The sequence below is a fragment of the Actinoplanes sp. CA-252034 genome (assembly GCF_050956125.1).
Classification (GTDB): domain Bacteria; phylum Actinomycetota; class Actinomycetes; order Mycobacteriales; family Micromonosporaceae; genus Actinoplanes.
In genome coordinates, this window is record NZ_CP191846.1 from 3265313 (window position 1) to 3494714 (window position 229402).

201 protein-coding genes, 1 tRNA gene and 5 pseudogenes (2 of these 207 cut by a window edge) are annotated in these 229402 nt (G+C 71.4%); 111 read left to right on the forward strand and 96 right to left on the reverse strand.

What is annotated here, in order from left to right:
* Positions 1 to 910, reverse strand: partial view of a catalase gene (locus tag ACQPZW_RS14650; RefSeq protein WP_433795414.1) — the 5' end (the start) only. The gene continues 1139 nt to the left of window position 1, outside the view; 910 of the gene's 2049 nt are visible here — the first part of the coding sequence; the start codon lies at positions 908 to 910; its stop codon lies beyond the left edge, outside the window.
* 97 nt (positions 911 to 1007) lie between these two features.
* On the opposite strand from ACQPZW_RS14650, the gene ACQPZW_RS14655 reads away from it, so the two are divergent.
* Positions 1008 to 1850 carry a P1 family peptidase gene (locus tag ACQPZW_RS14655; RefSeq protein ID WP_433795415.1) on the forward strand — a complete coding sequence of 281 codons (843 nt, stop codon included), beginning with the start codon at positions 1008 to 1010 and terminating at the stop codon, positions 1848 to 1850.
* On the opposite strand, the gene ACQPZW_RS14660 is transcribed toward ACQPZW_RS14655, so the two are convergent.
* The gene (locus ACQPZW_RS14660; RefSeq protein ID WP_433795416.1) at positions 1837 to 2652 is read right to left on the reverse strand and encodes a MerR family transcriptional regulator; all 816 of its coding nucleotides are present in this window, start codon (positions 2650 to 2652) and stop codon (positions 1837 to 1839) included. The genes ACQPZW_RS14655 and ACQPZW_RS14660 overlap by 14 nt on opposite strands.
* 60 nt (positions 2653 to 2712) lie before the next feature.
* Here ACQPZW_RS14660 and ACQPZW_RS14665 point away from each other — a divergent pair, with 60 nt between their 5' ends.
* Positions 2713 to 3732 carry a TIGR03617 family F420-dependent LLM class oxidoreductase gene (locus tag ACQPZW_RS14665; RefSeq protein ID WP_433795417.1) on the forward strand — a complete coding sequence of 340 codons (1020 nt, stop codon included), beginning with the start codon at positions 2713 to 2715 and terminating at the stop codon, positions 3730 to 3732.
* Here the strand turns inward: ACQPZW_RS14665 and ACQPZW_RS14670 are convergent.
* Positions 3681 to 4055: a DUF427 domain-containing protein gene (locus ACQPZW_RS14670; RefSeq protein ID WP_433795419.1), complete on the reverse strand. Its 375-nt coding sequence runs from the start codon at positions 4053 to 4055 to the stop codon at positions 3681 to 3683. The two genes, ACQPZW_RS14665 and ACQPZW_RS14670, sit on opposite strands and share 52 nt — an antisense overlap.
* 16 nt (positions 4056 to 4071) lie before the next feature.
* Between ACQPZW_RS14670 and ACQPZW_RS14675 the strand changes: the two genes are divergently transcribed.
* Positions 4072 to 4533, forward strand: a complete 462-nt coding sequence (locus ACQPZW_RS14675) for an aminoacyl-tRNA deacylase (RefSeq protein ID WP_433795420.1) — start codon at positions 4072 to 4074, stop codon at positions 4531 to 4533.
* On the opposite strand, the gene ACQPZW_RS14680 is transcribed toward ACQPZW_RS14675, so the two are convergent.
* Entirely contained in the window at positions 4523 to 5377 is an 855-nt protein-coding gene (locus ACQPZW_RS14680; protein ID WP_433795421.1) for an SDR family oxidoreductase, read from the reverse strand. The two genes, ACQPZW_RS14675 and ACQPZW_RS14680, sit on opposite strands and share 11 nt — an antisense overlap.
* Before the next feature lie 164 nt (positions 5378 to 5541).
* Between ACQPZW_RS14680 and ACQPZW_RS14685 the strand changes: the two genes are divergently transcribed.
* From ACQPZW_RS14685 to ACQPZW_RS14715, 7 genes are all read left to right on the forward strand, one after another.
* Positions 5542 to 5937, forward strand: coding sequence for a winged helix-turn-helix transcriptional regulator (locus tag ACQPZW_RS14685; RefSeq protein WP_433795422.1), 396 nt, complete (start codon positions 5542 to 5544; stop codon positions 5935 to 5937).
* Positions 5938 to 5949: 12 nt separating this feature from the next.
* Positions 5950 to 6357 (forward strand): UBP-type zinc finger domain-containing protein, encoded by a 408-nt coding sequence (locus ACQPZW_RS14690; RefSeq protein ID WP_433795423.1) that lies wholly within the window; start codon positions 5950 to 5952, stop codon positions 6355 to 6357.
* A gap of 9 nt (positions 6358 to 6366) precedes the next feature.
* On the forward strand, positions 6367 to 7926 hold the full coding sequence (locus ACQPZW_RS14695) for a methyl-accepting chemotaxis protein (protein ID WP_433795424.1): 1560 nt from the start codon (positions 6367 to 6369) through the stop codon (positions 7924 to 7926).
* A gap of 228 nt (positions 7927 to 8154) precedes the next feature.
* Positions 8155 to 9210: a diguanylate cyclase domain-containing protein gene (locus ACQPZW_RS14700; protein ID WP_433795425.1), complete on the forward strand. Its 1056-nt coding sequence runs from the start codon at positions 8155 to 8157 to the stop codon at positions 9208 to 9210.
* Positions 9211 to 9249: 39 nt separating this feature from the next.
* Entirely contained in the window at positions 9250 to 10299 is a 1050-nt protein-coding gene (locus ACQPZW_RS14705; protein WP_433795426.1) for a diguanylate cyclase domain-containing protein, read from the forward strand.
* Positions 10300 to 10406: 107 nt separating this feature from the next.
* Complete coding sequence (locus ACQPZW_RS14710; protein ID WP_433795427.1) at positions 10407 to 11765, forward strand: cellulase family glycosylhydrolase; 1359 nt, start codon at positions 10407 to 10409, stop codon at positions 11763 to 11765.
* Positions 11766 to 14364: 2599 nt separating this feature from the next.
* Complete coding sequence (locus ACQPZW_RS14715) at positions 14365 to 14574, forward strand: hypothetical protein (RefSeq protein ID WP_433795428.1); 210 nt, start codon at positions 14365 to 14367, stop codon at positions 14572 to 14574.
* A gap of 401 nt (positions 14575 to 14975) precedes the next feature.
* Here ACQPZW_RS14715 and ACQPZW_RS14720 read toward each other — a convergent pair whose 3' ends face one another.
* Together ACQPZW_RS14720 and ACQPZW_RS14725 are read right to left on the reverse strand one after the other, a co-directional pair.
* Positions 14976 to 16016, reverse strand: coding sequence for a CaiB/BaiF CoA transferase family protein (locus ACQPZW_RS14720; RefSeq protein WP_433795429.1), 1041 nt, complete (start codon positions 16014 to 16016; stop codon positions 14976 to 14978).
* A 15-nt stretch (positions 16017 to 16031) separates the two neighbouring features.
* Positions 16032 to 17195, reverse strand: coding sequence for an acyl-CoA dehydrogenase family protein (locus ACQPZW_RS14725; protein ID WP_433795430.1), 1164 nt, complete (start codon positions 17193 to 17195; stop codon positions 16032 to 16034).
* A gap of 140 nt (positions 17196 to 17335) precedes the next feature.
* On the opposite strand from ACQPZW_RS14725, the gene ACQPZW_RS14730 reads away from it, so the two are divergent.
* Positions 17336 to 17941 carry a TetR/AcrR family transcriptional regulator gene (locus ACQPZW_RS14730; RefSeq protein ID WP_433795431.1) on the forward strand — a complete coding sequence of 202 codons (606 nt, stop codon included), beginning with the start codon at positions 17336 to 17338 and terminating at the stop codon, positions 17939 to 17941.
* 629 nt (positions 17942 to 18570) lie between these two features.
* On the opposite strand, the gene ACQPZW_RS14735 is transcribed toward ACQPZW_RS14730, so the two are convergent.
* The gene (locus ACQPZW_RS14735) at positions 18571 to 20043 is read right to left on the reverse strand and encodes a sulfatase-like hydrolase/transferase (protein WP_433795432.1); all 1473 of its coding nucleotides are present in this window, start codon (positions 20041 to 20043) and stop codon (positions 18571 to 18573) included.
* Between the two features lie 122 nt (positions 20044 to 20165).
* Positions 20166 to 20456 (reverse strand): hypothetical protein, encoded by a 291-nt coding sequence (locus ACQPZW_RS14740; RefSeq protein WP_433795433.1) that lies wholly within the window; start codon positions 20454 to 20456, stop codon positions 20166 to 20168.
* Positions 20457 to 20584: 128 nt separating this feature from the next.
* Here ACQPZW_RS14740 and ACQPZW_RS14745 point away from each other — a divergent pair, with 128 nt between their 5' ends.
* The 11 genes from ACQPZW_RS14745 (at position 20585) to ACQPZW_RS14795 (ending at position 33279) form a co-directional block, all read left to right on the forward strand.
* Positions 20585 to 22216 carry an ABC transporter substrate-binding protein gene (locus tag ACQPZW_RS14745; RefSeq protein ID WP_433795434.1) on the forward strand — a complete coding sequence of 544 codons (1632 nt, stop codon included), beginning with the start codon at positions 20585 to 20587 and terminating at the stop codon, positions 22214 to 22216.
* Positions 22213 to 23127 (forward strand): ABC transporter permease, encoded by a 915-nt coding sequence (locus ACQPZW_RS14750; RefSeq protein WP_433795435.1) that lies wholly within the window; start codon positions 22213 to 22215, stop codon positions 23125 to 23127. Before ACQPZW_RS14745 ends, ACQPZW_RS14750 begins: the two co-directional genes overlap by 4 nt.
* Before the next feature lie 5 nt (positions 23128 to 23132).
* On the forward strand, positions 23133 to 23981 hold the full coding sequence (locus tag ACQPZW_RS14755; protein ID WP_433795436.1) for an ABC transporter permease: 849 nt from the start codon (positions 23133 to 23135) through the stop codon (positions 23979 to 23981).
* A 55-nt stretch (positions 23982 to 24036) separates the two neighbouring features.
* On the forward strand, positions 24037 to 25566 hold the full coding sequence (nikE, locus tag ACQPZW_RS14760; protein WP_433795437.1) for a nickel ABC transporter ATP-binding protein NikE: 1530 nt from the start codon (positions 24037 to 24039) through the stop codon (positions 25564 to 25566).
* On the forward strand, positions 25563 to 26516 hold the full coding sequence (locus ACQPZW_RS14765; RefSeq protein ID WP_433795438.1) for an LLM class flavin-dependent oxidoreductase: 954 nt from the start codon (positions 25563 to 25565) through the stop codon (positions 26514 to 26516). Before nikE ends, ACQPZW_RS14765 begins: the two co-directional genes overlap by 4 nt.
* Positions 26509 to 27774: an LLM class flavin-dependent oxidoreductase gene (locus ACQPZW_RS14770; protein WP_433795439.1), complete on the forward strand. Its 1266-nt coding sequence runs from the start codon at positions 26509 to 26511 to the stop codon at positions 27772 to 27774. Before ACQPZW_RS14765 ends, ACQPZW_RS14770 begins: the two co-directional genes overlap by 8 nt.
* Positions 27774 to 28787 carry an LLM class flavin-dependent oxidoreductase gene (locus ACQPZW_RS14775; RefSeq protein WP_433797540.1) on the forward strand — a complete coding sequence of 338 codons (1014 nt, stop codon included), beginning with the start codon at positions 27774 to 27776 and terminating at the stop codon, positions 28785 to 28787. Before ACQPZW_RS14770 ends, ACQPZW_RS14775 begins: the two co-directional genes overlap by 1 nt.
* Before the next feature lie 2 nt (positions 28788 to 28789).
* Positions 28790 to 29917, forward strand: a complete 1128-nt coding sequence (locus ACQPZW_RS14780) for an LLM class flavin-dependent oxidoreductase (RefSeq protein WP_433795440.1) — start codon at positions 28790 to 28792, stop codon at positions 29915 to 29917.
* Between the two features lie 78 nt (positions 29918 to 29995).
* Positions 29996 to 31192, forward strand: a complete 1197-nt coding sequence (locus ACQPZW_RS14785; RefSeq protein WP_433795441.1) for an MFS transporter — start codon at positions 29996 to 29998, stop codon at positions 31190 to 31192.
* A 19-nt stretch (positions 31193 to 31211) separates the two neighbouring features.
* On the forward strand, positions 31212 to 32192 hold the full coding sequence (locus ACQPZW_RS14790) for an SMP-30/gluconolactonase/LRE family protein (RefSeq protein WP_433795442.1): 981 nt from the start codon (positions 31212 to 31214) through the stop codon (positions 32190 to 32192).
* A 175-nt stretch (positions 32193 to 32367) separates the two neighbouring features.
* Positions 32368 to 33279: a LysR family transcriptional regulator gene (locus ACQPZW_RS14795; protein ID WP_433795443.1), complete on the forward strand. Its 912-nt coding sequence runs from the start codon at positions 32368 to 32370 to the stop codon at positions 33277 to 33279.
* Positions 33280 to 33281: 2 nt separating this feature from the next.
* Here ACQPZW_RS14795 and ACQPZW_RS14800 read toward each other — a convergent pair whose 3' ends face one another.
* From ACQPZW_RS14800 to ACQPZW_RS14810, 3 genes are read right to left on the reverse strand one after another with little or no spacing between them, the layout of a single operon-like run.
* The gene (locus tag ACQPZW_RS14800) at positions 33282 to 34262 is read right to left on the reverse strand and encodes an ABC transporter substrate-binding protein (RefSeq protein ID WP_433795444.1); all 981 of its coding nucleotides are present in this window, start codon (positions 34260 to 34262) and stop codon (positions 33282 to 33284) included.
* A gap of 33 nt (positions 34263 to 34295) precedes the next feature.
* Positions 34296 to 35051, reverse strand: coding sequence for an amino acid ABC transporter ATP-binding protein (locus tag ACQPZW_RS14805; protein ID WP_433795445.1), 756 nt, complete (start codon positions 35049 to 35051; stop codon positions 34296 to 34298).
* Positions 35048 to 35956, reverse strand: a complete 909-nt coding sequence (locus tag ACQPZW_RS14810; RefSeq protein WP_433795446.1) for an amino acid ABC transporter permease — start codon at positions 35954 to 35956, stop codon at positions 35048 to 35050. The genes ACQPZW_RS14805 and ACQPZW_RS14810 overlap by 4 nt, the downstream gene beginning before the upstream one ends.
* 154 nt (positions 35957 to 36110) lie before the next feature.
* On the opposite strand from ACQPZW_RS14810, the gene ACQPZW_RS14815 reads away from it, so the two are divergent.
* Genes ACQPZW_RS14815 through ACQPZW_RS14825 form a run of 3 tightly spaced genes read left to right on the forward strand, consistent with a single transcriptional unit; the run spans position 36111 to position 38972 of the window.
* Positions 36111 to 36962 (forward strand): ABC transporter permease, encoded by an 852-nt coding sequence (locus ACQPZW_RS14815; protein WP_433795447.1) that lies wholly within the window; start codon positions 36111 to 36113, stop codon positions 36960 to 36962.
* A gap of 20 nt (positions 36963 to 36982) precedes the next feature.
* Positions 36983 to 38014 carry a taurine ABC transporter substrate-binding protein gene (locus ACQPZW_RS14820; RefSeq protein ID WP_433795448.1) on the forward strand — a complete coding sequence of 344 codons (1032 nt, stop codon included), beginning with the start codon at positions 36983 to 36985 and terminating at the stop codon, positions 38012 to 38014.
* Positions 38001 to 38972 carry an ATP-binding cassette domain-containing protein gene (locus ACQPZW_RS14825; RefSeq protein ID WP_433795449.1) on the forward strand — a complete coding sequence of 324 codons (972 nt, stop codon included), beginning with the start codon at positions 38001 to 38003 and terminating at the stop codon, positions 38970 to 38972. The genes ACQPZW_RS14820 and ACQPZW_RS14825 overlap by 14 nt, the downstream gene beginning before the upstream one ends.
* A 40-nt stretch (positions 38973 to 39012) precedes the next feature.
* Here ACQPZW_RS14825 and ACQPZW_RS14830 read toward each other — a convergent pair whose 3' ends face one another.
* From ACQPZW_RS14830 to ACQPZW_RS14870, 9 genes are all read right to left on the reverse strand, one after another.
* A complete protein-coding gene (locus tag ACQPZW_RS14830; protein WP_433795450.1) occupies positions 39013 to 40017 on the reverse strand; it encodes a hypothetical protein in 1005 nt (334 codons plus the stop codon).
* Between the two features lie 84 nt (positions 40018 to 40101).
* Complete coding sequence (locus ACQPZW_RS14835; protein WP_433795451.1) at positions 40102 to 40908, reverse strand: SAM-dependent methyltransferase; 807 nt, start codon at positions 40906 to 40908, stop codon at positions 40102 to 40104.
* 105 nt (positions 40909 to 41013) lie between these two features.
* Positions 41014 to 42957 carry a putative bifunctional diguanylate cyclase/phosphodiesterase gene (locus tag ACQPZW_RS14840; RefSeq protein ID WP_433795452.1) on the reverse strand — a complete coding sequence of 648 codons (1944 nt, stop codon included), beginning with the start codon at positions 42955 to 42957 and terminating at the stop codon, positions 41014 to 41016.
* Positions 42954 to 44015, reverse strand: coding sequence for a diguanylate cyclase (locus ACQPZW_RS14845; RefSeq protein ID WP_433795453.1), 1062 nt, complete (start codon positions 44013 to 44015; stop codon positions 42954 to 42956). Before ACQPZW_RS14845 ends, ACQPZW_RS14840 begins: the two co-directional genes overlap by 4 nt.
* Positions 44012 to 47767 carry an ATP-binding protein gene (locus tag ACQPZW_RS14850; RefSeq protein ID WP_433795454.1) on the reverse strand — a complete coding sequence of 1252 codons (3756 nt, stop codon included), beginning with the start codon at positions 47765 to 47767 and terminating at the stop codon, positions 44012 to 44014. Before ACQPZW_RS14850 ends, ACQPZW_RS14845 begins: the two co-directional genes overlap by 4 nt.
* Positions 47768 to 47907: 140 nt before the next feature.
* Complete coding sequence (locus ACQPZW_RS14855) at positions 47908 to 49587, reverse strand: glycoside hydrolase family 13 protein (protein ID WP_433795455.1); 1680 nt, start codon at positions 49585 to 49587, stop codon at positions 47908 to 47910.
* 82 nt (positions 49588 to 49669) lie between these two features.
* Positions 49670 to 50701 carry a LacI family DNA-binding transcriptional regulator gene (locus tag ACQPZW_RS14860; protein ID WP_433795456.1) on the reverse strand — a complete coding sequence of 344 codons (1032 nt, stop codon included), beginning with the start codon at positions 50699 to 50701 and terminating at the stop codon, positions 49670 to 49672.
* 10 nt (positions 50702 to 50711) lie between these two features.
* Complete coding sequence (locus ACQPZW_RS14865; RefSeq protein ID WP_433795457.1) at positions 50712 to 51923, reverse strand: sulfite oxidase; 1212 nt, start codon at positions 51921 to 51923, stop codon at positions 50712 to 50714.
* A 161-nt stretch (positions 51924 to 52084) separates the two neighbouring features.
* Entirely contained in the window at positions 52085 to 54145 is a 2061-nt protein-coding gene (locus tag ACQPZW_RS14870) for an MMPL family transporter (protein WP_433795458.1), read from the reverse strand.
* Between the two features lie 91 nt (positions 54146 to 54236).
* Here ACQPZW_RS14870 and ACQPZW_RS14875 point away from each other — a divergent pair, with 91 nt between their 5' ends.
* Both ACQPZW_RS14875 and ACQPZW_RS14880 read left to right on the forward strand, forming a co-directional pair.
* Positions 54237 to 54722 (forward strand): MarR family winged helix-turn-helix transcriptional regulator, encoded by a 486-nt coding sequence (locus tag ACQPZW_RS14875; RefSeq protein ID WP_433795459.1) that lies wholly within the window; start codon positions 54237 to 54239, stop codon positions 54720 to 54722.
* A gap of 558 nt (positions 54723 to 55280) precedes the next feature.
* Positions 55281 to 56123 (forward strand): tetratricopeptide repeat protein, encoded by an 843-nt coding sequence (locus ACQPZW_RS14880; RefSeq protein ID WP_433795460.1) that lies wholly within the window; start codon positions 55281 to 55283, stop codon positions 56121 to 56123.
* 234 nt (positions 56124 to 56357) lie between these two features.
* Here the strand turns inward: ACQPZW_RS14880 and ACQPZW_RS14885 are convergent, their stop codons facing one another.
* Positions 56358 to 56771 carry a MarR family winged helix-turn-helix transcriptional regulator gene (locus ACQPZW_RS14885; RefSeq protein ID WP_433795461.1) on the reverse strand — a complete coding sequence of 138 codons (414 nt, stop codon included), beginning with the start codon at positions 56769 to 56771 and terminating at the stop codon, positions 56358 to 56360.
* A 163-nt stretch (positions 56772 to 56934) separates the two neighbouring features.
* Here ACQPZW_RS14885 and ACQPZW_RS14890 point away from each other — a divergent pair, with 163 nt between their 5' ends.
* Positions 56935 to 58680, forward strand: coding sequence for an ABC transporter ATP-binding protein (locus tag ACQPZW_RS14890; RefSeq protein ID WP_433797541.1), 1746 nt, complete (start codon positions 56935 to 56937; stop codon positions 58678 to 58680).
* 882 nt (positions 58681 to 59562) lie between these two features.
* On the opposite strand, the gene ACQPZW_RS14895 is transcribed toward ACQPZW_RS14890, so the two are convergent.
* From ACQPZW_RS14895 to ACQPZW_RS14905, 3 genes are all read right to left on the reverse strand, one after another.
* Positions 59563 to 60153: a hypothetical protein gene (locus ACQPZW_RS14895; RefSeq protein ID WP_433795462.1), complete on the reverse strand. Its 591-nt coding sequence runs from the start codon at positions 60151 to 60153 to the stop codon at positions 59563 to 59565.
* A gap of 339 nt (positions 60154 to 60492) precedes the next feature.
* The gene (locus ACQPZW_RS14900; protein ID WP_433795463.1) at positions 60493 to 61134 is read right to left on the reverse strand and encodes a nitroreductase family protein; all 642 of its coding nucleotides are present in this window, start codon (positions 61132 to 61134) and stop codon (positions 60493 to 60495) included.
* Between the two features lie 44 nt (positions 61135 to 61178).
* Positions 61179 to 62357 (reverse strand): citrate synthase, encoded by a 1179-nt coding sequence (locus ACQPZW_RS14905; protein ID WP_433795464.1) that lies wholly within the window; start codon positions 62355 to 62357, stop codon positions 61179 to 61181.
* A gap of 67 nt (positions 62358 to 62424) precedes the next feature.
* On the opposite strand from ACQPZW_RS14905, the gene ACQPZW_RS14910 reads away from it, so the two are divergent.
* Together ACQPZW_RS14910 and ACQPZW_RS14915 are read left to right on the forward strand one after the other, a co-directional pair.
* Complete coding sequence (locus tag ACQPZW_RS14910) at positions 62425 to 63582, forward strand: citrate synthase 2 (RefSeq protein ID WP_433795465.1); 1158 nt, start codon at positions 62425 to 62427, stop codon at positions 63580 to 63582.
* Positions 63583 to 63913: 331 nt separating this feature from the next.
* Positions 63914 to 64723: a hypothetical protein gene (locus ACQPZW_RS14915; RefSeq protein WP_433795466.1), complete on the forward strand. Its 810-nt coding sequence runs from the start codon at positions 63914 to 63916 to the stop codon at positions 64721 to 64723.
* 284 nt (positions 64724 to 65007) lie between these two features.
* Here ACQPZW_RS14915 and ACQPZW_RS14920 read toward each other — a convergent pair whose 3' ends face one another.
* From ACQPZW_RS14920 to ACQPZW_RS14935, 4 genes are read right to left on the reverse strand one after another with little or no spacing between them, the layout of a single operon-like run.
* Complete coding sequence (locus tag ACQPZW_RS14920) at positions 65008 to 65847, reverse strand: alpha/beta fold hydrolase (protein WP_433795467.1); 840 nt, start codon at positions 65845 to 65847, stop codon at positions 65008 to 65010.
* Complete coding sequence (locus ACQPZW_RS14925; protein ID WP_433795468.1) at positions 65844 to 66716, reverse strand: SDR family NAD(P)-dependent oxidoreductase; 873 nt, start codon at positions 66714 to 66716, stop codon at positions 65844 to 65846. Before ACQPZW_RS14925 ends, ACQPZW_RS14920 begins: the two co-directional genes overlap by 4 nt.
* Positions 66713 to 68182: a flavin-containing monooxygenase gene (locus ACQPZW_RS14930; protein WP_433795469.1), complete on the reverse strand. Its 1470-nt coding sequence runs from the start codon at positions 68180 to 68182 to the stop codon at positions 66713 to 66715. Before ACQPZW_RS14930 ends, ACQPZW_RS14925 begins: the two co-directional genes overlap by 4 nt.
* Entirely contained in the window at positions 68175 to 68633 is a 459-nt protein-coding gene (locus tag ACQPZW_RS14935; RefSeq protein WP_433797542.1) for a DUF4873 domain-containing protein, read from the reverse strand. Before ACQPZW_RS14935 ends, ACQPZW_RS14930 begins: the two co-directional genes overlap by 8 nt.
* Between ACQPZW_RS14935 and ACQPZW_RS14940 the strand changes: the two genes are divergently transcribed.
* The gene (locus ACQPZW_RS14940; RefSeq protein WP_433797903.1) at positions 68532 to 68780 is read left to right on the forward strand and encodes a hypothetical protein; all 249 of its coding nucleotides are present in this window, start codon (positions 68532 to 68534) and stop codon (positions 68778 to 68780) included. The genes ACQPZW_RS14935 and ACQPZW_RS14940 overlap by 102 nt on opposite strands.
* On the opposite strand, the gene ACQPZW_RS14945 is transcribed toward ACQPZW_RS14940, so the two are convergent.
* On the reverse strand, positions 68774 to 69466 hold the full coding sequence (locus ACQPZW_RS14945; protein ID WP_433795470.1) for a TetR/AcrR family transcriptional regulator: 693 nt from the start codon (positions 69464 to 69466) through the stop codon (positions 68774 to 68776). The two genes, ACQPZW_RS14940 and ACQPZW_RS14945, sit on opposite strands and share 7 nt — an antisense overlap.
* Positions 69467 to 69520: 54 nt before the next feature.
* Here ACQPZW_RS14945 and ACQPZW_RS14950 point away from each other — a divergent pair, with 54 nt between their 5' ends.
* Entirely contained in the window at positions 69521 to 70432 is a 912-nt protein-coding gene (locus ACQPZW_RS14950; RefSeq protein ID WP_433795471.1) for an AurF N-oxygenase family protein, read from the forward strand.
* 12 nt (positions 70433 to 70444) lie between these two features.
* Here the strand turns inward: ACQPZW_RS14950 and ACQPZW_RS14955 are convergent, their stop codons facing one another.
* Positions 70445 to 71281 (reverse strand): hypothetical protein, encoded by an 837-nt coding sequence (locus tag ACQPZW_RS14955; protein ID WP_433795472.1) that lies wholly within the window; start codon positions 71279 to 71281, stop codon positions 70445 to 70447.
* Between the two features lie 150 nt (positions 71282 to 71431).
* Between ACQPZW_RS14955 and ACQPZW_RS14960 the strand changes: the two genes are divergently transcribed.
* The 13 genes from ACQPZW_RS14960 (at position 71432) to ACQPZW_RS15020 (ending at position 83356) form a co-directional block, all read left to right on the forward strand.
* Positions 71432 to 71602, forward strand: a complete 171-nt coding sequence (locus ACQPZW_RS14960) for a hypothetical protein (RefSeq protein WP_433795473.1) — start codon at positions 71432 to 71434, stop codon at positions 71600 to 71602.
* Positions 71563 to 71946 (forward strand): hypothetical protein, encoded by a 384-nt coding sequence (locus ACQPZW_RS14965; protein WP_433795474.1) that lies wholly within the window; start codon positions 71563 to 71565, stop codon positions 71944 to 71946. Before ACQPZW_RS14960 ends, ACQPZW_RS14965 begins: the two co-directional genes overlap by 40 nt.
* Before the next feature lie 239 nt (positions 71947 to 72185).
* The gene (locus ACQPZW_RS14970; RefSeq protein ID WP_433795475.1) at positions 72186 to 72404 is read left to right on the forward strand and encodes a hypothetical protein; all 219 of its coding nucleotides are present in this window, start codon (positions 72186 to 72188) and stop codon (positions 72402 to 72404) included.
* Positions 72405 to 72535: 131 nt separating this feature from the next.
* Positions 72536 to 73633 carry a uroporphyrinogen-III synthase gene (locus tag ACQPZW_RS14975; protein ID WP_433797543.1) on the forward strand — a complete coding sequence of 366 codons (1098 nt, stop codon included), beginning with the start codon at positions 72536 to 72538 and terminating at the stop codon, positions 73631 to 73633.
* Positions 73634 to 74082: 449 nt separating this feature from the next.
* Positions 74083 to 74823: a sirohydrochlorin chelatase gene (locus ACQPZW_RS14980; RefSeq protein WP_433795476.1), complete on the forward strand. Its 741-nt coding sequence runs from the start codon at positions 74083 to 74085 to the stop codon at positions 74821 to 74823.
* Between the two features lie 143 nt (positions 74824 to 74966).
* Positions 74967 to 77018 (forward strand): molybdopterin oxidoreductase family protein, encoded by a 2052-nt coding sequence (locus tag ACQPZW_RS14985; RefSeq protein ID WP_433797544.1) that lies wholly within the window; start codon positions 74967 to 74969, stop codon positions 77016 to 77018.
* 2 nt (positions 77019 to 77020) lie between these two features.
* The gene (locus ACQPZW_RS14990; RefSeq protein WP_433795477.1) at positions 77021 to 77368 is read left to right on the forward strand and encodes a molybdopterin oxidoreductase; all 348 of its coding nucleotides are present in this window, start codon (positions 77021 to 77023) and stop codon (positions 77366 to 77368) included.
* A complete protein-coding gene (gene nirB, locus ACQPZW_RS14995) occupies positions 77368 to 79830 on the forward strand; it encodes a nitrite reductase large subunit NirB (RefSeq protein WP_433795478.1) in 2463 nt (820 codons plus the stop codon). Before ACQPZW_RS14990 ends, nirB begins: the two co-directional genes overlap by 1 nt.
* Complete coding sequence (locus ACQPZW_RS15000) at positions 79827 to 80144, forward strand: Rieske (2Fe-2S) protein (RefSeq protein ID WP_433795479.1); 318 nt, start codon at positions 79827 to 79829, stop codon at positions 80142 to 80144. The genes nirB and ACQPZW_RS15000 overlap by 4 nt, the downstream gene beginning before the upstream one ends.
* Before the next feature lies 1 nt (position 80145).
* A complete protein-coding gene (locus tag ACQPZW_RS15005) occupies positions 80146 to 81495 on the forward strand; it encodes a nitrate/nitrite transporter (RefSeq protein WP_433795480.1) in 1350 nt (449 codons plus the stop codon).
* Between the two features lie 168 nt (positions 81496 to 81663).
* Positions 81664 to 82032 carry a hypothetical protein gene (locus tag ACQPZW_RS15010; protein WP_433795481.1) on the forward strand — a complete coding sequence of 123 codons (369 nt, stop codon included), beginning with the start codon at positions 81664 to 81666 and terminating at the stop codon, positions 82030 to 82032.
* A 101-nt stretch (positions 82033 to 82133) separates the two neighbouring features.
* Positions 82134 to 82715 carry a TetR/AcrR family transcriptional regulator gene (locus tag ACQPZW_RS15015; protein ID WP_433795482.1) on the forward strand — a complete coding sequence of 194 codons (582 nt, stop codon included), beginning with the start codon at positions 82134 to 82136 and terminating at the stop codon, positions 82713 to 82715.
* Positions 82712 to 83356, forward strand: coding sequence for a maleylpyruvate isomerase family mycothiol-dependent enzyme (locus tag ACQPZW_RS15020; RefSeq protein WP_433795483.1), 645 nt, complete (start codon positions 82712 to 82714; stop codon positions 83354 to 83356). The genes ACQPZW_RS15015 and ACQPZW_RS15020 overlap by 4 nt, the downstream gene beginning before the upstream one ends.
* 416 nt (positions 83357 to 83772) lie before the next feature.
* On the opposite strand, the gene ACQPZW_RS15025 is transcribed toward ACQPZW_RS15020, so the two are convergent.
* Entirely contained in the window at positions 83773 to 85743 is a 1971-nt protein-coding gene (locus tag ACQPZW_RS15025; protein ID WP_433795484.1) for a hypothetical protein, read from the reverse strand.
* On the reverse strand, positions 85740 to 86498 hold the full coding sequence (locus ACQPZW_RS15030) for an ABC transporter ATP-binding protein (protein WP_433795485.1): 759 nt from the start codon (positions 86496 to 86498) through the stop codon (positions 85740 to 85742). Before ACQPZW_RS15030 ends, ACQPZW_RS15025 begins: the two co-directional genes overlap by 4 nt.
* 96 nt (positions 86499 to 86594) lie before the next feature.
* Between ACQPZW_RS15030 and ACQPZW_RS15035 the strand changes: the two genes are divergently transcribed.
* Together ACQPZW_RS15035 and ACQPZW_RS15040 are read left to right on the forward strand one after the other, a co-directional pair.
* On the forward strand, positions 86595 to 88481 hold the full coding sequence (locus ACQPZW_RS15035; RefSeq protein WP_433795486.1) for a hypothetical protein: 1887 nt from the start codon (positions 86595 to 86597) through the stop codon (positions 88479 to 88481).
* Between the two features lie 178 nt (positions 88482 to 88659).
* Positions 88660 to 90270 (forward strand): MFS transporter, encoded by a 1611-nt coding sequence (locus tag ACQPZW_RS15040; RefSeq protein WP_433797545.1) that lies wholly within the window; start codon positions 88660 to 88662, stop codon positions 90268 to 90270.
* 461 nt (positions 90271 to 90731) lie between these two features.
* Here ACQPZW_RS15040 and ACQPZW_RS15045 read toward each other — a convergent pair whose 3' ends face one another.
* The 4 genes from ACQPZW_RS15045 to ACQPZW_RS15060 form a co-directional block, all read right to left on the reverse strand.
* Complete coding sequence (locus tag ACQPZW_RS15045; RefSeq protein WP_433795487.1) at positions 90732 to 91652, reverse strand: carbohydrate ABC transporter permease; 921 nt, start codon at positions 91650 to 91652, stop codon at positions 90732 to 90734.
* Complete coding sequence (locus tag ACQPZW_RS15050; RefSeq protein ID WP_433795488.1) at positions 91652 to 92629, reverse strand: carbohydrate ABC transporter permease; 978 nt, start codon at positions 92627 to 92629, stop codon at positions 91652 to 91654. Before ACQPZW_RS15050 ends, ACQPZW_RS15045 begins: the two co-directional genes overlap by 1 nt.
* Before the next feature lie 120 nt (positions 92630 to 92749).
* Positions 92750 to 94123, reverse strand: a complete 1374-nt coding sequence (locus ACQPZW_RS15055; protein WP_433795489.1) for an ABC transporter substrate-binding protein — start codon at positions 94121 to 94123, stop codon at positions 92750 to 92752.
* Between the two features lie 361 nt (positions 94124 to 94484).
* Positions 94485 to 95849 (reverse strand): UDP-glucose dehydrogenase family protein, encoded by a 1365-nt coding sequence (locus ACQPZW_RS15060; protein ID WP_433795490.1) that lies wholly within the window; start codon positions 95847 to 95849, stop codon positions 94485 to 94487.
* Positions 95850 to 96858: 1009 nt separating this feature from the next.
* Here ACQPZW_RS15060 and ACQPZW_RS15065 point away from each other — a divergent pair.
* From ACQPZW_RS15065 to ACQPZW_RS15085, 5 genes are all read left to right on the forward strand, one after another.
* Positions 96859 to 98829, forward strand: coding sequence for a cellulose binding domain-containing protein (locus ACQPZW_RS15065; RefSeq protein ID WP_433795491.1), 1971 nt, complete (start codon positions 96859 to 96861; stop codon positions 98827 to 98829).
* A gap of 110 nt (positions 98830 to 98939) precedes the next feature.
* Complete coding sequence (locus tag ACQPZW_RS15070) at positions 98940 to 101825, forward strand: glycoside hydrolase family 48 protein (RefSeq protein ID WP_433795492.1); 2886 nt, start codon at positions 98940 to 98942, stop codon at positions 101823 to 101825.
* Positions 101826 to 101827: 2 nt separating this feature from the next.
* Positions 101828 to 102943: a lytic polysaccharide monooxygenase auxiliary activity family 9 protein gene (locus tag ACQPZW_RS15075; RefSeq protein ID WP_433795493.1), complete on the forward strand. Its 1116-nt coding sequence runs from the start codon at positions 101828 to 101830 to the stop codon at positions 102941 to 102943.
* A 163-nt stretch (positions 102944 to 103106) separates the two neighbouring features.
* The gene (locus tag ACQPZW_RS15080) at positions 103107 to 104366 is read left to right on the forward strand and encodes an SGNH/GDSL hydrolase family protein (RefSeq protein WP_433795494.1); all 1260 of its coding nucleotides are present in this window, start codon (positions 103107 to 103109) and stop codon (positions 104364 to 104366) included.
* 190 nt (positions 104367 to 104556) lie between these two features.
* Entirely contained in the window at positions 104557 to 107349 is a 2793-nt protein-coding gene (locus ACQPZW_RS15085; RefSeq protein ID WP_433795495.1) for a BTAD domain-containing putative transcriptional regulator, read from the forward strand.
* Here ACQPZW_RS15085 and ACQPZW_RS15090 read toward each other — a convergent pair.
* Entirely contained in the window at positions 107330 to 107962 is a 633-nt protein-coding gene (locus ACQPZW_RS15090) for an L-threonylcarbamoyladenylate synthase (RefSeq protein ID WP_433795496.1), read from the reverse strand. The two genes, ACQPZW_RS15085 and ACQPZW_RS15090, sit on opposite strands and share 20 nt — an antisense overlap.
* Before the next feature lie 23 nt (positions 107963 to 107985).
* On the opposite strand from ACQPZW_RS15090, the gene ACQPZW_RS15095 reads away from it, so the two are divergent.
* Positions 107986 to 108438: an NUDIX domain-containing protein gene (locus tag ACQPZW_RS15095; protein ID WP_433795497.1), complete on the forward strand. Its 453-nt coding sequence runs from the start codon at positions 107986 to 107988 to the stop codon at positions 108436 to 108438.
* 24 nt (positions 108439 to 108462) lie between these two features.
* On the opposite strand, the gene ACQPZW_RS15100 is transcribed toward ACQPZW_RS15095, so the two are convergent.
* The 3 genes from ACQPZW_RS15100 to ACQPZW_RS15110 are packed head-to-tail and all read right to left on the reverse strand — an operon-like array spanning position 108463 to position 110970.
* Positions 108463 to 109293, reverse strand: a complete 831-nt coding sequence (locus ACQPZW_RS15100; protein ID WP_433795498.1) for a hypothetical protein — start codon at positions 109291 to 109293, stop codon at positions 108463 to 108465.
* A gap of 53 nt (positions 109294 to 109346) precedes the next feature.
* Complete coding sequence (locus tag ACQPZW_RS15105) at positions 109347 to 110807, reverse strand: alpha-amylase family glycosyl hydrolase (protein ID WP_433795499.1); 1461 nt, start codon at positions 110805 to 110807, stop codon at positions 109347 to 109349.
* Between the two features lie 7 nt (positions 110808 to 110814).
* Complete coding sequence (locus ACQPZW_RS15110; protein WP_433795500.1) at positions 110815 to 110970, reverse strand: hypothetical protein; 156 nt, start codon at positions 110968 to 110970, stop codon at positions 110815 to 110817.
* Between the two features lie 132 nt (positions 110971 to 111102).
* On the opposite strand from ACQPZW_RS15110, the gene ACQPZW_RS15115 reads away from it, so the two are divergent.
* A complete protein-coding gene (locus ACQPZW_RS15115; protein WP_433795501.1) occupies positions 111103 to 112530 on the forward strand; it encodes an NAD-dependent succinate-semialdehyde dehydrogenase in 1428 nt (475 codons plus the stop codon).
* Here the strand turns inward: ACQPZW_RS15115 and ACQPZW_RS15120 are convergent.
* The gene (locus tag ACQPZW_RS15120) at positions 112520 to 113053 is read right to left on the reverse strand and encodes a GNAT family N-acetyltransferase (protein WP_433795502.1); all 534 of its coding nucleotides are present in this window, start codon (positions 113051 to 113053) and stop codon (positions 112520 to 112522) included. The genes ACQPZW_RS15115 and ACQPZW_RS15120 overlap by 11 nt on opposite strands.
* Before the next feature lie 305 nt (positions 113054 to 113358).
* On the opposite strand from ACQPZW_RS15120, the gene ACQPZW_RS15125 reads away from it, so the two are divergent.
* Complete coding sequence (locus ACQPZW_RS15125) at positions 113359 to 114489, forward strand: sugar ABC transporter substrate-binding protein (protein ID WP_433795503.1); 1131 nt, start codon at positions 113359 to 113361, stop codon at positions 114487 to 114489.
* Between the two features lie 30 nt (positions 114490 to 114519).
* Here ACQPZW_RS15125 and ACQPZW_RS15130 read toward each other — a convergent pair whose 3' ends face one another.
* The 6 genes from ACQPZW_RS15130 to ACQPZW_RS15155 all read right to left on the reverse strand — a co-directional run bounded on the left by ACQPZW_RS15130 (position 114520) and on the right by ACQPZW_RS15155 (position 119958).
* Complete coding sequence (locus ACQPZW_RS15130) at positions 114520 to 115245, reverse strand: alanyl-tRNA editing protein (RefSeq protein WP_433795504.1); 726 nt, start codon at positions 115243 to 115245, stop codon at positions 114520 to 114522.
* An 11-nt stretch (positions 115246 to 115256) separates the two neighbouring features.
* Positions 115257 to 117377, reverse strand: a complete 2121-nt coding sequence (gene helR / locus ACQPZW_RS15135; protein WP_433795505.1) for an RNA polymerase recycling motor ATPase HelR — start codon at positions 117375 to 117377, stop codon at positions 115257 to 115259.
* Between the two features lie 219 nt (positions 117378 to 117596).
* Entirely contained in the window at positions 117597 to 118601 is a 1005-nt protein-coding gene (locus ACQPZW_RS15140; RefSeq protein ID WP_433795506.1) for an LLM class flavin-dependent oxidoreductase, read from the reverse strand.
* Positions 118602 to 118607: 6 nt separating this feature from the next.
* Positions 118608 to 119087, reverse strand: a complete 480-nt coding sequence (gene smpB, locus ACQPZW_RS15145; protein WP_433795507.1) for an SsrA-binding protein SmpB — start codon at positions 119085 to 119087, stop codon at positions 118608 to 118610.
* Positions 119080 to 119373: a hypothetical protein gene (locus tag ACQPZW_RS15150; RefSeq protein WP_433795508.1), complete on the reverse strand. Its 294-nt coding sequence runs from the start codon at positions 119371 to 119373 to the stop codon at positions 119080 to 119082. The genes smpB and ACQPZW_RS15150 overlap by 8 nt, the downstream gene beginning before the upstream one ends.
* Positions 119374 to 119400: 27 nt before the next feature.
* Complete coding sequence (locus tag ACQPZW_RS15155; protein ID WP_433795509.1) at positions 119401 to 119958, reverse strand: DUF1801 domain-containing protein; 558 nt, start codon at positions 119956 to 119958, stop codon at positions 119401 to 119403.
* Positions 119959 to 120087: 129 nt separating this feature from the next.
* On the opposite strand from ACQPZW_RS15155, the gene ACQPZW_RS15160 reads away from it, so the two are divergent.
* Both ACQPZW_RS15160 and ACQPZW_RS15165 read left to right on the forward strand, forming a co-directional pair.
* Positions 120088 to 120534, forward strand: a complete 447-nt coding sequence (locus ACQPZW_RS15160; RefSeq protein ID WP_433795510.1) for a VOC family protein — start codon at positions 120088 to 120090, stop codon at positions 120532 to 120534.
* Entirely contained in the window at positions 120527 to 121279 is a 753-nt protein-coding gene (locus ACQPZW_RS15165; protein ID WP_433795511.1) for an alpha/beta fold hydrolase, read from the forward strand. The genes ACQPZW_RS15160 and ACQPZW_RS15165 overlap by 8 nt, the downstream gene beginning before the upstream one ends.
* A gap of 248 nt (positions 121280 to 121527) precedes the next feature.
* Here ACQPZW_RS15165 and ACQPZW_RS15170 read toward each other — a convergent pair whose 3' ends face one another.
* From ACQPZW_RS15170 to ACQPZW_RS15195, 6 genes are all read right to left on the reverse strand, one after another.
* Complete coding sequence (locus ACQPZW_RS15170) at positions 121528 to 122595, reverse strand: cellulose binding domain-containing protein (RefSeq protein ID WP_433795512.1); 1068 nt, start codon at positions 122593 to 122595, stop codon at positions 121528 to 121530.
* Positions 122596 to 123022: 427 nt separating this feature from the next.
* Positions 123023 to 124423, reverse strand: a complete 1401-nt coding sequence (locus tag ACQPZW_RS15175) for a (Fe-S)-binding protein (RefSeq protein ID WP_433795513.1) — start codon at positions 124421 to 124423, stop codon at positions 123023 to 123025.
* Positions 124423 to 125586 carry an FAD-binding oxidoreductase gene (locus tag ACQPZW_RS15180; RefSeq protein WP_433795514.1) on the reverse strand — a complete coding sequence of 388 codons (1164 nt, stop codon included), beginning with the start codon at positions 125584 to 125586 and terminating at the stop codon, positions 124423 to 124425. The genes ACQPZW_RS15175 and ACQPZW_RS15180 overlap by 1 nt, the downstream gene beginning before the upstream one ends.
* A gap of 118 nt (positions 125587 to 125704) precedes the next feature.
* Positions 125705 to 127153: an FAD-linked oxidase C-terminal domain-containing protein gene (locus ACQPZW_RS15185; RefSeq protein ID WP_433795515.1), complete on the reverse strand. Its 1449-nt coding sequence runs from the start codon at positions 127151 to 127153 to the stop codon at positions 125705 to 125707.
* A gap of 35 nt (positions 127154 to 127188) precedes the next feature.
* The gene (locus ACQPZW_RS15190) at positions 127189 to 129222 is read right to left on the reverse strand and encodes a hypothetical protein (RefSeq protein WP_433795516.1); all 2034 of its coding nucleotides are present in this window, start codon (positions 129220 to 129222) and stop codon (positions 127189 to 127191) included.
* A gap of 1 nt (position 129223) precedes the next feature.
* Positions 129224 to 129296, reverse strand: a tRNA-Gln gene (locus tag ACQPZW_RS15195).
* A gap of 78 nt (positions 129297 to 129374) precedes the next feature.
* Between ACQPZW_RS15195 and ACQPZW_RS15200 the strand changes: the two genes are divergently transcribed.
* The gene (locus ACQPZW_RS15200; protein WP_433795517.1) at positions 129375 to 130067 is read left to right on the forward strand and encodes a hypothetical protein; all 693 of its coding nucleotides are present in this window, start codon (positions 129375 to 129377) and stop codon (positions 130065 to 130067) included.
* Positions 130068 to 130389: 322 nt separating this feature from the next.
* The gene (ppdK, locus tag ACQPZW_RS15205; protein ID WP_433795518.1) at positions 130390 to 133068 is read left to right on the forward strand and encodes a pyruvate, phosphate dikinase; all 2679 of its coding nucleotides are present in this window, start codon (positions 130390 to 130392) and stop codon (positions 133066 to 133068) included.
* 305 nt (positions 133069 to 133373) lie between these two features.
* On the opposite strand, the gene ACQPZW_RS15210 is transcribed toward ppdK, so the two are convergent.
* Positions 133374 to 134159, reverse strand: a complete 786-nt coding sequence (locus ACQPZW_RS15210; RefSeq protein WP_433795519.1) for a hypothetical protein — start codon at positions 134157 to 134159, stop codon at positions 133374 to 133376.
* A gap of 1113 nt (positions 134160 to 135272) precedes the next feature.
* Between ACQPZW_RS15210 and ACQPZW_RS15215 the strand changes: the two genes are divergently transcribed.
* Positions 135273 to 135677 carry a VOC family protein gene (locus tag ACQPZW_RS15215; RefSeq protein WP_433795520.1) on the forward strand — a complete coding sequence of 135 codons (405 nt, stop codon included), beginning with the start codon at positions 135273 to 135275 and terminating at the stop codon, positions 135675 to 135677.
* A gap of 100 nt (positions 135678 to 135777) precedes the next feature.
* On the opposite strand, the gene ACQPZW_RS15220 is transcribed toward ACQPZW_RS15215, so the two are convergent.
* Positions 135778 to 136191 carry a DUF4259 domain-containing protein gene (locus ACQPZW_RS15220; protein WP_433795521.1) on the reverse strand — a complete coding sequence of 138 codons (414 nt, stop codon included), beginning with the start codon at positions 136189 to 136191 and terminating at the stop codon, positions 135778 to 135780.
* A gap of 845 nt (positions 136192 to 137036) precedes the next feature.
* Between ACQPZW_RS15220 and ACQPZW_RS15225 the strand changes: the two genes are divergently transcribed.
* On the forward strand, positions 137037 to 137708 hold the full coding sequence (locus ACQPZW_RS15225; RefSeq protein WP_433795522.1) for a YceI family protein: 672 nt from the start codon (positions 137037 to 137039) through the stop codon (positions 137706 to 137708).
* A gap of 565 nt (positions 137709 to 138273) precedes the next feature.
* Here the strand turns inward: ACQPZW_RS15225 and recQ are convergent.
* Genes recQ through ACQPZW_RS15240 form a run of 3 tightly spaced genes read right to left on the reverse strand, consistent with a single transcriptional unit; the run spans position 138274 to position 143282 of the window.
* Entirely contained in the window at positions 138274 to 140607 is a 2334-nt protein-coding gene (gene recQ, locus ACQPZW_RS15230) for a DNA helicase RecQ (RefSeq protein WP_433795523.1), read from the reverse strand.
* A gap of 53 nt (positions 140608 to 140660) precedes the next feature.
* On the reverse strand, positions 140661 to 142580 hold the full coding sequence (locus ACQPZW_RS15235; protein ID WP_433795524.1) for a SpoIIE family protein phosphatase: 1920 nt from the start codon (positions 142578 to 142580) through the stop codon (positions 140661 to 140663).
* A 42-nt stretch (positions 142581 to 142622) separates the two neighbouring features.
* Positions 142623 to 143282 carry a GTP cyclohydrolase II gene (locus tag ACQPZW_RS15240; RefSeq protein WP_433795525.1) on the reverse strand — a complete coding sequence of 220 codons (660 nt, stop codon included), beginning with the start codon at positions 143280 to 143282 and terminating at the stop codon, positions 142623 to 142625.
* 113 nt (positions 143283 to 143395) lie between these two features.
* Here ACQPZW_RS15240 and ACQPZW_RS15245 point away from each other — a divergent pair, with 113 nt between their 5' ends.
* The gene (locus tag ACQPZW_RS15245; RefSeq protein ID WP_433795526.1) at positions 143396 to 144088 is read left to right on the forward strand and encodes a RibD family protein; all 693 of its coding nucleotides are present in this window, start codon (positions 143396 to 143398) and stop codon (positions 144086 to 144088) included.
* Positions 144089 to 144141: 53 nt separating this feature from the next.
* Here ACQPZW_RS15245 and ACQPZW_RS15250 read toward each other — a convergent pair whose 3' ends face one another.
* From ACQPZW_RS15250 to ACQPZW_RS15270, 5 genes are all read right to left on the reverse strand, one after another.
* Positions 144142 to 145293 (reverse strand): lysylphosphatidylglycerol synthase transmembrane domain-containing protein, encoded by a 1152-nt coding sequence (locus ACQPZW_RS15250; protein WP_433795527.1) that lies wholly within the window; start codon positions 145291 to 145293, stop codon positions 144142 to 144144.
* A 51-nt stretch (positions 145294 to 145344) separates the two neighbouring features.
* On the reverse strand, positions 145345 to 146274 hold the full coding sequence (locus ACQPZW_RS15255; RefSeq protein ID WP_433795528.1) for a class I SAM-dependent methyltransferase: 930 nt from the start codon (positions 146272 to 146274) through the stop codon (positions 145345 to 145347).
* 85 nt (positions 146275 to 146359) lie between these two features.
* Positions 146360 to 147631, reverse strand: a complete 1272-nt coding sequence (locus ACQPZW_RS15260; RefSeq protein WP_433795529.1) for a glycosyltransferase family 4 protein — start codon at positions 147629 to 147631, stop codon at positions 146360 to 146362.
* Positions 147628 to 148026 carry a 6-pyruvoyl trahydropterin synthase family protein gene (locus tag ACQPZW_RS15265; protein WP_433795530.1) on the reverse strand — a complete coding sequence of 133 codons (399 nt, stop codon included), beginning with the start codon at positions 148024 to 148026 and terminating at the stop codon, positions 147628 to 147630. Before ACQPZW_RS15265 ends, ACQPZW_RS15260 begins: the two co-directional genes overlap by 4 nt.
* A gap of 56 nt (positions 148027 to 148082) precedes the next feature.
* Entirely contained in the window at positions 148083 to 149027 is a 945-nt protein-coding gene (locus ACQPZW_RS15270) for a zinc-dependent alcohol dehydrogenase (protein WP_433795531.1), read from the reverse strand.
* A 108-nt stretch (positions 149028 to 149135) separates the two neighbouring features.
* Between ACQPZW_RS15270 and ACQPZW_RS15275 the strand changes: the two genes are divergently transcribed.
* Positions 149136 to 149900 carry a CDP-alcohol phosphatidyltransferase family protein gene (locus ACQPZW_RS15275; RefSeq protein WP_433795532.1) on the forward strand — a complete coding sequence of 255 codons (765 nt, stop codon included), beginning with the start codon at positions 149136 to 149138 and terminating at the stop codon, positions 149898 to 149900.
* A 28-nt stretch (positions 149901 to 149928) separates the two neighbouring features.
* Here ACQPZW_RS15275 and ACQPZW_RS15280 read toward each other — a convergent pair whose 3' ends face one another.
* The 4 genes from ACQPZW_RS15280 to ACQPZW_RS15295 all read right to left on the reverse strand — a co-directional run bounded on the left by ACQPZW_RS15280 (position 149929) and on the right by ACQPZW_RS15295 (position 154067).
* Positions 149929 to 150489 (reverse strand): PadR family transcriptional regulator, encoded by a 561-nt coding sequence (locus ACQPZW_RS15280; protein WP_433795533.1) that lies wholly within the window; start codon positions 150487 to 150489, stop codon positions 149929 to 149931.
* An 11-nt stretch (positions 150490 to 150500) separates the two neighbouring features.
* A complete protein-coding gene (locus tag ACQPZW_RS15285; protein WP_433795534.1) occupies positions 150501 to 151298 on the reverse strand; it encodes a crotonase/enoyl-CoA hydratase family protein in 798 nt (265 codons plus the stop codon).
* An 8-nt stretch (positions 151299 to 151306) separates the two neighbouring features.
* The gene (locus tag ACQPZW_RS15290; protein ID WP_433795535.1) at positions 151307 to 153343 is read right to left on the reverse strand and encodes an FAD-dependent oxidoreductase; all 2037 of its coding nucleotides are present in this window, start codon (positions 153341 to 153343) and stop codon (positions 151307 to 151309) included.
* An 88-nt stretch (positions 153344 to 153431) separates the two neighbouring features.
* A complete protein-coding gene (locus ACQPZW_RS15295) occupies positions 153432 to 154067 on the reverse strand; it encodes a TetR/AcrR family transcriptional regulator (protein WP_433795536.1) in 636 nt (211 codons plus the stop codon).
* Positions 154068 to 154150: 83 nt separating this feature from the next.
* On the opposite strand from ACQPZW_RS15295, the gene ACQPZW_RS15300 reads away from it, so the two are divergent.
* From ACQPZW_RS15300 to ACQPZW_RS15310, 3 genes are read left to right on the forward strand one after another with little or no spacing between them, the layout of a single operon-like run.
* Positions 154151 to 154444 carry a hypothetical protein gene (locus ACQPZW_RS15300; RefSeq protein ID WP_433795537.1) on the forward strand — a complete coding sequence of 98 codons (294 nt, stop codon included), beginning with the start codon at positions 154151 to 154153 and terminating at the stop codon, positions 154442 to 154444.
* The gene (locus tag ACQPZW_RS15305; RefSeq protein ID WP_433795538.1) at positions 154444 to 155319 is read left to right on the forward strand and encodes a methyltransferase domain-containing protein; all 876 of its coding nucleotides are present in this window, start codon (positions 154444 to 154446) and stop codon (positions 155317 to 155319) included. The genes ACQPZW_RS15300 and ACQPZW_RS15305 overlap by 1 nt, the downstream gene beginning before the upstream one ends.
* Entirely contained in the window at positions 155316 to 155717 is a 402-nt protein-coding gene (locus ACQPZW_RS15310; protein ID WP_433795539.1) for a hypothetical protein, read from the forward strand. The genes ACQPZW_RS15305 and ACQPZW_RS15310 overlap by 4 nt, the downstream gene beginning before the upstream one ends.
* 115 nt (positions 155718 to 155832) lie before the next feature.
* On the opposite strand, the gene ACQPZW_RS15315 is transcribed toward ACQPZW_RS15310, so the two are convergent.
* Complete coding sequence (locus tag ACQPZW_RS15315) at positions 155833 to 156111, reverse strand: hypothetical protein (protein ID WP_433795540.1); 279 nt, start codon at positions 156109 to 156111, stop codon at positions 155833 to 155835.
* A 134-nt stretch (positions 156112 to 156245) separates the two neighbouring features.
* Here ACQPZW_RS15315 and ACQPZW_RS15320 point away from each other — a divergent pair, with 134 nt between their 5' ends.
* The 3 genes from ACQPZW_RS15320 (at position 156246) to ACQPZW_RS15330 (ending at position 157641) form a co-directional block, all read left to right on the forward strand.
* A complete protein-coding gene (locus ACQPZW_RS15320) occupies positions 156246 to 156656 on the forward strand; it encodes a hypothetical protein (RefSeq protein WP_433795541.1) in 411 nt (136 codons plus the stop codon).
* 95 nt (positions 156657 to 156751) lie between these two features.
* Positions 156752 to 157285: an alpha/beta fold hydrolase gene (locus tag ACQPZW_RS15325; protein WP_433795542.1), complete on the forward strand. Its 534-nt coding sequence runs from the start codon at positions 156752 to 156754 to the stop codon at positions 157283 to 157285.
* Positions 157286 to 157290: 5 nt separating this feature from the next.
* Positions 157291 to 157641 (forward strand): alpha/beta fold hydrolase, encoded by a 351-nt coding sequence (locus tag ACQPZW_RS15330; protein WP_433795543.1) that lies wholly within the window; start codon positions 157291 to 157293, stop codon positions 157639 to 157641.
* Between the two features lie 113 nt (positions 157642 to 157754).
* Here the strand turns inward: ACQPZW_RS15330 and ACQPZW_RS15335 are convergent, their stop codons facing one another.
* Positions 157755 to 158408, reverse strand: coding sequence for a hypothetical protein (locus ACQPZW_RS15335; RefSeq protein ID WP_433795544.1), 654 nt, complete (start codon positions 158406 to 158408; stop codon positions 157755 to 157757).
* A gap of 108 nt (positions 158409 to 158516) precedes the next feature.
* Between ACQPZW_RS15335 and ACQPZW_RS15340 the strand changes: the two genes are divergently transcribed.
* From ACQPZW_RS15340 to ACQPZW_RS15355, 4 genes are all read left to right on the forward strand, one after another.
* Positions 158517 to 159275, forward strand: coding sequence for a prolipoprotein diacylglyceryl transferase (locus tag ACQPZW_RS15340; RefSeq protein WP_433795545.1), 759 nt, complete (start codon positions 158517 to 158519; stop codon positions 159273 to 159275).
* On the forward strand, positions 159266 to 160810 hold the full coding sequence (locus ACQPZW_RS15345) for a radical SAM protein (protein WP_433795546.1): 1545 nt from the start codon (positions 159266 to 159268) through the stop codon (positions 160808 to 160810). The genes ACQPZW_RS15340 and ACQPZW_RS15345 overlap by 10 nt, the downstream gene beginning before the upstream one ends.
* Complete coding sequence (locus ACQPZW_RS15350; protein WP_433795547.1) at positions 160807 to 161055, forward strand: hypothetical protein; 249 nt, start codon at positions 160807 to 160809, stop codon at positions 161053 to 161055. Before ACQPZW_RS15345 ends, ACQPZW_RS15350 begins: the two co-directional genes overlap by 4 nt.
* Positions 161056 to 161155: 100 nt before the next feature.
* Positions 161156 to 162079: an endonuclease/exonuclease/phosphatase family protein gene (locus ACQPZW_RS15355; protein WP_433797546.1), complete on the forward strand. Its 924-nt coding sequence runs from the start codon at positions 161156 to 161158 to the stop codon at positions 162077 to 162079.
* A 113-nt stretch (positions 162080 to 162192) separates the two neighbouring features.
* Here the strand turns inward: ACQPZW_RS15355 and ACQPZW_RS15360 are convergent, their stop codons facing one another.
* The 3 genes from ACQPZW_RS15360 to ACQPZW_RS15370 form a co-directional block, all read right to left on the reverse strand.
* The gene (locus tag ACQPZW_RS15360; protein WP_433795548.1) at positions 162193 to 163527 is read right to left on the reverse strand and encodes a hypothetical protein; all 1335 of its coding nucleotides are present in this window, start codon (positions 163525 to 163527) and stop codon (positions 162193 to 162195) included.
* A 429-nt stretch (positions 163528 to 163956) separates the two neighbouring features.
* Positions 163957 to 164232 carry a hypothetical protein gene (locus ACQPZW_RS15365; RefSeq protein WP_433795549.1) on the reverse strand — a complete coding sequence of 92 codons (276 nt, stop codon included), beginning with the start codon at positions 164230 to 164232 and terminating at the stop codon, positions 163957 to 163959.
* Complete coding sequence (locus ACQPZW_RS15370; protein ID WP_433795550.1) at positions 164187 to 164528, reverse strand: HAAS signaling domain-containing protein; 342 nt, start codon at positions 164526 to 164528, stop codon at positions 164187 to 164189. The genes ACQPZW_RS15365 and ACQPZW_RS15370 overlap by 46 nt, the downstream gene beginning before the upstream one ends.
* A 141-nt stretch (positions 164529 to 164669) precedes the next feature.
* Between ACQPZW_RS15370 and ACQPZW_RS15375 the strand changes: the two genes are divergently transcribed.
* Together ACQPZW_RS15375 and htpG are read left to right on the forward strand one after the other, a co-directional pair.
* On the forward strand, positions 164670 to 165554 hold the full coding sequence (locus ACQPZW_RS15375; protein WP_433795551.1) for an ABC transporter substrate-binding protein: 885 nt from the start codon (positions 164670 to 164672) through the stop codon (positions 165552 to 165554).
* 58 nt (positions 165555 to 165612) lie between these two features.
* Positions 165613 to 167460, forward strand: a complete 1848-nt coding sequence (gene htpG, locus ACQPZW_RS15380) for a molecular chaperone HtpG (RefSeq protein WP_433795552.1) — start codon at positions 165613 to 165615, stop codon at positions 167458 to 167460.
* A gap of 40 nt (positions 167461 to 167500) precedes the next feature.
* Here htpG and ACQPZW_RS15385 read toward each other — a convergent pair whose 3' ends face one another.
* The 3 genes from ACQPZW_RS15385 to ACQPZW_RS15395 all read right to left on the reverse strand — a co-directional run bounded on the left by ACQPZW_RS15385 (position 167501) and on the right by ACQPZW_RS15395 (position 169474).
* Positions 167501 to 168394, reverse strand: coding sequence for a PfkB family carbohydrate kinase (locus ACQPZW_RS15385; RefSeq protein WP_433795553.1), 894 nt, complete (start codon positions 168392 to 168394; stop codon positions 167501 to 167503).
* A 1-nt stretch (position 168395) separates the two neighbouring features.
* Complete coding sequence (locus ACQPZW_RS15390; RefSeq protein WP_433795554.1) at positions 168396 to 168557, reverse strand: hypothetical protein; 162 nt, start codon at positions 168555 to 168557, stop codon at positions 168396 to 168398.
* A gap of 248 nt (positions 168558 to 168805) precedes the next feature.
* Positions 168806 to 169474, reverse strand: a complete 669-nt coding sequence (locus ACQPZW_RS15395; RefSeq protein WP_433795555.1) for a TetR/AcrR family transcriptional regulator — start codon at positions 169472 to 169474, stop codon at positions 168806 to 168808.
* An 82-nt stretch (positions 169475 to 169556) separates the two neighbouring features.
* On the opposite strand from ACQPZW_RS15395, the gene ACQPZW_RS15400 reads away from it, so the two are divergent.
* From ACQPZW_RS15400 to ACQPZW_RS15410, 3 genes are all read left to right on the forward strand, one after another.
* Complete coding sequence (locus tag ACQPZW_RS15400; RefSeq protein ID WP_433795556.1) at positions 169557 to 170231, forward strand: SDR family oxidoreductase; 675 nt, start codon at positions 169557 to 169559, stop codon at positions 170229 to 170231.
* Between the two features lie 190 nt (positions 170232 to 170421).
* On the forward strand, positions 170422 to 171924 hold the full coding sequence (locus ACQPZW_RS15405) for a GntP family permease (protein ID WP_433795557.1): 1503 nt from the start codon (positions 170422 to 170424) through the stop codon (positions 171922 to 171924).
* A 159-nt stretch (positions 171925 to 172083) separates the two neighbouring features.
* Positions 172084 to 172833 (forward strand): class I SAM-dependent methyltransferase, encoded by a 750-nt coding sequence (locus ACQPZW_RS15410; protein WP_433795558.1) that lies wholly within the window; start codon positions 172084 to 172086, stop codon positions 172831 to 172833.
* Positions 172834 to 173607: 774 nt separating this feature from the next.
* Here the strand turns inward: ACQPZW_RS15410 and ACQPZW_RS15415 are convergent.
* From ACQPZW_RS15415 to ACQPZW_RS15440, 6 genes are all read right to left on the reverse strand, one after another.
* Positions 173608 to 174642, reverse strand: coding sequence for an NAD(P)H-dependent flavin oxidoreductase (locus ACQPZW_RS15415; RefSeq protein WP_433795559.1), 1035 nt, complete (start codon positions 174640 to 174642; stop codon positions 173608 to 173610).
* A gap of 95 nt (positions 174643 to 174737) precedes the next feature.
* The gene (locus tag ACQPZW_RS15420) at positions 174738 to 175217 is read right to left on the reverse strand and encodes a hypothetical protein (RefSeq protein ID WP_433795560.1); all 480 of its coding nucleotides are present in this window, start codon (positions 175215 to 175217) and stop codon (positions 174738 to 174740) included.
* Positions 175218 to 175303: 86 nt separating this feature from the next.
* Positions 175304 to 176053: an SDR family NAD(P)-dependent oxidoreductase gene (locus tag ACQPZW_RS15425; protein WP_433795561.1), complete on the reverse strand. Its 750-nt coding sequence runs from the start codon at positions 176051 to 176053 to the stop codon at positions 175304 to 175306.
* Between the two features lie 214 nt (positions 176054 to 176267).
* Positions 176268 to 177080: an alpha/beta fold hydrolase gene (locus tag ACQPZW_RS15430; protein WP_433795562.1), complete on the reverse strand. Its 813-nt coding sequence runs from the start codon at positions 177078 to 177080 to the stop codon at positions 176268 to 176270.
* Between the two features lies 1 nt (position 177081).
* Positions 177082 to 177651: a DJ-1/PfpI family protein gene (locus tag ACQPZW_RS15435; RefSeq protein ID WP_433795563.1), complete on the reverse strand. Its 570-nt coding sequence runs from the start codon at positions 177649 to 177651 to the stop codon at positions 177082 to 177084.
* A gap of 87 nt (positions 177652 to 177738) precedes the next feature.
* Positions 177739 to 178482, reverse strand: a complete 744-nt coding sequence (locus tag ACQPZW_RS15440; protein WP_433795564.1) for a GntR family transcriptional regulator — start codon at positions 178480 to 178482, stop codon at positions 177739 to 177741.
* Between the two features lie 327 nt (positions 178483 to 178809).
* Here ACQPZW_RS15440 and ACQPZW_RS15445 point away from each other — a divergent pair, with 327 nt between their 5' ends.
* The 5 genes from ACQPZW_RS15445 to ACQPZW_RS15465 are packed head-to-tail and all read left to right on the forward strand — an operon-like array spanning position 178810 to position 184178.
* A complete protein-coding gene (locus ACQPZW_RS15445; RefSeq protein WP_433795565.1) occupies positions 178810 to 180174 on the forward strand; it encodes an ABC transporter substrate-binding protein in 1365 nt (454 codons plus the stop codon).
* Positions 180175 to 180221: 47 nt separating this feature from the next.
* Positions 180222 to 181121, forward strand: a complete 900-nt coding sequence (locus tag ACQPZW_RS15450) for a carbohydrate ABC transporter permease (RefSeq protein ID WP_433795566.1) — start codon at positions 180222 to 180224, stop codon at positions 181119 to 181121.
* A complete protein-coding gene (locus tag ACQPZW_RS15455; RefSeq protein ID WP_433795567.1) occupies positions 181121 to 182035 on the forward strand; it encodes a carbohydrate ABC transporter permease in 915 nt (304 codons plus the stop codon). Before ACQPZW_RS15450 ends, ACQPZW_RS15455 begins: the two co-directional genes overlap by 1 nt.
* A complete protein-coding gene (locus tag ACQPZW_RS15460) occupies positions 182035 to 183102 on the forward strand; it encodes an ABC transporter ATP-binding protein (RefSeq protein WP_433795568.1) in 1068 nt (355 codons plus the stop codon). The genes ACQPZW_RS15455 and ACQPZW_RS15460 overlap by 1 nt, the downstream gene beginning before the upstream one ends.
* The gene (locus ACQPZW_RS15465) at positions 183102 to 184178 is read left to right on the forward strand and encodes an ABC transporter ATP-binding protein (protein ID WP_433795569.1); all 1077 of its coding nucleotides are present in this window, start codon (positions 183102 to 183104) and stop codon (positions 184176 to 184178) included. The genes ACQPZW_RS15460 and ACQPZW_RS15465 overlap by 1 nt, the downstream gene beginning before the upstream one ends.
* Before the next feature lie 52 nt (positions 184179 to 184230).
* Here the strand turns inward: ACQPZW_RS15465 and ACQPZW_RS15470 are convergent, their stop codons facing one another.
* Positions 184231 to 185388 carry an RNA-guided endonuclease InsQ/TnpB family protein gene (locus tag ACQPZW_RS15470; protein WP_433795570.1) on the reverse strand — a complete coding sequence of 386 codons (1158 nt, stop codon included), beginning with the start codon at positions 185386 to 185388 and terminating at the stop codon, positions 184231 to 184233.
* A 260-nt stretch (positions 185389 to 185648) separates the two neighbouring features.
* On the opposite strand from ACQPZW_RS15470, the gene ACQPZW_RS15475 reads away from it, so the two are divergent.
* Positions 185649 to 187109, forward strand: coding sequence for an NAD-dependent succinate-semialdehyde dehydrogenase (locus ACQPZW_RS15475; protein ID WP_433795571.1), 1461 nt, complete (start codon positions 185649 to 185651; stop codon positions 187107 to 187109).
* 49 nt (positions 187110 to 187158) lie between these two features.
* Complete coding sequence (locus tag ACQPZW_RS15480) at positions 187159 to 188424, forward strand: iron-containing alcohol dehydrogenase (RefSeq protein ID WP_433795572.1); 1266 nt, start codon at positions 187159 to 187161, stop codon at positions 188422 to 188424.
* A gap of 103 nt (positions 188425 to 188527) precedes the next feature.
* On the opposite strand, the gene ACQPZW_RS15485 is transcribed toward ACQPZW_RS15480, so the two are convergent.
* Positions 188528 to 189298, reverse strand: coding sequence for an LLM class F420-dependent oxidoreductase (locus tag ACQPZW_RS15485; RefSeq protein WP_433795573.1), 771 nt, complete (start codon positions 189296 to 189298; stop codon positions 188528 to 188530).
* Between the two features lie 79 nt (positions 189299 to 189377).
* On the reverse strand, positions 189378 to 189995 hold the full coding sequence (locus ACQPZW_RS15490; protein WP_433795574.1) for a DUF4360 domain-containing protein: 618 nt from the start codon (positions 189993 to 189995) through the stop codon (positions 189378 to 189380).
* Between the two features lie 361 nt (positions 189996 to 190356).
* On the opposite strand from ACQPZW_RS15490, the gene ACQPZW_RS15495 reads away from it, so the two are divergent.
* Positions 190357 to 191013, forward strand: coding sequence for a DUF4360 domain-containing protein (locus tag ACQPZW_RS15495; RefSeq protein ID WP_433795575.1), 657 nt, complete (start codon positions 190357 to 190359; stop codon positions 191011 to 191013).
* 46 nt (positions 191014 to 191059) lie between these two features.
* On the opposite strand, the gene ACQPZW_RS15500 is transcribed toward ACQPZW_RS15495, so the two are convergent.
* On the reverse strand, positions 191060 to 191500 hold the full coding sequence (locus ACQPZW_RS15500) for a hypothetical protein (protein WP_433795576.1): 441 nt from the start codon (positions 191498 to 191500) through the stop codon (positions 191060 to 191062).
* A 383-nt stretch (positions 191501 to 191883) separates the two neighbouring features.
* Here ACQPZW_RS15500 and ACQPZW_RS15505 point away from each other — a divergent pair, with 383 nt between their 5' ends.
* Complete coding sequence (locus ACQPZW_RS15505; protein WP_433795577.1) at positions 191884 to 193416, forward strand: LamG domain-containing protein; 1533 nt, start codon at positions 191884 to 191886, stop codon at positions 193414 to 193416.
* 338 nt (positions 193417 to 193754) lie between these two features.
* Here the strand turns inward: ACQPZW_RS15505 and ACQPZW_RS15510 are convergent.
* Positions 193755 to 195061 (reverse strand): annotated as a pseudogene (locus ACQPZW_RS15510) (MFS transporter).
* A gap of 147 nt (positions 195062 to 195208) precedes the next feature.
* On the opposite strand from ACQPZW_RS15510, the gene ACQPZW_RS15515 reads away from it, so the two are divergent.
* On the forward strand, positions 195209 to 195751 hold the full coding sequence (locus ACQPZW_RS15515) for a TetR/AcrR family transcriptional regulator (protein WP_433795578.1): 543 nt from the start codon (positions 195209 to 195211) through the stop codon (positions 195749 to 195751).
* 3 nt (positions 195752 to 195754) lie between these two features.
* Here ACQPZW_RS15515 and folP read toward each other — a convergent pair whose 3' ends face one another.
* The gene (gene folP, locus ACQPZW_RS15520; RefSeq protein ID WP_433797547.1) at positions 195755 to 196552 is read right to left on the reverse strand and encodes a dihydropteroate synthase; all 798 of its coding nucleotides are present in this window, start codon (positions 196550 to 196552) and stop codon (positions 195755 to 195757) included.
* A gap of 243 nt (positions 196553 to 196795) precedes the next feature.
* Between folP and ACQPZW_RS15525 the strand changes: the two genes are divergently transcribed.
* The 6 genes and pseudogenes from ACQPZW_RS15525 to ACQPZW_RS15550 all read left to right on the forward strand — a co-directional run bounded on the left by ACQPZW_RS15525 (position 196796) and on the right by ACQPZW_RS15550 (position 200593).
* Positions 196796 to 197506, forward strand: coding sequence for a hypothetical protein (locus ACQPZW_RS15525; protein WP_433795579.1), 711 nt, complete (start codon positions 196796 to 196798; stop codon positions 197504 to 197506).
* A 110-nt stretch (positions 197507 to 197616) separates the two neighbouring features.
* Positions 197617 to 198015, forward strand: a complete 399-nt coding sequence (locus tag ACQPZW_RS15530; protein ID WP_433795580.1) for a phage holin family protein — start codon at positions 197617 to 197619, stop codon at positions 198013 to 198015.
* On the forward strand, positions 197991 to 198608 hold the full coding sequence (locus tag ACQPZW_RS15535; protein WP_433795581.1) for a DUF3618 domain-containing protein: 618 nt from the start codon (positions 197991 to 197993) through the stop codon (positions 198606 to 198608). Before ACQPZW_RS15530 ends, ACQPZW_RS15535 begins: the two co-directional genes overlap by 25 nt.
* An 82-nt stretch (positions 198609 to 198690) precedes the next feature.
* Positions 198691 to 198957 (forward strand): annotated as a pseudogene (locus ACQPZW_RS15540) (LLM class flavin-dependent oxidoreductase); the annotation flags it as partial.
* Entirely contained in the window at positions 198843 to 199643 is an 801-nt protein-coding gene (locus ACQPZW_RS15545; protein WP_433797548.1) for a TIGR03557 family F420-dependent LLM class oxidoreductase, read from the forward strand. The pseudogene ACQPZW_RS15540 and the gene ACQPZW_RS15545, both read left to right, overlap by 115 nt.
* A complete protein-coding gene (locus ACQPZW_RS15550) occupies positions 199640 to 200593 on the forward strand; it encodes a glycosyltransferase family 2 protein (protein WP_433795582.1) in 954 nt (317 codons plus the stop codon). Before ACQPZW_RS15545 ends, ACQPZW_RS15550 begins: the two co-directional genes overlap by 4 nt.
* Here ACQPZW_RS15550 and ACQPZW_RS15555 read toward each other — a convergent pair.
* Complete coding sequence (locus ACQPZW_RS15555; RefSeq protein ID WP_433795583.1) at positions 200583 to 201020, reverse strand: nitroreductase family deazaflavin-dependent oxidoreductase; 438 nt, start codon at positions 201018 to 201020, stop codon at positions 200583 to 200585. The two genes, ACQPZW_RS15550 and ACQPZW_RS15555, sit on opposite strands and share 11 nt — an antisense overlap.
* A 105-nt stretch (positions 201021 to 201125) precedes the next feature.
* Positions 201126 to 202532: an aldehyde dehydrogenase family protein gene (locus ACQPZW_RS15560; protein ID WP_433795584.1), complete on the reverse strand. Its 1407-nt coding sequence runs from the start codon at positions 202530 to 202532 to the stop codon at positions 201126 to 201128.
* A gap of 151 nt (positions 202533 to 202683) precedes the next feature.
* On the opposite strand from ACQPZW_RS15560, the gene ACQPZW_RS15565 reads away from it, so the two are divergent.
* The 13 genes and pseudogenes from ACQPZW_RS15565 (at position 202684) to ACQPZW_RS15625 (ending at position 216968) form a co-directional block, all read left to right on the forward strand.
* On the forward strand, positions 202684 to 204318 hold the full coding sequence (locus ACQPZW_RS15565; protein ID WP_433795585.1) for a carbamoyltransferase family protein: 1635 nt from the start codon (positions 202684 to 202686) through the stop codon (positions 204316 to 204318).
* Positions 204319 to 204415: 97 nt separating this feature from the next.
* Entirely contained in the window at positions 204416 to 205393 is a 978-nt protein-coding gene (locus ACQPZW_RS15570) for a glycosyltransferase (protein ID WP_433795587.1), read from the forward strand.
* The gene (locus ACQPZW_RS15575; RefSeq protein WP_433795588.1) at positions 205390 to 206967 is read left to right on the forward strand and encodes an HAD-IIIA family hydrolase; all 1578 of its coding nucleotides are present in this window, start codon (positions 205390 to 205392) and stop codon (positions 206965 to 206967) included. Before ACQPZW_RS15570 ends, ACQPZW_RS15575 begins: the two co-directional genes overlap by 4 nt.
* A complete protein-coding gene (locus ACQPZW_RS15580) occupies positions 206964 to 207875 on the forward strand; it encodes a glycosyltransferase (RefSeq protein ID WP_433795589.1) in 912 nt (303 codons plus the stop codon). The genes ACQPZW_RS15575 and ACQPZW_RS15580 overlap by 4 nt, the downstream gene beginning before the upstream one ends.
* Positions 207860 to 209062, forward strand: coding sequence for a glycosyltransferase (locus ACQPZW_RS15585; protein WP_433795590.1), 1203 nt, complete (start codon positions 207860 to 207862; stop codon positions 209060 to 209062). Before ACQPZW_RS15580 ends, ACQPZW_RS15585 begins: the two co-directional genes overlap by 16 nt.
* A gap of 31 nt (positions 209063 to 209093) precedes the next feature.
* On the forward strand, positions 209094 to 209861 hold the full coding sequence (locus ACQPZW_RS15590; protein ID WP_433795591.1) for a D-sedoheptulose-7-phosphate isomerase: 768 nt from the start codon (positions 209094 to 209096) through the stop codon (positions 209859 to 209861).
* Positions 209858 to 211414, forward strand: a complete 1557-nt coding sequence (locus ACQPZW_RS15595) for a PfkB family carbohydrate kinase (RefSeq protein WP_433795592.1) — start codon at positions 209858 to 209860, stop codon at positions 211412 to 211414. Before ACQPZW_RS15590 ends, ACQPZW_RS15595 begins: the two co-directional genes overlap by 4 nt.
* A gap of 5 nt (positions 211415 to 211419) precedes the next feature.
* Complete coding sequence (locus ACQPZW_RS15600) at positions 211420 to 212100, forward strand: SDR family oxidoreductase (RefSeq protein ID WP_433795593.1); 681 nt, start codon at positions 211420 to 211422, stop codon at positions 212098 to 212100.
* A pseudogene (locus tag ACQPZW_RS15605) lies at positions 212097 to 212999 on the forward strand (glycosyltransferase family 9 protein); the annotation flags it as partial. The gene ACQPZW_RS15600 and the pseudogene ACQPZW_RS15605, both read left to right, overlap by 4 nt.
* A 72-nt stretch (positions 213000 to 213071) precedes the next feature.
* Positions 213072 to 214063: pseudogene (locus ACQPZW_RS15610) on the forward strand (DNA topoisomerase IB).
* A 165-nt stretch (positions 214064 to 214228) separates the two neighbouring features.
* Entirely contained in the window at positions 214229 to 216277 is a 2049-nt protein-coding gene (locus ACQPZW_RS15615) for a BTAD domain-containing putative transcriptional regulator (protein WP_433795594.1), read from the forward strand.
* Between the two features lie 8 nt (positions 216278 to 216285).
* Positions 216286 to 216648 (forward strand): hypothetical protein, encoded by a 363-nt coding sequence (locus ACQPZW_RS15620; RefSeq protein ID WP_433795595.1) that lies wholly within the window; start codon positions 216286 to 216288, stop codon positions 216646 to 216648.
* Complete coding sequence (locus ACQPZW_RS15625; RefSeq protein WP_433795596.1) at positions 216645 to 216968, forward strand: hypothetical protein; 324 nt, start codon at positions 216645 to 216647, stop codon at positions 216966 to 216968. Before ACQPZW_RS15620 ends, ACQPZW_RS15625 begins: the two co-directional genes overlap by 4 nt.
* Position 216969: 1 nt before the next feature.
* On the opposite strand, the gene ACQPZW_RS15630 is transcribed toward ACQPZW_RS15625, so the two are convergent.
* From ACQPZW_RS15630 to ACQPZW_RS15640, 3 genes are all read right to left on the reverse strand, one after another.
* Entirely contained in the window at positions 216970 to 217713 is a 744-nt protein-coding gene (locus ACQPZW_RS15630; RefSeq protein ID WP_433795597.1) for a hypothetical protein, read from the reverse strand.
* Between the two features lie 306 nt (positions 217714 to 218019).
* On the reverse strand, positions 218020 to 218706 hold the full coding sequence (locus ACQPZW_RS15635) for a hypothetical protein (protein WP_433795598.1): 687 nt from the start codon (positions 218704 to 218706) through the stop codon (positions 218020 to 218022).
* Positions 218633 to 219463 (reverse strand): class I SAM-dependent methyltransferase, encoded by an 831-nt coding sequence (locus ACQPZW_RS15640; protein WP_433795599.1) that lies wholly within the window; start codon positions 219461 to 219463, stop codon positions 218633 to 218635. The genes ACQPZW_RS15635 and ACQPZW_RS15640 overlap by 74 nt, the downstream gene beginning before the upstream one ends.
* A 150-nt stretch (positions 219464 to 219613) precedes the next feature.
* Here ACQPZW_RS15640 and ACQPZW_RS15645 point away from each other — a divergent pair, with 150 nt between their 5' ends.
* Complete coding sequence (locus ACQPZW_RS15645; RefSeq protein ID WP_433795600.1) at positions 219614 to 220222, forward strand: TetR/AcrR family transcriptional regulator; 609 nt, start codon at positions 219614 to 219616, stop codon at positions 220220 to 220222.
* On the forward strand, positions 220219 to 220584 hold the full coding sequence (locus ACQPZW_RS15650; RefSeq protein ID WP_433795601.1) for a VOC family protein: 366 nt from the start codon (positions 220219 to 220221) through the stop codon (positions 220582 to 220584). The genes ACQPZW_RS15645 and ACQPZW_RS15650 overlap by 4 nt, the downstream gene beginning before the upstream one ends.
* 511 nt (positions 220585 to 221095) lie before the next feature.
* Here ACQPZW_RS15650 and ACQPZW_RS15655 read toward each other — a convergent pair.
* From ACQPZW_RS15655 to ACQPZW_RS15670, 4 genes and pseudogenes are all read right to left on the reverse strand, one after another.
* Positions 221096 to 221689 carry a TetR/AcrR family transcriptional regulator gene (locus ACQPZW_RS15655; protein WP_433795602.1) on the reverse strand — a complete coding sequence of 198 codons (594 nt, stop codon included), beginning with the start codon at positions 221687 to 221689 and terminating at the stop codon, positions 221096 to 221098.
* Positions 221661 to 225812, reverse strand: a complete 4152-nt coding sequence (gene cydC, locus ACQPZW_RS15660) for a thiol reductant ABC exporter subunit CydC (protein ID WP_433795603.1) — start codon at positions 225810 to 225812, stop codon at positions 221661 to 221663. The genes ACQPZW_RS15655 and cydC overlap by 29 nt, the downstream gene beginning before the upstream one ends.
* A 130-nt stretch (positions 225813 to 225942) precedes the next feature.
* A pseudogene (gene cydB / locus ACQPZW_RS15665) lies at positions 225943 to 226785 on the reverse strand (cytochrome d ubiquinol oxidase subunit II); the annotation flags it as partial.
* Positions 226782 to 228218, reverse strand: coding sequence for a cytochrome ubiquinol oxidase subunit I (locus ACQPZW_RS15670; protein ID WP_433795604.1), 1437 nt, complete (start codon positions 228216 to 228218; stop codon positions 226782 to 226784). The gene ACQPZW_RS15670 and the pseudogene cydB, both read right to left, overlap by 4 nt.
* A gap of 73 nt (positions 228219 to 228291) precedes the next feature.
* Here ACQPZW_RS15670 and ACQPZW_RS15675 point away from each other — a divergent pair, with 73 nt between their 5' ends.
* On the forward strand, positions 228292 to 228645 hold the full coding sequence (locus tag ACQPZW_RS15675) for a BlaI/MecI/CopY family transcriptional regulator (RefSeq protein WP_433795605.1): 354 nt from the start codon (positions 228292 to 228294) through the stop codon (positions 228643 to 228645).
* Positions 228642 to 229402, forward strand: the 5' portion of a protein-coding gene (locus ACQPZW_RS15680; RefSeq protein ID WP_433795606.1) for a M56 family metallopeptidase. The gene runs 148 nt beyond the window's last position; 761 of the gene's 909 nt are visible here — the first part of the coding sequence; it begins with the start codon at positions 228642 to 228644; the stop codon falls past the right edge of the window. The genes ACQPZW_RS15675 and ACQPZW_RS15680 overlap by 4 nt, the downstream gene beginning before the upstream one ends.

Genomic DNA, 229402 nt, shown 5'->3' on the forward strand with positions numbered 1-229402 from the left:
ACGTCTCGTCCTCGCTGTCCGGGAGCACCTGGATGCCGAGCTCGAACTCGTAGAACAGCCCGGCGTCGATCGAGTCGGCCAGGTCGCGGCGGTGGAAGTCGGGGTCGACGCCCGCGGTGAGCTGGGCCTCCTCCCAGGCCAGGGAGTGCACCCCGGCGACCGGCTTCCAGTGGAACTTCACCAGCGCCGTCTCACCCTCGGCGTTGACCAGGCGGAACGTGTGGACGCCGAAGCCCTCCATGGTCCGGTACGAACGCGGCACGGCACGGTCGGACATGGCCCAGAACACGTGGTGGGTGGCCTCGGTGTGCAGCGAGACGAAGTCCCAGAACGTGTCGTGCGCGGTCTGCGCCTGCGGGATCTCCCGGTCCGGATGCCACTTGGCGGCGTGGATGACGTCCGGGAACTTGATCGCGTCCTGGATGAAGAAGACCGGCATGTTGTTGCCGACCAGGTCGAAGTTGCCCTCGGCGGTGTAGAACTTGACGGCGAAACCGCGGGTGTCGCGCACCGTGTCGGCGGAGCCCCGCGACCCGAGCACGGTGGAGAAGCGGACGAAGACGTCCGTCTCGCGGTCCTTCTCGGCCAGGAAGCCGGCCTTCGTCACCGACGCCGCGTTCCCGTACGCGGTGAACGTGCCGTAGGCGCCGGACCCGCGGGCGTGGACCACCCGTTCCGGGATCCGCTCGTGATCGAAGTGCGTGATCTTCTCGCGGAGGTGGAAGTCCTCCAGCAGCGACGGCCCGCGCGGCCCGGCCTTGAGGGAGTGGTCGGTGTCCGGCAGCCGGAGGCCCTGAGCGGTGGTCAGGTAATCGCCGGTCTGCAGTCCCCGCGCCGGGGCGAGGGATTCCTTGACCGGGCTGGTCTCCGCATCTTCCTTCGTCTTGGGACTGGGAACAGTGGGCTCCATGTCGGATTTCCGTTTCTCTGCGCAGTTTCAGCCGAACAGCCGACTGCTTACCCCGGCAATCCGCGCCGGAACGTCTCAGCGGATACGGTTCGCGTTCATGAGCGCACCACAGCTTCTTTCGGCCCGTGCGGGCCACTGGACCGGCGACGGCACCGGGGTCACCGTGATCCTTCCGCCGCCCGGCACGGTCGGCTCCGGCGAGGTCCGCGGCGGCGCTCCGGCCACCCGGGAGTTCGCCCTGCTGGAGCCGGGCCGCCTGGTCGAGCACGTCGACGCGGTGGTGCTGTCCGGCGGTTCGGCGTTCGGCCTGGCGGCCGGCGACGGGGTGGCGCGCCTGCTGCGCGAGCGCGGCCGCGGGTTCCCGACACCCTTCGGGCCGGTCCCGATCGTCGTCGGCATGTCGATCTTCGATGCCTCGGTCGCGGCCGATCCGCCGGGTGCGGTCGAGGGGCGCGCGGCGGCGCTGGCTGCCCTCGCCGGACAACCCTTCCTCAGAGGTACGGTCGGAGCCGGCGCCGGGGCCACGACGGGCAAGTGGCGTGGCGCCCTGGAGCCGGGCGGTCTGGGCCGCTCCACCGGGCGTGCCGGGCCGGCCACCGTCGAGGCGGTCGCCGTCGTCAACGCCTGGGGTGACGTGATCGGCGCCGACGGGTCCGTCCCGCAGCGGCCGGACTCCCCGGTCGGCGGGTTCCTGCACAACACCACGATCGCCGTGCTGCTCACCGACGCGAAGCTGAGCAAGCTCGACTGTCACCTGCTCGCCCAGAGCGGCCACACCGGGTTCGCCCGGGCCCTGCATCCGGCGCACTCCCGCTACGACGGCGACGCCGTGGTCGCGCTGGCCACCGGTGAGGTCGAGGGCGCCGACCTGGACCTGCTGCGCGCCGCCGCGACCGAGGTGATGGCGGCGGCGATCCGCGACGCGGTCAGGTCCTCGTGACCTCCACCTGCAACTCGGTCACCCAGTCGTCGCGGTTCTCCGGGCACTCCAGGTTGATCTCGCGGGCGTAGCCGACGGCCCGGTAGCCGTTGGCGTCGATCCACTCGGCGAGGACCTGTCCGGTCGGCACCACGGCGTCCATCGAACCGCGGTGCACGATCGTCGCGGCCTCGGCGATCACCGGCAGGTCCCGTACCTCGAAATCGCCCCCACCCGGACCGGCGGTGACCTGGATCGCGGCATGCACGGTGATCCGCCCGCCGTCCGCGTCCTCGTAATAGGCGACGCCCGGCCCGGACGGCCGCACCCCGGCCGCCTCCAGGCGCCGGAACAGCTGGTCGTAGAGCGGCTGGATCACCGGGCTGATGTGCTCGGGCTCGTAGCCGTCGGCGACCGCGGTCAGCTCGGCGACCCGGACCGCGGGGATCCGCTTCAGGACGACGTCGTCGGTGGGCATGTGGCCCTCCCTTTCGATGGCTCGGAGACGCGCCTCGACCCGCACCAGCCGCGCGTGGGACTCGGCCACCGTCGCCTCCAGCTCGGCACGGCGCAGCCGGAGCATGCCGCGCAGCTCACCGGCGTCGAGCGCGCCGTCGAGGATCGCGCCCACCTGCTGCAGGGTGAACCCGAGATCCTTGAGCGCGATGATCCGGTTGAGGCGGGCCAGCTGGGCGGCCGTGTAGTGCCGGTAGCCGGTGAACGGGTCGACGTGGGCCGGCCGCAGCAGCCCGGTGGCGTCGTAGTGACGCAGCATCCGGATCGACACGCGGCCGTGGCGGGCGAAGTCTCCGATGGTGAACATGATGGCTCCGAGTCGACCACCTCACACGGTGTGAGAGTCCAGATCTGGTATTCGTGGGGGATGTTGGTTGACTATGCCGCACCGATCGCGGCCTCCCCGTCCGAGGCCGAGACGGCCGCGGTCTCCGCCGAGCAGGTCGGATACGACGGCTTCAACGCGGCCGAGACCAGGCATGACGTGTTCACCACGCTGGCGCTGGTGGCCCGGGCGACCGGGACCCTGTCGCTGCAGTCGTCGATCGCGGTGGCCTTCGCCCGCAATCCGATGAACGTCGCGGTTCTCGCCAACGACCTCCAGCTGATCTCCGAGGGCCGGTTCCGGCTCGGGCTGGGCTCGCAGGTCAAACCGCACATCGAGCGCCGGTTCGCGATGCCGTGGAGTCGCCCGGCGGCGCGGATGGAGGAGTTCGTGGCCGCGCTGCGCGCCATCTGGCACTCATGGGCGACCGGGGAGCGGCTGTCCTTCCGCGGAACCTTCTACCAGCACACGCTGATGACACCGTTCTTCGACCCGGGGCCCAACCCCTTCGGTAATCCGCCGGTGCAGCTCGCCGCGGTGGGGGAGCGGATGGTCGCGGTCGCCGGGCGGGTCGCCGACGGGCTGCTGGTGCACCCGCTGACCAGCCCCACCTATCTGTCGCAGCGTCTGATCCCGGCGGTCCGCGAAGCGCGCGGCGGCTCCCTCGACGGATTCGCGATGGAGATGAGTGCCTTCGTGGTGCTCGGCGCCGACCAGGCCGTCCGGGCGAAGGCGGAGCGGGCGGTGCGCGGGCAGATCGCCTTCTACGCCTCGACGCCCGCCTACCGTCCGGTGCTGGAGCTGCACGGCTGGGGTGAGCTCGCCGACCGGCTCAACCTGCTGTCACGCCGACAATCGTGGGAGGAGATGACCGACGCGATCACCGACGACGTGCTCGACGCGTTCGCGGTGGCCGGCGACCCGGCGGCGGTGGCCGCCGGGCTGCTCGATCGATTCGGTTCCGCGATTGATCGGATCTCGCTCTACACGCCGTACGAGGCGGACCGGTATCAGCTGGCCGCGGTGCGGTCGGCGATCCGGACCTCCGCCTTGTCGGGGTAGAAGGCGACGTGGTCCTTGATCGGGGCGACCGCGTCGTACGGCTCCCGGTAGCCCCACACCGAGTTCTCCGCCCCGGGCAGCGACCAGTAACTGGCCTCGCCCTTGTACGGGCAGTAGGTCTGGTGATCGGTGGCCGCGATCAGTGCCGGGTCGACGTCGGCGAGCGGCACGTACTGCACCGGCGGATAGTCGGCTTCCTGGAGGGTGAGCGCGTTCCCGGTGTCGGCGACCACCTTGCCGCCGGCGGTGACCGTCACCCTTGAGCCGGTCGGGGTGATCGTGATCGGATGATCCGGGCCTGGTTGAAGGCGAGGCTTGGTCATATGAGGGAGCCTAACGTTGTCGAGTGCCGTCGAAGCCGTCTCCGCGGCCGGGATCGATTACCACGTGGTTCGTCACGGGCCGGTCGGCAGTGTGGCCGAGGCCGCCGCCGCCCAGCAGGTCGAGGTGCGTGACCTGGTGAAGACGCTGGTGGTGCGCCGCGCCGACGACGACTACCTGTTCGTGCTGGTGCCCGGCGACCGGTCGATCTCGTGGCCGAAGCTGCGCGCCCTGCTCGGGGTGAGCCGGCTGTCTATGCCCGACGCGTCGACCGCCAGGGAGGCCACCGGCTACGAGCGGGGCACCATCACCCCGTTCGGGTCCCGGCGGCCGTGGCCGGTGATCGCCGACGACAGCACCCGGGGCCGGACCATCAGTCTGGGGGCGGGCGAACGCGGCGTCGGCCTGCGCGTGAACGCCGACGCCGCGGTCAAGGCCCTCGGCGGGACCTTCGCGGATGTGACCGACCTCAGCTCTTGAGGGCCGCGGCCACCGCCTCGGACAGCGGGGTGGTGGGGCGGCCGATCAGGCGGGACAGGGTCCTGGAGTCGTCGTCCAGGTGGCCGTCGCGGATCTTGACATCGGTGTCGGCGAGCAGGGCGGCGAACGCCTCCGGGACGCCGGCTCCGGCCAGGGCCGCCTGGTACTGCTCGGCGGGCAGGTCGGTGTAGGCGACCGGGGCGCCCGACTGCTGCGCCACCGCGGCGGCCAGCTCGGCCAGGGTGAACGGCTCGTCGCCGGCCAGCTCGTAGACACCCGCCTCGCCGCTGAGCAGCACGACCGCGGCGGCCTCGGCGAAGTCGGCGCGGGTGGCGGCGGCGATCCGGCCGTCACCGGCGCTGCCGTACAGCGCGCCCTGGGCGATCGCCGGCCCGAACGAGCCGGCGTAGTTCTCGATGTACCAGCCGTTGCGCAGGAACGCGTACGGAATCTTGCTGTCCTTGATCAGGTTTTCGGTGGCCAGGTGCTCCGGCGCGAGGCCGACCGGGCTGGTGTCGGCGCGCAGGATGCTGGTGTAGGCGAGGAATCCGACGCCGGCCTGCTTGGCGGCCTCGATCACCGCGGTGTGCTGGGGGACCCGCTGGCCGACCGCGTTGCCGGAGACCAGCAGCAGCCGGTCCACGCCGTCGAACGCGGCGGTCAGGGTCTCCGGGCGGTCGTAGTCGCCCTCGCGCACCTGCACGCCGAGCGCCAGCAGGCCGCCGGCCTTGGCGGTGTCCCGGACGACGGCGACGATCTCGTCCGGCGTGGCGCCGCGGGTGATCAGCGCTTCGACGACGAGGCGGCCCAGCTGTCCGGTGGCTCCGGTGACGGCGATGGTCATGTCGACTCCCTGTAGAAAAGATCTTCCCGGCCGGCCCTCGACGCCGTCTCCGACGCGCTGAGACAGCGCTGAGCGCCGGCCGCTCGTGGTGAGCGGTGACCAGAACAATGGCACTAACTTTTTGAAAGTGCAAACTCCTCGACAGTGCTGGTATCGTTCGCCGCGTGGACGACGACGAGCTGATCCCCGGCGCCGACGACGAGCTGATCCCCAGCGTCTTCGCGCGGGACTGCGCCTCCCGGGGCGTGCTCGCCGACGTGACCGGCCGCTGGGGTGGCCTGGCCCTGGCCGCGCTGCACGACGGGGCGTTCCGGTTCAACGCGCTGCGCCGCCGGGTCGACGGGGTGAGCGAGAAGATGCTGGCCCAGACACTGCAGGCGCTCGAGCGCGACGGCCTCGTCCTCCGCGAGGTGCAGGCCACCATCCCACCCCGCGTGGAGTACAGCCTGACCCCCCTCGGGGAGAAGGTCGCGGCCAAGTTCGTCGAGCTCATCGACCTGGTCGAGGGCGAGTTCGGGCAGATCACCGTGGCGCAGCAGGCGTATGACCGTACCCATTGATAGGTTTTCGCCGTGACCAGCGACGCAACGATCCGCACCGACGTCCCTCCCTCCGGCACCGGCTGCGCCGAGTGTCTCGGCGCCGGCGGCTGGTGGTTCCACCTGCGCCGATGTGCCGATTGCGGCCATATCGGGTGCTGTGACAGCTCGCCCTCCCAGCACGCCACCGCGCACTGGAAGCAGACCGGCCACCCGGTCGTCCAGTCGTTCGAGCCGGGGGAGGACTGGTTCTGGAATTATGAGACGGAGCAGGGCCTCTCCGGGCCCGAACTGGCCCCACCAGGCAGCCGTCCCGACGATCAGCCCGCCCCGGGCCGGCCGGATCGGTACCCTCGGACTGGACTCGCCGGCTCAACCGCTGAATCTGCCTTTCCTCAGGTGAGCGCCGCCACATCCGATGGGGTGTGCGTCGGATGCTAAGGAGGGCAGATGCGGGCGATTCAAAACATCGGTACGGCCAAGCGGCTAGGGGTGATCGTCACCACCGGGGCCGTCGCGCTCGGCGGTCTGGCCGCCATCACCCTGACCAGCCAGTCGACGCTGACCACCCAGGCTGAGGAGATGCGCAGCCTGGAGGCTTGTCTCGCCGCGATCAACCACCTGAACAACCGGCAGAGCGAGCTCAAGGTGGACGCCTACCGGGCCGCGCTCGGCGACGACGTCAACACCGACGCGGCCGACGACACGGCATCGTCGACCGAGGCCGCCGACAAGGTGGTGGCCTGCGGACTGCCCACCGCTCTGCTCCAGGAGTTCGAGAGCTACCGCCCGGACTTCGTCGCCTTCAACGAGTTCATCACCAACTTCGTGAGCGACGGTGTGGCGAACCCGAAGTCGGTGCTCGACCGGCTCCCGGAGATCCCCGAGGCCAACAACAAGACCGACGACCAGCTCGACGCCCTCACCGAGAAGGTGGAGGCCGCGGTCGCCGAGCAGAAGGCCGAGATGGCCGAGGCCGTCTCCAGCACCCGCAACATGGCGATCATCGTGGCCGGCATCGGCCTGGTCGTGCTGGTCGGCATGGCGATCCCGCTGGTCCGCTCCATCCTCGGCCCGATCCGCCAGCTCGGCAACGTCATCGACGCCCTCGACAGGGGCGACCTGACCGTCCGCAGCGGCATCACCAGCCGCGACGAGTTCGGTGTCATGGCCGCCGGCCTGGACCGCTCCCTCGACAAGCTGCGCACCTCGATGCAGACCATCGCCGAGGACGCCGACAAGCTCGCCACCGCGTCGAACCAGCTCGCCGGCGTCTCCGCGCAGATCGCCGACGCCGTCGACAACACCGACCGGCAGAGCAGCTCCGCCGCCACCGAGGCCGACGAGATCTCCCGCAACGTGCAGACCGTCGCCGCCGGCTCCGAGGAGATGGGCCTCTCCATCCGGGAGATCTCCCGCAACACCAGCGAGGCCGCCCAGATCGCGTCGATCGCCGTGACCGAGGCCGCCCGCGCCACCGACACCATCCGTCAGCTCGGCGAGTCGTCCGCCGAGATCGGCAACGTCATCAAGCTGATCACCTCGATCGCCGAGCAGACCAACCTGCTCGCCCTGAACGCCACCATCGAGGCCGCTCGCGCCGGTGACGCCGGCAAGGGCTTCGCCGTGGTCGCCAGCGAGGTCAAGGACCTCGCCCAGGAGACCGCCCGCGCCACCGAGGACATCCACAGCCGGGTCAACGCCATCCAGCAGGACACCGGCGGCGCGGTCGAGGTCATCAACCGCATCTCCGAGGTCATCGCCCAGATCAACGACTTCCAGACCACCATCGCCTCGGCGGTGGAGGAGCAGACCGCCACCACCGGCGAGATGAGCCGCAGCATCGCCGAGGTCGCCGCCGGTTCCAGCCGGATCGCGTCCAACATCAGCGACGTCTCCTCGGCCAGCGCGGCCACCGTCGGTGGCGTCACGCAGACCCGGGAGGCGAGTGCGGCAGTGTCGCGTACCGCCGACGAGCTGCGCAATCTGGTCGGCGCCTTCAGGTTCTGAGTCTCTCCTGTCACGAGATCGGTTTTTCCGGAGCGGGGCCGGTCGCCTTCTGGCGACCGGCCCCGCTGCCTTTCCTTCTCCAACGGCTTCCTCTCCCGCGGCCCTGCCGCCTCTTCTCCCCCTCTCTCTTTCTCTCTCTCGAGGTCTGGCGGGGGTTGCTTTTCTCTCGAGGTCCGGCGGGGGTCGCTTCTCTCTCAAGGTCCGGCGGGGGTTGCCGATGGAAGGCCCATGCGTACGCTGCTCCCGCGCTCGACCGCCCCGGTGGAGGACGACGCGCTCTCGCGACGGCGGCGCACCATCGAGACCGGCGCCCTCGTGGCCCGCAGCTTCGGGATGGTCTCCACCGGACTGGCCGCGGCCGGGATCGGCGCCGGTGCGGCCGCCGTGGCCAGCACCGACATGCGCCTGGTCTGCTGGGTGGGCATCGTCGCGATGGGTGTGTCGAACACCCTGTCCTACCTCGGCCGGCGTCGCCCGGATTCGAGGTGGTACCCGTGGGTCAGCGCCGCACAGAGCGTGATCGACACCGCCACCATCACCGCGATCGTGGCGCTCACCTCACGGGAGACCGCCGAGGCCACCTGGCCGCTGCTGGCCCCGGCGATCGCGGTGGCCGCTCTCCGGCACCGGATCCTCGGCTCCCTGCTGGTCTTCGCGGCCACCACTCTCGGCTTCGCGCTGCTGGTGCCGGGCACGCGTGAGCTGTTCTACCTCGTCGTCGTCGGATTCATGATCGCGGTGATCACCGGCACCCAGGCGTCGGCCCTCGACCGCCACCTGCGGGCCCTCGACGAGACCCGCCGGGCGCTGCAGCACCAGGCCACCCACGACGGGCTCACCGGCCTGCCGAACCGGGCCCACCTGGCCGGCTACGCCGATCGGCACGCCGGTCGCGCCCTCGGCGTGCTGCTGCTCGACCTCAACGGGTTCAAGCAGGTCAACGACGAGCACGGGCACGCCGCCGGCGATCGGCTGCTGCACGAGGTCGGCGCCCGGCTGACCCTCGCGCTCGGCGCCGACGGGCTCGCCGGAAGGCTCGGCGGCGACGAGTTCCTCGTGCTGCTGCCGGACGCGGACAGCGCCGTCGCCGCCCGGGTCATGGTGCGGATCCACGACGCGATCCGCAGGCCCGTCGACATCGGCGACGGGCGCGCGGTCAGTGTCGGTGTCAGCGCGGGCGTGGCATTGCGGCCGGTAGGCTCCGGTGCCGACCTGGACACGCTGACCGCCGAGGCCGATGCCGGGATGTACCGCGACAAACGGGGCAGGTCAGTAGCGGCCTGACTCCTTCAGGTGAGGCCCGTCACCGCCGATGGGAGGCGCATGAGGGTGATCGGCAGGCCGGCCGCGCCGATGGTCGACGACTCGCTGCGGTCACGCCGGCGAACCGTCGAAGCCGCCGGACTGGCCTCCCGCTCCCTCGGGCTGGTGCTCACCGCCGTCTACATGAGCGGCGTCACCGACCTGGCGCCCCTTGTCCTCAGCGACGACATGGCCACCGTCTGCCGGCTCGCCCTCGCCCTGATGGCCGGGGCCAACGTGCTCGCCCTCCTCGCCGCCCGGAACCCCAGCACGCGCCGCTACCAGCTGTGGAGCGCCCTGCAGGTGCTGCTCGACACGGTGACGATCATCGCCTTCGTCGCCGTCTCGGAGCGCGACTTCACCCAGACCACCTGGCCACTGCTCGGCCTCAGCATCTCCATCGCCGCCGTCCGCCACCAGTTCCTCGGCGCGCTGTTGACCTTCGTGGCCACGTCGGCCGCGTTCGTCCTCCTCGTGCCCGACTCGCCGGACACCGCATTCGTGCTCGGCACCAGCGCGATGACCGCGATCATCGCAGGCTCCCAGTCGACCGCCTTCGCCCGGCAGCTCACCACCCTCCAGGAGACCCGGCGGGCGCTGCAGCACCAGGCCACCCACGACGGGCTCACCGGGCTGCCCAACCGGGCCCACCTCGACGAGTACGCGGCCCGGCTCACCGGCGGCGCCCTCGGCGTGCTGGTGCTCGACCTCAACGGGTTCAAGCAGGTCAACGACACGTACGGGCATGCCGCGGGCGACCGGCTGCTGCACGAGGTGGCGATCCGGCTGGCCGAGGCCGGCGGCCCCGGGACGACCGCCGGGCGGCTCGGCGGCGACGAGTTCCTGATCCTGCTGCCCGGCGCCGGAGCGGGCGCGGTCGCCGCGGCCTGCGAGCGCATCCGCGACACCATCCGGCGGCCCGCCGACCTCGGCGACGGCATCGTCGTCACGGTCGGCGTCAGCATCGGCGTGGCGCTGCGTGCCGCCGGGGACCAGACCGGCCTCGACGCGCTCACCGCCGAGGCCGACGCCGCCATGTACCGGGAGAAGCAGGCCCGCCGGGCCGCATGACATCGATTCATTGCGATGCGGCAGGCGTGCGGGTAACGTGCCGTTAACAACTGCCCGGGGCGGGGCGTTCAGTGAACGCCGTTACATTCCCCCTCCAGAGGCAGGTCATGAAGAGAAGACTGGCCACGATCGCCGCCGTCCTCATCACCCTCACCGCGTCCGTGCTGACGTTCGTCACCCCCGCCTACGCCGCCACCGGCCTGCACATCAGCGGCCGGAACATCGTCGAGGCCAACGGCAGCACCTTCGTCATGCGTGGCATCAACCACATGCACACCTGGTACGCCGGGCAGACCGGATCGTTCGCCGACATGAAGGCGGCCGGAGCCAACACGGTCCGGGTCGTGCTCAGCGGCGGCCGCTGGACCGCCAACACCGCCGCCGACGTCACCAACGTGATCAACCTGTGCAAGGCCAACAGGCTGATCTGCGTCCTCGAGGACCACGACACCACGGGGTACGGCGAGGACACCGCCGCCTACAGCCTCGACCAGGCCGTGAACTACTGGATCGGGCTCAAGAGCGTGCTCGTCGGCCAGGAGAGCCACGTCGTCATCAACATCGGCAACGAGCCGATCGGCAACACCAACCCCGGTCAGTGGACCGCCGCCACCGTCGCCGCCGTCCAGAAGATGCGCAGCAACGGCTTCGAGCACCTGCTCATGGTCGACGCCCCCAACTGGGGTCAGGACTGGCAGTACACGATGCGCGACAACGCGCAGACGGTCCTGGACGCCGACACCCGCGACAACACGGTCCTCTCCATCCACATGTACGCCGTGTTCAACACCGCCGCGTCGATCCGCAACTACCTCGACGTCTTCCAGAACAACAACTGGCCGCTGGTCATCGGCGAGTTCGGCTGGCAGTTCGCCTCCGGTGAAGTGGACGACACCACGCTGATGGCCGAGGCGCAGGCCCGCGGTCTCGGATACCTCGGATGGTCGTGGGCCGGCAACACCGACCCGATCCTCGACATGACCGACAACTTCAACGCGGCGTCCCTCACGACCTGGGGTCAGCGCATCGTCAACGGTCCCAACGGGCTCAAGGCGACCAGCAGGGAGGCCACCATCTTCGGTGGTGTGCAGCCCAGCTCGCCCACCCCGTCGTCACCCTCGCCGTCCTCCCCGTCCTCCCCGTCCCCGTCGCCCTCCATGCCGGCCGGCGCCTGCACCGCCACCTACGCGATCACCGGACAGTGGCCGGGCGGTTTCCAGGGCGACGTCAAGGTCACCGCAGGCAGCGCGGCGATCAAGAGCTGGACGGTGACCTGGACGTACGCCAACGGCCAGACCGTGAGCAACGCCTGGGGAGCGACCGTCACGAGCAGCGGAACCACGGTGACGGCCCGCAACGCCGGCTGGAACGGCGCCCTCGGATCGGGCGCCAGCACCAACTTCGGCTTCCTCGGCTCCTGGACCGGAACCAACAGCGTGCCCACGCTGACCTGCGCCGCCGCTTGATGACCCCCGGCCCGGCCGGTCGTTCTCCGGCCGGGCCGGTCGTTCTCCGACCCAGCCCGGTTGCTTTGGGAGCGCTCCCATGTAGGATGTCGGCAGACGCGCCCGCCCCGGCGCTGCGTTCCACCTTGTTCCATCATCCCCTGCACAGAACAACCGGTCAGGCGCTCGTCCACCGCCCCCACGTGGGGTGGGCGGCGGCGGCGGGCCCTGACCGGCCCCTCTCCTCCCGCCCTCGCTTCCGGCCGGTCGCCGTCGGTCTCTCGCTTCCGGCCGGTCGCCGTCGGTCTTTCTCTTCCGGCCGGTCGCCGTCGGTCTTTCTCTTCCGGCCGGTCGCCGCCGGCCCGGCTTGCCGTCCTCCCGCTGTCGGCTCTTCCGCCGGTCGGTGGCCGGTTGCCTGCGGGTTTGTCTTTCGCCGTGGACCTTTCCGTCGGCCGGTGGCCGTGGGCGCCGGCTTGCCGTCCTCGCGTTGCCGGCTCTTTCCGCCGGTCGGGGCTGTGTGTCTGCGGTTTGTCTTTCGCCGTGGACCTTCCCGTCGGCCGGTGACCGTCGGCGCAAGCTTGCCGTCCGTGCGCTCGTGGCCCGCTTCATCGGCTGGCCGCCGTTGGCCCGCGAATTTAGTCTCGCTACCGGCGCCTTTCATCGGCTGGTCACCGTTGGCCCGCGGTTTCAGTCTCGCTGTCAGGGCCCTCTTCACCGGCCGGGCGCCGTCACCCACGCTTCCCGTCCTCTCGCCGCCCGTCCCCGTCGGCCGGTACCTCGTCGGCTGGCCCCCGTCGGCCGGTCCTTGTCGGCCGGCGGTTCCTGTTCTTTCGCCGTCGGCTCCGGTTTGCGGGTCCGTACCGTCAGCAACCCGTTGAGCTTCCTCACGAGAGCCTCCGGACCTGGGCCTGTGTAAGGACCGACGGCGTGACCGATGCACCGAATGTCGGTTCTGGGCGCCCCACCGCCCCTCTACGGCCGATAGTCGAACCGTGTCATGGCACTGGGCTCATTGACCGCCAGGCTGCCGAGCGCTATGCCAATCCGAACCCGCCGACCAGATGCGGCCAGTACGCCGCACTCACCAGAACGACGTTCGACGATCTCGTCTTTGATGGTCTTGCATCAGCCCCAACCCAGCCGCGAGTCCAAACGCAGGTCCCGCCCTCAAACCTCCGGTACCGTCCCCGCCTCCAGCACTGGTTTCGTCTCTGGGCCGGGCTCCGCCTCCGGCTCCAGCACTGGTTTCGCCTCTGGGTCCGGCTCCGCCTCCGGGTCCGGCTTCGGCTTCGGGTCCGGCTTCGGCTTCGGGTCCGGCTTCGGGGCCGCCACCGGCACCCGGCTCCGGCTCGGGCTCGGACCCGCTCCGGTCCCGGCCTCAACCGCGGCCTTGGCCTCCACCCCGCGGTCCTGAAGCGAACTTCGACCTCGGATGCTTGCTGGTGCCTGCTGCGCGGGGATTGCTTGGACCACGCCTTTCTACCATTCCTGCGTCGCTAATTTTCGGCTCGTTCGCTTAATCCTTCTCGCGCCAGCTATATATCGCGTCGCTGCGCTGTCATCGTCTGCAGTTCTGTGTTGAGAAACACTTTCTCGGACGCGGTCGGCGGTGTCGGCGGTGTTGTATCCGATTCGTCAGGGGAATCTGGATTGGCATGATCGAATACTGACACTGCTGCGTTTGGGTGCGGGAGAATTTTGGCGTGGCGCAGATGTCGTTGTTCAGTCGGTCAGAGGTTTCTGAAATGCGTGACCGCACCGCGTCTCGGAAGCACTCTCCCGCCCGTGAGGAGTTCCGGCGTGAGCATGAGCGCCATCGGGCATGGGGACTGAAACGCCGCCATGCAGAAAAGCTTCGGCGCATCCGCGAGGCCGGCTCCGTGCCGATGCGAGGGGCGCCCGCGCATTCCGTTCGGCCTACCGCGCCCCGCACGGTTCCGACTCCTCGACAAACGCCCGTGACGCAGCTGTCGGCGGTGCCTTCCCACGCTGTGCCGTCGGTCATGTCTTCGTCGGTGCTCGCATCGCGGGCCGCGGCTCTGTCCTCGTCGCAATCACCCGTCGTGTCGTCCGCGCGTCTGCCGTCTGGTGGTTCGGCGTCCGGTAGTTCGGCGACTGTAGGTTCGGTGTCCGGTGGTCCGGTGTCCGGTGGTCCGGCGACTGTGGGTTCGATGTCCGCTGGTTGGCCGTCTGGTGGTTCGGCGTCTGGTGGCTTGACGTCCGCTGATCCGTCATCTGTCGGCTCGGTATCTGCTGGTCTGTCGACTGTCGGTTCAGCTTCTGCATGCCCGTCGGTCGTTGATTCGGCGTCCGCGTGTTCTTTGTTTGCTGCGCAACGGTCCGCGGTTCCATTGTCTGCGGGGCTGCCGACTCCGTTGCCGTCCGTGGTGCGGCCGTCCACCAGGCGAGCGGATGTTGGTGTTCAGTGTTTGGCAGAGATGCTCGCACCTGCTGTGCCGCCTGACTTGGGCCTACCGCTGGCGTATGCCTTGCGACCGGCTAGTGCTGTGCCGGCTGTCCTAGGCCTACCACTGGCGCATGCGTTGCAGCCGGCTGGTGTCGTGCCGCCGAATGGTGCTCGGCTGTGGCTTGAGAGTCTGGTGCCGCCATTTTCGTGGCGGTGTTCGATTCTCTCGCCGATTTGTGGGCGGCGGACGTCCTCTTCGGCGTTGGCGGTGTGGCTCGGATGGCTGAGCTCTTTATGGCGTCGAGTGTGGACTTGGCTCGGAAGCTCACGGTGGCATGGTCGGCGCTTCGTCAAGGCGTGTTGGGTAGCGGTGTCTATTCTTCCGTCGGCTTGCCGTGGAGTTTCATTGACTTGGGCGGTTGATGCAGGATCGTGGTTGAGGTTTAACTCGAGGAATCCAAATCAGAACAGATTCGTTTCTTATCGCCCGTCGATGGCTGAGGTCAAATCTCGGCGGACTTTCCGAATTCTCCGATGGTGCGTTTGGTGTAGGGCCGTGCAAATCTCCTGGGCCAGGATGATCATCTCACTTGTGCTGGAGGGGCGGCTCGTTTCCGATCTCCAGGCGAAGACGAAGACGAAGACGAAGACGAAGACGAAGACGAAGACGAAGACGAAGACGAAGACGAAGACGAAGAGGCCCGGGCCCGGTAATCACCTTGTGGGGTGGGGTTCGGGACCGGGCCTACTGTGTTTGGGGAGCGGTGGGGCGTACCGCAGAAGTCAGGACCAGGAGGAGAGGACCTCGGGGACCGTCGACGCCTTCAGGGGGCCGGGGTTTCTGCGGGGGTTCGCTGCAGGCGCGGCGCCGGGGCGGGCTGGACGATGCCGCCCACCTCGACGAAGGCCTTTCGGGCCTCGTTGTGTGGGTGCAGGGGCGCTTCGGTCAGGGAGAGGACCGGGCTGACGCACGCGTCGAGGGGCTCGAAGATCGCGGCCCATTCGTCGCGGGTCTTCTCCAGGAAGCGTTCGGTGAAGCGTCGCCGGAGCTCGGGCCAGGCGGTGACGTCGAACTGGCTGGGGAGGTCCGGGTCGTCGGCCAGGTTCAGGCCTTTCAGCAATGCCGCGTAGAACTGGGGCTCGAGGGAGCCGACGGCCAGGTGTCCGCCGTCGGACGCCTGGTACGTGTCGTAGAAGGGGGCGCCGCCGTCGAGCAGGTTGCGGCCTCGCGGGGCGGGCCAGCGGCCGGCCGCGGACATGCCGTGGACGAATGTCATCAGCAGGGATGAGCCGTCGACCATCGCGGCGTCCACCACCTGGCCGCGGCCGGAGCGGGAGCGTTCCACCAGTGCGGCCAGGACGCCGACGGCCAGGAGCATGCCGCCGCCGGCGAAGTCGCCCAGCAGGTTGATGGGGGCGTGTGGCTTCTCGCCGGCCCGGCCCAGCGGTTCCAGAGCGCCGGCTATCGCGATGTAGTCGATGTCGTGGCCGGCTGCGGAGGCCAGCGGGCCGTCCTGGCCCCAGCCCGTCATCCGGGCGTAGATCAGGCCGGGGTTGAGCTGCTCGCAGACTTCGGGGCCGAAACCGAGGCGCTCGGCCACGCCGGGGCGGAAACCCTCGACCAGGACGTCGGCCTTCGCGATCAGGCTCAGCAACTCGGCGACTCCGGCTTCAGACTTGAGATCGACCGTCACGGTACGGCGTCCGCGCTGGAGCGGCCCCGGAGGCGGACCGGCCGGTCCGTTGCCACCAGGACGTTCCACGAGCACCACGTCGGCGCCGAGGTCGGCGAGGATCATGCAGCCGAACGGGGCCGGCGCGAGGCCGGACAGCTCCACCACGCGGATGCCCGCCAGGGCTGTCATCGGGTGCGCCCGCTCTCAGAGGACACGGGAGATCAGCTCCTTCATGATCTCGTTGGTGCCGCCGTAGATCTTCTGGACCCGCGCGTCCGCGTACATCTTCGCGATCGGGTATTCGGTGGTGTACCCGTAACCGCCGAAGATCTGCAGGCACCGGTCGACGACCTCGCACTGGCCCTCGGTGAGGTACAACTTCGCCATCGCGGCGGTCGCCACGTCCAGTTCGCCGCGCGCATGCCGCTGGATGCAGTCGTCCAGGAAGACCCGGGACACGCGGGTGCGCGTGGCCACCTCCGCCAGGACCATGCGGGTGTTCTGGTGGCCGAGCAGCGGCTTGCCGAAGGCGACCCTCTCCTTGGCGTACGCGGTGGCCAGCTCGACGGCACGCTGCATGGCCGCGACCGCCCCGACTCCGATGACCAGCCGTTCCTGGGGGAGCTGCTGCATCATCTGGATGAAACCGGACCCCTCGGTCCCCAAGACGTTCGCGACGGGAACCCGGAAGTCGTCGAAGAACAGCTCGGCCGTGTCGTTGGAGTGCAGGCCGATCTTCTCGATCTTGCGGCCGCGCCGGAAGCCGGCCGGGTCGCCGGTCAGCTCGCACACCAGCAGTGAGATGCCGTGCGCGCGTGCGGACGTGTCGGTCTTCACCGCGAGGACCAACAGGTCCGCAAGGATTCCGTTGGTGATGAACGTCTTCGAACCGGTCACCACATAGTCGTCGCCGTCACGGACCGCCCGGGTGCGGATCGCCTGCACATCCGAGCCGCCGTCGGGCTCGGTCATGCCGATCGCGCCGACCAGCTCGCCGCTCACCAGGCCCGGCAGCCAGCGACGTTTCTGCTCGTCGGAGCCGTAGTCGTTGATGTAACCGGTGACGATGCCGCTGTGCACGGCGATGCCCAGGCTACCCTCGCCGGCCAGCGTCTGCTCGTGCAACAGGGTGGCCTCGTGGGTGAAGTCGCCGCCACCGCCGCCGTACTCCTCGGGAATCGACAGGCCGAGCAGCCCCAGCTCGCCGGCCCGGCGGTAGTGCTCGCGGTCGGGGTGTCCCTGCTGCTCCAGGCGTTCGGCGTGCGGCAGCACCTCCTTGGTGAAGAAGGCGCGCGCGAGCTCGGCCAGGTCGTCGTGTTCCGGCTTGCGCCACGGTTCGACGTAACCGTCCAGTCCAGGCGTCGACATCGACCTACCATCGAGCACTATTGGCGATGTGTCAACAAGCCACGTATGAATTACCGCAATTCATCGTTCTCGCCGATGGAAACATAGATGAAACGGGCATCTTGGATCCCTATCGATCGACGTGCCGTAAGGTCGGGACGGTGACTGTCGAGGCGATGCGCCGGCGCCGGCTCGAACCGGACGCCCGGCGCGAACAGATCCTGTCGGTGGCGATCCGCCTGTTCGGGTCGAAAGCCTACGCCGACGTCTCCACCACCGACGTGGCCCGCGACGCAGGCGTCGCTCGGGGCCTGGTCAACCACTATTTCGGTACGAAAAAGGACCTCTACCTCGAAGTAGTGCGAGTGATGCTCACCGTGCCCGAAGTGGCGCTGGAGCAACTTCCCGAGGGCGAACTTCCCGAACGGGCCGATTCCATCGTCAGCTGGTTCCTCGACGTGGTCTCCCGGCACAGCACGTCGTGGCTGGCCGCGACCGGCGCCGGCGGGATGGCCGGTGATGCCGACGTGAACGCCGTGATCGCCGAGGCTGTCGATGTCGCCGCGGCGGGTGTTCTGCGTGCGGTCGGGATGGGCGACGACCCGTCGCCGGCGCTGCGGGGCATGACCCGCTCCTACGTCGGCCTGGCCATCTGGACGGCCCAGGAGTGGCTGCAGCGCGACGTGCTGACTCGCGAGCAGGTGCACGTGCTGCTGTCGACGGCGCTGGTCGCCATGGTGGAACGAGCGTTCCCGCAAGCCGTCTAAGGGACCGAACAGTCCTGGAAGGGGACGAAACGGTCCGGCTTCGAGCTAGCCTCCTAGGATGCGCTAGGGGGTGTGTGCGGCGGGACGGATCTGGCGCCGACTCGGGACGATGTCTTGCATCCACGGCGGCCCATGCGCCGGGCGGTGGGCGGGGCCGTCGCGAGACGTGGCGGCTGCCGGGGCGGCGGTTGGTCGTGATCGGACGGCCGGGCGCGGGCAAGACATCCGCGGGGGTGCTGTTGCCTGTGGACTGTTGGCAGGCCGGCAGCGGGGGAGCCGTTGGTGGTCCTGCTGGACCCGGCCGGATGGCGTCGGTCCACGGAGGAGCTCGAGACCTGGCTGGGGCGGACAGCGGTCGCGCCGGGGATCCTGGCGCGCCGTCTCTGCTGCTCGGCTCATTGATGGACGGGGTTGGGCTTGGGGCGGTCTACCGGTTCCGGCTGAGCGGTTGCGGACGTTGCCGGGGCGTGGCGTGGCGTGGCGTGGCGGGGCCGCGGGCCCGGACGGGGCGGGGCGCGGCCGGACGGGGCGGGGCGCGGCCGGACGGGGCGGGGCGCGGCCGGACGGGGCGGCCGGGCCAGGCGGTGTGCGGCGCCTGGAGTGACCGGGACCGGCGCCGCACACCTGGCTCAGTGGGTGGCGCCGTTCGGGCCGAAGGCGGTGAAGAAGCGGTCGCGGAAGGTGCTCATCGGCCAGACCGGGGCGTCGGTCGCCGGTTTAAGGCTGGGGGTCCAGTTCCAGGCGGTGATGCGGTCGAGGACGGCCGGGTCTTTGGCGACGATCGTGATCGGTACGTCGTGGCTGGCGTTGTCGCCGGTGACGACGCTGGACGGCTGGTGGTCGCCGAGGAAGACGAGGACCAGGTTGTCGTTGCCGTACTTCTCGATCCACGAGATCAGGGTGGTGAGGGTGTAGCGGATCGACCGGCCGTACTCGCGGCGGACCTTGGCGGCGCTGGACCAGATGTCGGCCTTCTGGGCGCCGTCGGCGGCGATCGCGTTGTAGACGGAGCCGTCGCCGACCTGGTCCCAGTCGATGAAGTCGGGGATCGGGGCCCACGGGGTGTGGCTGGAGATGAGCGGCATCTCGACCATGAGGGGCTTGCGTCCGGGCTTGTTGTACTCGACTTCGGTGAACTGCTTGAGCGTGTACTGGTCGGGCATCTGCGCCCAGCTGAACCGGGGGCCCTGGTAGGAGAGGTTGCGGGAGTCCCAGATGCGGTTGTAGCCGTAGAACTTGCCCTCCGGGAAGGCGCGGGTGGCGCCGGGCATGACGCTGACGGTGTCCCAGCCGGCCTTCTGCATGGCGTAGGGGATGGTGAGCCGGTCGCTGGAGGTGAGGTTGCGGTACCGGGACTGGTTGTTGATCCACAGTCCGGACAGCGTGGTGGAGTGGGCGAGCCAGCTGTTGCCGCCGAACGTGGGTGAGGTGAGCCAGCCGCTGCGGGCGCTGAAGCCGGCCGCCTTGAGCTTGGCGTCGCCGTCCTCGAGCACGGCTGCGGTGCCGGCGGCCAGGCTGGGGGCCTCGACGGCGTTGCGGCCGTAGCTCTCGACGAACGTGATGATGACGTCCTTGCCGCGCAGGGCGGTGAGGATCTGGTCGGGGGGCACGTTCGCGTACGGGTCCTGCTTGATCTCGTCGGCGAAGGCGGCCTCGTTGGCGATGCCGGTCTTGGCCTGCCAGAGGCGGTCCCAGGCGTAGGTGGCCGAGGTGCGGGCGGCGACCGGGACGGCGGGGATCAGCTGGAGGCCGAGGGCGAGCGAGAGCATCCAGGCCGAGGCGATGCCGGCGGCGGTGAGGGCGGACCGGCGGCGGTGCTCGGTGATGAGGGCGGCGAGTCGCAGCACGGCCCAGATCGTCGCGGCGACGGCGCCGACGGCGAGCAGGATGCCGCCGATCGCGGCGGCCCAGGCGCCGGCGGCGCCGTAGGAGTCGCGGACGAAGTTGAACGTGTCGTCGAACAGCTCCCAGTCGAGGACGACGTCGAAGGGGCGGGCCAGGGTTTTGAACCAGCCCATGTCGAGGCTCTTCTGGACGACGACCCAGCCGAGGAGGGCGCCGAGGATCGAGCCGACGACGAGGCGGGGGCGGCGGGGGAGCACGATCAGCAGGAGGATGCCGAACGCGGCCTCGATCGGGATGCGGGCGAAGTTGCCGAGGGTGAGGCGGCGCAGGACGTTGGGGTAGAGGAGGGCGGCGAAGACGATTCCGGCGGCGAGGACGTTCAGTGCGCGTCCGGTCCAGGGGGAGCGCAGGAGTCGGCGTACCCGGCCGGGGTCTTGTCGTCCGGTCCGTCGGCGGTGGCCTCGGCCGTGTCGTCTTGCGCCGGTTTGTCCGGGAGCTCCTCCGAGGGCGGCTCCGCGAGTTCCTCCGAGGGCTGCTCCGAGACCTGTTCCGTGGGCGGCTCCGCGGGCTGCTCCGAGGGTTCGTCGACCTGCGGTGGCTCGGCTGCCGGGGAGGTCGGCTCCTCGGCGTCGGGGTTCTGTCGCGGGTCGGCGAGGTCTGTCGGCTGCACGTCATGGGACACGCATGCGGTCGCGGGATGGTTCAGAGGTGGGTCGAGAACATTGGGTGTCCAGGGTCTCAGCCTCTTGCCAATTTCCTATAGGGACGATAGGAAAAGTGGTAGAGGAGGAACCACCCATGCGCCGTACCAGACCCGCCGTCGCCGCCGTGACCCTCGCCCTCGCCCTCACCACCGCCTGCTCCTCCGGGGCACAGGAGGCGGCCGAGGCCGGCCAGCCGGTCAGCGGCGGCTCGCTGACCTGGGCCGTCGAGACCGAGCCGATCACCTTCAACCCGCATCAGTACGCACAGGCCAAGGCCCGTCTTCTGGTCTGGAACACCTTCGAGGCCCTGCTCACCCACGACAGTCAGGGCGGTTACGTTCCGTGGCTGTCCACCGGTCACGAGGTCTCCGCCGACGGCAGGACCTACACCTTCAAGCTGCGTACGGACGTGACCTTCAGCGACGGCACGAAGTTCGACGCGGCGGCCGTCAAGGCGAACGTCGACCAGTTCTCCGTCGAGGGGTACAACCCGTCCGTCCGGGCCGTGCAGCTGCGCAACCTGGACTCCGTGGAGGTCGTCGACCCGGCCACCGTCGCCTTCCGCCTCAAGCAGCCCGACGTGCTGCTGCTCGACTTCCTCTCCTCGCCGCAGGGCGCGCAGGTGTCGCCGAAGTCGCTCAAGGAGGCGGAGAACCTCAAGGCCGGCGGCCCCGACCTGGCCGGCACCGGGCCGTTCGTGCTGGACCACTACACCGCCGGGCAGGAGGTCGTGTTCAAGAAGAACCCGGCCTACAACTGGGCGCCGGCCAACGCGGGGCACTCCGGGGCCGCCTATCTCGACCAGATCACCTACCGGTTCCTGAAGGAGTCGTCGGTGCGGGTCGGGGCGCTCACCTCCGGCCAGGTGCAGATCGTCGAGGGCGTGCCGGCCACCGACGAGGCGCTGGTCACGGCGAACCCGCAGCTGTCGCTGTCGCGGGGGCTGAACTCCGGGTCGGCGTACTCGTACTACTTCAACACCACGCACGCGCCCTTCGACGACCTGCGGGTCAGGCAGGCGTTCCGGGAGGCCGTCGACGTGGACGCGGTGCTCACCGGCGTCTACCGGGGCACCGCTACCCGGGCGTGGAGCGTGATCGGGCCGACCAGCCCGTTCTACGACAAGACGCTGGAGAAGACCTACGGCGGCGATGCCGCGAAGGCCAACCGGCTGCTGGACGAGGCGGGCTGGGCGGCGCGGGACGCCGACGGTTTCCGGATCAAGGACGGCAAACGGCTGACGGTACGGCTGGTGCAGTCGGCGCCGTTCGTCCGTGACCGCCGCGACGTGCTCGCCCAGGCGGTTCAGGCGCAGGTCAAGCAGAGTGCCGGCATCGACCTGAACGTGGCCGTGGTCGACCAGGGCACCGCCACCCAGGCGCTGGCCGACGGGCAGTACGAGGTGTTCGACAACTCCCGTGCCGACACCGACGCCGGGGCCGCGCTCAACCTGCTGCTGCACTCCGCCGGCGCGATCAACCGGACCGGCTTCAAGGACCCGGCGCTGGACAGGCTGCTCGAACAGGGGCAGGCCGGCTCCGATCAGGCGCAGCGGCAGACCGCGTACCGGCAGGTGCAGAAGCTGACCGTCACCGACCAGGCGCTGATCCTGCCGTTGTATGCCCCGGCCGACCAGGTCGCGGCCTCCACGAGCGTCGGCGGGCTGGGCTTCGAGCCGACCGCCGGGGTGCCCGGCAGCGCCTACCACCTCTGGTTGAGCAGGTGACGACGGCGATCGCGCGGCGGATCGCCTCCGGTGCCGTCGTGCTCTGGGCGGCGGCCACGGCGGCGTACCTGGCGCTGCTGGCCGCCCCCGGCGACATCGTCGACAGCCTGATCGGCGACGGCGCCGACACTCCGCAGATCCGCGCCCAGATCATCGCCGAGTGGCACCTGGACCGGCCCGCCGTCGTGCAGTACCTGGACTACCTGTGGCGGGCCGTGCAGGGCGACCTGGGCCGCTCCTACCTGCTGCAGCGCCCGGTCGGCGACGTGATCGGCGACCAGTTGCTGCCGACGGTGAAGCTGGCCGTGGCGGCGGCCGTCGTCGGGGTGACGCTGGCGCTGGTGCTGGCGGTCACCACCCGGCACCGGTGGGCGCGCCGGGCCAGCTCCACCGCCGAGCTGGTCATCGTGTCCACGCCGCCGTTCCTGATCGGGATCGTGCTGCTGAGCGTGTTCTCGTTCCGGTTCGGGCTGTTCCCGGTCTCCGGTGACCGCAGTTGGGCGGCGCTGGTGCTGCCGGCGGTCACGATGGGCCTGCCGATCGCGGGGGTGCTGGCCCAGGTGCTGCGGGACGGGCTGGACCGGGCGCTGGACGAGCCGTTCGCGGTCACCGCCCGGGCGCGGGGCCTACGGGAACGAGCGGTCCTGGTCCGGCATGCGCTGCGGCACGCGCTGATTCCGGCGGTGACCATGCTCGGCTGGGTCACCGGTGTCCTGCTGGGCGGCACGGTGATCATCGAGCAGGTCTTCGGCCGGCCCGGGATCGGGCAGGTCACCCTCCAGGCCGTCAGCAACGGTGACATGCCGGTCGTGCTGGCCGTGGTGGTCCTGGCGGCCGCCGCCTTCGTCGTGATCAACACGGCGGCCGATCTCGCCTATCTGGTCATCGATCCGCGGTTGCGAAGGAGTTGAGTCGCGTGACTCTCGCTCTGCCCAGGCCGGTGGCTCGCCGGCTCACCCTGCGACGGCCCCGGCCGGGTCTCACCGCCGCCGGGCTGGTCCTGCTGCTGGCGCTGGCCGCGGTGGTCTGGCCGTCGCTGTTCGCCGGCGACCCGTTGGCCGCCGATCCGTTGCGGGTGCTGGAGGCGCCGTCGGCGGCGCACTGGTTCGGCACCGACCAGCTCGGCCGGGACGTCTTCGACCGGGTGGTGCACGGCGCCCGGCACTCGCTGAGCATCGGGGTGGCGGCGACCGTGATCGCAGTCGGGGCGGGCATCCTGCTCGGGCTGATCGCCGGTCTCGTGCACCGGGTCGCCGACGAGGCCCTCAGTCGCGGGTTCGACGCGCTGGCGGCGTTTCCGCTGGTGCTGTTGGCGTTGCTGTTCATCGCGATCGCCGGGACCGGCACCACCAGTCTGATCGTGGCGATCGGGATCGCCACCACACCGCACTTCGCCCGGGTGGTACGGGCACAGACGCTCGTGGTGCGGCGGGCGCCGTACGTGACGCAGGCCGTCGCTTTCGGGCAGTCGCGGGTACGGCTGGTGCTGCGGCACGTGCTGCCCAATGTGCTCGGTCCGATCCCGGTGCTGGCGATGATCGGGCTCGGTGAGGCGGTGCTGATCGCGGCCGGGCTGAGTTTCCTCGGGCTCGGGCCGCAGCCGCCGTCGCCGGAGTGGGGCGCGATGCTCTCCGAGGGCCGCGGCTACCTGCACATCGCCTGGTGGGCGTCGGTGCTGCCGGGCGCCGCCGTGACCGGCACCGTCATCTCGCTCACCGTGATCGGCCGGCATCTGCAGAACCGGTTCGAGGGGCGAACGCCGTGACCGGGTGCACCGCCGCGAAGCAAGGGCCGCTAGAGCACGCCGAGGAGGCTCCATCGTGATCGACGTCGAGAACCTGCGGGTCACCTTCACCGGGAAGCAGCAGGTGCGGGCGGTACGCGGGGTCGACCTCACGATCAGCGCGGGTGAATGTGTCGCGCTCGTCGGCGAGAGCGGCTCCGGCAAGAGCGTGACCGCCCGCAGCCTGGTCGGACTGGCCGGTCCGAACGCCCGGGTCGAGGCGGACAGGTTCCTGGTCGACGGCCGGGACGTGCGGGGGTTCGCCGCCCGTGACTGGCGGCGGCTGCGGGGCCGGTTCGCCGGGCTGATCCTGCAGGACGCACTGGTGTCGCTCGACCCGCTGCGCACGGTCGGCGCGGAGATCGGGGAGGTGCTGCAGACCCACGGCATCGGCGACCGCCGGGACCGGCCGCAGCGCATCCAGCGGCTGCTCACCGACGTGCACGTGCCCGAACCGGAACGGCGGGCCCGGCAGTATCCCCATCAGCTGTCCGGCGGGCTGCGGCAGCGGGCGCTGATCGCCTCGGCCATCGCGGGCGGGCCGCGGCTGCTGATCGCCGACGAGCCGACCACGGCACTGGACGCGACGGTGCAGGCGCAGATCCTCAAGCTGCTCGCCGAGCGCCGGGAGGCGGGGGAGACGCTGCTGCTGATCAGTCATGATCTGGCGGTCGTGTCGAAGCTGGCCGACCGGGTGCTGGTGATGAGGGACGGCCGGGTCGTCGAGGGCGGCGCGACCCGCTCCATACTGGTGAGCGCCGGTCACCCGTACACCAGGGAATTGATCTCGGCGGCCACCGGGAGGCGGCGCGGGACCACCGCCGAGCCGGGCGAGGTCGTCGCCGAGGCGACCGGGCTGCGCAAGGTGTACGGCGACCGCACCGTCGTGAAGGACTTCGGTCTGACGATCCGCCGCGGGGAGATCGTCGGGCTGGTCGGCGAGTCGGGATCGGGCAAGACCACGGTGGCGCAGTTGCTGTTCGGGCTGGCCGACCCGACGTCGGGGCATGTGCGGTTCGAGGGTGCCGACTTCAGTGGGGTGCCCGAGCGTGCCCGCCGCCCGATCCGGCGCCGGTTGCAGCTGATCGCCCAGGATCCGCTGTCGGCGTTCGACCCGCGCTGGACCGTGCGGCGCATCGTCGGCGAGGCTCTGCCGCGCGGCGAGGACCCGGAGCCGTATCTGGAGCGGGTGGGCCTCGGCGCCGACGTGCTCGACCGGTATCCGCGGCAGCTGTCCGGTGGTCAGCGGCAGCGCGTCGCCGTGGCGCGGGCCATCGCTCCGCGACCGAGTCTGATCATCTGTGACGAGCCGGTCTCCGCCCTCGACGTGTCGGTGCAGGCGCAGGTCCTCGACCTGCTGGCCGGCATCCGCGAGGCGGACGGGACGGCGCTGCTGTTCATCTCCCACGACCTCGGCGTGATCCGTGACATCGCCGACCGGGTCCTGGTCATGCACGACGGCCGGGTCGTCGAACAGGGCCCGGTCAAGGCCGTCCTCGACCACGCCGGCCACGAGTACACCCGGGCGCTGCTCGACGCCGTGCCCACTTTGGAGGTTCTGCGATGACGTTGCATCTGGCGGTCGCGTTGACCGGCGACAGCTTCGATTCCGATCACTGGATCAGACAGGTCCGGCTGGCCGACGAGGCCGGGCTGGACTTCGTGACGTTCGAGGACGACTTCGGGCGGTACGGGCCGGACGCGGTGCAGGTCGCCGCCCGGGTCGCGCCGCTGACCCGGCACGTCGGCCTGGTCCCGGTCGCCACCACCACCCACACCGAGCCGTTCCACCTGTCCACCGCCCTGGCCACCCTCGACTGGGTCAGCAAGGGCCGGGCCGGCTGGCAGGTGCGGGTGTCGAAGGATCCGGCGGAGGCGGCGCTGCTCGGCCGCCGTGAGCCGCTTCCGGCCGGGGATCTGCTGGCCGAGGCCGGCGACGCGATCGAGGTGGTGCGGCGGCTCTGGGACAGCTGGGAGGACGACGCGATCATCTCCGACGTCGCCACCGGCCGGTACATCGACCGGGACCGGCTGCATTACATCGACTTCGTCGGCGAGCACTTCTCGGTCAAGGGGCCGTCGATCGTGCCGCGGCCACCGCAGGGCCAGCCGGTCGTGGCCGCTCTCGCGCACGGTCCGCAGGTGTGGGAGGCCCTCGACGCCGACGTGTTCTTCGTGACGCCGTCGGACGCCGACGACGCCGCCCGTACGGTGCGCCGGATCGTCCCGGAGAAGAAGATCTTCGCCGATCTCGCGGTCGGTGGCCACGTCGCGACCGACGCGGTGACCTTCGACGGCACGCCGGCCGAGCTGGCAGACCTGATCCAGAGCTGGTGGACCGTCTCCGGCGTCGACGGGTTCCGGCTGCGGGTGACCGACGTCGCCGACGTCACCGAGGTCCTCGTCCCCGAGCTGCGCCGCCGTGGCCTGTTCGCGCCCTCCGCACAGCCGGTGCTGCGCGAGCGGCTCGGCCTCGGAACAGCCGTCAACCGCTACCAGGAGGCCGGACGTGCCTAAGCAGATCATCCTCGCCGCGCACTTCCCCGGCGTGAACAACACGACCGTCTGGAGCGACCCACGCGCCGGCAGCCAGATCGCCTTCGACTCCTTCGAGTACCTCGCGAAGACGGCCGAGCGGGGCCTGTTCGACTTCTTCTTCCTGGCCGAGGGTCTGCGGCTGCGTGAACAGCGCGGGCTGATCCACGACCTGGACGTGGTCGGGCGCCCGGACACGATCACGGTGCTCACCGCTCTGGCGGCCGTCACCGAGCATCTGGGGCTGGCCGGGACGCTGAACGCCACCTACCACGAGCCGTACGAGCTGGCCCGTCAACTGGCCACCCTCGATCACCTGTCCGGTGGGCGGGCGGCGTGGAACGTGGTCACCTCGCCGGGGGCGTTCTTCGGTGAGAACTTCCGGCGCGGCGGGTTCCTCGACCATGCGGACCGTTACGTCCGGGCCGGGGAGTTCATCGAGACGGCCCGCAAGCTGTGGGACAGCGACGGCGGCGACTTCGCGATCAGGAACAGCCAGTTCGACATCAGGGGCCGTTTCGGTGTGCCGCGCAGCCCGCAGGGACATCCGATCATCCTGCAGGCCGGCGACTCCGACGGCGGCCGTGAGCTCGCCGCGCGGCACTCCGACGCGATCTTCTCCCGGCACCATCAGATCGACGACGCCCGCCTGTTCTACCGCGACGTCAAGGACCGGCTCGCGAGGTACGGGCGGTCCGAGGACAGCCTGAAGATCATTCCGGGGGTGTCCTATGTGCTCGGCGACAGCGACGCCGACGCGCAGGAGAAGGCCCACCACATCCGGCGGCAGCAGGTCAGCCCGCAGACCGCGATCCTGCTGCTGGAACAGCTGTGGAACACCGACCTGTCCGGCTACGACGCCGAGGGGCCGCTGCCGGACATCGACCCGGTGCTGGACGAGGACGACACGATCATCAAGGGCCGCGCCGGGATGTACCCGGACCGGCTGAAGACCGCCGCCGAGTGGCGGGCCCGGGCCGAGGCCAAGAACCTGTCGATCCGCGACCTGGTCATCGAGGTGACCGGGCGGCAGAACTTCATCGGCACCCCGGGGCGGGTCGCCGAGTTGCTGAACGAGTACGTGCAGACCGAGGCGTGCGACGGGTTCATCCTCGTCTCGCACCTGACCCCGGCCGGGCTGGACGACTTCGTGGACCAGGTGGTCCCGTTGCTGCAGGAGCGAGGGGTGTTCCGGACCGCCTATTCCGGTCCGACGCTGCGCGCGAACCTGGGGCTGTGATGAAGTTCCTGCTGCTCAGCCTGATCACGTACATCGACCGGTCCAAGAGCATCGAGCAGCGGCTGCGGGAGGTCGTCGACGCGGCCGTGCTCGGCGAGCAGCTCGGGTTCGACGGGTTCGCCGTGGGGGAGCGGCACGAGCGGCCGTTCCTGTCCTCCTCGCCGCCGGTCGTGCTCAGCCACATCGCGGCCAGGACCTCGACGATCGAGTTGTGGACCGGGGTGACGACCCTCAGCCTGCTCGACCCGGTCCGGGCGTTCGAGGACTATGCGACCCTCGACAACCTGTCCGGCGGCCGGCTGCAGCTGATCATCGGCAAGGGCAACGGGGCGGCGCAGGCCCAGTTGTTCCAGGTGACCGTCGACGACCAGTGGGACCGGCTGCGGGAGAGCTACGACCTGTTCCGCCGGCTGTGGCGTGAGGAGAGGGTCACCTGGGAGGGACGGTACCGGCCGTCGCTGACCGACGCCGAGACCTGGCCCCGCCCGCTGCAGAACCCGATCACCGTCTGGCACGGCTCGGCCACCAGCAAGGCGTCGGTCGAGCTGGCCGCCTCCTACGGCGACCCGCTGTTCTCCGCGAACGTCACCAACCCGATCGAGCCGTACGCCGAGCTGATCGACCACTACCGGGAGCGGTGGGCGCACCACGGCCACGACCCGGCGGCCATCCGGATCGGGGCGGGCAGCGCCGGCTTCTACGCCGCCCGTACCTCGCAGGAGGCGATCGACGTCTACCGGCCGATCTTCGAGGCCCGCCAGGAGGCGTTCCGCAAGGTCGGCGTGCCACCGGTCTTCCACAGCGTCGAGGACGCCGTGGAGCGCAGCTCGATGCTGGTCGGCAGCCCGCAGCAGATCATCGACAAGGTGCACCGCTACCACGACCGGCTCGGCCACGGCGTCACCCACCTGAGCGCCGACACCGAAGGCCTCACCGAGAAACAGAACCGGGCCAGCCTGGAACTGTTCGCCTCCGACATCGCCCCCGTGTTACGCCGACTGAAAGGGCGGTAGCCATGTCCGTACCCCTGTCCATCCTCGATCTCGCCCCGCTGGTCTCCGGCGGTGACGTGCGCGACGCCCTGCGCCGCACCCTGGATCTGGCCCGCAGGGCCGAGCAGTTCGGCTATCACCGGTACTGGGTGGCCGAGCACCACTTCACGCCGGGGGTGGCCAGCTCGCAGCCGGCGCTGCTGCTCGGTCAGATCGCCGCCGTCACCGACCGCATCCGGCTCGGCTCCGGCGCCGTGCAGACCGGCTTCCAGACCGCGCTGTCCATCGTGGAGCAGTTCGGGCTGCTCGACGCGCTGTATCCGGGCCGTTTCGACCTCGGGCTCGGCCGGTCCGGGCAGGCCAAGAAGGAGGCGGTCCGTCTCGTCGCCGAGGAGAGCCGGCAGGCGGCGCCGGCGCAGGAGCGGGTCGTCGACGGGCTGCTCATCCCGAAGCCGTTCTCCTGGGCGCCGATCTTCGCCTCCAAACGCACCGAGCTGGCCGGTAGCTTCCTGACCCAGCCCGGCGCCGAGCCGCTCGGCCTCACCGAGGTCCTCGACCAGATCGCGGCGCTGCTGGCCGGGCCGGTCGTCGACGACGAGGGCAACGAGGTGATCGCGACCCCGGGCGCCGGGGCGGACCTGCAGGTGTGGCTGCTCGGCAGCTCCGGAGGGGAGAGCGCCCGCACGGCCGGCGCGCGGGGCCTGCCGTTCGCCGCCAACTATCACGTCGCCCCGGCGAAGGTGCTGGAGGCGGTCGAGGCGTACCGGGAGTCGTTCGTGCCGTCGGCGGGGCTCGCGAAGCCGTACGTCATGGTGTCGGCCGACGTGCTGGTGGCCGAGGACGACGCGACCGCGCGGCACCTGGCCACACCGTTCGCCGTCTGGGTCCGCAGCATCCGTACGGGCCTCGGTGCCGTCCCGTTCCCGAGCATCGAGGAAGCCGAGGCGTATCAGTGGACCGACCAGGATCGGGCGATCGTCGCCGACCGGGTCGCCACCCAGTTCGCCGGATCGCCGCAGACCGTGGCAGAACGGCTGCAAACTCTGCAACGGGTCACCGGGGCCGACGAACTGCTGGTCACCACCATCGCCCACGACCACGCCGACCGGGTCCGCTCGTTCGAGCTGCTCGCCAAGGAGTGGTCCGTCTGACCCACCGCCTATGATCGGCTCGTGCCGGGAATCGACGATCGTGAAACCCTGAGTCGGCCGCGAGCGATCAGCCGTCCGATGCGCAACCTGCTCGCGGGTTACTACACGTCGATTCTCGGCAGCCAGATGACCCCGGTGGCGCTGGCGTTCGCGGTCCTGGCCAGCGGGCACGGCGTCTCCGGGCTGGGCCTGGTGCTGGGCGCGAGCCGGCTGCCGACCGTCGGGTTCATCCTGCTCGGTGGCGTCCTGGCGGACCGGGTGTCACGGCGTACGCTGCTGCTGGCCACCGACGTCATGCGCGGCGCCGGCCAGGCCACCCTGGCGGTCTGGATCTTCACAGGGCACGTGCCGCTGGCCGCCCTGATGATCTTCGCGTCGATCGACGGGCTGGGCAGCGCCTTCTTCCGGCCGGCGCTGGGCGGCATCATCCCCTCCCTCAACGAGCCGGCCGCCCTGCAACGGGCCAACGCGCTGATCGGGTTCGGCCGCTCACTGGGCAGCCTGGTCGGCCCGGCCACCGGCGGAGTGCTGGTGGCCGCCTTCAGCCCCGGCGTCGTGTTCGCCGTCGACGCGGTGTCCTACCTGGTCAGTGCGCTCTTCCTGCTCGGCGTCCCACGGGTCGCCGCCGCGCCGCGGACCGGCTCGGGTGGGGTGCTCGCCGACCTGCGGGAGGGCTGGGCCGAGTTCAGCTCCCGGCGGTGGCTGTGGTCGCTCGTGGCCCAGTCGGCGCTGTTCCACCTGCTCGTGCTCCCGGCCTACATGGTGCTCGGCCCGCAACTCGCCGCCGACGGCCTCGGCGGCCCGCGCGGCTGGGGGTTCATCCTCGGCGGCTTCGGGGCGGGCGCCCTGCTCGCCGGGCTGGTGATGGCCCGGGTCACCCAGCGCCACCCGCTGCGCACCGCTGTCCTGGCGAATCTCGGGTTCGTGCCGGCGCTGCTGCTGCTCGCCCTGTCGGCCCCGCTGCCGGCCGTCATCCTGGGCGCCTTCGCCGCCGGAGCCGGCATGGGCACCTACGTCACGCTGTGGGAGACCAGCCTCCAGGCCAACGTGCCCCGCGAGGTGCTGTCCCGGGTCGTCGCCTACGACTGGTTCGGCTCGCTGGTGACTCTGCCGCTCGGCTTCGTGGTGGTAGGGTTCGCCGCCCCGGCCGTCGGGGCCGTTCCGATGCTGCTGCTCGGCGCCGCCGTCGTCGCCACGACCAGCGCCGCCGCGCTCGCCCTGCCCGACGTGCGCCGCCTGACCAGCGGCCCGGTCCACGAAGAACGCCCGGTCTGAGCGCCGGACAGGAGACGCCATGACACGCCGCTGGATCCGGCCGCGACGCTGGTCGCCGCCCGCCCTCGCCGACCGCGGCCCCACCGGCGCGCTGCGGGTGCGGCGGCTCATCCCGACCGGCGGCCACGGACCCGAGGACGTCGTCGTCGACGGCGCCGGCCGGGTGATCACCGGGCTCGCCGACGGGCGGATCCTGCGGATCGACCCGGCGAGCGGGGACCGGACGGTGCTCGCCGACACCGGGGGACGGCCCCTCGGGCTGCATCCGCGCGCCGACGGTGGGGTGCTGGTCTGCGACCACGACCGTGGACTGCTCGCCGTCGCGCCGGACGGGACCGTCGAGGTCCTGGTGGACAGCGTGGACGGTCGGCCGCTCACCTTCGTCAGCAACGTCGTCGAGGGTGCGGACGCGACGATCTGGTTCACCTCGTCGACCACCCGGTGGAGCCTCGACGACCACCTCGGTGACGTGTTCGAGCACTCCGGCACCGGGCGGCTGCTGCGCCGCGACCCGGACGGCACGGTGACGGTGCTGCTGGACGGGCTGAAATTCGCCAACGGGCTGGCCCTGACCGCGGACGGGACGGCACTGCTGGTCGCCGAGACGGCCGGCTACCGGATCCGCCGGTACGGCCTCGACGGGACCGTCACGACGTTCGCCGACAACCTGCCCGGCTTCCCCGACAACCTCTGGCTCGGCGGCGACGGGCTGCTCTGGGCCGGGATCGCCGCGCCCCGCGACCCGCTGCTCGACCGGCTGCTGCCGCTGCCCGGGATCCTGCGGCTGCTGGTGTGGAACCTGCCGGAGGCGGTCCGGCCCAAGGCGACACCGATCGCGTGGGTGATGGCCTTCGACGCCGGCGGCCGGATCGTGCACGACCTGCGGTCCGACGACGGCGGGTACGGGTTCGTGACCTCGGCCGCCGAGAAGGACGGGCTGCTGGTGGCGGGCAGCCTGACCCGGCCGGAGATCGCGCTGCTGGAGCCGCCCGGCAGGTGAGAGCCCGGGCGCTGGAGCCGCCCCGATGGGGAAAGCCCGGCGGCCGGGACGGGCCGCCTGCCTCGCGCGACAGGCCCGGGACGGTCCCGGTGCGGCGGGGCGAGCCGCCTCGTACAAAAGAGTGATTTATCGGGTTTGAAGAATCTTGCCGTCGAGAAGCGATCACCATCGGCGGGTGGAGATTCGGCAGCTCAGCTACGTCGAGGCGGTGGCCCGCTACGGCGGTTTCACCCGCGCGGCCGGTCGGCTGCACGTCGCCCAGTCGGCGGTGTCGGCGCAGGTCCGGGCCCTGGAGATCGAGCTCGGGGTGACGTTGTTCGCGCGGACCACCCGCAAGGTGGCGCTGACCCCGGCCGGGGAGATGTTCGTGGCGCGGGCCCGCCGCATCCTGGCCGAGCTGGACGGTGCCCGCGGCGAGATGGCCGAGATCACCGCGGTGGTCAGCGGCCGGGTGACCGTCGGCGCGACCGCCGGCCTCGGCCCCTACGACCTGCCGGCCGCGCTCGCCTCGTTCCGTGAGCGGCATCCGGGGATCGCGGTGCGGCTGCGCTCGGGGCGGGTCACCGGGCTGCTCGGCGCCTGCGACGGCGGCGAGCTGGATCTGGTGATCGGCCCGGTGCACGCCGACCTGCCGCCCCGCTTCGACGCGGTGCCGCTCGCCGACGAGCAGCTGCTGCTGGCGCTCCCGCCCGGTCACGCGATGGCCCGTGGTGGCCGCCTCACCCTGGGGGAGGTACGCGACGAGCCGTTCGTGAGCATGCCGCCCGGCTCGGGTCTGCGCTGGATCCTGGAGGACGCGGCCCGGTCGGCGGGCTTCCTGCCGCGCGTGCACTTCGAGACGCACAGCCTGGACGGGGTCCGTGACCTGATCGCCGCCGGGCTCGGGGTCGGTCTGCTGTCCCGGACGGTGGCCGAGTCGGCGCCCGCCCCGGCGATCGCGGTGCGCCAGCTGCATCCGCCGCCCGCGCATCCGCCGATCGGGGTGATGCGGCAGCGGGACCGGATGCTCAGTCCCGCCGCCCAGTCGTTACGACACCACCTGGTCGAAGCCGCCGGCATCGCGGTGACGGCCGACCTGCCGGGGTAAGGTCACTTGCCTTCGATCGGCAGGCCCGGCGGGTTGATCTCCGCCTTGGTGACGCCCTCGTTGGTCAGGTTCCAGCGCTGCAGGATCTTGGCGTAGTCACCGGACGCGATGAGCTTGTCGAGAGCGGCGGCGTATGCCTTGACCAGGCCGTTGTCCTTCTTGGTGGTGAGCGCGATCAGGCCCTGCAGGTCCTTGCCGGCGCCGGAGTAGGTGCCGACGATCTCGGTCTGGCCGGTGGTCGCGACCTGGTAGGCGGCCGACGGGCTCGGGCCGAGGTAAAGGTCGATCTGGCCGGAGCCGAGTGCCAGGAAGGTCGCCTGGTTGGTCTGGTAGTACTTGATCTCGACCTCCGCCAAGCCCTGCTTCTTGGCCTCCTCGGCCCACTCGACCAGGATCTTCTCCTGGTTGGTGCCGGAGCCGACGGCCACCTTCTTACCGGCGATGTCGGCCGGCGACGTGACCTTGAGTCCGGAGCCCTTCTTCGCGAGCCAGGCCAGGTTGTCCAGGCGATAGGTGACGAAGTCGTACTTCTGCTTGCGCTCCTCGGTGACGGTGATGTTCGACGCGCCGAGCTGGAACTTGCCGCTGTCCAGGCCGATGAACAGGTTCTCCCAGGAGGTGTTCTCCAGGACCGGCTCCAGGCCCAGCGTGCTCGCGATCGCGACGGCGATGTCCGGCTCGTTGCCGATCAGCGTCTTGTTGTCGGTCGCCGCGAACGCGAGCGGCGGGAATCCGGAGCCGGCCGCGCCGACCCCGATGGTCAGCTTGCCGGACGCCTTCACGTCGGCGGGCAGCAGCGCCGCCGCGGCCTCGTCCTTGGCCGGCAGGATCCGGTTCTGCTCGGGGGTGAGATTCAGCGAGCCCCCGGCCGTGGACGCCGACGGGCCGGCCGCGGCGGACACCGGGGCCTTCTCCTCCGGCGCGGCGCAGGCGGTCAGGCTCAACGTCACGGCGGCAAGGGCGAAAATCCATGTGGTACGCACGAGAGCTCCAGTTTCGACGAAAGAGGCGGGGGGTCAGACCAGGACCTTGGACAGGAAGGCCCGGGTGCGTTCGTGTTGCGGGTCGTCCAGCACCTCGGCGGGCGTGCCCTGCTCGACGATGCGGCCGTCGTCCATGAAGACGACCGTGTCGGCGGCCTCCCGGGCGAAGCCGATCTCATGCGTCACCACGATCATCGTGGTCCCGCTGGCGGCCAGGTCACGCAGCACGTCGAGGACCTCGCCGACCAGCTCCGGGTCGAGCGCCGAGGTCGGCTCGTCGAAGAGGATCAGCTTCGGCTCCAGCGCCAGCGCCCGGGCGATCGCCACGCGCTGCTGCTGGCCACCGGAGAGCTGGCGGGGGTAGGCGTCGGCCCGGTCGCCGAGTCCCACCCTGGTCAGCAGCTCGCGCGCTCGTTCGTACACCTGCGCCCGGGGTTTGCCCTGCGCCGAGATCGGCGCCTCGGTGATGTTCTCCAGGGCCGTGAGGTGCGGAAATAGGTTGAAGTTCTGGAAGACGAAACCGATCCCGGCGCGCTGCCTGAGGATCTGTCGTTCGCTGAGCTCGTGCAGTCTGTTGCCGGTCTGGCGGTAGCCGATCAGCTCGCCGTCGATCCGGACCCGGCCGGAGTCGACCTTCTCCAGGTGGTTGATGCTGCGCAGCAGAGTGGACTTGCCCGAACCGGACGGGCCGAGGATCACGGTGACCGTGCCGGCCTTCGCGCTCAGGGACACCCCGCGCAGCACGTGCGCCTTGCCGAACGACTTGTGGACCTCGGTGATCTCGATCATCGGCCGATCGCCGCCTTGAATCGCTGGAACGGGGTGGGCGGCAGGTTGCGCACGGCGCCACGGGCGAAGTGGCGCTCGGTGTAGTACTGCAGGATCGACAGCAGGGCGGTGAGGATCACGTACCAGACCGTCGCGACCATCAGCAGCGGCACCACCCGCCCGTTGCGGCCGTAGATCACCTGGACCTGGTAGAACAGCTCGCCGATCGCCAGGATGTACACGATGGACGTGCTCTTCAGTAGGTTGACCAGCAGGTTCGCCGCGTTCGGCAGGATCGCGCGCATCGCCTGGGGCAGCACGATCCGGTAGAACTGCCGCCACTTGGGGATGCCCAGGGCGGCGGCCGCCTCGTGCTGGCCGTGGTCCACCGAGAGCAGGCCGGCCCGGATGATCTCGCCGGCGAAGGCCGCCTCGTGCATGGCCAGGCCGAGCAGCGCGGCGCCGAACGAGCTGATCAGGCTCACCGTCGGGAACGAGACGCCCGGCCCGAACGGGATGCCGATCTGCAGGCTGTCGTAGAGGTAGCCGAGGTTCGCCCAGAACAACAGCTGCACCAGCAGCGGCACACTGCGGAACACCCAGATGTAGGCCCAGCTGACCGTGGACAGCACGGGGTTGGGGGACAGGCGCATGGCGGCGAGCGGGATGCCGCCGAGGAACCCGAAGACCGCGCCGCCGAGGGTGAGCAGCAGGGTCAGGCCGAGCGCCTCGACGACCGACTGCTCCAGGAAGTAGCCGAAGAACGTCTCCCAGTCCCAGCCGGGATTGGTCACGAGCCCGTGCACGAACTGCGCGAGCAGGACGAGGACCAGAGCGGTCCCGGCCCATCGCCAAGGGTGGCGGGCCGGGACGACGACGAGGTCGTCGACGGTTTCCTCCCGCCGTTGCGGGGTCAGGACGGTCATGGCCGAAACGCTAGGCAGCCACGGCCATGACCCACAATGCCTATCAGGAATATATGTTTAAAGACATCATTGCATCTGTTGCGGGTATTGCCTCTAACCCCATAGATGCGATAGGAATAGCGGGCATTCGTCGGGCACCCTGCCAGGAGATTCCGTGACCACCACCCTCGCCCCCGCGCCGCCGGCCGCGCCGTCGTCGCCCCAGGCGGCGCTCGCGCCCGGCGGCGGCCTGCGCCGGCGCCTCGCGCTGCGCCTCGTCGCGCTGGTCGCGCTCTACCTGCTGTGGGAGGTGACGGCCCGGATCATGCGCAACCCGGCCTTCATCCCCTCGCCGGGAGCGGTCTGGGACCAGCTGATCCGCACCTCCACCACCCACGAGGGGGTACGCGGATACAGCGGCCACCTGCTCGTCGAGCACCTCGGCGTCAGCCTGCGGCGCATCGTCATCGGCTCGGCCATCGGCGTCGCCGGCGGCCTGCTCATCGGCGTGCTCCTGGGCACCGTCGGCTGGCTGCGCGTGGTCGCCGAGCCGGTCGTCACGTTCGTCCGGGCGCTGCCGCCGCTCGCCTACTTCAGCCTGTTCATCATCTGGTTCGGCATCGACGAGACCCCGAAACTTTGGCTGCTCTCGATCGCCGCCCTGCCGCCCGTCGCGGTCGCCACCGCCGCCGCCGTCCACAATGCGCCGACCGGCCTGGTCGAGGCGGCCCGGGCACTGGGAGCAAGCCGCTGGCAGAGCATCCGCGACGTGGTGCTGCCGCACGCGCTGCCGGAGATCTTCACTGGTATCCGGCTCGCCGTCGGTGTCGCGTACTCCTCGGTCGTGGCCGCCGAGACCATCAACGGCGTGCCCGGCATCGGCGGCATGATCCGCGACGCCCAGCGCTACTCCCAGACCGACGTGGTCGTGCTCGGCCTCTTCGCCATCGGCCTCTCCGGCCTGCTCATCGACGCTCTGTTGCTCACCGCCGAGAACAAGCTGATCCCGTGGCGCGGACGCGCCTGATCCCCTTTAAGGAAACCCCTGTGAAGAAGCTCCTTGCCGTCGCTGTCTCCGTCGCCCTCGCCGGGGCCCTGGCCGCATGCGGGGACGGCGCCGCCAGCGGTGGCGCCGACCCCGAAGAGAAATCGATCCGGATCGCCTACCAGGCCTTCCCATCCGGCGACCTGATCGTCAAGAACCAGGGCCTGCTCGAGAAGGCACTGCCCGACTACAAGATCACCTGGACGAAGTTCGACTCCGGCGCCAGCATCAACACCGCCTTCGTCGCGGGCAGCCTCGACATCGCGGCGATCGGCTCCAGCCCGGTGGCGCGCGGGCTGTCCGCCCCGCTCAACATCCCGTACCAGGTCGCCTTCGTCCTCGACGTGGCAGGCGACAACGAGGCGCTCGTGGCCCGCAACGACTCCGGCGTCACCGACGTGGCCTCGCTGCGCGGCAAGAAGGTGGCCACCCCGTTCGCGTCCACCGCCCACTACAGCCTCCTCGCCGCCCTGAACGCCGCCGGCGTCAAGGAGTCCGAGCTGACCATCGTGGACCTCGAGCCGCAGGACATCCTGGCCGCCTGGACCCGCGGCGACATCGACGCCGCCTACAGCTGGCTGCCGTCGCTCGACCAGCTCAAGAAGACCGGCAAGGTGCTGATCACCAGCCGGGAGCTGGCCGCCGGCGGCAAGCCCACCCTCGACCTCGGCGTCGTCTCCACCGCCTTCGCCACCGCCCACCCGGAGGCCGTCGACGCGTGGCGCAAGGTCGAGGCCCAGGCCCTGACCGTCATCGCCACCGACCCGGACGCCGCGGGCAAGGCCGTCGGCGCCGAGCTCAACCTCTCCGCCGACGACGCCAAGGCCCAGCTGTCGCAGGGTGTCTTCCTCAAGCCGGCCGACCTGTCGTCACCGGAGTGGCTCGGCACCGAGGGCGCGCCCGGCAAGCTCGCCGACAACCTGGTCAGCGCGGCCGAGTTCCTCAAGTCGCAGCAGAAGATCGACGCCGTGCCGACGCTGGCCGACGTGCAGAAGGCCATCTACGTCAAGGGGCTGCCCGGTGTCCTCGGCTGACGCGATCACGGTCGAAGCGGTCACCCACTCCTACGGTGACGTGACCGCCGTCGGGCCGATCGACCTGACCGTCCCGCCGGGTGAGTTCCTCGTCCTGGTCGGCGCGTCCGGCTGCGGCAAGAGCACGCTACTGCGCCTGATCGCCGGTTTCGAGCAGCCCACCGCCGGGACCATCCGCACGAACGGGACGGCCCCGGCGCCCGGGCGCGGAGCGGGGCTGGTCTTCCAGCAGCCGCGGCTGTTCCCCTGGAAGACCGTCGGCGGCAACATCGCCCTCGCCCTCAAATACGCCGGGCAGCAGGCCACCGCCGCACGCATCGACGAGCTGCTCGCCCGGGTCGGCCTGCACGATGTGGCCCACCGCCGGATCTGGCAGATCTCCGGCGGCCAGCAGCAGCGGGTCGCCATAGCCCGGGCCCTGGCGGTAGAGAACCCCCGTCCGACCGCCCCGCCCGCCACCCAAGAACGGAACAACCCCCGTCCGACCGCCCCGCCCGCCACCCAAGAACGGAACAACCCCCGTCCGACCGCCCCGCCCGCCACCCAAGAACGGAACAACCCCCGTCCGACCGCCCCGCCCGCCACCCAAGAACGGAACAACCCCCGTCCGACCGCCCCGCCCGCCACCCAAGAACGGAACAACCCCTTTCTTCTTCTACTGGACGAGCCGTCCGCGGCTCTGGACGCGCTCACCCGGGAGAAACTCCAGGACGACCTGCGCCAGGTCAGCGCCTCCACCGGCCGGACCAGCGTCTTCGTCACACACAGCGTCGACGAGGCCGTCTTCCTCGGCAGCCGTGTCGTGGTCCTCACCCCACGGCCCGGCACGATCGCGCTGGACCTGCCGATCGACCTGCCGCGCACCGGCATCGCCGCCGACGAGCTCCGGGGACTGCCCGAGTTCGCCGCGCTGCGCGCCGAGGTCAGCCACGCCATCCGCGACCGGGTCACCATCTGACCCGCCCTGCGATCCGGGCCGCACCGTCCGCGGCCCGGTCTCAGGACTTCTTGACCAGCACCTTCTTACCGGACGCCTTCACCGTGTACGCGACCGTCTTCTTCGTCCACGGGTTGGTGGCGTGGACCCGTACACCCGCCGTGATGTTCTTGACCTTGACCACCTGGACGTCGCCGGCATACCAGTTCGACTGCGCCGCATCCCGCCGGACCAGCTTGCGCAGCGTCGCCACCTTCACCTTGCCGCCCTTGGACGCCCTGCGGGTGGAGGCCGCGCCGTTGACCGCCGACTCGCGGACCAGCCGGGCCATGTCGAGGTAGGCGACACCCTTGGCGAGCGTCTTGTCGTCCACCGTCACGTCGGCCGCCGGCAGCGTCACCAACTGCGGGCCGTACGCGTAGTCCACCGACATCGACAGGGTCTGCTCGTCATCCTTCGACGCAGTCGACGCGGTCGTCAGCACCGACGCGGCGTCGGCGTGCAACGTCACCACGCCCAGCTGCTCGTCGGTGAACGTGAGATCGGCGGACCCGTCGTCGTGCAGCGTCCTGGTGCCCGCGCTGACCGACGTCGTCACCAGGTCGAGCGGGGCCGGCCCGTCCTTCTTCAGAGTGAGGTCGGTGTCCGGCGTGAACACGAACGTCGCCGTCGGCCGGCCGATCATCGTCAGCGCCGCCGTGATCCGGCTGTCGTCCTCGACCGACCGGTAGAAGCCCGCGCCCTCGTCGAGGAAGACGCTCGACGCCGGCTGCCCGTCCATCGCGAACGACGCCGCCAGCAGACCGTGCTCGGGGTCGGTGGCGGTCTTCTGCCACGCGGTCGCCGTCCGGCCGCGGATGGTCAGGTCGAGGTCCAGGTCGGAGGCCCAGCCCCGCACGGCGGCCGTGTCGGTGGCCGCGGCCACCGCCGCCACCGCCGCCTTCATCTGCGACGCGGACAGGTCGGTCGTGGTGTCGGCGGCATATGCGGCGGCCGGGGCGACCAGAAGGCCGGCCGCGACCGAGGCGGAGACGAGCAGGATCGCGGGACGAGACAGCACGGACATGCGATGACCTCGAAAGATAGCGGGGGAGGGGCGCCCTAGGATCGGCCGCCCACCCCGCCGGTTGAGATCTTCCGCGGGAACCGCTTACGGCTTACGGGCCACCGCGCCGAACTCGTCGACCTCGCGCAGGTCCTCGCCGGCGGCGTCCGCGGCCGGGCGCCACCTCGAGCACGGGACCAGGCCCGGCTCCAGCAGCTCGAGGCCGTCGAGGAAACGGGCGATCTGGTCGGGGTGGCGCAGGTGGTAGCTGAGCGGCGCATTCGCGTTCCACACACCGATCGCGTCCTCGAACGCCGGCCCGTCGATCACGTTGGTGCCGTCGGCGGTGAGGAGGTAGCTGCCCGACGGCAGCTCGGCGAGCAGCCCCCGGACGATCGCGATGGCCTGATCGATGTCGGGCACGTGCCCCAGGATGTTCATCAGGATCAGACCGACCGGCTGAGTCAGGTCGAGCGTCGCGCTCGCCGCCTCCAGGATCTTCGCCGGGTCGTGCAGGTCGGCGTCGACGTAGTCGGTCCTGCCCTCGGGGGTGCTGGTCAGCAGAGCCCGCGCGTGGACCAGGACCAGCGGGTCGTTGTCGACATACACGATCCGGGCGTCGGCGGCCGCGGCCTGCGCCACCTGATGGGTGTTCTCCGCGGTGGGCATGCCCGTGCCGATGTCCAGGAACTGCCGGATGCCGGCCTCCGTCACCAGGAAGGTGACCGCCCGCTTGAGGAACGCCCGCGAATGCCGGGCCACCACGGTGATGTCCGGATAGAGGTTGGCGAAGTCGTCACCGACCGCCCGGTCGACGGGGAAGTTGTCCTTGCCGCCGAGCCAGTAGTTCCACACCCGTGCCGAGTGCGGCACGCTGGTGTCGAGTTTGGCGGCAGCGTCACTGTCGGTCATGGCTACGGCTCCCCGTCGGCGGGCTTCGCGGTTGGCGCAGAGCATACGCCGCCCCTCCGACGGGTCCACACCAGACGGTCCTCCACGGCGTCCACCGAAGGTGGGTCATGGGGTCAGGTGCTTCTGCGGGGCCAGGAACCGGGCGTCGAGGTCGGCGGCCGGGACCGGGCGGGCGTAGTGGTAGCCCTGGGCGGTGTCGCAGCCCAGACCGCTGAGCGCGGCCGCGGTCCGGTCGTCCTCGACGCCCTCGGCCACGACGGTCAGGTTCAGGTTGTGGGCCAGGTCGACGGCGGACGCCACGAGCGCGTGACTGGACGAGTCGGCGACCATGTCGGCCACGAACGAGCGGTCGATCTTCAGCTCGTCCACCGGCAGGAGCTTCAGGTACGACAGCGACGAGTATCCGGTGCCGAAGTCGTCGATGGACGTCTTGACCCCCAGCCCCCGGATCCGGCGCAGCGCGTCGATCGTGGTCGTCGGGTCGGACATCACGGTGTGCTCGGTGATCTCGATGCAGAGCAGCTCCCCGGGAACACCCGCCGAGTCGAGCAGCGCCGCCAGCCGGCCCGGGAACGTGCCGTCGAGCAGGCTGCGGGTGGAGACGTTGACCGCCACCGGCACCCGGTGACCCGCGTCGAGCCAGGCACGCGCCTGCTCCAGGGCCAGGGTGAGGACCCGCTCGGTGAACGGGTGGATCAGGCTGGTGGTCTCCAGCACCGGCACGAACTGGCCGGGCGGCACCGGGCCACGCGTCGGGTGGTGCCAGCGGGCCAGCGCCTCCACCCCGGAGAGCGTGCCGTCGGCCAGCGACACCTTCGGCTGGTAGTGCAGCGTGAACTGGGACGCGTCGGTCAGACCGCGCCGCAGGTCGCCGAGCAGGGTGAGCCGGTCGGCGCTGTCCTGGCCGGTGTTGCCGCTGAACCGGCGGAAGCTGTCGTGCTGCTGCTTCGCGTCGTGCATGGCGCTGTCGGCGTGCCCGAGCAGGGTGCTGACGTCGTCGTCGGCCGCGGCGGCCGCCGCCCCGATGCTGATCTCCAGGTCCACCGTGATGTCGTCGAGGTGGAACGGCTGGTCGAAGGTCTCCCGCAGGCGGTCCGCGACCGCGTCGGCCCGGGTCGGGTCCAGGTCACGCAGCAGGATGGCGAACTCGTCGCCGCCGGTCCGCGCCACCAGGTCACCGTCGCGGACCACCGCCGACAGCCGCCAGCCCGCCTCGGCCAGCAGCCGGTCCCCGATGTGCGGGCCCAACTGGTCGTTGACGTGCCGGAACCCGTTGATGTTGACGGTCAGCACGGTGATGCCCGGCAGGGTACGGGCCGGGCGGGCCGCCGTCAGCGCCCGCTGCACGTGCGCGGTGAACGCGGCCCGGTTGGGCAGCCCGGTCAGCAGGTCGGTGGCGGCCATCGTCTCGACCTGACGCCGGTGCGCGCGGGTGTGCCAGCCGAACAGGGCCAGCACGATCAGGCTGAGCACGAACGTGACGATGCTGCCCCACAGCAGCCGGTGCGAGTCGTGCCGGGCGGTCTCCTGGTTGCGCTCGTACCGCTGCTGGTGACGATCGCGCAGTTGCAGCAGCCGGTCGTTGTTGCGCTGGTAGCTGGGCTCGATCACGGTGTTCAGGGCGCTGATCGCCTTGGCCGTCTCACCGCGGTCCAGCATCGACAGGAACCAGACGATGTCCTGGCGCAGGTTGATCTGCCGCTGCGCGATGGTGCCGGCCTCGGCCGCGTCCCCGATGTCGGGCGCGGTCGCGGCGACCGCGAGAGTGGCCCGGTGCGCCTCGTCGTCGACGGCGAGGACCCGCTGCCGCTCCGGCCCGGACGGGTTGTCGGCGGTCGCCTGGATCAGTGACATCTCGTACGCCGACAGGTACGCGGCCTGCTGGTAGGCGGTCACGCGGTCGCTGTCGCGCAGGATGTCCTCGACGATGGCGGAGTGCCGGCGGCTGTCCACCAGCGAGAACCCGGACAGCAGCGCCAGCGACCCGACGAGCGTGCCGATCACCCACCGGCGGGTACGCCGCAGGCCGCCCTCGTTCATGCCGCTCATCCCGCCACGACCCGGTTGCGCCCGGCGCGCTTGGCCTCGTACAGCGCCTCGTCGGCGAGTTTCTGCAGCTGTTCCGGATCGGCGTCGGTGAGCGGGCTGCCCGCCGTGACGCCGACGCTGACCGTGACGACGCCGCCGACCGCGAGCGCGTGCGGCTGCCCCAGCCCGGCGACCGCCCGGCAGGCCCGCTCGGCGACGACCGTGGCGTTCGCGACCGTGGCGCCGGGCATGACGATGCAGAACTCCTCACCGCCGTAGCGGGCGACCAGGTCGGTGGTGCGCACACCCGCGCGCAGCGCCTCGGCGACCAGGCGCAGGCACTCGTCGCCACCCTGGTGTCCGTAGTGGTCGTTGTACTTCTTGAAGTCGTCGATGTCGATCATCGCGATGCCGATCGGCTCGTTCGACCGCTCCGCGCGCAGCCACGCCTCCTCCAGGAACGTGGTCAGCTTGCGCCGGTTCGGCAGCCCGGTCAGCGGGTCGGTGATGCTCAGCATCTCCAGTCGGTGATTGGCCTCGGCCAGTTCCTCGGTCCGCTCCGCCACCGCCTGCTCCAGCGACGCGTACACCTGGGCGTTCTCCAGCGAGACGGTGAGCTGTCCGGCGATCAGCAGGACCGCGTCCAGCCGCCCGGCCGAGAACGCGCGCCGGCTGAGCCGGTTCTCCAGCACCAGCACCGCCCGCGGCTGCCCGTGCCCGATCACCGGCACCACCAGCAACGAGCAGTGCTCCAGCCCGGCCAGGTACGGATCGCGCCCCACCCGGTCGTCCAGGGACACGTCGTCGACCAGCATCGGCTCACGGGTGCGCTCGGCGTACCGGATCGCACTCAACGGCACCAGGCCCCGCTCGGCCGCCTCCTCGGCGGTGAGGTCGGGCCGCTCGCCGTCGCCGGGCAGCACCCAGCAGCCGGCCCGGTCGTCGTGGAGCACCACGTGCACCGCGGTGGCGCCGGTCATCGCCCCGAGCACCTGCTGCACCCGCAGCCGCAGCCGGTCCACACTGGTCTCCGAGCTCAGCGCCCGGGCCGCCTCCAGCACCGCCATCAGATCGATCACCTCCGTCGACAGGTTGACGCTGGCGCCGCCGAGCGTGGTCGACCGGCCGGGGCGGGGGAGCCGAGAGCCGAGCCGAGCGCCGGATGAGCCCGCTTCAGGGCCTGCACCTTCCCGGTGGCGCCCCACCGGGCGTACCCGGGAAGAGCCTCGGCGAGCAGCCGGTCACCCACGTGCTGCAGCCCGTTGTCCAGGTAGAACCGTGCCGCCAGCTCGGTGATCAGCGGCGTGTGCCAGGACCGGCCGGCGGTCGCGGCGTCGGACATCGCCTCGTCGTAGGCGGCGGCCGCGCCCGCGAAGTCGCCGTGCACGGCCGCCCGGGTCGCCTCGGCCAGCCGGTACAGGTGCCGGAAGTTGCCGGGCTGCCCGGCGGCCCGCGCGGCAAGGAAGTCGCGACTGCGGTCCAGCGCCACCAGTGCCTGCTCCCGGTCGGCGCCGCCGGCCCGGGCGGTCACCGCCGCGGCCAGCACGGCCAGCAGATGGACGGGCGCGTTCAGATAGCTGCCGGGCACGGCCGGCAGAGCCCGCATCGACTCGGCGCTGAACCGGACGAGCGACTCGTCGTCGCCGAGGACCGCCGCCAGCAGGGTCCGCATGGTGGTGGCGAAGGCGTACGCGGTGTCGTTGTCCTTCAGCGGCTCCAGCACGGCGTCGTCGAAGTCGCCGGTGCCTCGCAGGGTCCGCACCATCATGTCGGCGATGGCGAACACGGCCGCGTCGTGACCGGTGCCGATCCGCTCGGCGAACGCCTCGGCCGAGCGCACCTCCCGCAGGAACGGCTCCAGGTCGGCCGACAGGTCCAGCATCTGCGGCAGAGAGGCGAAGTACGAGTAGAACGCCGTGCGCAGGTCGCCGGCGCGCAGCAGGCCGTCCCGGGCCTCGTGCGCCATCCGGACCGCGTTCTCCAGCGGCTCGCACCACGGCACCGTGGCCAGCGCGTGCAGGAACTTCACCTGTGACGTCGCCGGCTCGTGCCCGTGCCCCGCACCGGCCGCCAGCACGTGCGACGTGGCCCGGTACGCGGCCTCGTGGTCGCCGGACCCGGCGATCGTGACGATACCGATGTTGCCGAGCGTGCCGGTCAGCGCCGCGCACACGCCGTGCCCGGCCCACAGCTCGGCCGCCTGCGCCACCAGCCACGCCAGGGTCATCCGGTCGGCGAAGAACGCCGCCGGGCACAGCCGGTCGATGACGTGCGCCGCGGCGAGGATCCGCGGATCGGTGATCTCCGGCAGGTCGCCGTCACCGGCGGTGGCCAGCCAGCCGTAGAACGTGGCCATGCCGGCGCCGATCCGCGGGCCCATCTCGGCCGGACCGGACGGCACGTCGATGCCGAGCCTGCTCAGCAGGCCCAGTCCCAGCTCCAGGGCCTCGTTCAGCATCCGCCGGTTGGTGAGGGCGCCCAGCTGCTCGGCCACCGGCCGGGCCAGCCGCACCGGGTCGTCGACGGTCGCGGCCAGATCGGCGAACAACCGGTCGGCGTCGGCGAACCGGCCGACGGCGCAGAGGGCCGCGTGCCAGGCGGCGCGCGTCTCGCCGTACCCCTCCTCGGTTTTGTCCAGCAGACGGACCGCGACCGCGAGATGAGCCTCGGCCGACGCATGGTTGGCCACCAGGCGTGCCGCCGCGGCGGCCGTGCGCAGCAGCGTCGCCGCCGTCCGGCGCTCGCCCGGCGCCGCCGCGCCCGGAGCCAGCAGCACGTCCGCCGCGGCCAGGTAGAGCGGCGCCGCGTCGGGCGCCGGGGCCAGCCGGCGGGCCAGTGACAGGCTCAGCCGGGCGCGCTCGTCGGCGGACAGCCGGCCGAACGCGGCCTGCTGCACCCGGTCGTGCCGGAACCGCGCCGACCCGCCGTCGATCACCACCAGCCCGTCGTCGACGGCCGCGGTCAACGGCGCGTCCAGCAGGTCCAGCGGCACCTCGCCGTGCAGACAGGCCATCAGGTCGACGGCCGCGCGGGTGTCCGCGGGCAGCGCCACGATCCGTGCGGTCAGCAGCGCCACCACGTCGCCGTGGCCGACGAAGTCGCGGACCGCGGTCGCGTCCCAGCGCCAGCCGCCGCCGTCCGGCACCAGCACACCCTCCCGGCGCAGGGCGTTCAACAGCTCGACGGTGTCGAACGGATTGCCACGGGTACGGTCGGCGAGCACCGCCGCCAGCCGCTCCGCCTCCGGCAGGTGCAGCATCCCAGCGATCAGCACCCCCAGGTCGGCGACGCTCAGATTGTCCAGCCGCACCTCGCCGGCGTCGCCGCGTTCGCGGTGCAGACGGGCCCGCACCGCGGTCAGCGGGTGCGCCTCGTCCACCTCCTCCTCGCGGTAGGCGCCCAGCACCAGCAGCCCCGGCACGTCCGGGTCGTCCAGCACGTCGTCGAGATAGCTGAACGCGGCCCCCGTCGCCCACTGCAGGTCGTCGAGGAAGAAGACCAGCGGAGCGCCGTCGCCCACGGTGCGCAGCAGGGCCATGCCGGCCCGCCGCAGCCGGGCCAGGAACACGCGCGGGTCGACGTCGAGCTGCGGCGCCACGTCCAGCAGCGCCCGGAACGACGGCATCAGCGCCGCGATCAGCCCGGCGTCCGCGCCGAGCGCCTCCCGCAACCGCGTCCGCAGCCGCGCGACGACGTCCTCGGGTTCGGCCAGCAGCTGCTCACCGAGCCGGTCGAACGCCTCCCGCACCGCGCCACCGCCGGCGTCGTGGTGGAACTGGTCGAACTTGCCGGACACGAACCGCCCGCCGGCCGCCGCGACCGCCGGGCGCAGCCGGTCCACCAGCGCCGTCTTGCCGACGCCGGGCGGGCCGGTGACCAGCGCCAGTGCGCTGCTGTCGCGGGCGTCGCCGAGCAGCGCGTGCAGGGCGGCGAGCGGCGCCTCCCGGCCGACCAGGCGCGCCGGCGGGGCCAGGCGGATCGGGAAGTCCCGCTCGCCGAGCACGGTCAGGCGGCCGGCACGCAGCTGGGCCAGGTCGTGCGCGAGGCCTTCGCCGCTCTGGTACCGCAGCTCCGGCTCCTTGCTCAGCAGCCGCAGGATGATCTGCGACAGCAACGCCGGAACCAGCGGATTGACCTCCGACGGGGCGTCCGGCACGGCGGCCAGGTGATCGTGGAGCAGGCTCAGCGGGTCCCGGTCGCGGCCGAACGGCGGGCGGCCGGTGGCCAGCTCGTACAGGGTGGCGCCCAGCGAGTAGAGGTCACTGCGGTGATCGACCGGGCAGCCGGTACGCCCGCTCTGCTCCGGCGCCAGATAGGGCAGCGTGCCAACCAGGCCCGCGCTCTTCTCGTCGCTCTTCCCGTCGCCTTTTCCACCGCCGCTCCTGCCGTGCGCGGTGTCCGCGCCCGACAGCCTCGCCAACTCGAAGTCGATCAGCATCGGCTTGTTGGTCGCGACGTCGACAAGAACGTTCGCCGGGCTCACGTCCCGATGCACCACACCGCACCGGTGGATCCCGGCGAGAATCTCGGCAAGGTCCAGCCCGAGGTCCAGCAGTGCGTCGGTCGCCCACGGCGAGTCAAGGTCCGCGAGGGTACGGGCCCCCGTGTCGACGAGTTCGAGCACACCGGTCGCGCCGTCCCCGGCCAGCGTCGGCGTGCCGCTCACGGACTCCAGGCGGCGCAGCACCGCGATCTCGTTGCGCAGCCGATCGGCCGCACCGGCCCCGAGCGGCTGCTTGCGAACGACCCGGTTCCCGTCCGCCAGCCGCACCCGGCTGACCCTGGTCCGGTCACTGTCGTACAGCAGCTCGTCGGCGCACTCAGAAGTCACGCGCTGCCTTTCGGCCCACGCATGCCTGCCATGAGCCTTGCAACCCCCCTGCCACCGACCCGCCGCCTCCACGGCCTCGTCCACGGGCGGGCCCCGGTCCGGCCATCCCCCACCGTCCGGGGGATGGCCGGATGTCCGGTTCAGCGCGCGACAGACCACCAGACGGTGGTGTCGGGCGGCAGGATGATGTTGTCGGGGTCGCCTTCGAGGGGACCGCTGGCCAGCAGGATCTCGCCGGGGCGGCCGATCTCGACCGGCTCGGCGCCCATGTTGACCGTGCAGCGGAAGCCGGGGACGCCGGGCGCCGACCGGTCGAAGGCGAGGATTCCGGCGGGCGCCGAGACCCAGGTCAGGTTGTCGGTCGGGGCGAGGGCCGGGTTGTCGCGGCGGATCGCCAGGGCCGCGCGGTACAGCTCCAGGGTCGAACCGGGCACGCCGGCCTGCGCGGCGACGCTGAGCCGCGCCCACGACTCGGGCTGTGGGAGCCAGCTGCCGCCGCCGTCGGGGCCGAAGCCGTAGGGGGCCTCGGCGCCGCTCCACGGGATCGGGACCCGGCAGCCGTCGCGGTAGCCGTCCTGGCCGGTCGCGCGGTGGAAGGCCGGGTCCTGGCGGGCCTCCGGCGGCAGGTCGATGACCTCGGGCAGGCCGAGCTCCTCGCCCTGGTAGACGTACGCCGAACCGGGCAGCGCCAGCATCAGTGCCGACGCGGCACGCCCGCGGCGCAGACCGGCCTCGTCGTCGACGGCGGTGGCCTTGCGGCCGGCGGCGTCGCCCTCGACCTTCTGCATCAGGCGGGTGGTGTGCCGGACCACGTCGTGGTTCGACAGCGTCCACGTGGTGGGAGCGCCGACCTCGCGCATCGCGGCGAGTGATTCGTCGATGATCGCGCGCTGCTCGTGGGCGTTCCAGGCGGTGCCCAGGTAGCTGAAGTTGAACGCCTGGTGCAACTCGTCGCCGCGGACGTAGTTGGCGACCCGGGCCAGCGTCGGCGCCCAGGCCTCGGCGACGGCGATGCGCTCGCCGGGGTACTCGTCGAGGATCCGGCGCCAGTCGCGGTAGATCTCGTGCACGCCGTCGCGGTCGAAGAACGGGCTCTCGCCGGCGCCCAGCAGATGCCACTCGCCGGTGTCGCCGATGTCCGGCAGGCCGGCCTCCTTGACCATGCCGTGCGCCACGTCGACGCGGAAGCCGTCGACGCCCAGGTCGAGCCAGAACCGCAGGATGGTCTTGAACTCGTCCCGTACGGCCGGGTGCTCCCAGTTGAAGTCGGGCTGCTCCGGGGCGAACAGGTGCAGATACCACTCGCCGTCCTCGACCCGGGTCCACGCCGGGCCACCGAAGATCGACGGCCAGTCGTTGGGCGGCAGTTCGCCGTCGGCGCCCTGGCCGGGGCGGAAGTGGTAGCGGTCGCGGAACGGGGAGCCGGGGCCCTCGGCGATCGCCCGTTTGAACCAGTCGTGCTGGTCCGACGAGTGGTTGGGGACGAGGTCGACGATGACCCGCAGGCCGAGGGCGTGCGCGCCGGTGATCAGCTCCTCGGCGTCGGCGACGGTGCCGAAGATCGGGTCGACGGTGCGGTAGTCGGAGACGTCGTAGCCCGCGTCGGCCTGGGGCGAGGCGTAGAACGGGGAGAGCCACACCGCGTCGACGCCCAGGTCCCGCAGGTAAGGCAGCCGCCTGCTGATGCCGGGCAGGTCACCGATGCCGTCGCCGTTGGAGTCGGCGAAGCTGCGCGGGTAGATCTGGTAGATGACCGCGTTGCGCCACCACGATGCGGGGGGCGCTTCCACGGTGGGCGGTGCGATCAGTTGATCGGTCATGGCGACGAACGCTAGCAGCTTACTAACACGTGTTACATAGCTGAGCCGCTGCTTTCTTGCAGCAAGTTCTTGCAGGGCGTCGTTATGCCGGTTTCGCGGTGGATTCCCGGACGATCAGCGAGGTGCCGAGGGTCTGGTGCGGGTGCTGTGCCTCACCCCTGATTGCCGAGATCAGGAAGTCGGCGGCCATCCGTCCCTTGGTGACGATCGGCTGTCGCACGGTGGTGAGCCGCGGCCGGAACCACGAGGACTCCTCGAGGTCGTCGAACCCGGTCACGGACACCGTTTCGGGCACCTTGATTGCAAGTTCTTGCAAGGCGTCCACGGCCCCGTACGCCAGCACGTCCGACAGCGCCAGCACCGCCGTCGGATGCTGGTCACCGGACATCAGCTCACGGGTCGCCCGATAGCCCTCACTCCGGGTCACCGGCACCTCGGCCATCCGCACGTCCGCCATCGTCAGACCGAAATCGGTCAGCGCGTCGGTGATCCCGGCCAGCCGGCGGGCCAGTGGGCCACGGTAGCCGCGCTCCGGCACTCCGGTGCCCGGATCGAGCGACAGCACGGCCAGCCGCCGGTGCCCCAACTCCAGCAGATAGCGGGTCACCTCACGGGCGCCGCCCCGGTCGTCGACCTCGACACTCGGCGCGCCCTCGAGCCGGTCGCTGTCGATCAGCACGAACGGGATGCCCCGCCGGGTCAGCTCGGCGACCTCACCACGGTCCGCCTCCAGACCGCAGACGATGAAACCGTCGACCGCGGCGTACGGAATGGCCTTGAGCACCGAGTCCTGCAGGGGCGGGGTCAGCAGCAGCGTGTACCCCTCCCGGTCGCACACCTGCCCGGCGCCCATCAGGAACCGTGCGTAATACGGGTTCTCCAGGATCCGGGCCAGCCGCTGGGGAAGCAGCACCCCGATCGAGTTGGTGGTGCCGGCCTGCAGCATCCGGCCCAGCGTGCTCGGCGCGTAGCCCAGCGACTCGGCGGCGGCCAGGATCCGCTCCCTGGTCGCCACCGAGATCCGCTGCGGATTGTTGAACGCGAACGACACCGCCGACCGGGACACGCCCGCCGCCGCCGCGACGTCACTGGACGTGGCCCTTCCCGACGGCATGGGCGGCACCCTATCCCACCGCGGTCACCGGAACCCGTACCGCGGCGTCGAAGAGGTAACCGAGCGTGTTGAACCGGGCGACGTCCGGCTGGGTGTTGCCGCGCACGTCGGTGGCCCGGGCCAGGAGCACGTGCTCACCAGCGGTGGGCGTCCAGTCGTACTCCCAGCGCTGCCACACCCCACCCGGTGTCGCCCCGTAGGGCCGGGCGCGCCGCCAGGTCGTACCCCCATCGGTGCTGATCTCGACCTCGCGGATCGGGCCGTCGGCCGACCAGGACCGGCCGGTGAGCCGGGTCCGCACGCCGGCCGGGAAGGTGGCGCCGGGCTCGAGCTCGAAGGCGCTCTTGATCGACTGCCTGTCGAACGGCTGGCCCTCGGCCGGGAAGTCCGGGCCGAACAGGCGGTAGAACTGGGTGTTCCACGGCGAGAACAGCGGTTCGGCGGAGACCTCGATCCGCCCGACCCACTTGATCGAGGAGATGCCGACCCAGTGCGGCACGACCACCCGGACCGGGAAACCGTGGTCCGGCGGGAGCGGTTCGCCGTTGAGCTCGTAGGCGAGGATGACGTCGTCGAACGCCTTGCGCACCGGGAACGGGCGACGGACCGGGCCGAGGTCGACGCCGCCGCTGACGAAGTTCGGGTCGAGGCCGATCGGCTGCACGTCCACGGCGTTCCGGGAGATGCCGGAGCGGCGCAGCAGGGTGGAGAGTCTGACACCCTTCCACCTGCCGACGCCGATCGCGCCGAGCGTCCATGCGGTGCCGGAGACGGTCTGACCCTGCTGGGTGGTGTAGAAGCTGCGTCCGTTGCCGGCGCACTCGATGGCGACCGGCGCGGTCACGGACGGCAGCTTCTTGAGGTCGTCGAGCCCGAAGGTGGCGGACCCGGTGCCACTGCCGGAGATCTCCAACTGCCACGAGTCGGCGGAGATCGTCGGCGTCACCGTGTGGTTGCGAACGAAGAACCGATCCACCGGAACGTAATATCCCTGGTCCTTCAGGGCGGAGAAGCGAGTCTCCGCGTTGGTGCCCAGGGCGCGGAACAACTCGGCAGGGAGGGGCTTGACGATCGGGGTGGCGGCGCGGGCCGGGGAGCCGGGGAGGGTGGCGGCGACACCCGCCGCCGCGGTCAGGGCCAGCAGGTCTCGCCGAGAGAATCCGCGCGTCCGCCCGGCAAGGAAGTCACGCAGTCTGTGCTCGTCGTATGCACGCTCACTCATGCCGAGGGATCCTATCGATTGAGTAGGATAACTGGATAGTCCTGGCGGCATGGATTTCCACTGGTTCCCGCGCGCCGGCGGCGAGCCCACCGGCGTCCGGAGACGGGCGATGCCGGGTGGCCTTGTCGGCCACCCGGCATCTCTGGCGGGGAGTGGAGGCTCTACCTGTTCTGGTCCCCGGCGGGCTCGGTGACCGGCGCGCGGTTGACCGCTTCCCACTCGGTCTGCGACCGCGATGCCCGCGCTGCGTCGTCGTCGAGGTCCCCCTGCGGGCGGCCCGGCCACCAGAAGCGGTCGCCGGTGAGCGTCGCCAGAGCCGGGACCAGCACGGTACGCACGAGCAGCGTGTCCAGCAGCACCCCGATCCCGACGATGACCCCGATCTGGGTGAGCGTGACCACCGGCAGCACACCGAGCACCGCGAACACGGCCGCCAGCAGGATGCCCGCGCTGGTGATGACGGCCCCGGTGACGGCCAGTGCGTGCACCATGCCGTCCTTGGTGCCGCGCGTCGCCGCCTCCTCCTTGGCCCGGGTGACCAGGAAGATGTTGTAGTCGACACCGAGCGCGACCAGGAACAGGAACGAGAACAGCGGCACCGAGTTGTCCAGGGCCGGGTAGTCGAACACGTTCCGGAACAGCCACGCCCCGGCGCCCAGCGACGCCACGAAGCTGACCACCACCGTGACCATCAGCAGGATCGGCGCGACCAGGGCCCGCAGCAGCACGACCAGGACCAGGAACACCACGGCCAGGATCACCGGGACGATCACGGTCAGGTCGTGCCGGGCGGCGTCGCGGGTGTCGAGGGCGGTCGCGACCGTACCCCCGACGAGCGCCTCGCCGTCCAGGCCGTCACGCAGCGCCCGGATGGTGTCGAAGGCCTCGGCGGTGTCCGGGGCCGCCTCCAGCACCGCGCTGATGCTGACCTGGGTCGCGCTCTGCTCGGCGACCCGCGCCTGGGCGACGCCCTCGGTGGCGGACACCGTGGCCAGGACCTGCTCGGCCTTGGCCGGATCGGTCAGGATCACCGCGGGGCCGGCGGCGCCGGCCGGGAAGTACTTGCTGAGCGTCTCCAGCCCCTGCACCGACTCGGCCTCGACGCGGAACTGCTCGGTCTGCGACAGGCCGACCTTGGTGCCGAGCCCGCCGAGGGCGAGCAGACCGAGAACGGCCATCGACGCCGCGGTGACCACCACCGGGCGGCGCACCACGCCACGGCCGACCCGGGCCCAGAAGCCCTTGCCGTCCTCCGGCCCGGACTCGCCGACCCGCGGGATGAACGGCCAGAACAGCTTGCGGCCGCAGATCACCAGAGCGGCCGGCAGCACGGCGAGAGCGAACACGGCCGCGATGGCGACGCCGGCCGCGGCCGAGATGCCGAGCGCCGTGTTGCTCTTCAGGCTGGCCAGCAACAGGGTGAGCAGGGCCAGGATGACCGTGCCGGCGCTCGCCGCGATGGCCGGCCCGGCCCCGCGCAGCGCCTTGGCCATCGCCTCGAACCGGTTCTCGTACCGGTGCAGCTCCTCCCGATAGCGGGAGATCAGCAGCAGCGCGTAGTCGGTGCCGGCGCCGAAGACCAGCACCGTGACGATGCCCGCCGTCGAGCCGTTGATGGCCAGGTCGGTGTGCTGCGACAGGAGCGCGATGACCTTGGCAGCGAGCTGGTCGGCGAATCCCACGACGAACAGCGGCACGACCCACAGGATCGGGCTGCGATAGGTCACCAGCAGCAGGATCGTGACAACGATCACCGTGACGAGCAGCAGCTTGGTGTTCGCCCCGCTGAAGCTGTTGGACAGGTCGGCGCCGAAGCCCGCACCGCCGGTGACCTGCGCGGTCACCCCGTCCGGGAGGCCGTCGCGAACCTTGGCGCGCAGGTCGGCGACGGCGTCGCTGGTGGCGTTGGCGTCACCGGTGGCCGGCAGCGGCACGGTGACGATGGCGGCCTTGCGGTCGTCGGAGAGGATCGGCCGGCCCAGGCCGGAGACCGTGACCAGGTCGGCGTCGGTGAGCGCCTGCCCGCCCTTGGCCACCACGATCAATGCCGGGTTGGTCCGCCCGGACGGCAACTGTCTCTGCAGCTCAGCGACCCGCGTCGACTCGGCCGACGCGGGCAGCGACGACGTCGGGTCGTTGTCGGTCTCGGTGGTCCCGGCAAATCCGAACACGAGCCCGCCGAGCAGCAGGGCCAGCAGGAGCGTCGCCCATGCCCTTCTCATTGCTGGTGCCCCCTAAGGAATTTCTTCAAGAATGAGAATCTTTACCATCGAGATTGTTCACCACTGTGAGCCGATCTGCAACACTTACCGCGTGGAAGGAACCGAGGCCGCGGAACGCACGCGGTTACGCCGGGAGCTGGTCGACCTGCTGAACACGTACAGTGGCGAGGCGCAGCACATCGGTCATGCCTTCGCCGGCCGGCACCGGCTGCACGCCACCGACGTGCACGCGCTACTCGCCGTCATGCAGGCGGAACGCCGCGGCGAGCCGCTCACCCCCGGCCGCCTCGGCGAGACGATCGGCCTGACCTCCGGCGCGACGACGGCCCTCATCGACCGCCTGGAGCGCGGCGGTCACCTCAGGCGCAGCCGGGAGAGCGCCGACCGCCGGGTGGTCCACCTCCGCTACGCCGACGCGGGCATGGCCCTGGCGACGGCCTTCTTCACCCCGTTGGCCCCACGCACCGACGCGGTGATGGCCCAGTTCGGCGTCGACGAGCTGCACACCATCGAGAAGTTCCTGCAGGGCATGATCGGCGCCCTCACCTCCTACCGCGACGAGCTCCGCAACCCCTGACCGTCCGCCACCCTCCGCGGCCGTCCGGTTCCCGCGCCGGCTGTCCTTCGGGTGCGGCTGTGCGGTTCGTTACGGCGCGGCGTTTCTGTTCGCGCACCGGCCGTTCGGCGGGTGCGGCTCTGTGGGTCGATCACCATCGGACCGCCGATCCTGTACGGCCACCGCTCCGACAACCGCACCCATCGGTCCCGGGCCTACCCCGCGGCGCCCCGGCCGGTCCGGGCCGCAACGCGGCCCTCCGGGGCGAATCCGCCCAAGGCGACCTAGGTGACTGGTGTTGATCGCGGGTTGGTCAAGGTCTTGATCGACCCCCGATCAACAACAGTCACCTAGGGTGCCCCGGCCTCATCGCTTCCGGTGCTCCTCGTCCGGGATCGGGGACGCGGGGATGCCTCATGTCCGGTGGGGGCTCGTCGGGCGTACCGGATGAGGGTCGTCGCCCGGAGGGAAAACCTGTGTCGCGGCGTCGCCGCACGGAGCGCGGGGTCGCGGGGTTTGCAACGGAGGTGCACCGGACGGCTGTCACAAGCGCGGCCGGTCGCTGCCGATTGAAGCGGCGTGCCAACCGAGCCCCTCCTCGCCGAAGCCGACGCGTTGCTCGCCCGCGGGCGAGCCCACAACGCCGAACGGCTGCTCGCGCCCTTCGTCGGGCGGGAGCCGGAGAACGTCGGCGCCTGGCACCGGATGACCCGGGCCCGCCTCGACCTCGACGACCTGGCCGGCGCGCTGCTCGCGGCACAGGCCGCGTGGCATCTCGACCCGTACGGCCCGGAGTCGCTGTTCTGGCTGAGCCAGGCCCGGACCCGCCTCGGTGACCACGCCGAGGCGATCGCCGCCGCCGCGGCCGCCTGCCGGGAGGACCCGGGCAACCCGCGCCTGCACAACCGCCTGGCCGAGGCGCAGCTCGCCGCCGGCCTGCCCACCGACGCCGCCGAAGGCCTGCGCTGTGTGGTCGACATGGCGCGCTACGACGCGGATCTGCACGTGACGTACGGGCTGGCCCTGTTCGCGATCGGCCGGCCCCTCAGCGCCCGGGAGGCCCTCGGCCGTGCGCTGACGATCGACCTCGGTCACGCCGGTGCCCGCGCGGCGCTGAAGAGGTTCGACCGTGCGATGAGCGCCGCGATCGACGCCGCCTCGCTGGCCCTGGCCGCCGACGAGTTCGCCGAATCGCTGCGCATCCACCCCAGCCCGCACCCGTCCCGGCGCCCCGGCCCGGGCCGCGAAGCGCTCGGTCACGTAGCCCGGGTCGCGCTCGTCTGGTTCCTCGCCGCGATCGCCGGCGTGGGCATCCTCGAGACGGCCGGACTTCTGGTGGCCCCGTCCACCCTCTACCTGACCCTGTTCTGCGCCGCCGGAGCCGCCGGCTGTGTGTCCACCCTGACCCGCCCGCCCTCTTAGTGCGTCTGGCTCGCCCGTTCCCGTAGTGCGCCTGGCCCATTGGCCTCATAGAGCGCGTAGCTCCTGTGGCCCGCCCTCGTAGTGCGCTTCGCCCGCCGGCCTCATTGAGCGCGCGGCTCCTGATCGCGGCTGCGCGGGCGTCGGCGGCGGCCTCGTTGCGCGGCCGTCGGCGATTCTCTCGCTGCGCAGTCGTCGGCCTCCCAGGGCATGCAGGGGCCGGGGGTTGCGGTGCGGTCAGCGGGAGTCGCGGAGTTGGCGCAGGATGCGGGTCAGGTCGGCGCGGTCGGCCGGGTCGAGGCCGGCGAACAGGCGCTCGCCCTCGGCCGCACGGGCCTCGTTGATGGCCTGCATCGTGGTGACCCCCTGATCGGTCAGCGTCACCAGGGTGGCGCGGCGGTCCGACGGGTCCGGCTTACGGACGGCGAGACCGCGTTTCTCCAGGTCGTCGACGACCTCGGTGGCGGAGCGCGGCGCGATGTGCAGGTGGTCGGCGAGGGCGCTGAGCCGCATCTCGCCGTGCCGGGAGAGGACTCCGAGCGCGCGGGACTGCGACGGTGACACGTGCCAGGGCTCCAGGGCGACACGGACTTGCACACGCAGGCGACGGGTCACCGCCCAGAACGTCTCCAGCAGATTCTCCTCCTCCACGGGAACAATCTAACAGTGACTACCGTTGTTCCCTCATGGTGAGGTAACCTCAGTGTTGTCTCAGCGGTTCGTGGATCGCCTCTTGCGCGGTCACGGGGCGCCTCAGCCGTACCGGAAGGGGTTGTTCTTGGCAGATGGAAAAGGCCGCGGCGCGGCACGCACACTGACCCCCGCGGAGAAGGCGCAGGCCCGCGCCGTCTCGCTGCGCCGCATCGGCGCACTGTTCATCGGCCACCGTCGGCAGCTCGCCGTCGTGGTGGCCGTCATCGTCCTCTCGTCCGTCATCGCGATGGGCTCGCCGTTCCTGCTGCGCGAGGTCATCGACGTCGCTCTTCCCGAGTCCGACGTGCGGCTGCTGTCCCTGCTGGTGGCCGGCATGATCGGGATCGCGGCGGCCACGTCCGCGCTCGGTGTCGTGCAGACGTGGATCTCCACGACCGTCGGCCAGCAGGTCATGCACAGGCTGCGCACCGAGGTGTTCGCGCACCTGCAGCGGCAGTCCGTCGGCTTCTTCACCCGCACGCGCACCGGCGAGGTGCAGTCGCGGATCACCAACGACATCGGCGGCATGCAGCAGGTCGTCACGTCGACCGCCACGTCGGTCGCGGCCAACCTGACGACGGTGATCGCCACCCTGGTCGCGATGACCGCGCTGTCCTGGCAGCTCACCCTGGTGTCCCTGGTCGCGCTGCCACCGGCGATCTACTGGACCCGCCGGGTCGCCCGGATGCGCCAGGCGATCACCGCACAGCGGCAGCGCGAGCTGGCCGACCTCAACGTCATCATCGACGAGGGCCTGTCGATCAGTGGCGTCCAGCTGGCCAAGACGATGGGCGCCGGCAGCCTGCTGACCGAGCGGTTCACCTCCTCGTCGGCTCGTCTCATCGATCTGGAGCTGCGTTCCGAGCTGGCCGGCCGCTGGCGAATGGCCACCATGAACGTCGTCTTCGCGGTCATTCCGGCGGCGATCTACCTGGCCGCGGGCCTGCCGTTCGCCGCCGGGGCGATGAGCATCGGCACGCTCGTGGCGTTCACCGGTCTGCAGGCGGGCCTGTTCCGGCCGCTGATGAGCCTGCTCGACGTCGGCGTGACACTGACCGCCTCACTGGCGCTGTTCCAGCGCATCTTCGAGTATCTCGACCTGCCGGTCGAGATCGCGGAGCCGACGGCGCCCGTGCGGCTCGATCGGGTGCGGGGCCATCTGAGGTTCGAGGACGTCACCTTCGTGTATGGGGACGGCCCCACCGCCGCCCTGGCCGGGGTGAGCCTGGACGTCCCGGCGGGCACGTCACTGGCGCTCGTCGGCGAGACCGGATCCGGCAAGAGCACGATCGCCGCCCTGATCGCCCGCCTCCACGACCCCACGTCGGGCCGTGTGACTATCGACGGCGTCGACCTGCGTGACCTGTCCCTCGACGACCTGGCCGCGACGGTCGGCGTGGTCAGCCAGGAGACGTATCTGCTGCACACCACGATCCGGGAGAATCTGCGGTATGCGAAACCCGACGCCACCGACGCCGAGATCGAGCGGGCTGCCCGGGCAGCGCAGATCCACGAGCTGATCGCGGCCCTGCCCGACGGCTACGACACGATGGTCGGCTCCCGCGGCCACCGCTTCTCCGGCGGCGAGAAACAGCGCCTCGCCATCGCCCGCACGCTGCTGCGCGACCCCCGGATCCTGGTCCTGGACGAGGCGACGAGCGCTTTGGACAACGAAACCGAGCGAGCCGTGCAGAGAGCCTTCGACGAGTTGTCCCGCGGCCGCACCACGGTGACGATCGCCCACCGCCTGTCCACGGTCCGCGACGCCGACCAGATAGCCGTCATCGACCACGGCCGCATCCTGGAGTCCGGCACTCACGAGACGCTGATCGAAGCCGAGGGCCGCTACGCAACACTGGCTCGTTGACCGCGGCGGGTCGCTGTGCAGCGCTGGCTCGTTGACCGTGGCGGGCCACTGCACAGCGCTGGCTCCTTGACCGCGGCAGCCCACTGCACAGCACTGGGCCGGTGGCCGCGGCAGCCCACTGTGCAGCGCTGGCTCGTTGACCGCGGTGGCCGCTGTACAGCGCTGGCTCGTTGACTGCGGCGAGCTGCTGTGTTGCAGAGGCCGTTGACCGCGGTGGCCCGCTGTGCAGCACTGGGTCCGCTGGCCGTAACGGGCCGCTGCGCGGACACTGGGCCGGCTGGTCGTGACGGGCCGCTGTGCAGCGCTGGCCTGCTGGTCGTGGCGGGCCGGGATCTGCTGGGGCCGACGACCCGCCTACCAAGGGTCCCGGCCGTCCCGTCCCGTCTCGTTGAATCGGTGGATGACCTGCCGGCTCGTGTCCTCGTCTGCCTGCACGACCGGGCGAGGGCCGGCACGGCGCGTCCGCCGGCGGACGCGAGCACGACCATGGCCCGCGGCGTAATCGGGATCGGTGAAGCGGTCGTCCGGCGGGTGAAGCGCAGCGGCGGTTGACGTTCCTGATCGCTGAGCCCCGTGCCCTTACTGAATCCACCACCACAACACCGTCCGGGCAGCGTGTCATCGAAGAGCGTGAGCGTTCTTGGTCGGAGCAACTGGTTGGCCGCGATTGGTCGCTGTGCGGTGCTGGTGGAGGAGCCGCAGGGTGGTGCTGGTGGAGGGGCCGTGGCGGCTTGGTGCGTCGTGCAGTCCAGCCCCGCTGATAGTGAGGGGCCGTGATGCGGGGTCGGCTCGCTGATCGTCGCGGGCCGTGTGGCCGGCCCGACCGGGTTGTCGGCGTCAGGCGGTGCGGCGTCAGGCGGTGCGGCGTCAGGCGGTGCGGCGTCAGGCGGTGCGGCGTCTCAGGTCACGAATCTCCATGGGACCGTGCGGAATCAGGCAATAGGGGCCGTGGGCGTCGACGTCTGCCCCGTCGGCGCTGATGGCGGCGTTCGGTGCGAAGAGCGACGGGTCGAGGACGCAGGAGATCCGCGTTCCGGAGCCGGCCGGTGGGCTGAACGCGGCGGGCGGGGCCGACGGGTGTGTTCCGGCGAATTCCTGGCGGAGGCCGGTCTGGTCGTGCCACACCTCCACGACGGTGCGGATGCTCATCGCCGCGGCTGCCCTGGTCTGCCAGTTCATCCGGTGGAGAAGATCGGCCGGTGCCTCGCCCTCGGAAGTGGCCAGGGCTTCCGCCCGATCGTTGGCCACCGAGAACGCGAAGTCCCCGGTGATCTCGGCGGTGACCGGTGAATGGCTCCCCTCCCACCGGGACTCCGGGTGGATCGCGTCGAAGAGGACGACGCCCAGCACCCCGTCGACCAGGCGCGGGTCATCTCGGGCCACATAGAAATACATGCCGGGCCGCCGCCGGACCGACTCGTCGAACTCGAGGACCTCAATGTGGGAGGCATCGTATTCCGGCAACTCGGCCATGCCGCAAGCCTACCGGCACGGGCCGTCGGCCCCGGCAGCGCGAATTGCCCTCCACGAAGGTCGTCGTCAGCGGCTCCACTCCGGACAGCGCCTCTGACCGGGCCCTGAAGACGCCCCTCGGTCGGGCGATGCCAGCGCAGGCGGCGGCGACGGCAAACGGCGGCAACGGTGGCGCTGGTGGCGATGGCTGTGACGGTGGCGCCGACGGCGGTGACGGCAACGGTGGCGGTGGTGGTGGGATAGAGGCGGTGATGTGGGATTCAGCCCGGCGGTCGCGTTTCGGCCCGGTGCCGCAGCCACCTTGCGGGGTAGCTGCGGGACTGGAGTGGCCGTACTGGATCAGGCGGTTTTGAACTTGTCGAAGTGGACGACCTCGTCGAGGGGGCGGCGTTTCGGCTCGGACCAGCGGCCCTTGCTCGGGTGACCGAGAGGGATCAGTGCCATCGTCAGGGCGTCCTCGGGAAGGCCCAGCAGGTTGCGGACCTCCTCCTCGTGCCCGATGTGCAGGGTGGTGAGGGTCGCGCCGAGGCCGTGGGCGCGGGCCGCGAGGATCAGGTGCTGCACCGCGCCGTAGATCGAGGAGCCGAGGCGCGGGTTGGTCGACTTCGCGGCGCCGAGGAGCACCGGGATGATCCAGACCGGCGCCTCCTCCAGGTGGTTGGCGAGGTGGTCGGCGGCGAGGAAGCTGCGCTTGCTCATCGGGCCGCCGTCGGGGGCGCCGAGGATCTGCTCGCGGCGGGAACCGTAGTGACGCTCCCAGCCCTCCCGGTACCAGCCGGCGATCTGCTTCTTGATCTCCGGGTCGCGGACCACGATCCAGGCCCAGAACTGGCCGTTCCCCGCGGAAGGCCCGCGGATCGCGGCGTCCAGGATGGCGCGGATCACGTCGTCGTCGATCGGCTCGGTGGACAGGTAACGGCGGGCCGGCGTCGAGTGCAACGCCTCGAGCAGGGGGAGGGCGCCCGGGTCGGGAGAGGTCATGGCCGAAGCCTACTGACCGGTAGCTCCGGGTGCGCGGGGGCGGGTCACGCCGGCTGGTTGCCGGCGTAGGAGCCGCTCGGGCGGAAGCGGCTCGGCCGGTCGCCATACTCCTCGAGGGCGTGCGCGAGCCAGCCGGCGGTGCGAGCCACCGCGAAGATCGCCTCGCCGGCGTCGGCCGGCATGCCATGGTGCAGGGCGAGTGCGGCCAGCGCGAGGTCGACGTTGGCCGGCGTGCCCGATCGGGTACGCATGGTCTCGTCGAGCTGCAGCGCCGCGCTCTTGACCGGGCCGTCGTCGAGCAGATCGAACAGCGCCGTGGCACGCGGATCGCCGGTCGGGTAGAGCGGATGCCCGAATCCCGGCACCGGCACCCCCGAACGCAGGCGGTCGGAGATGGTGGCGAGCGGGCCCGGGCCGTTGACCGCTTCTTCCACCAGGGGGTACGCCAAACCGCTCGCCGCCCCGTGCAGAGGCCCGTCGAGTGCGGCCAGCCCGGCGCTGACCACCGCGTAGGGGTGGGCGCGGGTGGACGCCGCGATCCGGGCGGCAAGCGTCGACGCCGCGATGTCGTGGTCGGCGAGCAGGATCAGCGCGGCGTTGAGCAGGCGCAATCCGGTCTCGGTGGGTTTCCTCGAGGTGAGCCGCAGCCACAGCGTGTGGGCGAACGGCACGGGGCGGACCGGGATGCCGCTGATGGGCGGCAGGCCCTGCGCCATGGCGGCGAGCAGCTGCCGGCCGGTCGCGACCACGGCGGCGGGTGACGTGTCGAAGCGCAGCGGGTCGGCGGCGGCTGCTGCGGCGACGGTCACGCGGAGGCGGTCGGTGAGCCGGGCCGTTTCGGGCAGGCGGCTGGTCACGTCCATGACGAGGCGGCGTAGCTCAGGATCGACCGGGAACGGGACGTCGTCGAGGTCGCCGGTCCACAGCAGGGTGGCGACCGCCTCGTAACTGCTGGTGCGAGCCAGCACGGTGGCGTCACGGCCGCGGAAGAACAGGTTGTCGTCCTTGATCAGGGTGATCCCGGTCTGGATGCCGGGGGTGGTCGTTCGTCGTCGTCCGGCCAGGAACGCATCGACGTCGGGTTTCGCGAACAGGCTGTTCTTGCCGTCGGCGTTGCGGCGGCTGGTGAGTAGACCTCGGCTGACATACGCGTAGACGGTGGCGGGTTTGACGCCCAAGAGGATAGCGACCTCTTCAGTGGTCAACAGCGTTTGCGCGGTCATGTCGTCATCCTCTCATGTTGACTGGATCAATATTGACATCAACACTTGACGAATCCAGATTGAAGTCATGTTGACAGTCAACCCAGGACTTGCCGGTGTCGTCGCGTTCGACACCGAGATCGCCGAACCCGACCGGAACGGCGGGGCACTGCGGTACCGCGGTGTCGACATCAACTCCCTCGCCGGGTCCGTGTCGTACGGCGACGTGTGGGGGTTGCTCGTCGATGGTGACTTCACCCGCGGACTTCCGGTAGCGGAGCACCTCCAGCCTGTGGACAACTCCGGAGACCTCCGGGCCGACGTGCAGGCCGCGGTCGCCCTCCTGGCCCCGCGCTGGGGACTGCGCCAGCTGATCGACATCCCGGATGAGCAGGCCCGGGAGGACTTGGCGCGTACGTCGGCGGCGGTTCTGTCGTACGTCGCCCAGGCCGCCCGGGTGACGTTCCCGCCGGCCGCCCGCGAGCCGTTCCGCTCGCCGGCCGGCGCCGCTTCGTCGCTTTCCGGACCCTCCGCGGTGCCGCGGCAACTCGTCGAGGCCGGGCGGACCGCGACCGAACGGTTCATGATCGAGTGGCAGGGCGAGCCGGACCCGCGGCACGTGGCGGCCATCGACCGGTACTGGATCTGCGCGGCCGAGCACGGCATGAACGCCTCCACGTTCACCGGCCGGGTCGTGGCCAGCACCGGCGCCGACGCCCCCGCCTGCCTGTCCGCGGCGATCGCGGCACTGTCCGGCCCGCTGCACGGTGGAGCCCCCTCCCGGGCGCTCGGCATGATCGAGGCCGTCGAGTCCGGCCTCGACGCGCGCCGCTATGTGCGGCAGGTGCTGGACTCCGGCCGTCGGCTGATGGGCTTCGGGCACGCCATCTACCGCGCCGAGGACCCGCGGGCCCGGATCCTGCGGGACGCCGCCCGCGAACTGGCCGCCCCGCGCTACGAGGTCGCCCGCGAACTGGAGCTCGCAGCCCTGGCCGAACTGCGCGAGCGCAAACCGGACCGGGTCCTGGAGACCAACGTCGAGTTCTGGGCCGCGGTGATCCTGGACTTCGCCGGCGTGCCCGCCGACATGTTCGCGGCCATGTTCACTTGTGCCCGGACGGCCGGATGGAGCGCGCACATCCTGGAACAGAAGCGCCTCGGCAAGATCATCCGCCCGTCCGCGGACTACGTGGGCCCCGGCGAGCGCGACGCCGATCTGGTGGCCGGCTGGCCCGAGGCCCGGTGACTCGTCCGGTTTCCGTCAAACGGCCGAAGCGGTGGCAGGGCAGGCGTTTCGGTGACCGGATGAGTGCTCGCGGGGTGATGGCGGGTGGTCTGCCGGGTGCGGTGCGGCGAGTTGGGAGAGGTCCGCCACAATACCGACACAGCGGACAACCGCATCCAAACCACGTGCGGTCTGGTTATCGGGTCGGAGGGCGCCGCCGAGCGCGGCGCTCCGGCCGGCGGTTCACCGGCGGCCATGCCGATCATGCGGAAGGCACTCGATGGTTGTCACCTCACGGGGAACCGAGCCTGGCGGCCCGCACGAGACCCCACCCGGCCGATCGCAGCACCCCTTGCAGACGATCACCGACCCGGCCACGCCGGCGAGGACGACCGTGGTGCTCGGCCGCGCGACGGCAGCCGTGAACCGGGGGGCCCGCCGGCGGCCGGCGTTGAGCGCGATGCTCGTGGTGGCCGGCCTCGGCGCGATCGTCGTCTCGGTCGCCGGGCCGGGGGCGGCAGCGCCGGAGTTCCGTACCCCGACGGCAGTGGTGACGGGCACGCCTTCGGTGCAGGTGTCCGCCGCCGCGGTGTACACGGGTCTCGCGCCGTACGCGCCGCCCGCGCCGGCCGAGGGCCCGCTGCCACCGAGCCCTCGCATCTCGCCGTCGGGTGTCCCGAACGGATCGCCCTCGCCGGTCCCGTCGGTCACCGACGAGAATGCCGCCGTGCTGTCCGGCGTGCGTGAACTGCCCTCGGAGAAAGCGCCCACGGGCGCGGTGACGAGGACTTTCACCGATCCCACCGGTGCGCCGTCCACCGCGGCGACGGCCTCGATCACCCTCGGCGAACCGCGCGGGGGCGAGACCGTCACCGCGGCGACGGTCGTCAGCGGGACCGCCGACATGCCCGACGACCATCAGGTCTGGCTGCTGTCGCGGCACGGCGCGGGTGCCTACCGTGTCGAGGGTCCCTGCCGGGGAGGACGGAGTTTCACCTGCGGCCCGGTGACGCTGGACAGCGGCGGTGACGACACGTTCCTGCTCACGACAGTCGTTGTCGACCCGGCGACGGCGCGGACGCTGCAGGCCGGCGAGACCCGCGACAGCCTGCCTGTCGGTCTGGCGCACAGCGAGGTCACCGTCCGCCGCTCGGCCGCCTGAGCAGGATGGCTGCGGTGAGCAGGATGGCCGCGGCGAGCAGGATGGCCGCGGCGAGCAGGATGGCCGCGGTGAGCAGAACGGCCGGCTGAGCGACTTGGCTGCCCGGGCCGGTCGGGTCGTCTGTGCCGCTCGGGCCGCCTGAGTAAGTCGGCCGCCTGAGCCATTGGGCCGCCTGAGCAGAGCGGACACCGGGGCGACCGCCCACCCGGGGGAGGGTGGCACGTGGGGTGGTGGAGCGGTCCGGGCGATGCTTCCGCCCGGACCGTGTCCTCCTCGAACGAGGGTCAGGCGGCTACGCGGGCCAGCATGGGGCGGACGAGGCCGGCGAACTCGTTCGGGCGTTCGATCTGTGGCATGTGGCCGGTGCGCGCGAACATGTGCGACTGGGCGTGCGGGAACGCGGCCCGGGCCGCCGCCAGGTGTTTGCTCGGGAGGATCAGGTCTCGGTCGCCCCAGACGAGCATGGTCGGCTTCGTGGCAGCGGACACCCGGGCCAGCAACTCGGTTCGCCAGGTGGCGGCGATACCCCCGAGACCGCCGAGGGCCTTGGCGATCTCCAGGTAGACGGGGGCGAAGTCCGGCTGCCGGGAGATCTTGATGGCCATGGCGATGCGCTCCGGGGTGACCAGGGCGCGGTCGGCGAAGATCATGCGTTCCATCCGGGGCGCGGTGATCCGGTCGATGCGGCGCAGCATCTGGCGGCCCAGACCGGGCACGGCCAACATGCGCAGCGCCGTCGTCACCTCCTTGCCGAAGCCGGCGCTGTTGACCAGAGTCAGTGTGGACACGCGGTCGGGCGTGGCGGCGAGCATGCTCATCGACACGGCACCGCCGAGCGAGTTTCCCATCAGGTGTACGGGCCGGGTCTCACCGATCGTGTCGAGCGTCGCCCACACCCCGTCGGCGAGGACGTCCAGGGTGGTGGGGGCGGGCAGGCGCTGGGACAGGCCGAACCCGGGCATGTCGATGCTGATGACACGATATTCGTTGTCGAGAAGCGGGTGCTGGAGCGCCCAGTCCTCCAGACTGCGGCCGATGCCGTGCAGTAGTACCACGGGCGGGGCGGCCGGATCGCCTGTTGCGTGGAAACGGATGCGCGTACCCCGTACGTCCTCGAATCTCATCTTTTGATCACCGCCGGGCGCGCCCCGCGGGAGGAGGCGGCGACGGTGGCCGCGCGGACGATCCGGGCATGACCGACCGGCAGGAGCCGGGCGAGGAGGTCCGGCGCTTTGGCGCTGGACGCGATGAGCAGCCGGGCCTTCCGCTTCGCGACGGCCCGCAGAATCTGTTCCGCGGCCTTCTCCGGGGGATAGCTGAGCAGCGCGGCGAAGAGCTTGCGATTGGGCTCGATCTCTTCCGGGGGTACGTGTGAGCCGACCAGAGCGGACTCGGCGATACGTGTTCTGATCCCGCCGGGGTGAACAGTGGTCACACCGACTCCGTTGTCGATGAGCTCGCCCCGCAGCGATTCACTGAGTCCGCGCAGTGCGAACTTGCTCGCGCAGTAGGCGCTCTGGCCGGGCGGCGCGATCAGCCCGAACAGGCTCGACACGTTGACCAGGTGCCCGCCGGGCGTGGCGGTGAGCGCCGGCAGCAGCGCGTGCGTGAGCAGCATCGGCGCGCGGAAGTTGACGTTCATGACCTGCTCGAACTGGTCGATCGACACCTGGTCGAAGCGGCCGCCGAGCGCGATGCCGGCGTTGTTGACGAGCAGTCCGATCGCCGGGTGCTCGGCCAGCACCCGCGCGGCGAGGGCCTCGACGGCGGCCCGGTCGGCAAGGTCGGCGACGACGGTCTGCACGCTGATCGCGGGATGCGCGGCCCGGATCCGCTCGGCGACCGGGTGCAGCCGGCTCTCGTCGACATCGGCCAGGACCAGGTCGCTGCCGCGGTGGGCCAGCCCGTAGGCGAGCTGTTCGCCGATGCCGCTGGCCGCTCCGGTGAGCACGGCGGTGCGACCGGCGAACCGGTACTCGGGGAGTCGTGTCATGAGACCACCTCTTCGGGTACGACGGGAGCGGGCAGGCGGGTGAACTCCATGTCCCGGGTGACGTCGGCGCGCGGTGTGGCGAGGACGTCGCGCAGATAGTTCTGCCGGACGATCCACGGGTCGCGGTCACCCTGGCGGGGAAAGATGTCGAGGGCTCGCTGCACGTACCCGGACGAGAGGTCGAGCAGCGGGCGGCCGGTGCCGCCCGGCGCGGTAGGGGCCGCCGCCGCGTAGCCGTGGCGTTCCATGTGGTCGAGGAGTTTCAGCAGGTATCGGTGGGACAGGTCGGCGCGCAGCGTCCAGGACGCGTTGACGTAGCCGATGCAGTAGGCGAAGTTCGGGACGCCACCGAGCATCAGGCCGCGGTACGAGGCGGACTTCCCGAGGTCGACCGGGTCGCCGTCGACGGACAGCCGGATGCCGCCGACCGGAAGCAGGGACAGTCCGGTCGCCGAGACGACGATGTCGGCATCGAGTGTCGTTCCCGACCGGAGGCGGATGCCCCCGGGGACGAACGTGTCGATGTGGTCGGTGACGACCGAGGCGCGGCCACTGGTGATGGACGTGTAGAGGTCCCCGGACGGGATCACGCAGAGCCGCTGGTCCCAGGGGTCGTAGTGCGGTTTGAAGTGCTCGTCCACGTACGCCGGATTCTTGAGGAAGTGCACGGCGACGGCCCGCAGCGCGCGGCGGACCAGCTTCGGCCGGCGTTTCGCGAGCTGGTAGAAGCCCTGCGTGACCAGGATGTTCTTGGCGCGCGCCACGCGGTTCGCCGCCTTCGGCGGGAGGACACGGCGGGCGGCGTCGGCGATCACGTCCCGATTCGGCAGTGGCGTGACGTACGACGGGGAGCGCTGCAGCATCGTCACGTGCGCCGCTTCGGCGGCCATGGCCGGCACCAGGGTGACCGCGGTGGCGCCGCTGCCGATGATGACCACGCGCTTGCCGCGGTAGTCGAGGTCCTCCGGCCAGAACTGGGGGTGCACCAGCGTGCCGGTGAAGTCGTCCAGTCCGGGGAAGTCCGGGCGGTAGCCCTCGTCGTAGTTGTAATAGCCGGCGCACCCGTAGAGGAATCTGCAGGTCAGGGTGGATCCGTCGGCGGTGTGCACGGTCCAGCGGGCGTCCGCCGAGGACCAGTCGGCACCGATCACCCGGGTCTTGAAGCGGATGTGCCGGGTGATGCCGGCCTCGTCGGCGGTGTCCTCGATGTAACGGCGGATCTTGTCGCCGGAGGCCAGCGACTCGGGCTCGCGCCACGGCCGGAACGGGTAGCTGAGCGTGTACATGTCCGAGTCGGATCGGACTCCGGGGTAGCGGAACAGGTCCCAGGTGCCGCCGATCGCGTCGCGGGCCTCGAGGATGGCGTAGGTGTCCTGCGGGCGCTGGCGGGACAGTCGCCAGGCGGCGCCGATGCCGGACAGTCCGGCGCCGATTATCAGGACGTCGAAGTGCTGGTGGTCATCCATGTGAGGCCTCCTCGCCCGCTGCCACTCGTTGCCCCGCGGTCGGTTGCCCGGCTGCCGCTTGCCCCGCAGCCGGTTGCCCGCCCGCCGGGTGCCCCGCGGTCGGTTGCCCGGCCGCCGATTGGGCTGCGGTCGGTTGCCCGGCCGCCGGTTGGGCTGCGGCTACCCGCGCTGTCGGGTCGTCTGTTGCGGGCTGATTCGCCGGTGGGAACCACGGGGGTGTTCCGGTGCCGGAGATGCGGATGCCGCCCCACGGATCCGGGTCGCTCAGCTTCACGGCGGTCTCCGGGGAGCCGGGAACGACGAGGGTTGCCTTCCGCAGGCCGGAGCCGACCCGTTCGCGCAGCACGTCGTGTGGCCCGGTGCGGCCGGCCCAGCGGAATCGACCCTCGATCGGCTCGAAGCGGGCGGACATCCGGATCTCGACGGGGACCGGGCCGTCGTCGAGGCGCAACGTGGCCGGACCTCGATACTCCTCATCACCTGCATCGACTGGATCAACATCGACTGGATCAACATCGACTGGATCAACATTGACCGAATCAACGTTGAGCGCGTCAACATTGATCGGTTCAACACTGTTCGGGCCCGTGCTCACTGATCTCTCGCCCACCCTTCGTGTGCCGCAAGTCCGCCGGGGACGTCGGCGGCCCTGCGCATGCCGGCGATACCACTCCAGAGGAACGTGGTCAGGTAGTCACCGAGGGCCTCGCGGCTGATCGGCTGTTGTTGACGCAGCCACCAGTCACCGACCGACTGGACGTAGCCGACCACGCCGTACGCCCATGGCAGCGCCGCCCCGGAGTCGAGGCCCAGGGCCCGCAGCCGGTCGCCGAAGATCCGGGCCAGGCCGCTGGCCACGGTGTCCATCACGTCGGCGACCACGTCCCGGTGGCGGGCGATGTCCGGCTGGTGCACGACGAACCGGTACAGGTTGAGGTCGGCCTCGATGTGCGCCAGGTAGACGTCGATGGCGGCGCCGACGACGGCCCGCTCCTCCCGGACGGCCGCGACCGCCGGGACCATCGCCTCGATCAGCGTCGCCCCGGCCTGCTGGCCGACGGCGAGCCACAGTTCCGACTTGTCGGCGAAGTAGCGGTAGAGGACCGGCTTGCTGACCCCGGCGTGCGCGGCGATGGCGCCCATGCCGACATCCGGCCCGTGCAGCCGGATCGCCTCGATCGCCGCGGTCGTCAACTCCGCCCGGCGCTGTTCACGATGACCGTCCCAGCGGCCGCGGCGGCCGTCCGACCTGCGGGGATTGACGGGTGGAGTGGCGGAGTTCATAGTACAAGAAGTAACTGTTACCGCCGGTAACGTCAAGATGCTCGGGAGGATCGGATGACGACCACCACTCCGCCTGATCGTGACCGCACCGCCACCCGGCTGCTCCGTTCCTCGGCCGAGCACTCCTACGACCCCGAGGTGGAGATCGACTGGGAGGCGCCGCTGGTCCCCGGGAAGTACTTCGTCCCGCCGCACCGCTCCAGCCTCTACGGCACCGCCCTCTGGGACCGGATGACCGAGGAGCAGCGCATCGAGCTCACCAAGCACGAGGTCGCGAGCATCGCGGGCCTGGGCGTCTGGTTCGAGACGATCCTGATGCAGCTGCTCATCCGCGAGTACTTCAAACAGGACCCGACCGCCCCGCACGCCCAGTACGCGCTCACCGAGATCGCCGACGAGTGCCGCCACTCGGTCATGTTCGGCCGCATGATCGCCCGCCTCGGCGCGCCGCTCTACCAGCCGACCGGCGTCAACCAGTGGCTCGGCAAATGGATCGCCCACACCGGCGTCGGCCCGCGCATGTACGCGGCCATCCTCATCGCCGAGGAGATCCTGGACACCCTGCAGCGCGAGGCGATGAACGACGAGAACGTGCAGCCCCTGGTCCGGATGGTGTCGCGGATCCACGTCGTCGAGGAGGCCCGGCACGTCCGGTACGCCCGCGAGGAGCTCGCCCGGCAGATCCGCGCCGCCGGCCGCGGGCGGCTCGCCTTCGACCGGCTGGTGATCGGGCGCGCCGCGTACCTCACCGGCACTCGCCTGATCGATCCCCGCGTCTACCGGGCCGTCGGCCTCGACCCGGAGGAGGGCCGCCGCGCCGCCCGGGCCAACCCCCACCACCGCGAGACGATGCGCTGGGCCGGGGAGCGGGTCGTCACCTTCCTCACCGACCTCGACCTGATCGGCGGCCCGGGCACCACCCTGTGGCACGCCTCCGGCCTGCTCCCGCGCGTCACCCCGGCCTGAAGCCTTCCACCGTCACACCGCCAGCAACCGGGCCGCCCGTTCCTCGTCGACACCGCCACGCCAGGAGGCGAGGGGCAGCGTGATGTCCGACCGGGGTGCACCGCGCTGCGCCCGGGACGCCGCGTGGATCTCGCCGACCGGCACGAAACGGTCCCAGGACGGTGGGGTCGCGGTCCCACGGAGCAGGCCGAGCTCGGCGAGCCCGATGAGGATGCCGTAACGCTGGTAGCGGTCCGTGGCGGGCACGATCCGGGCGCGGGCCATCTCCTTCTCCAGGGCGCCCGGAGTGGTTCCGGCGCCCTGGCGGCGGATGAGCTCCAACAGAGCCCGCAGCCGCGCCCGGTCGTCCTCGACCGGTGACGGCAGACCGTCGTGGACGGCCGCCTCCAGATCGGGCAGGTACTTCGCCGGCAGCTCGTTCCAGGCCCAGCCCAGCGAGAGCCGGACCAGCTCGTGCGTCACGTCGATGTCCGTCACCGGGCCCAGGCCGCAGTCGGGCACTCCACCGTCGGCGCGGGGCGCGTGCTCCAGGAAGCGGGCCCAGCCATAGGAGATGATCGGCTGCCGTCCCCGTGGCGCGCTGCCGAGCCCGGCGACGAAGGCCGCCAGCACCGCATTCTCGTCGAGCGTCGTGACCAGCTCGACGACCCGGTTCACGATGCGGTGATCAGTCCACCGCTCGGTCATGCACACCGGCCACCCGTCGGCGCGGGCCGCGTCCATGTCGGCCGGTGTGGCGGGCTCGGCCACGCCTTTCACCGATCCGGTCCGGGACAGCCGGTACCCGTAACAGCGCATCAAACGGGCCAGCTCGTCACCGACCGGAACCCGTCTCGGCGCGTCGGCCATCGCTCCTCCATCGATTCGCGGACGGCGCCGCACGACGGGCGCCCCGGTCGGCGAATCCTCTCAGCGTGGCGCCGGGCGCAAGATCGGCGGGTCGTCCCGGTCCGCAGGCGCGCGCGGCCGCCGTCGCCCGGAACGGCTAGATTCAAGATCATGAGTGAGCGATCGTACGGTCGGCGCGACCTGATCGAGGCGTACCTGGCCACGCGTGACGGGCACGGGTACGGCGGCTACTACCCGGAGTCGTCGGCCTACAATGCCGCGCTCCGGCCCAACACGAGGCCATGCTCGGCGGGCTGCAGCGGCTCTTCGGGCTGGTACTGAGCCGGGACGGCGTACCGGAGCGGGTGCTGTTCGTGCTCTTCGAGTCGACGGTCCGGTCGCTGCTGGCACAGACCACGCCGTGGTCCGGTTTCCTCGAGGCCGGCCTGCTGGTCAAGCGACTCGAAGCCACCGGTGGACCCGGCGCCCGGGTGATGGCGGCGAGTGACCGCATCTGGTCCCGCAAGGACGAGTCCCGCGAGGACCACCTGCTGATCCTCGACGAGTTGCTCGCCGTCTTCCTCGGCGACCGTGCCGATCACGTCTTCACCGCCGCGGACCTGGTCGCCGTCGGTGTCGACCCGACCCCGCCGACCACCGAGCAGTACCCCCTCTACGAGGACTGACCCACTACCCGCCGTAACCGTCCTGGCCTGCGGTGACGCACGTCGCGTCAGGTGCGGGAAGGTTTCGGCGGGGTTGCCGGTGTCCCACCTCCGGCTGGCTGGGCGGTACTGGCGGACGGGCGTCCGGTTCGGGACGGTCGGCCGGTGGGCGACGGCTGCACGGTGTGCGAAATTGTCGCGACGTTCCGCACTGTCGCGTGGGACGGCGTGAACGGTGAACCGCCGGGGGAGAAGACGAGATGGACGAGGCTCTGGTGGCCTACAACGCCGGGCGGGTGGACGGGGCCGCCGGATACCGGGACCCGCAGATCGCGCAAGATCCGGAGGTCGGTGCCGATTACCGGGTCGGCGTGCTGGACGGCCGGATCGCGGCGTTCCATCTCATCATGGAGGTGCGAGGGATCCTCGGGGTCGAGGGCTCACTCTTCGAGCGCCCGGACGATGTCTCCGAATCATGATCAACAGCTCACAACAGCAGCTCGCAGCCAAGTGATCGGCCGTTATTCTGGCTGAAACATTCACTTGGCGGTCCCGAAACCCGGCCTTAGGACTCTTGCACCGGACGGCGGCACAGGATGGGGACCGGATGATCGAGGGCGCACTGGCCGGCTTCACCGTGGCGGTTACCGCGGAACGGCGCCGGAACGAGATGACTGCTCTACTGGAACGACGCGGAGCACGAGTGATCAGCGCACCCGCGATCACGATCATCCCACTGATCGACGACGATGCGCTGCACGCGGCGACGGCGGCCTGCATCGGCCTTGAACCGCATCTGGTGGTCGCCACCACCGGGTTCGGGTTCCGCGGCTGGCTGGAGGCGGCCGAGGGCTGGGGGCTGGCCGAGACGCTGCGGGAGTCGCTGCGCAACGCGCGGATCATCGCCCGCGGCCCGAAACCGTGCGGCGCGATCCGCGCGGCCGGGCTCATCGAGGACTGGGCGGCCAAGACCGAAGCCTCCGAGGAGGTGCTCGAACGGCTGCTCAGCGACGGCGTGGCCGGGCTCCGGATTGTCGTGCAGGAGCACGGTGAGCCGCAGACCGAGTTCGTGAAAGCGCTGCGCACGGCCGGAGCGGCGGTCGTCGAGGTGCCGGTCTACCGCTGGGCGTTGCCACCCGACGTGGCCCCGGTGCGCCGGCTCGCCGAGCAGGTGGCAGCCGGCCAGATCGACGCGGTGACGTTCACCAGCGCGCCCGCGGTCAAGGCGTTCCTGCAGATCGCCGAGGAGGCGAAGGCGGACGTCGCGACGGCGTTCGGCTTCCGGACACTCGCGGCGTGCGTCGGGCCGGTGACGGCGGCGCCGCTGGTCGAGCGCGGCATCCCCACGGTGATGCCGGAGCGTTACCGTCTGGGCGCGCTCATCAAGACGGTCACCGACGAGCTGCCGCGGCGCGCGGTCCGGCTCCAGGTCGCCGGGACGACCCTGGAGGTACGCGGCCACGCCGTCCTGATCGACGAGGTGCCACACGCGCTCGCCCCCGCGGCGATGTCGATCCTCTCCGCGCTGGCCCGCAGGCCCGGCGCCGTCGTCTCGAAGGAGCAGCTGGCATCGGCCCTGCCCAGGGGCAACGACGGTCACGCGGTCGACGTGGCGGTGGCCCGGTTGCGTGCCGCTCTGGGCTCCGGCAAGCACATCGAGACGGTCATCAAACGGGGTTACCGTCTACGCATTGACGAGGCCGCCTGACGAGTCCGCGTCAGCTCGACCCGATCAACACGTCAACTCAATCAACCTGATCCACACGATCAATACGTCAACCGAAGCCATCTGATCAACACGTCAACATGGGCAACACGTCGACCTGAGTGAGACGTCGACCTGAGTGAGACGTCGACCTGAGTGAGACGTCGACCTGAGTGAGACGTCGACCTGAGTGAGACGTCGACCTGAGCAACACGTCGACCTGTGTAAGCGGCCAATAGGAATCGGCGCTTGGCGGTCGGCTTGAATCCGGCGACGAGGCCGGGTCTGGAAGCGCCCGATGTCCATGCCGGGCCACCAGGACAAGACGTTGAACCAGCAACGGCCGGCGCGGTCATCGGGCATCACCCCGGGGACTGTCCGGGCCGGAACGAACCGCGAGCCTGATGCGATGCCGGGCCGCTCCCCACCGCAATGCCTTGAGGAGATGCCCCATGAGCGAGTACCCCACCCTGATCGCGGTCGCCCACGGCACCCGCTCACCCGCCGGCCGTCGGCAGATCCAGCAGCTGGCCGCCTCGGTGGCCCGCCGCCGGCCCGGCCTGGACGTCCGACTCTGCTACGTCGACGTGCAGGAGCCCAAGGTCGCCGACGTGGTCGCCGGAGTGATGGACGAGCAGAAGGCGAGCCGCGGCCACTTCGAGCGGCAGGCGGTTGGGGGTTGGGGCGGCTTCGAGGGGCAGGCCGCCGTCGTGGTCCCGCTGCTGCTGTCCTGTGGGTATCACGTTCGGGTCGACATCGCTGACGCTGTCGCCGGGACCGGGTTTCCGGTCACCTCGCCGCTCGGGCCGGATGACGTCTTCCTGGACAGTCTGCGCCGTAACGTGCCGGCCCACGCCGACGCGACGGTGCTGGCGTCCGCCGGTTCGTCGGATCCGCTGTGGGTGCAGGGCATCCGGGAGGTGGCGGCCGAGCTTCCCGGCCGGGTCGAGCTGGGTTACACCTCCGGCAGTGGGCCGCGGGTCGCCGAAGTCGTGGCGCGACTGCGGGCCGACGGGGCGAAGAACGTCGCCATCGCCGCCTATCTGCTGGCCGAAGGGCTCTTCTACCGCACGCTCCACAACGCCGGCGCCGACTCGGTGACCCCTCCGCTGTGCCACGACGCGCAGGTCGCCGACCTGGTTCTGCGTCGGTTCGATAGCGCAATCCTCACAACCGTCCGTAGCGGTTTGTAGTCACAACCGTGCTGGGGCCGTTGTAGGGATTCCTGAACAACAGCGTCACCGCTAAGCGTCGTAAGGGTTAACGGCGAGCCGAGAACATCTTCGGTGTGACGGCGACCCAGACGCATTGCCCGTACTGCGCCCTGCAGTGCGGAATGACGCTGACGCCCGAGCTTCCCACACGACTGGGGATGCCGGGTGTCCGGCTCGAGCCGGCCGAGTTCCCGGTCAACCGGGGCGGCCTGTGCGCCAAGGGCTTCACCGCGGCGGACCTGCTGGACCACCCGGACCGGCTGCTGACGCCGCTGGTCCGCAAGGAGCCCGGCAACCGCGAGTCTCCCCTGCGGGAGGCGTCCTGGGACGAGGCGTACGAGCGGATCGTGACCGCGATCCGGGGCAGCCAGGACGAGTTCGGCCCGGACAGTGTCGGCGCCTTCGGTGGCGGCGGGCTGACGAACGAGAAGGCGTACGCGCTCGGCAAGTTCGTGCGGGTGGCCCTGCGGTCGTCGGCGATCGACTACAACGGGCGGTTCTGCATGTCGAGCGCGGCGACCGCGGCGAACCGGGCCCTCGGCATCGACCGCGGCCTGCCGTTCCCCCTGGCCGACGTGGCCGAGGCGCGAACGGTGCTGCTGGTCGGTGCGAACCCGGCCGACGCGATGCCGCCGTCCATGCAGTACCTGGACGCGGGACGGGCGAACGGTGCCAAGCACATCGTGGTGGATCCGCGACGCACCAACACGGCCAACGGCGCTCACCTGCACCTGCAGCCGCTGCCCGGCACCGACCTGGCGCTCGCGAACGGGATGCTGCACATCGCGATCCGCGAGGGCTGGGTCGACGAGAAGTACATCGAGGAGCGGACGGAGGGCTTCGCGGCCGTCAGATCTGCGACGAACTCGTACTGGCCGGAGCGGGTCGAGCGGATGACCGGCGTCCCGGAGGCGCAACTGCGCGAGACCGTGCGACTGCTCGCCACCGAGGGCCCGAGCATGATCCTCACCGCCCGGGGCGCCGAGCAGCACAGCAACGGCACCGACACCGCGCAGGCGTGGCTCAACCTGGCGCTCGCGCTGGGCCTGGTCGGCCGGCCCTTCGCCGGGTACGGCACGATCACCGGGCAGGGCAACGGGCAGGGCGGGCGCGAGCACGGGCAGAAGGCCGACCAGTTGCCCGGTTACCGCCGGCTCGACGACCCGGCGGCGCGAGCGCACGTCGCCGCGGTGTGGGGCATCGAACCCGATGAGCTGCCACGGCCGGGCCTCTCGGCGTACGAGATGATCTCGCGAATAAGGACGGACGGCGGCGTCCGTGTCCTGTGGGTCCTGGCCAGCAACCTCGTCGTGTCCGCCCCGCATACCAACAACGTCGTACAGAAGCTCAAGGATCTTGATTTTCTGGTCGTCTCGGACATCTTCCGGTCGGAGACCGCCGAGCTCGCCGACGTCGTCCTCCCGACCGCCCAGTGGGCGGAGGAGGAGGGCACGATGACCAACCTCGAGGGCCGGGTGATCCGGCGGAAGATGGCGCTGCCGCCTCCGCCGCTGGTCAAGAGCGACCTGACGGTGCTCAACGAGCTGGCCGGGCACCTCGGTCGCGGTGGGTTCTTCACCGACGAGCCGCGTGCGGTGTTCGAGGAGTTGCGCCGGGCCAGCGCCGGCGGGATCGCCGACTACGCCGGCATCACCTACGAGCGCATCGAGGAGGAGCAGGGCGTCTTCTGGCCGTGCCCGGACGAGACCCACCCGGGGACGCCGCGGCTGTTCGGTGAGAGCTTCCCGACGGCCTCCGGCCGCGCCAGGTTCGTCCGGGTCGATCATCGCGACGCGGCCGAGCTTCCCGATTCGACCTTCCCGTACGTGCTGACGACCGGCCGCAACATGCAGCAGTACCAGAGCGGCAACCAGACCAGACGGGTACGGGCGCTCACCGTGGCGCTGCCCGAACCGCGTGCCGAGATCCACCCCGACCTGGCCCGCCGGCACGGGATCGCCGACGGTGACCTGGTCGAGTTGCGCAGCCGCCGGGGCGCCGCGACGTTGCGGGCCCGCCTCAGTGACGGCATTCGCCCGGACACGGTGTTCGCGCCGTTCCACTGGCCCGGTGCGAACGCGCTGACCAATCCGGCACTCGACCCCCACTCGAAGATGCCCGCCTTCAAGGTGTGCGCGATCGCCCTGGCCAAAGCCGAAGACGGGAGCTTCTGACCATGTACTCCACACCTCGATTCCTGCAGGGCGTGTTCACCTTCGAGGGCAAGGGCCTCGACGGGCCGGCCCCGTTGAGCCCGGCTCTGAGCTGGACCGTTCCGGCCGGGACGACCGGCCAGGCCGTCTACTTCCGCGGCGGCAACGCCAGCGGCGAACTGATCTGCGTCGTGCTGATGCGCGACGGAGCACCCATGCGGTACTTCCCGGTCGGCGCCAAGGGTGACGTCCACGTGCCGCTGCGGGTGCTGGAGGACCTGGCCGGCGGCACCACGGTGGAGCTGTGGCTCGCCGCGCCGGCCGGATTGAACGGAACCGTGATCGTGGACCTCGGACTGGTGGAGATCTGATGACCCAGAGACTCGTAGTCATCGGCAACGGCATGGCGGGCGCCCGCACTGTCGAGGAGATCCTCGCCCGGGGCGGCGACTTCTCGATCACGATGTTCGGTGACGAGCCCTACGGCAACTACAACCGGATCATGCTGTCCAATCTGCTCGCCGGGGTGGAGGACGAGGCCGGGATCTACCTCAACGACCTCAGCTGGTACGCCGACAACGGCATCACCCTCAACGCCGGGGTACGGATCGAGCGGATCGACCGGTACGCCAAGAAGGTGTACGCCACCGACGGGACGGCCACCCCGTACGACAAGCTGATCATCGCGACCGGCTCCAGCTCGTGGACGCCGCCGATCAAGGGCATCCACAACCCGAAGCGCGGCTTCCACCAGGGCGTCTTCGCGTTCCGGACGCTCGACGACACCCGCGGCATGATCCGTTACGCCCGCGACCACGAGCGCGCGGTCGTGATCGGCGGCGGCCTGCTCGGCCTGGAGGCGGCCCGCGGCCTGCAGAACCACCTGAGCGACGTGACCCTGCTGCACGCCGCGGGTCACCTGATGGAACGGCAGCTCGACGAGAAGGCCGGCCACATGCTGCAGGCCAGCGTCGAGAACAAGCTCGGCATCAAGGTCATCACCAACGCGATGACGACCGAGATCCTCGGCAAGGACCGGGTCACCGGGGTCAAGCTGGCCGACGGCACGGTCATCCCGTGCGACGTCGTGGTGATCGCCGCCGGCATCCGGCCGAACACCGGAGTCGCCGCGGACAGCGGGCTGACCGTCGAGCGCGGCATCGTGGTCGACGACCAGATGCGGGTGCAGGACGAGGACGACATCTACTCGGTCGGCGAGTGCGCCCAGCACCGTGGCAACCTCTACGGCCTGGTCGCGCCGCTGTGGGACCAGGCGAAGGTGCTCGCCGACCACATCACCGGCCGGGACCTCGAGGCCGCGTACACCGGCTCGAAGCTCTCCACCAAGCTGAAGGTCGCGGGCATCGACGTCGCCTCGATGGGCCTCATCGCGCCGGAGGCCGACGACGACGAGGTGATCATCTACAGCGAGCCGAAGAAGGGCGTCTACAAGCAGCTCATCATCCGGGACGGGGCGCTGGCCGGCGCGATCCTGGTCGGCGACAACAGCAAGGCCGCCAGCCTGATCCAGTCGTTCGACCGCGCCCAGGCCCTGCCGGAGGAGCGGGCCGAGATGCTCTTCGACATCGGCGCCCCGACCGGCGACGTGAAACCGGAGGACATGCCGGACGACGCGCAGGTGTGCAACTGCAACGGCGTCAGCAAGGGCGCCATCTGCGGTGTGGTCGACGCGGGCTGCAAGACCGTCTCCGGTGTCATGGACAAGACCCGGGCGGGCAAGGGCTGCGGCACCTGCAAGCCGCTGGTGCAGCGGATCGTCGAGTGGGCGGCCGGCGGCGAGGCCGAGGAGGACCCGGCGGCTTCCTGGTACGTCCCGGGCGTGCCGATGCCGAAGCCGGAGCTGATGGCCGCGATCCGCACGTACGAGCTGAAGAGTGTCTCGGCGGTCTTCGACAAGCTGGTGCCCGGCGGCGAGCACGACGCCAAGAGCAAGATGGGCCTCGCCTCGCTGCTCAAGATGATGTGGGCCGACCAGTACGTCGACGAGCGCGACGCCCGCTTCATCAATGACCGGGTGCACGCCAACATCCAGAAGGACGGCACCTTCTCGGTCGTCCCACAGATGAAGGGCGGCGTCACCACCCCGGCCGAGCTGAAGCGGATCGCCGAGGTCGCCGAGAAGTACAAGGTGCCGATGGTCAAGCTCACCGGCGGCCAGCGCATCGACCTGCTCGGCATCCCGAAGGAGCAGCTACCGGCGATGTGGGCGGACCTCGACATGCCGTCGGGGTACGCCTACGGCAAGAGCTTCCGCACGGTGAAGACCTGTGTCGGCTCTGATTTCTGCCGATTCGGTGTCGGTGACTCGACCGCGCTGGGCATCGCGATCGAGGAGCGCTATCAGGGCCTGGAAGGTCCCGGCAAGATGAAGCTCGCCGTCACCGGATGCCCGCGTAACTGCGCGGAGGCGTACGTCAAGGATCTCGGTGTCGTGGCGATCGACGGCGGTAAGTGGGAGATCTACGTCGGCGGTGCCGCCGGCGCCCACATCCGCAAGGGCGATCTGCTCTGCACGGTCGACTCGGCCGAAGAGGTGATCCGCCTGACCGGCCGGTTCCTGCAGTACTACCGCGAGAACGCGAACTGGCTGGAGCGCACCTACGCGTTCGTGCCCCGGATCGGCATCGAGCGGATCCGCGAGATCGTCATCGACGACACCGACGGCATTGCCGAAGCCCTGGATGCCGCGGTCGACGAGGCCGTGCAGGCCTACAAGGACCCCTGGAAGGAGCGGGCCGTGCCGGCCACGCCCGGCCAGTTCCGTACCTCCCTTCCCCTGACCGTTCTCCCTCAGGTTCCGGTGCGCTCATGACCATCGCCCCCATCGCCGAGACCGTCCTCGGCCCCCTCGACGAGATCCCGCTCGGCGAAGGACGCACCTACGCCGTCGGGCCCGACATGGTCGCCGTCTTCCGCCTCCGCGACGGCTCCCTGCGCGCGGTGCAGGCGGTCTGCCCGCACAAGGGCGGCCCGCTCGCGGACGGTCAGATCGACAACCGGGTCGTCGTCTGCCCTCTCCACCTCTACGCATGGGACCTCGCCACCGGGTGTTCCCAGTCCGGCCAGCCTTCGATCACCGTCTACCCGGTTCGGGTCGATGACGGTCACATCATTCTGGGAGCCTGAGATGACTGCGACACTTCCCACGATCTCGCCGGAAAGGCCCGAGGCGAAGACGCTGAAGGGCCACTGGATCGACGACTGGCGGCCCGAGGACCCGGCGTTCTGGGACAACGGCGGCAAGCAGATCGCCAAGCGCAACCTGATCTTCTCGATCTTCTCCGAGCACATCGGCTTCTCGGTGTGGTCGCTGTGGTCGGTCATGGTGCTGTTCCTCGGCCCCGCCTACGGGTTCGACCCGGCACAGAAGTTCCTGCTCACGGCCGTGCCGACGCTGGTCGGGGCGGCGCTGCGGATCCCGTACACCTTCGCCGTCGCCCGTTTCGGTGGCCGTAACTGGACCATCATCAGCGCGTCGCTGCTGCTCATCCCGTCGATCGCGGCGGCGTTCCTGATCGAGCCGGGCGTCGAGTACTCGACCCTGCTCATCCTGGCGGCGCTCGCCGGTGTCGGTGGTGGCAACTTCGCCTCCTCGATGGCCAACATCAACGCGTTCTACCCGGACCGGCTCAAGGGCTGGGCGCTCGGCATCAACGCCGGCGGCGGCAACATCGGCGTCCCCGCGGTGCAGCTGGTCGGACTGTTCGTGCTGGCCACCTTCGGTGCGGGCAGCCCCGGCCTCGTGGCCGGCGTCTACATCCCGCTGATCGTGATCGCGGCGGTCGGCTCGGCGATCTACATGGACAACCTGACCCAGGCCCGCAACGAGAAGCGCGGCATGCGCGACGCCGCCAGGGAGGGTCACACCTGGGTCATGTCGGTGCTCTACATCGGCACCTTCGGGTCCTTCATCGGCTTCGGGTTCGCCTTCGGACAGGTGCTGCAGGTGCAGTTCGCGGAGACCTTCAACACCCCGGTCAAGGCCGCCTACCTGACCTTCATCGGCCCGCTGTTGGGCTCGCTGATCCGGCCCGTCGGCGGGGCGCTCGCCGACCGGTTCGGGGGCTCGAAGGTCACCTTCATCAACTTCATCGCGATGGCGGCCGGCGCGTCGATCGTGCTCTTCGCGTCGCAGCAGCGGTCCCTGCCGCTCTACCTGGTCGGGTTCATCACCCTGTTCATCCTCAGCGGACTGGGCAACGGCTCGACCTACAAGATGATCCCGGCGATCTTCAAGCAGAAGTACGCGGGAGACGAGCACCGGGCCCGGCGGATCTCCGGTGCGGTCATCGGCATCGCCGGCGCGATCGGCGCGGTCGGCGGGGTGCTGGTCAACCTGGCCTTCCGGCAGTCGTTCCTGACCTACAAGGACGCGGACGCGGCGTACATGGCGTTCATCGGGTTCTATGCGCTCTGTGTGGTGATCACCTGGGCGGTCTATCTCCGGCCGTCCGCTCGTGCCAAGATCGCGGTCTGACCTCCACTCTTCGGCCGAGCACAGTACCGGCTGAAAGTATGAACTCCCGCAGCTGAGCTGCGGGAGTTCATTCTTTCGGGGGCGCGTTTCCCCGGCTGCGGGCGCCGGTGGATTCATACGATCCAGGTTGTCCAGAAATTACCCTTTCCCTCCAGAATCGGTGATCGTATGAACAAGATGACCCGTGCGCTCGTCATGACCGGCGTCGCCGTCGCCACCGGCGTGAGCGTGGCCGCCGGTCCCGCGACCGCGACCCCGGCGACCACCACACCCGGCGCCCGGCTCGCCACGACGCATCAGCTGGACTTCCAGCGCCGTGACCGGATCCACGGCTTCTACAACAGCCCGCGGACCTGCCACCGGATCGGCAGGATCGGCCAGTGGAAGAACCGGTGGGAGCGGTACAGCTGCTTCAAGATCTATCGGGGCTTCCACAGCGGGAGTTGGGCGCTCAAGGTCCACTACGGCTGGAACTACAACCACGGCAACAAGCACTGGCAGGGTGGCCACCACGGAGGCGGCCCCTACACGCGTTGAACCCGCCGGGCCGTGCCCCTCAAGGGGTGCGGCCCCGCCGGCTCGTGCGGATGGTGAAACTACGATTGTAGTCTTGATGACTACGAAGGTAGTGTCCCCGTGTGGGGAGCCGGAGAGAAGACGTGCTGGACGCCGCGATCGACGTGGTCGGGCATTCCGGCATCCGCGGTCTGACCCACCGACGAGTCGACGCCGCCGCGGCCCTGCCGTCCGGTTCCACGTCGAATCTGTTCCGCACCCGGGCCGCGCTGCTGGAGGCGGTCGTCGACCGATTCGTCGACCGCGAGCGGCACAACTGGGAGGAGCTGGCACTCCGGTCCATGCCGACCACCCCGAGCGAGCTGGCCCTGGTCATGACCCTGTTCGCTCACGAGGCCACCGGTCGCCACCGCGCCCTCACCCTGGCCCGATACGCGATTCTCGTCGAGGCCGGCATCCAGCCCGGTCTCCGCGCCCGCCTGCTGGCCGGTGGTGCCCGCGTCAACGCCTGGTTCCTGACCTGGCTGGGAGCCGCCGGCTCGACGGATCCCAGCCGGCATGCCCCCCTGCTCATGAACCACTGGACCGGCGTCGTCCTCCACGAGCTGGCCGTTCCGGATTCCGCTTTCGACCCGTCCGCCCAGTTCCAGGCCTTGACCGCAGCCGTCCTCAACCCGCCTTCCGGATCAGTGGGAGCGATATGAATCCCTGGCCCGAGATCCACCGGCAGCGGCTTGCCACCGCCGACCTGCTCGACGGGCTTCGCGTGGACCAGTGGGACCAGCCGTCACTGTGTGACGGCTGGACCGTCCGCGACGTGGCCGGTCACCTCACGCTGCAGCAGATCGGCTGGCGAGACCTGGCCGACATGCTGCGGCACTGGCGCGGCAGCATGAACGCCAACATTCAGGCCGCGGCGCGCCGCCGGGCCGCGGCGTGGACCCCGCAGCAGTTGGTGTCGAACATTCGGGACACCGCCGCCCTACGCCGCCGCAACATCGGTGTGACCCCCATGGAGACGCTCATCGACCTGCTGGTCCATGCGCAGGACATCGCCGTCCCCCTGGGTATCGATCATGCGACCCCACCGGAGGCGGCCGCTGCCGCCACCCACCGGGTGCTCACCATGCGTTTCCCGCCACCGCTCGCGTCGGCCCGGATGATGACCGGCGTCCGGCTGACGGCCACCGATCTGACCTGGTCCCACGGTGACGGTCCCGAGGCCCGCGGCCCGATCGCCGCCCTGCTGCTGGTCACCACCGGTCGTGCCGTGGCGCTGCCACGACTCACCGGCCCCGGCGCGGAAGTCCTGCGTGGCCGCCTGTCCCCGCGTCCACCCGGCTGAGGCCCGCAGCTCACCAGTCCGGATGCCGACTCGACCGGGTGCGTGATGGCGGCCATGGGAAGGCCGTCCACTTCGCAGAGATCCCGGGGACGGGGCGCGGATCTCGACCTCGAGAGCTCCCATCGACTGACGTGGCCACCACGTGGCGGTGACCACTGCAGCCCGACGGCGATCTCCGGGTCGGCTGCGTTGGTGAGCTCCGGACCGGCGGTGTCGAGTTCCGGACCGGCTGCGGTGGCGCGCTCGGGGCAGGTTGCGGTGTCATGGGGCGGGCCGGGGCGCCGGCCCTAGAGGACGGGGCCGGTCAACAGCGGTGTTTTGGGGTGGGCCGGGGGCGCCGGCCCTAGAGGACGGGGCCGGTCAACAGCGGTGTTTTGGGGTGGGCCGGGGGCGGCGGCCCCAGAGGACGGGGCCGGTCAACAGCGGTGTTTTGGGGTGGGCCGGGGGCGGCGGCCCCAGAGGACGAGGCCGGTCAACAGAAGCGCGCCGCCGAGAGCGACCATCGCGACCGCCGTCCCGGTTCGGGCCGATCCGGTGAAGTGGGACGCCACGATCCAGCCGCCGGTGATGTCGAAGACCAGCACCATCAGGCCCTGCGGGACGACCGGTATCCAGCCGACCGTCAGCAGGACCAGGGCCCAGGCGGTGGCGCGGTTCTCGCGGTACCCGTCGGCGTCCCACTTCAGCGGGATCGCCGTCTCGGGTGGACTGGTCCGCTGACCGGCGGCCGTGAGCACTTCGGCGCTGCGGGTGGCGAGCCGGTCGTCGGCCAGCCAGGCGCCGCCGGCCCACATCGCGGCCCCGGCCGCGAGACCGATGACCGGGGCGAGCCATCGCAGCCCGCCCGGGCCCCAGACGATCAGGGCCATCGGCGCGGCCGCGGCGATCAGGCCGGCCGCGGAGGCGACCAGCACGCTGATGATGTCGGTCGGATTGTCGGCGGACGTCGGATGCCGCGGATCCGGCACCGGGCGGACCCGCAACAGCGAGACCCACACGGGTACGGTCGCGCCCGCCCCCAGCACCGCCGGCAGCACCGCGAGAGCGGGCAGCGGGTCGATCTGCGGCGCGAGCAGGACTCCGGCGGCGGTGAGCGCCAACGCGATCGGGGTGATCAGCAGCAGCCAGGCCAGCGCCCGCCCGCGAACCTCGGCCCGCTCGCCGCCGGGCGTGGTGAACGGCATCCACAGCGCGGTCCCGTCGAGCCCGACCAGCCCGGCCGACATGGCGGCGGCCCAGAGCGCCGTGAAGACGCCGGCCCACGGGACGAGCAGATCCGCGTTCGCGATCATCGGCAGCCCGGCGAGGAGCGCCCCGTAGACGACGGCGAACGCCAGGTACTGCACTCGCAGCGGATGCCGTCTCCACGTGCGCAACTCCCGCCCGGCGACCGCCCACACCGGACCGGGCCCCCACCAGCCGCCGACGAGCCGCCGGCCAACGGACGCCCCGGCGGACGCACCGGAATCGGAAAAGGCGGGGTCAGGGGGCGTCGCGGTGGGCGAGGTGGGTGCGGCGGGGTCAGGAGGCGTCGCGGTGGGCGAGGTGGGTGCGGCGGGGTCAGGGGGCGTTGCGGCGGGAGGGGTGGGTGCGGCGGGGGCGATCGAGGGCGGCGTGGGGGAGCGGCGCGGGCGCCAAGTGGTCCCGGAGACCAGGGCGCGGCGGACCAGCAGGAGGTACGCCAGCGCGAACCCCACCACGAGGGTCAGCAGGCCGGTGACGGTCCAGAAGGCACGGACGGGCGAGCCGGTCACGGCGGAGAGGGGCCAGCTCCCCGGGAACCACGGCAACCAGCGCACGATGTGCGGGGGCGTCCCGTCGAGCAGGGCGGTGATCCACGGCGCGACCGCCCACACCGAGCCCAGGGCGCCCATCACGGTGCCGGTGAACACGCCGGTGAGGACCGCACCGACCGGCCCGCCCGCGTGCCCGATCGCCTCCAGGGCGAACGCCGACCCGATCAGCCCGGCCAGCCACAGCAGCAGCGCCCCGAGCCCGGCGATCACCACGCCACGCCACCCGTGACGGGCGGCGTGCACCGGCAGGGACGCCAGCGCGACCAGCGACACCAGCGGCCCGATGCCGACAGCCGACGCCGTGAGCAGCCCGATCGCGGCGGGGAGGCTGTCGACCGGCTCTAGGCGCAGATGCGACGGGCGGACCCGGCCACGACCGCCGCCGAGCATGAGCGGCAGCACGATCCAGCCGAGCACCCAGGTGCCGGCCAGGAGGGAAAGGGTGTGCGGGTCCCCGTACACCCCATATCTGATGAGCCAACCGGCCGCGAGCAGACCGACGAGCGCGGCCACCGCCGGACCGGGATGCTCGCGCAGCGAGCGCTGGAACATGGTGGCCCGCATCCGCGCGGGAGTGAGGACGGCGCTCATCGGACGAGCCACGCCAGGCCGTCCCCGCCGCTGGTCTCGGCACCGACCAGCTCGACGAACCGCTCCTCGAGCGGAATGCCCCCGGCCACGTCGGCGACCGGGCCCGCGGCGACCACCCGGCCCTGGTGGATGACGGTGACGTCGTCGCACATCTGCTCGACCAGCAGCATCGAGTGGGTGGACAGCACGACCGTCCCGCCGCCGTCGACGAACCGGCGCAACACCCGGCGGATGCTCGCCGCCGACACCGGGTCGACCGCCTCGAACGGCTCGTCGAGCACCAGCAGCCGGGGCGCGTGCAGCAGCGCCTGGGCGAGGCCGACCTTCTTGCGGTTGCCGGTGGAGCAGTCGGCGAGCGGGGTGGCGGCGGCCTTGGTGATGCCGAGGACCTCGATGAGCTCGGCCGCGCGTTCGGCCGCGGCGGCACGCGACAGCCCGCGCAGCCCCGCGCTGTACCGCAGCAGCTCCGCGCCGGTGAGCCGTTCCGGCAGGTCGAGGCCGTCGGGCAGGACCCCGGTGACGGCGCGTGTCGACGCCCGGTCGCCGATCGCGTCGTGACCGAGGATGCTGATCTCCCCGGCGTCCGGGACGATGAGGCCGACGGCCATGCCGATGGTGGTCGACTTGCCGGCGCCGTTGGGCCCGACGATGCCGTGGAAGGTGCCCGGCGCCACGGTCAGGTCAAGGTGATCCACCGCCCGGAACGTCCCGAAGGTCTTGCAGAGTCCCCGAATGTGCAGGGCAGGCGATGACATGCGCGACAGGATAGTCAAAGACGCATCGACGGGGGTTCCCATCGGCCTGCGTTGATGGCAGCGTGTCACCACATGGGATGGAGAAGATCTTTCACCGTGGCGGCGGTCGCGGTCCTCGTCGGAGCCTCGGTGGGACCCGCCGGATCCGCCGCGGCCGCCGGGTCGTCGTACGGCTATCTGAAGCCGGGCGGCCAGCCGCGCCTCGTCGAGAAGGTGCCGGTCAACGTGGTGTTCATCGGCTACGAGCCGCAGCAGGTGGGGAAGAAGGCGTTCCTCGGCGAGCTGGCCGGCGGATACGAGCCGGTGGTCCGGTCCCGCCTGAACTACGGCGTCACCGAGAAGCTCGGCATCACCTACAAATACGACTACAAGCTCACCTACGCCGACCGCAAGTACGAGGACAAGTTCTTCGGCCAACTCGGCAAGCTCGCGAAGCCGGCCGACCTGACGACGTTCCAGCAGCAGTACAACGCCCAGGAGAACAACGTCCTGGACATCGCGAACAACAACTTCATCGACGCGCCGAGCGTGGAGAAGTGGCTGGCCTACAACGCGCCGGCCGGTGTGGACACGCGGCGTAACACGGTCTTCTTCATCAACTGGTACGGCCGTGCCGACTTCAAGCACCACGTCTACACCAAGATCGGTGAGCCCGACCCGGACACCGGCTACGACTTCGGCGCCAACCGGGCCAGCCGCAAGGTGATCGCCTGGGGCGGCACGACCGCCGACGACGAGGAGACCGGCCTGGGCAGCACCCGCCGCGTCTGGTTCCACGACCTGTCCGCCGGTCCCGAGTCGTGGACCAGCAACTACGACGTCGACAACCGTGACCTCGACGGTGACGGCGTCGAGGACTACCGGATGCCGCCGAGCTGGGAGTACACCGCGGGCGGCTACCGTGCCGCGTCGGCCCTCGCCGGCGACCTCGGCAAGATCACCCGCTACGTGGCACTGAACCTGCTGTTCACGTCGTCGCCGCTCTACCCGGTGGAGCTGCCCTCGGCCGAGCCGCCGAAGACGCTGAACATCGACGACAACACGTACGAGGGCTGGCCCGGCGTCGACGCGTCCGAGGAGTACACCACCCCGTCGCTGCTCAAGGCCGAGCTGGCCGAGCTGCGCTGGCGCAACAAGCTGTCGTACGACACGCAGGACCTGCCCTTCGACGCCAAGGCCGAGGCGTGCTACCTCGGTGCGGCCGCCACCGACGAGTCCTGCTACCCGGAGACCGGCTTCCCGGCGTTCGCCAACCTGTACCTGTACAACAAGGAGAACCTGGACCGCGCCCTCGACGACCAGGGCAAGGTCGACTACGAGATCCCGCTGTTCAACTACGCCGTCGGTGAGGGCGTTCCGACGCCCGGCCTCGGTGTCGCCGACGACGACTACGTCACCGGCACCCAGAGCTACGTGTTCTCGTTCGTCTCCCCGGACGTGGTCGCCGCCGGTTACGGCCTGACCACCACGCAGATCCACGAGGTCGGCCACCACCTCGGCATGAGCCACCCGCACGACGGCTACGACAGTGCCACGGGTGTCGACTACGGCCCGGCGAACGAGTTCTACTTCGCCAACGCCGGTGACGAGAACAACTCGATGATGAGCTACATCGACGTCAACTGGGACTTCAGCCAGTTCGACCGGGACAACAGCGACCGGTTCCTCACCGCCGCCTACTGGGAGGCCGCGAACCGTCTGGCCGCCAAGGTCCCGGCCGGCAAGGGCAAGCTCGCGCTGAAGGCCGCCGACGTCCTGCTCGGCGGCGCGTCCAAGGCGTTCGCCGCCCACGACTACCGCGTCGCGTACGCCCTCTCCGAGAAGGCCTACTACACGGTCGCCTCGGTCCCCGGCGTCGACGCGGCCGGCCTGGCCGCCACCCTCAAGGCCGAGGCCGACCAGGCCCGGCGCACCACCGATCTGCACAGCCCGCACGAGTTCATCGACACCCTGGCTCCGGACAGCCCGCGCAGCCAGCCGTAACACCCCTTGCCGGTCCCGGTTTCGGCCGGGACCGGCTCCTTTCAGGGGGGTACGGCCGTCGTGCGCCGCAGCTCGACTTCAACGTTTCGTCGTGCGCCGCAGCTCGACTTCAACCCTCGTGGGCGCCACGGCTTGACCTCAACCTTCCTTGAGGGCCGAGCCTTGATCCGTGACAGAGATGTCGTATGCCGACCCGCCCGCCGTTCCCGCCCGGACGCCGCTGGAACCCCGGGTCCGGGCGATCGGGCTGGCACTCGCCCTCGGTGGTCTGATGGTCGTGATCGACACGACCGTCACCACGGTGGCCGTGGCCGCGATCGTGTCCGGTCTCGACACCTCCCTGCCGGCCGCGCAGTGGGCGACCACCGGGTACCTTCTCGGCCTGGTCGCGGTCATTCCGCTGGCCGGCCGGCTCTCGGCCCGGTTCGGGGCCCGCCGTGTCTACCTCACGGCGCTGCTCGTGTTCACCCTGTTCTCCGCGTTGACCGGACTGGCGTGGGACGTGACGTCGCTGGCGGTCTTCCGGGTGCTCCAGGGCCTCGGTGGCGGCCTGCTCAACCCGGTCGGCCAGGCCATCGGCCTCCGGGCTGCCCCGCGGGAGGCCCGGGGCCGCCTGATGAGCCTGCTGGTCCTGCCACTGGTGATCGGCCCGGTGCTGGGTCCGCTGCTGGCAGGCTGGCTGATCGACACCGCCTCGTGGCGCTGGATCTTCCTGCTCAACGTCCCGCTGGGCCTGCTCGCCACCCTGGTCTGCGCCCGCATCCTGCCCCAAGACACTCCCGCCGGTGTCGGCTCTCCCGCTGGTGTCGGCTCTTCCGCCGGTTCGGGCGCTTCGGACCACACCGGCTCGGGTGACCGCCCGGACCCGGATAGGGGGCCGGGTCGCGGTGACCGCACGGACCGGGACGGGCGGCTGGACCGGGGTGGTCTCGTGCTGCTCTCCGGTGGCGCGGTGACCGTCGTGTTCGGTGCCACGCTGGTGGACCGGCCGGAGAGCGCCGGGTTCGCGGTCGGGCTCGCTCTGATCATGGCCGGGCTGGCGATGCTGGGCGGGTTCGTGTGGCGGGCCCGCCGGATCGCCGATCCGATCGTCGACCTGCGGCTGCTGCGGCACCGGCCGGTCCGGGCCGGCGCCGGGGTACTGATCTGCTTCGCGGCCGCCTACTTCGGGTCTATGGCGGTGCTGCCGCTCTTCGTGCAGGGCGTCAAGGGGGATCCGGCGTCGCTGGTCGGCGTGATCGGGGTGCCGTCGGCGGTCGCGGTCGGCCTGGTGGCGCAGGTCGCGACGCGGCTCGTCGACCGGTTCCCGGCGCGGCGCATCGTGCTCACCGGAACCGCGCTCGGCACCTTCGGCGGTGCGATGCTGCTGGCGACGACCGCCACCGACGCCGGCTACCCGTGGATCATGGCGGCGACCGTGCTGCTCAGTGCCGGTTCCGGGGCGACGCTGATGCCGACGATGACGGTGGCGCTGCGGGACCTCGACCACGCCGAGACACCCCGTGGCACCACCCTGCTCGCGCTTGTCGTGCAACTGTCGAACGCGCTCGCGGGCGCGGTCACCGCGGTCACCCTCAGCATCCTGGTCACGCATGTCATGCCGGGCGCCGACGGGGGAGTGCCGGCGATGCTCGCCCTCGACGAGCCGTCCCGGGAGGCGCTGCGCCCCGATCTGGCTGCCGCGGTGGGCGCCACCTACCTGCTGCCGGTGATCCTGCTGGCGGGGAGCTGGCTGATCGCCTACCGATCGCTGCGACCCGGCGACCGCGACACCCGCCGCACCGGCTGAGAGGCGGGCAGGGGCGGCCCGGGGCGTTGGGAGACGGGCGGGGGCGGCCCGGGGCGTTGGGAGACGGGCGGGGACGGCCCGCGGCGGCGCGCGGTGCTGGGACGGGGCTGGTGTCGGCCGGGGAGCGGGGTGGGGTGCTGAACGGATTCGGTGCCGGTGACGGGAGAGGTCGGGGCGGGCACGGGCGGCGCTGAACCGACCGGCTTCAGCCCCGGACGGCGAGCGGGACGGCGGGGGACCCTGTCGTCGGCCGGGGCGGGGCGCCCCGGGCGGGATGGCGGGGCGGGGAAGGTTGCTGTCGGGGGCGCTCACGGGCGTACCGGATGAGGGTTTTCGTCAAGGGACGCGGCCGTCGGGCGCGGAGAAGGCCGCACCCTCTGCGGAGGATGCGGCCTTCTCGGTTGAATCGGTTGAATCGGTGGTGCGGTGGTGCGGTGGTGCGGTTGAAGCGGTGGTACGGGTCAGCCCTTGACGCTGCCGGCCAGCAGGCCCCGGACGAAGTAGCGCTGGAGCAGCAGGAACACCGTGACCGGCACGATGATCGAGACGAACGCTCCGGCGGACAGCAGGTACCAGGCGGTGCCGCGGGTGCCGGTGAGGTTGGACAGCTGCACGGTCAGCGGGGAGATCGCCGGGGAGCCGGCGAACGTCAGCGAGACGAGCAGGTCATTCCACACCCACAGGAACTGGAAGATGCCGAACGCCGCCAGTGCCGGGGTGAGCAGCGGCAACAGCACCCGGAAGAAGATCGACACGTGGCCCGCGCCGTCGATCCGGGCCGCCTCGATCAGGCTGGACGGCACTTCCTTGATGAAGTTGTGCAGCAGGTAGATCGCCAGTGGCAGCGCGAACGTCGAGTGCGACAGCCAGACGGTCCAGAACGTGCCGTCGATGTCCCATGCCACGAACAGCTGGAGCAGCGGCAGGAGGGTGACCTGCAGCGGGACGATCTGCAACGCGAAGATCGCGATGAACAGGATGTTCTTGCCGGGGAAGTTCATCCACGCGAACGCGTACGCCGCGAGCGACGCCAGGCACAGCGGGATGAGCACCGACGGGATCGTCATGACCAGCGAGTTCAGGAACGAGTCCGGCAGGTTGGCGCCGGCCTGCTCCGGGTCCAGGACCGCCTTGTAGTTGTCCAGCGTGAACAGCGGGTTGGTGAAGGTCGTCCACCAGCCGCTGCGCCGGATGTCCTCGGTCGTGCGGAAGGACGTGATGAGCAGCCCGAACGTCGGTATCGTCCAGAGCACGGCCAGGACGACCGCGGCGAGCGAGGCCCACGGTGAGGTGAGTTTCGCCTTCGCCGTCGCCGCGGCGGACAGCTTCTTGGTCTCCGTCTTCGAGACCGGCGTGGTGGTGAGGGGTGCTGCGGTGGTCATCACGCCTCCGATCGGCGAAGCTGGCGGATGTTGTAGACGACGATCGGGATGACGAGGATGAACAGCACCACCGCGAGCGCGGCGCCGAGGCCCCGGTTGTCGCTGCGGAAGGTCTGGCTGTAGAACTCGTTCGCGATGACGCTGGTGTCGAACCGGCCACCGGTCATGGTCTGGACGATGTCGAAGACCTTGAGCGTGCCGATCGCGATCGTGGTGACCACGACGATGACCGCCGGGCGGATCGCCGGGAGGGTCACGAAGCGGAACATGCCCCACGGGCCGACGCCGTCGAGGCGGGCGGCCTCGATGATGTCGTCCGGGATCGCCTTGATGGCCGCCGAGAGCACGGTCATCGCGAAGCCGGCCTGGATCCACACCATGACGGCGATCAGCAGGAACGTGTTCAGTGGTGAGTCGATGAGCAGCTGCTGCGGCTCCCCGCCGAGCCAGACGATGATCTGGTTGACGAGGCCGATCTGCTTGACCGTGCCCTGGTTGGGCCGGAACTCGTACATGAACTTCCAGATCACGCCGGCCGCGACGAACGAGATCGACATCGGCAGGAAGATCAGCGCCTTGGCGAACGACTCCATCCGGGCCTTGTCGACCAGGATGGCGTAGAGCAGGCCGACGCCGGTCGCGACGAACGGGGTGACCAGCACCCAGAACGCCGTGTTCCGCAGAACCGACAGCTGCTCCGGATCGCTGAGGATCGTCGCGTAGTTGTCGAACCCGACGAAGCTCTTCAGCGACGCGTCGAGGAACGACTGGTAGATGGTGCGTAGACCGGGGTAGAGCAGCCCGACGCTGAGCATCAGCACGGTCGGGCCGAGGTAGAGCGCGGCAACCGCGCGATCACGCTTGCCGGTGAACCGGCCCGCGATGAACAGGATCAGGCCGATGACGGCGGCGAACAGAAGGATCGCCGCGCCCATCTGCAGGAGTTTCTGAGATGTCGTGGTGGCGGTGGTGAACACGCGGCCCGTTCCTCCTCAGTGCGTACGGAGGGGTGTGAGGTCTTAAGTGAAGAACAGAAGTGATCAGACTGCTAGGGCCGGTCGGGCGATATCCCGACCGGCCCCGGTGCAGCTATCTGGTCACTTGGGCCAGGCAGCTTCGATCGCGTCGAGGGTCTTCTTGGTGTCCTGACCCGTGATCCAGTTGGTGGCCTGCTTCCAGAACGCGTTGGAGCCGACCGCGGCGGGCATCATGTCCGAGCCGTCGAAGCGGAACTGCGCGTTCGGGTCCTGCAGGATCTTCGCCGACAGCTGGTCGATCGGGTTGACCAGGTTCTCGATCTTCAGGCCCTTGTTGGCGCTGACCCAGCCCGAGGAGACCTTCGCCTTGGCGTTGGCCCAGGTGTCGGTCGCGAGGAACGTCTGGAAGGCCTTGACCTCCGGACGGTCCGAGAACGCGAGGACGAACTCGCCACCACCGAGAACCGGCTTCTTGTCCGCGGTCTCACCCGGCAGGTAGAAGGCGTAGACGTCGCCGTCCTCGGCCACCTTGGTGTTCTTGTCGAAGTTGGCGGCGTAGAAGCTGGCCTGGCGGTGCAGCGAGCAGTTGCCCTCGATGATCTGCAGGCCGGCGTCCTGGAACGTGGTGCTGGCGATGCTCTTGACGTCGCCGAGGCCGCCGTTCACGTACTTGTCGTTCTTCAGGTACTCGCCCACGGCGTCGAGAGCCTTGGTGGACTCGGCGCTGTTGAACGGGGTCTCGTGCTTGACCCACTTGTCGTAGGCGTCGACGCCGTTGAGCCGGAGGTAGAAGTCCTCCATCCAGTCGGTCATCGGCCAGCCGGTCGCCTCACCCGAGGAGATGCCCGCGCACCACGGCTTCTTGCCGGTGGCGGCGATCTTGTCACTCAGGGCCTTGAGGTCGGCGAGCGTGGTGGGGACGGTGTAGCCGTTGTCGGTGAACTCCTTGGGGGAGTACCAGACCAGCGACTTCACGTTGGCGCCCAGCGGAGCGGCGTAGAACTTGCCGTCGACCGTTCCGTACGCCTTCCAGTCGGCGCCGAAGTTCTTGTCGACGAGGGCGGCCGTCTCGGCGGGGGCCTCCTTGGCCTTGCCGGTGGCGACGAGACGCTGCAGCAGGCCCGGCTGCGGCACGTAAGCGACGTCCGGCGGGTTGCCGGCCTCGGCGCGGATCAGGACCTGGGTCTCGAAGGCCTTGTCGCCCTCGTACTTGATGGTGACGCCGGTGCAGTCCTCGAAAGGCTTGTAGGACTGCTTCTGCGGGGCGTCCTCCGGGGTCACGATGCCCGTGTAGATCGTGACTTCCTTGCCCTTGATGTCACCGAACGCGGTGTAGGGCGAGCAGTCGATGGCTCCAAGGGACGTGGCGGGAACCGTGCCGGTCCCGCCGCTCTCCTTACTGTCCGCGCAGGCGCTCAAGCCGAGAACCAGGCCCGCGCTGAGGGCACCGGCGAGCGCAACCCGCGATCGCGAACTCCCACGTTGAACGAACATACCGCTCCCTATGTCATATAGCGCCTCCGGCATCTTGCGACACCGCCGTCCGAAGCGCTTCTTGACCAACAGTCAAGAGGTAACCGGCAAGTTGCGCAATGATTTCAGCGCGATCGAGTCGGTAACGATATCGCTGCGACCCACCCGCACCTTAACCGGTTAAGGAGATTGGCGGAAGAGCCTACCGTTCCAGGACCTCACCGGTGATGATTTACCCGTATTTGTCCGGACTAAACGGCACTCGCGTATGGTGTGAGCCGGTTTTGCTGGGTTCGGGCTGAGCGCCTCGTTAAACCCGCGAAAAGAAACCGCCGCGGCGGCCCATGGCCCCCGCGGCGGTTGACGTACGTCTACGTGCGTTTTATCCGGATACCGCCACGTAGCGGTAGCCCAGCCGGCGCATCCGGTCGGCGTCGAGCACGTGCCGCCCGTCCAGCAGGATCGGGGTGCGCATCAGGCCCACGAACTTCGACCAGTCCAGCTCGAGGTATTGCGCCCACTCGGTGACCAGCACGACCGCGTCGCAGTCGGCGAACACGTCGTCGATGCTGTCGCTCAGGTACGCCGCCAGCTCCGGCTGCTCGACGCGGAAACGGCTGGTGGCCACCGGGTCGTGCAGCTTGACCCGGGCCCCGCGCGCGATCAGCGAGTTGGCGATGTCCAGGGCGGGCGCGTCACGCAGGTCGTCGGTGTTCGGCTTGAACGCCAGGCCGAGCAGGCCGATCTTGCGGCCCTTCAGGATGCGCAGCTCGTCCTGCAGCCGCTCGACGGCGATCGCCCGCTGGCGGCTGTTGACCTCGCGCGCCGCCTTCACGATCGGCATGTCGAGGTTGTACTCCGAGGCGGTGGCGATCAGCGCCTTGGTGTCCTTGCCGAAGCAGGAGCCGCCCCAGCCGACGCCCGGCTGCAGGAACCGGGAGCCGATCCGCTGATCCAGGCCCATGCCGCGGGCGACCTCGGTGATGTCGGCGCCGACCTTGGCGGCGAGCTGGCCGATCTCGTTGGCGTAGCTGATCTTCAGGGCCAGGAACGCGTTAGCCGCGTACTTGATCAGCTCGGCCGACGCCAGGTCGGTGGAGACCAGCGGGACCGCGTTGGCGTCCTCCGGCCGCGGCAGGAAGCTCGGCGCGGTGAATGTCTGGTTGATGATCGGCCGGTAGAGGCGGTTGAGCACCTCGAGGCTGCGCGGGTTGTCCGAGCCGATGACGATCCGGTCCGGGTAGAGGGTGTCGGCGATCGCGTTGCCCTCACGGAGGAACTCCGGGTTCGACGCGACGGCGAACTCGACGCCCTCCGGCCGGTCCTCACGCTGCACGAACGAGTCGCGCAGGATGGCGTCGACCCAGTTGCCGCTGCCGATCGGCACGGTGGACTTGTTGACCACCACGGTGAAGTCGTGGTTCAGGCTCTGCGCGACGCTCTCGGCGGCGCGGCGCAGGTAACGGAGATCGGGGCTGCCGTCCTCGGCCGACGGGGTCTGCACCGCCACGAAGACGACGTCGGCGCCGGGGACGGCCTCCTCGTACGAGGTGGTGAAGGTGAGATTCTGCGCCGCCTCGGCGAGCAGGTCCTCCATCCCGGGCTCGTAGATCGGGCACTTGCCGCCGCGCAGCATGTCGACCTTGGCCTGGTCGAGGTCCACACAGGTGACCTCGTGGCCGAGGAAGGCCAGGCTGACGCCCGTGGTCAGGCCGACATAGCCGGTCCCGATAACGCAAACCTTCATGCAATCTCCTCCACCGCTATGCCGTACCCGCGGTTACGCCACGTATTCGGAAAGTGGCCCAACCGGCCTCTGTCCGGGCCGGCCGGCCGGCGCCTCGGATGGTGCCGACCTGCGTGTTCCGGCCGAATGATACACAGCCCTTCCAGCGGCCAAATGTCACTGAATGTCGCTTTGGTTCTGAGGAGGCGGACAGCCCGCCGAAAGTCACCGCCAAGTTTCCGGCTCTTGACATGAAGATGACATCGACCGACGCTTCTGGGAGCGCTCCCACTCATACCTTTCAATGAAAGGGTCATCCCCCATGCGAAGGTCCCCCGGCTTCGCCATCGTCGCGGCGCTCGTGACCGCCGCGACGGCGGTCGTCGTAGCCTCCGGTCCACAGGGCGCCGCCGCCGCCCCCGCAGAGCCCTACACCTGGAAGAACGTTCGCATTGACGGTGGCGGGTTCGTCCCCGGCGTGGTGTTCAACCCGGGCGAGAAGGACCTCGTCTACGCGCGCACCGACATCGGCGGCGCCTACCGCTGGACTCAGTCGACGCAGAGCTGGACGCCGCTGCTGGACTGGGTCGGGCAGGACGACTGGGGTCACAACGGTGTCCTCAGCATCGCCCCCGACCCGGTCGACACGAGCCGTGTCTACGCCGCCGTCGGCATGTACACGAACTCCTGGGACCCGAACAACGGCGCGATCCTGCGCTCCACCGACAAGGGAAACACCTGGTCACGGACGTATCTGCCGTTCAAGGTGGGCGGGAACATGCCCGGCCGGGGGATGGGGGAGCGGCTCGCCGTCGACCCGCGGAACAACCGGAACGTCTATTTCGCCGCCGAGGGCGGAAACGGGCTCTGGCGCAGCACCGACTATGGCGTCACGTGGGGAAAAGTGGCCGACTTCCCGAACGTCGGTAACTACGTCGCCGACCCCGCCGATCCGAACGGCTATCTGAATCAGAACCAAGGTCTGACATGGGTCACCTTCGACCCTGCGTCACCGGCTGTATACGTCGGAGTGGCCGACAAGGAGAACCCGCTCTATCGGTCGCTGGACTCCGGCGCCACCTGGGAGCGGGTCGCCGGGCAGCCCACCGGATATCTCGCGCACAAGGGTGTCATCCAGGGCAGATACCTCTTCATCGCGACCAGTGACACCGGCGGGCCGTACGACGGCGCGGCCGGCCAGGTCGTCCGCCTCGACACCACCACCGGCGTCTGGACCGACATCTCCCCGACCCCGGTCGCCGACCGCTACTACGGCTACTCCGGGCTGACCGTCGACGCCAAGAAGCCGGGCACCCTGATGGTCGCCACACAGATCTCCTGGTGGCCGGACGCGATCTTCTTCCGCTCCACCGACTACGGGGCCACCTGGACCCGCGCCTGGGACTGGAGCAGCTACCCGAGCCGCACCAAGCGCTACACCCTGGACATCTCGGCGAACCCGTGGCTCGACTTCAACAGCACCGCCCAGTTGCCCGAGGAGAGCCCGAAGCTCGGCTGGATGAACGAGTCCCTCGCGATCGACCCGTTCGACTCCAACCGGCTCTTCTACGGCACCGGGGCCACCGTCTACGGCACCACCGACCTCACCAACTGGGACGGCAACACCACGGTCACCATCAAGCCGTACGCCAAGGGCCTGGAGGAGACCGCGGTCCTCGACCTGGCCAGCCCGCCCACCGGCGCGCCCCTGGTCAGCGCCCTCGGCGACATCGGCGGCTTCCACCACGCCGACCTCGACACGGTGCCCGCCGGCTTCCACGACACCCCGTCACTGGGCAGCAACACCGGCCTGGACTTCGCCGAGCTCAGCCCGTCGTTCTTCGTCCGAGTCGGCAACGCCGACGCCGCGCCGCACATCGGCGTCTCCAACGACGGCGGCAAGAGCTGGTACCAGGGACAGGAGCCGTCCGGCGTGACCGGCGGCGGCACCGTCGCGGTCGGCGCCGACGCGAACGCCGTGGTCTGGTCGCCGGCCGGCGTCGGCGTGCACTACTCGACCACCCGCGGCAGCACCTGGAGCCCCGCCACCGGCATCCCGGCCGGAGCCAAGGTCGAGAGCGACCGGGTCAACCCCAAGACCTTCTACGGGTACGCCGCCGGCCGGTTCTACACGAGCACGGACGGCGGCGCGACGTTCACCGCGTCGACGGCCGCGATGCCCGCCGACGGCCGGGTCAACCTGAAGGCGGTGCCGGGCGTGGCCGGTGAGGTGTGGCTGGCCGGCAAGACCGGGTTGCTGCGCTCCACCGACTCCGGCAAGACGTTCGCCACCATCGGCGGCGGGGTCTCCGAGGGCGTCAACGTGGCGTTCGGCAAGGCCGCCCCGGGCGCCACCCGGCCCGCGGTCTTCCTGGTCGGCACGGTCGACGGCGTCGACGGCGTCTTCCGGTCGGACAACTCCGGCGCCTACTGGGTGCGGATCAACGACGACAGGCACCAGTACGGCAACGCCGGTGACGCCCTGGCCGGTGACCCCCGCGTCTACGGGCGGGTCTACCTGGGCACCAACGGCCGGGGCATCCTCTACGCCGACCGGCAGGGCGGCCCGGCCAGCCCGACCCCGTCGGTGTCGTCCTCGGCGAGCCCGTTGCCGTCGGCCTCCGTGTCGATATCGGTGCCCCCGTCGGTCACGGTCTCCCCGTCCGTCTCCGTCTCACCCGTCACCCCGGCCGGCTGTACCGCCACCTACCGGGTGACCGGCCAGTGGGGCGGCGGCTTCCAGGGCGAGGTCACCGTCAAGAACACCGGGACCACCGCCACCACCGGCTGGAAGGTCGGCTGGTCCTACACCGCCGGACAGGTCGTCACGCAGAGCTGGGGCGGCGCCGCCACCCAGACCGGGACCGCCGTGTCCGTCGCGAACGCCGGCTACAACGGCGCGCTGTCGTCCGGGGCTTCCACCACCTTCGGATTCCTCGGCAGCAACACCGGCACCACCAACCCCGTTCCGTCCCCGATCACCTGCTCCACCACCCCGTAGGCCGTCGAGCCGGCGGCTCCCGTCTCCGGACGGTCGCCGCCGGCCCGACAGGCGGAGAGGAACTCCCCGTGACCCCATCCCCCAGACCGGCCGGAAGACTCCGGCGCAAAGTGGCCGTCGCCGGCGTCGCCGTCCTCGGCGCCGGCGCGGTTCTCGCGGCCGGTGCCCCGGCCTATGCCGCGGCCGGCTGCACCGTCGTCTACAAGGTGCAGAGCCAGTGGCCCGGCGGCTTCACCGGCGACATCCAGATCAAGAACACCGGTGACCCGCTGACCAGCTGGAAGCTCGAGTTCGACTTCCCGGACGCCGCGCAGAGGGCCGGCCAGGGCTGGAGCGGCGTCTACAGCCAGAGCGGCCAGCACGTCACCGTGAACAACGCCGCCTGGAACGGGTCGCTGGGCACCAACGCGACCATCGGCACCGGCTTCAACGGCACGTTCGGCTCGGCCAACCCGGTGCCCACCGCGTTCACGCTCAACGGCGCCGCCTGCAACCAGACCGCCAACGCGCCGACCGTGGCGATCACCAGCCCGGCCGCCAACACCCGCTACACCGCGCCGGCGTCCATCCCGATCGCGGCCACCGCCACGGCGGCCGGTGGCCAGACCATCAGCAAGGTCGAGTTCTACCACGACGGGCTGCTGCTGGGCACCGACACGGCCGCGCCGTACACGTACTCCTGGGACGGGGTTCCGGCGCAGACCGCCGCCTACCGCGTGCAGGCCATCGCGTACGACAACGCCGGCACCAAGAGCAGCACCGCCGACGTGCCGGTCTTCGTGGACGCGGCCACCACCCCGGCGATCGTCGCCGACGCCACCTCGCTGGCGATCAACCCGGGCGCCAGCGGCGCGTTCAAGCTCGCGCTGAGCAAGGCGCCGACCGCGAACGTGACCGTGGCGGTGGCCCGCAGCGCCGGGTCGACCGCGGTCACGGTGACCCCGGCGACGCTCACCTTCACCCCGTCGAACTGGAGCACCGGCCAGTCGGTCACGGTCGCGGCCGCCTCGACCGCGACGGCCGGGGCCACGGCGACCATCTCGGCCACCTCGACCGGCTACACCGCGGCCCAGCTCGGCGTCACGGTCACCGAGCCGGGCTCGGTGGACACCCGGTTCACGCAGCTCTACAACGACCTGAAGAGCCCGGCCAACGGCTACTTCAGCCCGGAGGGCGTGCCCTACCACTCGATCGAGACGCTGATCGACGAGGCGCCGGACCACGGTCACGAGACCACCAGCGAGGCGTTCTCCTACTGGCTGTGGCTGGAGGCCGCCAACTCGCGGATCACCGGCGACTGGGCGCCGTTCAACAGCGCCTGGACCACGATGGAGAAGTACATCATCCCGTCGCACGCCGACCAGCCGACGAACGCGGCCTACAACGCGTCCAAGCCGGCCACGTACGCCGCGGAGTACCCGCTGCCCTCGCAGTACCCGTCGCAGCTCGACACCGGTGTCTCGGTGGGCACCGACCCGCTGGCCGCCGAGCTGAAGAGCGCGTACGGCACCGACGACATCTACGGCATGCACTGGCTGCTGGACGTCGACAACACGTACGGGTTCGGGCGCTGCGGTGACGGCACCACCCGGGTCGCGTACATCAACACGTTCCAGCGCGGTGCGCAGGAGTCGACCTTCGAGACCGTGCCGCAGCCGTCCTGCGACACGTTCAAGCACGGCGGCCCGAACGGCTACCTGGACCTGTTCACCAAGGACGCGTCCTACGCCAAGCAGTGGAAGTACACCAACGCGCCGGACGCCGACGCCCGCGCGGTGCAGGTCGCCTACTGGGCGCTGCAGTGGGCCACCGAGCAGGGCAAGCAGTCGCAGATCTCGACGACCGTCGCGAACGCCGCCAAGATGGGCGACTACCTGCGCTACTCGCTCTACGACAAGTACTTCAAGCAGCCCGGCTGCGCGTCCACGTCGTGTGCCGCCGGCACCGGCAAGAACGCCTCCAACAACCTGATGTCGTGGTACTACGCCTGGGGCGGGGCCTACGACACCAACGCCGCCTGGGCGTGGCGCATCGGCTCCAGCACCAGCCACTTCGGCTACCAGAACCCGATGGCCGCCTACATCCTGTCCAACGTCAGCGCCTTCAACCCGAAGTCGCCGACCGCCAAGGCCGACTGGCAGGCCAGCCTGAGCCGGCAGCTGGAGTTCTACCAGTGGCTGCAGTCGTCCGAGGGCGCGATCGCCGGCGGCGCGACGAACAGCTGGAACGGCAACTACTCGGCGCGGCCGGCCGGCACGCCGACCTTCTACGGCCTGGCCTACGTGGAGGCCCCGGTCTACGCCGACCCGCCGTCCAACCAGTGGTTCGGCATGCAGACCTGGTCGCTGGAGCGGCTGGCCGAGTACTACTACACGACCGGTGACGCCAAGGCGAAGTCGATCCTCGACAAGTGGGTCACCTGGGCGCTGGCCAACTCGACCATCACCTCCACCGGCTTCGAGATCCCGTCCGACCTGACCTGGTCCGGCGCGCCGGCCACGTGGAACCCGTCGAGCCCGGCGGCCAACACCGGCCTGCACGTCACGGTCAAGAGCAAGGGCACCGACCTCGGTGTGGCCGGCTCGTTCGCGAAGCTGCTGACCTTCTACGCCGCCAAGTCCGGCAACACCGCGGCGAAGACGGCGGCGAAGAACCTGCTCGACGCGATCTGGACGCACAAGGACGGCAAGGGCGTCTCGGTGACCGAGACCCGCGCCGACTACAACCGGATGGACGACGTCTACAACGCCTCCACCGGTCAGGGCATCTACATCCCGCCGGGCTGGACCGGGAAGATGCCGAACGGCGACGTGATCCAGCCGGGTGTCTCGTTCCTGGACATCCGCAGCTTCTACCGCAGCGACCCGGACTTCCCGAAGGTCGACGCCTACCTGAAGGGCGGCCCCGCGCCGACCTTCAACTACCACCGGTTCTGGGCGCAGGTCGACGTGGCCACCGGTTACGCCGAGTACGCCCGCCTCTTCCCCCAAGGGTGATCATGAAACGTCTACGTTTGGTCGCGGTGGCCCTGTTCGCCGCCGCGGCCGGGATCCTGGCACTGCCCAGCGGCCCGGCCCAGGCCCACGGCGCCATCCAGGTGCCCGGCAGCCGCACCTGGTTCTGTTACCAGGACGGCCGCAACCCGTCCACCGGCGCGATCGAGCCGAAGAACGCAGCCTGCGCGGCGGCGGTCGCGGCCAGTGGCGTCTCGTCGCTCTACAACTGGTTCGCCGTGCTCCGCTCCGACGGGGCCGGGCGGGTCAACGGCTTCATCCCGGACGGCCAGCTGTGCAGCGGCGGGACCGGTGGGCCGTACAACTTCAGCGGCTTCAACCTGGCCCGCAACGACTGGCCGACCACCCACCTGACGGCCGGCGCGAACGTCCAGTTCAAGTACAACAACTGGGCCAAGCACCCCGGCACGTTCTACCTCTACATCACCAAGGACGGCTACAACCCGACCAAGCCGCTGGCCTGGGGCGATCTCGAGCCGACGCCGTTCGACCAGGTGACCAACCCGCCCGCGAACGGCGGGCCGGGCACCGACGACGGGCACTACTACTGGACCGGGCGGCTGCCGGCCAACAAGACCGGCAAGCACCTGATCTACTCGGTGTGGTCGCGCTCGGACAGCACGGAGACCTTCTACGGCTGCTCCGACGTGGTGTTCGACGGCGGCAACGGCGAGGTCACCGGCATCGGCGGCGGATCGAGCCCGTCCCCGAGCACGCCGGGCAGCCCGTCGCCGAGCAACCCCGGCAGCCCGTCGCCCAGCAACCCGGGCAGCCCGTCGCCCTCCACGCCGACCAACCCGGCCGGCTGCACCGCGATGTACAGCATCGTGTCGTCGTGGACCGGCGGCTTCCAGGGCGAGGTCATGGTGCACGCCGGGACCTCGGCGGTGAACAACTGGAAGATCACCTGGACCTGGCCCGGCGGGCAGCAGCTCGCCCAGGTCTGGAGCGGCAAGGCGACCAGCAGCGGATCACTGGTGACGGTGGCGCCCGAGGGATGGAACGCGAGCGTGCCGGCCAACGGCCACGTCACGTTCGGCTTCCTGGCATCGGGCACGACCGCCCCGACTGTTCAGAACCTGGCCTGCACCACGGCGTGACACCCAGGTGACGGTTCCCCCGGCAGTGTGACGGTTGTCGCCCTGCCGGGGGCGCTGTACACCGGAGGGTGGCTTGACGGCGAACCGTAACTATACGTACTTTAACCGCATATCCACGAAAAGCCTACTTACCGGTCGATCGGGGACGGCTCTCTACCGCGCCGTGACCCGGCGTGGCCTCCTGCTGGCCGGCGCCGGAGCGACCGTCGTGATGGGCACCCCCGGCGAGGCCGGCGAGGGTGATCCCGTCTACCACCGCCCGGCCCGCGTCGGCACCTGGGCGGCCGCGCCCACCGCGGTCCCGGCGAAGAAGGCTCTCACGCTGGCCGGTAAGACCGTACGCCAGGTGGTCCACACCAGTGTCGGCGGAGACCTGCCCCGCGTCACCCTCTCCAACGAGTACGGCGCCGAGCCCGTCCGCATCGGCGCCGCCACGATCGGGGTGCGCGCCGGCACGGCCGGGTCCTGCGACACCGTTCCGGGCAGTCTCCGGCCGCTCACCTTCGACGGCGCCCCCGACGTCCTGCTGGCTCCCGGCAACACCCTGGTCAGCGACCGGTGCGACCTGATCGTCGAGCCCGGCGCCGACCTGGTGATCAGCCTCTACCTGCCGGGCGAGGTCCACGTCGGCACGGTCAGCCCGCGGGCCAAGCAGTCGAACCTGATCGTCGCCGGCGACGCCACCGCCGTCGACACCCCGCGCCGGGGCCGCCGGACCACCCGCTACCTGTGGTTGACCGCCGTCAGCGTCCGCGCGGTCCGCGACGCCGCGGCGATCGTCGCTCTCGGCGACTCGATCACCTGCGGGACCAGGACCACCGACAGCGCCAACCACCGCTGGCCCGACCTGCTGTCCACCCGGCTGCGCGCGGCGCGCCGCCCCCGCGGCGTGCTCAACGCGGGCCTCAGCGGCAACCGGCTGCTCTTCGGCTACGAGGACCGCACCGGACACGCCCACGCGAAGGCGTCGATCGGCCCGGGAGCACTGCGCCGCTTCGACCGCGACGTGCTCCACCACCCCGGCGTGCGCTACCTCGTCACCCTGATCGGCGTGAACGACCTGGGCAACGATCCGGACCTGACCACCGCCCGCCTGATCGCCGGGCACCGCGCGCTGATCGACAGAGCGAGGATCAACGGCCTGCGGGTGTACGGCGGAACGCTGCTCCCGTTCCGTGGTGCGGCCCGCAAGTTCGACAACCCCGCCAACGAGGCCAAGCGACAGGACCTGAACCACTGGATCCGGACCGCCGGCCACTACGACGCGGTGATCGACTTCGACGCCGCGGTCCGCGACCGGAGGGATCCACGCCGGATGCAGTCGCGCTTCGACTCCGGCGACGGACTGCACCCCAACGATCTCGGCACCGCGGCGCTGGCCGCCGCCGTGCCCCTGGACCTCTTCGAGAACCGGCAGGTCTGACCGGACGGCGAACCGGGGGAGGGCTCGGCCCACCCCCCGGCGATCGTCCGTCATGGACATGGCTGAGCGCCCACGACCCCCCGTGGCCCGTGGACGCCGGACCATGGTGCCGATCCCCGTTTGCAAATCGATTGCATGTCGGCAATTGTTCTAATCTCGTAGCGGGGAGCGACCGGGGGAACAACCGATCATGCACTGGCGACTGCTGGGCCCTATGCAGTTGTCGTATCAGGGTCAGGACGTCGACCTCGGCCCCGGAAAACAGCGCTGCCTGCTCGCCGCCCTGTTGCTCACTCCGCGCCAGGTGGTGCCGGCCGGCACCCTGATCGACCGGGTCTGGGGTGACTCGCCACCACGGTCGGCCACCCCGCTCGCGCCGTACGCCACCCGTCTGCGCCGCATCCTCGACCCCGTCCTCGGTGCCGGCAGCCTCCGGTTCGCCGCCGGCGGCTACCTGATCGACTGCGAGCCCGACCTCGTCGACCTGCACCGTGCCCGCCGCCAGGTCTTCGAGGCCCGCGCCGCCGAGGAGGCCGGCGACGACGAGCACGCCGGGCGGCTGCTGCTCGACGCCCTCGACGGCTGGGGCGACGAGGCTCTCGCCGGGGTGCCCGGCGACTGGGCGGCCCGGGTCCGTGACGCTCTCGCCCGCGAACGGCTCGACGTGCTCACCCGCCTCGGGCGCAGCTCCCTGCGCCTGGGCCGGGCCGAGGAGACCGCCGAACGGCTGGCCCCGCTCGCGGCCGAGCACCCCACCGTCGAGGGCCTCGTCGCGGTGCAGATGTCGGCCCTGGTCGCGGCCGGGCGGCCGGCACAGGCGCTGGAGGCGTTCGCGCGCACCAGGGATGCCATCGCCGACCGGTTGGGCAGCGAACCCGGACCCGAACTGGCCGCCCTGCACACCCGGATCCTGCGCGGCGACCCGCCGTCCGCGGCGGTGTCCGCCCGGCGAGCCGGTGAGGCGCCCGCCCGCCGCGCCGGTGAGCTGTCGCAACTGCCCGCCGACGCCATCGCGTTCACCGGCCGCCGGGCCGAGCTCGGTGAGCTCGACCGGGCGCTGGCCGCCGACCGCCGCGTCGCCGTCGTCACCGGCCCGCCCGGTGTCGGCAAGACCGCCCTCGCCGTGCACTGGGGCCACCGGGCCCGGCACCGGTTCCCGGACGGGCAGCTCTACCTCAACCTGCGCGGCTTCGACCGCAGCGACGACGTGATGAGCGCCGACGAGGCGGCCCGCAACCTGATCGCCGTCCTCGACCCCGGCCGGCCCGTCCCGCCCGGCCTCGACGCCCGCACCGGTCTGCTGCGTGGCCTGCTCGCCGGCCGGCGGCTGCTGCTCGTGCTCGACAACGTCCGCGACGCCGCCCACGTGCGCCCGCTGCTGCCCGGCGCCGGGACGGCCGTCGCCGTCGTCACCAGCCGTGACCGGCTCACCGGTCTGATCGCCTCGCACGGGGCGGTCCCGGTGCCGCTCGACGCCCTCGACCCGGGCGCAGCCGGTGAGCTGCTCGCCGGCCGGGTCGGCGCGACCCGCCTCGCCGCCGAGCCGTGCACCGTGGCCACCCTGGTCGCCGCCACCGCCGGTCTGCCGCTCGCACTGGTCACGCTGGCCGCGCGGGCCGCCATCCGGTCCGGCGAGACGCTCGGCGACCTGGCCGCCGAGCTCGCCGCCTCCCGCCTCGACGGCCTCGGCGACGACGACGAGACCGACCCGCGGACCGTGTTCTCCTGGTCCTACCGATCACTGAGCCCGGCCGCCGCCCGGCTGTTCCGGCTGCTCGGCGCCCACCCGGGCCCGGACATCTCCGCCGCAGCAGCGATCTCCCTCGCCGCCGAGGACGGGCCGGTCCCGCCGGGCGACGCGGACCGGCTGGGCGACGCGGCCGGCCGGGTCGGCGAGACGATCGGTGAGCTGGTCCGGGCCAGCCTTCTCAGCGAGCACCGGCCCGGCCGCTACGTGATGCACGACCTGCTCCGGGCGTACGCCGCCGATCTCCTCACCGAGAGCGAACGCGGCCCGGCGGTGCGCCGCCTCATGGACCACCTGCTGCACACCGCCCGTACCGCCGCGCTCAACCTGGACAGCAAACGGCGGCCGCTGACGATCCGCCCGCCCGCGCCCGGAGTCCGCCCCGAGCCGCTGACCGGCGAGGCCGAGGCCCTGCGCTGGTTCGACGCCGAGCACGCCTGCCTGATGGCGGCGCTGCGCCAGGCCGCCGACCTGGACGACTACGGCTGGCAGCTGCCGTGGGCGCTGGACGACTTCCTGGACCGGCAGGGCCACTGGGACGACTGGGCCGCCGCCGAGCGCATCGCCGTCACCGCCGCCCGCCGCCGGGGTGAGGCCCGCGCCGAAGCGAGAGCCCACCAGTCCCTCGCCCGCGGCTACGTGCAGGTCGGCCGGTACGACGAGGCCGAACCCCACTACGCCGAGGCGGTCCGTCTCTACGAACGGCTCGACGACCCGGGCGGCCTCGCCAACATCCTGTTCGGCATCGCCTGGATGCGTGACCAGCAGGGCCGCAACGCCGACTGCCAGGAGCTTGTCCGCCAGGCCCGCCCCCTCTACCGGTCGGCCGGCGACGTGGTCGGCGAGGCCCGCGCCCTCAGCGCCCTCGGCTGGTCACTGGGCCGCGACGGCCACCACGACCTGACTCTGCGCTACTGCCGGGAGGCGCTCGCCCTGCACGACGAGCTCGGCGACCGGCACGGGCAGGCCGCCACCTGGGACAGCATCGGCTGGGCGCACCACCATCTCGGCGACCACGAGAAGGCTGTGCGGGCCTACCAGCGGTCGCTCGACCTCTACCGGTCGGCCGGGGACCTCGCCAACGAGGCCGACATCCGTGACCACCTCGGCGACGCCCATGCCGCGGCCGGTGACACCGCGGCCGCCGTCGCCCAGTGGCGGCAGGCCCTCACCCTGCTGGAACGGCTCGACCATCCCGGCGCGGCCGGGCTGCGCGTCAAATTGCGTCTGAACTGAACCGGCCCGGGTCGCCGGCGCCGACGCGCAGGATCTCCGGCTCGCCGTCGGACAGGTCGATCACGGTGGTCGGCTCGGTCCCGCAGTCCCCGGAGTCGATCACCGCGTCGATCGCGTGGTCCAGGGTCTCCTTGATCTCCCAGCCCTGCGTCATCGGCTCGGCCTCGCCCGGCAGCAGCAGCGTCGAGGAGACCAGCGGCTCACCGAGCTCGGCCAGGATCGCCTGGGCGGTGGTGTGCGCGGTGATGCGGACCCCCACCGTCTTCTTCTTGGGGTGGAGCAGGCGCCGCGGCACCTCCTTGGTCGCCGGGAGGATGAACGTGTAAGGCCCCGGCGTCGAGGCCTTCACCGCCCGGAACAGCGCGTTGTTGATCGTCACGAACTGACCGAGCTGCGCGAAGTCGTGACACATCAGGGTGAAGTGGTGCCGGTCGTCGAGATGACGGATCGCCCGGATCCGGTCCAGCGCGTCCTTGCTGCCCATCCGGCACCCGAGCGCGAAACACGAGTCGGTCGGGTACGCGACCAGGCCGTCGGAGCGGATCAGCTCGACGATCTGATTGATGCTGCGCGCCTGCGGGTTGTCCGGGTGCACGTCGAAGTACTTGGCCACTCCCGACAGCTTAGGCTTCGGAGATGGGGAGTGTTCACCGCCCGGCGGTCCGGGTGATCTGTTTCGACGCCGACAGCCGCATCCTACTGATGCACTGGGAGGATCCGGTCTCCGGCGACCGCCTGTGGGAGCCGCCCGGCGGCGGCATCGACCCCGGCGAGACCCCACTGCAGGCGGCCCGGCGCGAGCTCGCCGAGGAGACCGGCCTCGACCCCGCGGCGATCGGCGAGCGCTACCGGGAGGTGCCGCGCGACACGGTCTGGAAGGGCACCCACTTCGTGGGGCCGGAGCAGTTCTTCACGGCGTCGTTCCCCACGTCACGGCCGACGGTGGTCCGGGAGGGCCTGCTTCCGTACGAGCAGAGCGAGCTGCTCACCCACGCGTGGGTCGCCCCGGCCGACCTGCCCACGCTGCCCGACCGTCTGGAGCCGCCCACCCTGCCCGAGCTGCTCGCGGAGTTTCGCTCCTGGTCCTGACCGTCGCCGGCCGCGGCCGTTGCGTCAGGCGTCCATGACGAAGTCGCAGCGGCCGGCCAGGCGGGCGATCCGGTCCTCCATCTCGCCCTCGTCGAGTCCGAGGCGTTCGCAGAGGGCCCGGTGCGCGTCGATCAGCGGCTCGCTGACCTCCTCGGGCTCGGTGCGGCGCACCTCCCAGGCGTCGATGAGGAATCCGGCGAGCTCGTCCCACACCACGATCGCCCTCTCGACCAGGTCGAGCAACTCCGGAGTGGGGGTCCCCGCGATCACGCTCTCGGTCTCGGCGACCAGGCGCAGGCCCGCGCTCTCCACGTCGGCGATCTCCCACCGGTTGCCGCCGGTCACGTTCGACGCCTCCCGGACGGCGTCCTCCAGACCGGTCAGCGACGGCTCGCCGAGCATGCCGGCCCGGCCCAGCAGCCGGGTCGCGAACAGCCGGTCCCGCATCGCCTGAACCACCACCAGCTCGGTCAGCTGCCGTGGCCCGAGGGACGCGGCCGCCCGCTGGAAGTCGGCACGTCCCGGTTCTTCGTCGCCGTCGTCGCCGTGCGGCACCCCGGAAGCGGAGAACCGGATGCCGTCCTCGAACGCGGCCAGCGCCACCGCGACCGCATGGGCGCAGAGGCCGTCGTCGCCCGGTGGGGCCGGACAGTCGCAGTCACCGGTGAACTCCCGGTCGACGACACCCACCCATGGCTCGAACCGGACCCCGTCGTCGGTCACCACGGCCCGCGCCCCGCCGCCCACCGGCTCGAGATCGCCCACGTCGCCACTGCCGAGCAGCCGCTCGGCCGCCACGGCGACCTCGGCCGGAACGGAACTGCGGAACGCCGCGACATCGATGAGAACAGCCACGGCCGACACCCTACCCACCCTGCCCCCGCCCGGTCGTCACATGACGGACCGGATCAGGGACGGCCCGGCGGGAGCAGCCAGGCGGCGGTGTCGGGCGGGAGCCGGCCGTCGGCTAGCAGGGAGCCGCTGGACAGCAGCACCTCTCCCGGTGGCAGCGGGACCGGTGTGGTTCCCATCGCGACCGTCAGGGTGAGCGCCGGGCGCTCGGCGACCAGCCGGTCGTCGTGGTCGACGGTCAGCGTGACCGGGTCGTCGGGGGAGAGGGACAGACGGCGGCGCAGGGCGATCGCCGCGCGGGTCAGCGGCAGGGCCGGCGATGCGAGGTGGCCGGCCCAGCCGGGTGGGACCGGCAGCCACGGTGGCGCCGAGCCTGGCGGGGAGAAGCCGTCCGGCCACGGCAGCGGGACCCGGCAGCCGTCGCGGGAGAGACCGGAGCGCCGCCAGGCCGGGTCCTGGCGGGCGTCGGCGGGCACGTCGGCCTCCGGCAGGGTGTACTCCTGACCCTGGTAGAGGTAGGCGGCGCCGGGCAGTCCGAGGACCGTGAGCAGGGCGGCGCGGGCGCGGGCCGGGTTGCCGTAACGGGTCGCGGTGCGTACCACGTCGTGGTTCTCGACGACCCAGGTCACCGGGCGGTGCTCGAGCAGACGGGCGGCGGTGTCGTGCCAGGCGGCGGCGCTCCACGGGGCGACCAGGAACTCGAAGGCGAACGCCTGGTGCAGCCGGTCGCCGCCGACATATCGGGCGGCCCGGTGCGGGTCGAGGTTGACCTCGCCGATCAGGGCGCGTGGGGGATCGTACCCCTCAATGATCTTGCGCCATCGACGGTAGACCTGGACCGTCTCGGGCTGGTCGCAGGCGTGTGGGTTGCCGCGGAGGCGGCCCGGCTCTCCGAGCGTGCCGGGCGGCAGCGACGGCAGGCCGGCCGCCTTGAACAGGCCGTGCGCGACGTCGATGCGCAGGCCGTCGACGCCGCGGTCCAGCCAGAACCGGATCACCTCGTCGAAGAACGGGGCGGTACGCGGGTCGCGCCAATTCCAGTCGGGCTGCTCCGGCGCGTACAGATGGAGGTACCAGGAGCCGTCGGCGACCTGTGTCCAGGCGGGGCCGCCGAACACACTCCGCCAGTTGTTGGGGACGTCGGCGAAGTGGAAGCGGGCGCGGGCTGACGGGTCGCCGGCCAGCGCCGCCCGAAACAGCGGATGCCGGTCGGAGCAGTGGTTGGGCACCAGGTCGACGATCACCCGCAGCCCGATCCGGTGGGCGCGGGTGATCAGGGCGTCGAAGGCCGCCAGGTCACCGAAGAGCGGGTCGACGTCGGTGTAGTCGCTGACGTCGTACCCGTGATCGGCCTGCGGCGAGCGCTGGAACGGTGTCAGCCAGATCGCGTCGGCGCCCAGGCCGGCGATGTGCCCGAGTCGGGCCGTCAGGCCCGCCAGATCGCCGACGCCGTCCCCGGAGGCGTCCGCGAACGATCGCGGATAGACCTGGTAGACGACGCCGTCGCGCCACCACACGCTCGGGTCAGCGGCGGGGCGACCGGTTCTGGAAGCGGGCGAACAGGTTGCGCAGCCGCTGCTGGTTCTCCGGCTTGGCGAGCTGGCGGCGGCCCTGGTCGGCGAGCTGCCGGCCGCGGGGGCTGGTGAGGAAGGCCTGGATGCGCTGCGTGATGGTAGCCATGCATCCAGTGTGCCCAGCGGGACGACCTGTCACACCCGTCCGGCCCGGATGCTCAGCCTTCCCACAGCCGTCGGTGACGGCGGATGCGTGGCAGGGTGGGTGTGGCAGAGCCGAGAACGTGAAGGAGCCGTTGTGGAGACCGACCTTTTCATCGCCGGGAAGTGGGTGCCCGCGTCGTCGGGCGGCCGGTTCGACGTGCTCGACCCGGCGACTGGTGACACGATCGCCTCGGTCGCCGACGGCGGCGAGGCCGACGCGATCGCCGCGGTCGAGGCGGCGGCCGCGGCGGGCCCGGGGTGGGCGTCGACCCCTCCGAGGGTACGGTCGGAGGTGCTCCGCAAGGCGTTCGAGCTGATGACCGCGCGCGCCGCGGACCTGGCGAGACTGATCAGCCTGGAGAACGGCAAGGCCCTCACCGACGCGAAGGGCGAGGTGACGTACGCTGCCGAGTTCTTCCGCTGGTTCGCCGAGGAGGCCGTCCGCGGCGACGGTGCGATCGCGACCGCCCCGTCCGGAGCGAACCGGATCCTGGTCGTCCGGCAGCCGGTCGGCGTGTGTGTGCTGGTGACGCCGTGGAACTTCCCGGCCGCGATGGCCACCCGCAAGATCGGCCCCGCGCTGGCCGCCGGTTGCACCGTGATCCTGAAACCGGCCAGTGACACCCCGCTGACGGCGCTGGCGATGGCCGCGATCCTGGCCGAGGCGGGCGTGCCCGAGGGTGTGGTCAACGTGGTGCCGTCGCGCAGCTCGGGCAAGGTGGTGTCGGCGATGCTGCGCGACGCCCGGGTGCGCAAGCTGTCGTTCACCGGCTCGACCGAGGTGGGCCGGATCCTACTGGCCCAGGCCGCGGAGAACGTGGTGAACACGTCGATGGAGCTCGGTGGCAACGCGCCGTTCGTGGTGTTCGCCGACGCCGACCTGGACGCCGCGGTGGACGGGGCGATGATCGCGAAGATGCGCAACGGCGGCGAGGCGTGCACGGCGGCGAACCGGTTCTTCGTCGAGGCGCCGGTGGCCGGCGAGTTCGCCCGGCGACTGGCACAGCGCATGTCGTCGCTGGTGATGGGCCCGGGCACGGACGAGAAGACGCAGGTCGGCCCGCTGGTCAACGAGGACACCGTGGCGAAGGTGGACGAGCTGGTCAAGGGCGCTCTGGACGGTGGGGCGGAGGCGGTGACCGGTGGCAGCCGGCCGGAGGGCCCGGGGTTCTACTACCCGCCGACGGTGCTGACCGGGGTGCCGGCCGACGCGCCGATCCTGCGGCAGGAGATCTTCGGCCCGGTCGCGCCGATCGTGACGTTCACCGGCGAGGCGGAGGCGGTCCGGCTGGCCAACGACACCGAGTACGGCCTGGTGGCGTACGTCTACACCGGTGACCTGGCCCGCGGCCTGCGGGTCAGCGAGGCGGTCGAGGCCGGCATGGTGGGGATCAACCGTGGTCTGGTCAGCGATCCGGCGGCCCCGTTCGGCGGGGTGAAGCAGAGCGGCATCGGCCGTGAGGGCGGCCACGACGGTCTCCTGGAGTACCTGGAGTCGAAGTACATCGCCGTCAACTGGTGATCGTCTTGCGCATCCGGACGAGCGGGACCGGCACGCCGCCCCGGTCGTCCTGCAGGCGCTCGACGACGGTGAAGCCGGCCGCGGTGTAGAGCGGCTGCCCGGACATGGTGCCCATCAGCTCACACGTCCGGAAGCCCTCGGCCGCGGCCGCCTCCTCGCAGGCGGCCAGGATCATCCGTCCGATGCCGCGCCGGGCGTGTGCCGGGTGGGTGTACATGGCCCGCACCTTCGCCGGGTCCCGTGCCGGGTCGAGCAGCGCGGCGTCGCGCCCGCCGGTGTGGTCGCCGCCGTAGAGGGTGGCCCGCCGGCTCCATCCGCCGCAGCCCCGGATCTCACCGTCCTCGACCACGGCGAAGTAGGTGCCGTCCTCGACGAGTTGGGTGTCCAGGCCCATGATCGCGGCGCTGGCGGCGATCTGCGCGTCGTCGAGGAAATCCTTCTGCAGGGCGGCGATGGAGGCGGCCATCAGTTCGCGAAGGGCGGGCAGATCGGCGTGGGTGGCGAGCCGGACCGTCAGAGTCATGGCGCCCATTCTGCGGCGGGCCCCGCGTTTTGGGCGGACAGGATCATCCTGATGGCCGATTCCGATCAGTTTCGTCGCGGCCGAACGGGCTGGTGGGCGGGCCCGTTCGGCCGGAGATCGGTGGCCGAAACGGAAAAGAAACCAGCCAATCACAGACGGTGATTGTTGGCAGTCACTGCAGGGAGATGAATAATCTTGTTCCCCGGCCCCCACCCGATGATGATCACGTTGTGCGTTGACCGATACTTGGCGGACCGTTCAGCGCCCACCGCAGCTCGGGTCACCCTGAGAGGACATCAATCGCCATGCGCAAGTCTTTGCTCGCCCTGGTCGCCGCCGGCCTGCTGACGACGGCTACCCTCACGGCCTGTGATGACGGGGGCGACACGGGCGAGACCGGTAGCGACAGCGCGACGACGTCGAACGGTGGGACTGAGATCACCGGCAACGCCGGCATCGGGGTGATCCTGCCCGACACCAAGAGCTCCGCACGCTGGAGCACCTCCGACCCGGCATACCTCCAAGCGGCGTTCAAGAAAGCCGGCATCACGGCGCAGATCGTCAACGCCGAGGGTGACAAGGAGGAGTTCAAGCGGCTCGCCGACACGCTCCTCGACAAGGGCGCCAAGGTGCTCATCATCGCGAGCCTGGACGCGGCCAGCGGCAAGGCGGTCATCGACGACGCGCACTCGCGCAACGTCCCGGTGATCGACTACGACCGGCTCACCCTCAACGGCAACGCCGACTACTACGTCAGCTTCGACAACGAGAAGGTGGGCCAGCTCCAGGCTCAGGAGCTGCAGAAGTGCATCGCGGAGAAGAACGTCGCCAACCCGGTGATCGCCACTTTGAACGGCTCGCTGTCGGACAACAACGCGACCCTGTTCAAGAACGGGTATGACGGCGTGCTGAACCAGCTGTACGACACCACCGAGTTCCGCAAGGGCCCCGACCAGTACGTTCCCGACTGGGACGACGACAAGGGCCGCGAGATGTTCTCGCTGATGATCAAGCAGTACCCGAACATCGGTGGCGTGCTCGCCGCCAACGACGGTCTGGGCAACGCCGCCATCGAGGTGCTCCGCGAGAAGGGCCTCAACGGCAAGGTCCAGGTGACCGGTCAGGACGCGACGGTCGAGGGCCTGCAGAACGTGCTCGCAGGCGACCAGTGCGTCACCATCTTCAAGGACGGCAAGCTGGAGGCCGACGCCGCCGCCGAGCTGGCCGTCAAGCTGTACGGCGGCGACAAGCCCGCGCTTCCGGACAAGCTGAAGGACCCGCAGTCCGGCCTCTACATCCAGTTCAAGAAGCTGGAGCCGCAGGCCATCACGAAGGCGAACGTCAAGGCGGTCGTCGAGGCGGGCTACGTGGACGCCGCCAAGCTGTGCACCGCCAAGTTCAAGAAGGCGTGCAAGACCGCCGGCGTCACCGAATAACGCGACCCACCGGGGCCGGCAGGCCCGCCCTCAGTCCGCGATCCTGATCCGGACCCGGCGGTTCTGCCGGCCCTTGCTCTCCACCTTCACCACCTCGACCCGGCCTACCTGCGCGGTCGACGCCACGTGGGTGCCGCCGTCGGCCTGCACGTCCAGGCCCACGATGTCGATCACCCGGATCTCCGGGTGGTCCAGCGGCGGCAGGGCGTCCTGCGTCCGGACCAGCGTCGGGATCTCCAGCGCCTCGGCCCGCGGCAGCACCCGCGCCACGATCTTGCGATCGGCGCCGATCTCCGCGTTCACCGCGTCCTCCAGCGCGTGCTTGAAGCCGGGCGGCACCTCCGGCAGGTTGAAGTCCATCCGCGCCTCGCCCGGCTGCATGTTCCCGCCGGTCACCAGGGCGCCGAAGTCACGGAACACCGTGCCGCAGAGGATGTGCAACCCCGAGTGGGTACGCATCAGACTGGTCCGCCGCTCGTCGTCGATCGCGCCCCGCACCGTCGTCCCGGCCGCCGGCACCGGATCACCCGGCGCCGGGATCAGGTACTGCTCGTCGCCCTTGCGGGTGTCGACGATGCGGGTCCGCACCCCCTCCCAGAGCAGCACTCCGTGGTCCGGCGGCTGCCCGCCCCCGCCCGGGTAGAAGGCGGACCGGTCGAGCACGATGCCCGCCTCCGGATCAGCCGGATCGGACCACACCACGGTGCAGTCCCATTCACGTACGGTCGGGTCGCTCCAGTCCAGACGCTCGGTCACGTCTCCGGACTCTAATCGGTCAGAACCGCCAGCCGGCGCGTTGTGCGGGTCATCGCCACGTAGCGGTCGACCGCGCCTTCGACGCCCTCGCCGAACGACTCGGGGTCGATCAGGACGACCAGGTCGAACTCCAGTCCCTTGGCCAGTTCCGGGGTCAGCGCGCGGACCCGGTCCCGGCGCCGGAACGGCCGGTGACCGATCACGCAAGCGGTGCCCTCGGCGTGCTCGGCCAGCCAGGAGTCCAGGAGCGCGTCGAGCTCGGCGACGGCGCCGTGGTGCACCGGAAGGCCACTGGACCGGATCGACGTCGGCACGTTGGCGTCCGGCAGCACCGCCCGGATCACCGGCTCCGCCTCCGCCATCACCTCCGCCGGGGTGCGGTAGTTGATCGTCAGCGAGGCCATCGAGATCCGGTCGAGCCCGGCCCGCTCCAGGCGCTCGGCCCACGACCCGGCGAACCCGTGCCGGGCCTGAGCACGGTCCCCGACCACGGTGAAGCTGCGGGACGGGCAGCGTGCCAGCAGCATCCGCCACTCGGCGTCGGTCAGCTCCTGAGCCTCGTCCACGACCACGTGCGCGAACGGCCCGGCCAGCGGATCGTGGCCGTCCGCCGGCGGCGCGCCGCCCTCGGCCAGCACCTCCCGCAGGTCCTGCTGGCGCAGCATGGTCATCAGGCCTTCGCCGTCGTCGTACTCGTTCGACGCGATCAGGTCCTCGACGACCCGGTCCATCCCGGCCCGCCCGGCGGCGATCGCGGCGGCCCGGCGGCGCTCCTCACCGGCCGCCCGCGGGTCGCCGAGCAGACGGCGTGCCGCGTCCAGCAGGGGCAGGTCCTCCACCGTCCAGGCCCGCGGGTACGGCCGCTGCAGCGTGCGGATCTCGGCGGCGCTCAGCCAGGGCGCGCACCTGTGCAGGAAAGCCGGCACCGACCACAGGTCGGCCACCAGGTCGGCGGGCTGCAGCACCGGCCACGCCCGGCCGAAAGCGGCCCGCAGATCCCGGTCGCGGGCCAGCTCCGCCTCGCCGGCCTCGGACCGGTCGGCCAGGATGGCCAGCAGCTCGGCCCACACCTGATCGCGTGCCTCGTGGTGCGGGGTGCCCGGGTCCGGCACGGCGAACGCCTCCGCCCAGTCCGCCGCGGTCACCGTGACGTCCTCCACCGTCAGCGTCGTGGTGGGCGGCTCCTCGTAGAACCGCACGGCGGCCTCCATCGCCGCGACCAGCCGGGCCGACGACTTCAGCCGGGTCACCTCAGGATCGGTCTCCGGCGCCGCCGCCGCGCCCTCCGGCACCAGGTCCCGCAGCGTGCAGGTCTGCACGTCCTCCTCGCCGAGGTTGGGCAGCACGTCGGCCACGTACGCCAGATAGGGCTCGTGCGGCCCCACGAACAGCACCCCGCCCCGGCCCTTGGCCAGCCGCGGGTCGGAATAGCGCAGGTACGCCGTCCGGTGCAGCGCCACGACCGTCTTGCCGGTGCCCGGCCCGCCGTCGACGACCAGCACCCCCGCCGCCCCGGCCCGGATGATCGCGTCCTGGTCGGCCTGGATGGTGCCGAGCACGTCCCGCATCCGCGGCGACCGGCTGCCGCCCAGGCTCGCGATGAACGCCGACTGGTCGTCGAGCGCCGCCGCGTGCCCGGCCAGCTCGTCGTCGGTGAACGCCTCGTCCCAGTAGTCGCCGACCCGGCCGTCTGCCCACCGGTACCGGCGGCGCGACACCAGGCCCATCGGGTTGGCGTGGGTGGCGCCGAAGAACGGCTCGGCCGCCGGTGACCGCCAGTCCACCAGCAGGCGGCGGCCCTCGCCGTCGGTCAGGCCGAACCGCCCCACGTAGACGGTGTCGCCGTTCGCGTACACCATGCGGCCCAGACACAGGTCGAGGCTGAAGCGCCGCAGCGCCCGCAGCCGGGAGCTGAGCCGGTGGACCGCGTCGTCGCGGTCCACCGCCTGCCGTCCCCGGCCGGCCGGCGCCCTGCGCTCGGCGTCCAGCTGCTCGGACAGCTCGGCGATCGACCGGGCCAGGCTCGTGGCCATACCGGCGAAGTGCTCCTCGTCCGCGGCGATCAGCGCCGGCGCGGCCTTGGCGGCGAGCCGCTCGGACAGGGCGAAAGCGCTGGTGGTGGAGAGAGTCACGGTGTCCCCGTTCGCGCAGAGTTTGTGCTTGAGCAGCGATTCTGCGCCGGGTACGGGGTCTTGCGGCAAGACCCCCCACGTGCTATAGCTTAGAAGTGGCGGAGGGAGGCAAAGTCCTCATCCGCCCCTTTTTATTGCCCGCCCTCGATCAGTGAATCACCGAGGGCCGTGCGGCGGTAGAGGACCGACCGGCCCGGCCGTGACCCAGCCGGGCGCTGGTCAGGCGAGCAGTTCGCGGACCCGGGGGACGACCTGGGTGGCGTACAGCTCGATGCACGTGGTCAGGTGCTCGGCCGGGAGGGGGCCGTGGGAGTACTTCAGGTCGAAACGGTCGATCTCCAGGGCGCGTGCCGTCGCCGCGATCTTCTGGGCCACCGTCTCCGGGGAGCCGACGTGCCACGCGCCGTCGGTGACGTCGGCCTCGAAACGGTCGCGGGTCGCCGGCGGCCAGCCCCGCTCCCGGCCGATCCGGTCGAGGTTGCGGCGGGCGTGCGGCCACAGGACGTCGACGGCCTCCTGGTCGGTGGCGGCGACGAAACCCGGGCAGTGCACGGCGATCGGCTGCGGCTCCTGGTCCAGCTCCTTGAGGGCCCGCCGGTACAGGTCGGCGTAGGGGGCGAACCGGGCCGGCGCCCCGCCGATGATCGCCAGGACCAGGGGCAGACCGTACTGGGCGGCGCGGACCACCGACTCGGGGCTGCCGCCGACACCGATCCACGTGCGGATGCGGCCGGACTCGGTCTTCGGGTAGACCTGCTGGCCGCGCAACGGCGGCCGGATCGAGCCCTCCCACGTGACCGGGCCCTCGTCGAGCAGCGACGACATCAGGTCGAGCTTCTCGGCGAACAACCGCTCGTAGTCGGTCAGGTCGTACCCGAACAGCGGGAACGACTCGGTGAACGACCCCCGGCCGAGCATGATCTCCGCCCGGCCGGCCGACACCGCGTCGAGTGTGGCGAAGCGCTCGAAAACGCGTACCGGATCATCGGAACTGAGAACCGTGACCGCCGTGCCCAGCCGGATCCGCTCGGTCCTCGCGGCGATCGCCGCCAGGACGATCTCCGGTGAGGAGATCGCATAGTCGTCGCGGTGATGCTCGCCGACGCCGAAGAAGTCGAGGCCGAGCCGGTCGGCGAGCACACCCTGCTCGACGACGTCCCGGATGACCTGCGCGTAGGGCTTGCCGTTGACGTCACCGAAGGTGTCGAGACCGAATTCCACCAATGGATCTTAGCGGCGGCCCTTCAGGCGCCGGCCCATCTCCTTGGCGATCTCCTTCTTGGCGTCCCGCTCGGCCAGCACCTGCCTTTTGTCGTACGACTTGAGGCCGCGCGCCAGACCCAGCTCGATCTTGGCCCAGCCGTCCTTGAAGTAGAGCGACAGTGGCACGAGGGTGAGCCCCGACCCGTCCTTCAACTGGTTGAGGATCTTGATGATCTCGACCTTGTGCAGGAGCAGTTTGCGGGTGCGCCGCGGCGCGTGGTTCGTCCACGAGCCGAACCCGTACTCCGCGATGTGCAGCCCGTAGAGCATCAGCTCGCCCTCGTGCTCCTGCGCGAACGTGTCGACCAGCGACGCCCGGCCCAGGCGCAGCGACTTGACCTCGGTGCCGGCCAGCACCAGCCCCGCCTCGAACGTCTTGAGGATGGCGTAGTCGTGACGCGCCTTCTTGTTCGACGCGATCAGCTTGACGCCGGTCTCCCTAGGCATCCGGGTCGGCGCCGTCGAGGTCGTCCGGGATCGGCCGGCGCATCGAGTACGTGACGCTGCTCAGCCGGTGTGGCTCGTCCTTGACGTGGATGACCGCCCGGTCGTACGCCTGCCAGCCGGCCTGCCCCGCCCGGTTCAGATGCCGCAGGTCGTCGAAGCGCTCGTCGGTGCCCCAGCGCAGCACCCCACCCGGATGGTGGAACGTAGCGGTCCAGTCCATGAAACGGTCGGCGCCGAGCGTGCCCGCCGCGCGGTACTCCAGGCGCGCGAATTCCCAGTTCTCCACGCCGATGATTATGCCGCCCGATTCGACCTATTGCTGTTCGGTGGTGAGCGTCTGACCGTCCAGATGCCGGAAACCCTTCGCCACCAGCGATTTAAGGACTTCGGGGTCGACGTCGGCGAGTCGTTTGAGATAGAGGCACGACTTGCCGGTGCTGTGCGGGCCGAGCCGGTCCAGCAGATCCTGGTAGCCGTCGAACCCGGCCGACACGTACAGGGTGAGTGCCTGCTTGCGCGGGGACAGCCCGACCGCCGGCCAGTCGCCCTGCCGGCCGGACGCGTACCGGTAGTGGTAGGCGCCGAACCCGATGATCGCCGTGCCCCACATGACCGGTGCGGCGCCGGTGGCCTCGGCCATCAGCGCGCACGCCGTCTCGGCGTCGGCCCGGCGCCTAGGGTCGGCCACCCCGGCCAGGAATGCGGCCACGTCTGCGTCGTTGCGTGTGGTCTTCGGCTCCGCCATCACGCCAGAGTAGGCTGCCCGTCCATGGCTGAGGGCGACGGCGTGCTGCGGCACCGGCACGTGCATGACGGTTTCGTGGCGGCGCAAGGGCAGCGGCATGAGCTCGCCGAGGCTGTCGACCGGCACATCGAGCAGTATTTCGGGCCGGTCGACTGCACGCCCGGCGGGACCTGCCGCCGTACCCGACCGCCACCCCGCGGATCATCAGCCAGACGATCGACCAGTCCGGCTGGTCCGAGCTCGGCGAGACGACCGTTGACCGCTGACCCCGACGGCACGCCCTCCGGACCGGCCGGAGCCGGCGGGCCCTCCGGACCGGCCCGATTCGGTGGGCGCGGCGACGTGACACTCGTGGTCGTGCTCGACTGCGCCGACCTCGACCGGTCCGCGGCGTTCTGGGCCGCTGTGCTCGGCTACCGGGCCGGCCCGGTGGGCTCCGGACCGTACCGTCAGCTGCTGCCCGCCGACGGCAACGGCATCGAGCTGCTGCTCCAGCGCGTGCCCGAACCGAAGACCACCAAGAACCGGCTGCACCTCGACCTGCGCGTCCCCGACCTCGATGCCGAGCTCGCCCGGCTGGAGGCACTCGGCGTGCGGCGCGTGACCGCGGAGCCGATCCACGAAGCCGGCTGGACCTGGCACATCCTGGCCGACCCGGACGGCAACGAGTTCTGCGTACTCCAGCCGCCACGACATGACTGACCCGTTCCGCAGCCGCCGCACGACGGTGGGTGGGGTGCGCACCCACGACAGGCACGCCGACCGGGCCGGCGCACTGCCGGTGGTGCTCCTGCACGGGCTGGCCGTGTCGCATCGCTACCTGATGCCGGTCGCCCGCGTTCTGGCCGTTCACCATCCGGTCCTGGTGCCGGACCTGCCCGGTTTCGGAAAGAGCGGCAAACCCCGGCACGCGTACGGGGTACGCGAACACGCCGACCACGTCGCCGCCTGGCTGGATCTGCTCGGCCTGTCCCGGGTCGCCGTGGTGGGCCACTCGTTCGGGGCCGAGGTGGCCGCCCGCCTCGCCGTCGTCCGCCCCGACCTGGTGGCCGCCCTGGTGCTGGCGAGCCCGAGCAGCGATCCGGCGGCCCGCTCCCGGTCCGGCCTGGTCCGCCGCTGCCTGCTGGACCTGTCCGTGGAGGCGCCATGGCAGGCCGCGGTGCTGGCCCGCGACGTCGCCGACGCCAAACCGTGGCGGGTGTTCGCGACCGTCGGCCACTCGGTCCGCAACGCGATCGAGCACGACCTGCGCCACCTGCCGGTCCCACCGTTGATCCTCGGCGGCGCCCTCGACCCGGTGGCGCCGCTGCGCTGGCGTGCCCGGGCGGCGTCGATCGCCGGCGGTGTGTCGGTGACCGTCCCGTCCGCGGCCCACAACGTCCTCACCACGTCACCGCGCCGCTCGGCGGCCGCCATCGCGGCTCACCTGCGTTCCGTATCGCCGTGACCACGGCAGCGACCGGCTGTGCGGCGCCGTCGGATCGGTGATCTCGCCGCACGCCGGAGCGCGGTGCGCACCCGGGCGACCGGGCGAGTGCCGGGGCGGGCGAGTCCAGGGGCGGGGAGCGCGGGGGCGGGGAGTGCCGGGCTGCGCCGTCGGCCGACGCCCGCGTCCGCTGTCGCTGGGATGGGGCCGCCGTCGTCGGGCTGGGGCCGCCCGTCCCGGTGGTGGATCCGGGGCGGGCGGCCGGCTCGTCAGGAGATGGCGGCCCGGACGGCGGGGAGCCAGCGGGCGGCGATCTTCACGTTTCCAGCATCGTTGGGGTGGACTCCGTCGTACGTGTCGGTGGTGGTGTTGAAGCCGGTCCACTGGTCGACCACGGTGATCGGGGACGCGGCGGTGCTCAGCGACGCGGCCCAGGCCGGGATGGCGGCGTTGAGGGTCACGACGCGCTGGCCGCAGTCGGTGCAGGTGGACGGGTTCAGCGGGATGATCTGCGCGACGATGATCTTCATCCTGGGGTTGGACGCGCGCATCTGGCCGACCAGCGTGGTGTAGGCGTTGAGGATCGTGGCGGCGGGGATGTTGCTCCACGCGTCGTTGGTGCCGAAGTGCATCAGCACCACATCGGGGCGGCTCGCGGAGAGCCAGGCGGGGAGCTGGCTCTGGCTCGCCACGTTGGTGACCAGGAAACCACCGTGGCCCTCGTGCTCGCCGTCGTAGGGGAAGCCGCAGCCGTCGCCGGGCAGGGTCCCGACGAAGTCGACCCGGGTGGCGGGGAGTTGCTGCCAGAGCATGGCGCGCCAGCATCCCGGTGAGCCGGTGATCGAGTCGCCCAGGGCCATGATCCGGGTCGCGGCGCCGGCGCTGGAGGACGGGCTGGGCAGGCCGCTGCCGTCGCTGGGCACGACCACGACACCTCCTGTGCAGGTCACGCCGTTGAGGGTGAAGGTCGTGGGGACCGGGTTGCTGCCGGTCCACGAGCCGTTGAAGCCGAACGACGCCTTGCCGTTGGTGGCGAGCGAGCCGTTCCAGCCGGCGTTGCGAACCGTGACCGTGGACCCGGACTGGGTGACCGAGCCGTTCCAGAGCTGGGTGATGGTCTGCCCGGGCGAGAACGTGAACACCAGCGACCAGCCGGCGATCGGGTCGCCGAGGTTGGTGACGTCGACGGCGGCGCCGAAGCCGCCCGGCCACTGGCTGCTGACGGTGTACTTGACGGCGCAGCCGGCGGCCGCGCTCGCGCTGGTGGCGACGGCGAAACCGCCGAGGGTCAGCAGGGCGGTGACCAGACTGAGGACGGTCCATTTTCGTCTTTGCACGGATGCCTCCGGGGATGTGCTTGACGGGCGTGCGGGGACGGAGCACGCTGGGAGCGCTCCCAATTAACGCACATCTATGGGCACCGGGAGAACGGCAATCCGTCGATTCGTCGTCGCGCACCGGAGAGGCAGTGAAAGCGCAGGAGAGGCGCTGGTGCTGGGCGAGACGTGCGGCGCGAATGGGATGGGTGCCGCATGGGTGAGCGGCCGTGGTGGAGTGCGGCCGGAGGCGCGGGGGCGCCCCGGCCGCACGGCGGTCGCCCGCCGGGAGAGCGCGGGGAGGCCGGGCGGCTACGGGCCCGACTCCCCGCGCGTTCCCGATCCTCCGGCGTAGCTCTCGCGGCCCCAGTACGCCGGAGACGGCGCGGCGCCTGACAGGGGTCGCTGTCTCGGCAGGTCTGAGACAGCGGTGGCGGCCACGCGGGGTTCAGACGGTGCGGGACAGGAGGGCCTCCGGGCCCAGGTTGCGGATCGAGGCGTCCAGGACGTGGGCGGTGTGGGCCAGGCTGATCGTCGCGTCCCGGCGGCGGACCGCGGCGGCCACCTGCATGAGGCAGCCCGGATTGGCGGTGACCAGGAGCTCCGCGCCGGTGGCGAGCACCGCGCGGGCCTTGCGGTCACCGAGCTCGGCGGCCGGCTCCGGGTTGAGGACGTTCCAGACGCCGGCCGAGCCGCAGCAGATCTCTGCCTCGGCGATCGGGCGGACCTCCAGCTCGGGGATGCCGGCCAGCAGCGCCCGCGGCTGGGCGCGCACCCCCTGGGCGTGCCCCAGATGGCAGGCGTCGTGGTAGGCGACCGACATCGGCAGCGGGTGGCGGCGGGCGACCGGGCCGAGCTCGACCAGGATCTCGGACAGGTCCCGGACCTTCGCGGTGAACGCGGCGGCCTTCGCGGCCCAGGCGGGGTCGTCGGCGAGCAGGTCGCCGTACTCCTTCAGCGACGAGCCGCAACCGGCCGCGTTGACCACGAAATAGTCCATGCCGGTGCGCTCGAACGTGTCGATCAGCTTCCGGGCGAACCGCTGCGCCTCCTCCCGGCGGCCGTTGTGCACGCTCAGCGCGCCGCAACAGCCCTGACCCGGCGGGATCAGCACCTCGCAGCCCTCGGCGGCCAGGATCCGGACCGTCGCGGCATTGACGTCCGGGAAGAACGCCGACTGAACACAACCGGTCAGCATGCCGACGACCGCGCGCCGCTCGCCACGGGCCCGGACGCGGGCCGGCGGGCGCGGCACGCCGCGCAGCCGCGGCGCGAGGGCGTCCAGGGTGGCCAGGGTGGGCGCGAGACGTTTCAGGAGCCCGGTGCGTTCCATGAGCCTTTGCAGACCGATCGTCTGGTACGCCCGGAGCGGTCCCCGGAGCAGCCGGAGGCGGCGTGGGTACGGGAACAGCGCGAAGATCGCCGCCCGCAGTGCCCGGTCCCGTGCCCCGCGCTGGTGGCGGCGCTCGACCTGGGCGCGGGTGTCCTCGATCAGCCGGTCGTAGCGAACCCCGGACGGGCACGCGGTCACGCACGCCATGCAGCCGAGGCAGTTGTCGAAGTGACCGACCATCGAGTCGCTCAGCGGCTCACCGGAGAGCCCCTGCCCGATCAGGTGGATCCGGCCGCGCGGCGAGTCCATCTCCTCGCCCCACAGCACATAGGTCGGGCACGTCGTCAGGCAGAAGCCACAGTGAACACAATCGGACACGATGTCGGCGCTCGGCGGATGATGGCCGTCGAAGGCCGTGCCGTTCTCCGCGGCCCGCAACACGTCGGTCGTGGCCGGCGTCGTGGGGGTGGCGCCATGGGATGCGTCGACCGGATGCGAACCGGTGGCCTCGGACATCAGATTCCTCCCACGAAGCGGCCGGGGGCGAAGCGGTGATCGGGGTCGAACCGTTCCTTCACCCGGCGCATCAGGTCGAGCCCCGGCACCGGGCCCCACATGTCGACGGCGTCACGAGCGGCCTCCGGGGCGCTCAGGACCACCGCATGCCCACCGGCCGCTGTGGCCGCCGCCCGCATCAGAGCCACGACCTCGGGAACCTCGGCGACGGGGACGGGTGCGCCGGCGTGGAGGACTCCGGTCCCGGCGGATCCGCGGATCGTCAGGCCCGCACCGACGGCGGCGCCGACCACGGCAGGGACTCCGGAGAGGGTGCTGGTCAGCTTCAGGGCCAGGGCCGCGTCGCCGGCGGGCCACGGCGGGGTGTCCCACCAGGGCGGCGGTGTGTCGGTGACTTCGCCGTCGAGCAGCCGGGCCAGCCCTGCCGCACGGTCGCGGACCCCGGCCTCGGTGCCCTCCAGGAGGACGGCGATCTCCGGTGCGGCGCCGGGGGCGGCGTTGATCTCCAGAGCGCTTGCTGCGGACTGGCCGGCCAGGACGTTCGCCGCGTGGGTGGGCGCCGCGTTCGATCGTACGAAAGCGGTGAAGAGCGGGACCGGATGCAACCGGAAGACGCACTCGGTGATCAGCCCGAGCGTGCCTTGCGATCCGGTGTAGAGCTTGCCTAGGTCGTATCCGGCGACGTTCTTGACCACCTTGCCACCGGATCTCGTGATCCGGCCGTCCGGCCGGACGACGGTGATGCCGATCAGCAGATCGCGGGCCGTGCCGTAACGCAGCCGTCGCGGGCCGGAGGCGTTCGCCGCGACCGTGCCCCCGGCCGTCGCCGCCGGCGGCGCGTCCAGTGCGAGTTGCTGGCCGGGCAGGCCGTGCAACTCGGCCATCGGGGTGCCGGCCCGGACCACGGTGATCAGGTCCCCGGCCGCGTGCTCGACGACCCCGGCCAGCCGCCGGGTGTCGATGATCAGGTCCAGCCCACGCGGCGGTGGCCCGTACTGGATCTTCGTGCCGCCGCCGCGGATCACCACCGTGAGATGGCGGCTCGCGGCGATCAGCGCGGCCGCCTCCTCGGCGGTCGCCGGGGCCGCCACCAGCCGGGCCGGAACCCCGGCCACCACGTCGTCGTCACCGGCCCCGACCGCGAGGTCGTCAAGAGCGCTCACCGTCGACCTCCGAGGGCCGGGAGGCGCCGGTCTCCGAGGGCCGGGAGTCGGCGGTCTCCGAGGGCGGGGAGGCGCCGGTCTCCGGGAGGGGGGAGGCGCCGGTCTCCGAGGGGCGGCATCAGAAGACCTCCGCCACGCCGGCCTCCTGCAACGGGTGGGCCCCGCGGTGGCGGCCCGGCCGTTCGCCGCACAACCGTGGGGTGGGGAAGACCTTGCCCGGGTTGGCGATGCCGTCCGGGTCGAACGCGCACCGGACCAGCTGCATCGTGTCCAGATCGTCGTCGGTGAACATCCGCGGCATGTAGCGGGCCTTGTCGACGCCGACGCCGTGCTCGCCGGTGATCGAGCCGCCGTGCTCGATGCAGAGGTCGAGGATGGCGCCGGAGACCGTCTCGGCGCGGCCGGCCTCGCCGGGCACCCCGTCGTCGAAGAGGACCAGCGGATGCAGGTTTCCGTCGCCGGCGTGGAAGACGTTGGCGACCCGGACGCCGTGTTCGGCGGCGACCTCGTTGATGCGGCGCAGCACCTCGGGCAGCGCGGTCCGCGGGATCACCCCGTCCTGGACGATGTAGTCCGGGCTGATCCGGCCGACCGCCGCGAACGCCGACTTGCGGCCCCGCCAGATCAGCGCACGCTCGGTGTCGTCGGCGGCGACCCGGGTCTCGAAGGCACCGTTGTCCACGACCAGCCGGCTGACCTCGTCGAACTGGGCGGCGACCTCGGCGGCAGGGCCGTCCAGCTCGACGATGAGGACCGCGCCCGCGCCGGCCGGATAACCGCAGTGGACTGCGGACTCGGCGGCCTCGATCGAGAGCGCGTCCATCATCTCGATCGCGGCCGGCACCACCCCGGCCGCGATGATCGCCGAGGTGGCGGCCCCCGCCTGGTCGGTGCTCGCGAACGCCGCCAGCAGTGTGCGGACCGTCTCCGGCAGCCGGGTCAGCTTGACCGTGACCTCGGTGGCGACGCCCAGGGTGCCCTCCGAGCCGACGAAGGCGCCGAGCAGGTCGTACCCCGGAGTGTCCGGCGCCGCCCCGCCCAGCCGGACCAGATCACCGTCCGGAGTGACCACCTGCAGGCCGGTGACGTGGTTGGTGGTGAACCCGTACTTGAGGCAGTGCGCGCCACCGGAGTTCTCCGCCACGTTGCCGCCGATCGAGCAGATCTGCTGGCTGGACGGGTCGGGCGCGTAGTAGTAGCCGTGCTCTCTCGACGCGGCGCTCACGTCGAGGTTGATGACGCCGGGCTGGACCACGGCCCGCTCGTCCTCCGGCCGCACCTCGAGGATCGACCGCAGCTGGGAGGTGACGATCAGGACGCCGTCGGCGTGTGGGAGCGCCCCGCCGGACAGGCCGGTGCCGGAGCCGCGGGCCACGAACGGCACCCGTTCCTCGGCACAGGCGCGGACCACGGCGGCGACCTGCGCGGCGGTCCGGGGAAGGACGACCACGGCCGGGACGACCTTGTAGTGGGCGAGACCGTCGCACTCGTACGTCCGCAGTCGTTGCCGGTCGGTGATCAGCTGCTCCGGGGCCAGCTCGGAGCGCAGCCGCGACAAAAGGGTCATCGGATCCTCCTCGGCGACACTGCCTGGAGGCCACGCTAACCCTGATCGGCGGTGAGGAGCCAGTGGCGGCCGGTCGACCAGCCCGTGAACGGGGTGACCGTGCCGCCGGCCACGACCTGTCGCAGCCCGTGCACCGCCGGCGCGAGCGGCCCGTCGTCCGGCAGGCTCGCGACGAACCGTTCCGGCGCGCTGTCCATGGCGAGGTGGAAGATCATCTCGCGCCACGCGTAGGCGACGTTCTTGACCATCCGGCGTCCCGACCCTCGTGCCGCGAGCGTGGAGGCGACCTGGAAGCAGCGGGCCGCGGCCTCCGGGGGAAGGTCCGTGCCGGTCTCCCACAGGACGGCCAGGTTGTGCGTGGTCAGGATCTGCGCCTGCTCGATGATCATGCCGTTCTCCGCGGGCGACCGCCACCGGCTCTGGGTGACCCCGGAGCGCCGCACGCAGAGCGCACCGAAGTCCGGCTCGGCGGCCAGGTCCCCGTAGCCGATCCGGTAGTAGCGGTCGTAGAGGCTCCCGGCCAGCAGCCCGCCCGCGAGATCGGCGGCGGCCCGGAACTTCGGCGCGAACCGGCCCTCGAAGATGTCCGCGGCCAACTCCTCCGTCCACGGCAGATCGAGCCCGGCCTCCCGGCTCAGCATGCTCAGCTCGCGGACCATCGGGTTGGGCAGCAGCGTGCCGGGGAACGTGTGCCACGCCAGCCCGGCGAGCCTCCGCAGACCCGCGGCGGCGCCCGTCTCGAGCGAGACGCGGTGAGCGGCGGCCGCTCGGACCCACGGCATCTCGTCCGGGCGTACCTGACTCTGCAGATTGAGCAGCAGCAGCGAGCGCCGCCGGCGGAACGCCAGGTAGGCGCCGGCCATCAGCTCACCCAGGCCCGGGTCGGGGCAGGTGGCGGCCACCGCCTGCGCGACGATCCGCGGCGACAACTCGGCGAGCACCTCGCCGGACGGGACGAGGCCGGCCGCGACCAGCGTCTCGGCCGGCGCGGCCAGGGACCGGCGGACGATCGCGGCGATCGCCGGCGGCGTCCCCTCGGCGAGGCTCTCGACATCGGTGGCGCCGGTGTCCTGCGGCAGCGCCGCCATCCGGTCGGCGACGGCGTGGGCGATCAGGTGGTGTGGCGGCCGGGCAGCGTCGGCGGCCTGCCGTTCGCGCAGCTCACGGTGCTGAGGGCTGCCGGGCTCGCCACGTCGCGCGACCATCGCCTCGGTCACCGTCCGGACCAGCCCGCGCCGCCACGGCCGCCCGGCGAGCACGTCGGCGAGAGCGGTCCGCAGCACGGTCAGGTTGGCCTTCGGCCCGGCGTGCCGGCGGCTCGGTGGATGCTCCGCGGCGAGGGAGTCGTACTCCGCCAGCAGGGCGCGCGCCTCGTCCCTCCACCCGGAGCCGAAATCGTCCGCGGTACGCAGCCACAGCTCCAGCACCCGGTCGGCGTAGAGGTTCCACACGGCGAGGGTGTCGTTCATGACCGCCACCCGTGGCTGTGCCCGCCGCTGCCGCAGCCGGTCCCGGGTCTCGGCGACCGTCGACCGCCACACGACGTCGAGGGGCAGCCCCGACGCGGGTGCGGGCTCGGGAAGGAAGCAGAGCCGGTCCCGGAACGGGGCGATCTCGGCCAGCAGCGCGGCGGCCGCCTCCTGGTCGCCGGCGCCGACCAGCCAGGCCAGGATCGGCAGGGCCGCCTGCTCGGGCTGCTCGGCCCGGTGTCCGCTGACCAGCTCGGTGAGCCGGTCCTCCCGGACGGCGTGCTCGAAGATCGCGGCGCGCCCGCCGGGTAGGCCGTGCCGCTGCGCGTAGTCGAGCTCCCACCGCCGCAGCGTCCCGCCGGCCGCGGCCGTGCCGGTCGCGAAACCACCGTGCGTCACGGTCGGCGTCACCCACGCCGGCAGGCCCCGGACCGGGGTGCGACTGCCGATCGCCAGGTCGCCGTGCAACATCCCGCGCACCACCGCGATCCACCGGGCCGCACGCTCCCGGGCCCGTTCGCGGGTCGCCGGGTCCGGGTGCGTGGCCGCGGTGTGCTGTGCCTTGCCCAGCTGGGCGCCGGGGTAGCCGTACTTCTCCATGCCGGCGTGGCAGGTCCCGCCCCTGCGCCCTCCCGGTCCAGAGCCAGGTGCTCTACTAGCTGAGCTACACGCCGTGTGGCGGTGACATTAGCGCAGGGTCCCGATGCCCGCCGCCGGATTATTTCGCCGCCGCCGTCTGGCAGGATGGCCGGATGTTCCTGACCGCCAGACCCGTCCGTGCCGCCCTGGGCGCCGCCTGTGCCCTGGTCATGGCGGCCGGGTGCAGCTCCTCCGACGAGCCCGATCCGGACGCCGGGCTGATCACCGTGACCACCATGCGGGGCGCGTTCCTGCAGCCCGCCGAGATCGGTCCGGCGTGGGCCGCCCCGGCGGAGAGCGCCGCCCCGCAGACGCTCGTCAGCTTCTGCGGTGGGGGCAGTGCGCCGCCGCAGCCGCCGCCCGGCGGGGAGCTGGTCTACTCCAACGCGGCCGACGAGGGGGAGAAGGGCGCGCAGACGCTCCAGCAGTCCGCCCTGGTCTACGCCGACGCGGACAGTGCCGGCGCGGGCCTGTCGCTGCTGCGTACGGTGGCCGACCAGTGCGCGAAGACGTCCGAGGTGCCGGCGGCCGTCACCGCCGACCGCAACGAGCCCGCCTACACCGAGACGGTGGAGGTCCGTGATCTCAACGAGGGCGCCTGGAGCGGGTTCGTGATCGTGCGCCACAAGCTGTACGAAGCGGCCCACCCCGGCACCGCCGACGTCGCCGTGGCCGTGCTGCGCACCCGCAACGTGGTGCTCGTCGACAGCTACGCCATCTACCAACTGAACAACGCGAGTGCCGCGCCGAACTTCGAGACCGACTGGAAGCGGCTCGTCGGGTCGGTCGTTCAGCGCGTGGGATAGACACGGCGACGATCGTCGTCTAATGTTCGCGGTGCGCCGTTGCGAGTTCTTCCCCCGTGGAATTCGCAGCGGCGCTCTTATTTTTCGCCGTGAACCGTGCCGGCACGCCCTCCTCGCCACGCGATCAGCAGCCGAGGCCTAGTCGTCTGCCAACCTTCGTGCTCGTTACTGCGCGGAGAAAGCGCATACCGCTCAGTGATGGCCGTACCCGTGTGGAAAAAGCCACGCGGCTGTTAACTATTCACTACCGTCGTGCTTAGCCTTACGAATCCCAGGGCAGGTCTGGGTATCCGCCGCGGATTCTTAGCCGGGAGGTAGAGGCATGAAGTTCGTCTACGACTTCGCCGAGGGCAACAAGGACCTCAAGGATCTGCTGGGTGGCAAGGGCGCCAATCTCGCGGAGATGACCAATCTGGGCCTGCCCGTGCCTCCCGGCTTCACCATCACCACCGAGGCGTGCCAGCAGTATCTGCACCACGGCACCCACGTCGACGGGCTGGCCGCCCAGATCGACGAGCACCTCGCCGCGCTCGAGGAGAAGATGGGCCGGCGCCTCGGCGACCCGGCCGATCCGCTGCTCGTGTCGGTGCGGTCCGGGGCCAAGTTCTCCATGCCCGGCATGATGGAGACCGTCCTCAACGTGGGCCTCAACGACGCCTCCGTGGACGGGCTGTCCCGGCAGGCCGGCGGCAACGACCGGTTCGCGTGGGACTCGTACCGGCGGCTCATCCAGATGTTCGGCAAGACCGTCTGCGACGTGCCCGGCCACGAGTTCGAGCAGGCCCTCGACGACGCGAAGACCGCCAAGGGCGTCCACGACGACGTGCAGCTCGACGCCGACGATCTGCGGGCGCTGGTCGCGGCGTACAAGAAGGTGTTCGTCAAGCACACCGGCCACGAGTTCCCGCAGGACCCGCGCGAGCAGCTCGACCTCGCCACCGAGGCGGTGTTCCGCTCGTGGAACGCCGACCGCGCCGTCCTCTACCGCCGCCAGGAGCGCATCCCCACCGACCTGGGCACGGCCGTCAACGTGGTCGCCATGGTCTTCGGCAACCTGGGCGCCGACTCCGGCACCGGCGTCGCCTTCACCCGCGACCCGGCCACCGGCGAGCAGGGCGTCTACGGCGACTACCTGTCCAACGCGCAGGGCGAGGACGTGGTCGCCGGCATCCGCAACACGCTGCCCCTGGCCGACCTGGAAGGGCTCGACAAGAAGTCCTACGACGAGCTGATGCAGATCATGGCCACCCTGGAGGGCCACTACCGGGATCTGTGCGACATCGAGTTCACCATCGAGCGCGGCAAACTGTGGATGCTGCAGACCCGCGTCGGCAAGCGCACCGCGGCCGCCGCGTTCACCATCGCCGCCCAGCTCGTCGACGAGGGCGTCATCGACCTCGACGAGGCGCTGCACCGGGTCAGCGGCGCCCAGCTCGGTCAGCTGATGTTCCCCCGCTTCGACCTGGCCGGCTCGCCCTCGTCCCTGACGCGGGGTGTCGGCGCCTCACCGGGAGCGGCCTACGGCCACGTCGTCTTCACCTCACAGCGGGCCGTCGAGGTGGCGGCCGAGGGGAAGCCGGTCATCCTGGTACGGCGCGAGACCAACCCCGACGACCTGCCCGGCATGATCGCCGCCAACGGCATCCTGACCAGCCGCGGCGGCAAGACGTCACACGCCGCCGTCGTCGCCCGCGGCATGGGCAAGACCTGCGTCTGCGGCGCCGACGAGATGGTGGTCGGCCGCGACTCGTTCACCATCGGCGCGGAAACCGTCCGCGAGGGCGACACGATCTCCATCGACGGCACCACCGGCCGGGTCTACCTCGGCGAGGTCCCGGTCCGCCCGAGCGAGGTAGTGCAGTACTTCGAGGGCGACCTGGACCCCGCCAACGCCAACGACCCCCTGGTCGCGGCGGTGCACCGGATCATCACGCACGCCGACTCGAAACGCCGCCTCACGGTGCGCACCAACGCCGACACCGGACTCGACGCCGCCCGCGCCCGGCGCTTCGGAGCACAGGGCATCGGCCTGTGCCGGACCGAGCACATGTTCCTCGGCGACCGCCGCGAGCTGGTCGAACGCCTGATCCTCGCGCGCAACGAGACGGACCGCAACGAGGCCCTGGCCGCCCTCCAGCCACTGCAGCGGGCCGACTTCCTGGAGATCTTCCGGGAGATGAACGGGCTGCCCGTCACCATCCGGCTCATCGACCCGCCGCTGCACGAGTTCCTGCCGTCCCTCGAGGAGCTCGCGGTCAAGGTCGCCGTCGCGCACGAACAGGGCCAGCGCGTCGAGCACGACGAGCAGATGCTCGCCGCCGTCCGGCGCATGCACGAGCAGAACCCGATGCTGGGCCTGCGGGGCGTACGCCTGGGCCTGGTCATTCCCGGCCTGTTCGCCATGCAGGTCCGCGCCATCGCCGAAGCCGCCGTCGCCCTGGCCGCCGAGGGCGGCAGGCCACGACCGGAGATCATGGTCCCGCTGGTCGGCGCCGTCCAGGAGCTGGAGACGGTCCGCACCGAAGCCGAGAAGATCATCACCTCGATCGTCGGCGACTCCGGCGTCGACATCCTGATCGGCACCATGATCGAGGTGCCGCGGGCGGCCCTCACCGCCGGACAGATCGCCGAGGCCGCCGAGTTCTTCTCCTTCGGCACCAACGACCTCACCCAGATGGCCTGGGGCTTCTCCCGCGACGACGTCGAAGGCGCCTTCTTCTGGCGCTACCTCGAACTCGGCATCTTCGGCATCTCCCCCTTCGAGTCCATCGACGCCGACGGCGTGGGCCGCCTCGTCCGCATCGCCGCCGAAGAGGGCCGCGCCGCCCGCCCCGGCCTCAAACTCGGCGTCTGCGGCGAACACGGCGGCGACCCCGACTCGGTCCACTTCTTCCACGAGGTCGGCCTCGACTACGTCTCCTGCTCACCCTTCCGCGTACCGATCGCCCGCCTCGAAGCGGGCCGCGCCGCGGTCACATCCGAAGGTTCCGACCACCGCTGACGAGCCGCCCACGGCCGGGTGGTGGTGAGTGCGCGGCGATCCGCCGCGCACTCACCGTGTCGGCCGGGCTGCCCGTGTCGGCCGGGCTGCCCGTGTCCGCCGCGCTGCCCGGTTCGGCAGCGCGGGTCCCGTTTTCGGTGGTGGCCGGTATGGTGGCGCCCGATCCCGCGCTCAGCGGTGCTCGGTTCGGTGGTGCCGGGTCTGGCGGGCGTAGCCCCGGCGTCGGGGTTGGCGGTGAGGGGGCCGGGGTGGGTGGTGCCGGGTCGTCGTTGTCGGTCCGGGTGAGCGGTGTCCCGGGTCGGTGGTCAGGGGCATGTTGCTGACGACCTGTGGGCTCCGTCGACGACCGGCGGCGGTGCGGATCCGGGCGGGCCGGCGCAGTCCGCTGCCCTCACCACGGCGTCGTGCAGGTCGCGGGCGATCCGTGGCCCGGTGACGGCGAGCAACTCGGCGGCCCCGTGTTCCAGCATGGCGGCCGCCACCGTCCAGTCGGTGCGGGCGGCGGCGGAGACCTGACGAACGGCCTCAGCCGACCGGTGCCGGAACATCAGGACCGACATCTCCGCGGACGGCACCTCGTCGCCGGTGGCGGGCCGTCGTCCCGCCGCTTCCCCGCGGCCGGGCACACCGGCTCTTCGGCGCCGGACCGGGCCGGGCTCGTCCAGGAGCGGGCCGTGGTCGGCATAACCGGCATCGGCCAGGATCAACAGCGTCTCCCGGTCGTCGTGGGCGGTCGCCTCGGCACGGACCCGGGCGGCCAGGGCGGCGACGATCGGGGTGTCCGCGTTCTGCCGGACGATCTCGGCGTACGCCGGCAGCCGCCGCCCGTCGAAGCCGTCCGGGACCGGCTCCGGAGCCAGATCGTCGGCGCCGAGCCGATGGGCCCGCGTGGTCCGGGCCGTGATCCGGGCGTGCAACCGATACACCGGATCGGCGACGGGAATGGCGGCGGCTCCCAGCACCTGCTCGTTCGCCGACACCACGGCGGCGACGATCGGCCCGGCCGCCTCCGGGCTACGCCGGACCTCCTCGTGCACGGCGGCGGCCTCGGGATCCGGGCGACGGCCGCAGAGCCGCTGCTCGGTATACACAGCCGAACCGTGACAGGCATACGCCCCCGATACGCCTCTGCGAGTGCCGGAAGCTCGGTGAGCAGCGAATGCCCCAGCCCGGTGGCGAACGGCAGCACCCCGATCGCGGTGTCGAACCGGGCCCGGTGGTCGGGCCGCAGATAGGCCAGGACGTCGCGGTCATGCCGGTCCCGCCCGCCCGGCCGCGACCACGACGGCATCCGGGTCAGCAGATGACGCTGCCGGGACCAGGCGCTCGCCTCCTGATCGAGATCGTGCGCGGCCACCGCGGCCCCGACCAGCGCACACTGGGCGACCGCGGCCTCACCGGGATCCTCGATCAGCGCGGCCAGCGAAGCGGCCGCGGCACAGTCGGCCGGAGCGAGATGATCGACGAACACCCGCAGCAGCCGGGCCAGCGAATGAGGGCTGCCGGCGAGTGGTGCCCGCGGGAGCATCGCCCGCAGCCATCCCGCCGGGGTGAGATAGAGATGGCGGCGGGTGTGCGCGGCCCACCGCGCACGGATCTCCCGCAGAAGGGCCTCTCGCCCGTCCCCGGGAGCACCATGCGCCTGCTCCGGCGGGAACGGCGGCTGCTGCCACAACGGGCCGTCGCGACTCCCGCCGCTGTCCAGCCCGGGAATGCCGCGCTCCCGGCTCCCCAGCCCGGGAATGCCGCGCTCCCGGCTCCCCAGTCCGGGAATGTCGCGCTCCGAGCTCCCCGGCCCGGGGACGCTGCGCTCCTGGCTGTCCAGCCCGGGAATGTCGCGCTCCCGGCCGCTCAGCGTGGCTTCCAGCAGGCTCAGGTAGAGGACTTCGGGCAGGTCGCGGCCGGTGACCAGGGAATCTGCCAGCGCCTGGCCGACGAGATCCAGGAACCGCGCGTCCGAGCCGGTCCTCTCCAGCAACGACAGCCTGAGCCGTCGGTCGAGCACGGTGACGCCGGGTTCGTCGATCGCCGCCATCGCGCCTCCCCATCGATTCAGTTCACTGTGGCGGATGCTACCGGCGGGGTACGACATCGAACGTGCCGTCGAACCTCGGGTGGGTGCCGGGGCACGATCCCACGGAAAATGTCGTAGGCCGGGTCTAACGTCCGAGGGGACGTGTCAACGACGACGACGGAGCGAACCAATGACGTCCACGCTCAACCCGTACCTGACATTCGACGGCAAGGCGCGAGAAGCCGTCGAGTTCTACCACTCGGTCTTCGGCGGCGAGCTGAAGGTCAACACGTTCGGCGAGTTCGGCAGCCCTGATCCGGCGTCGGCCGACCTGATCATGCATGCGCAGCTGGAGACGCCGCAGGGCTACACGCTGATGGCGTCCGACTGCCCGCCCGGTGTGGAGTACAAGCCGGGCGAGAGCATCACGGTCAGCCTGAGCGGCCCCGACGGCGAAACGCTGCGCAACGCCTGGGAGAAGCTGTCGGCCGGCGGCCAGGTCCGGGTGCCTCTGGAGAAGCAGATGTGGGGCGACGAGTTCGGCCAGCTGGTCGACCGTTTCGGTGTCCCCTGGATGGTCAACATCACCCAGTGACGTCCGCGCCCGGGGTGTGCGCGCTAGTGGTGCACACCCCGGCCGACAGTGAGTCCGCGGCGGCGCACATTCCGGCGGTGGTGTGCACCCCGGGCGGCGGTCAGACCGCGGATTCCAGCGCCTCGCGGATGGGACTCAAGGCGGCGAGCGCTTTCGGGAGGCCGTCTTCCCAGAGTTCGCTCCACTCCGAGTCGTCACCGGCCACGCGGTCCAGGGCGCGCAGCGCCAGCGCGGGCAGGTCGTCCGGCAGGTCGAGGGTCTCCCCGGCGGTCAGGAAGCCGGGGGCGTAGGCGGTCCTCAGTGGCGTGCCGGTGGGTAGCTGTGAGGCGATCACCGCGGCCGCCGCGATGGCCCGGTTGGCGGCGTCTCCCTCCAGGTACCCGTCCTCCAGTAGCACCTCGTCGAGGGCCTCGCGGATCACGGCGGCGCGCCGTCCCGGATCGGCCTCCTGAAGGTCGCCGCTCCAGTCAGCGGCATCGTCGTTGTCGAAGGGGCCGAAGTCCCATGTGCCCATAGCGTCTCTCCGGTGGTTCCTCGGTGAACTGGTGTCGACCGGTCCGTTGTGCGGGGTACTCGATTGTTCCTGATCTTCTGATCTCCTGGCTCACCGGACGCCGGACGCCGGACGCCGGACGCCGGACGCCGGACGCCGGACGCGGGGGCGCCGGACGCGGGGGCGCCGGACGCGGGGGCGCCGGACGCCGGGCGCGGGACGCCGGGCGCGGGACGCCGGGCGCGGGACGCGGGACGCCGGGCGCGGGACGCGGGACGCCGAACGAACCGTCGAGGTGAGGCCTGCGATGAGGTGAGGCAGGGCGCGACGAGGTGAGGCAACCAGCGCCGCGGGGAGGTGGCTCCTTGGTCAGAGGCATCCCTTTCCGGCGGTTCAGCGTGCCCCTCCAGATCGCGAACCGGTCATCAAGCCGGGCTCAACGGCCCTCGGGCCTCGTCAGGGCAGTCCCTGCGCCGGTCGAGTCGGTGGCGGCGGGACGGATCGCGCTCGATCGGGCGACGCTCGATTGGCTGATGTTCCGGTGTGAGATAGCGGCTTACGCTGCGTGCCGACGGGAGGTGGTGTTCACGCTCCGTGTCGTTCTTCCGACACGCTCCGCCGACCGGGCAGAATCGTCCCGAATTGGTGCCCGGATTGCTTTTTGCTGCAGTGATGCACGCGCTGTTTGTAGTGGAACGGTCGATCTGAGGCATGTGGATCAACTGTGGCAGCCACCACGTAACGCAATCGGGGGGTTAACTGTCTGAATTCCGTGGTGCATAGAATCCTCGCGAATTCAGCATCGGGCGAGCCGGGGGGCTCGTGCGCCGCCGGGCGGCAGCGATGCTTTCGAGGGGGAGAGCTACGTGACGGTCGAACGGCCGGTCCGCGACTGGAACGGCCTGGTCATTCCGGATCCGGGGGTCTACACCCTGGATGAGGCGCACAAACGAATCGGTTTTGTGGCACAGCACATGATGGTCAGTCCGATTCGGGGGGAATTCGCACAGGGCGCGGCGACCATCGTCGTGGCGACAGATCCGTTGCGCTCATCGGTGAGCGCTTCCATTCGTACCGGCAGCATCAACACACACAACCCTGAACGGGACGCGCATCTGTCCAGTCCGGACTTCCTCGACGTCGTGCGATACCCGACGATGGAGTACCGCAGCACCGGCATCGCCTGGGAGGCGGACAGCGACCCGATCTTCAACTGGGTGCGGTTGCGCAACAACCCGTTGGGCCGCCGCGGCACCGTCGCCGACCTGCCCGCCGCGGCCACCCGCGCCTCCGGCCGTTTCGTGATCCAGGGTTACCTGACGGTCAAGGCGGTGACCAGGCCGATCGACATGCACCTGGAGTTCGGCGGGGCGCGGCGCGATCCGTACGGCCGGGAGATCTTCGGTTTCAGCGCTACCGCCGAACTGGACCGGGAGGACTACGGCCTCCTGTGGAATGTGGCCCTGGAGTCCGGCGGTGTCCTGGTGGGCAAGAAGATCCGCATCGAGTTGGCCGGCGAAGCCATCCGCAACGCATAGCCCCTCGGGAGCCGGGTCTTGTCGCCTGCTTCCCGCCGAAGCCAACGGCCGGCATCCCGTAGGCCACATCTCCTCTCGAGCCGAGCACCGGACGCCAGAATGTGCAGGTCCCGGCAAGCGGGCCGGTTCTCGCCGGCCGTCGCTCAGCCACCGATTCGAGCCCGCATGACCGTGCTTGAGCGACGGCCAGCAGGCTCGGCCGTCGCTCAAGCACGGTTCGCGTTGTGCCAGCCGGGCGGTCCGCCTTCAGCCGGCCGGCTGGTTGGCCTTTAGCCGGCCGGGCGGTTCGCATCGTGCCGGGTGGGTGGTTGGCCAGCCAGCCAGCCAGCCAGCCAGCCAGCCAGCCAGTCGAGCGGGCAGATGGGTTCGCCTTTAGCTGGTCGGGCGGTCCGCCTCCAGCTGGTCCGGCGGTCTGCGTTGTGTTGGCCGGACGGGCCGCCTTGTGCCGGGCCGACGGTTCACCTTCGGCCGGCCGGCCGGACGGTTCACCTTCGGCCGGCCGGCCGGACGGTTCGCCTTTAGCCGGGCGGGCGGACGGGCCGCCTTGTGCCGGGCGGGCAGGCGGTCAGCCCTCGTAGTAGGGGTCGTAGTCCTCGTCCGGCTCCGGCGGGAGGGGCGGCAGGTCTTGATCGTCGAAAGCCGTGACCGCTGCGCCTCCGGAGGACCCCGCCCACGACGGCCGGGACGCGCTTCGACCGAATGAGCGAGTGGCTGGTGCGGAAGACCGGGGTGAGGAAGTGGCCGGTGCTGAAGACCCGGGTGAGGAAGTGGCTGGTGCGGAAGACCCGGGTGAGAGAGGGGAGGCGGCCGCCGTAAGACCGGCGGACGTGGAACCGGCCGCCGGGGAATCCGCAGACCGAGACGCGGACGGCGCGGCTGCCGCCGCGGGAAGGGTTACGGCTGGGGAAGCGGGCCCCGCATCCGTCGCCGTCGGGAACAGGGAATCCGGCGCCTCCGCCGAGAACCCCGCCGGGGGCGGTGCGGCCGGAGAACTGCCCGCGGACGAGGACGGGGCGGCCGGGGCGGGCTCGCCGGTCTCGTCGCCGCGAACCGTGGCCAGGACGGCGTCGCCGAATTTCGTCAGCTTGCTCTGGCCGACGCCGCTTACCGTGCCGAGCTGGGCCAGCGTCACCGGCGCGAGGGCCGCGATGGCACGCAACGTCGCGTCATGGAAGATCACGTAGGCGGGGACGCTCTGCTCCTTGGCGGTGGCACCGCGCCACGCACGGAGCCTCTCGAAGAGTGCCGCAGACTCCCCGGAGAGCTCGGCCGGAGCGGCCTTCCCGGCAGACCCGGAGACGCCGGGCGACCCGGACGACCGCGACCCGCTGCGGGGGCTGCGCGGCGCCTCCCGGCGCATCAGCAGCTTGCGCTCGCCGCGGAGGACCTCGCCGCTCCGGGCGGTCAGTGCCAGCGTCTGATGGTTGGGCTCGATGGCGAGGAAGTCACCGGCGAGCAACTGACGGACCACATTGCGCCACTCGACCTCGCTGAGGTCGCTGCCGATGCCGAAGACGGACAGCTCGTCGTGCCGGAAGCGGCTCACCTTGTCGGTGCGTTTGCCGAGCAGGATGTCGATGGAGTGCTGCGCCCCGAACCTCTGGTTGCGCTCCTTGTGCAGGCGGAACACCGTGGACAGCAGTTTCTGTGCGGGGACCGTGCCGTCCCACGACTCCGGCGGGGTCAGGCACGTGTCGCAGTTGCCGCACGACGCGGGCGCCTCCTGACCGAAATACTGCAGGATCTGTGCGCGCCGGCAGGTGACGCTCTCGCACAGGGCGAGCATGGCGTCGAGGTGGCGCGCGGCGTTGCGCCGGTACGCCAGATCGCCCTCGGACCCCTCGATCATGCGCCGTTGCTGCATGACGTCCTGCAACCCGTACGCGAGCCAGGCGGTCGACGGCAGCCCGTCACGCCCGGCGCGCCCGGTCTCCTGGTAGTAGCCCTCGAGGGATTTCGGCAGGTCGAGGTGGGCCACGAACCGGACGTCAGGTTTGTCGATGCCCATGCCGAAGGCGATGGTCGCGACCATGACCAGCCCGTCCTCCCGCAGGAACCGGGACTGGTTCTGGAAGCGTGTCCGCGCGTCGAGCCCCGCGTGGTACGGCAGAGCCGGAATCCCGTTGGACGAGAGGAACTCCGCGTGTTTCTCCACCGAGGCGCGGGACAGGCAGTACACGATCCCGGAGTCTCCGGCGTGCTCGGTGCGCAGCAGGTCGAGCAGCTGCCGGGCCGGATTGCTCTTGCCGACGATCCGGTACTGGATGTTGGGCCGGTCGAAGCTGGCGGTGAAGTGCCGTGCCTCGGTCAGCTGCAGGCGGGTGGCGATCTCGTCGCGGGTGGCGGGGGTGGCGGTGGCGGTCAGCGCGATCCGTGGCACGTCCGGCCAGCGCTCGTGCAGCATCGACAGCGCGAGGTAGTCGGGCCGGAAGTCGTGGCCCCACTGCGACACGCAGTGCGCCTCGTCGATGGCGAACAGCGAGATCTTGCCCCGGTCGAGCAGCCGCTGGACGGCGGCGGTGCCGAGGCCCTCGGGAGCGACGTAGAGCAGGTCGAGCTCACCGGCCACGAACTCGGCCTCGACCAGGCGGCGCGCGTCGAGATCCTGCGAGGAGTTGATGAAGTCGGCCCGCACGCCGAGCGTGCGCAGCGCGTCGACCTGGTCCTGCATGAGCGCGATCAGCGGCGAGATCACCACGCCGGTGCCGGGGCGGACCAGGGCCGGGATCTGGTAGCACAGCGACTTGCCGCCACCGGTGGGCATCAGCACCAGCGCGTCGCCGCCGTCGATCACGTGCTCGACGATGGCGGCCTGCTCCCCACGGAACGATGGGTAGCCGAACACACGGTTGAGAGCGTCGGTGGCGCTGGACACGGAGATCGAAGGGGCCTCAGTCACCCCGCGAAGTCTAGAGAGCCGAACGGACGACCGGAGTACGCCCTGTGGATGAACTAGAGCCCTGTGGACGACGCCAGCCCGACCAGGTCGAGGATGCGCTGCGCCGGACTGCCCGGTGAGGTGACGATCGTCAGTGGCGCCTTCTCGGCCAGGTGCTGCGCGCTGATCTCGTGCAGCGCCGACACCCCGGCGCTGGCCAGCAGACTCACGCCGGACAGGTCGACGGTCATCGGCACGGTGCCGCCGCGGCTGCGGCGCAACAGCTCCGTGCGTACCTCGAAGGCGCTCGCGGCGTCCAGCGGACCGTCGATCCGGACCCGCGCCTCGTCCCCACCGGGAAGCTCGGTGATCGTCAGTTCCGCGCCGCGCGAGGCCGGGACCGGCGAGGAGAGCGACGAGGAGAGCAGCCGTGCCGGGCGCAGCAGCGGATGCCGCACGGTGGCGATCGTCCCGGTCCCGCCGGGCTCCACCCGCAGGCTCTGCACCAGCTGCGCGGTGAGCGCGAGGCCGCGCCCGCGGGTCGGCCGGCGCTCCGGCGCGCGCCACCCGCCGTGGTCGGTGACGGTCGCCTCGACCAGCCCGGACGCCAGCAGCCGGGCGCGGATCTCGACGACGTCGTCGCCGCCGCCGTGCTCGATCGCGTTGGTGACCAGCTCACCGAGCGCGTGCTGGAGCACGAAGACGTCCTCTCCGGCGGCGCCGACGGCGGCCAGCCAGGCGCCGATGTCCCGCCGTGACCTGCCGAGGACCTCCGGCTTCGCCGCCAGATCAAGGGCCAGCTGGGGTACGACGGCAACGCGCTGAGCCGCCAGCAGGGTGATGTCGTCCGCGTGCCCACCGGAGCGGACCAGCAGTTCGAGCGTCTGCGTGCAGACCCGTTCCGCCACGGTGGCCGACGGATCGTGCAGGGCCCGCCCGGCCGCCGCGTCACCTGCCACGTGGGCGAGCTCGGCGTCGGGGTCGGTCGCGGCGCCCGGCCGTTCGAGGATCCCGTCGGTGTAGAGCAGCAGCGTCTCCCCGGGTCCGAGCCGGTCGTGCCGGATCGGGAAGGCCCCGCCGGTGCCGAGCGGGGCGCCCCGCGTGCCGTCGAGGTAGCGGGCCGGACCGTCCACCGGGATGACCAGCGGCGAGGGGTGCCCGGCCGTGCAGTACGACAGCTCCCCGCTCCCCGGATCGAGGACGACCAGGCTGACCGTGGCCGCGTGCGCCGCACGGACCCGCCCGGCCAGCCGGTCCGCCGCGACGAGCGCCTCGGTGATGCTCGCGCCGGCGTCGAGCCGTTCCTGCAGCACCGCCCGCAGCTGTCCCATCACCCCGGACGCGGTCACCCCGTGCCCGACGACGTCCCCGGCGACCAGCGCTATGCGCCCGTCCGGGGTGGTGACCGCGTCGTACCAGTCGCCGCCGGCCCGGGTGTCGGCGTCGGCGAGCAGATACGCCGCCGCCACCTGCAGCCCGGGCAGCACCGGCAGGCCGGCCGGCAGCAGCTCCCGCTGGAGCGCGTCGATCACGTCGCGGGTCTGCTCGTACCGGCGGCGCTGGCGTTCCGCCTCGGCCTCGGCGGCCTGCCGTTCCCGGGCCAGTTCGGTGACGTCGAACGCGGCGCCGATCACCCCGCGCATCGAGCCGTCCGCGTGCCGCCACGGGACCAGCGCGAACGTCGCGAACATCTCACCGACGGAGCCGTCCGGCTGGTCCAGATGGACCCGCCACTGCCTGCCGCTGATCGTCTCCCCGGTCCGGTAGACCTCGTGGAACGCGTCCACGAACTGCTGCCCGGACAGGTCGCTGAGCACGTCACGGATGGTCCGGCCGACGAGCTCACGGCCGGGCAGGACCGCCCGGGTCGCCGCGTTGCCGCCGACGACCACCAGGTCCGGCCCCTCGGACACGATGACGATGAACGGCAGCTGGTCGACCGCGGCGATCATCGCGGCCCGGTCGCCGGCGTCCGGCGTGTCCCATCCCGTCACCCTGCCCATCGTGCCGGACCCGCGGACCGATGGCTTGCAACGTCACTCGGCCAGGGGCAGATCGATGGTGTGAGCGGTGTGCGAGGCCTTCACCGACAGGTAGCGGACGTTGGCCGCCGACACGTGCACGCCCGTCGGGATCCGCTGAGTCACGTCGATGCCCAGGTCGGCGAGCTGGCCGGCCTTGTCCGGGTTGTTGGAGAGCAGCCGGATCCGGGTCGCCCCGAGTCCGAGCAGCATCTGCGCGGCCGCCGTGTAGTCACGCTCGTCCTCGCCCCGGCCCAGCGCCACGTTCGCCTCGTAGGTGTCGAGGCCGTCGTCCTGCAGGGCGTACGCGTCGAGTTTTGCGTACAGGCCGATGCCCCGGCCCTCCTGGCGCAGGTAGAGCAGGAACCCGCCCTGCTCGGCGATCCGCTCCACCGCCTCGCGCAGCTGCGGCCCGCAGTCGCAGCGCTGGCTGCCGAACACGTCGCCGGTCAGGCACTCGCTGTGCGGCCGGACCAGCGGGGCCCGCCCGCCGGCCGCGGACTTGGTCAGGGCCCGTTGCCAGTCACCGAGCCCGAGCGCGAGATGCTCCTTGCCGTCGGCCAGGCCGTCGAAGGTCATCACCCGGGCGGTGGTGGCGTAGCCGTCGGGGAACCGCAGCGGCACAGTCACCTGCCGCCGGATGCCGGCCTTGGTAACGGTCGTGGCTTCGAACATCGGTCCTCCTCGTGTGGTTCCCACCGAACTCGGCACACCGGTGATCCTCTGCCCAGAGTTCGGTCTCCGCACACGGGGATTATGGTGAGGGCCGATACCTGGAGGCGTCATCGGTGGCTGAGCGTCCTTACATCTTGCTGAGTTGTGGCATGTCCATCGACGGCTATCTCGACGATGCCACGGAGGGGCGGCTGCTCCTCTCCAACGACGCCGATTTCGACCGGGTCGACGCGGTGCGTGCCGAGTGCGACGCGATCCTGGTCGGCGCCGGGACGATCCGTCAGGACAACCCGCGATTGCTGGTGCGCTCCGCCGACCGCCGCGCCGAGCGGGTCGCGCGAGGGGAAGCCCCCGACCCGGTGAAGGTCACCGTGACCGGCAGCTGCCACCTCGACCCGGAGGCGTCGTTCTTCACCACGGGCGCGGCCGACAAGCTCGTCTATTGTGCGACGTCCACGGTGGACGACGCACGCAAGCTGCTCGGCGAGCATGCCACGGTCATCGCCGGGGGAGACCCGGTGGACGTGCGGGTGGTCGCCGCCGACCTGGGCGAGCGCGGGGTGCGCAGGCTCATGGTGGAGGGCGGCGGGCACATGCACACCCAGTTCCTGACCGCCGGTCTCGCCGACGAGTTGCAGCTGGTGGTGGCGCCGTTCTTCGTCGGTGACTCGCGGGCGCCGCGGTTCGTCCACGACGGCGCCTTCCCGTGGGGGCCCGACAACCGGGCCCGGCTCGTCGAGGTCCGCCAGATCGGCGACGTGGTGCTGCTGCGTTACGCGCTGTCCGAGCGGTTCGGGCACGATTGAGCCGAGGGCCGGCCCTTCCAGGAAGGCCGGCCCGGTTGTTCCCCACCCTTCGGTCAAGCCGCGACACCACCGGAGTAGGCGGGCTGCCGTGCGCCCACTCGTACCAGCGCGGGAATCGTCCGGGTGACCGGAAGTGGCACGACCACCGGGACCGCCGCCATCGCCGGCGCCGGCCTCTGGACCGCCGGCCGGTGAGTCGCCGTCGAGGGCACCGGCAGCGCGGGCGTCGGCTGCGAGGGCGTCGGCCCCTGCTGGGGGGCGGCCTGCTCGACACGGCGCGCCAGCAGCCGTGCCACCAGCACCGCGGCGCCCGGAGCGGCCGCCACGAAGGCCAGGATGCCGTACGCCACCGCGATCGTCAGGCCCTGCGCCGCGCTCAGGCCGGCGGCGCCGAACGCCCAGGCCATCACCCCTTCGCGGGGACCCCAGCCGCCGATGTTCACCGGCAGGCCCATGGCGATCAGCGCGAGCAGCAGCAGCGGCGCCAGCTCCACCAGCGTCGCGGCGCTCCCCGCGGCCCGGGCCGCCACCATGAACGTCGCCAGATGCCCGGCCAGCACCGCCGCCGACGCCACCAGCACGCCCGGCCCGTTGCGCCGCGACAGCAGGCCCGCGCGAATCTCGCTCATCCCGGTCCGGGCCGCGCCGGCCGCCTTGGAACGCCCGGCTCGCAGCCTGCGGAGACCGAGAACGATCAGGACGCCGGCCACCGCGATCCCACCGGCGACGGCGGCCGTCTGCGGCCCGTGCGCGGACAGGAGGTCAAAGACCGGCGAGGGTACGGAGACGAGCACCGCCACACCCACCAGGAGCAGCACGATCTGTCCGGCCGTACGCTCCAGCACCACGGCCCGGACCCCGCGGCCCAGGTCGCCCTCGCCCTTGCCGTGCCGCACCGCCCGACCGACGTCGCCGAGGATCCCGCCCGGCAGCGCGGCGTTCAGGAACAGCGCCTGGTAGTAGTCGGCGGTCGCGTCCTTCAGCGTCAGCCGCATCCCGAGGCCGCGGGCCACCAGGCACCACCGCCACGCGCTGAGCAGTGTGGTGGCGGCGCCGATCCCCAGTGCCGCCAGCAGCGCGCCCGCGTCGAGAACCCGCAGCCCGTCCAGGAACGCGCCGGTCCCGAGCCGCCACATCACCAGAGCCAGAATGCCGGCGCCACCCATCAGGCGCAGCCAGGCCCAGATCGATCGGTTCACGTCCATCGTCCCCTCGTAGCTTCCGAGGACTAGTACGCCCGGCCGACGCCCCAGGGTTCACTCGAAGATCGCCAAAACATCCTTGTGACCCACCGAAGCGTGCGGAAGTGCTGCCAGACGGCGGTCCAGATAGTCGCCGACGGGCAGGTCAGGGCGCTCCTCGACGGCCGCGCCGACCCAGCCGCGCAGCCATTCGGCGGTCAGTGCGGGCATCGCCGGGCTCAGGCGCCAGGGGCTCGGGCGGACCGTGACGGTCGCTCCCACCCTCGTGAAGGCGTCCACGGCGGCCTGCGCGGCGTCCGGGCCGAGCAGCCGCCGACCGTCGACCACCCGGCGCTGGTGGGCGTTGAACGCCGCCTCGATCTCGGTGTCGAGCGGATCCTGCGGCGCCAACTGCACCTCACCGGTCACCGACAGGGTGAACAGGACCGGCACCCGCGCCTCGGCGCACACTCCGGCCAGCCGTTCCACCTCCTCGGTGGTGAGCAGGTCCAGCAGGGCCGAACAGGTCACCAGGTCGGTGCCCGCCAGCTCCGCCGGGGTGAGCTCGGCGACATCCAGCTGCTGTGTGCTGACCGTCACACCCTTAGGCATGCCCGCGGCGGCCCGTACGAGCAGTGCCGGATCCCGGTCCGTCATGATCCAGTGCTGGCCGGGGCCGAGCCGGGGCGACAGCCAGCGCCCCAGCGAACCGGTCCCGCAGCCCAGGTCGCGGACCGTGCGGACCGTTCCGGGCAACAGGTCCAGCAGGTCCAGCGCCCGCGCGGCGGCGTCGGCCGGTTCGCGCAGCGACAGCCACGCGGCGCTGAACTCGCCCTCGTCGCTGATGGTGGCCCCCTCGGCGCCGCCCGCCTCCCGGTGACCGTCCGGCCCGGTCTCGCTGAACGGGCCGGTCCGGGGGCCGGCGCCGGGCAGCGGACCGCCCAGCCGTCCCTCACCGGTCACCAGCGGCGTCCCCGATTCGATCTTGCCGTGCACCTCGGTCATGTGTGCCTCCTCGGCATCGTCGTTCTCATGGGCCTCGTGGTTCTCATGGGCCTCGTCGTTCCCGTCGGCATCTTCTTATCGCCGGTCAGAGGCCGGTCAGCACCCGGGCCAGGCGGCGGGCGGCCTCGTCCCAGCCGGTCAGCGTGTCACGGCGTGCCCGTGCGTGCGCGCGCCACCGTCGGCGCAGCTCACCGTCGGTGAGCCAGTCGCGCAGGGCGGCGGCCAGGGCGTCGCGGTCGTTCGGCGGGATCAGCCGTCCGGGGATTCCGCCGCCGGGTGCGGCGCCCAGCGCCTCGGGGACCCCGCCGACGTCCGCGGCGACCACTGGCAGGCCACGGGCCAGGGCCTCGGTCACCACCATGCCGTACGTCTCGGCCCGCGACGGCAACACGAACAGATCGGCATTCGCGTACGCATCGTCGAGGTCCGTCCCGTTCAGCGCGCCGACGAACCGCACGGCGTGCTCGTCCGGCCCCGTTACCGGGCGGGGCGTCCACGTCGGTGCCAAGAATCCGGTCGTGTTGAGCGTCAAGGCCTTCGGAGGCGGCACGTCCAGGGCGGGAATCCGGCCGGCGCCCGCGACCGTGCACGTCCACGACAGGTCGGGCAGCTGCTGCAGGGCGGTGATCAACAGGTCCTGGCCCTTGCGCGGGGTCAGCGACGCCACGTTGAGCAGGCGGTGACCGGTGGGGGAGGGCTCGGCGAGCGGGGCCGGATCGACCCCGGGAGCGACCGCGTGCACGCCGGTCATGCCGTGCAACTCCTCGACGCGGCGGGCGGCCGGCTCGCTCGTGGCGACGACCGTGGCGGCCAGGCGCAGGGCGTGGGACTCGAGGGCGCGCAGCTCGGCGGCGTCGTGGTCGGCGAGGCCGGTCTCGTCGCTGAGCGGCAGGTGGACCAGGACGGCGAGTCTCAGGCGGGTGGAGTGGGGTTCGAGCAGGTCGGGGACACCGCAGGCGATCAGGCCGTCGAGCAGGACCAGGTCTCCGTCGGGGATAGCGCTGAGCAGTGTGGCCAGGGCCTGCCGGTCAGGTTCGGCGGGGCGGGGCCAGGTGCCGCCGAAAAGATGCTCGCGCACGTCGAACACGGCCGCGTCACCGAGGCGGTGGTCGCGCCCGTCGTAGGCGGCGCCTTCGGTCGTCGTGGGCGCACGCTCCGGCCTCTTGCGCGCGGCGGGGAGGAGTGGCCGTACCTCCGCATGGTCTTCGGAAGAGGGACCACCGGAGACCTCGGGCGAGCGGGTCTCCGCGGGTTCTTGCAGCCGCCGGAGGATCTCGCGGTCGTAGCGGTTCCCGCCGCTCGGTGCCGCCGGGTCGTCGATCGACGCCGGCAGCACCGCGTGCAGCGGGAAGGTCACAGGTCTCGCTCGTAGGTCGCCCAGGCGATGTGTGACTCGTGGAGGGTGACGGACAGGCCGGACAGGCCGGTGGCGCCGGGGCCGAGCTCGCCGGCCTGCGCGCGGACGGCGAGACGGTCGGCGATGACCTTGGCGAGGAACTCGGTGGACGTGTTGACGCCGGTGAACTCCGGGTCGTCGTCGAGGTTGCGGTAGGAGAGCCCGGAGCAGATGTTGTGCAGCTGCTCGCTCGCCCGGCCGATGTCGACCACGATGTTGTCGTCGTCCAGCTCGGGGCGGCGGAACGTCGCATCCACCACGAAGGTGGCGCCGTGCAGGCGCTGCGCCGGTCCGAAGACCTCGCCGCTGAAGCTGTGCGCGATCATGATGTGATCGCGGACGGTGACGCTGAACAAGGGCTACTCCTCAGGTGTGTTCCGGTGCGGTACTACGGGTACCCGATGCGGAAAGATCAAATCGGGTGGTGGATGACGTGACAGAGCGCCTGGAGCGTGCCGTCGGCGAGTCGCGGCAGCACCCCCGGTAGGTCGTCGAAGTCGCTGTGGCCGGTGATCAGCGCATCGAATCGCGCGTCTTCGAGGAGCTCCAGGGCGACCTGGAAGCGATCGGCGTAGGTCCGGTGGCGGGTGGGGGAGATGCCGCCGACCTGGCTGCTGCGGATCGTCAGGCGGCGGCTGTGGAAATTCTCACCCAGGGGTACGGTGATCTGCCGGTCGCCGAACCAGCTCAGCTCGACCAGGGTGCCCTCGGCGCGGAGCAGTTCCAGGCCGCGGTGCAGGCCCGCTTCGGTGGCGCTGGCGTGGATGACCAGGTCACGGTCGCCGCGCGCGTCCTCCGGCACCGCGAATCGGATGCCGAGTGACGCGGCCAGGTCGCCCCGGGTGGGATCGATGTCGACCAGCTCGACGTCCGTGGCGGGCAGGCCGGCCAGGACCGCCGCGACCGAGGCGCCGACCATGCCGCCGCCGATCACCGTGATCCGGTCGCCGATCTGCGGCGCCGCGTCCCAGACCGCGTTCACCGCCGTCTCCACCGTGCCGGCCAGCACCGCACGCGCCGCGGGCACCCCGTCCGGGATCACCGTGACCGCGTCCGCCGGCACCACGTAGCGGGTCTGATGCGGGTACAGGCAGAAGACCGTCCTGCCGATCAGCTCCGGAACGCCCGCCTCGACGACGCCCACGTTCAGGTAGCCGTACTTCACCGGGCCCGGGAAGTCGCCGGCTTGGAACGGGGCGCGCATCGCCGCCCACTGGCTCTCCGGGACACGGCCCTGGAACACCAGCGTCTCCGTGCCGCGGCTCACACCGGTGTGCAGAGTGCGCACCATCACCTCACCCGGACCGGGATCGGGCACCTCCTCGGTGCGTATCTCCCCGGTTCCCGGGCAAGTCATCCAGAAGGCACGCGCCGTCAAAGTGTTCCCTTCCCTCGGTGAACCGAAAGTCCCCGGCGAGCGTGTTGATCGGGGACAGCGGCTTAAACCCTATGCCCAGGAGGACCGGTGACCTTCAGTACCGCCACGACCACGACGAGTCCGTCCCGGGCTCCGCTGGCCGGGTTCGCCGCCCAGCTGCTGCTGCTCGCCGCGCTCGCCGGTTCGGTCGGGTTGAGTGTCTGGGGCTGGCTGGCCGGTGTGGCGTACGGGGCGGTCCTGTGCGGTCTGCTCGGCTACGCGCTACCGCGCGCCGGGATGACACGGCTGGGGTGGGCGAACACCGTCACGTTCGGCCGGGCCATCCTCACCGGCGGGGTCACCGCGATGGTCTTCACCCCGGGCGCCCCGGCGGCGCTGCTGGTCACCATCGCCGCTGTCGCCCTCGCGATGGACGGCGTCGACGGCCAGGTGGCCCGGCGCACCGGCACCAGCACGGCGCTCGGCGCACGTTTCGACATGGAGATCGACGCCTTCCTGATCCTGGTGCTCAGCATCTACGCCGGCGCCCAGTACGGCTGGTGGGCGGTCGCGATCGGCGCCTTCCGCTACGTCTTCGTCGCCGCGTCGTGGGCGCTGCCCTGGCTGAACGCCGCTCTGCCGCCCCGCTTCGGCCGCAAGGTCGTCGCCGCCCAGCAGGGCGTGATGCTCGCCGTCGTCGCGAGCGGCCTGCTCCCGGAGTGGCTGTCCGTGCTCGCCCTGGCCGTCGCGCTGGCCTCGCTGACCTGGTCGTTCGGCCGGGACATCGCCTGGCTGCACCACGCGTCCCGGATCCGCTCGGCGGCCCGTAGCCGCTGGTCCGCCCCGCACCGCGAGCACGCCCTGGTCGGCTAGGGAACGCCGCCGGGAGCCACCCCGGCTCTCAGCCGGCGGGGAAGCGGCGGGACAGCACGGTGAGGGCCAGGCGGCCCCACGTCAGGTTCTCGCGCTCGAAGATGATGCCCCGCTGCAACGTCAGGTACGGGCCGATCCGGTTGCCGGTGGCCAGGAACTCGTCCTCGGTGCGGCCGTTCAGGATCTCGGCGAGGCGCTGCTCGTACGACTCCAGGCGGCGGGTGCTCGACTCCAGGCGTGACTCGATCGACGACCGTACGCTCGCCACGTCGGCATGGGCCAGCGCCTCGATCTGCACGAGCAACTCGTCGCGTACCGTCGTCGGTCTCGGATCCTGCCTGGTGAAGGCCGTCAAGGCCGCCCGGCCCGCGTCGGTGAGGGAGAAGAGCCGTTTGTCGGGCCGTTTCTCCTGGGCCACCACCCGCGCGACGAGCAGCCCGTCCGTCTCCATCCTGTCCAGCTCGCGGTAGAGCTGCTGCGACGTGGCGGTCCAGAAGTTGGCGACCGACACGTGGAACTGCTTGGCCAGCTCGTATCCGGAGGCCTCCCGGTTGATCAGGGCGGCCAGCACGGCGTTGCGTAGGGACACGGTTCTGAAGGTTACGACCCGCGCGGCCGGAACTCGGGCGCCGTCCTGGTCGTCGCCGCCCGCTGCAGGATCTTCGTGTTGCGCCGCAGGAGCAGCAGCCGCAGCTGTTCGCGCCGCTCCCGGGCGAACGTGCGGCGAGCGCTCGACGTGACCGCGCCGTCGAACAGCGTCTTCGCGGCGGCCAGCGCGTCCGGGGAGCGGGTCGCCAGCCGCCGGGCGAAAGCGGTCGCCGCCTCGATCGGGTCGTCGTGCACCTCGGTGACCAGACCGAGCCGGGCCGCCTCGCCGCCGTCGATCTGCTCGGCGGTCATGGTGAGCCGCTTCGCCACGTCCAGGCCGACCACCTCGATCAGGCTGCGCACGCCGGTCATGTCGGGGATGATGCCCCACTTGCCCTCCAGCACCGACCACTTCGAGTCAGCGGTGGCGAAGCGGAAGTCGGCGGCCAGCGCGATCTGCAGACCACCGCCGTAGCAGTGCCCGTGCACGGCCGCGATCACCGGGACCGGCACCCGCCGCCACGCCCAGCACGCCTCCTGGAACAGGTTCGTGCCACGCCACGGCGCCGGCACGAAGGCCCGGGCGATCCGGCGCGGCTGTTTCATCGTGCCGGCGATGTCCAGGCCGGAGCAGAAGGAGGGGCCGTCGCCGGCGATCACCACGGCCCGCACGTTCCGGTCGCGGCGCAGCGTACGGGCCGCACCGACCAGCTCGGTGAGGGTGTCGAGGGTGAGCGCGTTCAGCTTGTCGGGCCGGGACAGGCGCACGTGCGCGATGCCGTCGTCGATCCGTGTGGTCACCAGGGTCATCTGTGTCCTCAGATCCGGGCGGCGAGCTCGGTCGCCTGTTTGATCGCTCGTTTCGCGTCGAGCTCGGCGGCCACGTCGGCGCCGCCGATCACGTGCACGTCCACACCCCGCGCCGTCAGTGGCACGACCAGGTCGTTCACCGACTCCTGGCCGGCGCAGACGACCACGGTGTCGACCGCCAGGGTGCGGGACTCCCGCGCCGACTTCGGGTCCTTCGGGTTCACCGGGAGGGTGATGTGCAGGCCCGCGTCGTCGACCCGGACATATTCCACCCCGCCCAGCATGGTCACGCCGGAGTCCTGCAGCGTCGCCCGGTGCACCCAGCCGGTCGTCTTGCCCAGGCCCTTGCCGAGTGTGCCCGCCTTGCGTTGCAGCAGATGCACCTCGCGGCGCGGTGGGGCCTCGACCTTCGTCGACAGGCCGCCGCGCTGCTTGTCCGGATCGGTCACGCCCCAGCGCTGCATCCAGTGCTCGGCGCTCTCGCCCGGCTCGTGCAGCAGGAACGCGGCCACGTCGAAGCCGATCCCACCCGCGCCGATCACCGCGACTCTGTCGCCCACCTCTGCGGAGGAACCGATCAGCTGCTGGTAGCTGAGCACCTTCGGATGGTCGATGCCCGGGATCGGCGGGATCCGCGGGGTCACCCCGGTCGCCACGATCACGTGGTCAAAATCGGTCAGGTCGTCGGCGGTGACCCTGGTGTTCAGGTGCAGCGCGACCCCGCGTGTCTCGATCATGTGCCGGTAGTAGGCCAGCGTGTGCGCGAAGTCCTCCTTGCCGGGGATCCGTGCCGCCAGCGTGAACTGCCCGCCGATCCGGTCGGCGGCCTCGAACAACTCCACCCCGTGACCGCGGCCGGCGAGCTCCACGGCCGCCGCGAGGCCGGCCGGGCCCGCCCCGACGACGGCGATCCTCTTGCGGGTACGGGTGGGGAGAAGGACCAGTTCGGTCTCGTACGCGGCCCGCGGGTTCAGCATGCACGTGGCGCGCTTGTTGCTGAACGTGTGGTCCAGGCAGGCCTGGTTGCACGCGATGCACGTGATGATCTCGCGCTCCCGGCCGCTCGCCGCCTTGTTGACGAACTCGGCGTCGGCCAGCAGCGGGCGCGCCATCGACACCAGGTCGGCGTCCCCGGCGGCCAGGATCTCCTCGGCGATCTCCGGGCGGTTGATCCGGTTCGACGCGATCACCGGCACGTCCACCTCGCGCCGCAGCTTGCCGGTCACCCACGCGAAGGCGGCCGGCGGCACCGACGTCACGATCGTCGGCACCCGGGCCTCGTGCCAGCCGATGCCGGTGTTCAGGATCGACACGCCACGATCCTGCAGGCCACGCGCCAGGTCGACGGTCTCCTCCCAGGACTGGGCGTCGTCGACGAGGTCCAGCAGGCTGATCCGGTACTGCACGATGAAGTCGTCGCCGACCAGGTCCCGGGTCCGCTTCACGATCTCCAGCGGAAACCGCATCCGCTTCGCGGCACTGCCACCCCACGCATCGGTACGGGTGTTCGTGCGCGCCGCCAGGAACTGGTTGATCAGGTAGCCCTCGGAGCCCATGATCTCGACGCCGTCGTAGCCGGCCCGTTTCGCCAGCGCCGCCGCCCGCGCGAACGCCGTCGCCGTCCGGTCCACCTCACGGGTGCTCATGGCCCGCGGCTTGAACGGCGTGATCGGCGACTTCCGCCCCGACGCGCCCCTGCTGAACGGGTGGTAGGCATATCGCCCCGCATGCAGCACCTGCAACAGGATCCGGCCGTCGTGCTCGTGCACCGCGCCGGTGACCACCCGGTGCGCCCGGGCCTGCGCGGCCGTGGTCATCTGGCTGCCGAACGGGAGCAGCCAGCCCCGCCACGTCGGCGCGTAACCGCCGGTGACGATCAGCGCCGTACCGCCCCGGGCCCGCTCCGCGAAGAAGGCGGCGAGCTTCGGCAGGTCCCTTTTCCGGTCCTCGAGCTTGGTGTGCATCGACCCCATCACGACCCGGTTGCGCAGCGTCGTGTGCCCGAGATCGAGCGGGCTGAGCAACGTCGGGAAAGCGCCGGTCATTCTGCCTCCTCGCAGCCACCAGTAGGCCGCAGCATAGACAACAAATCACCTATGCAACAAGTTGCCTATTGGCGGCGGTCCGGCCTGATCAGTCCGGCGCGCTCAGCACGGCCGCGACGCTGTCCACATACCACCTCTCGAACCGGTCGACCGGCCATCCCCGCTCGCGCACCAGCCAGTCGTAGTTGCGGATGTCCTGGGCGAGCCACAGCATGTCGGCGGCCCGCTCCCGGCTCGCCAGGACCTCGCCGGTGGCGGCCAGATCGGCGGCGAACATCTCCATGCCACGGCGCCGGTCCTCCAGGTTCTTGCGCCAGATCGCCGCGGCGTCGGCGTCGGCGGTCGCCGCCCCGGCCAGCGCGAGCATCACGTGCACCTGGCGAGCATGCGTCTCGGCGAGATGCCGGGCATACCGGGTGAGCTTCGCCCGCAAGCCGGTCAGCGCGCGGATGTCGGCGACGAACGACCGCTGCGCCATCGCCACCTGCTCGTCGTCGCCGACCAGGGTGACGTCGACGAGATCGGAGAGCAGCTGGCGCTTGTTGCCGAAAACCGCATACACCGTCTGCACGGCGACACCCGCCTCGGTGGCCACGGCGGTCAGCGGCGTCGCTGCGTAACCCGGGTCGACGAACAGTCTGGCGGCCGCGTCGAGGATCGCCCGCCGGGTCTGGCGGGCCTGTTCCTGGCGGCGGGGCGAGACGTAACGCCGGTTGACAGCCACGCCTGCATCGTAGTCCACTACTATTCGATAGAGCTTGACTCTAACGATCTTCTACTCGATCGACTCGACAGCAGGGAGCGGTCATGCCGTATGGCGTCGTTCAGGACATGCCCGGAGTCAGCGAACAGGAATACCGGCAGGTGGAGCAGCACCTCGGTCCGGACCGGCCGCCGGGCCTGCTGGCCCACGTGGCCGGGCCGTCCGACGACGGCTGGCGCATCATCAACATCTGGGTCGACGAGGCCGCGTTCCGCACGTTCCAGTCCGAACGGCTGGTCCGGGCCGCCGGGCTGGCCGCCCAGGAGGCCGGCTTCGACCCGACGAAAGCCGCCGCCTTCCGGTCGGTGAGCGTCGACGGCGCCGAGATGCCGTTCTGATGGCCGACACCGCCGCGCTGCGCGCCCGCAGCGCCGACTTCTGGGCTCGGACAGCGCCGGGGTGGATCCATCAGGCCGACCGGCACGACGAGATCGGCCGCCCGCTGGGCGCGGTGGCGATCGAGTGGCTGCAGCCTCGGCCGGGCGAGCGGGTGCTGGACATCGGCTGCGGGTGTGGCGGTACGACCGCGGAGCTCGCCCGGGCCGTCACCCCATCGGGCAGCGCGATCGGCCTCGACCTGTCCGAGGCCATGGTGGCGTCGGCGCGGAGGCGGTTCACCGAGCCGGACGGAGCGGGGCCGCGGTTCGTCGCCGGCGATGTCGAGACGCTCGACGTCGTGCCGGGAGCACCTTTCGACGCCGCCTACTCCCGGATGACGTTGATGCTGCTCGCCGACCCGGTCGCCGGTCTGACGACGATCCGGCGGTCCCTGCGTGTCGGCGCCCGGCTGGCCGCGACGGTGTTCCGCGACGGCCCGGCGAACCCCTGGCTGCCCGCGGCGCTGCTCGGCGCGGCAGCCCACCTGGGCCCGTTGCCACCGCTGCCCGTCGGCGACGAGGCGGGGCCCTTCGCGTTCGCCGACCCGGCCCGGGTGCGCCGGCTGCTGGATGCCGCGGGCTTCACCGACGTCGTCGTCCATCCGCACGACGTCACCCTCGAGACGCCGGACGACCCGGAGACGGTCGCCGAATGGCTCATCGAGATAGGCCCCGCCGGCGCGGCCTACCGGGCCGCCGGGCCCGCCGCCCAGGGGTCTGCCCGGGCCGGGGCGGCTCGCCTGCTCGCCCGGTTCCACACCCCCGGCACCGGTTACCGGCTGCCGGCCGGACTGTGGTCGATCACCGCTCGCACACCCGGGACGGGTGCGTCATGACGGCTCCTCGGCGTCTCGCGGCATTGCTCACACTGATCGTCGGGGTCGCTGTACTGTCGGGCTGCGGCCGGCCCGACGCCGACTCACCCGCACCGGCCGGCCCACCGGCGCCGGCGGGCTCACCCGCACCGGGCGGCGACCCGGCCGCGGCGGCGAATGGCTCCTATGCGGCGAAGGACGTCTGCGACTACCTGGAAAGCGAGATCCCGGCGCTGAAGGAGATCGGTAGCCCGGTCGGACGGCACGCCAACCTGGCCGGCAAACTGGCCACGTTCTTCGAGTCCCACGGCAAGCCCGAGAACGGCGCCGTCCTCGACGAGGCCACCCGGGCCGAATGCCCGGACGTGCGTTCCGAGGTGCTCGACCTGATCGGCGTGGAGAGCTTCAGCGCGTTCTAGGCGAACGGCAGCGCAACAGGCGGTCGAACCGGCCTCGCGCCGCGGATCACCATCGACGCGTGAGTCGGGGAGGTTGACAGCCGGGGTCCCGGTGTTGCATCGCGGTGAACTTCTTCTATGCCTGCGTGCACCCGGGGCCGGCGGCGACGCCGTTGACGATGCGGTACCTCGCGATGTCGCCGCGCACGTAGTCCTTCAGCTGGCGGACGGACGTCGGGGCGGTTCCGTTGTTCATCAGGTAACCGACGATCGCGGTGTCGACCGTGCGGCAGGTGGTCTGGTCGGCAACGGTCTGGGCCCGGGACTTGAGCTGCGTCGGGTTCAACGCAACGTAAGAAACACCGCCAATACTCATAGTGATTGCACTGGCCATGGCTATCTCGATCAAACGCACTGGGGCAGGTTAGTCATGATCACTCATGGTGGTCATCTAGCCGAACGGCCGAGATCATCAGCCTCAAGTGCAACTGTGCGTAATAAACCCGACCGGGCGAATGAATCGACATGACTCATCATCGAAGTGCTACCTTGACTACTCCGAGCAACGATCTGATCACGCTGGAGGATCCCATGCGTCGCGCCGCCGTCGTTCTCGCCCTCGTCCTCGCCGGTCTCTGGATCGCCTCGCCGACCAGCGCCTTCGCCCACAACGCGGTCCACGACCCGGCCATGCACGCGCTGCTGGATGGGCTCACCCTGCTGGTCGTCTCCGCGCCGGTGTGGACGGCGATGCTGTGGCGCGGTGGCCGCCGGTGGCAGCTCGCCGCCCTGATCGGGCTCGTCCAGATCCCGGTCGCGATCATCGGGTTCGTGCCGATCGCCGACCCCTACCTGCATCTCGCCCTGTTCGGGATCGCGCTCGGCCTGACCGCGGTGTCCCTGCGGGTGGTGCGCGGCCAGGCCCGGGCCGCCGCCGTCGCGGCGTCACCGACCCGGTAGGCGTCCATCGGATGACCGGGTCCTCTCAGCGGCCCGGTCATCCGATGTGATGTCGGCGTAACCTCGCTGTCAGTGAGCCTGGCCACAATGAGCACGTGGTGCACGAGACGATGATGCCGGTCAACGGCATCCACATGTGCGTGGAGACCTTCGGCGAGCCCGTCGACCCGCCGCTGCTGCTTCTGGCCGCGGACGCCAGCTCGATGGACTGGTGGGACGACGAGTTCTGCCGGCGCCTGGCGGCCGGCCGCCGGTTCGTCATCCGCTACGACCACCGGGACACCGGCCGGTCGACCTCCTACCCGGCGGGCGCCCGCGCCTACTCCGGCGCCGACCTGATGTATGACGCGCTCGGCGTGCTCGACGCGCTGCGCGTCCCCACGGCCCACCTGGTCGGCTTCTCGCTCGGCGGCGCCCTCGCCCAGCGCATCGCCGTCCACCACCCGTCGCGGGTGCTCACCCTCACCCTCATGTCGACGAGCGTCGACGGCGAGGCCCCGGCGAGGCGCCGGTCGTTCTCGGCGGTCCGGTCGCCGTCTCCGCGGGCACGGTCACGGCCGGTGTGCGTACGGTCGAAGCGCCCACCGCCACCGACGAGGTCGACTGGTCGAACCGCCGGGCCGCGGTGACCCGCATGATCGACGAGGTTCGCGCCCGCGGTGGCCCGTTCACACCCGAGGAGCCGCACCTGCGCCTCCTCGCCGAACGTGTCTTCGACCGGTCGGCCGACCTGGCCGCCGGCCGCCTCAACCACCGCCTCGCCGGCTACGGCCCGCCGGTCCGTGACCTGCTGGGCGAGATCGAGGCCCCGACCGTCGTCCTGCACGGCACCCTGGACCGTCACATCGCCGCGGGCCACCCCGAGGAGCTGGTCCGTTGCATCCCCGGGGCCCGCCTGGTCTGGCTCGACGGGGTCGGCCACGAGTTCCCACCCCGTGCCGTCTGGTCCCAGGTCCTGACCGAGATCCTCGACCTGGCCGCCTGACCGCCGTCTGGTCTCGGGTCCTGACCGGAATCCTCGACCTGGCCGCCTGGCCGCCTGGCCGCCTGGCCGCCTGGGTGCCTGGGTGCCTGGGTGCCGGAGCGCGCCGGGTGGGTTCAGGGCCCGGTCAGCACCGCCGTGCAGAAGCCGGAGACGATGATGCCGGTGGAGGCCACGCCGATCATCAGGCCGATGCCGAAGCGGCGGGTCGACGGCGAGATCAGCAGGGCGCCGCCGATCACCAGCAGCACCGGCACCCACGCCCAGGCCAGCGCGAGGCCCCCCGCGCCCTCGAAGTAGGCGGTGCCGCGGATCGCGGCGAGGATGGACACGCACGAGGTGGCCGGGCCCAGCACCGTGCCGACGACGATGCCGGTCACCAGGCTGCGATCGCTCTTCCGGAGCACCGGAGGCGACGCCACGATCAGGTCGATCCGGTCGCCGGACGTGAGGGTCAGCTCGTAGCCGGACGGGTCGTGGCCGGTCAGGACGCGTCCGTGCGGGGTCTGGTCGTCCCTGACCTGGCACAGGCCCTGCCGCCAGAGGTCCGCGGTGACGGCGAAGACATCGACGTCGGGAGGCGGCGTGCGAATCGTGACGCCGCGGCGGACCCGCTGGTAGCCGGGCGCGTCGGGCGGACCCGTGAACCGGTCCATGGGCAGCAGGTCGACGCCGTCCGGTCCGACGCCGAGAGCCCGAAGAGTCGCCTCGATCCGCTCGTCGGCGGCCCGGCGCAGATCCTCGGGATGCGGCTCTGAAGGGCGGCTCACCGGGCCGCCTCCCGCCGGACCGAGGACCGGCCCGCTCCCGGGGGCGGCGAGCGGCGTGCCTTCGGTGAGAACAACGAGCGCACGTCGATCATGCTATAGCTTCAAAGGGTGCAAATCGGTCTACTCCCGGCGGAGGCGCACGACGTTTTCGTCGGCGCGGGGCTCGTCGTGGCCGGAGCACTCTTCGCGTACGAGGTACGCCGCCGACGGCGCTCCGACCCGCGACTGTGGTATCTGGTCGCCGGCGCGCTCGTCGGTGGGCTGCTGGTGAGCCGGCTCGCCGGTTGGGCCCGGCACCTCGACCCCGGCCGCAACGCCGGACTCGCGCAGCAGTGGCTCTACGGCGGGCGCAGCATCCTGTCCGGCCTGGTCGGCGCCTACCTCGGTGTGCTCCTCGCCAAACGGTTGTGCCGCTACCCGTGGCGCACCGGCGACCTGTTCGCGCCGGCGGTCGCCGCCGGACTCGCGATCGGCCGGATCGGCTGCCTGCTGACCGAGCGTCCGGGCACACCGACCGGCGCGCCCTGGGGCGTCACGCTGAGTCGTTCCGACGCCGCCCGGTTCCCGGGGACGCCTTTTGCGGTGCCACTGCACCCGTCGTTCGCGTACGAGATCGTGTTTCAGGTCTTCGCTCTCGCCCTGTTGATCGCCTACCGGGACCGGCCCACCCGCCCGGACGTGCTGTTCACCGCTTATCTCACCGCTTATGCGGTGTTCCGGTTCGCCGTCGAGTTCGTGCGCGGCAACGAGGTCGCCGTCGCCGGGCTGACCCGGCCGCAGATCTTCCTGCTCTGCTGCCTGCCGCTGCTGGGTCTGCGACTGCGCGCGCTGCGCGCCGCCGGCCGGGAGGAGACCGTATGGGCCTGACCGCCGGGATGCCGCTGCGCGGGGACCGCATCCATCGGTACGTCAACGCGTTCTGCCCGCACTGCCACCTCGACGACCCCGGCCGTGACCTGGCCGACGTCGCGCGGCTGTCGGGCCGGCTGATGATTCGCGACGAGCGGGTCTGGCTGGAACGCGGCTGCTCACGCCACGGCCTGGTCCGCACCCTCTACGACGAGGACCCGGCGATCCTCACCTACCTCGAGCAGTGGACGGCGCCCACCAGACAGCACGTGCCCGACGTCGCCGGCAACTTCGCCCCGGTGCCCGCCGCCTACCTCGACGGGCTGCCGGAGATGCAGACCCAGCACACGTGCATCCTGCTCACCGACGTCACCGACGGCTGCAACCTGCGCTGCCCCACCTGCTTCGCCTCGTCGGCACCGGCCGCCGGCGAACCGGTGCCGATCGCGGACGTGCTCGCGAACATCGACGCACGGCTGGCCCGGGAGAACGGCCGCCTCGACGTGCTCATGCTCTCCGGCGGCGAACCCACCCTCCACCCCGACCTGCCCAAACTGCTCGACGAGGTGGCCGCGCGGCCGATCGTTCGGGTGCTGGTCAACACCAACGGCCTCACCCTCGCCCGCGACGACGCCCTGCTCGGCCTGCTCGCGCGGCACCGCGACCGGGTCGAGGTCTATCTGCAGTACGACGGGACGTCCGCCCACGCGCACCGGCACCACCGCGGCGCCGACCTGGGCCGGCACAAGGAGGAGGCGATCGACCGGCTCTCGGCGGCCGGGATCTTCACGACACTGACCATGACGGCGGCCATCGACGTCAACGACGGCGAGATCGGCGCGGTGATCGACCGGGCGCTGGCCACGCCGTACGTCGGGGGCGTCACCGTGCAGCCCCAGTTCGGGTCCGGCCGCTCCGGCCCGATCGACTGGAACCGCCGCCTCACCCACACCGGTGTGCTCGCCCGCCTCGGCCCGCAGACCGGCGACCGGGTCACCTGGCGTGACCTGACCGCCCTGCCCTGCTCGCACCCGCACTGCTGCTCGGTCGGCTACCTGCTGCGCGACGACGCCGGCCGGTGGCGGTCGCTCACCTCGCTGATCGGCCACGACCGGCTCCTGGCGCTGCTCGCCGAAGCGCCGGACCTGGTCGCCAACCGGATCGCCGACACCGGATTGCCCGCCGAGCTGCGCCAGGCCGTCCGCGAGTCGGTGCTCGGGCTGCTCTCCGAACAGTCGTCGCTGTCACATCCCCGGATCGGCGACCTGTGGCACGACATCTGTGCCGGCTGCGATCTCGGCATCGGCACCCTGGCCACTCTGGCGCTGCCCGGCCGCCGGGAGCGGCTGCGCGGTCTGCTCGCCGAACGCGTCAAACGGATCACCGTGAAACCGTTCATGGACATCGCCACGATGATCGAGGAACGGCTCCTGCAGTGCTGCGTGCACGTCGGCACCCGCCGCGACGACCGTGACCAGTGCGCGCCGTTCTGCGCGGTGCAGGCCTGGCCGGCGCTCTCCGCCCAGCGGCTGTCCAGGGTCGCCGGGTCGTGACCGTTCCGCCCGACCCACTGCGCCTCTGCGTGTACGCCACCGTCGCCGCACTGACCTGGCTGTGCGGGCCGGTGGCGGTGGTGTTCTTCGCGGGGCTCGGCCTCGCGGGATACCTGCGGGCGCGGCGGCAGGGCCTGCGACGGTCGGCGTGCCTGCTGCGCGACGTCCGGGTGGTCATCGCGTACCTGGCCATGCTGCTGGTGGCGGCCCTGATCGCGACGGCCGGCGCATGGTGGCCGAGGTGATCCGATCGGCTGTGGTCGGTGCCGGCCGGGGCCGTATCGGTCGCCTGGGGTCGCGGCGGGCGGGGGATTTGACCGGCTGTGGGAGCATCGCCGCGTGCGGATGCCCCAGCCGGTGCGGAGACCCGGCGCCTCGGACCGGTTCGGCCGGTTCGTGCTGGCGCCGGTGGCGGTCGTCGTCGCGCTGTTGCTGGTGTTTCCCGGTGGCAGTCTGCTGCCCACGCTCCGGCCGTGGCTCGGCCTGATCGTTCCGGTGCTGCTCCTGCTCGGTCTGCTGCGCCGCTCCCGGCCCGCGCTGATCGCGACGGCGCTGCCACTCGTGGCCTGGCCGGCGATCTTCGGCGGCCATCTCCTGCCGGACGGTGACGCGCCGTCCGACCTGGTCGTGGTCCAGCACAACGTCAGCGACGAGAACCCGGATCCGGCGGGCACCGTCAGCACGCTCGTCGCGGCCGCACCCGACCTGGTCGCGCTCGAGGAGATCACCCCCGAAGCGGTGCCCCTGTACGCGGCCGCGTTCCCCACCGCCTACGCCCACCACACGGTCCACGGCACCGTCGCGCTCTGGTCCCGGCATCCGCTCACCGAGGCCGCGCCGCTGGACATCCGTCCCGCGGGTCTCGGCGCCGACTGGAACCGTGGGCTTCGCGCGGTCACGCACACCCCACACGGCGACGTCGCCGTCTACGTCGCCCACCTGTCATCGGTGCGACCCGGTCTGACCGGCCTCGACACGGCCCGCCGCGACGACAGCGCCGCGAAACTGGGCGTGGCGCTCACCCGCGAACCGCTCGAGCGCGTGATCCTGCTCGGCGACCTGAACGCCACCGTCGCCGACCGCGGTCTGGCGCCCGTCACCGCCCACCTGTCGACCGACGGCTCCGACTTCGCCTTCACCTTCCCGGCGGCCCTGCCGATCGCCCGGATCGACCACGTCCTGGCCCGTTCGCTGTCTGTCACCTCGGTCCGGACCCTGCCCCGCACCGGCAGCGACCACCTGCCGATCATCGCCACCCTGCACCTCTGACGTCCAGGTGCGCCGCCGTCGGTGGCACTCGGCGTCATCGTTGGGTGTCATTGCGGGGTGTCATCGCGGGGCGTCGTACCTCGGTGTCGGCCGTTTCCCGCCCGCTGTGGGCGTCAGGCGGCCTGCCGCCGGCTGCGCTCGTGCCATTGCTCGATGTCCTCGCCGAGATACTGGTCGGCGAGGTCCCGGCCGAGCTCGGCCCGCAACGTGTGCAGCAGCTCCGCCCAGAACACCGGCGTCCGGCCGCCCCGCTCCCACAGCGCGGCCAGCATCAGATGCGCCTCGATGCCGATCCGGATGCCCTCGGCCGGCGCCACCCGCAGCGTGGCCAGGCCCACCCGGCCGAGCGCCTCGGCGCGTTCGGCCACCCGATCGGGGGCGCACCGCGTCGACGGGGTCGTCGCCGAGGGGCCGGGGTGACCGGTGACCAGGTCGAGGACGCCGTCCACACCCTCGACGGACAGCTCGGCGGCCCTCCGCAGCGACGAGCCCAGCGTGACGCCGAACTGGCCGGCCTCACCCTCGACGTCGTCGACCTGGGCCACCTGCGTCGCCGTCGCGGTGGCGTCGATGGCCCACGCCTGCCGCAGCCGGGCTGCTCCGGTCGCGGGCTGACCGTCGGCCAGCAGGTGTGTGCCCTGCCGCGCGACAGCGGCGGCCTGCAGAGCCCGGTGACCGTCGCCGCCGTACTCCACCAGCACGTCGGCCAGCCGCACACCGACCGCGTCGGCGGCCAGCGCCGACGACATCCGGCCGTGGACGGCGTGGATGCGGCCGGCCAGGGCGCACGACGAGGTGAGCATCTGGAAGTACGCCGCGGCCTGCGGCAACCGGTCGAAGAGCTCCAGGTTGTCGGTGAACGTGGCGATCGCCTCGTCCGCGGCGGCACAGGCCAGATCCGGATCCCCGCAATACGCCAGGACCTGCGCGTTCACCCCGAGCACCCGCACCAGGTCGGGCAGCCGCACGGCGCGCTCCGGCCCGGCGGCGAGCTCCCGGTAGGCGTCCATGGCGAGATCGGCGCGCACCACGGCGGTGGTGGCCCGGCCCAGGTGCGCGAGGGACGTCGCCTGGCGGGCCCGCACGTCGGCGATCAGCGGCGCAACGTCCTCAGCGCCGGTGGCCGCCACCCGCTGGTACGCCACCAGGCTCTCCTCCAGCGCGTCGACGGCCTCGTCCGCGCGGCCGACCCGGTTCAGGATGCCGGCCAGCCCGTACAGCCGCCCGGCCAGCTCCTGCAGGTGAACCGGCTCCGGATAGACCCGGCTCAGTTCCCGCCCCAGCTCCACCGCCTCCTGCGAGCCGCTCAGTGCCTGGTCGATGTGCCCGAGTCGCTGCAGCTCCAGGGCGTTCTCGGTCAGCTCGGCCACCCGCGTCACGCGCGGATCGTCGCGCCAGTCCCCGATCGGAGGCCGGTCGTCGTCGTTCTTCCGCTTCCACCACGCCATGCCGCCCCCTAGATCCCGCTCCACTGTGTATCAGAGGCGTTCTCCTGTGCGACGCGGGCGTGGCCCTTCAGGGACATCCGGGACGGGTGCCCCGGTCGACCGGGAACGTTCGACGCCATCGCCAGGTGCGGTAAGCACGTGTATCCGCCGACGGCGGTCTACACCGGCCGCCGGGCGTTCTCGCGCGGCGTTCTACACCGCCCGCGGGGGCCGTTCTACACCGCCCGCCGGGTGCTGTGGTCTACACCGCCCGGCGCGGGCGGACGGAGACGTTCGTCGGCCGGCCCCCGATCCACTGATCCACCGGCCGAAGGACGCCATCCGTCCGCCCGCGCCGCCGTGGGCGGGATGTACCGGACAGCCGCCGCGGCGAGGCTCGACGGTGAGTTGGAGCCCGGCCGGGTCAGCGGGGCCACGGGGTGCGGCCGGTCATGGGCGGCCGGCGCCGTACAGGGTCAGGCCGGCGGCGATCGAGCCCGTGCAGGCCGCCGCGTACACCACCAGGAAGCCCAGGCCGGAGAGGATCGAGACGCCGGCCAGCATCAACATGAACAGCGCGCCGGCGACCGGGCCGGCCGCCAGGAGCCAGGCCGCGGCCTTCTGCACCGGCGTCCAGCGCGGCGAGACCGTCGCGACCATCAGCCCGGCCGCCTGGCCGATCAGCGGCAGGGCGACCGCGCCACCGGTGAGCAGCCCGACCGCCACCCGCTCGGAGCCGCCCGCCGCAGGCGCCGGGGCGGGGCCGAGGGGGCCGGGAGGCGCAGATGGGTGGGCGCGCCGCTGCGGCGGACCGCGGCGACCAGCTGGTCGGGTGGCCCTAACCGGTCGATCACCCGGGACGGGTCGTCGGCCAGGTCACGCCGCATCGCGATGTAACCGGCGACCGTGTTCATCAGCTCGTCACGGGTCTCCGGTGGCAGGTCGCCGGCGGCCGCCCAGAGCGAGGCCAGGTAGTCGAGAACGAGAACGTCGTCGTGGGCGGGCGGTGCCGTCGTCGTCATGAGAGTCCTTCCCGTGGCCCCGGTGGCCGTCGATCCGGTGCCGACCAGCATTCCCTGCCGCGGGACGCCGCCGCATCGGTCCAAGGTGGTAACTGCGCGGCTCGGCATCATCCTCCGGTCGTAGTCCGGGAGTATGGGGACATGCGCCTGGTCTCCCTGCTGCCGTCCGCGACCGAGATCGTCTACGCCCTCGGGCTCGGTGAGGACCTGGTCGGGGTGACGTTCGAGTGCGACGAGCCGGCGTCCGCGCGCTCGGAGAAGACGGTCGTGGTCGGTGGGCGCGACACCAGCCGGATGACGCCGGCCGAGATCGACGGCTATGTGCGCACGCAGATGTCGGCCGGCGGTGACCTCTACACGCTGCACGCCGGCGCGCTCGCCGGCCTCGACCCGGAGCTCATCCTCACCCAGGACCTGTGCCGGGTGTGCGCGCTGCCGTCGGGGCACGTCGATCAGGCTCTGCAGCACCTCGGTTGCCGTAGTGAGGTGCTGTCGCTCGACCCGCACACCCTCGAGGACGTCCTGGACACCTTTTGCGTGGTGGCGAACGCGGCGGGCGTACCGGAAAGGGGCCTTGACCTTGTGGCCGGTCTGCGGGGGAGGCTGGCGGCGGTGAGCGACGCGGTGGCCGGGAGGCCTCGCCCGCGCGTGGCGGTGGTGGAGTGGGTGGATCCGCCGTTCACGGCCGGGCACTGGGTGCCGGACCTGATCACCGCGGCCGGCGGCGAACCGGTCGCCGCGCTGCCCGGCCGGCGTTCGGTGCAGGTGTCGTGGGCCGAGCTGGCCGCTCCGCGGCCGGAGATCGTGCTGGTCACCCCGTGCGGTTACCACCTGGAAGGCGCGTTCCGGCAGGCGGAGGCGGTGGTCCCGCACTTCCCGGGCGCGGCGGTGTGGGCGATCGACGGCGACGGTCTGGTGGTACGCCCGGGGCCGCGCCTCGTGGACGGAGTGGAGGCGATCGCCGCGATCCTGCATCCGGGCGCGGTCCCGCCGGCGCCGTCCGGAGCGGTACGTCACGTCGCCTGACGGGCGGTACTGCGGGCGTCCTACGATCGGGGTGTACCACCGGACATGACGGAAACGGGTGACGATGGAGACGTTGGAGTTCCAGGCCGAGGCGCGCCAGCTGCTGCAGCTGATGGTCCATTCGATCTACTCGAACAAGGACATCTTCCTGCGCGAGCTGATCTCGAACGCGTCGGACGCGCTGGACAAGCTGCGCCTGGCGAAGCTGCAGGACGGGCTCGAGGCGGACACCTCCGACCTGCACATCGAGATCGAGGTCGACGCCGAGGCACGCACGCTCGCCGTTCGTGACAACGGCATCGGCATGACCCGCGAGGAGGTCGTGGCGCTGATCGGCACGATCGCCAAATCCGGCACCGCGGAGCTGCTTACCAAGCTCAAGGAGGCCAAGGAGAGTCCCGAGCTGATCGGCCAGTTCGGCGTCGGTTTCTACTCGACGTTCATGGTCGCCGACAAGGTCGAGCTGGTGACCCGCAAGGCGGGCACCGAGGGCCACGGCACCCGCTGGGAGTCGGCGGGCGAGGGCACCTTCACCATCGACGAGGCGCCGGACGCGCCGGTCGGCACCACGGTGACGCTACATCTGCGCCCCAAGGACGAGGACGACGCGCTCTACGACTACACCGACGAGTGGAAGATCAAGGAGATCGTCAAGCGGTACTCGGACTTCATCTCGTTCCCGATCCGCAAGACCACCGGGGACGAGGTGGTGACCCTCAACTCGCAGAAGGCCCTGTGGGCGCGTCCGCGCAGCGAGGTCACCGACGAGGAGTACCACGAGTTCTACAAGCACATCAGCCATGACTGGACCGACCCGCTAGAGATCATCAACATGAAGGCGGAGGGCACCTTCGAGTACGAGGCGCTCCTCTTCATCCCGTCCCGGGCGCCGCACGACCTGTTCCAGCGTGACGCCCGCCGGGGCCTGCAGCTCTTCGTCAAGCGCGTCTTCATCATGGACGACAGCAAGGAGCTGATCCCCGACTATCTGCGCTTCGTCAAGGGCGTGGTGGACGCGGCCGACCTCTCGCTGAACATCTCCCGCGAGATCCTGCAGCAGGACCGGCACATCCAGATGATCCGGCGCCGCCTGGTCAAGAAGGTGCTGTCCACGATCAAGGACCTGCAGACGAGCAACCCGGAGAAGTACGCGACGTTCTGGCGCGAGTTCGGCCGGGCTGTCAAGGAGGGCCTGCTCGCCGAGCCCGACAACCACAAGCCGATCCTGGAGATCGCGTCGTTCGCCACCACCGAGGGCACCGAGCCGACCACCCTCGCCGCCTACGTGGAGCGGATGAAGGAGGGGCAGGAGGAGATCTACTACCTGACCGGCGAGAGCCGCTCCCAGGTGGAGAACTCGCCGCACATGGAGGCGTTCCGCGCGCAGGGCTACGAGGTGCTGATCCTCACCGACCCGGTCGACGAGATCTGGACCGACGTGGTCCCCGAGTTCGACGGCAAGAAACTGCGCTCGATCGCCCGCGGCTCGGTCGACCTGCCCAAGGACGAGGAGAAGCCGGAGCCGGAGGGCGACTTCGGCCCGCTGCTCGGCTTCCTCGGCGAGAAGCTGACCGACCAGGTCAAGGAGGTGCGGCTCTCACACCGGCTGACCACCTCGGCGGCCTGCCTGGTCAGCGACGCCGACGACATCACGCCGGCGCTGGAGAAGATGTACCGGGCGATGGGCCAGGAGGGCCCGCGGGTCAAGCGGATCCTCGAGCTCAACCCGGAGCACCCGCTGGTCACCGGTCTGCGCGCGGCACACGAGCGCAGCGCCGAGGACGCGTCGCTGCGTGACACCGCCGAGCTGCTGTACGGTACGGCGCTGCTCGCCGAAGGCGGCGACCTGGACGACCCGGCCCGGTTCGCCAAGCTGCTCGCCGACCGTCTCGCCCAGACGGTCTGACATCCTGATCGGTCCGCCGGCTTCCGGGTCGGCGGACCGATCAGGGCAGGTGCGCCAGCCAGGCCCGCGGGCCCGCGTGCCGGACGCGAACGGCGGCGATCCGGCAGGCGTAGGCGACCGCGTCCGGCAGAATCAGGTCGCCGCGGGCCAGGGCGACCGCCAGCGCGCCGTGGAAGGCGTCACCCGCGCCCGCGGTGTCCACGGCGGCGACCCGCGGCACGGGCGACTCGCCCGCGGCGACCCGTGGCACCGAGGTCTCGCCTGCGGCGTCTCGTGGTGCCGGTGTCTCGCCCGCGGCGGCCCGGCTGAACCATCGGACCGGCTCGGGGCCGTGGGTGATCACCACGGTCGGCGCGCCGATCGCCGCGGCGGTTGCGGCGTCGGTCCGGTCGGTGGCGTCCGGGTGCCGGAAGTCGCCGGAACACGCCACCACCTCGGCGTGCGGAAAGACCTCGGCGAAGACCGGACGCCAGCTCCCGGCGTCGACCAGCAGACGGCGGGCGGAGCGAGCCGCGGCCACCGCGAGCGCCGGATGATGCCCGTCGACCAGCGTCAGGTCCGCCTCGGGAAGGCTCACCGGCGCGACCTGCCGATTCCCGGCGTTGCGGCTGACGATGGTGCGCTCACCGGTCGAGGCGAGGACCGTCACGGCGGAGACCGGTGGAGGCTCCGGGGAGTCCGGGGTGGCGTCGATCAGCGTGACCCCGTGCGCGGCCAGATCTGCCCGGACCAGATCGCCCAGCGGATGCGACCCCACCGCGCTGACCAGGGTGACCGTCGCCCCGAGCGCGGCCGCGGTCACCGCCGCGTTGGCCGCCGGGCCGCCCGCGGCCACATCCACCGACTCGGACTGGACCTTCTCGTCGGCGCCGGGGAACCGCTGAACCCGCTGTACCAGGTCGACCGTCACCAGGCCGGCGAAGAGCAGCCGCACGTCAGCTGCCGTTGGCCAGCTCGACGAAGAACGTGCCGATGTTGCTGAAGATCTCACCGACGCCGTCACCGATGCTGCGCGCGACCTCGGCGGCCGGGCCCGGGTTGGTGCCGATCCAGAAGACGAGCAGGAACAGCAGCACCCAGCCCAGCACCTTCTTCATCGGAAACCGATCCTCCACACGCTGCTGACCGCTGGAAACGCCATCCAAGATCGTGACACAGGCTCGCAAGGCACCGCAGGAGGCACGCCGACCCCGATCAACCTGGCAGCCACAAGACTTCGAGCTTCCCAGACGATCCTCGCCCTGGTGGGCTGTCCCGCGACTGGTCCTGTCCCGCGGCGCGGGCTGGGCGGTCGCGGTGCCGGAGTTGCGGGCCCGCATACGGCGAGGGCTTCCGCTGGGTCGGCTTACGAGTCTTCAGGTGCCGGGGAGTCTTTCGGCGCCTGGGAGTCTTTCGGTGCAGCCAGGCTCTCCCGCGCGGCGGCGAGGATGCGATCGGAGAGTGGGGTCCCCGAGGTGGCGCGCGCCAGGATGAGGGCGCCGACCATGGTGCAGAGGGTGGCCAGGTCCAGCTCCCGCTCCTGTTCCTGGCCGTCGGTCCGGTCCGGCTCTTGCCCGTCGGCCGGGTCCGGCTTCTGTGGGCCGGGCGGGGCGGGCTTCTGCCCGCCGGCCAGGTAGCGCGCGAATCCTTCCACGCCTGCGGCGTAGGCCAGACGGGTGCCGTCACCGCCGCCGGCGTGGGCAACGTCGCCGCCGAAGCCCGCGGTGGGGCATCCGCTACCGGGGTCGTCGCGGTGAGCCGGTGACAGGTAGGTGTCGATCAGCGCCCGAACCCGCGGGTCGGCCGCGGTGCGGAGACTTTCCGCCTGCTCGGCGAAGGCCCGCGCCACCGCCTCGGCGACCAGAGCGTCCTTGGAGGTGAAGTGCTTGTAGAAGCCACCGTGGGTCAGCCCCGACTCGGCCGTCACGTCCGCGACGCTCACGCCGGAGATCCCCCGCTCACGGAAGAGCCGCGCGGCCGTGGCGACGATGCGTTCACGATTCTCGGCGGCCTGCGCCTGCGACACCCGTCCCATGGCCGCAACTATAGATGATGTGTGTCATCTATTACCCTGGCGACTCTGGCGCTTTTTAGATGATGCCCATAATCTAAATCGCATGGAACTCACCAGTGCAGTCGCCGTCGTCACCGGAGCCAACCGCGGGTTCGGCCGTCACCTCGCCGCCCAACTGCTCGAACGCGGTGCCAAGGTCTACGCCGCCGCCCGCAACCCCGAATCCGTCGATCTGCCCGGGGCGATCCCGCTCCAGCTCGACGTCACCGATCCCGAGTCGGTTGCCAAGGCGGCCGTGACCGCGGCCGACGCCACCCTCCTGATCAACAACGCCGGTGTCGGCGCCGGCGGGCCGATCCTCGACGGCGATCTGGACGGCATTCGACTCGACATGGAGACGAACTACTTCGGCACGCTGTTCGCCACCAGGGCGTTCGTGCCGGTCATCGAAGGCAACGGCGGGGGAGCGGTGCTCAACGTGCTGTCCGTCCTGTCCTGGCTGCACCCGGGTGCCTTCGGTTCCTACTCGGCGGCGAAGGCGGCGGCCTGGGCCCTCACCAATGCCAGCCGTGACGTGCTCGCGCCGCGCGGCATCACGGTCACCGGGCTGCATGTCGCCTACATGGACACCGACATGGCCGCCGCCGTCCCGGCCGACCAGAAGAGCGACCCGGCGCTGATCGCGGCACTCGCGCTGGACGCGGTCGCCCGAGGCGACGCCGAGATCCTGGGCGACGACGTGACCCGCGGCGTCAAGGCCCAGCTGTCCGGCCGCTGACCCCCGGGCCGGCGGCTCGCGCGTCTGACCGTCGGCCTGCCGTGCCGGCGGCCCGCGCCTCTGTCCGTCGGCCCGCCGCGCCGGCAGCCCGCGCCCGCTGTCGACAGGCGGCCGATGCGCGGGAATCGGCGGGGCCGGCGCGCTGATCATTGCGGGATTGAGGACTGTCATCGTGGGGTAAACGCGGCCCATGACGGAGACCATCACCGATGCCGGCACCGCTCAGCTCGTGCTCGCGGCGGTGCTCGGCATCGCTGTGGTAGTCCTGCTCATCGCGTGGGCCAAATGGCATCCGTTCCTGGCGCTGATCTCCGGCGCCGCCGTGCTCGGGCTGGCCGCGGGCGCCGCTCCGGCCGACACCATCGAGTCGTTCACCAAGGGCCTCGGCACCACGGCCGGTGGCGTCGGCGTCCTCATCGCGCTCGGCTCGATGGTCGGCGCGCTCCTCGCCGAGTCCGGCGGCGCCGACGGAATCGTGAACCGCATCGTCAACGGCGTCTCCGGGGCGGCCCTGCCCTGGGCGATGGCCGGGGTTGCGGCGCTCATCGGGTTGCCGTTGTTCTTCGAGGTCGGCGTCGTGCTGCTGGTGCCGATCGTGTTGCTTGTCGTACGGCGTACCGACGTGGGATTGCTCCGCCTCGGCATCCCGGCGCTCGCCGGACTGTCGGTGCTGCACGGTCTCGTGCCGCCGCACCCCGGGCCACTCGTCGCGATCGACAGCCTCCAGGCCGACCTCGGCCTGACCCTGATGTTCGGCCTGATCTGCGCCATCCCGACGGTGATCATCGCGGGCCCGGTCTTCGGCAACTTCATCGCCAAGCGGGTCCCGCTGCCGGTCCCCGCCCTGCTGGGTGCGGGCGCGTCTTCAGCGGGCGCGTCTTCAGCAAGCGCGACTTCAGCAGGCTTGGCCGATGCCGACCGGCCGTCCACCGGACCCGTGGGCGGTCAGGACTTCGTCGACCGTGACGACCTCGCCGACCCGGTCGGCCCTGGCAAGAAGGTCGACGAACAGCTCGGCCCGCGCCGCAACCCCGGTTTCTGGGCGGCCGTGCTCACCGTGCTCCTGCCGGTCGCGTTGATGCTGGCCCGCGGCGCCGCCGAGCTCCTCCTCCCCGAGGGCGACGCCGTCCGCGACGTCCTGGAAGTCGTCGGCGAGCCTGTGGTGGCCCTGCTCGCCGGGGTCTTCGTCGCCATGTGGGCGCTGGGCAAACGAGCCGGTTTCGACCGCCGGGAAACCAACGCGGTCCTCGGCGGCGCACTGCCGCCGATCGCCGGAATCCTGCTGATCGTCGCGGCGGGCGGCGGTTTCAAGCAGGTGCTGGTGGACGCCGGAGTGGGCAACGTGATCGCCGACGCCGCCCGCGACGCCAACATCAACGCCCTGCTCCTGGGCTTCCTGGTAGCCGTGGGCATCCGGGTGGCCACCGGCTCCGCCACCGTCGCCACGATCACCGCCGCCGGCATCGTGGCCCCGTTGGCCACCACCCTGGACCGCCCCGAGGTCTCCCTGTTGGCTCTGGCGATCGGCGCCGGCTCCCTGTTCTTCTCGCACGTCAACGACGCCGGTTTCTGGATGGTCAAGGAATACTTCGGCATGACGGTCGGTCAGACCATCAAAACCTGGTCGATCATGGAGACGATCATCTCGGTGGTCGGTTTCGCTTGCGTCATGCTTCTCTCCCTCATCGTTTGATCCGTACGCCCACGAGAAGTCCCCCGGCTGTCCCCGCGAGGTGGCTGCCGGGCCGGGCCGCAACGCGGCCGCCGGGCTGAAGCCGCTGGTCACCGTTCAGGCCCTTGTCAGCGGCTGAACGGGTGGACAGCCCAGTGATCCTGATGGATGGTGCGGTCTATGGATGCGACGACCCGTGCCAATCGGGACGCCTGGGAGGCGGCCTCCGAGAAGCACGTCCGCGAATATCAGGAGCTGCTCGCCGAAGCGGCCGCCGGAACCTCCCTCATCCCGCTCGAACGCGACCTGCTGCGCGAAGTCCTGGGCACCTCGCCGGACGTCGTCCACTGGCAGAGCGGTCACGGAGCCGACGACATCGCCCTCCTGCAGGCCGGTGCCCGGTCCGTGATCGGTGTCGACTACAGCGAGGTCGCCGCCGGAGCCGCCCAGAGACGGGCCACCGAGCTCGGCGTCAACTGTCGCTACGTGGTGGCGGCCCTGCCCGGAGCCCCACTGGCCGACGGCTGCGCGGATCTCGTCTACACCGGCAAGGGCGCTCTCATCTGGATGCCCGACCTGCATGCGTGGGCCGCCGACATCGTCCGGCTGCTGCGCCCGTCCGGTCACCTGTTCATCTACGAGGAGCATCCCGCCGCGCCGCTGTGGAGCTGGGACACCGACGAGCCCCGCATCCGCCCCGACCGCAGCTACTTCGCCCCGAGCCACATCAACGACTCCTTCCCGGCGAGCGGCGCAGTCCAATGGCAGCGAACGCTGGCCGAAATAGTCACCACCGTGACCGAGGCGGGCCTGCAACTGCTCCACCTGGCCGAACACCCAGCCCCGTTCTGGCGAATGGGCGGAGTGGAAGCCGCCGCCTGGACCGGCCGCCTCCCCAACGCTTTCACCCTCCTGGCCCGCCACCCCTGACCCTCCACACCCGCCCGGCCCGCGTCCGTGCGGTCTGCGTTCGTGCGGTCTGTACTCGCCCGGCCCGGTCGCCGGCCACCCGCAGCTGATGGGCCGTGGCCCCGACCCGGTCCGTCCGCGCCCGGTCCGTCCGCGTCACTCGTGGGCGGTCAGTACCAGAGGTCCGTGCCATCCGGGACTGCCGTCACCGGGTGCACGAGCCGCCCCGGCCCCGGCCAAGAGCTCCGAGCCAACCGGAACCGCCGCCGACCGGTTATGGCTCAGGCCGCCGGCGCCGGGTTTGGGCGCTTTTGCGGCCCCTGCCGGCGGTGATCGGACCCAGATTCGCCACCCGTCCCGTTCCTGGTCCCGGTCCTGGTCCTGGTCCCGGCCCTGGTCCTGGTCCTGGTCCCGGTCCTGGTCCTGGTCCTGGTCCTGGTCCCGGCCCTGGTCCTGGTCCCGGCCCTGGTCCTGGTCCCGGCCCTGGTCCTGGTCCTGGTCCCGGCCCTGGTCCTGGTCCTGGTCCCGGCCCTGGTCCCGGTCCCGGCCTCGGCCTCGGCCCCGGCCCCGGCCCGGCCCCGGCCCCGGCCCCGGCCCCGGCCCAGAGCGTCGAGCCAATCGGGACCGCCACCGATTACGGCGGAGTTAGCAGCCGCACCCGGTGCCGGGTTTGGGCTGTTTGCCGCTCGGAGCCTGGAGCTGGAGCCCGGAGCCCACAGCAGCGACGAAGTCCGCGAGGTGCAGACCTACGGGAGCGGCACTGCGGATGGGCTGGTGAGGGCCGGCGCGGCGGGGTCAGAGGAGGGACTTCAGGTAGTCGGCGGCGGGCTGGGGGCGGGAGAGCCGGGCGGCCTGGCCCGACCACAGGTTGACGTAGGTGGCGTCGTCACGGGCGGCGCCGGCTGCACGCAACGGGCGCATCAGGGTGTTCTGGACCGGGTAGGCGGGGACGGTGTCCTCGGCAGCGGCCAACTCGCGGATCAGCGGGTTGACGATGGCTCGGGCGTGGCGACCGGAGAACAGCCTGGTCAGGACGGTGATGTGGGCGTCGGGGCCGGCCAGGGCGGCCCGGTGGACGGCGCTTGCGGCGGACTCGGCGGTGGCCAGGAACCCGGTGCCGATCTGCACGCCGTCGGCGCCCAGGGCCAGCGCCGCGGTCACGCCGCGCCGGTCGGCGATGCCGCCGGCGGCCAGGACGGGGACGCGAACCGCATCGGCCACCTGCGGGACCAGGGAGAACGTGCCCACCAGCGACTCGGCCAGAGGGCGCAGGAACGCTCCACGATGACCGCCCGCGTCGCTGCCGGAGGCGATCACCGCGTCGACGCCGCCCTGCTCCAGGGCCACCGCCTCGTCGACCGTGGTGGCGGTGCCGAGCGTGACGATGCCGCGACGGCGGGCCTCCTCGACGACCGGGGCCGGTGGGATGCCCATCACGAAGCTGATCACCGGGGGCCGGGCGGTCAGCAGCGCGTCGATCTGGTCGTCGAAGAGCGGCGGGGGAGCATAGCCCTCCGGAACCGGCAGCCCGAGACGCTCGTAGAGAGGCCGCAACCGCTCGTAGTCGGCGGCGGACGGCCTCGCCTCCTGCTCACCGGGATGCGGCACCCACAGGTTGACGTTGAACGGCAGTCCTGCCGGCACGGCCGATCTCAACTCCCCGACCAGGGTGGTGATGCCGTCCGGCGTCAGATGGTTTGCCCCGAACGATCCGAGGCCGCCGGCGGCACTCACCGCCGCGGTGAGCCGCACCGCGGACATGCCCCCACCGAACGGCCCCTGCACGATCGGATGCTCGATGCCGAGCAGACTGGTCAGCCGGTCACTCATCGGAGCCCCTCCTCGGAAAGCGTGCGCCCTCGAACGCTAGTCGACCACCCGGCGGCCTCAGGCCGGGCACTCCGGTCGGGGGAGTGTGGCGTGAATCAACGGCGGTGGGTCGTCGAGCCCAGCGATGGTGGGATCTCCGCCACCCGCCGGTCGAACCAGGCGTTGGACGGCGGCGTGAACATCAGTGCCGTGGCGGACAGGACCGCGACGATGTGGAGCGCGCGGACCGCGCCGAAGAGCAGGTCACCCGGCGTGCTGTCGGCGAGCAGAGCGGTGACCGAGTTGCCCTGCGCCAGAAAGAGGAACGGATCGGCGAGCAGCGAGGAGAGCCCGACGACCCCGAGCCCGACGGCCAGGGTGAGCCGCGCCCACCGGCGGCCGGCCAGCATGTGCCACGTCACCACGACCGCGGTCACGAACACGACCGCCCGAACCGCAAGGCCGGTGACCAGGCCGGACTGCACCTCGTCACCGGTCACCACGAGCACCGTCTCCAGCACGCCCGCGCCCACGGCGGCGAGCCAGCTGACGAATGCCACCCGCACCGTGGCGGGTGCTTCCCGGAAATCTCCCATGCCCTGATGCTCGTCCGGCACCCGGCCTGGCGACATCCCGCCAGCATTGCTCTTCATGGTGGTGCCAGGTCTACCTCCCCCGGGGTCTATGACCGCGGGATGTGCCGGGCCTCCGGATCGGGGCCGTTCACGGCACGCCCGCCGTCGACCGGCAGGATCGCGCCGTTGACGAACCCGGCCGCGGGGGCGAGCAGGAACGCGACCACGTCGGCCACCTCCCCGGTCGTGCCCGGGCGCCCCAGCGGATGCAGCGCGGCCATCTGGGCGTCCATCTCCGGGTGCGCCGCCCGGTACTCCTCGGACCGGGCAGTCGTGATCGACCCGAGGGCGACCGCGTTCGTGCGGATCCCGTCCGGCCCGTGATCGACGGCGACGGCCCTGGTCAGCCCTTCGATCGCGGCTTTGGCGGTGGCGTAGGGCAGCGCGCCGCGGACCGGCCGCTGTGCCTGATGCGAGGAGACGTTGACGATGGCCCCGGACCGCCGGTGCCGCCGGAAGTGGTTGACGGCGGTGTGACATCCGGTCACCGCGAGCGCGAGGTTCGTGGTGATCAGCTCCAGGATCCGCTCCGGCGGGACACCGATCAGGTCGGCGTCGTCGAAGACCGCGGCGTTGTTGACCCATCCGCTCAACGGCCCGGCGGCCTCGGCGGTCCGTGCGGCGAGGCGGGCCACTTCCGGATCCGAGGCGTCACCGGAGACGAGCACGATCCGGCCGTACGGCGATTCGAGTCGCTCCGTGACGTCGACGACGACGACGGTCCCGCGCGCGGCAAGGCGTTCAGCGATCGCGCGGCCCACCCCACCGCCCCCACCGGTGACGACGAACGATGCCATGACCTGCTCCTACCCGCATTCACGGTCGTCCAAGCCGTCCGTGGCCGGTGGGAGGCGCCGTAGCGGTGACCGGCGGCCTTCAGCCCGGCGGTCGCGCTGCGGCCGTGCGCCGTGCGGGCGCCGCGGGGACAGGCTCGGGAGGCGTGGGGCGGCGAAGGGCGGCGCGCGGCGTACCGCAGCAGGGGGTTGATGTGTAAGTGACTGACATCGGACTTCAGTTGCGGGGGAGGAAGCCTGACAGGAGCTGCCGGAACTCGTGCGGGTGCTCGAGCGCCGGCACGTGACCGCAGCGGCCGAGGACGTGCAGGCGGACGTCGGGCAGGTGGTCGAGAAGGGGCAGGGCTGCCGTCGCGAGCGGGGTCACCCGGTCCTCGGCGCCGTGGACGAGCAGTACGGGAGCGCGGATCGCGGCCAGTGCCCGCGCCGGGAGTGTCAGGTCGTCGGCCCACCGTGCCCGGGGCGGGGGGAACAACGACACGTATGCGGCTGCCCCCTCCCGCATCGCCGCCGCACGCGCGTCGACGGCCGAGTCGGTCACCAGCGCCTGGTCGAGGAACAGGCGGCTCAGCATGTCCCGGGCCCCGTGCCGGTCGGCGGGGGCGGCCCAGATCGCGTCGAGGTCGGCGGACAGCGGCGCGCCGGGGGTGCCCATCGTCGAGACGGCGACGACCCGGGTGACCTGCCGGGGGCGCGCGGCTGCCAGCGCCAGTGCCACCGCGCCGCCCATCGAGTGCCCCACCACGGCGTACTGCTCGACGCCCAGAGCATCCATCAGGCCCGCGGCCCGTTCGGTCCACAGATCGAGGCCGCCCCGGGAGCCCGGCGGCACCGGGGTGCTGCCGAATCCCGCTTGGTCGGGCACGACCCAGCGCCAGGACGGGCCCAGCGCCTCCGCCGTCGCGGCCCAGGCTCCGGCCCCGGTCGTGCCGGGTCCGGAGCCGTGCAGCATCAGCACCGCGGGGCCGCTGGCACCTTCCAGGACGTGGATGGGCGAGCCGTCGACGGTGACGGTCCGAGACTCCGTCACCTCACGCCGATGCGGAGTTGACGGACTTCGAGAACACGTCCATCATCGCCCGGCCGAACTGCGGCATGTCGGGCCAGCCCCGGCACGAGACGAGGTTGCCGTCCACGACGTCGGGAGCGTCGATGACCGTCGCGCCGGCGTTTTCCATGTCGCCGGTGATGGGCGGGAAGCACGCGGTCTTGCGGCCCTTCAGCAGCCCGTAGACCGCCGGCACCTGGGCGCCGTGGCACACCAGCGCGATGGGCAGGTTGCGCGCGAAGAAGTGCTCGGTGATACGCCGGACGTCGGCGTCGACGCGGATCCACTCGGGGGCACGGCCTCCGGGAATGATCAAGGCGTGGTAGCGCTCGACGTCGACCTCGGCCCACGGCACGTCGACCGGCAGTTTCCGGCCGTTCTTCTCCACGTAGGCGTCGGAGTCGGGATCGAACTCGTGGATGACCAGTTGCACGTCACGCAACGTCCGCGACGAGACGTCGACGTCCCAGCCGCCCTCCTGCACGCGATAGTAGGGATACATGGTGTCGAGCTCTTCGGCGGCGTCGCCGGTCAGGAGCAGTGCTCTGGGCACCTGCTTCTCCTCGCATCCGGGGGCGGCTGAGAGGATCCGATCGGATCCGATTTCTTTCGGTCAGCATTCCCCGGGGCGATCCGCCCGTCAACCCTCTGCCGTCATGGCGCTCACGTCCTCGACCTCGTCGAAGATCCGCCGGAAACGCTCGCCGGAGCGCAGGATGTGCCGGCGCATCGCGTAGGCGGCGGCGTCGGGGTCCCGCGCCGCGATCGCGGCCACGATCTGCTCGTGCTCCGCCATGGCCAGGTGGGTCACCCGGGCATCGCGGTGCAGACGGAAGAGGTGCACGTGGCTGTGCAGGCGAGCGAGCGCCTCCCGGATGACGTCGTTCTCCGCGCTCAGGGCGACGAGATCGTGGAAGGCGGCGTCGCGCAGACCGAATGCGCCGTAGGCCGTCGGCCCGGTGCCCCCCGTCAGTGCCTCCATCTCGGCCAGCATCCGCCGCAGGCCGCTCACCTGCTCAAGCGTCGCCCGCTCGGCTGACCGGCGCGCTGCGGCGGGCTCGAGAAGCAGGCGAACCTCGAGCATGTCCTCGAAGCGGTGCCGGGTGATCTGCGGGGGGATGCGGTAGCCGGCGTGCGGCACCCGCACGACCAGGCCCTCGGCCTCCATGCGGTTGAGAGCATCCCGGATCGGCGTCTGCGAGACCCCCAGCTCACGCGCCAGGACGTCGATCGTGACGCGGGAGCCGGGCTCGATCCGTAGCGACATCAGCTGGCCGAGCAGGGTGTCGTAGACCTCGTCAGCCAGCCGGCCACGAGACCGGCCCGGCGGCATGGCGCCGCCCGTGCCGTTTCGGTCCAGCGAGGTCATCGCTTCGTCGTCCATCGCGACATGAGGTCCTTCCTGCATCTTCGACCCCGTTGACATCAGTAACAACGCTGCGGCATTCTGACGCCCTCGGCCGGATCGTATAGGAAAAGTAGCGGATGATCGTCATCCCGCCACCCAGTACATCGAGGCGCACTCGTGTCACCGGCCCCGGGGTGACACCGGTGAAGCCGGGCACCGCTCCTCCCTGACCCGGCACCCGCGAAACGCAACGAAGCACCTGGCGAGGTTATAGAAGTCACCACCTCAGAAAGCAGGCAACAGATGCGATCCTTACGGCGAATAGGACGACCTGCTCAAAAGGTACAGTTGGTAGCGGCGGCCATGCTACTGGTCGGCGCCGCGATGACGGCTTGCGGCGGCAGTCAGGACGGCGCCACGCAGGTGAGCGCGCCCAAGGCGCCCGCGACCATCCCCGAGCTCACCCGGGACCCGCTGACCCTCAGTTTCGTCTGGTTCGAGTGGCCGCCTGCCCAGGCGCTGGAGAAGTTCGCGAACGAGGAGTACAGGAAGGTACGCCCGAACGCGACCATCAAGGTCAACACCGTCCCGAACGCGAACTGGCACGACGCCATGTTCACCCAGTTCGCCGCACGGAAGACCGACTTCGACATCGCGATCCTGGACTCGCAGCACATCGGCGAGGCGGTGACCAACGGCAACATCCTCGACCTCACCGACTTCGTCAAGAACAACATCGACGTCAACGCCTACGACCCGTACCTGCTGGCCGCCTATGGCCAGTTCCCCCAGGCCGAGACCGGTAAGCGCGACGAGAACGCCAGCCTGTACGGGCTGCCGCTGCTCGGCGACACCTGGACGATGATCTACCGCAAGGACCTGATCGGCGACCAGGCGCCGCAGACCTGGGACGAGATGCTCGCAGCGGCCCAGAAGTGCCAGACGGACAACCCGGGCGTCAGCGGGCTGGCCTTCCACCAGGCCAACGGCTCCGACGCCGCGGCCGTCACCTACAACACGGTCAACGGCGTCTACGGCGGCAACCTGTGGGACGCCAAGACGAAGAAGATCGAGGGCGTCCTCAACGACGCGGCCGGCCAGGAGGCGATGGACGTTCTGGTCAACAAGATGAAGCCGCTGACCGCCAAGGGCTCCGGCAACTGGTTCATCGACGAGGTGAACGCGGCGGTCGCCCAGGGCAAGGCCTGCATCGCGTTCAACTGGATCGCCGCGAGCGGCGGCCTGCTCGACCCGAAGCAGTCGACGCTCGGCAAGTCGAAGGAGGAGATCCTCGGCAAGCTCGGCTTCGCCACCCTGCCGAAGCAGAAGACGGACCTGGTGCCTCTCGGCGGCATGGGAATGCACGTGTCGGCCTACTCGCCGGCGGCGAACCAGGCCGAGGCCCTGAACTTCATGAAGTGGTTCGAGCAGGCCGACGTCCAGAAGAAGTGGGCCGCGGCGGGCGGCGTGCCCTCGCGGACGGACGCCATCCAGTCACCCGAGTTCCTCAACGCCGGCCCGTTCAACAAGGTGTACGCCGACTCGGTTCCGCGCATGCGGGACATGTGGAACGTGCCCCAGTACGCACGGCTCGTCGACATCGAGAACACGGGAGTGAACGCGGCTCTCAACGGCGCGAAGAAGCCGAGCGACGCGCTCAACGACATCGCCAAGGAGCAGCAGGCCGTGCTCGACTCCAGCGGCAAGAAGGGCGGCGGCGGACTGTGAGTGACGCCGTTCCTCTGACGACCGACCGCCCCGGGCAGGTGGCGTCCGTGACGCCGCCCGCCCGGGGCCGGTCCCGCCGGTCGAGCGACCGCAAGCTCGCCGTGGCCTTCATCGCCCCGGCGTTGCTGCTGTTGCTCGCCATGTCGGTGTTCCCGCTGCTGTGGGCGTTGTACCTGTCCTTCACCGACTACTCCGCCACTCGCGGGGGGTCCGGCACCTTCGTCTGGTTCGAGAACTACACCGCGGTCCTGACCTCGGCGCAGGTCCACCTCAGGGCCGTGACGACGTTGATCTACGTGGTCGGTGCGGTCGCCCTGCAGACCGTGCTCGGTTTCACCATCGCCTACCTGATCTCCCGGCGAACGCACGGGCGAGGCCTGCTGACCACGCTGTTCCTGGTACCGATGATGCTGTCGCCGGTGGTGGTCGGCCTGTTCTGGCGATTCATGCTCGACGCGCAGTTCGGCGTGGTCAACAGCATGCTCGGCTCGCTCGGCCTGGGACAGGTGGAGTGGCTCACCCGGCAGCGCACGGCGCTGTTCTCGCTGATCGTGGTCGACACCTGGCAATGGACACCGTTCATCATGCTCATCGCCCTGGCCGGCCTGACCGCGGTGCCCAAGTACCTGTACGAGGCCGCCTCGATCGACCGGGCGTCCGAGTGGTTCCGGTTCCGCACCATCACGCTGCCGCTGGTGTGGCCGCTGCTGCTCATCGCCGTGCTGTTCCGGTCCATCGAGGCATTCCGGCTGTTCGACCTCGTCTACATCCTGACCAGCGGAGGCCCGGGGGTCTCCACCGAGACGCTGTCGTTCCACGTGTACAAGGTCGCGTTCCTCGGCTTCAACACCGGGACCGCGTCGGCGTACGGAATCCTCATGGTCCTCGTCGTCATCGTCCTCACGCAGCTCTACCTGCGCTACCTGAACAAGCTCAAGGAGGACTGATGGCCGTCTCCGTGAACGAGGCCGTGCCCACGAGTCCTGCCCGGGACCGCACGCCACCCGCGCGTCGCATCGGAGGCGGACGGGGCCGCTCGGCGCTCGAGATCGCGCTGCTGAGCGTGCTGGCCGTCGTGATGCTCTTCCCGGTGCTGTGGATGATCGAGACGTCCATCAAGGAGAACCGCGACGTCTACGCCGTACCGGCCAAGTTCCTCGACTTCCAGGTCACCCTGGCCCATTACCAGGACGTCTTCGTCGCCCCCGGCGGCGGCCGGTCGGCGCTGTCCGTCGCGTTTTTCAACTCGGTCCTGGTCGCCGGCGTCTCCACCGTGCTGGCCACGCTGCTGGGCGTCCCGGCGGCCTGGGCCTACTCACGCTTCGCGCTGAAGGCCAAGAAGGACCAGCTGTTCTTCATCCTGTCCACCCGCTTCATGCCGCCCGTGGTGGTCGTGATCCCGATCTTCCTCATGTACCGCCAGGCCGGGCTCATCGACACCCCGCTCGGCCTGATCCTCATCTACACCGCCTTCAACCTGCCGTTCACCATCTGGATGATCAAGGGGTTCGTCGACGAGGTGCCCGCGGAGTACGAGGACGCCGCCATGCTCGACGGCTACACCCGCCTGCAGGCGTTCCGGAAGTTCACCCTGCCGCTGCTCGTGCCCGGCATCGCCGCGACGGCGGTGTTCGCCCTCATCTTCTCCTGGAACGAGTTCGTGTTCGCCATCTTCCTCACCTCCAGCGACGACGTCCGGACGGCCCCACCGGCCATCGCCGGCCTGATCGGCGGCACCACCGTGGACTGGGGCCTGGTGGCCGCCTCCTCCGTGGTGTTCGCTCTGCCGGTGCTCGTCTTCGCCTACCTGGTGCGCAGGCATCTCGTCGCCGGTGTGACGCTCGGGGCGGTGCGACGCTGATGGCCGGCATCGAGGTGACCGCGCTGCACAAGCGCTACCCGGACGGGACGATCGCGGTGGAGCACGTGGACCTGTCCATCGGCGACGGCGAGCTGTTCGTGATGCTCGGCCCGTCGGGCTGCGGCAAGACGACCACGCTGCGGGCCATAGCCGGCCTGGAGCGGCAGACCACCGGCGACATACGCATCGGCACCACGCTGGTCAACGACCTGCCGCCGGCCGAGCGCGACATCGCCATGGTGTTCCAGTTCTACGCCCTCTACCCCCATCTGCGCACCCGCGACAACCTGGCGTTCCCCCTGCGGGCCGAAGGGCTTCCCAAGGCCGAGGTACGCGCACGGGTCGACGAGGCGGCCCGGCTGATGCGACTCGGTCCGCTGCTGGATCGGCGACCGCGCCGGCTGTCCGGCGGCGAGCAGCAGCGCGTCGCGCTCGCTCGCGCCCTGGTACGGCGACCGCGCGCCTTCCTCATGGACGAGCCGCTCACCAACCTGGACGCGGAGCTGAGGGCGGACATGCGTACGGAGATCAAGCACCTGCAGGGCGAACTGGGGACGACGATGGTCTACGTCACCCACGACCAGGTCGAGGCGATGTCGCTCGGTCACCGGATCGCCATCCTCAACAGGGGCCGCGTCGAGCAGATCGGCACGCCGCTGGAGGTCTACGACCGTCCGGCGAGTCTCTTCTGCGCCGCCTTCATCGGCTCCCCGCCGATGAACCTCATGGACGTGGAGGTGGCCGACGGGAAGCTGCGCAGCCAGGGCGGGCTCGACCTCACGCCCCCGCCGGGCCTGCCGCGCGACCGGGGCCTGGTCGCCGGGGTCCGGCCGGAGGCGCTGGAGGTCACGGCGCCCGGGGCGGACCGCTCGATCCCGGCCCGCGTGGTCTCGGCGGAGTGGCTGGGCGACGAGATCATCTACGTGGTCGACCACGGCGGTCAGCGCGACGTCCGGGTCCGGATGGCTCCCACGGTCCGGTTCGCCACCGATACCCGGGTCGGTCTGCGGCACACCGGCGCCACCCCCGCGGTCTACGACGTGCGTACGGAAAGCCTGGTGGCCTGATGGGAACCGTGACGGCGGAGGGGCTGAGCAAGTCCTTCGGCAAGGTCCAGGCTCTGGACGGGGTGACGCTGGACGTGCCTGACGGCTCGTTCTTCGTCGTGCTCGGGCCGTCCGGGGCGGGCAAGACGACCACCCTGCGAGCGATCGCGGGCCTTACGAAGCTGGACGCCGGATCGGTGCGTCTGGACGGCCGGGACGCGACCGGCGACGCCCCGGCCGACCGCGACCTGGCCATGGTCTTCCAGAACTACGCTCTCTATCCGCGGCACACGGCGTACGAGAACATCGCTTCGCCGTTGCGAGCACGCAGGCGCCCCTCGAGCGAGATCGCAGCGGCCGTCGAACGGATCTCGGGCCTGCTGCACATCGAGCGCCTGCTGCAGCGCCGTCCCGCGCAGTTGTCGGGCGGTGAGATGCAACGGGTCGCTCTGGCCCGGGCGCTGGTCCGCAGCCCGCGCGCGTTTCTCATGGACGAGCCGCTGACCAACCTCGACCTCAAACTGCGCGTCGAGATGCGCACCGAGCTCACCCGCATCCATCGCAGTCTCGGAGCCACCTTCGTCTACGTGACCAACGACCAGGTCGAGGCGCTGTCCATGGCCGACCAGGTCGCGGTCCTCAAGGCAGGGCGGGTGCAGCAGGTCGGGACACCGGCGGAGGTGTACGAGCGGCCGGCCAACCAGTGGGTCGCCGGATTCGTCGGGAGCCCGCCGATCAGCCTGCTCGCCTGCCGAGCCGAAGGAGACCGCCTGATCGGTGCGGCGGGCTGGTCGCTGCCGCGGCCTGGTTGGACCACGGCCGAGGACGGGCGCCCGCTGCTGCTGGGGCTGCGCTCGGAGGACCTGTCCGTCGAGCGGCGGGGCGACGCCTCGCTGCCCGGGGAGCTCTACGGGCTCGAGCCGCTCGGTGACCGAACGGTGGTCGACGTCCGGGTGGGGACGGACCTCCTCAAGGTGAAGGCACGACCCACGATCAGCGGCACCCCGGGCGAGCGGTTGCTCGTCACGGTCGACCTGGATCGTGCGCACCTGTTCGATGCGAGCACCGGGCAGTCGCTGTCCGCGGCCACCCGGTGAGGACCCACGCGTTAACGGCATCCCCACAGATGAATCCGGGGGATTTTCCAGCTCAGACTGCATCAGTTTCACCGTCCTGGAGGGAGGCGATCTGATGTCTTACGTCGTCGGCACTGGCACGGTTGCGTTCGGCCGTGACGAGGATCGTCCTCGCGGCGTTGAGGTCTCGGCCTGCCGTGAAGCCGCAGGCCGGGCACTCGAAGACTCGTACACCCAGTCCGAGGCGGCGATTGGCTCTCTCGTCACACGCGGAACAGGTCATCGTGGTGTATGCGGGCGGCACCAGCACCACCCTCCGGCCCGCCCGCTTGCCACGCTCGATCAGTTCGGCCTTGCATGCGCCGATAGACGCGTCGGCGGACTTGCGGGCCATGTTGCGGCTCTTGGCCAGAAACGCGGGTTTGAAGTCCTCCACGGCGATCAGGCGGTGGTGGTCGACCACCTTCTTGGCCCAGACGCGGGCGTCGTGGGTGTTCTGCCGGGCGGCTTTCTTGGCGGTGCGTGCGGCCTGCCGTTTCGCGGCCAGGTAGCCGTTGGACACCGGCTGGCCTTTCGGCCGGCGGCGGGCCATCCTGCGCTGGGCCTTGGCCAGTTCGGCGGCGCAGCGGCGGCGGTGTCCGAGGTGCGGCAGGTCGAACGCCGGGTTCGTTGTGGTGGCAGTGGTCGTCACGCCCCAGTCCACGCCGATACCGGGCAGGTCCGGATCCGGTGCGGCGGCGGTGTCGCGGGTGACGACGAACGACGCGTACCAGTGACCGAGATTGTCCTGGTAGACCCGCACGGACGTGGGATCCGACGGCAGCTCACGGGACCAGACGACCGGGATGGTGAAGCCCTTAGGCAGCCGCAGGCGGCCGCCCTCGACGGCAAAGCCGTTGGTGGTGAACTCCAGGGTCGGCAGCGCGGTCTTCCGGCGTTTGATCCGGGGGCGGCCCCGGTTCTTGATGGTGAACGAGGCGTTCAGCGCGGTGCCGTAGGTGCGCAGGGTCTGCTGCTGCGCGTTCTGCGAACCCTGCCGCAGCCACGCGAGCCGGGCACGGGCCTCGGTCAGCATCTTCGACAGCCTGCCGAACGTCGGCTTCTTCCCCGATTTCTGCTGGTGGACGGCTTCGTTCCACAGCCAGCGGCAGCGGTTCCACTCGGCGAGAAGCGCGGCCTGCGCGATGCGGCCGGGCCGCAGGCGGTAGGTGTAACGCACCGTCTCGACCACACCGACCACTTTACAGACGACATCTTGGCTCTTGCAAACCAGGCGAGTGAGTCAACGGCCACTCGTCACGGGTCCTGCAGCAGAAGCCACCGAAAGCCAGATCCCAGACTTGGAGAACCTCACGAGGTACGTCGGGAACCCGCGCAACGTCTGACCAGACGCCCCTCCGCGTTGACGGCGGATGGGCTATCCCTGACCTGCTCCGCAGGAAATCCAATCCCTCCCCACGGCTGAGGCCGGGGGCTTCCACGGGAGTTTCCATGAGTAACCCGATGAACGTCCTGGCCCCCGAGCACCGGCTGCTCCGGATCGGCGACGCCTGGCGCGGTGCCGCGAGCGGAGCGACCTTCGCCGTCGAGGACCCGGCCACCGGCAAGGTCATCGCCGAGGTGGCGGACGCCGGCGTGGCCGACGGGCTCGCCGCCCTGGACGCGGCGAGCAGGGCGAGGGCGGACTGGGCGGCGACCCCGCCGCGGAAACGGTCGGAGTTGCTGACCGCGACCTACCGGGCTCTGATCGAGCGGTCCGAGGAGGTCGCCCGCCTGATCACGCTCGAGATGGGCAAGCCGCTCGCCGAGGCGAGGACCGAGGTGGCGTACGGCGCCGAGTTCTTCCGTTGGTTCGCCGAGGAGGCGGTCCGCGTCGAAGGGCGTTACGGCACCGCTCCCGGAGGCGGCTATCGCGTCCTCACCGTGCCGAAGCCGGTGGGACCGTGCGTGTTCGTGACGCCCTGGAACTTTCCGCTGGCCATGGGCGCCCGCAAGATCGCTCCCGCGCTGGCCGCGGGCTGCACCACGATCACCAAACCGGCCGCGCTGACGCCTCTCACCATGCTGTTGCTGGCGCGCATCATGCAGGAGGCCGGTGTTCCCCCGGGTGTGGTCAACGTGGTGACCACCAAGCGGGCCGGCGAGGTGGTCTCGGCCCTGCTCCGCGACGGCCGGACCCGCAAGCTCTCGTTCACCGGGTCGACCGAGGTCGGGCGCGGGCTGCTCCGGCTGGCCGCCGACAACGTGTTGCGCACCTCGATGGAACTGGGCGGGAACGCTGCCCTGATCGTGTGTGCCGACGCTGACCTGGACGTCGCGGTCGACGGAGCCATGGTGGCCAAGATGCGCAACATCGGGGAGTCCTGCATCGCGGCCAACCGGATCTACGTCGAGGAGCCGGTGCGCGCGGAGTTCACGGCACGCTTCGCCGAGCGGATGGCGGCGCTTTCGGTGGGTCACGGACTCGACGACGGCGTAGACGTCGGGGCGTTGATCGACGAGCCCTCGGTCGCCAGGATCGACGAGCTCGTCGCCGATGCGGTCGATCGCGGCGCCCGGATCGTGGTGGGCGGCCGGCGTCCGGACGGGCCGGGCTACTTCTACCCGCCCACGGTCATCGTCGACGTGCCCGAGGACGCGCGGATGATGACGGAGGAGATTTTCGGCCCGGTGGCACCGATCGTCTCGTTCACCTCCGACGACGAGGTGATGGCCAAGGCCAACGCCACCGAGTACGGCCTGGCGGGCTACGTCTTCACCCGGGACCTGCAGCGGGCGCTCCGGTTCGCCGAGGGGCTGGAAACGGGAATGCTCGGTGTGAACCGTGGCCTGATATCGGATCCGTCCGCTCCGTTCGGCGGCGTGAAACAGTCCGGGATCGGCAAGGAGGGCTCACACGAGGGCATTCTCGAATACCTCGACCTCACCTACGCGGCGATCGACCTACCGTGACCGGCCCGCTGGTCCTCCACGACCGCCGACGCTCCAGAGAGGCATCGACATGCTTGAGACCGTCCGCGGGCCACGCCAGCTGATAGTGGGCGAAGGCGTCGCGCAGAACATCCCGCGTCTGGTGGCCGAGAGCGGATCGCGGGTCCTCATCGTGACCGACCGGACCCTTCTGGGGCAGCCGGCCGTGGCCGAGATCGTAGCCGCCGTCCGGGACAGGGTGCGGGCCGTCGAGGTCTTCCCCGACGCGACTCCCGACGTGCCGCTCAGCGACGTCGCCTTGGCCGTCTCGGCGGCCACCGCAGTGGGCGCCGACGTGATCCTGGCCATCGGCGGCGGCACGGTGATCGACCTCGCCAAGATCGTCGGCGTGATCCGGCGCCACGGCGGGACACCGAGCGACTATTACGGCGAGTCGAAGGTGCCCGGGCCGACGATTCCCCTCGTCGCGGTCCCGACGACGTCCGGCACCGGCTCCGAGCTCACCCCCGTCTCGGTGCTGACCGACCCCGATCGCGCGCTGAAGGTGGGGGTCTCGAGCGTCCACATCGTGCCCGACTTCGCCATCGTCGACCCGGAGCTCACCTACACCTGCCCCCCGACGGTCACCGCCCACTCCGGCATCGACGCGTTCTGCCACGCGGTGGAGAGCTACACCGCGCGGCCCCGGCCCCACGGACCGCGCGACCCGGTGGAGCAGGTCTTCCTCGGCCGCAACCAGGTCACCGACCACTACGCTCTCCTGGCCGCCGAACGGATCGCCCGCAGCCTGCGCCGAGCCGTCCGGGACGGCGGCGACAAGGACGCGCGCGCCGACATGTCCTTCGGGGCCATGCTCGCCGGGATCGCCTTCTCCCACGCCGGCAACGCGGCCCCGCACGCCCTCCAGTATCCGATCGGCGCGGCGACGCACACGCCGCACGGCCTGGGTGTCGGACTGCTGCTGCCCTACGCGCTCGACGCGGCCCGGGATGCCGTCGGCGACCGGCTGGCCACCCTGGCCCGGGTGTGCGGGCTCGACGTGTCCGGCGCGTCGGACGCCGATGCCGCGGACGCCTTCCTCACCTGGCTCGACGAGTTCCTGGCCGACATCGGCATCCCCGCCACCCTTGCCGACATCGGCGTGGCCCGCGCCGACCTCCCCCGCTTCGCGGAGATGGCCGGTGGTGTCACCCGCCTGATCCAGAACCATCCGGGCCCGACCGACACCGCCAGCCTGACCGCGATCCTCGAAGCCGCCTGGACCGGCGACCGGAGACACAAACGTCCTGACTTCGATCAGGGTCCCGTGACCGCCCCTCCTCCGGCGGGGGCATGACGCATCGCAGATTCGTGTGATGCCCGCTCGTTCGCCGAGTGGCGTGCGGACCGATGGGGCAGGAGGCAGATCCGCATCACGACCAGGCCCCCTGCCGCAATCGCTACGCGTTGAGTTTGTCGCGCCAGGCGAGGAACTCGCGGAGGTCGGTGAGGTCCGGTGTCGGGCCGCCGGTGTGGATGGTGAAGAGGCGGGCGCCCAGCTCGTACATCTTGTCGCGATCTTCGGTTTTGCCCATCACGGAGATCTCGATCTCGCTGGGGTCGCGGCCGACGTCCTTGCAGTGGTCGCGCAGGATGCCGAGTTTGCGTTCGAGGGTCTCGGTGTCGGAGAAGCTGTGCCAGATGGTCGCGTGTTTGGCCGTCAGGCGCAGGGTCTTCTTCTCGCCGCCACCACCGATCAGGACGGGGATGTCGCGGGTCGGCTTCGGGTTGAGCTTCTCCCAGCGGGATTCGATGCGGGGGAGGGCTGTGGCCAGGTCGTCGAGGCGGCCGCCGGCGGTGCCGAACTCGTAGCCGTATTCGGTGTAGTCGCGCTCGAACCAGCCGGACCCGATACCGAGGATCAGGCGGCCTTCACTGATGTGATCGACGGTGCGGGCCATGTCGGCGAGCAGTTCGGGGTTGCGGTAGCTGTTGCAGGAGACCAGGGCGCCGATCTCGACGCGTGAGGTGGACTCGGCCCAGGCGGCGAGCATGGTCCAGCACTCGAAGTGCAGACCGTCCGGCTCGCCGCTCAGCGGGTAGAAGTGGTCCCAGTTGAACAGCACGTCGAGGCCGAGGTCTTCGGCCTCGGAGGCGGTGCGGCGGATGGTGGCGTAGTCCATGTGTTGCGGCTGCAGTTGCAGCCCGATGCGAACCGGCCTAGCGATCATGCTTCCGAGCCTACGTGCCGGCGACGCCGATGGTGGCGGACCCGGCTGGCGACCGGCCAGCCGGGTGAGCGGGCCGTCGTCAGCAGGAGGCCAGGCTGAAGTTGAAGAGGGTGTCGACGTCGCCGTCGGTGGCGTTCATCGACATCGTGCTGGTGGCGGTGGAGGCGCCGGCGTCGATCCGCAGCTCGGTGTTGACGTTGAGGACGCTCTGCGAGCCGCATTCGGCGTAGGTGAGCACGGGCGCGACGTCCCACGTGGTCCAGAGACCGTTCAGGGGGCCGGTGAACGTCACGTCCTTGCGCTCGGTGGCGGAGGCGCCCTGCCAGTAGTAGCTGGTGCGCTGCAGGGCGGTGGCGCCGGAGCGGAGGACGGCCTTGCCGCGGTAGTTGGCGGAGGCGATCGCGATGGTCCAGCCGTCGGGGATGGTGACCAGGACGCCGAGCTGGCAGTTCTTGCGGCGGTCGATGATGGCGGCGCCACCGCCGGCCTCGGCGACGAAGTCCCGGTACCTGACCCGGAATCCGGTGCTGTCGTTGTTGCCGACGACCGAGGCGGTGCCGGGGGCGCAGCCCGAGCCGTTGGCGGCGATCACCTCGACGGTGATGGCCGGCGCCGCGGCGTGGGCGGGGGCGGCGGCGAGCGGAATGGCCAGGGCCGTGGTCAGCACGGCCGCCATCACGCGGTTGCTTTTCTTCATGGACTTCCTTCCGGGGAACGGGTGGGTGCCACTGTATGGAAACTCTGGAATCATTCCAGAACGGCGGTCATCGCATCCGCGACCACCGTAGTGGTGGCTCTCTTGCATTTACAAGGATGAATTACTTATTGATCTCCACGCAACCGTGCAAGTTGCATTGCTGCAGGTCCAACCGCCGGTCAAATCTACTTATTTCGCTTAAAGCGTGTTCTATTTTGCACTGTTTTGCCAGGTTGATGCCTCGCACTCCTCTTTATCGATGGGCATCAATAGGAGCCTCTGCGAGGTGTACGGCTGTTGACTTCTATTGACATGCATCAATAGCTTGAGCCCGTCCGTTCCCGACCCCGAAGGGGTGAACATGAAAAGGTTGTTAACCCGTGCCACAGTGGCGCTGGCGCTTCTCGCGTCCACGCTGCTCGGCGCCACGCCGGCGTCCGCGATCATCGTCATCGTCGACCCGCCGCCGGCCGGCGAGATGTCCATCGAGCTGGTCGCGATGGCCGGTTCGGGCTGTGCGCCGGGCACCGCCGACGTCGCCATCTCGCCCGACAACTCGGCCTTCACCGCGATCTACAGCGCCTACCTGGCGCAGGCGGGCCCGAGCGTACCGGTCACCGAGAACCGTAAGAACTGCCAGCTCAACGTGCTGGTCCACGCGCCGGCCGGCTTCACCTTCGCGATCGCCAAGGTGGACTACCGAGGATACGGATACCTGCAGCGCGGCGCGGTGGCGCAGCAGCGGGCGAACTACTACTTCCAGGGCATGACGACCGGCAGCTACGCCAACCACGCGATCGCCGCGCCGCTGGACGACAACTGGATCGCCACGGACTCGGTGCCGATCGCGTCGCAGGTCTTCCGGCCCTGTGGCGAGCAGCGCAACCTCAACATCAACACCGAGCTGCGGGTCACCAAGGGCACGTCGACCGACGTCAGCTACCTGACGATGGACTCCACCGACGGCAGCATCGAGACGATTTACCACTTCACCTGGATGCGGTGCAACGCGAAGTAACGCGGAGCGGTGGTGGCGAATCCGCAACGTTCGCCACCACCACCGGTCACGTGCAGGTGCCGTCGAGCCGCCGGCCGATCGTGGTGAACTCGCCGTTCAGGAACGCCTTCGGGTCCGTCCCCCGGGAGGCGGCGCTCAGCGTGTCGGCGATCCCGCCGGCCGCGGCGCGCTGGGCGGCGTCGGTGCTCCGGTCGCCGGCGGCCGCGATCTGGCCGGCCATGTCGGCGAAGGTGCGCTTCAGGCCCTCGGCGTCGTCGTTGACGGTGTGCTCGGCCAGCCGGACGGCACCCTCGGTGAGGACCTTGTAGACGGCGGTGCACACATATTCCGGCTGCCCGGCCGACGCCGACGGGATCGGGGCGATGCTCACCGGGGCGGGCAGGGATCCGGCCGGGATCTCGATCTCGATCCCGTCGCATCCGGCCGCGAGCGCGGCCGAGGCCACGAGCAGGGCGGTGGCGACGGCGGTGCGGCGACGATGCGGCACTGCATTCCCCTCCTTCGATGGCGTACGCCGGAGCATAGTGCCCGCCGCGACTTTTGCCGATCTCGGAAGTTAGCTACCTACGTGGCAAACATCCCCAAAACCGGTAAAAAGGTGCTGCGTCGCGTGATGATCACCGGCGTGGCGACGGTTCTCGTCGCCGCCGGTGGCACGGCCTTCGCGGAGATCGTCTCCTCGCAGCCGTCCGTCACCCCTCGTTCAACGGCCCCGTCTACGCCGTCGCCTACGCCGGCGACACCGTCTATGTCGGCGGCGACTTCACCTCCGCCTCGGCCGGTGGCACCGCCCAGCGGCGGACCAGGCTCGCCGCGTTCGACGCGCGCACCGGCGAGCTGCGTGACTGGGAGCCGGCGGCCGACGCCAACGTGCGGGCCCTCGCCGTCGACGAGGGGATCGTCTACGCGGCCGGCGACTTCGACACGGTCAACGGCGAGGCCCGGGACGCCGTCGCCGGCATCGCCGCCGCCGACGGCACGGTGACCTCGCTCAAGCACACCGTGGCCGGGCAGCCGAACGCCGTAGCCGCCGGGCACGGGCGCATCTACCTCGGCGGGCGGATCACGGCGGTGGACGGGCAGCCGCGCAGCAACCTGGCGGCGTTCTCCACCGAGAGCGGCGCGCTCGACGCGTGGGCACCGACCACCGACGACGCCGTGAACGCGCTCGCCGTCACCGACGAACGGGTCTACCTCGGGGGAAGCTTCCACAAGACCAACAACGCGCGCTCGACGCTGCGGCTCGCCGCCGTCGACCCGGCCACCGGCGTGCTCGACGAGACGTTCCTGCCGAAGCCCGTGTCGCAGGTCTTCGCGCTTGCGGCCCACGCCGACGGGGTGTACGCGGCGCTCGGTGGCAAGGGCGGGCGGGCCGTGTCGTACACCCGTGACGGGCAGACCCGCTGGACCCGTGTCTTCGACGGCGACGCGCAGGCGGTCACCCTGCTCGACGACACCGTCTACGTGGGTGGGCACTTCGACAAGGCGTGCACCACCACCAACAACGGAGCCCGCGGCCTCTGCACCGACGGCTCGGTGGTCCGGGGCAAGCTCGCCGCCGTCGACCGGGAGGGCAACCTGCTCGAATGGGCGCCCCAGGCCAACGGCGTCGCCGGCACCAGGCAGCTCGCGGCCAGCCCCCGCCTCGGGTCGATCAGCGCGGTCGGCGACTTCACCCTCGTCGGCGGGGTGAGCCGGAAACGGTACGTCGAGTTCAACGGGGTCGAGCCGCGCACCGAGTCGGCCTCCGCCGCAGGCCCCGTCGCCGGCCCCGTCGCCGCGTACAACTTCGACAGCACGATCGCCGACGGCACCTTCGACGACGGGTCCGGGCGCGGGCACCTGCTGCGCACGGTCGCCCGCCACGGCGGCGTGCCGCGGATGGTCCCGAACGGCAACGGCCAGGCCCTGGCCTTCCCGGCCAAATGCGCGGGCGGCGAGTGCCCCCGCCTGGTCCTGCAGACCGGCGACGCCGCCGACCTCAACCCCGGCAACGAGCCGATCCGGTACGGGGCGGGCGTGCTCCTTGCGCCCGAGGAGACCGGCCGGGGCGAGAACATCCTGCAGAAGGGCTACTCGAAGGCCGGCGGACAGTACAAACTGCAGGTCGACGGGCTCTCCGGCAAACCCAGCTGCGGGATGAGCGACAAGAGCGGGACCACGGTGTACGTGGCGCGCAGCCGTACCTCCGTGGCCGACGGGGAGTGGCACTCCCTTGAGTGCCGCCGCACCGGCCCCACGCTGGCGATCCTGGTCGACGACCGCCTCGAGTCGGCGGTGGCCGTCCCGCCGACGCTCTCGGTGGAGTCGGAGGAGCCGTTCACGATCGGCGGTAAGGGCGTCGGCCAGAACAACGACCAGTTCCACGGAACCCTGGACGACGTCTGGATCCAGATCGGCTGAGTCCGCCGGACCGCGAAGGAGATAGGTCCGCGGGGAAAGCGGCGCTGTCGGAAAGATCGGGCCGCGGAAGAAGCCGCAGCGCGAAGGAGATCGGATCGTGGGGAGAAGAGCCCCGGCGGCCGTTGTGGACGGCAGACAGACCGCCGGGGCGCGAGGCGTGTGCCGGTCGGAGGGCCGGCACACGCTGCTCACTTTCACGGTCCCGTGTCGCCCGGTCGATCGGAGAGCGGGGCGTGACCCGGTCCGGCGAGGACGGCGCCGGGGGTCACGCGCTGCCGGGGCGGCGCAGAATCGAAGGTCATCGTTGCAGCCATGTTGCGTGTACGCAACAGGATGTTTCAGATCTCGCGGGGCAGCAGGGTCGCCACCGCGGCGCCGACGGCCAGGACCGCCGCGCCGGCCAGCACCGCGGGCACCACGCCGTCCACGAAGTCCTGCCCGTCGGCGAACCCGCCGTAGCTGCTGAAGATCGAGGAGAGCACGGCCACCCCGGCCGCCACCCCGAACTCGCGGATCGTGTTGTTGGCGCCCGAGGCCACCCCGCGCTGCTGCTCGGTGACGCTGGCCAGGGTGATCGTGCTGATCGGCGCGAAGGTCAGCCCCATGCCGACGCCGGCCAGCAGGAACGCGCCCACGAAGTCGCCGTAGCTCGCGTCGGTCGAGGTGGCCAGCCCGATCCACAGGATGCCGGCGGCCAGGAGCAGCTGCCCGGCGACGACCAGGTTCCGCAGTCCGAGCCGGGCCCCGAAGATCCCGGCCAGCGGCGCCACCACCATCGGCGCGGCCGTCCACGGCAGGGTCCGCAGCCCGGACTCCAATGGGGTGAGCCCCTGGACCACCTGGAAGAACTGGGCGAGCAGGAACACCGAGCCGAACGCGCCCGCCGAGAAGGTCAGCGTCACCACGTTGACCAGGCTGAACGACCGCGAGCGGAACAGGCTCAGGGGCAGCATCGGCGCGGAGTTGCGCGACTGCCAGACCAGGAACGCCACGATCAGGGCGGCGCCGGCGGCCAGCATGACCGGCACCCGGCCGGAGGTCCAGCCGCGGTCCGGGCCGTCGACGATGCCCCAGATCAGCAGCAGCATGCCGCTCGACGACAGCAGCAGGCCCAGCGGGTCGAGCCGGCGCGCGCCGCCGCGGGACTCGTCGAGCACGACCGCGGCAAGGATCAGCGCGCCGACGCCGATCGGCACGTTGACCCAGAAGATCCAGTTCCACGTGAGGCCGTCGACGACCGCGCCGCCGATCACCGGGCCGAGCGCCACACCGAGGCCGGTGATGCCGCCCCAGATGCCGACCGCGGCGTTGCGCAGCCGGTCGGGACGGCGGCGGCCAGCAGCGTCAGTGACAGGGGTGCGATGGCGGCGCCGCCGATGCCCTGCACGGCGCGGGCCGCGGTGAGCTGCCACGGCTCGGTAGCCAGGGCGGCCGCCGCCGAGGCGGCGGTGAACACGGCGATGCCGAACAGATACATCCGTCGGCGGCCGATCCGGTCGCCGAGAGCGGCCGCGGTGAGAAGGAAGGCGGCAAACGGCAGGGTGTACGCGTTGACGAACCACTGCAGGTCGGCGATCGACGCCCCGAGCTCGGTGCGGATGACCGGCAGCGCGGTGCTGACGACCAGGTTGTCCAGGGCGCCCATGAAGGCCGGGATGCCGACGGCGGCGATCACCAGCCCGAACGGGCGCGTTCTCGTGGTTGTTCCGGCAACGGTGGTCACGGTGACGCTCCCCGTAGTTGTTATCGACTGATAACTAAGAACGTAAGCATCGACTGATAACCTGTCAACATGGTCCGGACCCGTCTCACCGCTCAGGAACGCCACGCACAGCTGGTGGAGGCTGCTGTCACCGCCTTCGCGCAGGGCGGTTATGCAGGGACGACGACCGATCAGGTGGCCAGGATCGCCGGCGTTTCACAGCCCTATGTGATCCGCATCTTCGGCTCGAAGCAGGAGTTGTTCCTCGCCACCGTGCGCCACGCCGGCGAGCGGGTGCAGCAGATCTGGCGTGACGCCGCCGCCGAGGACCCGACCCTGAGCGGGCTGGGCAAGGCCTACAAGCAGCTGCTCGCCGAGCGAGACCTGCTCGTCGTGCTGCTGCACGGGTTCGCCGCCGCCTCCGACCCGGGCCTCGGCGACGCCGTCCGCCAGTGTTACGGCGAGCAGTTCACACTGGTCCGCGAGCTGACGGGCGCGTCGGCCGAGGAGACCCGCGACTTCTTCGCCAGCGGCATGCTGATCACGGTGCTCGGCGCGATGCGGGTGCTCGGCCCGGACGCGGTCCCGGTCCAGCCGTGGATGGCCGAGCTGCTCGGCACCCTCCCGCGGTAGGGCTCAGATGTTGTGCCGGGTGTAGGCGGGCTCGCGCCAGCCCAGCATCGCCTCGGTCATCCGGATCGCGTCGGAGGCCGCCCGCACGTCGTGGACCCGCATGATCCGGGCGCCGCGGGTGAGGCAGAAGACCACCGTGGCGAGGGTGCCGGCCAGCCGCTCCTGCTGCGGGCGGTCCAGGGTCTCGCCGATGAAGTCCTTGTTGCTCAGTGCCGCCAGCATCGGATAGCCGATCGCCGCGATCTCGTCGAGCCGCCGGCACAGCTCCAGCGAGTGGTGGGTGTTCTTGTTCAGGTCGTGACCCGGGTCGATGATGATCTGGTCCGGTCGCACCCCGCGCGACAGCGCCAGCTCCACCTTGTCCCGCAGGAAGGCGCCGACCTCGGCGGTCAGGTCGCCGTACCGCGGGCTCGGGTACTCGGTGCGCGGCGCGGCCAGGCTGTGACAGATCACCAGCTGCGCGTCCGTCCCGGCGACCGCGTCGGCCATCGCCGGATCACGCAGCCCGGACGTGTCGTTGACGACCCCGGCACCCGCCCTGATCACCTCGGCGGCCACCTCGGGGCGGAACGTGTCGACCGAGACGACCGCGAGGCCACGGGCCGCCTCGACGACCGGCAGCACCCGTTTCAGCTCCTCGGCCGCCGGCACCTCCGGGCCCGGCGCGAACGGCACCCCGCCGATGTCGATCCAGTCGGCCCCCTCGGCGGCGGCCTTCGTCACCGCCTCGGTCGCCTTCTCCAGAGCGAACGTGCGGCCCCTGTCGTGGAACGAGTCGGGCGTGCGGTTCACGATCGCCATCACGACGGCCTGGCGGGAGAAGTCGTAGGTCCGGCCGCCGATGACCCGCGGGCCGAGAAGTCCACTCACGGTTGGCGACCCTAACAAACACCCGCGGAGCTGCGAGGCGGTACGCCGTACCCAAGATCAACGGTTTTAAGGGTTGCGTTTTTGCGCCATTCATCACAACCGGTGACGACTCGATGGCCGAGATGCGGGTAGCTCAGAGACCGTACGCATCCCCTCGGTTCGGGAGGAACCACCATGAGTGACGTATCACCGGCCGGCCGCGCGCCGGAGCCGGCGTACCCGGCCGACGTGCCGCCGCAGCCCTACGACCTCACGCCGCAGACCGGGACGCCCTCGGCGACCTCGTCGCGGGGTGACGACCAGTCCAAGGTGAAGCAGGTGGCTCAGGACACCCGCGCCGCAGCCGGGGACGCCGCGAGCGATGTGGCCGGCACCGCCAAGGAGCAGGCGCAGCGGGTCGGCGCCGAGGCCCGCACCCAGGCCCGCAACGTGGCCGCAGAGGTCCGTGGCAAGCTCGGCGAGCAGGCCCGATCCCAGCATGGCCGCCTCGTCGGCAGCATCCGGCAGACCGCCGACCACCTCGACGAGATGCGCGCCGACCGGTCCGACTCGCCCGCCGCCGCCGTCGTCGAGCGGGTCGCCGAGGGCGGCCGTCAGTTCGCCGACTACCTCGACCGCAACGGGCCCGAAGGCGTGCTCCGCGAGGTCGAGGACTTCGCCCGCCGCCGTCCCGGCGCGTTCCTGGCCACCGCGCTGGCCGCCGGCTTCGTGGTCGGGCGCCTCGGCAAGAGCGTCGCCAAGGCCGACCCGGACGCCGGCGCCGCCAAGCCCAGCACCGACACCTACACCGAGTCCACCGGCTACCCGGCCACTTCCGCGGGCTCCACCGGCTACCCGGCCGCGTCGACCGGTTACGCGTCCGAGACCGACGAGGCCCTCGCCTAGGTGCCCGCCTCCACCGCCTCCGGTTATGTCACGCCGGCCACCACCCAGTACAGCGGCACCGGCACCGGCACGCCGGCCGTCGTCGCCCCCGGTGACCCGGAGTACCGGTCATGACCACCCCCGACCGTGTCGAGCAGACCTCGATCGGCGAGATCATCGGCAACATCAGCGACGACCTCTCCCAGCTGTTCCGGCAGGAGGTCGAGCTGGCCAAGGCCGAGATCCGGCAGGAGGCCACCAAGGCCGGCAAGGCCGCCGGGATGCTCGGCGGCGCCGGGTTCGCCGGTTACCTGGCCGTGGTTCTGCTCAGCTTCGCCGTCGTGTTCGGCCTCTCCAACGTGATGGACCCCGGGTGGGCGGCGCTGATCGTCGCGATCGTCTGGGGAGCCATCGGCGCGGTGCTGTTCGTGAACGGCCGCAAGAAGATGAAGACCGTCGACCCGGTGCCGCGCCGGACCGCCGAAACGCTGAAGGAGGACGCCCAATGGCTGAAGAACCCGACCGGCTGAAGCAGGACATCGAGAGGACCCGGGCGTCGCTGACCCGCGACGTCGACCTGCTGGCCGAGAAGACGAGTCCGCGCCAGGTCGCCCGCCGGCGCTGGAGCGCGGTGAAGGAGAAAGTCATGGGAACCACCGAGGACACCCGGTACGCCGCCCACGAGCAGGCGAACCGGATCAGCGACAAGGCGTCCGAGCAGGCGCACCGGGTCAGCGAGAAGGCGTCCGACCTGTCGGACACTGCCGGCGAGAAGGCGTCGGCGGCCGCCGACGCGGTGCGTCAGGCCCCGCAGGCCGTCGTCCGGCAGACGCAGGGCAACCCGCTCGCCGCGGGCATCATCGCCTTCGGCGTCGGCCTGCTCACCGCCTCGCTGGTGCCGGTCACCGACGCCGAACGGCGGGCCGGGCAGCAGCTCAAGGACCACAGCGGTGACCTCACCGACAAGGTCAAGGACGTCGCGAACGACCTGAAGGACGAGCTCGGCGGCACCGTGCAGGAGGCCGCCGGCCAGGTGCGCGAAACCGCCCGCGACGCGGCGCAGACGACCAAGGAGACGGCGCGGTCGGACGCCCAGGACGTACGGCAGGCGGCGACCCCCTGACCGTTCAACCATGTGACGGGACAGACGTGGCAGCTCGAACTGCCACGTTTGTCCCGTTCCTGCGAGGGAATCGGGCAGCACCATGAGACTCGGATACAAGCTCGCCGCAGAGGCGTTCGACCCGAAGGAGCTCGTCCGGCAGGCGATCCGTGCCGAGGAGGCCGGCTTCGACTTCGTCGAGATCAGCGACCACTACCACCCGTGGCTCGACGTGCAGGGGCACTCGCCGTTCGCGTGGAACGTGCTCAGCGCCATCGCCGTGCAGACCACCCGGCTCGGCCTGGCCACCGGCGTCACCTGCCCGTCGGTCCGCTACCACCCGGCCATCATCGCCCAGGCCGCGGCGACGCTCGCGATCCTGTCGGACGGCCGGTTCACCCTCGGCGTCGGCTCGGGGAGCGGCTCAACGAGCACGTCGTCGGACAGGGGTTCGGCAGCGTCCGCGAGCGGCACGAGCGGCTGCGCGAGGCGCTCGACATCATCAACCTGCTCTGGCAGGGCGGCTACCGGTCGTACGAGGGAAAGTATCTGCAGCTCGACGACGCCCGTGTCTTCGACCTGCCGGAGACCCTCCCGACGATCGCCGTCGCCGCGGGCGGCAAGGCCGCGGCGACGCTGGCCGCGACCCACGGCACCGGCCTGTTCGCCACCGAACCGCGCGCCGACCTGGTCGAGACCTTCACCCGGGAGGGCGGCGCGGGGCCGAAGTACGCGGAGATGCCGGTGGCCTGGGCGCCCACCGAGGCCGAGGCGATCACCGAGGCGCACCGGACCACCCGCTGGGCGGTGACCGGCTGGAAGGTGATGGCCGAGTTGCCCAACCCGGTCAACTTCGAGGCCGCCTCCGCCACCGTCACCGAGGACGACGTCCGCGGCTTCCTGACCGCCGGACCCGACCCCGAGCCGTATGTCGCCAAGGTCCGCGAGTACACCGGGGCCGGCTACGACCACGTCGTCCTGATGAACACCGGCCCCGACCCGGACGGCTTCCTCGACTTCTTCGCCAAGGAACTGCGCGGACGGCTGACCCGATGACCGCCTCGGCGCCCGCCGCCACCCCGGCGCCCGCCGCCACCCCGGCGCCCGTCGCCGCCGCTCCGGCGCCCGTGACTGGCGTTCCGGCGCCGGTGACCGCCGTTCCGGCGCCGGTCGGCGCCGCGGAGACCGACCGGGTCACCGTGGTGGTCGCCACCCGCGACCGGCGGGAACGGCTGATCGAGACGATCCCCGAGCACCGCGCGCCGGTGATCCTCGTCGACAACGCCTCCACCGACGGCAGTCCGGAGACGATCGCCGAGGCGTTCCCCGCGGTCGACGTGATCCGGCTCGGCGAGAACCGGGGCGCGGCCGCCCGCAACGAGGGGGTACGCCGCGCCGCCACCCCGTATGTGGCGTTCGCCGACGACGACTCGTGGTGGGCCGAGGGCTCGCTGGCCCGGGCCGCGGCCCTCTTCGACGCCCACCCGCGTCTGGGGCTGCTCACCGCACGGGTGCTGATCGGCGAGGACGCCCGCCCGGACCCGATCTCCGCGGCGCAGGCCGCCGCGCCGCTCGGCTCGCCACCGGGCGCTCCCGGCCCGCAGGTCACCGGGTTCCTCTCGTGCGCCGTCGTGGTCCGGCGGGAGGCGTTCCTGGCGGCGGGCGGTTTCGAGCCGCGCCTCTTCGTGTACGGCGAGGAGGCGCTCCTGGCCATGGACATGACCGCCGCCGGCTGGTGGCTGTGTTACACCCCGGACCTGGTGGTACGCCATTTCCCGCTCCCGGCCGGCCGCGACACCGGCGCCCGCCACCGCATCGAGTCACGCAATCGCCTGCTCACGGCCCTGCTGCGCCGTCCGCCGTCGGTGGTGGCCCGCACGGCGGTCACCACCCTGCGGGAGTCGCCATCCGCGCTGTGGGATGTGACCCGCGCCCTGCCCTGGGCGCTGCGCCATCGTCGTCTCCTGCCCCCGTCCACCGAGGCGGGCCTGCGGGTCAGCGGGTGACGATGCGGAAGACGGGGAAGCCGGGGGCGGCCGCGGTGATGTCCGCCTCGGGCGAGTCGGCCTCGAGGCCGTCGAAGAAGGCGCCCGTCTCCCACGCCCATTTGCGCAGGTAGAGGCGGATCAACTCGGTCTTGTCGGCGTCGGCCACCTCGACCGGTGTGAACGTCTCGGTGCGGCGGCCCAGGCGCAGCTCGCCCTCGCCGGCGGCCCGCAGGTTGCGGACCCACTGGGTGTGCCCGCGCGGGGAGAGCAGGTACCGCTCACCGTCCTTCTGGAACAGATTGACCACGGTGGTACGGATCTCGCCGGACTTGCGGCCGCGGATCGCGATGACCCGGCTGCCCATCAGGCTGATGCCGTGGGCGGTCAGCCACTTGGCGAAGTTGTTGAAGGCGTTCGCGCTGCGCTTCGGGGCCAGGTATCGCATGTCCACTCCTCACGACAAGAGAGCACTGCTCTCTCCTGTGACCAGTGAACCGCGGGACGGTGTTCACTGTCAAGAGCAGTGCTCTCTTAATGGAGCGGTTGATCGTCACCAGCCCGAGGGCGGCGCCTCCAGGTGGACGACCGTGGTGACGGTGAGCTCGTCGAGGAGCTCCGGGCCGTACCCGAATCCCTGGCCGCTCGCCCGCCGAGGGTGCGCCGCGCCGCCCGGTGCTCCGCCGAACACCGCGTTGACCTTGATCGTGCCGGCCGGCAGCTCCCGCCAGGCGCGCTGCGCGTTGCTCATCGACCGGGTGAGGACGGTCGCGGCCAGCCCGTACGCCGAATCGGCCGCCCGCCCCAGAGCCTCCTCGAAGGACCGCACCGTGGCCACCGGCGCGACCGGCCCGAACGTCTCCTCCCGCATCACCGTCATGTCGTCGGTGCACCCCGACAGCACGGTCGCCGGGTAGTACGCGCCGGCGCCCGACGGCACGGTCCCGCCGCAGACCAGCGTCGCCCCGTCGCGTACGGCGTCACGCACCTGTCCGTGCACCGCCTCCCGCAGCCGCCGGTCGACCAGCGGCCCGATCTGCTTGCCCCACGTCTCCGCCTCCGCGGCCAGGGCCTCGGTGAACTCCCCGGCGAGCGAGTCGTGGACGTAGATCCGCTCGACGGCGACGCAGATCTGCCCCGAGTTGGCGAACGCGCCGAGCGCCGCCTGCCCCGCCGCCCACACCGGATCCACATCGGCGTCGACGATCAGCGGGTCGCTGCCGCCGTTCTCGAGCAGCGCCTTCGCCCCGGTCCGCGCGCAGGCCGCGGCGATCGCACGTCCGGTGGCGGTCGAGCCGACGTGCGCCACGACGTCCACCGCGGAGGACGCCAGGGCGGCCCCGGCCGGGCCGTCGCCCTGGAGCACGTTGAGCACCCCTTCGGGCAGGTGCGGGGCGATCAGCTCGGCGAGGCGACGACCGGTCGCCGGGGTGCGCTCGCTGGGCTTGTACACGACCGTGTTGCCGGTGACCAGGGCCGCGCCGAGCAGCCCGCAGGAGACGGCGACCGGATCGTTCCACGGGGTGATCACCGCGACCACACCGCGCGGCCGGTACGCCATCAGGTCGATCGCCTCGTCGTCGCCGGCCAGAGCACGGCCGCGATGGGTGGGGCCGAGCTCGGCGTACTGCCGGAGTGTCCCGACGCCGGCGCCGATCGAATCGCGTGCCCCGTCGACGGGTTTGCCCATCTCGGCGGCCATGATCTCGGCCAGTTCGCCGGCGGCCGCGTCGATCGTGTTCGCGGCGGCGTGCAGGGCGGCGGCGCGGGCGGCCGGGGCGGTGCGGGCCCATCCGGGCGCGGCCCGGCGCGCGGCCTCGACCGCGGCGGCCACGTCCCGCTCGGAAGCGACCGGGACCCGGGTCACCGGGCTGTCGTCGCGGGGGTCGGTAACGGTCAGAATGCGCCCGGAGGTGCCGGTGGACCATCGTCCGTCGATGAGCTGAGTGGCCTCATACATGCGCGGCAGGCTTCCCGCACTGCATCGCATAAAACCTTGATGTACGGCAAATATCTTCGGGAAATCCGCAGCTCAGTGCCAACATCGCGAGAAAGGCTAGAAGTCGATGATCATGTGAGTAACCGAGAAAACCTGGGGTATCCGGCCCGCCATGCGTGTTCTCGGCATCAACGCGATCTTCCATGATCCATCGGCAGCCGTGATCGTCGACGGTCGTGTGGTGGCCGCCGCGGAGGAGGAGCGGTTCAGCCGCCGCAAACACGGCAAGCGACCGGTTCCGTTCTCCGCCTGGGAGCTTCCGGAGCTCGCCGCGGCCTGGTGCCTGGAGGAGGCGGGGCTGCGCCCGGGCGACCTGGACGCGGTCGCCTACTCCTTCGACCCGGCGCTCTGCCGCGACCAGGCCGACCTGGACCTCGGTGACCCGTGGGACCACCTGCGCGCCGACTACGCGCGCCGGGCCCCGCAGTTCCTGGCCACCGCGCTGCCCGGTCTCGACCCCGGCCAGGTGCGGTTCGTGCCGCACCACGTGGCGCACGCGGCGTCGGCCGGGCTCAGCGTGCCGGAGGACAGCGCGGTGCTGGTCCTCGACGGGCGCGGCGAGTCGGCCAGCCACCTCGCCGGGGCGTACCGCGGCGGGAAGCTGGAGACGTTGCGCTGCCAGGAGTTGCCGCACTCGCTCGGCCTGCTCTACGAGGACCTCACCCGGCACCTGGGATTCCTGCACTCCAGCGACGAGTACAAGGTGATGGCCCTCGCCTCCTACGGCACGCCCCGGTTCCTCGGCCCGCTGCGTGAGCTGGTCCGCGCCGACGGGCGGGGTGGGTTCACCGTCGACCGGATCGACTGGAACGCCCTGACCGGGGCCCGCGCCGCCGACGGCGAGATGACCGAGGCGCACGCCGACCTGGCGTCCAGCGTCCAGGCGCGGCTCGAGGAGGTGCTGCTCGACCTGGCCCGATGGACGTACGACGCGTCCGGCGGACTGTGCACGCTGACCATGGCCGGCGGCACCGCCCTGAACTGTGTGGCCAACGCCCGGATCGCCGCCGAGGGCCCGTTCGACCGGGTGTGGGTGCAGCCAGCCGCCGGGGACGCGGGCACCGCTCTCGGTGCGGCGCTCGCCCTCGGCGCCGAGCACGTCCCGTTCACGACCGCGGCTCTCGGGCGCGGCTGGAGCGACGACGACCTCGAAGCCGAGCTGCGCCGCGCCGCCGTCCCCTACACCCGGCCCGCGTCGATCGCCGCCGAGGCCGCCGCCGTCCTGGCCCGCAACGGGATCGTCGCCTGGTATCAGGGGCGCAGCGAATACGGGCCGCGCGCGCTCGGGCACCGGTCGCTGCTCGCGCACCCCGGCGACCGCGACACCCAGACCCGGATGAACGACGTGAAGGGCCGCGAGCAGTTCCGCCCGATCGCGCCGATGGTCCGCGCCGAACGCTTCCACGACATCTTCGACGGCGTCTACCCCAGCCCGTACATGCTGTTCGTGCACCGGGTGAAGCCCGAGTGGCGCGACCGGATCCCGGCGGTCACCCACGTCGACGGGACCGCCCGCGTGCAGACCGTCCACACCGACACCGCACCCCTCGTGGCCGCGATGCTCGCCGAGTTCGAGCGGCTCACCGGCCTGCCGGTGGTCGTGAACACGTCGCTCAACACGGCCGGGCGGCCGATGGTCGACACCCCGCGCGAGGCCCTCGAGCTCTTCGGGTCGGCGCCGGTCGACCTGCTCGCGATCGGCCCGTTCGCCGTCCACCGCAGCCAGGTCTACGGCGGCGCGCGGTGAACACCGTCAGCGTCGTCGTGCCCACCCTCGGCCGGCCGAGTCTCGCGGACCTGCTGCGGGCGCTCGGCCCCTCCCGGCCGGGATGGAGCTGATCATCGTGGACGATCGGCCGGAGGTCCGTACCCCCCTCGATCTTCCCGCCGAAAGCACCGCCCGCGTGGTCGCCGGACGCCGTGCCGGACCGGCCGCCGCCCGCAACGCCGGCTGGCGTGCCGCCCGTCACGAGTGGGTGGCGTTCCTCGACGACGACGTCCTGCCCGAGCCCGGCTGGCCGTTGCGGCTGCTCGGCGACCTCCGCGACGCCGGGCCCGAGATCGGCGGCGTGCAGGGCCGGATCCGGGTGCCGCTGCCCGAGGACCGCCGCCCGACCGACTGGGAACGGGTCACCGCGGGCCTCGCCGACGGCGAGTGGATCACCGCGGACATGGCCTACCGCCGGGCCGCCCTCACCCGCACCGGCGGCTTCGACGAGCGCCTGCCGCGGGCTTTCCGCGAGGACGCCGAACTGGCTCACCGTGTCCGGCGCGCCGGCTGGCAGCTGCGTCGAGGCCGGAGATCGACCACCCATCCGGTACGGCCGGAAGCCCGCTGGATCAGCCTGAGGTCCCAACGGGGCAACGCCGATGACGCATTGCTGCGCCGGATCTACGGGCCGTCGTGGCGTGCCACCCTGGGCATCCCCCCGGGCCGCCGTCACCGGCACGCCCTGACGACCGCCTGCCTGGCCGCGGCCGCCACCTGCACCGCCGCCCGCCTGCTGACCGGCCGTCGCCGCTGGACCGTCGCCGCCGCCCTGGCCGCCGCGGGCTGGACAGCCGGAACCGCCGAGTTCGCCGCGGCCCGCATCCTTGCCGGCCCCCGTGACCGCCGCGAGGTGACCACCATGGTCCTGACCAGCGTCGCGATCCCGCCGGTGGCGATCGTCCACTGGCTGCGCGGCTGGTTGCGCTGGCGAGGCGCCCAGCCCCTGCGGCAGGCGCACACCGGCCCGACCCGGATCACCGCTCCGACCGCCGCCGTGACACTCCCGGACGCTCCCGGCGGCGACGTGAACAGAGCCGGGGCCCGCCCGTGACCGGGACGCTCTTCGACGCGGTGCTCTTCGATCGGGACGGCACCCTCGTGGTGGACGTGCCCTACAACGGCGATCCCGCGCTGGTGCGGCCGATGCCCGGGGCGAAACCGGCCCTGGACCGCCTGCGGTCGGCCGGGCTGCGGCTCGGCGTCGTGACCAACCAGTCGGGGCTGGCCCGCGGCCGGTTCACCGGCGGCCAGATGGACGCCGTGAACCGTCGCGTCGACGAGCTGCTCGGGCCGTTCGACACGTGGCAGGTCTGCCCGCACGACGACACCGCCGGCTGCGGCTGCCGCAAACCCGCGCCCGGGATGGTGCTCGCCGCGGCGGCCGCTCTGGGGGTCGCACCCGGGCGCTGCGCCGTCGTCGGCGACATCGGCCGGGACATGGACGCCGCCCTGGCCGCCGGCGCCACCGGCATCCTGGTGCCCACCGAGGTCACGCTGCCCGCCGAGGTCGCCGCCGCCCCGCACCGCGCCGCCGACCTCACCGCTGCCACGGATCTCATTCTGCAACGCCAGGAGCTGCTGAAACCCGCATCCCGGCCGGGACGGCCCGGCGGGGTCCTGGCGGTGCGCTCCGACTCGGCGGGCGACGTCCTGGTCACCGGGCCCGCGATCCGCGCGCTCGCCGCGGGCGCCGGCCGGGTGGTGCTGCTCTGCGGCCCGCGTGGACGCGCCGCGGCCGAGCTGCTGCCCGGCGTCGACGAGATCATCGAATGGCGGCTGCCGTGGATCGACCCCGAACCCGGGCCGGTCGACGCCGCCGACATGCGCGCGCTCACCGAACGCCTCGGCCGGGCCGGTGTGGACGAGGCGGTGATCTTCACGTCGTTCCACCAGTCGGCGCTGCCGCTCGCGCTGCTGCTGCGCCTGGCCGGGATCGCGCGGATCACCGCGATCAGCGACGACTACCCCGGCTCGCTGCTGGACGTGCGTCATCGCGTACCCGATGGGCTGCCGGAAGCGGAACGTGCGCGCAGCGTCGCGGCAGCCGCCGGGTTCGGTCTTCCGGATGCCGACGACGGACGGTTGCGGGTGACCGTGCCGCCCCGGACCACCGGCGACTACCTGGTCGTTCATCCCGGCGCCAGCTGCGAGGCACGAGCCTGCCCGCCGGAGGGCCTGCGCCGGATCGTGGCCGCGCTGGCCGACGCCGGGCACCGCGTCGTGGTGACCGGCGGTCCGGGGGAGCGGCACCTGGCCGCCTTCGTCGCCGGGGACGCGGCACAGGACGCCGGACCGATGCCGTTCGCCGAGCTCGGCGCGCTGATCGCCGGCGCGCGCTGCCTGATCGTCGCCAACACCGGCCCGGCCCACCTGGCCGCGGCCGTCGGCACGCCGGTGATCAGCCTGTACGCCCCGACCGTCCCGTACGGACGCTGGGGCCCCTACCTCGTTCCGGCCGTGCGCCTCGGCGACGCGGCCGCGGCCTGCCATGACACCCGGGCCACCCGATGCCCGGTCCCCGGTCACCCCTGCCTGTCCGGCATCACGCCCGACGACGTCCTCACCGCGGTACGCCGGCTAGGCGTCACCGCCCCGCAACCGAACCATGACGAGGTGGCCGCGTGAACATCCTGCTCTGGCACGTGCACGGCTCCTGGACGACCTCGTTCGTCCAGGGCAAACACCGCTATCTGGTGCCGGTCAACCCGTCCCGTGACGAGTGGGGCCGCGGCCGGGCCCGTACCTTCGACTGGCCCGCCTCGGCCGAGGAACTGCCGCTCGACCAGATCCGCGACATCGACGTGGCGATCGCCCAGCGGCCCGAGGAGCTCGACCTGATCCCGCCGCACGTGCCGGTGATCTACGTGGAGCACAACACCCCGAAGGGCGACGTGCCCGCCACCCGGCATCCGCTCGCCGACCGCGACGACCTGCTGATCGCCCACGTCACCCACTTCAACGAGCTGTTCTGGGACTGCGGCGGCACCCGGACGACGGTGATCGAGCACGGCATCGTCGAGCCCGCCGCCCGCTGGACCGGCTCGCTGGACCGGCTGGCGGTGGTCACCAACGAGCCGGTACGCCGTGGCCGCGTGACCGGAACCGATCTGTTCGGCCGCTTCCCGTCGGTGGACGTCTTCGGAATGGGCGTCGCCGGCCTCGAGGGCTGCGGGGTCTACGAGGACCTGCCGCAGCGCGAGATGCACGAGGCCGTCGCCCAGCGCCGCGCCTATCTGCACCTGTGCCGCTGGACGTCGCTCGGGTTGAGCCTGATCGAGGCCATGCAGATGGGCATGCCGGTGATCGCCCTGGCCACCACCGAGGCGGTCGCCGCCGTTCCACCCGACGCGGGAGTCCTGTCCACCCGCGTCGACGACCTGGTCGAGGCCGCCCACTGGCTCCTCGACGAACCCGACGAGGCCGCCCGGCTCGGCGCCCGCGCCCGGCAGGTGGCGCTCGCCCGGTACGGACTCGACCGGTTCCTCGCCGACTGGGACCGACTGCTGGAGGAGGAGACATGCGCATCGCGATGATCTCGGAGCACGCCAGCCCGCTCGCGGCGCTCGGCGGTGTCGACGCGGGCGGGCAGAACGCGCACGTCGCCGAACTCGCGGCCGCGCTCGCCGGGCACGGCCACCAGGTGCGCGTCTACACCCGGCGGGACAGCGCCGGCCTGCCCGAGGTGGCGCCGATGGCCGACGGCGTCGACGTGGTGCACGTGCCCGCCGGGCCGGCGACCGCGCTGCCCAAGGACGAGCTGCTGCCGTACATGGGGGCGTTCGCCGAGTGGACGGCCGCCGACTGGCGTGAGCAGTGGAAGCCCGACGTCGTGCACGCCCACTTCTGGATGAGCGGACTGGCCGCCCTCGACGCCGGGCACGCCTGCCACGTACCGGTCGTCCAGACGTTCCACGCGCTCGGCTCGGTCAAGCGCCGTCACCAGGGGACGTCCGACACCAGCCCGGCCCGGCGGATCGGGCTCGAACGCCACATCGGGCGCAACGCCGACCGGATCGTCGTCCAGTGCCGCGACGAGATCGGCGAACTGCTGCGCCTCGGCGTGCCCCGCTCCCGGATGTCGCTCGTCCCGTCCGGCGTCAACACCGAACGGTTCAGCGACCGCGGCCCCGCCGTTCCCCGCCGGCCCGGGCTCGCCCGGATCCTCACCGTGGCCCGGCTCGTCGAGCGCAAAGGCATCGAGGACACCATCCGGGCCATGCGCGGGGTCCACGGCGCTGAGCTCGTCGTCGTCGGCGGGCCACCCGCGGCCGAGCTGCGCGACGACCCGTACGCCGGCCGCCTCCAGGCTCTCGCCCGGCACTGCGGCGTCGCCGACCGGGTCACGCTCGTGGGCGCCGTTCCCGCCCACGAGATGCCCGCCTGGTACCGGTCGGCCGACGTGCTCGCGGCGACACCCTGGTACGAGCCGTTCGGCCTCACCCCGCTCGAAGCCATGGCCTGCGGGGTGCCGGTCGTCGCCACCGAGGTCGGCGGCCTCATCGACACCGTCGTCGACGGGGTCACCGGCGATCTCGTCCCACCCCGCGATCCGCGAGCCCTGGCCACCGCCCTGCGGCGGCTCCTCACCGACGACGTGCGCCGGTACGGCTACGCCGCCGCGGCCGCCGACCGGGCCGCCGCCTCGTACTCGTGGCCCCGCATCGCCGAACGGCTCGCCGCCGTCTACGCCACCGTCGCCGATCTCGAGGTCGCGGCATGATCGCTCTCTTCGCGGGTCCTGGAGGCACTGCATGAGCACCAATCCCCTCGACGCCCATCTCACCGGCTTGATCCAGTCCCTGCTTCCGTACCGGTCGCAGGCCGGCCGCCTGGCCCGCTGGGGCGCCCACCTGGCCCGGCACCTGGGCGGCGGCGGGCGGCTGCTCGTCGCCGGCAACGGCGGCAGCGCCGCCGAGGCCCAGCACCTGGCGGCCGAGCTGGTCGGCAAGCTCCGCGAGGACCGGATGCCGCTGTCGGCGATCGCGCTCACCCCGGACTCGTCGGCGGTCACCGCGATCGGCAACGACTACGGCTTCGACGAGGTGTTCGCCCGGCAGGTCCGCGCCCACGGCCGCCGCGACGACGTCCTCATCGTGATGTCCACCAGCGGCCGGAGCCCGAATCTGATCACCGCTGTCCGGGCCGCCAAGGAGGTGGGCATGCGGACGTGGGCTCTCGTCGGGGAGCGCCCCAACCCGCTGGCCGACATGTGCCACGAGGCGCTGTGCTGCCCGTCGCCGGACAGTCAGGTGGTCCAGGAGCTGCACCTGGTCTCGGTGCACCTGATGTGCGAGTACGTCGACCGCTACCTGCCCATGTTCACCGGAGACCGCGAGCTACCGGCCGAGGCGGTGGACCGTTCCCCGGCGGCCGACGGCTCCCGGGTCGCGGAGGGCTCCCGGGTCGCGGACGGCCGGGTCGGGGACGGCTCCCGGGTCGCGAGCCGCTCCCCGTCGGCCGAGCGTGATCTCCCTTTCGGTCTGGATCGCGACGAGTTCGAGGAGATGGTCAACGTATGAGACTCGTCATCGTCGGCGACACCCTGCTCGACCGGGACGTGCTCGGCACCGTCACCCGGATCGCGCCGGACGCGCCGGCCCCCGTGCTCGACGAGGAGACGGCCCACGAGCGCCCCGGCGGTGCGGGCCTGGCCGCCCTGCTCGCCGCCGCCCACGGTCACGAGGTGGCCCTGGTCACCGCGCTGGCCCCGGACGCTGCCGGGGCCCGGCTGAGTGAGCTGCTCACCGCGGCCGGCATCGTGGTCTACGCCCTGCCGCTGCCCGGCGCCACCCCGGAGAAGATCCGCATGCGTGCCGGCGGCCAGGTCCTGCTCCGTCTGGACCGCGGCGGCCCGCCCCAGCCGCCCGGCGACGCCCCGGACGCCGTGCTGGACCTGCTCCGCGACGCCACCGCGATCCTGGTCAGCGACTACGGCCGCGGGGTGGCCCGGCATCCGGCCCTGCGCGCGGCGATCCAGGAGTCGAAGGCCCCGGTCGTCTGGGACCCGCACCCCAACGGCCCGCCCCCGGTGCCCGACGTCCGCCTCGTCACCCCGAACGAGTCCGAGGCCCGGCGGCTCTCCGGCGACGCCGGTCACGGGTCGGGGCTCTCCACCGCCCAGCGCGCGGGCCACACGTTGCGGCAGCGTTGGCAGGCCGGCGCGGTGGTCGTCACCCGGGGTGCCGAGGGCGCCGTGCTCTGCCAGGGTGGCCCGACGCCGCTGGTCGTCCCGGTCCCGGAGGCGTCCGGCGGGGACACGTGCGGCGCCGGTGACGCGTTCGCCACCGCCGCGGCGGTCGCGCTGGCGGACGGCGCGCTCGTCTCCGAAGCGGTAGGGGCGGCCGTCGACGCGGCCAGCCGCTACGTCTCCGGCCGGTACGGCGTCGCCGCGATGCCGGCCGCCGATCCGGCCCACGGCACCGGAGCGCACGGCGCGGGCGGTACCCGACGCGGTGCCCGCGGTGTGAACGGTGCCAGCGGTGTCGCCGGTGCAAACGGTGCCGGCGGTGCCAGCGGTGCGAGAGGTGTCGGCGGAGCAAGCGGCGCGGGTGGCGCCGGCGATTCCGGCGGTTCCGGCGGTTCCGGTGGCGCGGGTGGCGGCTTCGGTGACATCGAGCGGATCGGCGCCGACGAGGCAGGCCGTCTCGCCGCCGAGGTCCACGCCCGAGGCGGCACGGTCGTCGCCACCGGCGGCTGTTTCGACCTGCTGCACACCGGCCACCTGGCCACCTTGCGTGCCGCCCGCGCCCTGGGTGACTGCCTGATCGTCTGCCTCAACAGTGACGACTCGGTCCGCCGTCTCAAGGGTGAGGGCCGCCCGCTGACCCGCCAGGACGACCGTGGCCGTCTGCTCGCGGCTCTCGACTGCGTCGACGCGGTGGTCGTGTTCGACGAGCCGACTCCCGAGCCGGTCCTCACCTGGCTGCGGCCGGACGTCTGGGTGAAGGGCGGCGACTACGACACGCTCCCGGAGACCGAGGTCGTGCAGCGCTGGGGCGGCCAGACCGTGATCGTCCCGTATCTGGACGGCCGCTCCACCACGAAAACCATCGCCGAAGCACGCAGGAGGTAACTCGCATGGATGCCGTCATCGTCACCGGAGGGTCCAGTGGCCTGGGCGCCGCCGTAGTCGACGCCGTGATCAAGGCGGGCGGTCGCCCGTACGTCATCGATCGTCAACCGCCGCGGGAGGGCGTCGACTGGATCGAGTGCGACCTCGCCGACACCCGGGCCGCCGAGAAGGCGACCCGTGATCTGATCGCCCGCGCGGGCGGCGGCGTCGACGGCGTGGTCACCGCCGCGGGCATGGACGTCCCCGGCACGCTCGAGGACATCCCGGGGGAGCTCTGGGACCGGATCGTCGCGGTCGACCTGCTCGCCACGGCAGCGGTGATCCGGGCCGCGGTGCCCGCTCTCAAACAGTCGCACGGCGGCGTCGTCACCATCTCGTCGACGCTCGGGATCAAGGCGGTCTCCGACGCGACCGCCTACTGCGCCGCCAAGTTCGGGGTGGTCGGGTTCACCCGGGCGCTCGCCGCCGAGCTGGCCGGTCAGGTCAACGTCACCCTGCTGATCCCCGGCGGCATGCGCACGAAGTTCTTCGACGACCGCGACGCGAAGTACAAGCCGGGCCCGGACGCGATCCTCAACGACCCGGCGAACGTGGCCGCGGCGGTCGTCTTCGCGCTCAGCCAGCCGGCCGGCTGCGCGGTCCGCGAGCTGGTCGTGGCGGCGGAGACGGAGAGCTCGTACCCGTGATCCTCGTCCTGCGCGCGCTCGGCGTGGGTGACCTGGCGACCGCGGTGCCCGCCTTGCGCGGGCTCCGCGCCGCCTACCCCGACGAGACGTTGAGCCTGGCCGCCCCCGCCTGGCTCACGCCGCTGATCCTCGCGATCGGGGCCGTCGACCGGATCGTGCCCGCCGCCGAGCTCGAACCCCTGGACGCGGCCCCTCCCGCACCGGGCCTCGCCGTGAACCTGCACGGTTCCGGTCCCGAATCGCACCGTCGTCTGCAGGCGCTGCGCCCGGGCGCGCTGTGGGCCTTCGCGAGCCGCCCGGCCGGTCATCACGACGGTCCCGGCTGGCTCGACGACGAGCACGAGGTCCGCCGCTGGTGCCGGATGGTCCGCTACTACGGCGTGGCCTGCGACGAGTCCGACCTGGACCTGCTCGTTCCGGACGCGGCCGTGCCGGCGGGCGTCACGATCGTCCATCCGGGCGCGAAATCCCCGGCGCGGCGCTGGCCCGCGGACCGCTTCGCGTCCGTCGCACGGCGTCTGGTCACCGCGGGCCACCGGGTCCTGATCACCGGTTCACCGCAAGAGCACGACCTGTGCGTACGGGTGGCCGAGCTCGCCGGGCTGACGCGAGAGGCGGTTCCGCGTACCGGATTGAGCGAACTGGCGGCCCTGGTCGCCGCCGCCCGTCTGGTGATCAGCGGCGACACGGGCATCGCGCACCTGGCCACCGCCTACCGGACCCCGTCGGTCACCCTGTTCGGCCCGGTCTCCCCGTCCCGCTGGGGCCCGCCCGCGGACCGTCCCTTCCACCGCCCGCTGTGGCACGGCACCCGCAGCGAGCGCGGCGACCTCCCGGGCCCGGTCCATCCGGCCCTGCTGGCGATCACTCCCGACGAGGTGCTGTCCGCCGCGACCGACGCGCTGGCGCTGGTGTCCCCCGGTGACCACCCTCCCGATCCGCGGCCGGGACGGCAGAGAGAAAGGAGTCCCATGCGACTGCGGCGCAGTGACCTGCGCAAACCCGGCCTGTCCCGGCGCCGGGCGGGTAAGGGGTTCACCTACCTCGACACCGGCGGCGGCCCGCTGCGCGACTCCGGGGCCGTGGAACGGATCAAGGCCCTGGTCATCCCCCGGCGTGGCAGGACGTCTGGATCTCCCCGGATCCGCGCGGCCACATCCAGGCCGTCGGCGTCGACGCGGCCGGGCGCAGGCAGTACCTCTACCACCCGCAGTGGCGGACGAAGCAGGACCGGGCCAAGTTCGATCGCGCGCTGGAGGTCGCCGAGCGGCTGCCCGAGGTCCGTGACCGGTTGACCGCCGACCTGACCGGCCGGGGGCTCACCCGTGACCGTGTCCTGGCCGCAATCGTGAGCCTGCTCGACATGGGCATGTTCCGGGTCGGCGGCGAGGAGTCGGCGGCCCGCGAGGAGGATCCCACCTTCGGCCTGTCCACCCTGCGACCGGACCACCTGCGGGGCAGTGGCGGCTGCGTGCTCCTGGAGTTCCGTGGGAAGTCCGGCATCGATCACGCCGCGACGGTGGGCGACGGCGAGGTCTGCGCCGTGCTCCGCGATCTGAAACGCCGCCGCCGTGGCGAGGACCGCCTGTTCGCCTACTGGGATCCGGCCCGCCGCCGCTGGCAGGAGATCCGCGCCGACACCATCAACGACTACCTGCGCGACATCACCGGCGAGAAGATGACCGCCAAGGACTTCCGTACCTGGCACGGCACCGTCCGCGCGGCCACCGCCCTGGCCGAGGCCGGTCCCCAGCCGACCGCCACCAAACGCAAGAAGGCCGTCGCCCGGGCCATGCGCGAGGTGGCCGATCTGCTGGGCAACACCCCGACCGTGGCCCGCAACTCCTACGTCGACCCCAGAGTGGTGGAGGCGTACACCGAGGGCGAGGTCATCGGAGCGACCCCCGACGACCCGCCGGCCGAAGCCGAACAGCAGGTCCGCGACCTGCTGAGCGAAGCCTGACCGGGCGGCAGGGACCGGGCCGGGCCGTAGCCTGCTGTCGGCCTTGATCGCGGCGGCTCTCGACAGGCATCGTGGACCGGCGATGTCCGCGCGGTCCGGGGCGGGGATGCGGACCAGCCGGTCGACGGGATCACAAGGTGGCCTGGGCAGGCCATACTGGCGCGCATGTCCGAGAATGCTGTGCTGCGCTACGCCGACGCCGGTGAATGGGAGCGGGCCGTGGCCGAGGCTCAGCGGGCCGTGGCGACCGGGGAGCCGCTCGATGCCGGGGACGCCTGGCCGGCGGTGATGGCGCTGTACCTCCGAGGGGATCTGGCGGGTGCTTCGGCCGTACCCCTGAAGGTGTCTCCCGGTGGGGCTCCGACCGATCGCGCGCTGCTTGCGGCCTGGTCGGCGAGTGTCGCGTGGGCTCGCGGTGAGGTGGCCGCCTGCCGTGAGCTGGCGGACGAGGCGCTCGCCGGGGCGACCGGGGAGCCGCGGGCGCTCGCCGCCGCGCACACCGCGCTGGCGCTGCTCGCGGCGGCCGAGGGGGATCGGCGGGGCAACGAGCGGCATTACGCGCTCGGGCTGGCCGCGGCGGAGCGGTGCGAAGACCGCACGCAGCAGCTACGGATCCGGACGAACCGGGCGTCGCAACGAATGGAGGAGGGTGACCTCACCGGAGCGCTGGCCGAATTGGATCACGTGCTGTGGCGGTTCGGGATCGGGCCGGACGCGCATCCCAACGGGCTCGGGCTGGTGCACAACAACCGGGCCGAGATCCTGGTGCGGGCCGGGCGGCTGGCCGAGGCGCGCGACGGGTTCCGGGCGGCGCTGACCGTATTGCAGCGGGCCGGCGCCGCCGGGGTGGCGTATGCGCTGGCCGGGCTGGGGGAGACCCACGAGGCCCGCGGCGATCTGGTGCAGGCGCGGGCCGCGTTCGAGGAGGCGGTGACGGTCGCCGCGGAGCGGGGGTTCAGCCAGGCGCTCGTGCCGGCGCTGTGCGGGCTCGCCCGGGTGCTCGCCGCGGAGGGGGACGTCGCGGCGGCCCGGATCGCCGGACGGCGTGCGGTCGCCGAGGCCACCAGCCTCACCGCCCCTTCGGCGTACGCCGCCGCGGGCTGGGCCGCGCTGCCGGAGGACCCGTCGGCCGCCCGCCGCCACGCCGAGTCGGCGATCGACCTGGCCCGCGCCGGCCGCCGTCCCGCCGCGCTGGCCGAAGGCCTGGAGTTGGCCGCCGCCGCGGTCCTCGCCCCGGCGCCCGCGGCGGCCCCGGAGACCGGGCGGCAGGAGGCCGGGCGCTTCCTCAGCGAGGCGGCAAGGATCTGGGCCGACGTCGGTGACCAGGTCGCCGCCGCCCGGGTGGACCTCGCGCTGGCCCGCATCGGCGCCGGCCGGGCCCCGATCGCCGCACGCGTGGTCGTCGAGCACCGCCTGCGGGCCCTGGGCGCCGACCCGTCCTCCGGAACCCGCTCGCTGGCCCGTCCGCCGGCCCGGCCCCCGACAACGGTGCGGATGCTCGGCTCGTTCGCGGTGCTGCACGGCGACGACCCGGTCCCGGTGGCCGCCTGGCAGAGCCGCAAAGCCCGGGACCTGCTCAAACTGCTGATCGCCCGGCGGGGCCGCCCGATCACCCGGGACGCGCTCGGCGAAGCGCTGTGGCCGGGCGAGCCCAACGTGGCGAACCGTCTGTCGATCACCCTGTCGGTGCTGCGCGGCGTTCTGGACCCGGACCGGAGGCTCCCCGCCGACCACTACGTGACCGCGGGCACCGGTGGGCTCGCCTACGACGGACACACCCTGGCCGTCGACGTGGACGCGTTCCTGCAGTTGGCGTACGCGGGAACGGCCGCCGCCCGGGAGGGACGCCCCGAGGAGGCGCGGGTGCTGCTGTCGGCGGCGGACACCGCGTACACCGGGGAGGTGCTGGCCGACGAGCCGGACTTCGAGGACGCCGGCCCGCTGCGGGCGGAGGCACGGCTCGCGCACCTGGCGGTGATGCGGGCACTCGGCGGCGTGCACGTGGCCGCCGGTGACCTGGACAGCGCGGCGTGGGCCTGGTCACGGCTGCTGGCCGACGACCCGTACGACGGTGAGGTCGCGTTGCGACTGGTCACCGAGCTGTCCGCGGCCGGACGGCACGGTGAGGCGGCCCGCCAGCGGCATCGCTACGAGGTGCGGATGCGGGAACTGGGGATCCCCACCCACAGCGAACCCAAAGGCCGCTCCCGATGATCGGCACCGTGACTTCCGGAACCGCATGGACGAGCACCGACGCCTGGTTGCTGATGGCGCTGGGCGGCACGAGCGAGGACGACCCGAGCCCGCTCAGCGAGATCATCAACCGGGCCGACGCGATCGAGCACGCCGTGATGGAGGAGGCGGAGTTCACCACCTCGGCCGGGCGCCTGACCGCCGCCGGCCTGATCGCGGGCGGTGGCGGCGACTGGTGGCTGACCGCGGCCGGGCAGGAGCTGTACGCCGACCGGACCCGGCGCAGCGGCTGGCGCGACAACCTGCTCCGTGGCCTGCGCAAACTGGGGGCACCGCAGGACGCGCCGCTGACCCTGGAACCGGGCGAGTTCGCGAAGGCGGTCGGCCGGTGAACGACGACGACAACCCGGTCGAGGCGCTGATCCGCCACAACATCGAGGTGCACGACTCGCCGCAGGTCCGGTTCCTGCAGAACCTGATGGCGGTGCTGATCACCGCGAGCGGCGTCGCCATGATCGGCGCCGGGCTGTGGTTCCTGTTCTCCGGCATGCTGATGATGAGCGGCGTGATGATGCTCTTCGCCGGCGCGTTCCTGACGTTCTGGGGCCCGTACTCGCGCCGCAAGATCCGCGAGGACACCGCCCGCAAGACCGCCGCCGCCCGCTACCAGCTCGAGCAGGCCAAGTCCTGGCGGCGCCACAACGGCTTCTGAGCTACCAGTCCATCCACCCGTCCAGGGAGGGTTTGCGCAGGTAGGGCGGCTCGTCGAAGTCGATGGCGGTGAGCCAAGGCTCCTCGGCGGCCGCCCGGTGCCCGAGCCGGTGAGTCAGCTCGCGAACCACCAGCGGCATGTGCGCGGCCCCGAACACGACGGCCACCTCGATGTCTTCCCCGGCGAACGCCGCGTCGATCTCGCGGATCACCCCGATCAGCAGCCCGTCGCGTTCGGTCAGCCCGTTCGGGCCGATCCGTTCGCCCGGCAACGGCGCGAACTCGGTGGTGTCGTCGATGTCGAAGGTGTCGTTGGCGATCCAGTCGTCGCGGCCGGAGAGCGCCATCCGCAGCGCCAGCCCCGGCGTCTGCACGATCACGTCGGCCCAGCCGGCGTCCGGCATCCGGCGATCCTCCTCCGGCGGCGGGGCGGTGTGCGCGTCCGGGAAGATGATCGGCACCCCGAGCGCGCCGTAGTCGATGTCCTGGTGCACCAGGTCGCGACCGGCCCGCTGCCGGGTGAGGCGCATCGCCGTCACGTAGGCGTAGCCCGTCGAGCTGGGTCCGTCGTACTGCTCGGCGACGACGGCCTGGCAGGACCGCAGCCGCTGCCAGATCGCCCAGTAGTAGTCGGGATGGCCGAGATGGATCGTCGGGATCACCACCCACCGCAGGCCGCCGCCCGGACGCTGGAAGACCCGCACCGACGTCCGGAAGCCGGTGGCGCCCCACTCGGTCAGCCGCATGCCGGCCAGCCTAGGAACCGGGCGCTACCGCAACTCCGAGCCGTCGGCGGCATCTCAGCCCAGGCGGGGACGCCCGGTCCGGTCAGGTCGGCTGGCGCCGCCCAGTGATCGCCATGCCCAGCCGGTTGGCGGTGGTCAGGCGGTAGACATCCGTGGTCATGATCGAACCTCGGCGCGCGCGTCACGGCTCAGGGCGCCCAGCACCTTCAGTGCGGTGGCGATCTCCTCGGGCGTGGCAGTCGGCGGCCATCCGGTCCAGGCGGGACAGCTCGTCCGCGCGGATCCGGGTGGACAATGACGTCATATTCAGTCGAGGCGATACCACCAGGTCGTCAACTCGTCGTCCAGGCCGTCCAGGGACTCGTCGTCGGGGCGGAGGTCGTACCGGAGATCGGTCCGGTGGGCGCCGGTCCGCCGTACGATCGCCCGAAGCTCGTGAACTCCCGGGGTCCCGGTGAGTTCCTCGGTCGACAGCGGGTAACCGCCGACCAGCTCCTGATGGCCGAGCGCCCACCAGACGGCGATCAGCTCCACGTCGCCCTCGCTCTCGGCGGCCTCCGCCACCGCCACCACCACGTCGAGCAGCCTGACCGCACGCGGTTCGACAGCACCGGGCCCGGCCATCCGCCGCCACAGCTCGGTGCCCGCCTCGCAGTACAGCCACGGCGGATCGACATAGCCGTCCTCCAGTTCCCCGGCGAACTCCTCTTCGTCCCCGCCGAACTCACGCAGCGTGGTGAACTCCGTGATCCCGTCGAAGAACTCCCGCCGCCGCGCGTAGTCCGGATGCTCACTCACGGGAAACCGCAGCGTGTGGCCACGCCGGAGCAGGATGTCCAGCACCCGATGCTGCGTCAGCGAGCAGTCGTAGCCGTCCTGGAACGCGTAGAGCGCCACGAGCCAGTCGCGTACCCGCTCGTCATCGGCCGGGAGGTGCCGGTCGAGGACCTCCACCGCCCCCTGCACCATGTCCTCGATCACATGCATCGACATGGCCGTCACGGTACGTCGCCTCGATCAGGGTCCGCGTCGAGTGCGCCACGAACACACCGTGCTCACGGAGGTGTGCGTCCATCCGTCGCAGCGGCTCCCGATGACGGTCCACATCGAAATCCGGGACCCACCACACGCACTTGCGCAGGATCCACACGACCGCGCCGACGTCGAAGAACTCCATCCGGCAGCGGGCCGTCCGCAGATCCACCACGTCCAGGCCTGCCGCCCGCGCCGCGGCCGCCTCCCGTGCCGGATCACGGGCCAAACGCTCGCGCGGCAGCGGTCCGAGGAACCACTCGATCAGCTCGAACGCCGACGCGGGACCGACGTGCTGCCCGAGATAGGTGCCACCGGGCGCCAGCACGCGGGCGATCTCGGCGAAGTCGGGCCGCACCGGGTGCCGACTGCTGACCAGGTCGAACGTCGAGTCGTCGAACGGCAGCGGCGCACCCGGCGCGACCTCGGCGACGTCCACGCCGCGGGGCCCGAGCCGGTGCCTCGCCTGTTCGGCGTTCGGCGCCCAGCCCTCGGTCACCGCCATCCGCGGCGGCAGCGACGGCATCTCCGCGATGATCTCCCCACCGCCGGTGTCCAGATCCAGCGCGGAACGGGCCCGCCCCAGACGCTCCGCGAGCAGGCCCGCGTAGCCCCACGGCGGCCGCTCCTCGGTGGCCCGGCCGTCCAGCCACCCGAAACCCCACCCGCCGACGTCCGCTTCAACCCCTTCGATCAAGAGCTCGTCAAAGGTACGCACACCGGCTCCCGTCCCTCTTGGCAGGCCACCCGACGTGACGTCGACGGGGCCCGCTCGCGCCACCGCATCCTTCACGCCGCTCGGCTGGACGCGCCACACGATTTCCCGGACGCTTGACGGAGTGAGTACTCACTCCGTAGCTTGGGTGGCATGACAGAGCCATCGACCCGGCGGAGAGCGCCGGGAATGAGCCCCGAGGCGCGACGGGAGATGATCGTGGCTGCGGCGCTGCCGTTGCTGGTCGAGCACGGAGCCGCCGTCGGCACCCTGCAGATCGCCAAGGCCGCCGGCATCGGCGAGGCCACGATCTTCCGCGTCTTCGCCGACAAGGACGAGCTGCTCGACGCCTGTGTGGCGGCCGCCCTGCGCAATGATCACGTGCTCGCCGAGCTCGATGCCGTGCCGCTGGACCAGCCGCTGGCGGACCGCCTCACCGAGGCCGCCGCCACCCTGCACGCCTACCTGCACCGGATGGGCGCGGTGATCGGCGCGGTCCACGCCGCCGGCCGCCGTGGCGGCGGAGCACCCCGCCGTGGTGCGCCCGTCGACCGGGAGGAGGCCTCGGAGCGAACCCTTCAGGCGGTGGTGCGCCTCCTGGAGCCCGATCGGGCCGCGCTCCGGTTGCCGGTCGAGCAGCTCGCCGCGGTCTTCCTCAGCACGCTGTTCAGCCGTCGCGGCGCACCCGCCGCCGACACACCGATCGAGACGCTCGTCGACATCTTCCTGCACGGCGTCGTCACCACAGAGGCCACCTCATGACGATCACCTTGAACCACACCATCGTCCCCGCCGTCGACAACGAGACGGCCGCCCGATTCTTCGCCGACGTCATGGGTCTCGCCTACCGGGGCGCCGAGCGGCACTTCGCCCCGGTCCGCGTCAACGACGACCTGACTCTCGACTTCATGACCGTCGACCGGCCTTCCGCCGTGCACCTGGCGTTCGACGTGGACCCACCGACCTTCGACGGCATCCTGTCCCGCCTGCGGACCGGCGGCATCCCCTACGGCAGCGAGCCCCACGAGCCCGACAACGGCCGCATCGATCATTCGCTCTGCCCTCGGGGCCTGTACTTCCGGGACGAGGCGGGCAACCTCTACGAGGTGATGTCCCCGGCCTGACCGGCACTCCGTGCAGCGCTCCCTCCCGGCCTCGCCTCGTGGGTCGCCCTGCTCGGGTGGTCTCGCCTCGTGGGTCATCTGGCCCGACGGGCTCGACTGTGGCGGGCACCCCCGCCTCCGCGAATTGAGCGGCGAGCAGCCGTAACTCCATCTCGGTGCCGGTCAGGCCGGGTCCTCGGAGCAGTTCGACGAACGCCGGAATCTCGGAGAGCGGCGTGCCCCGCTGTTCCCGGGCGACCCTCATGATGACGACCCGGCTGGCGGCGCCGATCCGCAAACGGTAGGCGCCGCACTGTTCGAGCAGCGCCGCGCGCCACTCGGCCGGCGCCTCGTGGCGACCACACGCTTCCACGCTCGCGGTCGGGCAGGCATGCGACAGCGACCAGTGCAGCCGCCCGTCGACGATCATCTCGCCGTACGTCGCGCCGCCCGCACAGCTGTCACAGTCGAAGGGCAGTTCAGCCACGGATGCCATCCGCCGACCGTAGCGCCCCGACATCACCGGGACTGCTCACGGTGCTCCGGCCGGCCGTACCAACTCGGTTATCCAATCGACCGCGACCGGCGCCTCCGCCGGTGTCCCGGAATGCAGGCCGTTGACGACGAGCCAGATGCGATCGGCCAGCAGTTCGTCGCCGCCCGCGCCGAGGACGAGGCGGTCCATCTGGGCACGGCTGTCGGCGAGATACGCCCGGGCGATCCGGGCCGGCTCGTCGGTCTCGCCGGGGAACTCGGTCAGGTAGTTGCGGAAGGCGCAGCCCCGGTATCCCGGCCGGCGAACAGTGTCGGCGATCTCGGTGACCAGGGTCAGCAGGCGGTCGGTCGGATCGGTGGACCAGCGCAGGGCCTCGGTGACGGTGCGTTCACGTTCGTGGCGGGCGAGCATGAGATACGCCGCCGCGAGGTCGGCTTTGCTGGGAAAATGCTTGTACAGCAGGTTCTTCCCGCAACCGGCGGCCTCGACGACCTGGGCCATGCCGACGGCGCGGACGCCGAACTCGTAGAACAGTCCGGCGGCCGCGGTCAGGATGGTGTCCCGTGTGCCGGGTGCCGCCGTCCGCGCCATGAAGCCCACTTTAAAGGACTGATCGGTCCAATCCGACATTCTTCTCTTCGAGGCCGTTGGTGGTGAGCTCCAGGATCCGGTCGACCAGGTCGAGGCCATCGGTGCGGTGAGCGAGGACCAGCACGGTCCGCCCCGACGCCGCATCCAGCAGATCCGCCATCAACTCCCGCGCCCCCGCCTCGTCGATCCCCTCCGTCGGCTCGTCCAGGATCAACAATGCCGGATCCGCGAGCAGGGCCCGCGCGGTCGCCAGCCGCCGTCGCTGCCCACCGGAGATCGTGCCGCCCGCGGCCCCCAGCCAGGAATCCAGCTCCATCCACCCGAGACCGACCCGGGCCAGCACGGCCCGCATCCGCGGATCGGTCGCCGCGGGCGAGGCAAGACGCAGATTCTCTCGTACGGTCGACGCGAACACATGTCCGGTCTCGTCCCCCACGAGCACCGCAGTCCCGCTGACCTCGACGTTTCCGGCCCGTGGTGACAGCAGCCCGGCGAGCACGGCTGCCAGCGTCGACTTACCGCATCCCGATCGCCCCATGATCGCCGTACGTGATCCAGCGGGCAACGACAGCCCGAGCCCGTCAAGAATCGGCGGCTCCGTCGGCCGCCACCCCGCGACGAGCCCGTCCACCCGAACCGCCCCGCGACCCCGTCCAGCCTGCTCACATGTCGACGTCTCGGCGTCGTCACGGGCTGTCTCGCCAGTCCTGCCGGCCCGCCCGCCTGTCCACGCGTCCACACCGTCAACGGCGTCGGCTGGTTGATTGACGGACTCGTCAATATTGATCGATGCATTGACTGCACCATTCGTGTTGACATGTGGATCGTCAACATGGACGTACATATCGCCTGTCAGTTCGGCGACCCGGCGCTCAGCGGCGGCTGCACGTCGCCGAGCGATGGCGGCCTCCGGTAGGAGGACGATCGCCTCACCGAGCACGATGACGCCGAGCAGCACCACGGCGCTCCACTCGGCGGTCAGCCCCCCACGCGCGAGGACGACGGCCACACCCACGGCCGCCGCCCCCCATCCGATGTGGGCGACCGCTGCGGCGAGTCCCGACTCCCGTGCCGTCCGCGCCTCCAGATGAGCCAGCGTTCGGCTCCGGTCGCGGGGCACGTCGGGACGGCCCCCACCGGCCGCCAGATCCTCGACTCCGTCGACGGTCTCGACCACGGCGTCCCGCAGTGCGGCCCGGGCGGTGCCGGTGGCCGCCTCCTGCCGGTCCAGTAGCCGGGCCGCGATCGCCGGAGCGACGACTCCGGCGACCAGCAGACCGACCGCGACGGGTATCGCGGCCGGTGCCGCCACACCGGCGACCACTACGACGCCGAGCCCGCCGGTGACCGCCGCGGCGATCATCGGTAGCCGCCCGCGCAGCAGCCCGTCGGTGGTCGCGTCCACGTCGTCTACGAGCCGGGTGAGCAGATCCCCGCGCCGCTGCATCCGCGGCCCGGGAACGTGGGGGATCAGATCCGCATACACCGCTGCCCGCCGCCTGCCCAGCCGCGCGAACGCGACCTCGTGGGACACGAGCCGTTCCAGGTAGCGCAGCAGAGGCCGGGCGACGGCACTGCCCCGGACCAGCACCACCCCCGTGGACAGACTGAGCACCGGCGGAAGCGACGACGCCCGGACCAGCAACCACGCGGCCGCTCCGGTCAGCACGATCCCGGCGAGCGAGGACCCGGCACCCAGGAGGGCCGCCACCCACAGCCGTCCCCACCGGCGGCCGCCCGCCTCCCGAGCCCGCTCGGGGTCTTCGAGCCCCTCCCGAGAGCTCTGCGGCCGGCCTTCGGCCGCCGCCCGGGTGCCGTCGGCGTGCCGGTCAAGCGGACCACCGTGGGGAGTCGTGGTGGCGTCGTCGGGATCGGGTGTGGACCGGGGTGAGTGCTCGCGTTGTTCGGGAGTGCCCGGCAACCCGGTCTCGGTCGCCGCGTCGGCGCCACCGGGCGGGTCGGCGTGGGGAGACGTGGTGATGTCGTCCGGAGCGAGGGCGGCCCAGGAGGGTGATTCCAGGGGGCCGGCGACCGAGGCGGTCACGGTGCCGGGGGTGAGGGCGGCGCCCGCCGGTGGGTGGACGTCGACGATGTGGTCGGCGGCGGCGAGCAGGGCCGGGCGGTGGGCCACCACCAGGACGGCGCAACCCTGGGCGGCGAACTCGTGCAGGCGGGCGATGACCAGGTGTTCGGCGGTGCTGTCCAGATGGGCGGTCGGCTCGTCGAGCAGCAGCGTCACGACCGCCGGCGCGTCGCGGTAGCGGTGGCCGGCGACGGCACGGGCGGCGCGGTGCAGCAGTACGGCGAGCGCGAGGCGCTGGCGCTGGCCGGCGGAGATGCCCGCGGCCTGTTCGCCCAGGGGTGTCCGGTCGGCGACCTCGTCGTTCAGGCCGGCCACGTGGAGCGCGCGGCGGATCTCGGCCGTCGTGGCGTCGGGCGGGAACGCTTCGGCCACCGTGCGGGCGTGCGGCAGGGACGGCCGTTGCGGCAGATAGAACGTGTTCCCGACGGCGATCGCCCCCGACTCCGCGGGGTGCAGTCCGGCCAGTACACGTAGCGCCGTGGTCTTACCGGCTCCCGATACGCCCCGCAGCGCCACGATCTCGCCGGCCCGGACGGTCAGCTCCGGCAGATCCAGCGCGTCGTCCGATGCTCCCGGGTACCGGGCTCGGAGTCCGGACACCCGCACACCCCACCGGCCGGAGGCGGCGCGTCCGAAAACGGGCAGCACAGCCGTGATCCGCCGGGGCGAGTCACCGAAGGCGGCCGGTGGACGGCTGCTCTCCCGCAACGGCTCCACCCGGCGGAGTCCGTGCACGCCGGAGCCGGCGGCGACCGGCCCATCCGGACCGGGTGAACCCGCCGGCAGGACCGGGGACCGCGCGGCGACCGGCCCATCCGGACCGCGTGAACCCGACGGCGGGACTGGGAGCTGCGCGGTGACCGGCCCGTCCGGACCGGGCGTGCCCGGTGGCAGGACCGAGGGCCGTTCAGCGACGTGTGACGGGAACGGGCCGACGGTGGGGGAGTCGGCGGACAGGATCTCGTCGACGTCGGCTATCACGGCTTCCGCGTCGGTGGAGGCGTGGTAGCGGGCGGCCATCTCGCGGAGCGGGCGGTAGGCCTCGGGGGCGAGGAGGATGACCAGCAGGGCGGGGCCGAGCTCCATCGAGCCGGCCGCCACCCGGAGGCCGGTCTGGACGGCGATCAGGCCGACCGCCAGGGTGCCGACCAGGTCGAGCGCGGTCGACGACAGGAACGCGACCCGCAGCACCCGCATGGTGGCCGCGCGATGCCGGTCGGTCAGGTCGGCTATCACGTCGATCTGGCGGTCGGCTCGGCCGTACATCTTGAGGGTGGGAAGGCCTCGCACGACGTCGAGGAAGTGGCCCGCCAACCGCGAGTCCGCCGCCCAGCGCTGTTCGGCGCGGGCCTTCGTCGCCCAGCCGATCAGTGCGCCGAGCAGCGGGAGGAGCGGGATCGTGAGCAGGGCGACGACCGCGGAGGCCGGGTCGACGACCGCCATGATGACGACGACCAGTGGGGGGAGCACGACGCCGAGGAGGAGCGCCGGCAGATATCCGGAGAACCACGGGCGCAACGCGTCCAGGCCGGTGCCGAGGACCGCGGTCAGCCGCCCGGAGCCGTGCGCGGCCACCCACGCGGGGCCGCGGCGCACCACCCGGTCCAGGAGGGACCGCCGTAGCTCGTCGGTGACGCGCGCGGCGGTTCGCTGGGCGACCACCTGTTCGGCCCAGGCGAGCGCGCCGCGCACGGTGAACGCGATCGCCAGGAGCACGATCGCCCATCCGGTGGTTGCGGGGAGCAGGTCGTCCAGGGCCTGCGCCGGGGTCCCCGCCAGCACGCCCGCCGAGCCGGTGGTGAGCGCGGTGACGATGCCGCAGAGCGCCACCGCGATGGCGATCGTGGCCAGCGCCTGACCGACTCCGATCACCGCGAGCAGGATGATCCCGCTCCGGCTGGCGCGGGCGTGCCGCAGCAGCCGCGGATCGACCGGCCCCCGCGAAGCCCGCCGGCCAGCCACTCCCGCCGGACCGCCGACCGCCGTGCCGCCGACCGCCGCGGGTACGGCCGACGGGTGCGCCGACGGGTTGACGGGCGGCGCGGAGACTGCCGGGCGCGGCGGTGGGCCGGCGGTCACGAGGCGACCCGTTCGCTGGCCACGCGACGGCGGAAGACCCAGTACGACCAGGCCTGATAGATGAGCACCCCGGCAGGATGAGCACTCCCGCGACGGTGATCAGGCGCAGCGCCTCGGGTCCGGCGGCGGCGCCTTCCCTGGTCAGCGACCATGCCGGATCGAGGGTGCTGCGCAGGACCACGTCACCGTGGGCGGTGAAGACGGCGACGACCGTGGCGGCGACCGCGGCCGCGACGGCGGCGAACGACAGTCCTTCGCGGGTACGCCGTGCGAGCAGCCCGGCAGCGAACACGACTGCCGCGGCGGCCAGGGGGAGGCGGTTGCCCGTACCGATGCCGATGAGGAGAAGCGTGACCGCCCCGGCCGTTCCGGTGTGGCGGGCGACGTCGCGGGCCCGCCGCCGGACCGGCCCGGTGGTGCGCAGCGCGAGGAACGTGGCGCCGAGCAGGATCGCGGCGAGGAGTGCGGCCAGCGCGCCGAGACCGGCGGCGGGGGTGAGCAGCGGGCTCAGGCTGCGGCCGAGCCCGGCCCCGGTGACCTCGCCGTCGGCGCCGAGGGCGAGGCCGTCGACGAGGATGCCGAGGACCGCGCCCCAGAGCAGCACGATGCCGCCGGACGAGGCGGCCAGGAGCAGGTCGGCCCGGCGCCGCCAGGACGGCGAGTCGTGTTTGCCGCGGAACTCCAGGGCCACCCCGCGGACGGCGAGGAGCAGCAGGATCGCGACCATCGGCAGGTAGAGGGCGGACATCAGGGCGGCGTACCAGTCGGGGAAGGCGGCGAACGTGACGCCGACGGCGGCGACCAGCCACACCTCGTTGCCGTCCCAGAACGGGCCGATGGTGCGCAGGGCGGCGCCGCGTTCGTGCTCGTCGCGGCCGAGGAACGTGAGGATCCCGACGCCGAAGTCGAAGCCTTCGAGGACGAAGTAGAGGACCCAGGCGAGGACGAGCACCGCGAACCAGAACGTGATCATGAAAGTGCGCTCCTAGTAGGCGGGGGCCGGTTCCGGAGCGTCCGCGGGGGCGCCTCGACGACGAGCGGCTTGCGGGACAGATGCACGACCAGGCGGCACCAGGCGACCGCGAGCAGGCCGTAGACCAGCGTGAACCCGGCCAGGGACGCGATCACCTCGACGGCGGTGAGGCCGGGGGAGATGCCGTCGGCGACCTTGGAGATGCCGAATGCCAGCCACGGCTGCCGGGCGGTCTCGGTGAACACCCAGCCGAACGTGTTGGCGGCGGCCGGCAGCAGCGGCGCGAGCAGCACGAAGCGGCGCAGCCAGCCGGGCGTTCCCCGCCCGGGCTGCAGAGACTCCGGCAGGAACGGCACGCGGCGGGTCCTGCCCCGGAAAACCCAGGAGGACCAGAGGTGGTACGCCCCCAGCGCCATCCCGAGCACGCCGGCCCCGATCATGAACCGGAACGTCCAGAACGCGACCGGGATCATCGGCACGTAGCTGCCCGGTCCGTACTGGGCGGTGTAGAGAGCCTGCAGATCGTCGATGCCCTGCACGGTCCCGTCGAACGACCCGGTGCCGAGGAAGGACAGCAGTCCCGGGATCTCGATGCTGAAGAACGGCCGGTCGTGTCCCAGCTCGCCGATCGCGAAGACCGAGAACGGCGCCGACGTGGTCGTCTCGTAGAGCGCCTCGGCGGCCGCCATCTTCATCGGCTGCACGGCCGTCATCACCTTGCCGAGGTGGTCGCCGCTGATCGCGGTCACCGCCCCGCCGATCAGCAGCATCCAGGCCCCGGCCCGCGACAGCGTCCGGAACGCGGCGTGGGAGGAGACCCGCCAGATCCCGATCGCCATCAGGAGCCCGCCACCGGCCATCGCCGCCCCACCCATCGTGTGCGGGAAGGCGGCCAGCACCACCTCGTTGGTCAGCAGCTCGGTGAAGCTCGTCAGGTGCGCCCGTCCGGTGACCGGGTCGAGTGCGTAGGCGACCGGGTTCTGCATGAACGAGTTGGCGGCCAGGATGATGTACGCCGACAGCAGCGTCCCCACCGCGACCACGACGATCGTGGCGGTGTGCAGCATGCGGGGCAGCCGGTCCCACCCGAAATACCACAGCGCCAGGAACGTGGCCTCGAGGAAGAACGCGAGCATCCCCTCGATGGCGAGCGTCGGCCCGAACACGTCGCCGTAGAACCGGGCGAACGCGCTCCACCCGAGCCCGAACTGGAACTCCTGGACCAGCCCGGTGACGACGCCGACCGCGAACGTGACGATCAGCAGCTTGCCGGTGAACTTCGTGAGGTGCAGGTACTTCTCCTTCGACGTCCGGATCCAGGCGATCTGGAATCCGGCGGCAGCCGAGGCGAGCGAGATCGACACCGGCACGAAGAGGTAGTGGTAGATCGTCACGACCGCGAACTGCAGCCGGGTCAGGTCGAGCACGTCCATGGGAGCCCCTCTACGACGATTCGTAGTAGATACTACGACGCGTAGTACGACACGGTGAAGTAGAGTGGGTCACATGGCGAGGAACGACCTCGAGCGCGAGGTCATGACGAAGTTGTGGGACGCGGGCGAGCCGCTCACCGTCCGGCAGATGCACGAGCGGCTGAGCGCGGAGCGCGATCTGGCGTATACGACGGTTATGACCGTTCTCGATCGGCTCGCCAAGAAGGGCCTCGTCACCCAGCAGCGCGCCGACCGCGCGTACAAGTACGCGCCGGCGCAGACCCGCGAGGAGATGACCGCCGGGGTGATGCTCGACGCGCTCAGCGCCACCCCCGACATGGACGCCGCGCTGGCCTACTTCGTCGGGCAGCTGCCGCCCGAAGCACTGAGGGCGGCGATCGAGAAGGCCCGTAACATCGAGCGGTGACCGCCCTCCTGCTCGGCGCCCTCGGGCTGACGCTCTCCCTGCTGGCGCCGCGGCTGCTGGCGAGCGCCCGGTGGACCGACCGCGCCCCGGTCGCGGGTGTCCTGCTCTGGCAGTCACAGACGCTCACCGCCGTACTCTGCGCGCTCGGTGTGGTCCTCGCCGCGCCCGAGGAGGTCGCCCGGGCCGCCGGGGCCCGCCATCCCGAGACCGTCGCCGCGCTGCTCTTCTCCCTGGCCGTGGCCGCGACCATCGTGATCCGGCTGATCGTGTCGCTGATCCGGGTGAGCTCCCGGGCCCGGGCCCGCCGCGCCCGGCACCGGATGCTCGTCGACCTGCTCGACCGGGTCGAGCGCCACGAGGACCTGGGTGGCGACGAGGTCCGAGTGCTCGACGGGCCGCTGCCGTTGGCCTACTGCGTGCCCGGTCGCGAGCCACGGGTCGTGCTCAGTGACGGTGTGCTGCGGACGCTCGACCGCGAGCAGGTCGACGCGGTGCTCGCCCACGAGCGTGCCCACCTGCGGCACAGGCACGAGCTGGTGATGGAGTCGTTCACCGCGTTCTACCGGGCGGTGCCGGGCCCGCTCCGGTCGAAGGCGCCGCTGGACGCCGTACATCTGCTGCTGGAGATGGTGGCCGACGACGCCGCCCGCCGCCGGACCGGCTCGGCCCCTCTGCGTGCCGCGCTCGCCCGGCTGATCGACGCCGTCCCTCTCGCGGAGGAGGTGACCGCCGACCCGGAGGGTGAATCCCGGCGCCG

Coding starts and splice junctions, on each gene's coding strand:
- ACQPZW_RS15485 (WP_433795573.1), bottom strand. CDS start 189,298: ATGATCGCTAGGCCGGTTCGCATCGGGCTGCAACTGCAGCCGCAACAC.
- ACQPZW_RS15285 (WP_433795534.1), bottom strand. CDS start 151,298: ATGACCCTGGTGACCACACGGATCGACGACGGCATCGCGCACGTGCGC.
- ACQPZW_RS14985 (WP_433797544.1), top strand. CDS start 74,967: ATGACGCTGACGCCCGAGCTTCCCACACGACTGGGGATGCCGGGTGTC.
- ACQPZW_RS15370 (WP_433795550.1), bottom strand. CDS start 164,528: ATGACGACGACGGCACCGCCCGCCCACGACGACGTTCTCGTTCTCGAC.
- ACQPZW_RS15330 (WP_433795543.1), top strand. CDS start 157,291: ATGATCGACGAGGTTCGCGCCCGCGGTGGCCCGTTCACACCCGAGGAG.
- ACQPZW_RS15565 (WP_433795585.1), top strand. CDS start 202,684: ATGCGTGTTCTCGGCATCAACGCGATCTTCCATGATCCATCGGCAGCC.
- ACQPZW_RS15220 (WP_433795521.1), bottom strand. CDS start 136,191: ATGGGCACATGGGACTTCGGCCCCTTCGACAACGACGATGCCGCTGAC.
- ACQPZW_RS15600 (WP_433795593.1), top strand. CDS start 211,420: ATGGATGCCGTCATCGTCACCGGAGGGTCCAGTGGCCTGGGCGCCGCC.
- ACQPZW_RS15255 (WP_433795528.1), bottom strand. CDS start 146,274: ATGACCGAGGTGCACGGCAAGATCGAATCGGGGACGCCGCTGGTGACC.
- ACQPZW_RS15590 (WP_433795591.1), top strand. CDS start 209,094: ATGAGCACCAATCCCCTCGACGCCCATCTCACCGGCTTGATCCAGTCC.
- ACQPZW_RS14660 (WP_433795416.1), bottom strand. CDS start 2,652: ATGTTCACCATCGGAGACTTCGCCCGCCACGGCCGCGTGTCGATCCGG.
- ACQPZW_RS14860 (WP_433795456.1), bottom strand. CDS start 50,701: ATGCCGTCGGGAAGGGCCACGTCCAGTGACGTCGCGGCGGCGGCGGGC.
- ACQPZW_RS14710 (WP_433795427.1), top strand. CDS start 10,407: ATGAAGAGAAGACTGGCCACGATCGCCGCCGTCCTCATCACCCTCACC.
- ACQPZW_RS15305 (WP_433795538.1), top strand. CDS start 154,444: ATGGCCGACACCGCCGCGCTGCGCGCCCGCAGCGCCGACTTCTGGGCT.
- ACQPZW_RS15465 (WP_433795569.1), top strand. CDS start 183,102: ATGGGAACCGTGACGGCGGAGGGGCTGAGCAAGTCCTTCGGCAAGGTC.
- ACQPZW_RS14695 (WP_433795424.1), top strand. CDS start 6,367: ATGCGGGCGATTCAAAACATCGGTACGGCCAAGCGGCTAGGGGTGATC.
- ACQPZW_RS15005 (WP_433795480.1), top strand. CDS start 80,146: ATGACTGCGACACTTCCCACGATCTCGCCGGAAAGGCCCGAGGCGAAG.
- ACQPZW_RS15055 (WP_433795489.1), bottom strand. CDS start 94,123: ATGTTCGTTCAACGTGGGAGTTCGCGATCGCGGGTTGCGCTCGCCGGT.
- ACQPZW_RS14970 (WP_433795475.1), top strand. CDS start 72,186: ATGGACGAGGCTCTGGTGGCCTACAACGCCGGGCGGGTGGACGGGGCC.
- ACQPZW_RS15175 (WP_433795513.1), bottom strand. CDS start 124,423: ATGTCCGAGGCCACCGGTTCGCATCCGGTCGACGCATCCCATGGCGCC.
- ACQPZW_RS14805 (WP_433795445.1), bottom strand. CDS start 35,051: ATGATCGAGATCACCGAGGTCCACAAGTCGTTCGGCAAGGCGCACGTG.
- ACQPZW_RS15515 (WP_433795578.1), top strand. CDS start 195,209: ATGGTCCGGACCCGTCTCACCGCTCAGGAACGCCACGCACAGCTGGTG.
- ACQPZW_RS15560 (WP_433795584.1), bottom strand. CDS start 202,532: ATGTATGAGGCCACTCAGCTCATCGACGGACGATGGTCCACCGGCACC.
- ACQPZW_RS14870 (WP_433795458.1), bottom strand. CDS start 54,145: ATGAGAAGGGCATGGGCGACGCTCCTGCTGGCCCTGCTGCTCGGCGGG.
- ACQPZW_RS15525 (WP_433795579.1), top strand. CDS start 196,796: ATGAGTGACGTATCACCGGCCGGCCGCGCGCCGGAGCCGGCGTACCCG.
- ACQPZW_RS15495 (WP_433795575.1), top strand. CDS start 190,357: ATGAAAAGGTTGTTAACCCGTGCCACAGTGGCGCTGGCGCTTCTCGCG.
- ACQPZW_RS15355 (WP_433797546.1), top strand. CDS start 161,156: ATGCCCCAGCCGGTGCGGAGACCCGGCGCCTCGGACCGGTTCGGCCGG.
- ACQPZW_RS15120 (WP_433795502.1), bottom strand. CDS start 113,053: ATGACTCTGACGGTCCGGCTCGCCACCCACGCCGATCTGCCCGCCCTT.
- ACQPZW_RS15405 (WP_433795557.1), top strand. CDS start 170,422: ATGACGGAGACCATCACCGATGCCGGCACCGCTCAGCTCGTGCTCGCG.
- ACQPZW_RS15250 (WP_433795527.1), bottom strand. CDS start 145,293: ATGGACGTGAACCGATCGATCTGGGCCTGGCTGCGCCTGATGGGTGGC.
- ACQPZW_RS15475 (WP_433795571.1), top strand. CDS start 185,649: ATGAGTAACCCGATGAACGTCCTGGCCCCCGAGCACCGGCTGCTCCGG.
- ACQPZW_RS14965 (WP_433795474.1), top strand. CDS start 71,563: ATGCTCGGCGGGCTGCAGCGGCTCTTCGGGCTGGTACTGAGCCGGGAC.
- ACQPZW_RS14945 (WP_433795470.1), bottom strand. CDS start 69,466: ATGAACTCCGCCACTCCACCCGTCAATCCCCGCAGGTCGGACGGCCGC.
- ACQPZW_RS14785 (WP_433795441.1), top strand. CDS start 29,996: ATGCGCAACCTGCTCGCGGGTTACTACACGTCGATTCTCGGCAGCCAG.
- ACQPZW_RS15420 (WP_433795560.1), bottom strand. CDS start 175,217: ATGGGAGATTTCCGGGAAGCACCCGCCACGGTGCGGGTGGCATTCGTC.
- ACQPZW_RS14780 (WP_433795440.1), top strand. CDS start 28,790: ATGTCCGTACCCCTGTCCATCCTCGATCTCGCCCCGCTGGTCTCCGGC.
- ACQPZW_RS14955 (WP_433795472.1), bottom strand. CDS start 71,281: ATGGCCGACGCGCCGAGACGGGTTCCGGTCGGTGACGAGCTGGCCCGT.
- ACQPZW_RS15010 (WP_433795481.1), top strand. CDS start 81,664: ATGAACAAGATGACCCGTGCGCTCGTCATGACCGGCGTCGCCGTCGCC.
- ACQPZW_RS14840 (WP_433795452.1), bottom strand. CDS start 42,957: ATGAGCGGCATGAACGAGGGCGGCCTGCGGCGTACCCGCCGGTGGGTG.
- ACQPZW_RS14745 (WP_433795434.1), top strand. CDS start 20,585: ATGCGCCGTACCAGACCCGCCGTCGCCGCCGTGACCCTCGCCCTCGCC.
- ACQPZW_RS15345 (WP_433795546.1), top strand. CDS start 159,266: ATGGGCCTGACCGCCGGGATGCCGCTGCGCGGGGACCGCATCCATCGG.
- ACQPZW_RS15635 (WP_433795598.1), bottom strand. CDS start 218,706: ATGTCGATGCATGTGATCGAGGACATGGTGCAGGGGGCGGTGGAGGTC.
- ACQPZW_RS15410 (WP_433795558.1), top strand. CDS start 172,084: ATGGATGCGACGACCCGTGCCAATCGGGACGCCTGGGAGGCGGCCTCC.
- ACQPZW_RS15390 (WP_433795554.1), bottom strand. CDS start 168,557: ATGAAGAAGGTGCTGGGCTGGGTGCTGCTGTTCCTGCTCGTCTTCTGG.
- ACQPZW_RS14665 (WP_433795417.1), top strand. CDS start 2,713: ATGTTGGTTGACTATGCCGCACCGATCGCGGCCTCCCCGTCCGAGGCC.
- ACQPZW_RS14670 (WP_433795419.1), bottom strand. CDS start 4,055: ATGACCAAGCCTCGCCTTCAACCAGGCCCGGATCATCCGATCACGATC.
- ACQPZW_RS15415 (WP_433795559.1), bottom strand. CDS start 174,642: ATGAGTGACCGGCTGACCAGTCTGCTCGGCATCGAGCATCCGATCGTG.
- ACQPZW_RS14765 (WP_433795438.1), top strand. CDS start 25,563: ATGACGTTGCATCTGGCGGTCGCGTTGACCGGCGACAGCTTCGATTCC.
- ACQPZW_RS15360 (WP_433795548.1), bottom strand. CDS start 163,527: ATGGCGTGGTGGAAGCGGAAGAACGACGACGACCGGCCTCCGATCGGG.
- ACQPZW_RS15490 (WP_433795574.1), bottom strand. CDS start 189,995: ATGAAGAAAAGCAACCGCGTGATGGCGGCCGTGCTGACCACGGCCCTG.
- ACQPZW_RS15555 (WP_433795583.1), bottom strand. CDS start 201,020: ATGCGATACCTGGCCCCGAAGCGCAGCGCGAACGCCTTCAACAACTTC.
- ACQPZW_RS15375 (WP_433795551.1), top strand. CDS start 164,670: ATGCGCCTGGTCTCCCTGCTGCCGTCCGCGACCGAGATCGTCTACGCC.
- ACQPZW_RS14700 (WP_433795425.1), top strand. CDS start 8,155: ATGCGTACGCTGCTCCCGCGCTCGACCGCCCCGGTGGAGGACGACGCG.
- ACQPZW_RS15025 (WP_433795484.1), bottom strand. CDS start 85,743: ATGAGCGCCGTCCTCACTCCCGCGCGGATGCGGGCCACCATGTTCCAG.
- ACQPZW_RS14905 (WP_433795464.1), bottom strand. CDS start 62,357: ATGACCGCGCAAACGCTGTTGACCACTGAAGAGGTCGCTATCCTCTTG.
- ACQPZW_RS15675 (WP_433795605.1), top strand. CDS start 228,292: ATGGCGAGGAACGACCTCGAGCGCGAGGTCATGACGAAGTTGTGGGAC.
- ACQPZW_RS15400 (WP_433795556.1), top strand. CDS start 169,557: ATGGAACTCACCAGTGCAGTCGCCGTCGTCACCGGAGCCAACCGCGGG.
- ACQPZW_RS15655 (WP_433795602.1), bottom strand. CDS start 221,689: ATGTCGGATTGGACCGATCAGTCCTTTAAAGTGGGCTTCATGGCGCGG.
- ACQPZW_RS15445 (WP_433795565.1), top strand. CDS start 178,810: ATGCTACTGGTCGGCGCCGCGATGACGGCTTGCGGCGGCAGTCAGGAC.
- ACQPZW_RS14810 (WP_433795446.1), bottom strand. CDS start 35,956: ATGACCGTCCTGACCCCGCAACGGCGGGAGGAAACCGTCGACGACCTC.
- ACQPZW_RS14980 (WP_433795476.1), top strand. CDS start 74,083: ATGAGCGAGTACCCCACCCTGATCGCGGTCGCCCACGGCACCCGCTCA.
- ACQPZW_RS14680 (WP_433795421.1), bottom strand. CDS start 5,377: ATGACCATCGCCGTCACCGGAGCCACCGGACAGCTGGGCCGCCTCGTC.
- ACQPZW_RS15095 (WP_433795497.1), top strand. CDS start 107,986: ATGGGGAGTGTTCACCGCCCGGCGGTCCGGGTGATCTGTTTCGACGCC.
- ACQPZW_RS14950 (WP_433795471.1), top strand. CDS start 69,521: ATGACGACCACCACTCCGCCTGATCGTGACCGCACCGCCACCCGGCTG.
- ACQPZW_RS15670 (WP_433795604.1), bottom strand. CDS start 228,218: ATGGACGTGCTCGACCTGACCCGGCTGCAGTTCGCGGTCGTGACGATC.
- ACQPZW_RS15425 (WP_433795561.1), bottom strand. CDS start 176,053: ATGGCATCGTTCGTCGTCACCGGTGGGGGCGGTGGGGTGGGCCGCGCG.
- ACQPZW_RS15530 (WP_433795580.1), top strand. CDS start 197,617: ATGACCACCCCCGACCGTGTCGAGCAGACCTCGATCGGCGAGATCATC.
- ACQPZW_RS15200 (WP_433795517.1), top strand. CDS start 129,375: ATGTTCCTGACCGCCAGACCCGTCCGTGCCGCCCTGGGCGCCGCCTGT.
- ACQPZW_RS14725 (WP_433795430.1), bottom strand. CDS start 17,195: ATGTCGACGCCTGGACTGGACGGTTACGTCGAACCGTGGCGCAAGCCG.
- ACQPZW_RS15215 (WP_433795520.1), top strand. CDS start 135,273: ATGACGTCCACGCTCAACCCGTACCTGACATTCGACGGCAAGGCGCGA.
- nirB (WP_433795478.1), top strand. CDS start 77,368: ATGACCCAGAGACTCGTAGTCATCGGCAACGGCATGGCGGGCGCCCGC.
- ACQPZW_RS15060 (WP_433795490.1), bottom strand. CDS start 95,849: ATGAAGGTTTGCGTTATCGGGACCGGCTATGTCGGCCTGACCACGGGC.
- ACQPZW_RS15030 (WP_433795485.1), bottom strand. CDS start 86,498: ATGTCATCGCCTGCCCTGCACATTCGGGGACTCTGCAAGACCTTCGGG.
- ACQPZW_RS15645 (WP_433795600.1), top strand. CDS start 219,614: ATGACAGAGCCATCGACCCGGCGGAGAGCGCCGGGAATGAGCCCCGAG.
- ACQPZW_RS14910 (WP_433795465.1), top strand. CDS start 62,425: ATGTTGACAGTCAACCCAGGACTTGCCGGTGTCGTCGCGTTCGACACC.
- ACQPZW_RS14960 (WP_433795473.1), top strand. CDS start 71,432: ATGAGTGAGCGATCGTACGGTCGGCGCGACCTGATCGAGGCGTACCTG.
- ACQPZW_RS15185 (WP_433795515.1), bottom strand. CDS start 127,153: ATGACCCTTTTGTCGCGGCTGCGCTCCGAGCTGGCCCCGGAGCAGCTG.
- ACQPZW_RS15045 (WP_433795487.1), bottom strand. CDS start 91,652: ATGACCACCGCAGCACCCCTCACCACCACGCCGGTCTCGAAGACGGAG.
- ACQPZW_RS14990 (WP_433795477.1), top strand. CDS start 77,021: ATGTACTCCACACCTCGATTCCTGCAGGGCGTGTTCACCTTCGAGGGC.
- ACQPZW_RS15630 (WP_433795597.1), bottom strand. CDS start 217,713: ATGCGGCTGACCGAGTGGGGCGCCACCGGCTTCCGGACGTCGGTGCGG.
- ACQPZW_RS15085 (WP_433795495.1), top strand. CDS start 104,557: ATGCACTGGCGACTGCTGGGCCCTATGCAGTTGTCGTATCAGGGTCAG.
- ACQPZW_RS14775 (WP_433797540.1), top strand. CDS start 27,774: ATGAAGTTCCTGCTGCTCAGCCTGATCACGTACATCGACCGGTCCAAG.
- ACQPZW_RS15310 (WP_433795539.1), top strand. CDS start 155,316: ATGACGGCTCCTCGGCGTCTCGCGGCATTGCTCACACTGATCGTCGGG.
- ACQPZW_RS15615 (WP_433795594.1), top strand. CDS start 214,229: ATGTCCGAGAATGCTGTGCTGCGCTACGCCGACGCCGGTGAATGGGAG.
- ACQPZW_RS15165 (WP_433795511.1), top strand. CDS start 120,527: ATGACTGACCCGTTCCGCAGCCGCCGCACGACGGTGGGTGGGGTGCGC.
- ACQPZW_RS15300 (WP_433795537.1), top strand. CDS start 154,151: ATGCCGTATGGCGTCGTTCAGGACATGCCCGGAGTCAGCGAACAGGAA.
- ACQPZW_RS15270 (WP_433795531.1), bottom strand. CDS start 149,027: ATGACTTGCCCGGGAACCGGGGAGATACGCACCGAGGAGGTGCCCGAT.
- ACQPZW_RS15440 (WP_433795564.1), bottom strand. CDS start 178,482: ATGGACGACGAAGCGATGACCTCGCTGGACCGAAACGGCACGGGCGGC.
- ACQPZW_RS15040 (WP_433797545.1), top strand. CDS start 88,660: ATGTCGTATGCCGACCCGCCCGCCGTTCCCGCCCGGACGCCGCTGGAA.
- ACQPZW_RS15650 (WP_433795601.1), top strand. CDS start 220,219: ATGACGATCACCTTGAACCACACCATCGTCCCCGCCGTCGACAACGAG.
- ACQPZW_RS14705 (WP_433795426.1), top strand. CDS start 9,250: ATGAGGGTGATCGGCAGGCCGGCCGCGCCGATGGTCGACGACTCGCTG.
- ACQPZW_RS15480 (WP_433795572.1), top strand. CDS start 187,159: ATGCTTGAGACCGTCCGCGGGCCACGCCAGCTGATAGTGGGCGAAGGC.
- ACQPZW_RS15535 (WP_433795581.1), top strand. CDS start 197,991: ATGGCTGAAGAACCCGACCGGCTGAAGCAGGACATCGAGAGGACCCGG.
- ACQPZW_RS15125 (WP_433795503.1), top strand. CDS start 113,359: ATGCGCAAGTCTTTGCTCGCCCTGGTCGCCGCCGGCCTGCTGACGACG.
- ACQPZW_RS15190 (WP_433795516.1), bottom strand. CDS start 129,222: ATGGAGAAGTACGGCTACCCCGGCGCCCAGCTGGGCAAGGCACAGCAC.
- ACQPZW_RS15395 (WP_433795555.1), bottom strand. CDS start 169,474: ATGGGACGGGTGTCGCAGGCGCAGGCCGCCGAGAATCGTGAACGCATC.
- ACQPZW_RS15110 (WP_433795500.1), bottom strand. CDS start 110,970: ATGGCTACCATCACGCAGCGCATCCAGGCCTTCCTCACCAGCCCCCGC.
- ACQPZW_RS14790 (WP_433795442.1), top strand. CDS start 31,212: ATGACACGCCGCTGGATCCGGCCGCGACGCTGGTCGCCGCCCGCCCTC.
- ACQPZW_RS15240 (WP_433795525.1), bottom strand. CDS start 143,282: ATGTTCGAAGCCACGACCGTTACCAAGGCCGGCATCCGGCGGCAGGTG.
- ACQPZW_RS14830 (WP_433795450.1), bottom strand. CDS start 40,017: ATGTCCGTGCTGTCTCGTCCCGCGATCCTGCTCGTCTCCGCCTCGGTC.
- folP (WP_433797547.1), bottom strand. CDS start 196,552: ATGGCGATCGTGAACCGCACGCCCGACTCGTTCCACGACAGGGGCCGC.
- ACQPZW_RS14865 (WP_433795457.1), bottom strand. CDS start 51,923: ATGAGTGAGCGTGCATACGACGAGCACAGACTGCGTGACTTCCTTGCC.
- ACQPZW_RS14925 (WP_433795468.1), bottom strand. CDS start 66,716: ATGACACGACTCCCCGAGTACCGGTTCGCCGGTCGCACCGCCGTGCTC.
- ppdK (WP_433795518.1), top strand. CDS start 130,390: ATGAAGTTCGTCTACGACTTCGCCGAGGGCAACAAGGACCTCAAGGAT.
- ACQPZW_RS14930 (WP_433795469.1), bottom strand. CDS start 68,182: ATGGATGACCACCAGCACTTCGACGTCCTGATAATCGGCGCCGGACTG.
- ACQPZW_RS14855 (WP_433795455.1), bottom strand. CDS start 49,587: ATGACCGATCAACTGATCGCACCGCCCACCGTGGAAGCGCCCCCCGCA.
- ACQPZW_RS15290 (WP_433795535.1), bottom strand. CDS start 153,343: ATGACCGGCGCTTTCCCGACGTTGCTCAGCCCGCTCGATCTCGGGCAC.
- ACQPZW_RS15585 (WP_433795590.1), top strand. CDS start 207,860: ATGCGCATCGCGATGATCTCGGAGCACGCCAGCCCGCTCGCGGCGCTC.
- ACQPZW_RS15595 (WP_433795592.1), top strand. CDS start 209,858: ATGAGACTCGTCATCGTCGGCGACACCCTGCTCGACCGGGACGTGCTC.
- ACQPZW_RS14895 (WP_433795462.1), bottom strand. CDS start 60,153: ATGGCCGAGTTGCCGGAATACGATGCCTCCCACATTGAGGTCCTCGAG.
- ACQPZW_RS14920 (WP_433795467.1), bottom strand. CDS start 65,847: ATGAGATTCGAGGACGTACGGGGTACGCGCATCCGTTTCCACGCAACA.
- ACQPZW_RS15550 (WP_433795582.1), top strand. CDS start 199,640: ATGACCGCCTCGGCGCCCGCCGCCACCCCGGCGCCCGCCGCCACCCCG.
- ACQPZW_RS15000 (WP_433795479.1), top strand. CDS start 79,827: ATGACCATCGCCCCCATCGCCGAGACCGTCCTCGGCCCCCTCGACGAG.
- ACQPZW_RS15460 (WP_433795568.1), top strand. CDS start 182,035: ATGGCCGGCATCGAGGTGACCGCGCTGCACAAGCGCTACCCGGACGGG.
- ACQPZW_RS14900 (WP_433795463.1), bottom strand. CDS start 61,134: ATGACCTCTCCCGACCCGGGCGCCCTCCCCCTGCTCGAGGCGTTGCAC.
- smpB (WP_433795507.1), bottom strand. CDS start 119,087: ATGCCTAGGGAGACCGGCGTCAAGCTGATCGCGTCGAACAAGAAGGCG.
- ACQPZW_RS14655 (WP_433795415.1), top strand. CDS start 1,008: ATGAGCGCACCACAGCTTCTTTCGGCCCGTGCGGGCCACTGGACCGGC.
- ACQPZW_RS15455 (WP_433795567.1), top strand. CDS start 181,121: ATGGCCGTCTCCGTGAACGAGGCCGTGCCCACGAGTCCTGCCCGGGAC.
- ACQPZW_RS15075 (WP_433795493.1), top strand. CDS start 101,828: ATGAAACGTCTACGTTTGGTCGCGGTGGCCCTGTTCGCCGCCGCGGCC.
- ACQPZW_RS15020 (WP_433795483.1), top strand. CDS start 82,712: ATGAATCCCTGGCCCGAGATCCACCGGCAGCGGCTTGCCACCGCCGAC.
- ACQPZW_RS14720 (WP_433795429.1), bottom strand. CDS start 16,016: ATGACAGCCCTGGCGGGCATCCGCGTGGTGGAGCTGTCCGGCCTCGCG.
- ACQPZW_RS14835 (WP_433795451.1), bottom strand. CDS start 40,908: ATGACCGACAGTGACGCTGCCGCCAAACTCGACACCAGCGTGCCGCAC.